Consider the following 230,686-nt stretch of genomic DNA (forward strand, 5'->3'; position numbering starts at 1 on the left):
TGGCCGCCGCCACGGGCTGAAAGCTCAGGAAAAACAACAACAGCCACAATGTCGATCTCTGCATCGCGCATCTCCAGCTAAAACAATCCGTTAAAACATCGTCATCAAATCAATGCGGTTCGGCGTCTTGCGCTTTCAGTCCTGGTATTCGCTCGGATGGTCGTAGGCCTGTTTCAGGGATGCGGCCATTGGCAGGTTCAGGTTCATGCCGTTCGGCGGAATGGGTTTGGTGAACCACTTTTCATAAAGGCCGTGAATGGTCGAACTGGTGTAGATATGCCGAAGACTATCATTGACCGCCGCCTTGAACGCCGGGTCGTTCCGCCGGAAAACCAGACCATAGGGTTCGGGAGCGCTGAGCGTTTCCTCGGAGAGTGCATAAAGGTCAGGATTTTCCGAGGTCGCCGCCAGCGCCGCCAGCAATATGCCATCCATCACGAAGGCGGAGGCCTTGCCGGCAACAACGAGGTCGAAGGCTTCTTCATTGGTCTTGGTCGGCATGACAGAGATATTGAGGTTCTTCGCCCGGTTCACGGCGTTCAGCTGTTCGATATTGACGGTGCCGGAAGCGGATGTGACGGATCGCCCGGCGAGATCGGCAAGGCTTTTCAAATTGTCCTGCTTGCGGGAGAGAAACTGTGTCGCGGTCATGAAATTGGGATAGGAGAAATCGACGATCTTGCGACGTTCGCTATTATTGGTCGTGGCGGCGCATTCAATGTCGATCTGGCCGCTGCGGACAAGAATGAAGCGGGTCGCGGGCGTTGCCTTGACATATTCGAGCTCGATCTTGTCGAGCTTCAGCTTGCTGCGAATATCCTCGCTGATTGCCCGACAGAGATCGGTAGAGAAACCGGTGATTTCCCCGTTTGGCAATTGATAGGAAAAGGGCGGTTCGGCCTCGCGATAACCGATACGGATTTTTGCGGTTTTGGCAATCTGCTGAAGCGTGTCGCCTTCATCGGCGGCCTGCAGCGGGGTAACAGGAGCAAAGCATGTGAGGAAAAGGCAAAATACTGAAAGGCGCATTTTATGTCCTTTTGGTCGGCGGCTGGTTTCTCAAATCGCTTTTTGTGGTGGATGATAAGAACCCGGTGCCGACCGACCGGCATCGCCGTACTCGTCCTTGGCGGCCGGGGTAATAACGGCGCGGTTTTTGAGGATTCGGGCCAGAGGGGCAGGTTCAGCAAAATAATAGCCTTGAGCCTCGTCGCATCCCGAAAGCTTGAGGGCTTCGACCTGATCCCTGTTTTCAACGCCCTCGGCGGTCACCTTCAGGCCGATCTGCTCGGCCATGTCGATGATGGTGTTGACGATGGCCGAACACATGGGATTGGTGGGCAGGCCGGAGACGAATTCGCGGTCGATCTTGATCTTGTCGAAGGCGACATGGGTCAGCGTGCTGAGCCCGGCATAACCGGTGCCGAAATCATCAAGCGCGAGGCGGACGCCTCTTTCCTTCAGCAGTTTCAGCGCTTTCGTACTGCTATCACGCTCCAGCATCGCGGTTTCCGTGACTTCAAGCTCCAGCCGCTCGGCCGGGAAGCCGGATTTTTCCAATGCCCGGTCGACAACAGGGACGATATCGTCATTGGAGAGCTGGACGGCGGACAGATTGACGGCAAGCCGGATATCTTTCGGCCACGTCATGGCATCCATGCAGGCCTGTGCCAGAACCCATTCACCCAATGGCTTGATGAAGTTGTTTTCTTCGGCAAGGGTGATGAAACGGTCCGGGGTGATGAGGCCGAGTTTGCTGTGCCGCCAGCGGGCCAGCGCCTCGTAAGCGACGATGCGGCCGCTCTGCAGATTGACCACGGGTTGGTAATACAGCTCGAATTCCTGGTTTTCGAGCGCGGATTTCATGTCTATTTCCAGCGCATGCTTGTGCTTCGCCGCCATGTCCATGCCCGGCTCGTAAAACACGAAATAACCGCAGCCCATGGATTTTGCACGGTAAAGGCCAAGATCGGCATGTTGCAGAAGTTGTGTGGCCGATGTGCCGTGGCCCGGCGCGCAGGCGATGCCGATGCTGGTATCGATGCTGATAGCGCTGCCTTCCAGGCTGAAACTGCGCGAGACCGCGTGCACCACCCGCGCCGCTAGCATCGCTGCATCGCTCTCGCAGTCGGCGTTTGTCGACTGGATGATCGCGAACTCGTCGCCGCCAAGACGGCTCACCATGTCGTTTTCACCAAGCACGGCGGAAATGCGCGAGGCCACCGCCACCAAGAGGGCATCGCCTGCAGCGTGTCCCAGCGTGTCGTTGACGGCTTTGAAGCGGTCGAGATCGAGCAGCATGACATTGAATGGCTGGCCGGACGCGGAAAGATGTTCCAGCCGGGTTTCCAGCGTCTTCATCAGCAGCACGCGGTTGGGCAGTCCGGTCAGCGCATCGTGATGGGCCATATGTTCGAGTTGCTGCGCCATATCGCGTATCTGCCGCAGACGTCCGCGCTCCAGTACCGCCTCACGCAGCGTTTCGATGGCGGTCGCCATATCGCCGATCTCGTCCCGTCGTTCCTGAAACGGTGTGACGACGTCGGTTTCTTCGCGGGCAATTCGAAGTGTGGCCTGCACCAGCGCCGGGACCGGTTTGAGGAAATGCCGGGCAATGACGGTCACAAGCACGCCGGTGACGGTCAGGACCACGATCAGCGCGGCGAGCGAATTATAGATCAGCTTGCGCTGTGCGCCATAAAGCGCGTCCGAACCGCCGATGCTAACGGCGACCGCGCCGATGGGTTTCTTCGTTTCCGTGCTGATGATCGGCAGCAGGCCGATATAATGGCTGGACTCGCCGATGGTGGCAAAACCGGTCGAAAAACGCGCGGCAACTGCATCCCTCGAAAAGATGGGGTCGGTGGCAAGCGGTTTTTCGTTGTCGTCGGTGGCATTGTCAAAGGCCGCGGCGATCTGCCTGAAACCGGCATCGTCCTCGTCATAACGAAAAAGCCAGACGGCATTTTTTGTCTGTGCGCCGATGAGGGCGAGAACGTCGCTAGGATTGAAGCCGGTAACGAGAATGGATCCGTCGTCGCCAATCGGCTTGTCGGTCAATATGCCGTTGACCTGTCCGTCCGCATCGGCGGTGACGCTGACATAGGTATAGATGCTGCGCAACGTCGCGCTGGCGATCTGTGAATTGACGCGAGCCTGATTAAGCCATTGTTCGCTGGAGGCAGCCACGAACATGTACCAGCCGACAAGAGCGCCGATGCTGTAGGAAAAGATCACACCACCAAGGAATATCAGGGTTATCTTGCTGGCGAGCGAGCGCCGCCGCGAAAACCGGCCCATTTCCGGCTGCGTCGTTGAGCGAAGCGTTTGGCCGGGTTCAATCTGTCTATCTGTCCCCTGATAGGCAGTCTCTTCCATTCGCGATAGTCCCCCGCGATGTCGCGTTATAATTGTTTTATGGAATTTTTATAGGGCATGTATTTCGGCGGTGTCTGCTAAATAATTCAACAAAGTTTAGATGCGATTAAGAATTAGTCCGTCTTTTTATAGTCGTTGCTGATACGCTGCGTCACGGGCCTGTACCTGTGGTTGAAAAAACCGGTCTGGCGGAAACGCAGCGCGGGGTTATTTTACGCCGCCCGGTTGATCATGGCTGTGGTGATTGGCCTTGCCAAGTGGCCGAGAAACGGCATGTTGAGCGCGACATGCGGGTTTCAGGGAAGATATCATGGCTCACCGGGGCAAAAACATCGCGCAGCTTTCCGTTCTTATCCAAAGCGGCCATCTCGATCCGCGCGCCTTGGCGGAGGAGACGCTGGATGCGATCGGCAAAGAAGATGACCAGGCGATCTTTGTCAGCGTAACATCGGCGCGGGCCATGGCGGAGGCGGAAAGCGCCTCGAAACGCATTCGCGAGGGCCGTTCCTGCGGCGTGCTCGATGGGATTCCGGTGGCCTGGAAGGATCTGTTCGATCTCGAGGGGATGCCCACGACTGCCGGGTCGAAGATATTGTCGGATGATGCGCCTGCGTCCCGCGATGCGGATGTGGTGGCGGCGCTGAAGCAGGCCGGAATGGTTTCCATCGGCCGCACTAATATGAGTGAGTTCGCTTTTTCCGGTCTCGGCATCAACCCGCATTACGGTACGCCGCGCAATCCCGTCTCCACGGATGGCCATCGCCTGCCGGGCGGTTCTTCATCGGGAGCGGGCGTTGTCGTTGCCGCCGGTCTGGTGCCGGTGGCTATCGGTACGGATACGGGCGGATCGGTGCGCATTCCGGCCGCCTTCAATGGCGTGGTTGGATATAAGGCGAGCCGTGGCCGCTATTCGATGCATGGGGTTTATCCTCTGGCGAAAAGCCTCGATTCGCTCGGGCCGTTGACCCTCACCGTGCAGGACGCCGTCTGGGTGGATGCCGCCATGCGCGGCAGAACGGCTGCGGATCTGGCGCGCATGCCTTTGTCCGGCGTGTCGTTGGTGGTGCCGGAAACGGTGGTTTTTGATGGCATCGAGCCGGGCGTCGCGGCCGCATTCGAACAGGCGGTGGAACGGTTGGTCCGTGCCGGCGCTTCGGTTCGGCGGCAGGCATTTCCGGTTTTTTCGGAATTGTTCGATCTCATCAGGGAAAAGGGCGCGCTGGTGACGGCGGAAGCCTTTTCCCTGCACAAAGCCCGACTTGAAGGTGCCGACGCCGCGCGCATGGACCCGCGCGTGGTCGTGCGAACAAGGCTCGGAGCGAATATCTCCATGCCTGATTATATCGCCATCATCGAGGCGCGCGACCGGATGACGGCGGCGTTTTCCGCCATGATCGGCAGGGACGAGATTCTGATTTCACCGACATTGCCACATGTCGCGGCCAAGGTGGCGCCGCTGGTTGAAAATGACGATGCCTTTTTCGCGATGAATGCCAAGACCTTGCGTAACACCCAGATCGGCAATTTCCTGGATCACTGTGGCGTGTCTATTCCCTGTGGAACCGGCGAGGCAGGCATGCCGGTCGGCCTGCTGCTTTCGGGCCTGCATGGAACGGACGACCGTCTGCTGGGTGTTGCGATGGCTGCGGAAGAAATTATCCGTGACTGGTAAGATGGAAGAGCGGCCTTTCAGGGCCGCTCTCGATGCAACCGTTAGCGTGCGGCCCAGTTGGCGCCGCGGCGGAACATGGTCTTCATCTGCGGCACGGAAAATTCCTTGGCCTGATGGCCGAGTGCCGAATAAAAGACGCGGCCCTTACCGTATTTGCGCTTCCAGACGACCGGCATCACCACGCCGTCGATCCACCAGGCGTGATCGCCGGTGAATGTCGTTGTCGCCAGAACCTCGTTCGAGGGGTCGACATGCATGTAATATTGTTCCGACGTATAAGGGAAATCGGAAATCCCCTCCATCAGCGGATCATCCGGCCGGGTGATATTGACTGTGTAATCGATGATATTGCCGGGATGGGCGACCCACTGGCCGCCGATCATGAACTGATATTCCACACATTCGCGGAAACTGTCGCCTGCACCGCCATGGAAGCCGGCAATGCCGACGCCGTTTTCGACGGCGGCCGTCAGGTTCTTGATTTCTTCCTTCTCGATCTTCGACATGGTGACGATCGGCACCACAAGGCTGAGATCATGCACTGAAGGATCGGCGAAGGCTTCGGTGCTATGCTCGACATAGACCTTGAACCCGTCTTCCTCCAGAATGTCCTTGACGATGGTGGCGCATTCCTGTGGCTCGTGGCCGCTCCAGCCGCCCCAGACGATGAGTGCTTCGCGCATTTATTTCCTCCTCAGGATTATTTGCCGAGCTGGCCGTCGACCAGCGATGTTTCAAGCGGAGCAGGGCGCTCCACCTTGGTGGTGATGGAAACGGTGGTGCCACTGTCCGATGCCGTCTGGAAAGCTTCCATGACCTCCAGCACATGTAGCGCAAGATCGCCATTGGCGCGGTGCGGACGGTTTTCGCGGATCGCATGGGCCATGTCCGCGACGCCGATCGAGCGGTAATTGCCGTCGGCATAGGGGGATGACAGCGCCTGCGGTTCGAACTGGCCGCCCTTTTTCAGCAATTGCACCTCGCCCCCGAAGTGGTTGGGGTCGGGCACGATCAGTGTGCCTTCCGTGCCGTAGATTTCCAGCGGCACATGTTTATGGCCGGCCACGTCGAAGCTCATGCCCACCTGCACCACGGCGCCGTTCTCAAACGCCAGCACGCCGGAAACATGGGTGGCGACATGAACGGGGATTTTTTCGCCGTTCTTCGGTTCGCTGGTGATAAGGCGCTCGTTGCGCGGCGCAATGGCAAAACCTGCAACCTTGGCGACCGGGCCAAACAGATTGACGAGATCGGTGATGTAATAGGGGCCCATGTCCAGCATAGGCCCGCCGCCAACCTCGTAATAGAAGGCGGGGTTGGGGTGCCAGCGCTCATGGCCGGGGCACATGAAAGTGGCCGTTCCGCCGACCGGCTGGCCCAGCACGCCCTCGTCGATCAACCGGCGTGCTGTCTGGTGGCCACCGCCGAGGAATGTATCCGGGGCCGAGCCGATACGCAGGCCCTTTGCTTTTGCCGCATCCGCAAGACGTTTGCCTTCGGTGAAATTGATGCCCAGCGGTTTTTCGGAATAGGCATGTTTGCCGGCGTCCAGCGCTCGCAGACCCACTTCCACATGCGCCTTGGGGATCGTCAGGTTGACGATGATTTCCACTGAAGGGTCAGAAAGAAGCGCGTCGACGCTTGTTGCCTGAAGGCCAAATTCTGCCGCGCGGGCCTTCGCCACCTCCTCGTTCATATCCGCCAGACCGCGAATGTCGAGAATTGGAAACGAGGCCATGGCCTTAAGATAGGCGCTGGAAATGTTGCCGCAGCCGATGATGCCGATACCGACCTTTTTCATGTGATTCCTCCCGTAAATCAGAAATGCCGAATCCCGTGCACGAGCCTTTCGGCTAGAGCGCCGGCCCCGTGGTGTTCCATGGCGATTCGTAAAGTTCATAAAGCGCGACGGCCGCAGCCCCCTGCGCCCATAAGTCATCGCTCGCAATGTCAAAAACCAGCTCCGCTACGCCGGCCAGTGATGGCGGCACGGCGGCATTGTAGCTGTTGCGAATGCTGGTGATGAAGGGCTCGCCGAGCTCCAGACTGGAGCCCGTGATGATGACTCGCGGCGGCGCAAACAGCGTGACGATATTGGCAAGTGTCAGGCCAAGGGCCGCACCGGCGCGCAGCGCTGCGGCGATAAGATCGTGGTCTTCCGCCGCAATCAGCGCATGGGCATGCTGCATGCCGCGACCAAGCCGGATCGCTTCGGCAAAACGCCCGTCCACCGGGCGCGAGCCAAGAATGGCATTTTCGCCCGCCTGGCTCGCCAGCCGCACCGTGCCTTCATTGGCAAGGCCGATGACGAGGTCGCCGAGATTGTGGCTGAGGCCGCCCGCGCCGCGGAAGAGCTGGTTCTGATGTAGTACGCCAAGCCCGAGCGTCTGTTCGAGCGAAATCAGCACCATGTCTTCGAGGTCACGAGCATGGCCGAACCAGTGGTGGGCGAGCGTGATGGCGTGGGCGTCGCTTTCGATGATGGTCGGGGAATTCAGCCGCGCCGTCATTTCCTCGGCAAAATTGACGTTTACTTCCCGCAGGATAGGGCTGCTGCGGATCCTGCCGGTGCGATGTTCGATGACGCCGGGCAGGCCAAGACAGACCATGTCCACGTCCTCAAGCGAAAAGCCGGCATCGACGACGCAGCGGCGCACCCCGTCCTCCACCAGATCGGCAATGACGCCGATCGGCTGGCGGTCGACGCGGATCGGCAGGGCAAGAGTGGACAGCACATTGCCGCAGAAATCGGTGACGACGAAAACCATGCGGTTCGCGGCGATCTTGGCGCCCACCACGCGGGCGGCGTCCGGGTTCAGCTCCAGCATCACGCGCGGTCTGCCGCGTGCGCCTTCGGTGCGGATATCGCCGATATGGCGGGTAAGGATAAGGCCGTCATCCAGCAGCGAGGCGGTGATCGCCGAAACGGTCGTGGTGGAGAGCTGCGTTCTTTCGCTGATTTCCACCCGCGAAATTGGCCCATGGCGGCGGATGCTGTCCAGCACGCTCAGCCTGTTGATCGCGCGCATCAATTCTGGGTCTGCGGTCTTCATGGTGTCCTGCTGCGATCAATGCCGTTGCTTCCCGATTTATATCGGAATGCGGATTAAATAACGGGGTGGGGGTGGGGTGTGTCAAGCGCCAAGCGCAAAAAATCGGCATTGTGCCTTGACAATGAGCGAACCCTGATATGAATTAATCCGCATTGGGGAATAAATGAGGAAATCCCCGAGGGAGGATCACCATCATGACGATTTGGCACGCAGGCGCAAGCCTGGGCGGCAAGCTGACAGGCTTTGCCACAACGACAAGCATTGCTCTCATGCTCGGCGCCGTAAGCGCCTCGGCCGCGACGGTCGTTAAATGGATGCATGTGGAGCTTGACCCGAAATCCGTGGCTGTCTGGGAGGAGATTGCCAAGGAATATGAGGCCAAGCACCCCGATGTCGATGTTCAGCTGCAGTTCCTTGAAAACGAGGCCTTCAAGGCAAAATTGCCGACGTTGCTGCAATCCAACGACGTGCCTGACTTCTTCTACAGCTGGGGCGGCGGCGTCCTTGAGGAGCAGTCCAAGACCGGTGCGCTGAAGGACCTGACCGAAGTTTTCGATGCCGATGGCGGCAAGCTGCGCCAAGCCTATAATGCCTCCGCAATCGACGGCCTGTCTTTTGACGGCAAGGTTTGGGCCGTGCCGTATCGCGTCAGCCTCGTCAGCTTCTTTTACAACAAGGAGCTGTTCGCCAAGGCCGGTGTGAAGGCCGAGGATATCAAGACCTGGGCGGATTTCAGCACAACAGTCAAGAAGATCAAGGACGCGGGCATCGTGCCGATTGCCGGCGGTGGCGGTGAGAAATGGCCGATCCATTTCTACTGGAGCTACCTCGTCATGCGCAATGGCGGGCAGGCCGTGTTTGATGCAGCCCGCAAGGGCGAAGGCGAAGGCTTCATGGACCCTGCCATCATCAAGGCGGGCGAGCAGCTGGCCGAGTTCGGCAAGCTCGAACCCTTCCAGCCCGGTTATCTCGGCTCCACCTGGCCGCAGGCGCTCGGCGTCTTCGGGGACGGCAAGGCAGCCATCATCCTCGGCTTCGATAATACCGAAGCCAACCAGCGCAAGAATGCCGGTGACGGCAAGGGGCTTGCCCCCGAAAATATCGGCCGCTTTGCCTTCCCGGTCGTTGAAGGCGGTGCCGGCAAGGCCACCGACACGCTGGGTGGGTTGAACGGCTGGGCGCTCACCAAGAACGCCTCCAAGGAAGCGATCGATTTCGCGACCTTCCTGACCAGCAAGGCAAGCGAAGAAAAGATGGCGACCGCTGGCATGATCCTGCCGGTTGCAACGGGCGCTGCCGGTGCGGTGAAAAACCCGCTGCTCGCGGATTCCGCCAAGCAGCTTGCCGCCTCCACCTGGCACCAGAACTTCTTCGACCAGACACTGGGGGCCGCCGTTGGCCGTGTCGTCAACGATGTCTCGGTCGAGATCGTGTCCGGCCAGATGACCGCAGAGGAAGGCGCCAAGCAGATTCAGGACGCATTCGAACTGCGCTGATCTGACGATTTCCATGGTGGCGCCGCCGAATATGCGGCGCCGCTTATCTGCCTCCATGAAAGCGGATAGAGATGACGGATATTTCCATGACTTCTGCGTCCAGACCGGCGCGGCGCGCGGCAAAGCGCAAGCAAAGCTCGGTCGCACATGACCGGGCGTTGACCCTGCTGGTGTTTCTGCCGCCGGCACTTCTGCTCTTTACCCTGTTCGTCATCCTGCCCATGGGCGAGGCGGCGTGGTATAGCCTTTATCGCTGGAACGGTTACGGCACACCGACCGATTTTGTGGGCTTGAAGAATTTCCAGGTCCTGTTCGGCAATGCCGCCTTCTCGCAGGCCTTGATGAATAACGGACTGATCATCCTCATCTCGATCCTGATCCAGATTCCGCTGGCGATCTGGCTTGCCATGATGCTGGCGCACCGCATTCCCGGCGTCGTCGCCTTCCGGCTGGTGTTCTTTCTGCCCTATGTTTTGGCTGACGTTGCAGCGGGTCTGATCTGGCGTTTCGTTTATGATGGCGATTACGGTCTGTTCGCCGCCATCTCCAATTTCTTCGGCTTCGCCAATCCTTACGTGCTGGCCGACAAGGATGTGGCGATCTATGCCGTGCTCGGCGTCATCGTCTGGAAATATTTCGGTTTCCACATGATGCTGTTCATCGCCGGGCTCCAGTCCGTCGACAAGAACGTGCTGGAGGCGGCTGAAATCGACGGTGCGTCGGGCTGGCAGAAATTCCGTTACGTCACGCTGCCGATGCTTGGCTCCACGGTGCGCCTTTCCGTGTTCTTTGCGGTCATCGGCTCGCTGCAGCTGTTCGACATGATCATGCCGCTCACCGGCGGTGGCCCGTCCAACTCCACGCAGACCATGGTCACCTTCCTTTACACCTACGGCGTCATGCGTATGCAGGTGGGGCTTGGCAGCGCGGTCGGCGTCGTTCTTTTCGTCATCTGCGTGACGCTCGCCTTCGGTTACAAAAGGATTTTCATGCGCCATGACTGACACCTCCACCTCCGTCCGTATGCCGCTGCAAACCAAGCTTTATCTTTATATTTCACTGAGCCTGATTGCAGCCATCGTGCTCATCCCGCTTCTGACAACGGCGCTTGGCGGCTTCAAGACGCTGGGGGACCTGCGCGTCAACCCCTTCGGCATTCCGGCCGAATGGCAATGGGCCAATTACGGCGATATTCTCTTCGGCAAACGCTACTGGCTGCAAATCTTCAATTCGCTTGTTATCGCGCTGTTGACGGTGTTCCTGACGCTGACCGTCTCGGCCATGGCGGCTTTCACCTTCGCGCATGTGAAGTTTTTCGGCTCGTCCTTCCTGCTCAATTATTTCCTGCTGGGGCTGATGTTCCCGGCGGCCACCGCCATTCTGCCGCTGTTCATCCGTATTCGCGATCTCGGCCTGCTCGATACCTATTGGGGCGTGGTTCTGCCGCAGGTGGCCTTCGGGCTGGGCATGAGCATCCTTCTGTTCCGCAATTACTTCCGTAATCTGCCGGACGAACTGTTTCAGGCTGCCTTCGTGGACGGCTGCGGTTATCTACGGTTCTTCTGGCATATTTCCGTGCCGCTTTCGCGGCCGATCGTGGCGACCGTAGGCATCGTTTCGTTTGTCGGCAGCTGGAACAGCTACATCCTGCCGCTGATCATGCTGAATTCGGAATCGAAATATCCCTGGCCGCTCGGCATCATGGTCTATCGCGGCGAATTCGGCACCGAATGGCAACTCGTGCTCGCCTTCATCACGCTGACGATCCTGCCGACTGTCATCGTCTTCTTCCTCGCCCAGAAACACATCATCGCGGGCCTGACGGCCGGTGCCGTCAAATCGTGACTTGAAAGGAGCAAAATATGGCTTCCGTCGAACTTAGGGATATCCGCAAGTCCTATGCCGCACTCGATGTCATTCACGGCATCTCGCTTGATATAGCCGACGGCGAATTCATTGCGCTGGTCGGGCCTTCGGGCTGCGGCAAGTCCACACTGCTGCGCATGATCGCCGGGCTGGAGGAAATCACCGATGGGGATATTCTCATCGGCGACAAGGTAGTCAATTCCATGACCCCGCGAGAACGCAACATCGCCATGGTGTTCCAGTCCTATGCGCTTTATCCGCATATGACGGTGGCCGAAAACATGGGCTTCAACCTGAAGCTCGCCGGCCAGCCGAAAAACGTCATCGAGGAGCGCGTGGCGGAAGCCGCCCGCATGCTCGATCTCGGCAAGCTTCTGGATCGCAAGCCCTCGCAGCTTTCCGGCGGCCAGCGCCAGCGTGTCGCCATGGGCCGCGCGGTGGTGCGCAATCCCGCAGTCTTTCTGTTCGATGAGCCGCTATCCAACCTGGATGCCAAGCTCCGCGTACAGATGCGCAGCGAAATCAAAGCCTTACATCAGAAAGTCGGTACGACCTCGATTTACGTCACCCATGACCAGATCGAAGCCATGACGCTGGCGGACCGGGTGGTGGTACTCAATCACGGCCGCATCGAGCAGCAGGGCACACCGCTCGAGCTTTACAAGACACCCGCCAATCTCTTCGTCGCCGCCTTTATCGGCTCGCCCGCCATGAACCTCATCGAAGGCGTGGTCGACGGCGAGGACGACCAGCCCGCTGCCAGGCTGAAGGATGGAACCGCGATCCGCATTGCCGCCTCCAGAAAAGTCAAACGCGGCCAGCCGGTGACGATTGGCTTGAGACCGGAACATATCGGCTCATCCATCGGTGGTGATATTTCGCTTTCCGGACGAACGGTACTGGTGGAACCAACCGGCGCGCAGACGCATGTGGTCTTTGAACTGGCGGGTGATCAGGTGACGGCGGTGGTGGATGGCGAGCAGCCGGTGAAGGTCAATACGCCCTTCGCCACCACCGTGCATCATGAGCGTGTGCACGTCTTCGACAGGGCGAGCGGCCTGGCGCTTTAAGCGCCATGTGCATTTTTAGTGGAGTGCGAAAATTCTTTTGTCCCGCCGCTTTTGGGGCTTGTTTGAAAACTACGAGCGGTTAGCTTGGCGCTGGAGAAAAAAGCGGGTTACCGCGTAACTGTATCGATGCAGGAGGAGATTTTAATGAGAACGATCAAGGGCCCGGGTCTTTTTCTCGGTCAGTTTGCCGGTGATGTTGCCCCCTTCAACAGCTGGGATGCCATCACCAAATGGGCGGCGGAAAAAGGTTATGCCGGCGTGCAGGTGCCAAGCTGGGCAGGCCAGCTGATCGATCTCAAAAAAGCGGCTGAATCGAAGGATTATTGCGATGAGTTCGCCGGTGTAGCGCGCCAGAACGGCGTGGAAGTAACGGAGCTTTCCACCCACCTGCAGGGCCAGCTCGTTGCGGTTCACCCCGCTTATGATGAGGCCTTTGATGGTTTTGCCGCACCGGAAGTGCGCGGCAACCCCAAAGCGCGCCAGGAGTGGGCGGTAGAGCAGGTGAAGCTTGCGTTGAAAGCCTCGAGGAATCTCGGCATCAAGGCGCATGCGACCTTTTCCGGCGCGCTTGCCTGGCCGTTCGTCTACCCGTGGCCGCAACGCCCGGCCGGTCTGGTGGAAACCGCCTTTGACGAGCTTGCAAAACGCTGGACGCCGATCCTTGATTATGCCGATGAACAGGGCGTCGATGTCTGCTACGAGATCCATCCGGGCGAGGATCTGCATGACGGCGTCACCTTCGAGATGTTCCTGGAGCGGGTGAAGAACCATCCCCGCGCCAACATGCTCTACGACCCCTCGCATTACGTGCTGCAATGCCTTGATTATCTTGACAATATCGACATCTACAAGGATCGCATCAAGATGTTCCACGTCAAGGATGCGGAGTTCAATCCGACCGGACGGCAGGGCGTCTATGGCGGGTATCAGGGCTGGGTGAACCGCGCTGGTCGTTTCCGCTCGCTGGGCGACGGGCAGGTTGATTTCGGTGCGATCTTCTCGAAAATGGCGGCCAATGATTTCGACGGCTGGGCCGTGGTCGAGTGGGAATGCGCGTTGAAACACCCTGAAGATGGCGCGCGCGAAGGTGCCGAGTTCGTCAAGCATCATATCATCCGCGTCACGGAAAAGGCCTTTGACGATTTCGCATCTGGTGGCACCGACGATGCGGCCAACCGCCGTATGCTTGGGCTTTGAAAGCATTTCAGGGGAAATATTATGGCTATTGAAGGAAAGACAACCGACGTGGCGAACAAGCGGATTCGCCTCGGCATGGTCGGCGGCGGTTCGGGCGCATTCATCGGCGGCGTTCATCGCATGGCAGCGCGGCTCGACAATCGCTTCGATCTCGTGGCGGGGGCCCTGTCCTCGACACCGGAAAAATCCCTAGCTTCCGGGCGTGAGCTGGGGCTCGACTCTGAGCGTTGCTACGGCTCGTTTGAAGAAATGGCCGAAAAAGAAGCGCTGCGCGAGGATGGTATCGAGGCGGTGGCGATCGTCACCCCCAACCATGTGCACTATCCCGCTGCAAAGGCCTTCCTGGAGCGCGGCATCCATGTCATCTGCGACAAGCCGCTGACTTCCAATCTCGAAGACGCGAAAAAGCTGAAGGACGTGGCCGATAAGGCCGATGCGCTGTTCATCCTGACGCATAACTACACCGGTTATCCAATGGTGCGGCATGCGCGCGAGCTGGTGGAGGCCGGTGCACTCGGCAATATCCGTCTGGTGCAAATGGAATATCCGCAGGACTGGCTGACGGAGGCGGTGGAACAGACCGGCGCGAAACAGGCAGTCTGGCGTACCGATCCGGCCCAATCTGGCGTTGGCGGTTCCACCGGTGACATCGGCACCCATGCCTATAATCTCGGCTGCTTCATTTCCGGTCTCGAAGCGGATGAGCTGGCGGCGGATGTGCATACCTTCGTCGAAGGCCGTCGGCTCGATGACAATGCTCATGTGATGATGCGCTTCAAGCCCAAGGGCGGCAAGCAACCCGCCAGGGGCATGCTCTGGTGCAGCCAGGTGGCAGTCGGCCATGAAAATGGGCTGAAGATCCGCGTTTATGGCGACAAGGCCGGTCTCGAATGGACGCAGGCCGATCCGAATTATCTGTGGTTTACGAAGCTCGGCGAACCGAAGCAGTTGATCACCCGCGGCGGGGCCGGGGCAGGGGCCGCAGCCGCTCGCGTTACCCGCATACCCTCCGGCCATCCGGAAGGATATCTGGAAGCCTTCGCTACCATCTATACCGAGGCTGCGCATGCCATTGAGGCGCGCCGCACCGGTTCGGCGCTGGATAAGGCGGTCATCTATCCGACGGTGGATGACGGCGTCAAAGGTGTGGCCTTCGTCACGGCCTGCATCGAGTCAGGCAAGAAGAATGGCGGCTGGGTGAAGCTGTAAAACAACGTTGCGGCCTGGTTTCTTCTCCCCCTCGGGGGAGAAGCGGCCTCCGCTCGCTTCTTTCCTTTGCGATACGCCTCCGTGCTCCAGAGCCTGATCTGCCTCGACACATCAATTAACGCGTGTCGACTGCTGCTGTGTCCGCTCTGTCACCGGGCAGCCATCCTCGATCTTGGTCCAGGACGAAACATTGAGCTTCATCTCGCAGCGCGCGAGATAAGAAGCACCATCGACCTTCAGGCAGGATGTCTGGCCGAGTTCGAACATGGTGCCGCGATTTCGGCATTTGCAATTATGGGCATCCGCCAAGGCGGGGCTAAGGGCCACTATCAGGCCGGGTACGAGCACTCCAAGACGCATGGCTGAGGCTCCCAAGGATATGCCGCCAATTTATACCTCTCCGGCGGCATAGTCAAAAACGGCCTCTGCCTGAGGATACGCACGGCCGGACGGGAGAGCCGGCTCGAACGCTTACACCTTCACCATATCAAAATCGCCCTGATATCATTCACATTCGTCAGGGTCGGACCGGTGACGACAAGATCGCCCGCCGCCTTGAAAGCGGTATAGCTATCATGGCTCACCAGCGACTGGCGCGGATCGACACCTGCAGCGCGCATGCGCGCCAGCGTATCCGGCGTTACCACGGCACCTGCCGCATCTTCCACGCCGTCTATGCCGTCGCTATCGCCTGCAATCGCCCAGATGCCGGCTGCGCCTTTCAGCGTCAGCGCGAGGCTCAGCAGGAACTCCGTGTTGCGGCCGCCCTTGCCGGCCGGTCCCTTGCCAATCGTGACCGTGGTTTCGCCGCCGGAAAGCAGCACGGCCGGACCTTTGACCGGCAGGCCCTTGCGGCTGGCGGAGGACGCGATGCCGGCCATGACGGCACCGACATCCCTGGATTCGCCTTCAAGGGAATCCCCGAGGATAAGCGGCGTAAGGCCGAGCTTCACGGCCTCATCCGCTGCGGCCTGCAGCGCAAGCGAGGGCGCCGCGATCATCCTGACATCCTCTTCGATATCACCAGACTTCGGGGTTTCCTCACCCTTTTCCAGCACTTTGCGCACGGTTTCGGGAAGATCGAGCGCATATCGGGCGACGATTTCGCGCACGGTCGCGATATCACTCGGATCGGCAACCGTCGGGCCGGAGGCGATCTCGGAGGGATCGTCACCCGGCACGTCGGAAATCAGCAGCGAAACAACCTTGGCCGGTCTGGCGGCCAGCGCCAGCCGTCCGCCCTTGATGCGGGAGAGATGTTTGCGCACCGCGTTCATTTCGGAGATCGTCGCACCGCTGGCTAGAAGGGAACGATTGACAGCCATCTTGTCGGCAAGCGTCATGCCTTCGGCCGGCGCCACCATCAGCGCCGAACCGCCGCCGGAAATCAGCGCGATGACCATATCGTCGGCAGTCAGTTCCTCAACGGCGGCGAGAATGCGTTTGGCCGCTTCCGCACTTTTGTCATCAGGTACGGGATGCGAGGCCTCGATGATCTCGATACGGGAGGTTGGAACCGCATGGCCATAACGCGTCACCACCACACCGGAAAGATCGACATGCGGCCATGCCTCTTCCAGCGCTGCGGCCATGGCGGCTGAGGCCTTGCCGGCACCGACGACCACGCAGCGACCCTTGGGTGGGGATGGGAGATGCTGTTGCAACACCTTCGCCGGATCAGCACTTGCGACTGCCGCCATGAATATCCGGTTGAGGGCATCTTTGGCGCGGGTGTCGTTCCATGCGGTCATCGGGTTCATGCTCCGATCCAGAGAAATCCGAGCGCAAACAAGGCTGGCAGTGCCTGAATGAACAGGATCTTCATATTGGCGGTAACGGCGCCGAAAATACCGGCCACCAGGACACACAGCAGGAAAAACACCTTGAAGCTCAGCCCTTCATCGCCCTCTGTGAGCCCATAGATGAGCCCGGCTGCCAGAAACCCGTTATAAAGCCCCTGATTGGCGGCGAGCACTTTCGTCTGCCGGGCAAAATCCGCCGAGAGACCGAAGGCCTTGCGGCCGGCCGGTTTTTCCCACAGCAGCATTTCCAGGATGACGATGTAGATATGGATGGCCGCAACCACGGCAATCAGAATGCTGGCGATCATCGGCGGTTCCTCCAAACCATGGTGTCCGGCGCCTGCGGTTTTCACAGGGAGAGCAGACATTTCCGTTTTAACGGCGGAACGAAGCGCTGCAAGGCCAGAATCCCCTCTTCCCGTGCAAACTGTTGAAGAGCGGCAGCCTGTTGCTTGACTCTTGGTTGAAATAGGAACAAAACAGGAACAATAGAAGTGAAAATCTGGAATTGAAACCTGTCATGCCATGCAAAAGCGCGCGGACCAGTTGCTCGTTGTCGAAGAGCTGCGTGAAAGGCTGGAAAGGATCGGTAACGGCCCTGAGCGGCTGCACGAGACCTTGCCTTTCGGCGTGGATGCCATTGACCATCACCTGCCGGGAGGCGGGTTGAAGCTCGGTTGCCTGCATGAGCTGAGCGGCGGCGGCAATGGCGCTGCCGATGGCGCGGCAGCAGCGCTGTTTGCAGCCGGTGTGGCGGCAAGGCTTTCCGGCAAGGTTTTATGGTGTGTCACCCGTCGGGACCTGTTCATGCCGGGCCTGACGCAGGCCGGCCTGTCACAGAACCGGCTCATCATCGTTGAATGCCGCGATGAAAAAGGCGTGCTCGACTGTTTCGAGGAGGGACTGCGCTGCAACGGTTTCGGCGCGGTGATGGGTGAATTGTCAAAGTTGCCGATGACCGCCTCGCGGCGGCTGCAGCTGGCGGCGGAAATCTCTGGGGTTACCGGCATCGCCATCCGCCGCTTCCGGCGTCAAGCCGATGCGGCGCTGTTCGGTGAGCCGACAGCGGCGGTGACCCGCTGGCGCATTTCCGTGCGGCCTTCATCCCCCCTGCCGGTGCCGGGAGTGGGCAGGCCGCGCTGGTTGCTGGAGCTTTTGCGATGTCGCGGCGGCGAAAGCGCTGAATTTGAAGTGGAAGCCTGTGATGCAAAGGGTCGTCTCGCTCTACCTGCCGACATGGCCGACGGATCGTTTCCGGCGTCTTTCGGGCAAGAACGTGCTGCCGGTTGAAAAGCCGCTGGTCATGATCGGCCGCCAGGGCAGCCGCCGGCTGGTGCTGGCGCTCGACAAGGCGGCAAAGGCGGCGGGCATCCGCCCCGGCACGCCGGTCAGCAAGGCGCAGGCGCTGGTGCCGGGTCTTCTCGTTGAAGAGCTGGATGCGGCTGGTGATGCCCGTGCCCTGCAGCAGCTGGCCTTTCATTTCCTGCGCATCTATGCCCCCATCGTCGCCGCTGATTCACCGGATGGGCTGGTGCTGGACACATCAGGCGCGGACCATCTGCACGGCAATGAGACGCTGATGCTGAGCGGCATGGTCAACCGTCTGCATGCTGCCGGATTCGCTGCCCGCGCCGCCATTGCCGATAGCTGGGGGGCGGCCCATGCGCTGGCGCGTTTTGGCCGTGAAGCGATCAGCATCGTGCCGCCGGGCGGGCAGCGTGTGGCGATCAGCGGCTTGCCGCTTGCTGCCCTCAGGCTGGAGGAGCGCATTGTGTCCGGGCTGAAGGTGCTCGGTTTCCGCAGTATCGGCGAGCTTGCCGAAGCCCCGCGCGCGCCGCTGACCCTGCGTTTCGGCCCCGAGCTCGTTCGCCGTCTTTCCCAGGCGCTCGGCGAGATCGGCGAACCCATCGAACCGGTGCGCGTGGCTGAACTGGTGGAGGTGCGGCGCGCCTTTCCCGAGCCGATCGCGGCGGCGGAGACGATTGCCCGTTATACACAGAAGTTGGTTGTCGACCTTTGTGCCGCGCTGGAGAAGCGCGGCCTCGGCGCGCGCCGGGTCGATCTGGTGCTGCACCGGGTGGATAGCGGCCTGCAGGCCATACGGGCCGGCACTTCCAGACCGGTGCGCGATGTCAAACAGCTTGTTCGGCTTTTGACCGACCGTATCGACAGCATCGATCCCGGCTTCGGCATTGAGATGATGGTGCTGACCGCCACCCATGCCGAGCCGCTTGTCGCCGCGCAAGCCCGTTCCTCGCTGCTTGAGGAGGGGCGGGCGGAAATCGCCGATACGGTCGATGTCATCCTCAATCGCGGCCACCGGGTCTATCGTTATGCGGCGGTGGCAAGCGACGTGCCGGAACGTTCTCTTGCACGCGTTGCGGCGCTTGCGCCTGAGGATACGCTCGGCTGGCCCGGCCACTGGCCGCGCCCGGTCCGGCTTTTTGCAAGGCCGGAACCCATCGAGACGCTGGCGCTGCTGCCGGACCACCCGCCGCGTTATTTCCTCTGGAAGGGCGAGCGCCATAATGTGCGGCGCGCCGACGGGCCGGAACGGGTGTTCGGTGAATGGTGGAAACGCGACCGGGAAAAGGCCGCCGTGCGCGATTATTTCACGGTGGAAAATGAAGGCGGAGAACGCTTCTGGATTTTCCGCTCCGGTGATGGCGAACATGCCGAAACGGGCTCACAGGGCTGGTTCATCCACGGGGTCTTCGCATGAGCGCGCCCGGTTATGCCGAACTTCAGGTGACCACGCATTTTTCCTTCCTGCGCGGGGCAAGCTCCTGCGATGAGCTTTTCGAACAGGCCAAAAACCTCGGCATAGAGGCGCTGGGCATTGCCGACCGCAACAGCCTTGCGGGTATTCCCCGCGCCTTTGAGGCCGCCAATAATCATGGCATCCGCCTCGTCATCGGCTGCCGGCTTGATCTGGATGACGATCTTTCCGTGCTTGTTTATCCCATGGATCGCCCGGCTTATGGGCGGCTTTGCCGGCTGCTATCCGTGGGCAAGAAAAGGGGCGGCAAGGGCAAGTGCAGGCTCACCTGGGACGATCTCGTAGCCTATGCCGAAGGCCTGATCGTCGTGTTGCTCGCTAACCTCGCGGATGATCTCTGCGCGCTTCGCCTGCGTCGGTTGAAGGCAACTTTTGCCGACCGGGCCTATATGGCGCTCAGTCTTCGAAGACGACCCAACGACCAGATGCGTCTTTTCGAGCTGTCAGAGATAGCGCAAGCCGCAGGCGTGCCGACTGTTGTTACCAATGACGTGCTGTTTCATGTGCCCGAACGGCGCATGCTGCAGGATGTTGTCACCTGCATAAGGCACAATTGCACCATCGACGAGGCGGGCTTCCGCCGCGAACGCCATGCCGACCGCTATATGAAACCGCCGGAAGAGATGCACCGGCTGTTTGCCCGTTACCCCGAAGCGCTCTCCCGCAGCCTCGAAATTGCAAAACGCTGCAAATTTTCGCTGAAGGAGCTGGTTTATCAATATCCCGAGGAGCGTAGCCTGCCGGGGCTAACGGCGCAGCAGGCGCTGGAGAAGATGGTCTGGGAGGCGGTGCCGGGGCGTTATCCGAATGGTTTGCCGGAGAAGGTGGAGAAGGCGCTGCATCATGAGCTGGCGGTTGTCGGGAGGCTGCAATATGCCTCCTATTTCCTGACCGTGAATGCCATTGTCCGTTATGCGCGTTCAAAAGATATTCTATGTCAGGGGCGTGGTTCGGCGGCCAATTCGGTTATCTGTTTTGTGCTTGGCATCACCGCCATCGATCCCGCTCTTTTCAGCAATCTCGTCTTCGAACGGTTCGTTTCCGAGAACCGGGGAGAACCGCCGGATATCGACGTGGATTTCGAACACCAGCGGCGTGAAGAGGTCATTCAGTGGGTCTATGACACCTACGGCCGTGACAAGGCTGCACTTTGCTCTGTCGTTACCCGTTATCGCGGGCGTGGGGCGCTGCGCGATGTCGGCAAGGTTCTGGGCCTGCCGGAAGACCTGACCAAACTTCTGTCTTCCCAGGTATGGCGCTGGAGCGAGGGTGTGGGTGAAAAGCAGGTGAAGGAACTGAACCTCAATATGGAGGATCGCCGCCTGAAGCTTGCCTTCGAACTGGCCAACCAGCTTGTCGGCACACCGCGCCATCACAGCCAGCATCCGGGTGGCTTTGTTCTTACCCATGATCGGCTGGACGAGCTGGTGCCTATCGAACCCGCTGCCATGAATGATCGCCAGATCATCGAATGGGACAAGGACGATATCGATGTCGTGAAGTTCATGAAGATGGATTGCCTGGCGCTTGGCATGCTCTCCTGCATGAAGCGCGGCTTCGACATGTTGGAGGCACGCACCGGAGAGAAATACGATCTCGCCGCCATGCCGCCGGATGACGGGCCTACCTATGCCATGATCCAGAAAGCCGATACGCTCGGTACGTTCCAGATTGAAAGCCGGGCGCAGATGTCGATGCTGCCGCGCCTGAGACCGAAGGAGTTTTACGACCTCGTCATTCAGGTCGCCATCGTTCGCCCCGGCCCCATTCAGGGGGATATGGTCCATCCCTATCTACGCCGCCGGCAGGGAAAGGAGCCGGTCCTTTTTCCGAAAAAGGAACTTGAAAGCGTCTTGGGAAAGACGATGGGTGTTCCGCTGTTTCAGGAGCAGGCGATGCGGATCGCCATGGATTGCGCCGGTTTAACTGCAGATGAGGCTGACCAGCTGCGCCGGGCTATGGCGACTTTCAAGAATGTCGGCACCATTTCCAAATTCAGGGAAAAACTGGTTACGGGCATGGTAGAGCGCGGTTATGACAAAGAATTCGCCGAACGCATCTTCAAGCAGCTGGAAGGGTTCGGCAGTTATGGTTTCCCTGAAAGCCATGCGGCCTCCTTCGCACTGATTGCCTATGCCTCCTCATGGCTGAAATGCCATCACCCCGATATTTTCTGTACGGCGCTTCTCAATTCGCAGCCCATGGGGTTTTACGCACCGGCGCAGATTGTACGGGATGCGCGCGACCATGGCGTGGAAGTGCGCCCGGTCTGCGTTAATAACAGCCGCTTTGATTGTACGCTGGAGCCTACGGGCAAGAAGAATGGCAAGGGTGAGGAGCGCTTTGCCGTGCGGCTTGGTCTGCGCATGGTAAAGGGGCTTTCCAATGACCATGCTGCAAAAATCGTCGCCGCCCGGCAGGATCGGCCTTTCTCCTCCGTCGATGATCTGTGGCGAAGGGCGGGGGTTCCGGCTGCTGCCCTCGTCTGCCTTGCCGAAGCCGATGCCTTCCTGCCGTCGCTTCGTCTTGCCAGACGCGAAGCGCTCTGGGCCATCAAGGCCTTGCGGGATGAGCCGCTGCCGCTTTTTGCCGCTGCCGCCAGCAGGGAAAATGCCGTTATCGAAGAGCTTCAGGAGCCTTCCGTTGCGCTTCGGCCCATGACTGACGGTGGCGAGGTGGTGCAGGATTATGGCCATGTGGGGCTGACCCTGCGCGAACACCCCATGACCTTCCTGCGCCGCGATCTTTCCCGCCGCCGCATCGTCACCTGTGCGGAGGCGGTGCGTGTGCGGGATGGCACATGGCTGGAAACGGCCGGTCTGGTGCTGGTGCGCCAGCGTCCCGGTTCGGCAAAGGGCGTGATCTTCATGACGCTGGAGGATGAGACGGGCATTGCCAATGCGGTACTGTGGGTGAAAACCTTCGAAAAATACCGGCGCGTGGTGCTGTCGGCCGGCATGGTCGGCATTTACGGCAAGATCCAGCGGGAAGGCGAGGTGGTGCATCTGGTCGCCCACCGGCTGACCGATCTGTCGCAGGCGCTGGCGAGTGTGGGTGAACGCAACCACGCTTTTCCCCTGCCGCACGGGCGTGGCGACGAATTCCACCACGGCATGCCGCCGGAAGATCATCGCGCTATCAGGAGACGTCCGCCGCCCTCCAACCATGATGACGATGAGGTCGAGCGGATAAAGGTCATTTCCCGCAATTTTCACTGAGAAGCTTTTAAGCCGCTTCCTCCAGCCCTGCCGTATCCTTTCGGCGGAACTGGCTTGGCGGCGCGCCGAGTACACGTTTGAAGGCGCGGCTGAAGGAGGCCTCGGAATCATAGCCGAGCTTTTCCGCTGCCACTGTCACACGCATGCCTTCGCGCAGCCACAGCCGTGCCTGATGCATGCGTACGCGCACCACATAACGCGCCGGGCTTTCGCCCACCACGCGGGTGAAGCGTTCCGCGAAACTGGAACGGGATGCACCCATCAACGATGCGAGTTCTTCCACGCTCCAGTCCTTTTCGGGGTTGAGATGGATGGCGGCCAGCACGCGGCCGAGTTCGGGATTGCGCACGGCGGCAAGCCAGCCGCTGGAATCGCCGCAGCCATGTTCCACCCATGTGCGAATCAGGGTTGCGGTCAATACATCGGCAAGCCTTGCCAGAATGCCGCCTGCGCCGACGCGATTGAGCTCCACCTCGCGGGTCATGGCTTCCAGCAAATGCGGAATGGCCGGATCGCTTTTGGCCAGATCGCTGGTCAACATCACATCCGGCATCAGTTGCAGGAGTGGGTGCAGATTATCCATGTTGAAACGCATCGAAGCGGTAAAGGCCACGGTATCACCGCCGGCGCTCGCGCATTGCAAGTCGAAAACACCCTGACAGACTTCCTTTTTGCCGAAGTGATCAAAGGGAGACGGCGTCACACTCTCACCACTGCCCAGCACATGGGCGTGGCCCCGGGGCAGAAGAACGGCATCGCCGCATGTCAGCGTCAGCCATTCGCCGGAAGGTTTCTGCAGTTTCGCCTGACCGACGCCGATGAAATGAAACCGCGCCGCGTCCTGTTCGGGAAAAGCCGTCGCCCAGGGTGTCGCCAGGCGGCAGCGGCCATACTCCACGCCGTCGAGCCTCAGGCCACGCAGCATTTCTGTCAGGGCATCATTCATGGCAGCTCTCGCAAATTCAGACGATTGGTTAAGGAATTTCGGTTTTATGGCATGAAAACGCCTGGATGTCACGCGCAGCGTGCAGAGGCGGATGCAAAGTGGTCAGCCGTGGTTTCGCTTAGGACTCGCGTCTTCGGGCTGGTGGCAGCGGAGTTTCTGCCGGTCAGCCGCCTTCCCGGCGGCAAGGTGCAGACACCCGCGCCGGAGGCGCGCGCCTTCAAACCATCTTGATCGCGTTCTGCGTCCGGTCCTTGCCCACCTCGATCACATGACGCATGGCTTTCACGGCCGCATCGGCATCACGCGCGGCAATCGCATGCACGATGCGCAGATGGTTGGAGGCGATCTCGGCGATGGTGCCGGGCGAGGCGGCGGGCGAGGAAAGCTGGAAGGAAATGGCAAGGGCCGCTTCAATCAGCCCGCTTGCCGAACGCATGAAGGGATTGCCGGACATATGCGCCACGGCCAGGTGGAATTCGAGATCGACCTTGGCGATGGTTTCCGGCGTATGTTTCGGATTGTCGAATTTGGCGGCGATGACATAGAGGGACACGATGTCGTCATTGGAGGCCTGCAGGGCCGCTGCTGCTGCCGCCGCCGGTTCCAACGCCAGGCGGATTTCCGCCAGATGCTTGACGAATTCCTGGTCTATGCCGGCCTCGCAGCGCCAGCCCAGCACGTCGGGATCGAAGAAATTCCAGCTCGAGCGATCAAGAACGCGGGTGCCGACCTTGGCCTTGGGTTCCACCAGCCGTTTGGCCGCCAGTGTCTTCATGGTTTCACGCAATACCGTGCGTGAAACGCCGAAGCGCATGGAGAGTTCGGCATCATTGGGCAGCAGCGAGCCTTCCGCAATCCGGCCCGAGACGATGGCGCTGCCGAGTTCGGAGACCACATGGGCGTGGCTGTTCCGGCGTTTTCGCCCGCTTATCGTCGTTTCGAGCAGCCCCAAGAAAGCCTCCGTTTGCGTTATGCCGGATGTGGTCCGGCCAGTCTCCTGTTTGAATACCAGATGATTGCGCGCTGCAACACGATGAAGACGAAAAGCAGCACGCCAATGACGATTTTCGTCCACCAGGATGACAGCGTTCCGTCAAAAACGATGTAGGTCTGGATCAGCCCCTGGATCAGCAGGCCGACAAACGTTCCCGCCACCAGTCCCGTGCCACCTGTGAGAAGCGTGCCACCGATGACGACTGCGGCGATGGCATCCAGCTCTACGCCAACCGTCGCCAGCGAATAACCCGACGAGGTGTAGAGCGTGTAGACGATGCCGGCGAGGCCGGAGAGGAAACCGGAAAGCGCATAGATGCCGATTGTCGTGCGCCCGATCGGCACGCCCATCAGTTCGGCCGATTGCGGGTTGCCGCCCAGCGCATAGATATTAGCGCCGAAGCGGGTGCGGCTGGCAATCAGCATACCGGCGGCAAAGACGATGAGCATCAGCATGGCGAGCGCCGTCAGCCTGCCACCGCCCGGAAAGCGGAAATAAAAGCCTTGGATCTCGTCGATGAAGGGGTGCGAAATCGGCACCGATTGCGTGGATATCAGATAGGCAGCGCCGCGCGCCAGAAACATGCCCGCCAGCGTCACCACGAAAGGCGGGATAGACAGGAAGCGTATCATCGCTCCCATCAGGCAGCCGAACAGCGTGGAGACCACGAGCACGATGGCGAAGGCCAGAAGCGGGTGAATATTATAGGTGCCGACCATCACGGCCACGAAAACACTGGTGAAGGCGATGACCGAGCCGATGGACAGATCGATGCCGCCCGACAGGATGACGAAGGTCATGCCGACGGCGGCAATGCCGAGAAAGGCATTGTCGGTCAGAAGATTGCCGATCACCCGTGTCGACAGGATAGCCGGATATTGCAGCACGCACAGCAGATAGGCGATCACGAAGATCATCAGCGTGGTGAGGAAGGGCAGGTTGCGGCTGTGGATCATCGCGCGGTTCCTTCCTTGGTCATGCCGTTGGCAGCAGCCGGTTTTGCGTGCGGCTTGGGTGTTCTGACGAAGCCGAGAACCGCCATGATCGCCGGCGACTGCAGCGTCAGGACGACCATGATGATGCCGGCCTTGATGATGAGGTTGAATTCCGGCGGGAAACCGGAAACCAGAATGCCGGTATTGATGGTCTGGATGATGAGTGCGCCGATCAGCGATGCGGTGATGGAGAAGCGGCCGCCATTCAGCGATGTGCCGCCGATCACCACCGCCAGGATGGCGTCAAGTTCCAGCCACAGCCCGGCATTATTGGCATCCGCGCCGCGAATATCCGCAGTCACGATCATGCCGGCGATGGCCGCGCAGAGACCGGAGACAGCATAGACGAAAAACAGCAGGAAGCGCGCCCGCACCCCGGCAAGGGCCGCCGCGCGGCGATTGATGCCGGTCGCCTCGATCAGGAAACCGAGCGCGCTCTTGCGCACCAGAACGCCGATGACGAGAGCCGCCGCCACCCAGATGATGACAGGCAGGGGAATGCCGGCAAAAGAGCCGGAGCCGATGGCGGCAAAGCCGTCATCGTTGAAGGTAAGGATGACACCTTCCGTGATGAGCTGGGCAATGCCGCGTCCCGCCACCATCAGGATCAGCGTGGCGATGATCGGCTGGATATCCAGAAGGGCGACAAGCACGCCGTTCCACAGGCCGCAGGCAATGCCGACCGCAAGCGAGACGGCAAGGACGGTGGGGATGGAATGGCCGTTGCTGATGAGCGTGGCGGCAACTGCGCCGCAAATGGCGATGACCGCGCCGATCGACAGATCGATGCCCTTGGTGGCGATCACCAGCGTCATGCCGATCGTCAAAAGCGCCACGGGGGCAGCGCGCACGAGAATATCGATCAGACTGCCATAGAGCCGTCCGTTCTGTAAGGAAACATTCAGAAAGCCAGGCGAAATGATTGTAATCGCTGCCAGAATGATGAAGAGGGCGGCGAGCTGGGGTGCAAGCCTCTTGAGGCGTCGTGTCACGGCCACCATCATGCCGCCTCCGTTTTCGCCGCGTCGGCAATCGCCCGCATGATGTTGTCGGCGGTGACGTCACCACCCTTCAATTCGCTGACGTGGCGGCGGTCGGAGAGCACGACGACGCGATGGGCAACGGAGGTCAGCTCTTCGAGTTCGGACGAGATGACCACAAGCGACATGCCCTCGGTACAGAGTTTTTCGATCATTTTGAGAATTTCTGCATGGGCGCCGATATCGATGCCGCGGGTTGGTTCATCGAGGATCAGAAGCCGGGGATGGGTGGCGAGCCAGCGTGCCAGAATGGCTTTCTGTTGGTTGCCGCCGGACAGGAATTTTATCGGCCGGTTGGGATCGGCGGGACGGATATCAAGCGATTTGATGAAGCTTTCGGCAAGCTCCGCTTTTTGCCGCCGGGACAATGGTCGCGCCCAGCCCTGACGGGCCTGAAGTGCCAGCGCAATATTGTCGGTCACCGAAAAATCGCCGATGATGCCGTCCGTCTTGCGCTCTTCCGGGCAGAAGCCGAAGCCGGCGGTGATGGCGGCTTCGGGCGAGGAAATTGCCACCGTCTTTCCGTCTATCGTGGCCTTGCCGGTATCGGGCTTGTCGACGCCAAACAGCAGGAAAGCCGTTTCGGTGCGGCCGGAGCCGAGAAGACCGGCGACGCCGACGATTTCGCCGGGGCGAATGCCAAGGTCGAAAGGGGCGATGCTGCCACGTTTGCCGTAACCTTCGAAACGGATCGGCGGTTCGCCATCAACGACCGTATCATCCGCCGCCTGATGTTCGTGGGTGATGTGCTGCAATTCGCGGCCCAGCATCATCGCGATGAGTTCGGATCTGGGCAGGCTGCCGATATCGCGCGTGCCGACGAGGCGACCGTTGCGCAGAACCGTCACGCGGTCGGCGATATCATAGACCTGATTGAGGAAATGGGTGATGATGATGATGCCGATGCCGCGCGCGCGCAGGTTTTTCAGCACGCCGAACAACATCTCGACCTCATGGGCGTCGAGGCTGGCGGTCGGCTCGTCCAGCACCAGCACCTTGCCGGAAAGGTCGACGGCGCGGGCAATGGCGATGATCTGGCGGATGGCGACAGAATAGCTGGACAGCAGGGCGTTGACGTCGATGGAGAGCCCGTATTGTGTTAGCAGCGCCTGTGACTGCTTCTGCATCGAGGCCCGGTCGATCATGCCGAAGCGGTGCGGCTGGCGGCCGAGAAAGAGATTTTCCGCAACCGTGAGATTTTCGAGAAGGTTTACTTCCTGATAAACGGTGCCGATACCGAGCGCCTGTGCCTCGCCGACATTGGCGGGCGATATCTCGTTTCCGGCGAGAAAGATCGAGCCGCTGTCGCGGTGGTAAACGCCGGTCAGGATTTTGATGAGCGTCGACTTGCCCGCGCCGTTTTCGCCGAGAAGCGCATGGATTTCACCGCGTCCAAGCGAAAAATCAACGCCGTCCAGCGCCGTGATCCCGAGAAAGGATTTACCGATGGCGCGTGCTTCCAGAAGTGGTGCAGTTTCGGACATTGATGAGGTCCCGGATAAGAATGCGACGACGGAGCGGCACGGGGAGGTGCCGCTCCTCGAAGAAATGGCTTAGTAACCCAGGCCCTTCTTCGCCTCGTAGACCTTCATCGGATCGTCGGACGCCGTGTAGAGCTTGGATTCGGTCTGAATCCACTTCGCCGGTGCCTTCTTGTCTTTCAGATAGGCTTCAAGCGCGTCGAAGGCCGGGCCGGCCATGTCGGGCGTCAGTTCCACCGTCGCATTGGCTTCTCCGGCCGCCATGGCCTTGAAGATATCAGGAACGGCATCGATGGAGACGACCTTGATGTCGGTTCCGGGCTTCAGACCGGCTTCCTTGATGGCTTGGATTGCGCCGACGGCCATGTCGTCATTGTGGGCGTAAACGGCACAGATATCCTTGCCGCCGCCTTCGGCCTTGATGAAGCTTTCCATTACTTCCTTGCCCTTGGTACGGGTGAAGTCACCCGTCTGCGAGCGCACGATCTTGATGTTCTTGTGCGAAGCAATGGCTTCTTCGAAGCCCTTCTTGCGGTTGATGGCAGGCGAAGAGCCGGTCGTGCCCTGAAGTTCGACGACTTTGCAGTCCTTCGAACCGACATCCTTCACCAGCCAGTCGCCGGCAACCTTGCCTTCGTGGACCTGGTCCGAGGTAACGGCTGTCAGATAAAGATCGTCAGGCGCTTCGATCTGGCGATCGAGCAGGATGACGGGGATCTTTTCTTCCTTGGCTTCTTTCAGAACGGCGTCCCAGCCGGTTGCGACGACCGGTGCGATCAGGATTGCATCGACGCCCTGCGCGATAAAGCCGCGAACGGCCTTGATCTGGTTTTCCTGCTTTTGCTGCGCGTCGGCGAATTTCAGCGTGACGCCGCGTTTCTCGGCCTGCTGCTTGGTGACCGTGGTTTCAGCTGCACGCCAGCCGGATTCCGAACCGATCTGCGAGAAACCAACGGTGAGCGATTTTGCGGAAACACTGGATGCAAGGCACAGCGAAACGGCGACAGTGACTGTCGCGAGAGCTTTTCTCATCTTATTCCTCCCAGAGATGATGTCAGCGTGACGGACACACTATGAGCATATAGTAATACTCTTGAAAAGGGGCATTTTCGCATATTTCAATTTTAAAATGACGCCAAAATCATGAAATTCTGGAATAAATCTATATAAATCAGTAGTATAAGATATTCACGTTTTCTGGTTCGAACAGCCGGCATTCCCGCTTTGTCAAGCGCTATATCGCTTGACAGGATGTGGCAAGGTCTAATAGTAATACAAATAAGAAGATGATTTTTGTCGGGATTTTGGGTCACAGGACCTGTGATTAAACCGGCAAAAGAGGGAGGGAGATTCCGTTGCGCAGTTCCGCGATGGCCGTAAATACCGAAAAATATTCGGTTAAAGCCGAAGAGCAGCCCAATGCCACTCGTCTGGGCTTGCACTGTCGGTTATGCGTGATCTCCGAGAAGCTGATTCCATTTTTCTTGCGCACAACATAAGCTTGTCGCATTTCGTAATATTTTACCGTTGGCCACTTCCGGCTGGAGACCCGCATCATGACGACATCTGATAATCTTCCTGCAACTCAGGGCAAGCTCCGCTCGCGCGCCTGGTTCGACAACCCAGCCAATGCGGACATGACCGCGCTTTATCTCGAGCGTTACATGAACTTCGGTCTCAGCCAGGCCGAGCTTCAGTCCGACCGCCCGATTATCGGTATCGCGCAGACCGGTTCCGACCTTTCGCCCTGCAACCGTCATCATCTGGAACTCGCCAACCGTCTGCGTGAAGGCATTCGTGAAGCCGGCGGCATCGCCATCGAATTCCCGGTGCATCCGATCCAGGAAACCGGCAAACGTCCGACTGCTGGTCTTGATCGCAACCTGGCTTACCTCGGCCTCGTGGAAGTGCTTTATGGCTATCCGCTCGACGGCGTTGTTCTGACCATCGGCTGCGACAAGACCACACCTGCCTGTCTTATGGCGGCGGCCACCGTCAACATTCCGGCCATCGCCCTTTCTGTCGGTCCCATGCTGAACGGCTGGTTCCGCGGTGAGCGCACCGGTTCCGGCACCATCGTCTGGAAGGCCCGCGAACTGCTGGCGAAGGGCGAGATCGATTACCAGGGCTTCGTCAAGCTCGTTGCCTCGTCTGCCCCGTCCACCGGTTATTGCAACACCATGGGCACGGCAACGACCATGAACTCGCTCGCCGAAGCGCTGGGCATGCAGCTTCCCGGCTCCGCCGCCATTCCGGCGCCTTACCGTGACCGTCAGGAAGTCTCTTACCTCACCGGCCTGCGCATCGTTGACATGGTCAGGGAAGACCTGAAACCATCAGACATCATGACCAAGGATGCCTTCATCAACGCCATCCGCGTCAATTCGGCGATCGGCGGTTCCACTAACGCGCCGATCCATCTAAACGGCCTTGCCCGCCATGTCGGCGTCGAGCTGACGGTGGATGACTGGCAGACCTATGGCGAAGACGTGCCGCTGCTCGTCAACCTGCAGCCGGCAGGCGAATATCTCGGCGAGGATTATTACCACGCTGGCGGTGTTCCCGCTGTCGTCAACCAGCTGATGACCCAGGGGCTGATCATGGAAGACGCCATGACCGTCAACGGCAAGACCATCGGCGACAATTGCCGTGGCGCGATCATCGAGGACGAGAAGGTCATCCGTCCCTATGAGCAGCCGCTCAAGGAGCGTGCTGGCTTCCGCGTTCTGCGCGGCAACCTGTTCTCCTCGGCCATCATGAAGACAAGCGTGATTTCGGAAGAATTCCGCGGCCGTTACCTCTCCAACCCTGATGATCCGGAAGCCTTCGAAGGCCGCGCCGTGGTGTTCGATGGTCCCGAGGATTACCATCATCGCATCGACGATCCGTCGCTTGGCATCGATGCCAACACCGTCCTGTTCATGCGCGGCGCCGGTCCGATCGGTTACCCGGGCGCAGCGGAAGTGGTGAACATGCGCGCGCCGGATTACCTTCTGAAGCAAGGCGTCAGTTCGCTGCCCTGCATCGGCGATGGCCGCCAGTCCGGCACGTCGGGCAGCCCATCCATCCTCAATGCCTCGCCGGAAGCGGCGGCCGGCGGCGGTCTGTCTATTCTGCAGACGGGTGACCGCGTCCGCATCGATGTGGGCCGCGGCAAGGCCGATATCCTGATATCAGGTGAAGAGCTCGCCAAGCGTTACGAGGCGCTGGCAGCTCAGGGCGGTTATAAGTTCCCCGACCACCAGACGCCGTGGCAGGAAATCCAGCGCGGTATCGTCAGCCAGATGGAAACCGGCGCGGTTCTGGAACCGGCCGTAAAGTATCAGCGCATCGCCCAGACCAAGGGCCTGCCGCGCGATAACCACTGAGGCGGCGTGGTTGACGTTTCAATGATGGGGAGGGCTTGCTCCTCTCCATCGTTATTCCTGCCTGTGCCGCAGCTGTCAGGTCTAGCTGATGAGATATGCTGGATTATATTGATTTAGCAGGTGTTCGGAGGCGTTCGCAACGTTGCGGACGTAAACCGGGCACGACGTCATCAAATGAATGCCGAGGCTTGCTAGACCCTCAGTCGTCATCCTCGGGCTTGTCCCGAGGATCTGCAACCGATTGATTTTATTAGAAGTGGTTAGATCCTCGGCGCAGGGCCGAGGATGACGCCGAGTGTGGTTTTGGCGCTCTTGGCGACGCGTTCGCGGCCTGTAGTCACAAACTTAAATCACCGGATAAAGCGACCAGAAGAACAGTTCATATTCCTGATCGCGGTCGTCGTCATGAGGTTCGTTGTCCGGTCTGCGCGGTGTTTTGTCCTGAAACTCGGTCTCCACCCGCTCATTGACGACGGGCATTCTTCGGCCGATGCCAAAGAGGTCAAAGGAGAGCATATTGAACCCTGCTACCATGGCCAGTTCCCTTCTTCACGCGAGTTAACGGTGTGTTAAGTTTCGCGCGTTGCCATGATTTCGTCAAGATTGGCCATGGAATTTGTCTACCAATTTTAACAACAATGTCGTGATTGGCGTTTCACCGGGGCCGGATTTCACGCAATGAATGTTTATCCCTGCCGTCAGACCTCTTTCGCCGAGGCTTCGGAATAGCTCTTCTCGGCCGCTTCCAGCGCGGAATCGGTGTTTGTTGAATGACCGAGTGTCTTCAGGGCGTTCGCGACAGCGGCGATATTGGCTTTCACCGCCTGCGGATGCGCGCGCCGGCCGGTGTGGTTGAGCCTTATCAACCGTTCCGCGCCGGGGCCGACGCCGACGGAAATATCCGCGCCATGCTGTCTGGATACAGCGGCGTGAAACGCTCCGGCTTCGACGGTATCCGGCAGGACGGCCGTGGAAACGAGGGCTGAGGCATGCGCTTCCTCCACCCAGTTGGCGATGCCGAGCGCCCTGATGCCATGACGGGTGGCAGCCGCTGCCCGCTCGTGGCGCTCATTGGCGGCTGGCAGACCCTCCGCCTCGATCCTGTCGAGTGCGGCGTCCAGCGCGTAAAATTCCAGCGGTGCCGGCGTTCCGGGCAGCGCGCCACGGCCGGCATCGAGCCAGAGCTGTTTCTGGTCGAGAAGCGAAAGCATGGAATTGGTGGGCGCCTTGTCGTGCGAAAGAAGCTCCCATGCCTTCGGGCTGACCGAAATGGCCGATACGCCTGCCGGGCCGGCCAGCGCCTTCTGCGGGCCGATGACGGCGATATCAATACCCAGCTGGTCAACCTCGAAAGGGTGGCCGCCAATGGAGGCGACGGCATCCACCAGCGTGACGACGCCTCTGGTCTGCGCCAGCGCGGCAATGGCGGGCAGCGGGTTGAGAATGCCGCTTGCCGATTCCGCATGCACGATGGCGAGAAGATCGAAACCCGGCCCGTCATCCAGAGCCCGCTCCACCTCGGCGAGCGTCACCGGCTTTGCCGGGCTGGCCGTCAGGTTGTGCACCGCCGCGCCGCCGCGTTCCAGCCAGCCGCCGAACCATGCGCCATAGGGGCTGGTGACGATATTGAGCGCCCTCAACCCCGGCCGCGCAAGGCTTGTCGCCGCTGCCTCCAGCGCCAGCACGGCTTCCGCCTGTATTAGCAGCACGTCGTTTTCGGTGCCCATCAGGGCCGCCAGCCGGTCGGCCAGCATGGCGTAACGCTCGGCAGGGAAAGCGGGTGGGTCGAGGAGCAATGCGTAATCCGGGGCAGGCATGTCTTATCCTTGCAGGGTGGTGATGAGCCGCGGTGCAGCATCGATCAGGCTTCTGGCGGTCGAGGATTGCGGGGCGGAAATGATCGCTCCCGTCTCGCCGATTTCGACGATCCGCCCCGTCTCCATGATCGCGACACGGTGGCAGACAGCGCGGATGACGGCGAGATCGTGGGATACGAAAATACAGGAAATCGCCATTTCCCGCTGTATTTCCACCAGCAGTTCAAGGATCTGCCGGCGAACCGAAACATCGAGTGCCGAGACCGCTTCGTCCATAATGAGGAGCGACGGCTTGAGCGCGATGGCGCGGGCAATGGCCACGCGCTGCCTCTGCCCGCCCGAAAGCTCGAAGACGGAGCGGCCGGCATAGGCAGCGGGCAGGCCGACGCGGTCGAGAAGGCGGGATATTTCCGCCGCACGGTCGCGTCTTTTAACGATACGGTGAATGCGCAGGGGCTCGCTTATGGCGTCTTCAACGGTGGCGCGTGGGTTGAAGGCTCCATGCGTATCCTGAAACACCATCTGCATCTGCTGCCGGGCGGCGCGCAATTCGCTGCCGCCAAGCGCAAGCCAGTTGCGGTTTTCAAAACGCACAGCAGCGCCCTCGTCGGCAAGAATGAGCCGCATGAGGATGCGTGCCAGCGTCGATTTTCCGCAGCCGGAGGGGCCGGCCAGCCCCAGCGTCTCGCCACGCTTGAGCGAAAACGAGATACCGGAGAGCGCCCGCACCGTTCTTGAGCCGGTCCGGTAAGTCTTGGACAGGCCATCCACGCTCAGAAGGGTTTCGTTCATGGCACGGCCTCGCTGATGAGCGGCGGGGTCGAAAGATCGAGATAATCGGCAAGCAGCGTGCGGGTGTAAGGATGTGTGGGTGCGGAAAGTACCCGGCGGGCCGGGCCGTGTTCCACAAGTTCTCCGGCGCTCAGAACGGCGATGTCATCGGCAAGGCTGGAGGCAAGGCCGATATCATGGGTGATGAAAACAAGCGTTGTTTCCTCTTCGCGCACGAGACCATCCAGCAGGGCGGCGATTGCCGCCTGGGTTACCGTGTCGAGAGCGCTCGTCGCCTCGTCGGCAATCAGGATCGCGGGACGCGCCGCAATGGCGGCGGCAATCGCCACACGCTGCCTCTGTCCGCCGGAAAGCTGGTGCGGATAGGCGGAAAGCAGGTGTGAAGGATGTGGCAGCCGCACCCTTTCCAGAAGATCGCGGGCAAGATCGCGCCCCTGCCGCCAGGAGAGACCGAGATGCCGCACCGCGACTTCGGCCACCTGTTCGCCGATGGTCAGAACCGGGTTCAGCGTCGCGCCGGTATCCTGAAAGATCGTGCCGATATCGCGGCCCGGCATCGGTCTGCCGGTGAAAAGGCCGCTGTCTCGGCTCCAGGATATATCACCCGAAACCTGCGCGCTTGCGGGCAGAAGCCCGGCGATCGCCTTGCCGAGCGTGGATTTGCCCGAACCGCTTTCGCCGATGATCGCCAGCCTTTCTCCCTGCCGTATCGTCAGGGAAACCCTGCGCAACGCCGGTGCGTCGGCCGCTGCATAACGGACGCTGAGATCGTCTATCCGGCAAAGTGCGTTGCCGCTCATGGCGTCAGCCTCCTCGTCGCCATCGCCCTGTTGATGCCTTCTCCGAAAAGATAGACGCCGAGCACGGTAACCAGCAGGCCGATGCCGGGGATGACGGACAGGAACGCCGCCGAGCGGAGCACGTTGCGTCCCTCGGCGATCATCGACCCCCAGGTAACGATATTGGGATCGCCAAGCCCGAGGAAGGACAGCGCCGCCTCGGTGAGGATGGCAGCGGCGACGATGATGGCGGCCAGCGCCAGAACCGGCGGCAGGGCGTTGGGCAATATTTGCCGGAAGGCGATTTCCAGCGGATGCATGCCGATGGCGCGGGCGGATTGCACAAAGTCACGCTCGCGGATGCTCAACACCTGCGCCCGCATCAGCCGCGCCGGATCCGCCCATGCGCCGAGCGCAATGGCCAGAATGACAATGGGCATGGAGGGGCCGATGGTGCTGACGAAGGCGAGCGCCAGCAGGAAATTCGGCACGATCTGGAAGGCATCGGTGACGCGCATCAGCGCTTCATCCACGAGGCCGCCGGCAAAACCGGCAATCGTGCCGATGACGGTGCCGATAACAAGGGCGGCGGCCGCCGCACCCATGCCGACGAGCAGGGAGGCCTGCGCGCCATGGGCAAGCTCGGCCAGCACATTGCGGCCGAGCCGGTCAGTGCCGAGCGGCAGGGCCGCATCCGTGAAAGGCGCGATCAGCGGCTCGCCGACGATGGCCAGCGGATCGCCGGGAAACACGAGAGGCGCGGCGAGCGCCGTCACCACAAGCAATGCGAGGATGATGAAGCCGGTCACACCTTCGAAACTGCGCAGGAGCCGGAGAGCGAAATTCATGCCGTGCTCTCCCCGCTGCCAATGCGTGGATCGAGGACGGCATAGAGAATGTCGACGGCGAGATTGACGAGGATGACGAAGACGGCGCTGGTGAGGATAATGCCCATCAAGAGCGGCGTGTCACGGCCGCTGACGGCCTCCTGCGCCAGCCGGCCGAAACCCGGAATGGCAAAGACGCTTTCGATCACCACGCTGCCGCCCAGCATGGTGGCGGCCTGCAGGCCAAGCACGGTGATCAGAGGCAGCGCCGCGTTGCGGGCAACGTGACGCAGCACGATGCGCCGTCTGGAAAGCCCCTTGGCTTCTGCAAAAAGCACGAAATCCAGCGGCCAGATCGCCGCCATGGCGGTGCGCATGACGCGCAGGAACAGCGCCAGATAGATGAGGCCGAGGCTGGCGACGGGCAGGACGAGATGGCGGGCGATATCCACCGCCCTTGCAAAACCCTGCTTGCCCGAGGCGATTGTTTCGATGCCTGAGGTTGGCAGCCAGCGGAGCTGCACGGCAAAGACGATGGCAAGCACGAGGCCGAGCCAGAAACCGGGCGTTGCGTAAAGTGCAAGCGAAAGCGTTGAAAGGACACGGTCCGTCAGCCCGCCGGGGCGCGCGCCGGCGATGATGCCGAGCGTGGTGCCGAGGATGAAGGCGAGTACCGTGGCGCTGCCCATCAGGAGCAGCGTGTTCGGCAGTCGCTCGAGGATAAGCCCCAGCACCGGCCGGTCGAAGGCAAGCGACCAGCCGAAATCGAGCCGCAGCACCGAACTGGCATAAAGCCAGAAACGGGCGAGCATCGAACCATCGAGGCCATATTGTTCGCGCAGCGCATCCCGCAGCCCGGCATCGCCGCCGCCGATGGAAACGAGATAGGCATCCACCGCATCACCGGAGGCATTTTCAAGCAGGACGAAGGTGAAGATGAGAACGATCAGCAGCACCGGAATGGTGCTGAGAGCCCTTCGCCGCAGCAATGTCGCCGCGCGTCTCACGGCGCTGCCTCAGCTATCGACCGCCGTATCCGCCCAGTTGGAAACCGCCCAGCGCGGATTGCTGGCGACATGTTTGACCGTGTCGCGCGCCACCGTGATGAAACCCCATTCTGCGACGTTTATCAGCGGCAGATCGGCGGCGACCTGTTTCTGGAAATCCTTGTAAAGTGCGGTGCGCGCAGCCGCATCCACGGTTTCCGCCGCCTTGTCGATCAGCATATCGAGCGTCTTGTTCTCATAACCGCCCTGATTGGAGAAGCCGACGCCTGCCGGAATGCCGGAGCGCACCAGAATGGTGGTCGAGATTGCCGGATCGCCACGGAACACCGGCGGTGCAATGGCAAGATCGAAGGCGTGGTCGGTATAAACGGCCTTCTGGTGCGCGGCGGCGTCGTTATTGACCAGCTCGGCATCGATGCCGATCTCCTGGAGCGCCTGACGCAGATAGGAGCCGAACTGCTTGGTTTCGTTGAAATAGGGGGCGGGCAGAAGTTTCAGCGCAAAACGTGTGCCGTTCGGGCCGCGCGCATAACCGGCCTCGTCCAGCAGGGCGTTGGCCTTGGCGACGTCGAAATCATAGGTCTCGACATCGTCGGTGTAAAATTCCGGCGCGTTTTTCGGCACGGGACCTGTCGATGCCGTGGCATAACCCAAGAACACCTTGTCGATGACGAATTTCTTGTCGATGGCGTGGGCGATGGCCTTTCTGACTTTCAGGTCGGCCAGTTCCTTGCGACGGTGGTTGATTTCCACCACCAGCTGATAGGTCAGCGCCTCGTAACCATCGGCGATCACCTTGATGCCCGGCTGCTTGGCAATGCGGGCGAGATCGGCCAGCGGTACGGCGGAGAAAGCTGCCAGCTGGATTTCTTCCGCTTCCAGCGCCGAAGCAGCGACCGCGCGGTCGGGCAGGACGCGATAGATGATCTCGTCGAGCTGCGGCTGGTTCTTGGCCCAGTAATTGGGATTGCGGGTCAGGCGGTAATATTCGCCGGGCTTGTATTCGGCAAACACAAAGGGACCGGTGCCGACCGGTTTGGTATTGGCCGGATTGGCGGCGATATCGGTGCCTTCATAGAGATGTTTCGGCACGACGCTGGTGACCACCGGCAGCGCATTGCGGATGAGCTGGAACGGCGTGGGCTTGGAAAAATGGAAGACGGCCGTGTGGTCGTCGGGCGTTTCCACCTTTTCGAGATTGGCGAAGACCAGCCGCCCGAGGTTCTGCAGCGGTTTCCACACGGAGAGCGCCGAAAAGGCCACGTCCGCCGAGGTGAAGGGTTTGCCGTCATGCCAGGTCACGCCTTCGCGCAGCTTGAATGTGGCGCTGAGGCCATCATCCGATCCCTGCCATTCGGTCGCAAGCCGCGGCTCCAGCCCGTCCTTGCCGTTAAAGGAGGCTTCCGCCAGCGGCTCGACGATCTTGCTGGCGATATAAAACACGCCGTTGGAGGCGACGATGGCCGGGTTGAGGTTTTTCGGCTCGGAATCGGCCGCAACGATCAATCGCCCCCCGGATTTCTCCTGCGCTGCGGCAATTCCCGCCAGTCCCGTGGTTGCGGCAAGCGCAAGCGAGGTCTTGAGAAGCGAGCGGCGGGAAAGCTGGACAGGCGACATGAATTTCACTCCGGAAATGAGGGCGAGACGGGCCTTTCCGCTTGGCCCGCGGCGCGCCGATCTTAAGACTGCAACCTCGGCAGTGTCCACGTTAATTCGCGGGGTTTACAGCAATGATTTTACGTTGCGAGCGCCTTGGCTGAAACAATATGCCTTAAAGCGGCAATCGCTTTTCTCCCGCCGTGTCCATTACCTGATGGCGCCACTCAAAAACTGGATTTAATCAATTAAAATTAACAGCTTGGGATGGTCTTTCACCGTCAGGATGTGCCGCTCTTTGGCTGTGGAAGAGTTGAAAATCTGTTGCCATAGCCCGGTTTGGAAAGGGGTAATTAACCTTTATTTTCTATTTCAGGGAGACCGAAATATGTACGTTTATGATGAGTGTGCACGCTGCCATGAGCTTCTCCCGATCCAGATTCCAGAATTCGTCCAATAACGCAGGGGAGGGGAGCGACAACGCTCGTCATGCCGGCGGCAAGGCGGTTGCCGGGCAGCAGACGGCGATGAAAGCGGGTGCGACGCCCCGGCCGAATGCCGATGTCAGCGCAGCCGACGCCATTGAAGGCCGTGCCGAAATGCCCGGCTGGCAGAATGCTTTTGTGCTTGGCCCCAATGTGCGCTTTACCCGCACGCCGGAAAGCGCCTTTAATCGACGCATGCCGGTCGAGACGCCGAATATCCCGGAAGAGCCCGAGATTTCCGATGAGGAAGTGGTTGCTGTCGCCGCGCCAGAGATGCTGGAGCCAGTGGCAGTATCGCAGGAAGAAACCACTGTCGCATCACAGCCGGTCGTAAAACCGGCGGAGCAGCGTGTGCCGCCGCAGCGCATGCCGTTTCTGCCGCAGCCGCCCGATGCGCGCGGTGCAAGGGCGCTGACCTATAAATTGCGTCTGGAACTTGCCCGCAAGCAGGCAGAAGAAGCCGCGGCCGCCGCGCTGGTGCCGGCTCAGCCGCTGACGGCGGCGCCCATGGTGGAAGCGCTGGCACAGCGGGTATTTTCCCCTGTTCAGCCGATGCCCGACGCACAGCCAGCGGCTGCGCCGCAGGCTACCGTGCCGGCTGCGTCCGTCCCAGCCTTTGCCGCCCATCTGCCGGATGAGTTGTTCTGGGAAGTCATGACGCTTGATCTGCCAAGTGAGGCAGTGGAGACTGTTCCCGCCTATATCCGCACCAATTTTGCCGATCCCACCTTCGTAAACCCAGCTTTGACGAACCCGGCGCTGACGGCGTCTATCCCTGCTGTTTCCGTGCCCGCTGCCGCCGCCGTCGTGCTTTCGTCCGAACCTCCGGTCGTCACCGTGCCCGGTGGTTCCGCGATCCGGATGTACCGGGAAATCGGTGTGCGTCAGGCCATCGTTCCTGCCGTCGAACAGGAGATCACGCCACAGCCGGTGGCGGAGGTCTCCGTGCTCGTCGAGCCGCAGCGGCCCGTCGAGCAGGTCCAGCCGATTGAAAGCCAGCCGGCAGAAAGAATAGTGGCGGAGCCGCGTTTCACCGCTCGCGCACCCATTCAGGCCTCGCAGCCAATGTTCCGCGAAGCGCCGGTCTTTGCCGAGGGAGAATATGAATATCCCTCCATCGATCTTCTGCAGCAGGCACGCGTCCAGCAGACCACGACCATGACGCCCGAAGCGCTGGAACAGAGCGCCGGGCTTCTCGAAAGCGTGCTTGAGGATTTCGGCATCAAGGGCGAGATCATCGATGTTCGCCCCGGCCCGGTCGTGACGCTTTACGAGTTCGAGCCGGCCCCCGGCGTCAAATCCTCGCGCGTCATCGGTCTGTCCGACGATATCGCCCGCTCCATGTCGGCGCTCTCGGCGCGTGTTGCCGTCGTGCCCGGCCGCAATGTCATCGGCATCGAACTGCCGAACCCGGTGCGTGAAACGGTCTATCTGCGTGAACTGATCGAAGCGACGGACTACGCCGAAACCCGCCAGAAGCTCGCGCTCTGCCTCGGCAAGACCATCGGCGGCGAACCCGTTATCGCCGAACTGGCCAAGATGCCACATCTGCTGGTCGCTGGCACCACCGGTTCCGGCAAGTCGGTCGCCATCAACACCATGATCCTGTCGCTGCTCTACCGTCTGAAACCGGAAGAATGCCGCCTGATCATGGTCGATCCGAAGATGCTTGAGCTTTCCGTTTATGACGGCATCCCGCATCTCCTGACGCCCGTTGTCACCGATCCGAAAAAGGCGGTCATGGCGCTGAAATGGGCCGTGCGCGAAATGGAAGACCGCTATCGCAAGATGTCGCGTCTCGGCGTGCGCAATATCGACGGTTACAATGCAAGGGCGGCTGCCGCCCGCGCGAAGGGCGAGACGGTATTCTGCAACGTGCAGACCGGTTTTGACCGTGCGACAGGCGAAGCGGTTTACGAGCAGGAGGAAATGGATCTCACCGCCATGCCTTACATCGTCGTCATCGTCGATGAAATGGCCGACCTGATGATGGTCGCCGGCAAGGAGATCGAAGGCGCGATTCAGCGTCTGGCGCAGATGGCACGCGCTGCCGGCATCCACCTGATCATGGCGACCCAGCGCCCGTCAGTCGATGTCATTACCGGCACGATCAAGGCGAACTTCCCGACCCGTATCTCCTTCCAGGTGACCTCAAAGATCGATAGCCGCACCATCCTTGGCGAACAGGGCGCGGAGCATCTGCTCGGCCAGGGCGACATGCTGCACATGATGGGCGGCGGCCGCATTGCCCGTGTCCACGGTCCGTTCGTTTCGGACGAAGAAGTGGAAAAGGTCGTGGCGCATCTGAAGACCCAAGGTCGCCCGGAATATCTCGGCACCGTTACGGAAGACGCCGATGAGGCCGATGAAGAGGTCGAAGAGGATGCCGCTGTTTTCGACAAGACCGCCATGGGCGAGGATGACAGCGACGATCTCTATGAAAAGGCCGTCAAGGTGGTGATGCGCGACAAGAAGTGCTCGACCTCCTATATCCAGCGGCGCCTGTCCGTGGGTTACAATCGCGCTGCCTCGCTGGTGGAACGCATGGAGCAGGAAGGCATTGTGGGCCCGGCCAACCATGTCGGCAAACGCGCCATCATCGCCGGTGAGCGTGGTGGTTTCGAAACGGTCGGCGCGGACGACTGATTTCACACCGGTTCTACGGTGAGGATTTCAAGTACCGCTCCTGCGACCTCGTGATGCCGGGCTCGACCCGGCATACAGCCACGTCGCGTGTGCGACGTGGAAGGGACTTCTGAGATCAAGGACTTGATCGCACTGGTTTCCGGCGCAAACCCGGAATCATGGATATGAGGTTGTCGTATCTTGAGCGCTTATTGGCGTTTCGGTCGCGATATTCGATTGCAAAAACGCGCCCCGTGAATAGCCTGTGCGGCATAGATTCTGGAATTGGGTAGGGTTCCCTCATGACGCACGGTAACGAAAAGGCCACTGTTCTGGCGAGGCTGGACGAGTTGGAGCGGTTTTGCCGCGCCGTTTTTCTGGCCGTCGGCACCGATGAGGAAACGGCCGGTGCGGCGACCCGCGCCATGATGCATGGCACAAGGCTTGGCGTGGACAGCCACGGCGTGCGCCTGCTTGCCCACTATGTCACGGCCCTTGAAGGTGGACGCCTCAACCGGCGGCCGCAGATCAGCCGGGTTTCCGGCTTCGGCGCCGTAGAAACGATCGATGCCGATCACGCCCATGGCGCCCGCGCCACCTATGCGGCCATGGAGAATGCCATGGCGCTTGCGGAGAAATTCGGCATTGGCGCGGTGGCGATCCGCAACTCCTCGCATTTCGGCCCGGCCGGCGCTTATGCGCTGGAAGCGGCCCGGCAGGGTTATATCGGCCTCACCTTCTGCAATTCGGACAGTTTCGTGCGCTTGCATGATGGTGCCATGCGGTTCCACGGCACCAACCCGATTGCCGTCGGTGTGCCGGCAGCGGATGATATGCCCTGGCTGCTGGATATGGCCACAAGCGCCGTGCCGTATAATCGCGTTCTGCTCTACCGGAGCCTTGGCCAACAATTGCCGCAAGGCGTTGCCTCGGATGGCGACGGCGTCGATACGCGCGACCCCAATGCCGTCGAGATGCTTGCCCCCGTTGGCGGTGAATTCGGTTTCAAGGGTGCGGCGCTGGCAGGAGTGGTCGAGATTTTCAGCGCCGTTCTTACCGGCATGAAGCTCAGTTTCGATCTCGCCCCCATGGGCGGGCCGGATTTTTCAACGCCGCGCGGGCTTGGAGCCTTCGTTCTGGCGCTGAAGCCGGAGGCCTTCCTGGAGCGGGACGTGTTCGACGAGGGTATGAAACGTTATCTCGAAGTGCTGCGCGGATCACCCGCCCGCGAAGATTGCAAGGTCATGGCGCCGGGCGACCGGGAATGGGCGGTTGCGGCAAAACGGGAGAGGGAAGGCGCGCCTGTCGATCCCGTTACACGGGCGGCCTTTTCGGAGCTTGCGGAAAAATTCTCGGTCAGCCCACCCACCTATCATTAAAGCCGCCTATGGATGACGGCGGCCTACCATCGCCGGATCAGGCGGGGCGCATCAGCATGTTTGGGCGCGGATAGGGCGTTGCCGCCGCGCCCAGCCGTTCGGCGACGACCGGACGGCCGATATAATAGCCCTGCGCGTAGTCGATCTCCATCTGGCGTACGAGTCTCAGCTGGTCTTCCGTTTCCACGCCTTCGATGAGGATCTTGTGGCCGCGATTGCGGATGAGGCGGATCATGTCCTGCAACATCGCGCGGCCGCGCGGCGTGTTGCTGTCCTGCAGGAAGGAGCGATCGATCTTGACCGTGTCGAAATCCGTCATGCGCAGCCAGGAAAGGCCGGCGAAACCGGTTCCGAAATCATCCAGCCAGATATTGATGCCAAGCGTCTTCAGGTCGCTCAGGCAGCGTAAAACGTCGGAATGCATTTCCATGTCGACGCCTTCCGTGATCTCGAAGGCAAGCCTGTTGCCGGCAATGCCGGCCTCCACGAGGATGGCCGCAACCGAGGTGGCAAAACCCGGATTTTTCAATTGCATCGGCGAGACATTGACGCTGACGACATCCACCCTGTCATCGGCAAGAAGCTGCTTGCAGACGGTCTTGATGGTCCAAAGGCCCAATTCCATGATCGTGCCGGTGCGTTCGGCAATCGGAATGAAAATACCGGGCGACACCAGATTGCCGTCCAGCAGGCGAAGCCGCATCAGGGCCTCGACGCCTGCGGTCTCATTGGTGGAGACGTTGAGGATCGGCTGATAGACGAGGGAAACGAGATTTTCCGCGATGGCGATCTTCAGCAGGGCGGCAATGTTCTCGGTCTCATCGCTGGTCTGCGGATCTTCAGGATCGAACAGCTTCATGCAGTTGCGGCCGTTGCCCTTGGCGATATAGAGCGCGCGGTCGGCTTCGTTGATGATTTTCTCAAGCTTGCCGTCGGGATTGGGGCGAGTGAAAGAGGCGCCGATGCTGACGGTGACGATGAAAGTGCCGTCGCGACGTTGGTCATGCGCCAGCGAAAGCTCTTCAACGGTGTGGCGGATCGTCTCGGCAAGCTCGCCCACCTGCTGCTTGGATTTGAACGGCACCAGCACGATGAATTCTTCACCGCCGTAGCGGCCGATCGAGGCGCCGTGGTCGATGATTGCATCCTGCAGCGCGTTGCCCACCGTCATCAGGCATTTGTCGCCTTCCTGGTGGCCGTAGCGGTCGTTGTATTTCTTGAAGAAGTCGACGTCGATCAGAAGGACGGCGAAACCCTCTCCCTTTTTGCTCCAATTGTCCCACAGCAGCCGCAGATGATGGTCGATGGCGCGGCGGTTCTGCAGGCCGGTCAGGGAATCGGTATTGGAGAGCCGCAGCAGCGCCTGTCCACGCTCATCCGCTGCCTTCTGCTGCGCCTTTGCTTCCAGCGCGTTGAGGAAGACGTGGTAACGCTCGCGGTTGAGGTTCCAGTTCACATAGGAGGTGAAGACGAAGCACGAAATGTAGAAGGTGCCGAACGCGAATTTGTAGAAAACATCCTCGGGAAACTGCGTCGACGCCAGAAAATAGGTGACGAGAATGATGCCTGATGACACCAGCGACAGATGGAAGCGGAAGCTGAAAAACAGATTAGCGCCCATCATGAAGATAGCCCCGAAAACCATGTAGTAGGACATGTTTTCGATATTGTCGGTGAAAAGCGAAGGCACCAGCCAGCCGATATAGCCCATGACCAGCGCGGTGGCGCAGGTGAGATCAAGGGCTGCCGTACTTGCGCCCTTGCGCAGCTGGATCTCCAGCGTCAGCAAAGAGGACAGGACGACGACGAAACGTGCGAAAATGGTATAAAATGCGACGTCGGGTATCAGAATGATGTCGGTTGCGGCAAACAGCAGATAGATAAAAACGGCCGTCCACAGGCCTCGCCGAATTGAACCGCGGCGACTGCGCTCGCCTTCCTGTTGGTAAAGGGCAAGAAGTTCATCAGAAAACCGGGAGTCCGGCCGCCGATAGTCTTGCTGTCCACTCACCTCTCCCAATGTGTGCTTCATGCACTTTCCCATAGTGTTGCGTATACTTAATCAAGTAACTGCTTATTCCACTTTTCCGTGTGCTAATGCACTGGCGCGGGTTCTCGTCAATCTCTCCCAATGCGAGCGGAAAACACCGGGAAGAAGAACGCATCATACGTTCGCAACATTAAGTTTCACTAAATCACGTATCCGCTTTCTCCCCTACCCACGAGTGTGACCAAAAAAGTACGCTAATTTACTAATGTATCCCTACACCGCTGAAAAATCGAAAGCGAGTGGCCATCCGTCTCCCAGAAACGTATAGTTAACAATGTGTTAATACTGGAGGCTGATGTGGTGCGGGTAAAGAAGAAAAATCTTGACGGGGCAAGTCTGATCACCCCGGATACTGTCGCAAAAGAGATTTTTGCGCGAAAGACGGAAACTTTCGATGAGCAATTTGCGGTCGCGAAAGCAGAAATCGCGCTCATTCTCGAATTGGCACAGCAGCAATTCGACAATCGTGTTTCGGCTCATGAGATAATACATCGGACCGCGGGGGCGCTGCACGGTCTGCGAGAGAAGCTCCACTCAAGCGTGTGGGCTGAACTGATTCCGCTGGTACAGAATCACCCCGTGTCGGGTCATTTTCTGGAAGACCCCTTCACGCGCTGGTCCTTCGAAAAGCCGCGCGGTTATTCGGGCGACGCGCAATTGCTGGATTTCATCTATGGTCATCCCAGCGTCTCCGAACAGGTGAACGGGGCCACCCCGCTCGGCACGGCCCTTTATGACTATACGAAGGATGCCAGTTCCTCGGTCGCCGTGCGCGAGCGGCGCGATTTGCTGACGCGTTTTGTTGACGAGGCCGCCGTCCGGCACGGCAAGGACACGGAAATCCTCACCATCGCTTCCGGCCATCTGCGCGAGGCCGATGCTTCCGCAGCGCTGAAAGAAGGCGCTATCAAGCGCTGGGTGGCGCTCGACCAGGACCCGCTCAGCGTCGGCTCCGTCGCGCGCGATTTCAACGGCACCTGCATCGAGGCGATCGACGGCTCGGTACGCGATATTGTGCTGCGCACGCAGGAACTCGGCAGCTTCGATCTCATCTATGCGGCTGGTCTTTACGATTATCTGAACGACCGCGTGGCGATCAAACTGACGCGGCGCTGCATGGAGATGCTGAAACCCGGCGGCATGTTCCTCTTTGCCAACTTCTCCGAGGATATCGTCGTGGATGGCTATATGGAGACCTTCATGAACTGGGCTCTGCTGCTGCGCTCGAAGGCGGATATGTGGCGGATCGTCAATGCCAGCGCCGATCCATCGAGCATCGAGGCGGAGGTGTTTTTCGGCGAGAACCACAATATCGTCTATGCGACGATGCGAAAGAAAGTGTAACCTCTTTCGGCCGGTCTCCGCCTGCCAATAACCATTTGCTTAAACGTCGTCGCGGGCCTAAGAATCCGCGCCGAATGCGTTGCAGAATGGAATGGCTGAAATGAAGAGATATTATTCGGATATGGGCGGTCTGCCGGGGCAGACGGAACTGCTGTCGAGCAAGGCTGTTTTCAAGACCGCCTATGCCGTCATCCCCAAGACCGTGATGTCCGATATCGTGACGAGCGTGCTGCCGCACTGGACCGGCACGCGGGCCTGGATCATCGCCCGGCCGATGACCGGTTTTTCCGAGACTTTCGCGCAATATATCGTTGAGGTACAGCCCGGTGGCGGCAGCGACCGGCCGGAGCCGGACGAAAGGGCTGAAGCCGCGATCTTCGTCGTGGAAGGCGAGATGACCGTGACGCTCGAAGGCGCGCAGCATGCCCTGCGGGAGGGTTCGTTTGCCTTCCTGCCGGCCGGTGCGTGCTGGCAGGTGAACAACTCCAGCAAGGCGCCGGTCAAATTCCACTGGGTTCGCAAGGCGTTCCAGGCGGTTGACGGCCTTGAGCCGCCGCCGCCGATCTTTTCGCATGAAGACGAGATTGCCTTGTCGGCCATGCCTGACACGGAGGGCAAATGGGCGACGACGCGCTTCATCGATCCGGAAGACGTCCGTTACGATATGCATCTCAACATCGTCACCTTCGAACCGGGTGCGACCATTCCGTTCATGGAGACCCATGTGATGGAACACGGCCTTTATGTGCTGGAAGGCAAGGCAGTCTACCGGCTGAACGAGGACTGGGTGGAGGTGCAGGCGGGGGACTTCATGTGGTTGCGCGCCTATTGCCCGCAGGCCTGTTATGCGGGTGGGCCAGGCCGGTTCCGTTACCTGCTCTATAAGGATGTGAACCGCCACGTGAAGCTCTGGTAACGGGCATCCATCGGCGAGACCCCTGATTTATCGCGCAATCCGGCGGTTTGCGCGATAAATGCTTGCTTAAAGTCCAATATCCCTAATAAATCTTGATGTGCGGACGGCTGTCGCCGTTCCGTACCATTCCGGCATCCGCCTGCATCTACTTTTCGAGAAGAATGCCCGTATGACTGAGACGATCGATACCAATGTCTTCAATCTTGCACCCGTGGCGATGTGGATCGAAGATTTCAGCGAGGTGAAGAGCCAGTTCGATATCTGGCGGGCTGAGGGTATAGAAGATATCAGAGCGTTTCTTCTGGAGGATTTATCGCGGGTGGCGGCCTGTTCGCAGAAAATCCGCGTGATAGAGGTCAACGCCAAGACGCTGGAACTGTTCGAGGCCCGCGACCAGGCGCATCTCGTTGACAATCTGCACCGGATTTTTCGCGACGACATGCTGGAAAGCCATGTGAACGAGCTTTCCGAACTCTGGGCGGGCCGGACGGAATTCACCAGCAATGCGGTGAACTATTCTATCGGCGGCCGGCGGCTCGACATCCAGCTGCGCGGCGCCGTCATTCCCGGCCACGAGGATACGCTCGGCCGGCTGCTTTTGACGACGGAGGATGTGACGGAGCGGGAGGAAGCCCGCCGCAAGGAACTTCTCAACCGCCGTTATGCCGAGGGCATGTTCAAACATTCGCCGGTCTCCCTCTGGGTGGAAGATTTCAGCCGGGTACGGCGGCTGATCGAAGAGGTGAGGGATCGCGGGATTGTCGATTTCCGGGTGTTCATGGATGTGCATCCCGAATTCGTGCGGCAATGCATGAGCGAAATCCGGGTGATCGACGTCAATCAGGCGACGCTCGACCTTTTCTGTGCGGCGGACCGGCAGGTTCTGTTGCAGCGGCTTGGCGATATTTTCCGCGGCGAGATGGAAAAGCCGTTCCGGGAACAGCTGATCGAGCTTTGGAACGGCAATCTCACCCATCACCGCGAGGTGGTGAATTATGCGCTCGACGGTTCGGAGCGGCACGTCCTCCTGCATTTTTCCGTCTTTCCCGGCCATGAGCGGGACTGGTCGCTGGTGCAGGTGGCGCTGACGGATATTACCGCGCGCAAGAAGGCGGAAGCCTATCTCGAATATCTCGGCAAGCACGATGTGCTGACCAAACTGCATAACCGCGCTTTTTATTCGGACGAGTTGAACCGGCTGGAGCGCAGCGCACTGAGGCCGGTTTCTGCCATCGTCATTGATCTCAACGGCCTGAAGGATGCCAATGACAAGCTCGGCCACGATGCCGGTGACGCGTTGCTGCGGCGGGTGGGCGAGGTGCTGAATGGCGTGGTGACCGCGCCAAATCATGCCGCGCGCATTGGCGGTGACGAATTCGCCATCCTTCTTCCCGGCGCCGACAAGCAGGTGGCAGCCGCCATGGTCGACACGGTCTATGAGTTGCTGAAGATCAATAACCAGTTCTATTCCAGCGCGCCGCTGAGCCTGTCGCTGGGCGTGGCGACCAGTGAGGCTGGCGAAACGATGGAATCGGTGGTGCGCCGGGCCGACATGAACATGTACGAGCAGAAGAACGCTTATTATGCGGCCCTGCGCAGCCGTTCTGCAGACAATAGCGATACGACGAAGAGCAGCCCTCAGTCGGAAGCCTCCTCGCTGAAACGCCTCTTCTGAGGATAAAGCGGCAAGGGTGGATTCAAGGGGCGGGGCGTTCTTGTCTGCTGCGACGATTGCATTATCTCGACGTCGTCCTTGGGCTTGTCCCAAGGATTTAAACACGTCAACAAAATCAGGACCTCGCAGATCCTCTGGACAAGCCCGAGGATGATGTCGATGCGATTGGCCTGACTTTCCCACCCATTTCACGATTCCAGTCTTCCTTGGTGTCCGGTTAGGGCCGCGCGCTTCTTCACAAGCGCGTGAGCGTGTTTTTGCGCTGCAACAATTCTATTGCCGGAATTTTACATACGTCTTAGTATGTATGTAAATGTGACTTATTTTGTGGATTCGGAGCGCAGTATGGCGAAGAGATTTGGGCAGATCGCAGCGGTGTTGTTGACAGGCATCGTTCTGGTCGGGTGTAGCGATGAGCAGGCGTCCGCGCCCGCCGCACCTCCGCCCGGTGCGGTCAAGGTTGTGGCCGTGAAGCCGGAAGAACTGCCCATCACCAACGAATTGCCGGGGCGCATCGCGCCGACGCGGCTTGCCGAAGTGCGCCCACGCGTTTCAGGCATCATCGTGGAGCGGGTGTTTGAGCAGGGTTCGCTGGTGAAGGAAGGCGACGTTCTCTACCGGATCGATCGTGCGCCATTCCAGGTACGTGTCGATAGCGCCGAGGGTACGCTACGCCGGGCGCAGGCCGCCCAACTGCAGGCGAGGCAGACCGCCGACCGACAGCAGCAGCTGCGCCGCTCCAATGTCGGCTCGCAGCAGGAATTCGACAACGCCATCGCTTTGCTGGCGCAGGCCGATGCCGAAGTGGCGGTGGCGGAGGCCGGCGTTGCGGAAGCAAGGCTTAATCTGCAATATGCCGATGTGAAGGCCCCGATCAGCGGCGTCATCGGCCGGGCACGCATCACCGAAGGCGCGCTGGTCAGCGCCACCGGTTCGGAAAGCCTGGCAACGATCCAGCAGCTTGATCCGATCTATGCCGACTTCACCCAGCCCGCCGCCGATCTCATTCGCCTGCGCAAGGCGCTGCAGGACGGCCAGCTGATGACCGGCCAGAACGAGGCCGAAGTCAATCTGCTGTTTGATGACGGCAGCCGTTATCCGGTTTCCGGCCGCCTGCTGTTCTCCGAAGCGGCGGTGGATGAAACTACCGGCCAGGTGACGCTGCGCGGCGAATTCCCCAACCCGAATGGTGATCTTTTGCCGGGCATGTATGTCCGCGTCCAGATCCAGCAGGGCATTCAGAAGGCGGCCTTTGCCGTGCCGCAGCAGGCAGTGCAGCGCGATGCGGGCGGGCAGGCAAGCGTGCTTGTCGTTAATGCCGAGGATACCGTCGAACAGCGGCGCGTCAGCGTCGGCCGCTCCATCGGTGACCGCTGGGTGATTTCGGAAGGCCTTGACGATGGCGACCGCGTCGTCGCCGAAGGTTTCCAGAAAACCGCGCCGGGCGCCAAGGTGAAGCCCGAACCGTGGTCGCAGGAGCCTGATGTCGCTGCTGCCCCCGCGGCCGCCGCGAAGCAATAAGGACCGATTTCCATGGCACGTTTTTTCATCGATCGGCCCATTTTTGCCTGGGTCGTCGCCATCTTCATCATGCTGGCGGGCCTGCTCGCCATACCCATGCTGCCGATTGCGCAATATCCGAATGTGGCCCCGCCGCAGATTTCGATCGGCACCAACTATCCGGGTGCCTCGCCGGAAGACATCTATCAGAGTGTTACCCGGCCCGTCGAGGAAGAGCTGAACGGCGTTCCCGGTCTCATCTACTTTGAATCGACGTCGGAATCCTCCGGCCGTATTTCGATCAACGTGACCTTCGAGCCGGGTACCAATATCGGCGAAGCCCAGGTCGAAGTTCAAAACCGCATCGCGCGTGTCGAGCCCCGTCTGCCCCGGTCTGTGACGCAGCAGGGCCTGCGTGTCGAACAGGCCGGCACATCGTTTCTGATGATGGTGGCGCTGACCTCCGTCGACGGCAACACCGATGCCATCGGTCTTGGCGATTATCTCAGCCGTAACGTGCTGGGTGAATTGCGCCGTGTGCCGGGTGTCGGCAGCGCACAGCTGTTCGCTACCCAGCGCTCCATGCGCATCTGGATGGATCCCGACAAGATGTTGGGTCTCAGCCTGACCTCGGACGATGTCATCAACGCCATTCAGGCGCAGAACTCGCAGGTTGCCGCCGGCCGCATCGGCGCATCGCCAAACCCTGTCGGCCAGCAGATTTCTGCGACCGTCAACGTCCAGGGCCAGCTGACCTCGCCCGAGGAATTCGGCTCCATCGTGCTGCGCGCCAATCCCGACGGTTCATCGGTGCGGCTGCGTGATGTCGCGCGTGTCGAAGTGGGCGGCGAGAGCTACAATTTCTCGAGCCGCCTCAACGGTAAACCGAGTGCTGCCATCGGCGTACAGCTGTCACCAACGGCAAATGCCATGCAGACCTCCGAAGGCGTTCGCGCGACGATGGAAGAGTTGTCGCGTTATTTCCCGCAGGGCATCGAATATGAGATTCCCTATGATACCAGTCCCTTCGTCAAGATCTCGATCGAGAAGGTCATTCACACGCTGATCGAGGCAATGATCCTTGTCTTCGTGGTGATGTTCGTCTTCCTGCAGAACATCCGCTACACGATCATTCCGACACTGGTGGTGCCCGTGGCGCTGCTGGGCACCTGCGCCGTCATGTATGTCTCGGGGTTCTCGATCAACGTGCTCACCATGTTCGCGATGGTTCTCGCCATCGGCATTCTGGTGGACGACGCGATCGTCGTTGTCGAGAATGTCGAACGCATCATGGCTGAGGAGCATCTGTCGCCGAAGGAGGCGACCCGAAAGGCCATGGGCCAGATTTCGGGTGCCATCATAGGCATCACGCTGGTGCTGACCGCGGTGTTCGTGCCGATGGCCTTTTTCCCGGGCGCTGTCGGCATCATCTACCAACAGTTCAGTCTGACCATGGTAGTTTCCATCCTGTTCTCGGGCTTCCTCGCGCTGTCGCTCACGCCCGCGCTCTGCGCCTCGTTCCTGAAGCCGATCAAGGCAGGGCATCACGAGAAGAAAGGATTTTTTGGCTGGTTCAACCGCAATTTCGATAAGGCGTCGCACAAATACTCCTCCTCGGTGGGCGGCATCATCAAGCGCTCAGGCCGCTTCATGATCATCTATGCGGCTCTGCTTGCCGGTCTCGGCTGGGCCTATATGCAGCTGCCAAGCTCGTTCCTGCCAAACGAGGACCAGGGCTATCTGATCGTCGATATTCAGGCGCCGGCGGAAGCCAGCACCGAGCGCACCCTGCAATCCATCCAGCAGATCGAGAAAATCTTCATGGAAGAGCCGGCGGTGGAGCGCGTCATTGCGATCTCGGGCTTCTCCTTCTCAGGGTCAGGCCAGAATGCCGGCCTTGCTTTCGCGACGCTGAAGGACTGGAGCGAACGTGGACCCGAGGATTCGGCTGCGGCCATCTCCGCCCGGATCAACGGCAAGCTTTGGGGCCTGCCGGATGCCATGTCGTTCGCCTTGTCGCCGCCGCCTATTCAGGGTCTGGGCAACTCGAGCGGCTTCACCTTCCGTCTTCAGGATAGGTCGGGTGCCGGTCAAACCGCACTCAGCGCAGCAGGCGCCCAGCTCATGGCCGCCGCCCGCCAGAGCCCCATCCTTGCCGGTCTTCGCATCGAAGGCATGCCGGATGCGGCGCAGGTGAACCTCATCATCGACCGTGAAAAGGCCAACACCTTCGGTGTCACCTTCAGCGACATCAACGCCACCATCTCGGCCAATATGGGTTCGTCCTACGTCAACGACTTCCCCAATGCCGGCCGCATGCAGCGCGTGACGGTGCAGGCGGAGCAGGGCCAGCGTATGAAGACCGAGGATCTTTTGAACCTCAACGTCCGCAATGCCAATGGTGGCATGGTGCCGGTCAGCTCATTCGCTTCGGTGGAATGGGTTCGCGGTCCCTCGCAGGTGGTCGGTTATAACGGCTATCCGGCAATCCGTGTCAGCGGCCAGTCCGCGCCCGGTTACTCCTCCGGTGATGCGATTGCCGAAATGGAGCGTCTGGCGCGTGAGTTGCCTGGTGGTTTCGGTTTCGAATGGACTGGGCAGTCGCTGCAGGAAATCCAGTCGGGCTCGCAGGCGCCGGCACTTATCGGCCTCAGCGTGCTGTTCGTCTTCCTGCTGCTGGCGGCGCTTTATGAAAGCTGGTCCATTCCGCTCTCGGTCATGCTGGTGGTGCCGCTCGGCGTCATCGGTTCGGTGGCGGCGGTGATGCTGCGCGGCATGCCGAACGACGTCTACTTCCTCGTCGGCCTCGTCGCCATTATCGGGCTTTCGGCCAAGAACGCGATCCTGATCATCGAATTTGCCAAGGATCTGCGGGCGGAAGGCAAATCCACCTATGATGCGACAGTGGAGGCGGCCCACCTGCGCTTCCGGCCGATCCTCATGACCTCGCTCGCCTTCTCGCTCGGCGTGCTGCCGATGGCAATTGCCTCGGGCGCCAGCGCGGCGAGCCAGAACGCCATCGGCACCGGCGTTCTGGGCGGTATGATCTCGGCGACGATCCTCGCGATCTTCTTCGTTCCCGTCTTCTTCGTCTTTGTCATGAAGTTTTTCGGGGATCGGAAGAAGGACGACAAGATTGCTGCTGACGCCGTATCGCCGGCGGAATAAAACCAGGAGTGAAGTCCCGGCCGAGAGTTATGTGAATTCGTTCATCTGACTGACAGACCGGCACTGCGAACAAGGCACGGTGCGAAAGCGCCGTGCCGTGATTGGAAGGAGACATCAGCATGCGCCGAACCAAGGCCGAGGCAGAAGAGACGCGTCAGGCGATCCTTGCCGCCGCCGAGCGGGTGTTCTTCAAAAAGGGTGTGGCCAATAGTTCACTGGACGAGGTGGCGGCCGCGGCCGGTGTCACGCGTGGCGCCATATACTGGCATTTTTCCAGCAAGGCCGACCTTTTCATTGGCCTTTACGAATCCGTAGCGCTGCCGGAATCGGATCTGCTGGATTTTGGCGATCCGGACCTCAAGGGGACAGCACTGCTGGCCAAGATCGAGGAGGCGACGTGCAAGTGGCTTGCGCTTCTGGCAGAAGACGAACAACGCCAGCGCATCATGACGATCAGCCTGCGTACCAATTATTCCGACGAGTTCGCCCCGGTCCTTCATGCGCAGGAAGAACTGGACCGTCACCACAAAGACGTGCTGGAGGCCGCTTTTCAGCGTGTACAGTCAGAGGGTGTCTTCAACGATAATTGGACGGCAGAGTCGGCGCTCGGTGCGCTTTACTGGCTGCTGAAAGGCATAGTCTATGACTGGCTGCTGTTCGGTAAACGTTTCGATCTGGTCAAGGAAGGGGCCGAGGCGATGCATCGTCTCATGAAGGGATTTCAACGTCCTCCAGCACCTTGACCGGAGCGCTGCATCACCCTGCCGCGCCGGTCAAATTTGAGTGTATTCTAAAAGACCAGCGAAAATTGCTTTACGTACCTCAAAACGGACGCTAGCTTCTTCCTGGAGCTTTGGGAGGAGTTCGCAGATGATCATTTCAGGTATAATCAAGGGGCAAATGCCGTCCGTTTCCGTTGGATATCGGTGACGGTACATGGCTTTTGCTGACGAATCTCCAGACCCGGCCCTGATCCGGACGGTTGGGCTGTCGAAGTCTTTCGGTCCGGTACAGGTCCTGAAGGATATCGAGATTGCGGTGCGGGCCGGCGAGGTTCACGCGATCATCGGTGAGAACGGTGCCGGCAAGTCGACGCTGATGAAGCTTCTGGCCGGCAATGAGGAGCCGTCGGGCGGGGAAATCCACATCGATGGCGAAGCCGTTGCGCTGAGTGGACCGGTGGACGCCGAACATCGCGGCATCGTCCTCGTGCATCAGGAAATATTGCTGGCGCCGGATCTGACGGTGGCCCAGAACATCTATCTCGGCCGCGAATTGCGCCGGGGCCCGATGATGGACGACCGGGCCATGCGGGCCGGAGCTCGCAAAGCGATAGCCGATCTCGGCGGCACGATCGATCCCGATGCCATCGTCGGCAGCCTTTCGATTGCCCAGCGGCAACTGGTACAGATTGCCCGTGTTCTGCTCGTGCCCCATCGCGTCGTCATTTTCGATGAGCCGACCGCTAGCCTGACGCCCATCGAAACCGATGCGCTGCTGAACGTCATCAGGGACATCAGGGCCAAGGGCGTGTCCGTGCTTTATATTTCGCACCGCCTGCCTGAAGTGAAGGAGATCGCCGACCGGGTGACTGTCCTTCGTGATGGCCGGCTGGTCGCTTCGCACGCGGCATCGGACCTGCAGCCTGCCGATATGGCGCGGCTGATGGTGGGGCGCGATGTCGCCAAGCTCTATCCGGACCGGCATGCCGGCGGCGAGCACGAACCGGTTCTGCAGGTGGAGCATTTCACCGTTCCCGGTTATGCGCAGGATGCCGGCTTCAGCCTGCGCAAGGGAGAAATCCTCGGTTTTGCGGGCCTGGTGGGGGCGGGGAGAACAGAGCTGATGGAAGGTGTCCTCGGCCTGCGGGCCGGGCGCGGAAATATCCGCCATCTGGGTCGACAGGTGCATTTCGCAAAAGCCGAAGACAGTCTGAAGGCCGGCATCGTTTATCTGAGCGAGGACCGCAAGGGCAAAGGATTGCTGCTGACCAAGGATCTGCGGGTCAATCTCACGCTCGCTTCGCTCAACAAGTTCAGCCGGCTCTTTCAGATCGATATCCGCCGGGAGGCGCAGGCGCTCGACGATGCGGTGCGCGATTTCGACATCCGCACCGGCCGCAAGGACCTGCTGGCGGGCCAGCTGTCCGGCGGCAACCAGCAGAAGCTGCTGCTCGCCAAGATGATGCTGCTCGATCCGTCCATCGTCATCATCGATGAGCCAACGCGCGGTATCGATATCGGCACCAAGGAACAGATCTACCGTTTCATTGCCAGCCTTGCGGATGAGGGGCGGTCGATCATCGTCGTTTCCTCTGAAATGCCGGAGCTGATCGGCATCTGCGACCGTATTCTCGTGATGCGTTCGGGCCGGATCGTCGGCGAGGTGGCGGGCGAGCGGATGACCGAAAACGACATCGTGGCGCTGGCGACGGGCGTCCATACGCAGGAATTCGCCTGAGGCCCGCCTGTCATTTGAATAAGGCCTGAAGAAAAGACAATTGAGGGGAAATATGACTGAGGCCGCACTCGATAACGGCAAAACGCCGAAAACCTCGAAGGACTGGGACCTGCGCGCCGTTGCACCTTTCGTGGCGCTGGCCCTGCTGCTGGTGCTCGGCACCATCGCCAATCCGAATTTTATCGGCATCGACAATCTTTTGAATGTCGTGACTCGCAGCGCGTTCATTGCCATCATCGCGCTCGGTGCCACCTATGTCATCACGTCGGGCGGGCTTGATCTCTCCGTCGGCGCCATGGTCGCCTTCGTCGCCAGCCTGATGATCCTGTTCATGAACAGCGGTGTCATCGCCAGCCCGCTCTTGATGTTGCTCACGGCCATGGCGCTGGCCATCGCCATCGGCGCGGCCTGCGGGCTGACGAACGGTCTCATCACCACCATCGGCCGCATCGAGCCTTTTATCGCCACGCTCGGCACCATGGGCATTTACCGAGGGCTCACCACCTGGCTGTCGCAAGGCGGAGCGATCACGCTGCGCAACCCGGAAATCCAGACGCTTTATCGCCCGGTCTATTTCGGCAATGTCCTCGGCGTGCCGGTGCCGGTCATCGTGATTTTCGTGACGGCCGCCATCGCCGCCTTCGTGCTTTATCGCACCCGTTACGGCCGGCATCTGACTGCCGTCGGTTCCAGCGAGGACGTGGCGCGTTATTCCGGCATTTCGGTCGTCCGGGTGCGTACGATTGCCTATGTGGTTCAGGGGCTCTGCGTTGCCGTTGCCGTGCTTCTTTACGTGCCGCGTCTTGCCTCCACCTCGGCCACGACAGGCATGTTGTGGGAATTGCAGGCCATCACCGCCGTCGTCGTCGGCGGCACGGCGCTGCGTGGCGGGGTGGGGCGCATCTGGGGCACGATCTGCGGCGCCTTCATTCTGGAGATCGTCGGCAATATCATGATCCTGTCGAACTTCGTCAGCGAATATCTGATCGGTGCCATTCAGGGGGCGATCATCATCATCGCCATGCTGGTGCAGCGCTCGCTCAGCCGCAGGTAACACATCACGCCGCGCCATGTGGGGCAGGTGCGGTTGGAGGAGGAACGCCCCGGTCTTGGGAGGAAAGAGACTATGCGTAGAAAATTCATCGGCGTGGCATTTGTCGCGCTGGCTGCCGTCCTTGCGGGTTCTGCTCAGGCGCAGGACAAGAAGGTGACGATCGGCGTGTCCATCCCGGCGGCCGACCATGGCTGGACGGCGGGCGTCGTTTACCACGCCGAGCGTGTGGCCAAGCTCCTTATGAAGGAGCATCCGGGGCTCAACGTCATCGTCAAGACCTCGCCGGATGCCGCCAACCAGGCAAACGCGCTTCAGGATCTTGCGGTGCAGGGGCTGGACGCACTGGTCGTGCTGCCGTCGGATCCCGATCCGCTCGTCAACGCCATCAAGGAAATCAAGGACAAGGGCACCTTCGTCGCGCTTGTCGACCGCGCGCCGAGCGTCAACGACAATTCGATCCGCGATCTCTATGTTGCGGGTAACAACCCGGCACTCGGACAGGTGGCTGGCGAATACATCAAGAAGACCACGCCTGACGCGGAAGTGGTGGTCATTCGCGGCCTGCCGATCCCGATCGACCAGCAGCGCCAGGATGGTTTCGACAAGGGTATTGCCGGCTCCGGCGTCAAGGTTCTCGACCGCCAGTACGGCAACTGGAACCGCGACGACGCCTTCCGCGTGATGCAGGACTATCTGACCAAATACAAGAAGATCGACGTGGTCTGGTGTCAGGACGACGACATGGCGATCGGCGTGCTGGAGGCGATCCAGCAGGCGAAGCGCACCGATATCAAGTATATCGTTGCGGGTGCCGGTTCCAAGGACATGATCAAGAAGGTCATGGACGGCGACAAGCTGGTGCCGGTCGACGTGCTTTATCCGCCGGCGATGGTGGCGACCGCCATGCAGCTGACAGCAGGTCATTTCTACGATCAGGTGCCTGTTGCCGGCGAGTATATTCTCGACGCGACGCTCATCACCAAGGACAACGCCAAGCAGTTCTACTTCCCGGATTCGCCTTTCTGAGAATCCCGCACATGAAAACGCCCGCCAAAAGGCGGGCGTTTTTGTTTATTGGGGCCCGATGAAAACCTTTCCTCAGCCGCCCTTGCGAAACCACGCGGAGAGATAGTCCACGAAACTGCGCACCTTGGCAGGCAGGTAGCGGCGGTGCGGATAGACCGCATAGATACCGCGATCCTTGGAAATATAATCGTCGAACAGGGTCACCAGCTCACCGGACTGGATGTGCGGACGGGCGATGAAATCCGGCACCATGGCGATGCCGAGCCCGGCGCGGGCGGCGCGCAACGTTGCCTGCGGGCTATTCACCTCGATCGGCCCGCTGATGGCGACCGAGTTCGAGCCGCCATCCGGTTCGAAATAACGCACGGTATTATGAAAGCGGGTATTGGTGTCGATGATGAAGGGCACGCGGGCAAAATCCTGTGGCCCGTCGAGCGGTCCATGCTTCGCCACGAAATCCGCCGTCGCCACCGCATAAACCCGGAAATCAGAAAGCTTGCGGGCAATGAGACCCGAATCCTCCAGCCGTGTGATACGGATCGCAAGGTCGAAGCCTTCTTCGATCAGATCGACGAATCGGTCGTCGGCGACGATTTCCAGCACCAGTTCCGGGTTTTCCTTGGCGAAATCGATCAGGCTCTGGCCGACATCGGCATCGATGAAAGTGCGCGGCACCGAAATTCTGAGCTTGCCCTTGAGATCGGCATTCTTCTCGCGCACCAGGTCGGCAAGGTTGTCGATCTCCTTCAAAATGTCCGAGGCGGTGCGGTAATAGGTGTGTCCGGCCTCGGTCAGCGAGAACTGCCGGGTGGTGCGGTTGAGAAGCAGCGCGCCGAGATCATCCTCAAGCTCCCGGACATATTTGGACAGAAGCGCTTTGGAACGCCCGGTCTTGCGGGCGGCGGCGGAAAAACCTTCCGCCTCGACAACATCGATAAAGGCGCGGATGCGGGTGAGCGTGTCCATGAAAATCCTCCGGTTCGTTCCATATAATTGAACGCTGGGCAGCGACTGTTCAACCCTAAAATCATTGCTGAAAAAATCCGCGCTTTGATGAAAAAATTCTCTTGATTATGACTGCGAATATTCTTATCTCCCGTGCTGCCCAAAGTCGCACGTGCCCATGTGTGTCCGCCGAGTCCTCGATGTGGTGAGGATTTAGGTAAGGTACCTGGAACTAACCCCTCCAGTCGCTATTCCGGCCAACCGGGAAATGCGAGGACATATGAAGCAACGACGGTGCGGGCCTTTCTGGTTCTCTGCCGGCTTTCCATCAGCCGGGGTACTGAAGAGGCACACCATCATTGCCTGAAGTGCGGTCGGGTCATTCCCTCCAATCGATGGCAGACAAAGCCGAATGATGCTCTGGCAGGGCATCGTTCACATTCGCGCCTTGAGCGTATGCTATCGATTCTGCGCCTCCACCGGCTGATTCGAGTGCATATCTCGAGCGTCCTTTGTCCTCCGGATTCTGCCGGAGTCGGTTTTATAGGGAATATATCGATGACGACTGCACGCATTCTCGACTTCATCAAGACCCGACGTCCCGAAGGCCCTTGCCTCGTGGTTGATCTCGACGTCGTGCGCGACAATTTCAACGCGTTCCGGCATTCCCTGCCGAACAGCGCTATCTATTATGCCGTCAAGGCAAACCCGGCTCCAGAAATCCTGAAGCTGCTCGCTTCGCTCGGCTCCAACTTCGATTGCGCCTCCGTGGCTGAAATCCAGATGGCGCTCGATGCCGGTGCAACGTCAGACCGGATTTCCTTCGGCAACACCATCAAGAAGGAACGCGACGTCGCCCGTGCTCACGCGCTCGGCATCGATCTCTTCGCCGTTGATAGCCATGAGGAAGTCGAGAAGGTTGCCCGTGCCGCCCCCGGCGCGCGCGTGTTCTGCCGCGTGCTGACGGATGGCGAAGGTGCTGAATGGCCGCTGTCGCGCAAGTTCGGCTGCGTGCCGCAGATGGCCGTCGATGTTCTGGTCTATGCGCATCAGATGGGTCTGGAATCCTACGGCGTTTCCTTCCATGTCGGCTCGCAGATGATGAACCTCGACGCATGGGATGCAGCACTTGCCGATGCCAAGCGCGTTTTTGCGTCGCTTGCCAAGCAGGGCATCCACCTGCAGATGGTCAACATGGGCGGTGGTTTCCCGACCAAGTACCTGCGCGACGTCCCTGCTGCCGAAGAATACGGCCAGGCGATCGATACGGCGCTGCGCAAGCACTTCGGCAACCAGATCCCGAAGACGATCATCGAGCCGGGCCGCGGCATGGTCGGCAATGCCGGCGTCATCAAGGCGGAAGTCGTTCTCGTGTCGAAGAAGTCCGACAACGACAACCACCGCTGGGTATTCCTCGACATCGGCAAGTTCGGCGGTCTCGCCGAGACGATGGACGAGGCAATCCGTTACCCGATCCGCACCGAGCGTGATCAGGACGAGATGCAGCCCTGCGTTCTGGCCGGCCCGACCTGCGACAGCGCCGACGTGCTGTATGAAAAGAACATGTATCCGCTGCCGGTCTCGCTGACCATCGGCGATGAAGTTCTGATCGAAGGCACGGGTGCTTACACGACGACCTATTCGGCGGTTGCCTTTAATGGCTTCGAGCCGCTGAAGGCTTACGTCATCTAGGCATCGGGCCGAAAAGTGTAACGCGGTTTTCGGAAAACCCGATGCGCAGGTCAAAAAGTCCGAACGCCGCCCGCTGAACAGGGCGGCGTCTCGACCAAGCTTCCGTTCCGGCCCTGCCGATTGTGCTGTTGCGCAAATCCCTGCTTGCTGCACCTCTTCCAGCCGAGGAAAGCGTGTCGGCGGGCCGGAGCGGTTTCACCATTTTTCATCAAGGGCCGCGTGTGGGCGGTTGTGTGACGGGAGGCCAAGGATGGCCGCTCTTTTGAATTCGGTACGGGCATTTTTCACGCCGCAGACATTTCATGTCGATCAGGAAAATCCGGGCGATGTCGTCGCCCGTGAGAACCTGCTGGACCGCGCCATGGGCGCCGGCCGTCGCCGCAAGTCTTCTGAAAAGCTGCGCGCCGGTCGCGTTCCGGCCGAAGGCCTGGCGCTTGTCGCTCGTGATGAGGACGGTCATGTCATCGCCACGGTGCGCCTGTGGAATGTCGAAGCCGGCATTTCGCGCGAAGGTCGTCCGGTCGAGGCGCTGCTGCTTGGCCCGTTGGCCGTCGATGCCGCCCATGAGGGCAAGGGCATCGGCTCCGCACTGATGCGGGCGGCGATCGGCGAAGCCACCAAGCGCGGCCATGGCGCCATCCTCCTGGTCGGCGACGCGCCTTATTACGAGCGCTTCGGCTTCTTTGCCGACAAGGCCCAGCACCTCATCATGCCCGGCCCGTTCGAGCGCAACCGTTTTCTGGCGCTGGAGCTGAAAGCTGGTTGGCTGGAAGGTGCCGCCGGTCTTCTGGTGGCAAACGGCCGCCGGCTCTCGGCCTGAGATGATCCTCGCTGCTGACATCGAACCCCGGCCCAAAGCCGGGGTTTATTGTTTTTATTATACGGTTCATGCGCCCGACTTTATCCCGCCGACAATTTTCCAGACGCCTCTTGCCTGCGATAAGTTGCGGGTATATACCCGATATGATGCCAAACGATCGTTGCCACTGCATTCTGTTGCGCAAAGCATCCCGCAAGGTCTCGTCCTATTATGACGAGGCACTGGCGCCGCTTGGCGTTAATATCGGCCAGTTCAGTCTGCTGCGGAACATTAACCGCACGGCGCCTGTTTCGCTGACCGACCTTGCCGCGCGGGTGGACCTGGATCGCTCCACCGTCGGCCGCAATGCCAGGGTACTGGCCCGGATGGGGCTGGTCGCCATCGGCCACGGTGAGGACCAGCGGGAGGCAATGCTGACCGTAACGGAGGAGGGGCAGGCGATCCTGAAGGCAGGTGCGCCGCTTTGGGACGGCGTGCAGGACGAGATTGAGGCCCGGCTGGGACCGGAAAAGACCGCGCAATTGCAGGAACTGCTCGCAGCCCTCTAATTTTTAGATCATGAAGCGGGTATCTACCCGTAAAACTCGGCCAGAGGCCGCTGGAAAGGGATTTTGAACATGCTCTCCACACGCCTTGCCAGCTGGATGGCCGGCAGAAACCTGCATTACGGTTGGGTCGTTGCCGTCACCACCTTTCTGACCATGCTGGCCACCGCCGGCGCGATGGGGTCTGCGGGGGTGATGATCCAGCCGCTGCATCAGGAGTTCGGCTGGGATATCGCCGATATTTCCTCCGCCATGGCGGTCCGGCTGGTGCTTTTTGGCCTGCTCGGGCCTTTCGCCGCCGCCTTCATGAACCATTTCGGCATCCGGCAGGTGGTATCGACGGCGCTCGCCCTGATCATGGGTGGCATCGTCGCATCCTTCTTCATGACGCAGGTCTGGCAATTGCTGCTTCTATGGGGTGTGGTGATCGGTGTGGGCACCGGCATGACCGCCCTGGTGCTGGGGGCTACGGTGGCGTCACGCTGGTTTTCCAAACGCCGGGGCCTGGTGATCGGCCTGATGACGGCCAGCAATGCCACGGGTCAGCTGGTGTTTCTGCCGCTGCTGGCGGCATTGACCGAGGCCTATGGCTGGCGGACGGCCCTGACGCTCTCCGTTGCGGTGATTGCAGCCGCCATGATCCTCGTTCTGCTTCTGATGCGCGATCACCCGTCCGATGTCGGCCTGCCAGCTTATGGTGAGACGGCGGTATCGAAGCCGCCGAAGCAGGACCACAATCTTCTCGCCACGCTGGCCTCACCGCTGGTGACGCTGAAAAGCGTGTCCGGCAACCCGGTTTTCTGGGTTCTGTTCGGCACATTCTTCGTTTGCGGGCTGTCCACCAATGGCCTGATCCAGACCCACTGGATTTCGATCTGCGGTGATTTCGGCATGGCCGCGGTTACGGCGGCGGGCACGCTGGCGGTGATCGGCATTTTCGATTTCTTCGGCACGATCTTCGCCGGCTGGCTTTCCGACCGTTTCGACAATCGATTCCTGCTGTTCTGGTTTTACGGTCTGCGCGGCCTCTCGCTGATTTATCTCTCCTTCTCGGGTTTCAGTTTCGTCGAGCTTTCGGTTTTCGCCGTCTTCTACGGGCTGGACTGGGTGGCAACGGTGCCGCCGACGGTGAAGCTCGCCGCCGAAAATTTTGGCCGTGAAAAAGCAGGTCTGGTGTTCGGTTGGGTCTTCGCCGGCCATCAACTGGGGGCTGCCACCGCCGCTTTCGGCGCCGGTTTCTTCAAGAGCGATTTTGACACCTATATGCCGGCGCTGCAGATTGCCGGCCTGATGTGCCTGATCGCGGCTTTCTCGGTGCTGCTTCTCAGGAAGCCGGGCTCCGCCGCCCTGACGCCGCAGGCGGCCTGAAGGTAAGGAAGGGCGTCGAACCGGCGCCCTTTTCCTTTTCAAGGGTATGAAAACGTCCGTCATAGGACAAGGTTTGTTGCGCAATTGTCACAATGCCGCTTGCTTCTTTGGCCTGACAGGCAATCGCCCTTCCCATTTGATCCATCTCAATCGGCCCACCCCGTCCATCGCCATAGTGGCTGCGATCCGGTGCGGCAGGCGAAGAGTCGCCAGCCCACCGTCATCAGCGGGTTCGGGAGTTGCCTGGCCGCGCTGCGCTATAGGAGAGATGGAATGATGAAGATGAACACGAAGACCGCCCTGCTGGCCAGCGTTGCGGCAATGATGATGGTAAACGGTGCGCTGGCTGCCGATCTGGCCCCGCTGGCACCGGCGCCCACGGCCGAACAGGCGATTGCGGCGGCAAGCCCGTGGATGCTGCGCGTGCGCGGCCTCGGCGTCATCACCAATGACAGCGGCAGCGTCGACGGCGTTCCGGGTGCGGGCCTGTCCTATTCGGATACCGTGATCCCCGAACTCGATATCAGCTATTTCTTCACCGACAACTTCGCCGCCGAACTCATCCTCGGCACCACCTATGCCAAGATCAATGGCGAGGGCGTGCTCGCCGGCACGCCTGTGGGCAAGACATGGCTGCTGCCGCCGACGCTGACGCTGCAATATCACTTTACTGATTTCGGTGCCTTCAAGCCCTATATCGGTGCGGGCGTGAACTATTCGCTGTTCTACAACCAGTCAGAAAAGCCCGGTTTCAGCAATCTCGATGTCAAGAACAAGCTCGGTGCAGCGGTACAGGTCGGTTTCGACTATATGCTGGACGAACATTGGGGCGTGAACTTCGACGTGAAGAAAATCTTTCTCAAGACCGACTGGACCGCCGAACTGGGCGGCACGCCGATCAGCGGCAAGGCGAAGCTCGATCCCTGGCTGATCGGCTCTGGTATCACCTATCGCTTCTGATTGAGGGATGGGCGTGAGCCCACCTTTGACGAGCGGCGCTTTCCGAGTTATACGGACGGCCACGGGCAGAGAGCCCCGGCCGTCCGCAGGCATTTATGCCCCTGGTGAAGCTCTTTTCCTGATAACGGTCATCCCCATGTTTTGCATGTCGTCGATGGCAACGCGGACACCCCTCGGAAAATTCGGCATGTCAATGTTGGAGAACCGTTATGAACGTGTCCAGACCACTTCCCGCGCTTGAGGGTCTGAAGGAACAGGCAAAACGCCTGCGCGCTGCCCTTGAGGAGCATGGGCAAACAATCACCCACTCGAAGGCGCTGGAACTCATCGCCGCGCAACATGGCTTCCGCGACTGGAACACCCTGCATGCGAGCGTTGGCAATCGCCCGGCCCTCAACCCCTATCTTCTGGGTTCAAGGGTGGAAGGCTTTTACCTCGGCCAGCCTTTCGTCGCCTCCGTGCTCGGTGTCCAGGCGCTCGGCGGAGAGCCCGAACGCTATCGGCTCACCCTGCATCTCGACGATCCCGTCGACGTCGTGACCTTCGAAAGCTTCTCCGCCTTCCGGCAGCGTGTTCACTGCAATATCGACACGTCAGGCCGCACGGTGGAGAAAACCTCGAACGGCCGGCCGCAGGTGGAATTGGTTTGGTAGGTAGCTCTTGTGATTAAACTTCGCGATAAGACTTTAACATAAGCGCCAAGCACCGTTGAAACCATTGCACTGCATTCCGGCGCGATCCGGGGTGCAGTTTTTTTAGGGGATAGGCGCATGGTGAGGACCGTTGCATTTTGTGCCCGTGCAGCAGTATAGTTCTCCAATAAGTACAAATATTACATTTTTATAAAAAATTTTGAACGAGGCATTGATGAGCGCGGATCGCAATCCCGGACGTTGGATTTACGTCGATTCCATTCGAGGCATAGCGGCTTTGGCAGTGATATATTTTCACATTGCTGAAGTGGCGTATAAAAACAGTTTTACGTCGAATTCTGTGGAGTATTATCTCTTCTATTTATTTACTGAATATTTTGACCTTGGAAAAATCGCGGTGGTCATGTTCTTCGCGGTTTCGGGTTTCGTTATTCCTTTTTCTTTGCTGAAAGCAAGTAGCGCCCCTCTACGTGGCTTCGCAATCTCACGATTTTTCAGGCTGTATCCCGCTTATTGGCTTTCAATGGTTCTGGCTCTCGCGATTATTCCACTGGTGCGCGGAGATCTTTTCACACTCAAGCAGATCATTGCCAACCTGACGATGCTGCAGCAATTTCTGGGGCAGCAAAATATTCTTGGCGTTTATTGGACGCTGCAGATAGAAATCATCTTCTACGCCGTCAGCGGCACGCTGTTTTATGTAAGACTCCTGCACAAACCGCAGGCAGCGGTTGGAGCGGTGGTGTTTTTCCTGTTATGCGCGGTCGCCATGGGAGCAGCCCGTTATATGGTGGGCATTAAATTGCCGGTTGCGATTCCGCTTGGACTGACTGTCATGTTCTGGGGCTTGTTGTGGCGTCATGGCGCCAGCGATCAGGCGGGGGCGAATCTACGAGGGCTTATCCTTGGCACGTCACTTCTTGTGATTGCCACTGTGCCAGTCATCAGCCTCTTGAGCTATAATGTGGATATGGGCTTCGGCGAGACCTGGTATCGCTATACAATTGCCTATTACGCGGGAATGGCGCTTTTTGCGCTGTTTACGACGAAGCTTCGTATCACGCATCCGGTTTTTGTCTGGCTTGGTGCGATAAGCTACTCCGTTTATCTGCTGGGCCCGGTCGCCCAGCCGATCGTGGAATATATTCTGCCCTATCGGCAACTCGCGCCTTATCCCATACATGTCATTATCGTGTTGACCTGTGTCCTGACGGTGATAATGGCGTATTTGAGCTATCGATTCATTGAGCTACCGTCCCAGAAACTTGGCAAAAAGCTCGCTCTTCGCCAGGCCTCCCTTCCGGCCGTGTCGTCTCCGTAAAATTTGCCCAGCGCGGTCGCGATAAGCGACCGGCTGGGCCTTCCTCGGGCCATCACTCTAAATCCGCTTGCCTGCCGCATCGAACAAATGGAAATCCTTAGCCTGCGCGGCGATCTTCAGCATCTCGCCTATGCGCAGCTGTGAGCGGCCCGGCACGCGGAAGACGATGGTGGTGCCGTCTGGAAACGAGCCGTGGACATAGCTTTCCGCCCCCACCAGTTCCACGGCGTCCACCTGCACCGTGCCGGTGAAGGCGGCATCGGCGGGTTCGGCTTCTGCCAACGTGATGTCTTCCGGGCGGATGCCGAGCGTCGCGACGGTTGGCGGCAGTGCGGCGGCGCCATTCACCGACCAGCCGGCTGAGCCATTGGACGAGGCCGCGCCATGGGACAGAAGGTTCATGGAGGGGGAGCCAATGAAGGTGGCGACGAAGGTGGTGGCCGGTTTTTCGTAAAGCTCTATCGGCGTGCCCATCTGCTCGATGCGGCCGGCATTTAGCACCACCAGCCGGTCTGCGAGTGTCATGGCCTCCATCTGGTCATGGGTGACATAAACGCTTGTCGTGGCGAGCGAGCGTTGCAGGCGGCGGATTTCGACGCGCATCTGCACACGCAGCTTGGCGTCGAGGTTGGAGAGCGGCTCGTCGAACAGGAAAGCCGCGGGTTTGCGCACGATGGCACGACCCATGGCCACTCGCTGACGCTGGCCGCCGGAAAGCTGGCGCGGCTTGCGCTCCAGGAACTGTTCGATTTCCAGAGCCTTGGCCGCCTCGGTGATGCGCCGCTCGATCTCCTCTTTCGGGGTGTTGCGGTTCTTCAGGCCATAGGCAAGGTTCTGCCGCACCGTCATATGCGGATAAAGCGCATAGTTCTGGAACACCATGGCGATGTCGCGGTCTGAGGGCTCGAGATCGTTGACGACGCGGTCACCGATGATGATCTGGCCGCCGGAAATACCTTCCAGTCCGGCGATCATACGCAGCAAGGTGGATTTTCCGCAGCCGGACGGGCCGACGAGTACGATCATTTCGCCGTCGGCGATCTCCATCGACACGCCCTTGATGGCCTCGACATTGCCGCCATAAACCTTGCGGACGTCTTTCAGCGCAATTTTTGCCATTACTTCTCGGTCTCCACCAAACCTTTGACGAACCAGCGCTGCATCAGCACCACAACCATAACAGGGGGGATGATGGCGAGGATCGCCGTCACCATCACATAATTCCAGGGCGTCGAAGCGTCGGTGAAATCCACCATGCGCTTGAGGCCGATGATGATCGTGTTCATCTTGGCATCGTTGGTGACGAGCAGCGGCCAGAGATACTGGGTCCAGCCATAGATGAACAGAATCACGAAAAGAGCGGCGATATTGGTTCTCGACAGCGGCAGCAGAATATCGCGCATGAAGCGGAACGGGCCGGCATTGTCGATACGCGCCGCCTCGACCAGCTCACCGGGAATGGTGAGGAAAAACTGCCGGAACAGGAAGGTGGCCGTTGCCGATGCCATCAATGGCAGCGTCAGGCCGGCATAGGTGTCGATCAACCCGAGGTCGACGATGACCTTATAGGTCGGCAAAATGCGCACTTCCACCGGCAGCATGAGGGTGATGAAGATCATCCAGAAAAAGCCCATGCGGAAGGGAAAGCGGAAAAACACGATGGCGAAGGCCGACAGGAACGAGATGACGATCTTGCCGATGGCGATGGCGAGCGCGACGACGAAGCTGTTGAACAGTAGCCGCTCGAGGCTGACGCCAACCACTCTTTCGACACCGCCGACCATAGCCTCGGTGTAATTCGCACTGAGATGATTGCCCGGCAGCAGCGACATGGGCGGGCGGATGATATCATTCGATGTCATGGAGGACGCGACGAAGGTGTAATAGATCGGGAAGGCCACAATGATGATGCCGAGAACCAGCATCAGATGGGCAATCACGCGGGCGATGGGGCGATTTTCAATCATCGGTGATCCTCAGCCGTAATGCACGCGCTTCTCGACGAAGCGGAACTGGAAGGCGGTCAGCGCAATGACGATCACCATCAGGATCACGGACTGCGCGGCGGAGGAACCGAGATTGAGATTCACGAAGCCATCATTATAGACCTTGTAGACCAGCGTTTCCGTCGCTTTGGCGGGGCCGCCGCCGGTGACGGCATGGATGATACCGAAGGTGTCGAAGAAGGCGTAGACGGTGTTGACGACGAGAAGGAAGAAGGTTGTCGGTGCCAGCAGCGGGAAAACGATGGTCCAGAAGCGCCGCGAACCGCGCGCACCGTCAATCGAAGCCGCTTCCAGCAATGATTTCGGAATTGCCTGCAAACCCGCGACAAAAAACAGGAAATTATAGCTGATCTGTTTCCACGCAGCGGCGGCGACGACCAGCAGCATGGCCTGATTGCCGTCGAGCAACGGGTCCCACATGATGCCGTTGCGGCGCAGGATATAAGAGAACGTGCCCATGGCGGGGTTGAACATGAACAGCCACAACATGCCGGCGACAGCAGGTGCCACGGCATAGGGCATGATCATCATGGTGCGGTAAAAGCCCTTGCCACGCACCACGCGGTCGGCAGCCGTTGCCAGAAGCAGCGCCAGTCCCATGGACACCAGCGCGGTCAGCACGCTGAAGATAACCGTGACCTTCAATGAGTTCAGATAACTCTCATCCGACAGCACGGCGGAAAAATTGGCCAGCCCGACGAAATTGCTGCTCAGCCCGAAAGCGTCCTCGCGCATGGTCGACTGGTAGAGCGCCTGGCTTGCGGGCCAGAAGAAAAAGATCACCGTGAGGATAATCTGCGGGGCGACCAGCAGATAGGGCAGGATCTTGTTGGGGAATACGACGCTTTGCACGGCGATCTCCTGATGAGATGGAAATACCGCCCGCACCGGGTGAGCGATGCGGGCGGGGGCAGGGATCGTTTTAGTTGCCGGCGGCCTGCTTGATGGCGGCGTCACCACGCTCGACGATCTTGTCGAGGGCGGCTTTGGCGTCCTGCTTGCCGGCCAGCATCGCCTCGAACTCCTCATTCATGATGTCGCGTACCTGCGGCAGGTTCACGAGGCGCACGCCCTTGGAGTTTTCTGTCGGCGGCTTGCCCATCATCTGTAGCAGCGGCGTTTCGCGGGCGGGGTTCTTGTCGTAGAAGCCGGATTTCTTGGTTTCCTCATAGGCCGCGATCGTCACTGGCATATAGCCGGAGACCTGATGCAGGCGAGACTGGATCTTGGTCTGCGAGAGGAAATGGAAGAATTCCGCCACGCCCTTATATTCGGCGTCGCTCTTGCCGCCGAACACCCAGAGGCTGGCGCCGCCGGGAATCGTGTTCTGCGGCCCGTGGCCTTCATAATAGGGCAACTGGCCGATGCCGTAATTCATGCCGGTCTTGACGATATCGCCGAGGCCGCCGGAGGATTCGGTCAGGATGCCGCATTCACCGGACATGAACAGCTGCTTGGCTTCGGAGGTGCGGCCGCCATAACGGAAGGTGCCATCCTTGGCGAGATCGGCAATGGCCTGGAAGTGTTCGACGAAGAGCGGCGCATTGACCGCAAGCTTCACATCTGTACCACCAAGCCCGTTTTCATTGCTGCCATAGGACACGTTGTTCCAGGCGGCGAAGTTCTCGGTCTGGATCCAGGTGAGCCAGGTGGAGGTGAAACCGCACTGCGCGGCACCGCTGGTCTTGATCTTCTTGGCGGCTTCGAAAACTTCCGGCCAGGTCTTCGGCGGGTTGGCGGCGTCGAGGCCTGCTTTCTGGAAGATGTCCTTGTTGTAATAGAGGATCGGCGAGGACGAATTATAGGGGAAGGACAGCATGGTGCCGTCGGGCTTGGAATAATAGGCGACGATGCCGGCCAGATATTCGTCCTTGTTGAAGGTATAGCCACCTTCCTTCAGCACGTCCGCCACCGGCTTGATGGCGCCGGCGGCGCCCATCATCACGCCGGAACCGGCGTCGAAGACCTGAATGATGGCCGGCGGCTGCTTGGCGCGGAAGGCGGCAATGCCGGCATTCAGGGTTTCCGGATAGGTGCCCTTGAAGACGGGCGTGATCTTGTAGTCTTTCTGGCTGTCGTTGAACTCTTTCGCAAGCGTGTCCACGACCTCGTTATTGGCGCCGGTCATGGCGTGCCACCACTGGATTTCCGTCGCAGCGAAAGCATTCGATGTGACAAAAAACGAAAGCGCGGATGCTGCAGCAAGGCGGTAGCTGAGTTTTTTCAAGGTCATTCCTCCCATTTTAAAAACAGTAAAAGATACAGCCCCTTATTGCAGCCTATCCTCCTCGATCCGGCTGCGGGCGATCTTTTATGTATTAGCATTGCCGATTAAAAGCGAACTCTAACGAAAATGCAAGAGAACGTGGAACGATTAAAACGAAAGTGAATGGAATGATTTTATTATTCCATTTTTGCGGCGTCTCGATTTTTTCGTGTGTTCGTTGGTGTGACTTGATGAGGCCAGGTTATGTGCACGAACACCGTTATGGTCTGGCCCTTTATATGTGGCGTGCATGAACGCTGTTGATATGTTATTACATCACATATTACAATGCTGCGAATATGTGAATCGCAGGGTGCAGACGTGTTCGGAATCACACGAAAGAAGGCGTTTGAACGCAAGGAGGATTCGGCTGTGGCGCCACCGGTTCAGACGGTGCCCGTCACCTTGCTCACCGGCTTTCTCGGTGCCGGCAAGACCAGCTTGCTGAACGAGCTTCTGGCCGCGCCGGCCATGCGCGATGCGGCCGTCATCGTTAATGAATTCGGCTCGGTGCCCATCGATCACGGTCTGGTTCGAACCGGTTCGGAGCGTTATTTCCAGACCACGACTGGCTGCATCTGCTGCACCGCCTCCAGCGATATCCGCACCTCGCTTTACGAGTTGCATCAGGCCTTTCTCGAAGGGGTGATGCCGGAAATATCGCGGGTCGTGATCGAGACCACTGGCCTTGCCGATCCCGCACCGATCATCAACAGCCTGATTGCCGGCGGAACGCCGGCGCTTGGCCTGCGTGACCATATCGTTGCCCGGCACTTTCATCTTTCGGGCGTGGTCACGGTTTTTGATGTCATCTCGGGCCAGGCGATGCTCGACAGTTTCATCGAGGGCTGGAAACAGCTGGCCTTTGCCGATCACATCGTTCTCACCAAGGCCGATCTCGCCGATGCGGCGGCAATCGACCAGAAGAGCCTCACCGATCTCAATCCCGCCGCCCGCCTGCATGACCGCAACGCGGCCGGTTTCGATCTCATGTCGCTTTTTGCAACGAAGAATTATTCGCTGCACGGCAAGACGGAGGACGTGCCGGGGTGGCTGGCCGCCGACAGGCTGAACCTCCATGTCGGCCATGATCACGACATCAACCGCCATGGCGCCGGGGTGGAGGCATTCGACCTCACCTTCGACGGCGCGTTTGATCCGCAGGCGATCGTCACCTTTCTCGAACTTGTCACCAGCAATGTGCATTCCGGTCTGCTGCGGCTCAAGGGAATTTTCGGCGCGACTGACGACCCGGAGCGGCCGGTTGTCGCCCACGCCGTGCAGCACCGGCTTTATCCCCTGACCCGGCTGGAAAGCTGGCCAGATGGCGATCGTTCAACCCGCATCGTCATGATCGGCATGGATATGCCGCAACAGCCAATTCGCGACCTATTCAACGCATTGGCCGCGCAGGCGGGGCGAAAGGGCAGGGCATGAACAACCCGCTTGCACGCAGCGGTTCCGCGATCATCTCACAGGCCCGCGTTTTGAAACAATGGGCGCGCGATTTGCTACATCTTTGTGCCGAAGATATCGTCACCGTCAGCGAGCTTTCCTGTGCGCTGCCGGATTGCCCGCCGCGGGAAACGGTGATCGTTGTCCTGTCCGCCTCCGGCAAAACCAGGCAAATATCGATCCACAAGGCGCTGCTGGAAGTGGATCATGACGATATCGTGTGCGCCATTGCTGCGAATTCCGCCTGAGAACCTGCCTCCAACCGGCGGAGGCGCTTGACCGCCGCGGTCCTCATCCACCACTTCAGGGACGGCGGTGGGATTCGCTGACAATAAAGGGCAGGCAATGGCCGATCTGGCGGTATATGCGGGTTTGTTTCTGACGGCGTTCATCGCGGCGACCATTCTGCCCATGCAGTCGGAGGCGGCGCTTGCCGGTCTCATCCTGCTGAAGTCCCAGCCTGTCTGGCTGCTGGTCGCCGTGGCCAGCGTTGGTAATGTCGCCGGTTCTTTCGCCAACTGGCTGCTTGGGCGTGGCATTGAGCATTTCCGGCATGAACGCTGGTTTCCCGTCGGGGAAGCTGCGCTGCAACGGGCGCAGAACTGGTACAGGCGTTACGGCAAATGGTCGCTTCTTCTGAGCTGGGCGCCGTTGATTGGTGATCCGTTGACCGTGGCAGCCGGGATCATGAAGGAACCGTTGCCGGTGTTTCTGCTGCTGGTCACCATTGCCAAGGTCGGGAGATACGTCGTGCTGGCGCTGCTGACGCTGAATTTTCTTTGAATCGCCCGCTTCTTCCCCCCAGGCGGGGAGAAGACTAAAACCGCTGCCCTCGCCTGAAATGCGGGCGGCGAGGGCAATCAGACGGCCTGTCGGTCCCAACTCGCAAAGGGGTCCGGCAGGTGCCGCCAGGCGTCCGGCGTGAAGGCTTCCGTATCGATCAGGCAGGCATCCAGCTGCGCCCGGATGCGGGCCTCGCTCATAGGATCGGAACCGATGAACACGATTTCCTGCCGCCGGTCGCCGAAGACGGGGTCAAGATAGGGTTTCATCATATCGAGGAACTGCTTTTCGCGCGGCCATTGTTCCCTGGGCACGGCGGACCACCAGAGGCCCATCTTGCCGGTGCGGACCAATGCGCCCGCCTGGCTGATCTCACCGACATAACGCGGCCGTGTCGCCAGCCAGAAAAAACCCTTGGCGCGCACAACGCCCGGCCAGGCGCGATCGATGAAACGCTGGAACAGCACGGGATCGAAGGGCCTTTTGGCGCAGTAAACGAAGGAACGAATGCCATATTCCTCGGTTTCGGGAATGTGGTCCTTGAAGCCGTGCAGCTCCTTAAACCACAGGGGATGTTCTTCGGCCCTGGCGAAATCGAAGCGGCCGGTGCCCAGCACCTCCTTCAGTTCCACCTTGCCGAAATCGGCCTCGATGAGTTTCGCGTCCGGGTTCAGCCCGACGATGATCTTGCGGGCCGCATCCCGTTCCTCCGGCGTGGCGGTGCCGATCTTGTTGAGGACGACCACATCGGCAAATTCGATCTGCTCGACCAGAAGGTCGACAATAGTGCGGTTGTCGCCATCACCCGCCGTCTCACCCCGGTCGGCCAGAAAATCGGACGAACCGTAATCCTTGAGAAGATTGGCGGCATCCACCACCGTCACCATCGTATCCAGCCGCGCGACATCAGACAGGCTGCGGCCGTTCTCATCGCGGAAATCGAAGGTGGCGGCCACGGGAAGTGGCTCGGCGATGCCGGTGGATTCGATCAGGAGATAATCGAATCGGCCCTGTTCGGCGAGCGCACGCACCTCGGTCAGAAGGTCATCGCGCAACGTGCAACAGATGCAGCCATTGGTCATTTCCACCAGCTGTTCCTCGGTGCGGGAAAGATTGGCGCCGCCATCGCGCACCAGCGCCGCATCGATGTTGATCTCGCTCATATCGTTGACGATCAGCGCCACGCGCAGGCCATCGCGATTGGCGAGGATGTGGTTGAGAAGCGTGGTTTTGCCAGCGCCTAAAAAGCCGGAGAGGACGGTGACAGGGAGTTTTTTCATGGGGACCTCGTTCTGTGGCAGCAGTCGCGTGGACATTATGATGACCACGGCAGGCGATCTGGAAACGGAGGTTTTTGAAGTGCCGGTTCCAGTTATGTAACGTAATAACATTACATATGTACGACGTGTCAACGGACTTTGGAAAAAAAGCATCTGCGCAAGAGTGAGGTATCTGCCCAACAGCGCGCCACTCTAACTTTCCAATAGTTAATGTTATTTCATTACATATTCGTTTGACGAATGTAATAACATTACATATCAAGGGGCCAATGAATGAAATCCTGCCCCGGAGGGATCGATGAACGATCCGTGCCTCACTTTTACAAATCTGACGCTTGGATATGCCGGCCGTGCGGCTGTGCATCATCTGGATGGCGCTATCGCCAGGGGATCGCTCACCGCGGTTGTCGGCGCCAATGGCTCGGGAAAATCGACGCTCATGAAGGGCATCGCCGGCATCTTGAAACCGCTCGGCGGTGAGTGCCGGATCAGCTCAGGCATCTCCGTCGCCTATCTGCCGCAGCAGTCGGAACTCGACAGGTCGTTCCCGGCTCAGGTGCGCGATCTCGTTGCGCTGGGTCTCTGGCCCAAGCGCGGCCTGCTTGGCCGTCACCTTTCCCAGGACAAAGCGGCGATGGGCCGGGTGATGGAGGCGGTCGGGCTGTCCGGTTTTGAGAAGCGCAATATCGATTCGCTCTCCGGCGGCCAGATGCAACGCGCCCTGTTTGCCCGCGCCATGTTGCAGGATGCGCAGCTTATCCTGCTGGATGAACCCTTCAATGCCGTCGATGAGCGCACCGTCACCGATCTTCTGGTGATGATCAAGGCATGGGTTGCGGAAGGGCGCACGGTGCTGGCCGTCCTGCATGACCATCAGCTGGTGCGGCAGCATTTTCCCCAGACGCTGTTCCTCGCGCGGCGTCTCGTCGGCCTCGGCCCGACAGGTGATGTCCTGAAGCCGGAAAACATGCGCCAGGCGCGGCATTTCCACGAGGCATGGGAGGAAAATGCACCGTGGTGCGCGCCGGGCGATGCGCCAATGACCAATGCACCGGCGACCAATGCGCTCGACGAAGGCCCACGGGCGGCGGCGTCACATTCTCACACTCATCCCCAAGCCCACTTCCACGCGAATTCGAATGCCCATGGCTGATTTTTTCATCGAACCCTTCGTTCAATATGTCTTCATGCAACGGGCGCTCGCCGGCGCCTTGATCCTTGCCATCAGCTGCGGGCCAGTCGGAGTGTTCCTGATGTTGCGCCGCATGAGTCTCACGGGCGATGCCATGTCGCACGCCATCCTGCCGGGGGCGGCGGTCGGCTTTCTGTTTTACGGGCTGGAAATTCTGCCGATGACGATTGGCGGGCTGGTGGTCGGCCTGGTGGTGGCGCTGGGTGCCGGTGCGGTATCGCGTTTCACCGTCCAGAAGGAAGACGCTTCGCTTGCCGCCCTTTATCTGATTTCACTGGCGCTCGGCGTGCTGCTCGTCTCGTGGCGCGGCTCCAGCGTCGATCTCATGCATGTGCTGTTCGGCACGGTGCTGGCGCTGAACAACGAGGCGCTCGGCCTGATCAGCGGTATCTGCATCGTGACGCTGCTGGTGATGATCACCTTCTGGCGGGCGCTTCTGGCGGAATGCCTCGATCCCCTGTTCCTGCGCTCGGTCAGCAACTGGGGCAGCCCGGTGCATTTTCTCTTCCTCGCCATCGTCGTGCTTAATCTGGTTGGTGGCTTTCAGGCGCTCGGAACGCTGCTTTCGGTGGGCTTGATGATGTTGCCCGCCGCCGCCAGCCGCTTCTGGTCCAACCGCGTGGCGCCGATGTGCTTCATCTCGATTGGCATCGGCATGGTCTCCTGCTTTGCCGGCCTCCTCCTGTCCTATCACGCATCGCTGCCATCCGGCCCGGCGATCATCCTTTCGGCGGGCGTCGTCTACGCGCTCTCCATTCTCGTCGGCACGCGCGGCTTGCTCGGCGATCTTCTCGGTTCCGGCCGTCACAGAACGGCCTGAAAACAGCGTTCGAAAAAAGGAGAACCTTCATGTTCAAAACCTTCCGTCTTGCCACCTGCGCAAGCCTTCTTACCCTCTCGCCGGTGCTGATGGCGCAGGCTTCGGCTGCCGAACTCAAGGTCGTGGCCAGCTTCTCGATCATCGCCGATTTCGCCAAAAATGTCGGCGGCGACCGCGTCGAGATTACCACGCTCGTTGGGCCGGACGGTGATGCGCATGTCTATGAGCCGCGTCCCGCCGATGCCGTCGCCGTCAGTAAGGCGGACGTCGTTCTGGTGAATGGCCTGGAATTCGAAGGTTTTCTGAAACGGCTGATCGACACCAGCGGCACCAAAGCTCCCGTCGTGGAACTGACAAAGGGTGTCGAGCCGCTCAAACTTTCCGACGAGCCGGCCGGTCACGCCCATCCGGAAGCCGAGGAAGAAGGCCATGACCATAAGGCCGAAGAAGCCGGCCACAAACATGAGACGGCCGAGGCCCATGATCACGACCACGAGGGACATCATCACGGTGAATATGATCCACATGCCTGGCAGTCGATCAACAACGCCGAAATCTACGTGAAGAACATCGCCGGCGCATTCTGCGAGGTCGACAAGGCCGGTTGCGCGACCTATACCGCCAACTCGCAAGCCTATATCGCCAAGCTTGCCGCCCTCAACGAGAAGGTGAAGACCGAAATCGCCGCGATCCCGCCGGAAAACCGCGTCATCATTACCTCGCATGACGCTTTCGGTTATTTCGAGCACGCCTACGGCCTCAACTTCCTCGCGCCCGAGGGCATTTCGACGGAATCCGAAGCCTCGGCCGCCGATGTCGCCAAGCTGGTGGATCAGGTTAAACACGACAAGGCCTCAGCGATCTTTGTCGAAAACATCACCGACAAGCGGCTGATCGACCAGATCGCCAGCGAGACCGGCCTGAAGGTTGGCGGCACGCTCTACTCCGACGCGCTTTCGTCGGCTGACGGCCCGGCATCGACCTATATCGACATGGTCAACCACAATATGCAGACGATTACGGCCGCCGTTCTCAACCAGTAAAACGGGCAGTTTCGGCGTAAGTGAGGAGAGGGTGGCTGGCGCCGCCCTCTCTGCTTTTGTGGTGCTGGAACGAAAGAATCCCTCCGCGATGCCCTGTTCCTTTAGCGATTTCCATTTCGGTGCTACACACCTCTTCATGTCCGACGCGCTTCACATCTTCACCGACGGCTCCTTCGACGATGCCACCCGATCCGGAGGATGGGCGTTCGTCGTTCATGAAGAAGGTCACCAAGTCCATTCCGCCACGGGCAAGGCGGCTGGCGCATCGAACAATAGTTTCGAGGTTCTCGCCGTCCTGAACGCCATGTCCTGGGTCGCCGCCGAAGCGCCCACGCGAGATGTCACGCTCTGGACGGATGCCGTTCATGTGATTGAGGGTTGCCGCCGTTATAGGGCGATCTGGCGCAATAACGGCTGGAAGCGGATCACGCCCAACCAGCGCGCCCGCCGAAGACCGATCCCCGACAGGGAAATCTGGCAGCAGCTCGACGAGCTGCTCGAGCGGCATCCGCATGTGGCCGTGGAGTGGTGCAAAGGACATTCGGGTACAGCTGGCAATGAGCGTGCCGATGCATTGGCGCGTGGTGTCGTCCAAGCGACGGCGACTTAACCGGCCGCCATCAGTCACCGTCCTTCGGCACCTTAAGTTTCATTCCAGCCGTTCCCGGTCTCGACCTTTCCCCTATCGAGCGGGTGCACCGATATTTTACCGCACCCTCAACCCACTTAGCCACATGCGGTTACCTGAGCCGTATTCTTCGTTGCCTGTTGACAATCGATTTGCCCTTTGAAATGGTAAGATGTCAGACCAATTTAGAGGGTAAGTCTTGGACAGGTCCAGCCGGGAACTCATGCAGCCCATTCCGCCGAGCGACCGTGTGCGCCAGGTGGAGGCCGCGCTTTCCGACTATGTCGAGCGGGCAGGGCTGAAGGCGGGCGAACGGCTGCCGGCCGAGCGGGAGCTGATGGCGGCGCTGGGTGTCGGCCGCTCCACCATTCGCGAGGTCATCCGCAAATTTCAGGCGCTGGGCGTCATCGACAGCCGCAAGGGCAGCGGAAATTATCTGCTGAAGCCGATTTCCGCCGCCACCGTGCATATGCCGATTTCCATCGACGCCGAAAGCCTGCGCGATGCGCTGCTGATGACACTGGAAGTGCGCCGCGGCATTGAGGTCGAGGCATCGATGGCCGCCGCGCGCCGGCGCACGGCGGACGATATCGCCACCATGGAAGCGCGGCTTGATGAGATGGAGCGGGTGCATCTGGCCGAAGGCACCTCCGGCAAGGCCGACCTTGCCTTCCATCTGTCGATCTACGACGCCACGCATAACTCGCTGTTCAAGCAGCTTCTGGAGCAGATGCGCGAAGGTTTCGAGCGCTTCTGGCTGAAGCCGTTTGACCGGCCGGATTTTGCAAGCCGCTCCTTCCCCTTTCACCGCACGCTGTTCAACGCCATCGCCGCCGGCGATGCGGAGACTGCCCGTGAAGAAACACTGAAAATCCTCGCCGTTGTCGAGGAGGATATCAAGGACATGTCGAAATGAACCAAGGCAACGATCTCTTCGATCCCGCCTCCCTGATTGTCGCGCATGACGAGACCCACGCTTTTGAAGCCGTGGTGCCGCCGCTCGTGCAGACCTCGCTTTTCACCTTTTCCAGCTACGATGAAATGGTCTCCACCTATCGCGGTGAAAAGGTGCGACCGGTCTATACGCGCGGGCTGAACCCGACTGTGCGCATGTTCGAAGAAATGCTGGCCAAACTCGAAGGCGCTGAAGACGCGCTCGGTTTTGCCAGCGGCATGTCTGCTATCTCTTCCACTGTGCTGTCCTTCGTCTCGCCGGGCGACCGCATCGTCGCGGTGCGCCATGTCTATCCCGATGCCTTCCGCCTGTTCGGCACCTTCATGCAGCGCATGAATATCGAGGTCGTCTATGTCGATGGTCGTGATGAGGCGGCGGTTGAAAAGGCGATGCCGGGCGCAAAGCTGTTCTACATGGAAAGCCCGACGAGCTGGGTGATGGAAGCCCATGATGTCGGTGCGCTGGCCGCCATCGGCAAACGTCATGGCGCGGTCACCGTCATCGACAATTCCTGGGCAAGCCCGGTCTTCCAGCAGCCGATCTCGCTTGGCGTCGATCTCGTCGTGCATTCGGCCTCGAAATATCTCGGCGGCCATAGCGATGTGGTCTCCGGCGTGGTGGCCGGTTCGAAGGAGATGATCGACCGCATCCGGGCGGAAACCTATCCCTATCTCGGCGGCAAGATGTCGCCCTTCGATGCGTGGCTGCTCATTCGCGGACTTCGCACCCTGCCGCTGCGCATGAAGGCGCATCAGGCTTCGGCGCTCGACATCGCAACCCGCCTGCAGGCGCTGGATGTGGTGGAGAAGGTCTGCCATCCGGGGCTGGCGAACCGCCTGCCGCCCGGTCTTCACGGCACGTCGGGCCTGTTTTCCTTCATTTTTAAGGAAGGGGTGGATGTGCGGGCTTTTGCCGATCGCCTCCAGCTTTTCAAACTGGGTGTTTCCTGGGGCGGGCATGAAAGCCTGATCGTCCCCGGTGAAGTGGTGCTTGAACAGAAGGCGCAGCCGAACTCCGCCCACACGTTCGGCATCAGCGCGCGCTCCGTGCGCCTGCATGTCGGACTGGAAGGCACGGAAGCCCTCTGGAACGATCTCGAACCCGCGATCAAGGCGGCGTCTGCCGCCTGATGTGTTTTTAAACTGACGACAAAAAAGGGGAGAACGACATGAAAAAACTGGTAACAGCAGCAATCTTCACCGTCCTGATGACCGGAACGGCGCTGGCGGACACGACCTTGAAACTGGTCGAGGTCATCACAAGTCCCGAGCGGACGGAAACGCTGAAGGGCATCGTCTCGAAATTCGAGGCCGCCAATCCCGGCACCAAGGTGGAAATCATCTCGCTGCCGTGGAGCGAAGCCTTCCAGAAATTCGCCACCATGGTCTCGGCCGGCGATGTGCCTGATGTGATGGAAATGCCCGACACATGGCTGTCGCTTTATGCCAATAACGGCATGCTGGAGAGCCTCGAACCCTATCTTGCGAAGTGGGAATACACCAAGGGTCTGAGCGAGCGCACGCTGGAACTTGGCCGCGATGTGAAGAACACCGCCTATATGCTGCCCTACGGCTTTTATCTGCGCGCCATGTTCTACAACAAGAAACTGCTGGCCGAAGCCGGCGTGAAGGAACCGCCGAAGACGCTCGAGGAGTTTGCCGACGCCTCCAAGAAGGTCGCGGCACTGCCCGGCAAATACGGCTATTGCCTGCGCGGCGGCCCGGGTGGCCTGAACGGCTGGGTGATGTTCGGCGCTTCCATGGCCGGTTCGAACGAGTTCTTCACCAAGGATGGCACCTCCACCTTCGACAGCCCCGGCTGGGTGAAGGGCCTGACCTATGTGATCGATCTCTACAAGAACGGGTTGGCGCCGAAGGACAGCGTCAACTGGGGCTTCAACGAGATCGTCGCCGGCTTTTATTCCGGCACCTGCGCCTTCCTTGATCAGGATCCGGATGCCCTTATCGCCATTGCCCAGCGCATGAAGCCGGAAGATTTCGGTGTCATGACCATGCCGAAGGGGCCTGACGGCAAGACCTTCCCGACCATCGGTTTCGCCGGCTGGTCGATCATGTCGGCCTCCGCCAACAAGGACCTGTCGTGGAAGCTGGTTGAGACGCTCGAAGGGCCGGAAGGCAATATCGAGTGGAACAAGAAGACCGGCGCACTGCCGGTGCACAAGTCGGCGGAAAAAGACCCCTTCTATGCCAGCGAGCAGTTCAAGGGCTGGTTCGACGAATTGGCCGACAAGAACGCCGTGCCGACGAAAATGCCGACCTATCTTGAGGAATTCGCCTTCTTCAAGGATTCGCTTGTCATCAAGACATCGCAGGAAGCGCTGCTCGGCGATATCACGCCGGAAGATCTGGCCAAGCAATGGGCTGATTACATGACGAAGGCGCAGCAGAAGTTCCTCGCCTCGAAATAAACGACTTGGGCCGGCTGCGCGTGGGTAAACCCGCGTGGCCGCTCTTCCGGGCTGCCAGAAAAGGCAGGCCGATTTGAAAACGTGCGGACCGGCTGGCCAGAGGCCATGAAAAACCTGTCTGCCCCGCCGTCCGATCAGGAGCGATCAATCATGTCCTATGCCCATGGCGCCGGACCCGTGGCCGCGCGCAACCGCGCCCGCAAGCCTGCAATGCGACGGTTTGCCGATTGGGCCGAACCCTGGCTCTACAGTGCGCCGGTGCTGGTGCTCATCGTTGCCGTCATGCTGGTGCCGCTGGTGCTCGGCCTGTCCTATGCGTTTCGCGACGTGCAGCTGCTCAACCCTTTTTCCGGCGGTTTCGTCGGCCTGAAACATCTGGAGGCACTGTCGCAGGACGCTGCCTTTTATCGGGCGCTGAAAAATACGCTGTGGTGGACGGGCGCTTCAGTTTTTCTGCAATTCTTCTTTGGCCTCATTCTGGCGCTGCTGCTCGATAAACCCTTTGCGGGCAGGGGGCTGGCGCAGGCGCTGGTATTCCTGCCATGGGCCGTGCCGACATTCCTTGCCGGTCTCAACTGGGCCTGGCTGTTCAATCCGGTCATCGGGCCGCTGCCGCACTGGATGGTTTCGCTCGGACTTCTCTCCGCACCCAACAATATTCTCGCCGATCCGCAGCTCGCCATGTGGGGGCCGATCATCGCCAATGTCTGGTGGGGTATTCCCTTCTTCGCCATCACTTTGCTTGCGGCCCTGCAGGCCATCCCGCGCGATCTCTATGAAGCAGCGGAAATCGACGGCGCAAACCCGTTCCAGCGCTTCACCTCCATCACCCTGCCGTTTCTGGCGCCCACCATCGCGATCACGGTGCTGTTGCGCACCGTCTGGATCGCCAACTTCGCCGATCTCATCATCGTCATGACCAATGGCGGGCCGGCCGACCGCACCCAGATCGTCGCCAGCTATATCTTCACCCAGGCCTTCCGGCGTCTCGATTTCGGCTACGCCTCGGCGATTGCGCTGGTGCTGCTGGTATTGCTGCTTGCCTATTCCATGCTGATTGTGCTTCTGCGCCAGCGCCTGATCGAGAAGGACTGACCGATGACATCAAGGATATTTTTTACCCTTGCCCATCGCCTGGCGATCCTTGCCTATATCGTCTTTGCGCTGTTTCCGCTGTTCTGGCTGCTCAAGGTTTCGGTTACGCCTAACGACCTGCTTTACAGCGAAGGCGTCAGAATGTGGCCATCGCACGCGACGCTGGATCATTACCGTTACGTCATAGAAAACAGTGCCTTCCCGACGTTTTTTAAGAATAGCGTCATTGTTGCCGGCTCCACTGCACTTGCCGTAACGGTACTTTCCTCGCTGTCGGGTTATGCGCTGTCGCGTTTTCGCTTCAAGGGCAAATACTGGATCGTCGCGCTGATGCTGATCACCCAGATGTTCCCGCTGGTCATGCTGGTCGCGCCGATCTTCAAGATGCTGTCGCCGCTCGGCCTCACCAACAGTTTGACTGGCCTCGTCATCGTCTACACCGCCTTCAACGTGCCCTTTGCCACTTTCCTCATGCAGTCCTTCTTCGACGGCATTCCGAAGGATCTGGAGGAGGCGGCGATGATCGACGGGGCAAGCCGTTTCACGGCCTTCCGCCAGATCATCCTGCCGCTGACGTTGCCCGGCATCGCCGCGACGCTCGGTTTCGTTTTCACCGCCGCGTGGAGCGAGCTTCTGTTTGCGCTGATGCTGATTTCCGGCAACCAGAGCGCCACCTTCCCGGTTGGCCTTCTGACCTTCGTTTCCAAATTTTCCGTCGATTTCGGGCAGATGATGGCGGCGGGCGTTCTGGCGCTCATTCCGGCCTGCCTCTTCTTCCTGCTCATTCAACGTTATCTCGTGCAGGGCCTGACGGCCGGCGCGGTGAAAGGATAATTCCATGGCTTCCATCGAGCTGAAGAATGTCGGCAAGACCTATGGCGACCTCGCCGTGCTGCACGGCGTCGATCTTGATATCAGGGATGGCGAGTTCATCGTCCTCGTCGGCCCCTCCGGCTGCGGAAAATCGACGCTGCTGCGCATGATCGCCGGGCTTGAAGAGATAACATCCGGCGACCTGTCCATCGATGGCGAGCGGGTCAATGATCGCAGGCCGAAGGATCGCGACATCGCCATGGTGTTCCAGTCCTATGCGCTTTATCCTCATATGAGCGTTGCCGACAATATGAGCTACAGCCTGCGCCTGCGCCGCAGCACCAAGGAAACCATTGCGGCGGCGGTGGCCGGTGCTTCCGCCAAGCTCGGCCTCGACCCCTACCTCGCCCGCCGCCCGAAGGCGCTCTCCGGCGGCCAGCGCCAGCGCGTCGCCATGGGCCGCGCCATCGTGCGCCAGCCGAAGGCCTTCCTGTTCGATGAGCCACTCTCCAACCTCGATGCCCGCCTGCGCGAACAGATGCGTGCCGAAATCAAGCGCATGCATGCCGATCTCGGGGCCACCTCGGTCTACGTGACCCATGATCAGATCGAGGCGATGACGCTTGCCTCGCGTATCGTTGCGATGAATGCCGGCCATGTGCAGCAGATCGGCGCGCCGCTCGATCTTTATGATCGTCCCGCCAATCTGTTCGTCGCCGGTTTCATCGGCTCGCCGGGCATGAATTTCCTTGAAGGACGGCTCGGACGGGAGAATGGCGGCAGTTTCGTCGTGCTGGGTGACGGCACGCGCCTCGAACTCGGCCGCGATGTGAAGCTCGCCGATGATGAGCCGGTCACACTCGGTATCCGGCCTGAACATGTCACCGTCTCGCCTGCGCATCGAGCCGTCGAGGCGACCGTCGATCTGGTCGAGCCGACGGGTCTCGGCATCATCCTGCACCTGACCGTGCATGGATTGCCCTTCAAGCTGTTTTCGTCCGATCGGGCGCTGTTGCAGCCGGGCAAGTCGCTGCGGGTCGGTTTCCCGCAGGAACGGCTGCATGTCTTTGACCGAAACGGTGTCAGGATCAACGAGGCCTGAACTTAAGGCCTCATATAGCGATGCCCTTGTCATCGAATCTGTGGATTTTGGTCTCATCGGGTGTGATGAAGACGGTATCGCCGTGTTTGCATTCGAACTCACCGTCGGTCCTGGCGGTGATGGGTCCGATGCCTGACACCTCGAGATGCAGGAACGTATCCGATCCGAGATGTTCGGCAACGGTGACCTTGCCCTGCCACAGGCCGCTTTCTTTCGACAGCACCAGATGTTCGGGCCGCACGCCGGCGGTGGTGGCGTTCTTGCTGCGGGCGAAGTCGCCGGTGATGAGGTTCATGCGCGGCGAGCCGATGAAGCCGGCGACGAACAGGTTGGCGGGCGAGCGGTAAAGCTCCATCGGCGAGCCGACCTGTTCGATATTGCCGCGGTTGAGGACGACGATCTTGTCGGCCATGGTCATGGCCTCCACCTGGTCGTGGGTGACATAGATCATCGTCGTCTTCAGCGTGTTGTGCAGCTCGGAGATTTCCAGCCGCATGGTGCCGCGCAGCGCCGCATCGAGGTTGGAGAGCGGCTCGTCGAACAGGAAGGCTTTCGGTTCGCGCACGATGGCGCGGCCGATGGCGACGCGCTGTCGCTGGCCGCCCGACAGCTGCGAGGGCCGGCGCTCCAGATAATCGGTGAGGTTGAGAATGCGGGCGGCATCCCCGACCTTCTTGTCGATGACGGCCTTGTCGAGCTTGGCCATCTTCAGCGGGAAGGCGATGTTGTTGCGCACGCTCATATGCGGGTAGAGCGCATAGGACTGGAACACCATGGCAAGGCCGCGCTCGGCCGGCGCCTTTTCGGTGGCGTCGTTGCCGTCGATGACGATTTTGCCGCCGGAGACGTCTTCCAGCCCGGCGATCAGCCGCAAAAGCGTGGACTTGCCGCAGCCGGACGGGCCGACGAAGACGACGAACTCGCCGTCGTTGATATCCAGATCGATCGACGGGATGACTTTCGCCTCACCGAAGAGCTTGGACACGTTCTGAAGGGAAATGCTGCCCATGTTTGTCGTTCCTTATTTCACGGCGCCAAAGGTCAGGCCACGCACGAGTTGTTTCTGCGAGAACCAGCCGATGACGAGAATGGGGGCGATCGCCATCATCGAGGCGGCCGAGAGCTTTGCCCAGAACAGTCCCTGCGGTGAGGAGAACGAGGCGATGAAGGCCGTCAGCGGTGCTGCATTGGTGGTCGTCAGCCGGATGGTCCAGAAGGATTCGTTCCAGGCAAGGATGACGTTCAGAAGCAGCGTCGAGGCAATGCCCGGCACCGCCATCGGGGTCAGCACATGCACGATCTCGTTCCAGAGCGATGCACCATCCATGCGGGCGGCTTCCAGAATCTCGCCGGGGATTTCGCGGAAGTAGGTGTAAAGCATCCACACCACGATCGGCAGGTTGATGAAGGTGAGCATGACGGTGAGCCCGATGCGGGTATCGAGCAGGCCGGCATTGCGGAAGATCAGGTAGATCGGCACCAGCACCGCCACCCCCGGCATCATCTTGGTGGAAAGCATCCACATCAAGATGTCCTTGGTGCGTTTGGTCGGCGAGAACGCCATCGCCCAGGCGGCGGGAATGGCGATGATCAGCGCGATGATGGTCGAGCCGAGCGACAGCACGACCGAGTTCATGAACGGCTTGAAGTAATCGCGCTGGGTCTGGACGGTGATGTAGTTTTCGAGCGTACCCGATGGAAGGAGGCTGAAGCCTGCGATCGCCTCCGGCTCGGTCTTGATCGAGGTGAGGAAGGCGTAAAGGATCGGGAAGAACAGCAAAAGCGCCACGGCCCATGCCGCGATGGAAAAGCCGATCTTTGCGCGTGTGGTTGTCTTGCGGGCCATGATCGGTTCTCCTTAACGGTCCAAATTCTTGCCAACGGCGCGCATCAGGAAGATGGCGACGATATTGGCGAGCACGACGGCGATGATGCCACCGGCCGAAGCGCCGCCGACGTCGTAGCCTAAAAGTGCAGTGCGATAGATGAGGAAGGCAAGGTTGGTGGAGGCATAACCCGGGCCGCCATTGGTGGTGACGAGGATTTCCGCGTAGACGCCGAGCAGGAAGATCGTCTGGATGAGGATGACGACGGTGATGGCGCGGGCAAGATGCGGCAGGGTCAGATAGATGAAGCGGTTGACGAAGTTGGCGCCATCCATCTCGGCCGCTTCCTTCTGCTCGCCATCGAGCGATTGCAGGGCGGTGAGCAGGATCAGCGTGGCAAAGGGCAGCCATTGCCAGGCAACGATGATGATGATCGACAGCAGCGGAAACTGCGCAAACCAGTCGACCGGTTGCAGGCCGAAGAAACGCGAGAGATCGGCAAGCACGCCGTATCCGGGATGCATGATCATGTTCTTCCACACCAATGCTGCGACAGGCGGCATGACGAAGAAGGGCGAGATGATCATGATGCGCACGATGCCCTGGCCGAAAATGTCATTGTCGAGAAGCAGCGCAATGGCGATGCCGCCGATGACGGTGATCAGGAGTACGCCGACGACGATCAGCAGCGTGTTCCAGATCGACTGGAAGAAGGCCGGGTCGGTGTAGAAATACTGGTAATTGAACAGACCCGCAAAGCTGACATTGGCCGGGTTGAGGAGATTGTAGTTCTGGAACGAGAACCACAACGTCATCGCCAAAGGCACGATCATCCACACCAGCAAAAGCAGAACCGAAGGCGCAAGCATCACCCGCGCTAACCCGCTCGTGTTTCGTGTTGCCATTGGTAGTCCTCCCTCACGGATATAGTTATAAGTTTGAGCGGGATTTCAGGTGAAAACCGCTCACACTTCCCCCATTTCGCTCCGGCGGCCCCTGCCGCAGGGGCATCCGGATTATGATTGCCGTCAGTGGCGGCCTTCGCCCGTCGCCGCGTGATAGGTCGCCAGCACCTGATCCACCGCCGCGACCAGAACCTCCTCCGGTTCCTTTCCCGCAACCGCCGCGAGCGGCAATTCGCCGAGATATTGGTGCAGCAGGGTTTCGGGAATTGTCTTCCCATCCAGTGCCTTATGCAAGGTGGAAACGGCCGCGAGCGCTTCCGGTCGCGTCCAGTAGTAACGGATGCGGTCGCTGTAGCTGTAATGGCGTTGCAATCGGAGCGTGATGTCGTCGCCATGGTAATGGCCCTGCCAGTCGCCCGGCGCGCTTAACATCAATTTTTCCATGGTCCGCGCCAGCGGTCGGTCGCCATAGGTGCCGACCATTTCGGAGGCGATCATGTCGAGTGCATAAAGCGCTTCCCGGTAAGCGAAGGTGAGGCCCGGTCCAACTTTGAGGATCGGATATCCGTCGCGCACCAGTGCCGCAAGGGCAGGCTCGGTCTGGTAATCGGTGGAATGGGCTTCGAAGACCAGTCGCGGTTCGCCATCCAGCACGGCGCTCAGGCTCTGCGCTGCCTGCGGATCATAAGCGACGACATTGTCGCTGCCGAATTCCACGCCGGGCTGCACGACAAAGGCGATGACCCGTTCGAACGCACCGGAAAGACCGTGCCGCGCAAAGATTTCGCGGTGAAGATCGATGGTGTTGCGCGCCGCCTGCGGTTCGGTCGGTGCGACGGTCTCAAGCACATGGTCGGCACCGCCGGGCACCGGAACTTCCGTGCCGAGAATATAAAGCGGTTTTGGCAGGCCAGCCTCAGTGGCTGCCTTTTCGGCAACAGCTGCGAGTTTCGCGGCGCGGTGGGCGATGGTGACGTCATCCAGTGCTGCCGGCTCACCGGCGCAGCCCATCGATGCATCAAGGTGGATCTTGCGAAAACCGGCTGAAACATAGGCTTCGACCATGGCGGCGGCTTTTGTCAGCGCGTCCTCGGCCTTCTCCCTGCGCCAGGGATTGGGGCCGAGATGATCGCCGCCAAAGATCAGCAGTTCGGCGGGCAGTCCTTCTTCCGCGGCGATGGTGTTGACGAAGGCAACGAAGTCACGCGGTGTCATGCCGGTATAACCACCGAGATGATTGACCTGATTGCAGGTGGCCTCGATCAGCACGGCTGTTTGACTGGCGGCGGCGCGGCGGATTGCAGCACGCAGGACAACGGGGTGGGCAGAGCAGACAGAAGTGATGCCCGCAGGTTTGCCGGCGCGGCGGGCGGCTGCGAGATTTTCCAGAATGGCGGTCATAGGACTTCCTCCGACAATTGCGCGGCCATGAAGGCGTCGAGTTCGGCAAGGCTGGCAGCGCCCTCCATCGGGCCGCGCTTTGTGACGTTGTGCGCGCCGGAGGCGTTGGCATAGACAAGCGCTTTTTCAGGACGCATGCCGAGGCGGCGGCAGGTGAGGTAGGTTGCGCCGAAACAGTCGCCGGCACCGGTCGGGTCGATTTCCGCCACGCGCAATCCGGGGGCGTCGATGCGTCCATAAGCGCGGCTGAAGTGGCTGGCACCTTGGGCGCCACGTTTCAGCACTATTTCGCCGATACCCGAGGCGAGGAGCTTTTCTATCGCCGCGTCCTCGGCATCCAGACCGGAGGCGGCCTGAAGTTCTTCCCCGGACGGAAGCAGGAGGTCTGTAACGCCAAGCAGATCGTCGATCAGCCTGCGGCCCTCGTTACCCTGTACCAGTTCCTTGCGGATGTTCGGATCGAAAGACACCGAGCCACCGCGTTCCTTGACGCTTTTGATCGCCTCCAGAATGATCTCGCCGATACCGGCAATCGCAAAAGCCGATCCCATGACGTGCACATGGCCCGCCTTTTCGATGAGCGCCTGCGCCTCATCCGTCATCCGTGTTTCGCTGGCCGCCGAATGGGCGATGTTGAAAACGAAGTCGCGCGCGCCGTTTTCCCGGTAACGCACGAAGGCGCTGCCGGTCGGGCGGTCCGCTATGGTGGCGATGGCCGAGACATCGACGCCGTCGCGGCGCAGCCGCTCGATGTTGAGGCGGCCGAAATCGTCGTCACCCACCGCCGCAATAATACCCGCGCTGCCGCCGCAACGCGCGACCTGGTCGATGAAGATGGCGGGTGCGCCGCTTGGGAAAGGGCCGATCAGCGTTTGTGGCTCGAGAAAACCGTTGCCCACCGTCGTCGCCATGATCTCCACGAGGATTTCGCCAGCGGTGACGGTGGGTCCATTCGTATGCGGCGCCAGTGCGGATGCCTGCCTCATCGTCTCCTCCTTATGCATTTGGCTCCCATCGTTCGGTGGGTGCAAGTCCCCGGCATTTCGGGCTGGTTATTTTCCGGATATCAGCTAAAATTTACGTGCGTCAAGATATTTGCTGATGAATATTTTGTTGCGATGCAGCAAGTAAAGAGAGTCATGTAATTATTCTTTGTGAAATTAATCACTCAAAAACAATGATTTATAGCAATAAACACAAGCCTGATAATGTCGCCTTCCATTTTTGGGCGTTGACAAGCGGCGCAATTTTACGAGATAAAAATTTACGCATGTATTGTTGTGCGTGGACATCCGTAAAGGAGGAGCGGGTCTCATGAGCAAATTCATTGGAATTCTGTCGTCGTCTGTGGTGGGAGTAGGCCTTTTGGCCGGGCTGGCGCAGGCGGAAGAAATCAACGTCGCCACCGTCAATAATGGCGACATGATCATCATGCAGAAGCTTTCCAGCGCCTGGGAGAAGGAAACAGGAAACAAGATCAACTGGATCGTGCTGGAAGAGAATGTTCTGCGCGAACGCGTCACCACCGATATCGCCACCAATGGCGGCCAGTTCGACATCATGACCATCGGCGGTTACGAAGCGCCGATCTGGGGCAAGCAGGGTTGGCTGGCGCCAGTCGACGATCTCGGCGACGATTACGATTACGCCGATCTGCTCGATCCGATCAAGAAAGGCCTGACGGTGGACGGCAAGCTTTACGCCGTGCCGTTCTATACCGAAAGCTCGTTCACGCTTTATCGCAAGGACCTGTTCGACGCCGCCGGTCTCAAGATGCCTGATAATCCGACCTACGACCAGATCAAGGATTTTGCCGCCAAGCTGACGGACAAGTCGAAACAGCAATATGGCATCTGCCTGCGCGGCAAGCCGGGCTGGGGCGAGAACATGGCGTTCCTTGGCACCATGATCAACACCTATGGCGGGCGCTGGTTCGACATGGACTGGAAACCGCAGCTGACGAGCGCGCCATGGAAAAAGGCGATTGCGGATTATGTGGCGCTGATGACCTCTTACGGCCCGCCCGGTGCGGCCGCCAACGGCTTCAACGAGAACCAGACGCTGTTTTCCTCCGGCCGCTGCGCCATGTGGATCGACGCCACCTCGGCGGCGGGCCGCGTTTATGATCCCAAACAGAGCCAGGTCGCCGACAAGACCGGTTTCACGCGCGCGCCGGTCGAGGTAACGCCGAACGGCTCGAGCTGGTCGTGGTCCTGGAACCTCGCCATTCCAAACAGCACGAAGAAGCTTGAAACCGCCAAGTCCTTCGTCAAATGGGCGACATCCAAGGCCTATGTGAAGACGGTTGGCGAAAGCGAGGGCTGGGTGGCTGTGCCGCCAGGCACGCGCAAATCCACCTATGAGCTGCCGGAATACAAGAAGGCGGCGCCCTTTGCGGATACAGTGCTGAAGGCGATCATGTCTGCTGATCCGTCCAAGCCGACCAAGGATCCGGTGCCCTATACCGGTGTGCAATTCGTCGCCATACCGGAATTCCAGTCCATCGGCACGGTTGTCGGCCAGCAGATCGCGGCAGCCCTTTCCGGTCAGCAGACCGTTGATGCGGCGCTCGAAGGCGCGCAGAAGCAGGTCGAGCGTGACATGACCCGCGCGGGCTACATCAAGTAGCCGCGTCCTCCCGGCGTGCCGCCCGTTCGCCTTTTGGTGGCGGGCGGCATGGGTGGGTTCACGCACCCGCTGCCCTCATTCCTGTGCTTGTCACAGGAATCCAGTCAGCCCAAATCTTTGGGCTGGAAGGACTCTCTCGCCGCGCAGACGCGCGTCGGCTGGATTCCTGTGACAAGCACAGGAATGAGGGGAGTGAGGAAAAGCATCGAACAACAAACGAGCATGGCCAATTGACTCACCATGCATCACGGAGATCGACATGAGATTGAACAACAAGGTCGCGCTGATCACCGGCGCCGCCCGCGGCATCGGCCTTGGTTTCGCCCAGGCTTTTGCCGATGAGGGCGCAAAGGTCATCATCGCCGATATCGATATCGCCCGCGCAACCGCTTCGGCTGCCGCCATCGGTCCCGCAGCCAAGGCCGTGAAGCTGGATGTGACCGATCTTACCCAGATCGACGCGGTGGTAAAGGCGGTGGACGAAGAATTCGGCGGCATCGACATTCTCGTCAACAATGCCGCGATCTTCGATATGGCGCCGATCAACGGCATTACCGAAGAGAGCTATGAGCGGGTGTTCGACATCAATCTCAAGGGGCCGCTGTTCATGATGAAGGCCGTCTCCAATGTCATGATCGAGCGCGCGCGCGGCGGCAAGATCATTAACATGGCCAGCCAGGCAGGTCGGCGCGGCGAGGCGCTGGTGATGCTTTATTGCGCCTCCAAGGCGGCGATCATTTCCGCCACGCAGTCGGCGGCGCTGGCGCTCGTCAAGCATGGCATCAATGTCAACGCCATAGCGCCGGGTGTGGTGGATGGCGAGCATTGGGAAGTGGTCGATGCGCATTTCGCCAAGTGGGAAGGTTTGAAGCCGGGTGAGAAGAAGGCGGCGGTGGCCAGATCCGTGCCGATCGGCCGTTTCGCCACGCCAGATGATATCAAGGGACTGGCGGTGTTCCTCGCCTCCGCCGACAGCGATTATATTCTCGCCCAGACATATAATGTCGACGGCGGCAACTGGATGAGCTGAAAAGCCGGAGATGACCATGCATGCCATTCAATTCGTCGAGAAGGGACGCGCCGTGCTGGCGGAACTCCCGGTCGCCGATCTGCCGCCGGGTCACGCGCTTTTGCGGGTCAAGGCTTCGGGGCTTTGCCATACCGATATCGACGTGCTGCATGCGCGTTATGGTGACGGTGCGTTTCCCGTCATCCCCGGCCATGAATATGCCGGTGAAATTGCAGCCGTGGCTTCCGATGTGACAGGTTTCAGGGCCGGCGACCGTGTGGCCGTCGATCCCAATCTGCCCTGCGGCACCTGCGCCAGTTGCAGGAAAGGGCTGACCAACCTTTGCAGCACATTGAAAGCTTATGGCGTTTCCCACAATGGAGGCTTTGCGGAGTTCAGTTTGGTGCGTGCCGATCACCTGCACGGTATCGGTTCGATGCCCTATCACGTCGCGGCGCTGGCTGAGCCGCTTGCCTGTGTTGTCAATGGCATGCAGAGTGCGGGTATTGGCGAGAGTGGCGTGGTGCCGGAGAATGCGCTTGTTTTCGGTGCTGGGCCCATCGGCCTGCTGCTTGCCCTGTCGCTGAAATCACGCGGCATTGCGACGGTGACGATGGCCGATATCAATGAAAGCAGACTGGCCTTTGCAGAAAGTCTCGGGCTCAAGGTCGCGGTTTCCGGCTCAGAAGCGCTCTTGCGGCAACAGAAGTCTTTCGATTTCGTGGCCGATGCGACGGGTATTGCCCCGGTCGCCGAGGCGATGATCCCGCTGGTTGCGGATGGCGGCACGGCGCTATTCTTCGGCGTCTGCGCGCCGGATGCCCGTATTTCGGTGGCACCGTTTGAAATCTTCCGGCGCCAGCTGAAACTTGTCGGCTCGCATTCGCTGAACCGCAACATACCGCAGGCGCTTGCCATTCTGGAGACGGATGGCGAGGTCATGGCGCGGCTCGTTTCGCACCGCTTGCCGCTTTCGGAGATGCTGCCGTTCTTTACGAAAAAACCGTCTGATCCGGCGACGATGAAAGTGCAATTTGCAGCCGAATGATCGTTTGGCCGTTGATAACCATTCGACCGGCTTTTCGTGCGAAGGCCGGTCGATATAGAGTACCACATGTAATATTTCATGGGGGCAAGCGTTTTGGCCAAATCTATCAGGACGATGGAAGAATTTTCGGAATTCGTCGGCCTTTCCCGCCCGACCGTTTCGAAATACTTCAATGATCCGGCCTCGGTCCGCAAAAAGACGCGGGATGCTATCGAGGATGCGCTGAAGAAATCGGGCTTCCGGCCGAATATCTTCGCCGTAAACCTCAACCGCCGCCGTTCCAATATCATCGGCATCATCATTCCGAACTCCACCGACCCGTTCTACATGGCGCTGACGAGCCGTATCGAGCTCATCGCCAACGAGGCCGGTTTCCTGGCCTTCGTGCTGTCGTCCGATGGCAAGGCGGAAATCGAGGATCGGGCTATCCGCACCTTCAAGTCGATGAATGTCGCGGGCGCCATCATCGCTCCGCTCGGCGTCAAATCCCACCGCGCAACGCTGGAGCAGCTGGCGGCCAGCATTCCGATCGTTTACGTCGATTCGCCGCTGGATGAGACCTCGGCCTTTGTCGGCACCGACAATCGCCAGAGCGTCGGGCTGATGGTGGATTATCTCTGCCGTTCGGGCGAGCCACCCTGTTTTTTCGATATGCCGCAGGTCAATACCAACGCTGCCACACGCCGCACGGCCTATGAGGAGGCGATGCAGCGTCTTGGTTTCGAGCCGCATGTCATCGGTGTTCCCGGCACCGTCACCTGGGATTTTGAGCGTTTCGCCTTCGATGAAGCGAGCCGGCTGCTGGATGGGACAGGGCACTTGCCGTCACGCACCATTTTATGCGCCAATGACCGTATCGCCTTCGGTGTCATCGCCGCCGCTTTCCAGAAGGGCATCAAGGTTGGCCACGGCGCGGATTATGACCTCAGGGTCGCCGGCCATGACGATCATCCGCTGTCGCGTTATGCCTGCCCGCCTATTACCACGGTGGCGCAGAATTATAACGAGATCGGCAGGCTGTCGATCGAGCTTCTGCTGCAGAAGCTGAACGAGGAGGCGGATGACACGACACGGATGCGGGAACGCATTCTCCTCAGCGCCGATCTGATGCTGCGCAAATCGGCCTGATAGTTTGTTAGATAAACTAAACGAAAAATCTGATTTTCTAAATAGAACTAATATCTGAACGCTCCTACTCTCTTCTCAAGGTTGCTTTGGGAGGCGACCGCGAGAGCCGGCGCAGAGGTGCGCCGGGATCCGGGAGGAACGCAGAAACGTCATGTGGCCAGCGCCGCGAGGGGTGAACCTTCGCAGCCTCGGTATCGCATGGCCTTCGCCGGGCGGACTGGACACTCTCGCCAGCAATTTCCCCAGCGAAGGATGTCAAAACATGAATCTCTATTCCCTTCTGTCAGCGCGTGCAGCCGGCGGCAAACCTGTCCGGGTCGGTCTCATCGGTGCCGGCAAGTTCGGCTCCATGGTGCTGGCGCAGGCGCAGCGCATCGCCGGTTTCCACATGGTCGCCGTCGCAGACCTCAATGTCGGCAAGGCGCGGGAATCGTTTGATCGCGTCGGCTGGCCGAAGGAGCGTTACGATGCGATGAGCTGCGCCGATGCGCTGAAGAGCGGCAAGACCTATGTGACCGACGATGTGAACGAGCTTTTCGCCTGCGGCGAGATTGAATGCATTATCGAAGCGACCGGCCATCCGCTGGCCGGCGCGCGCCATGCGCTGGGCGCCATCGACCACAACAAGCACGTCGTCATGGTCAATGTCGAAGCCGACGTCATGGTCGGGCCGATCCTCGCTGAAAAGGCCCGGGCCAAGGGTCTGATCTATTCCATGGCTTATGGCGACCAGCCGGCCTTGATCTGCGAGCTGGTCGACTGGGCACGCGCCACCGGCTTCGAGGTGGTTTCCGCCGGCAAAGGCATGAATTTCGAGCCGCGTTACCGTTATTCGACACCGGACACCGTCTGGAGCTATTTCGGCTGGACCGATGAGGAAGTGGCCAAGGGCGACTTCAATCCGAAAATGTACAATTCCTTCACCGATGGCACCAAGGCGGCCATCGAAATGGCGGCGGTCGCCAATGGCACGGGACTGGATTGCCCGGATGACGGTCTGGCCTTCCCGCCCGCTGGCCTGCACGATCTTGCCCGCGTCTTCCGTCCCGCTGCCGATGGCGGTCGCATGTCGCGCTCAGGTCTGGTCGATATCGCCGCGAGCCAGGAGCCTGACGGACGCGAGGTGTTCAACAACATCCGTTACGGCGTGTTCGTCACCTTCAAGGCGCATAACGACTATGCCCGTGCCTGCTTCAAGCAATATGGCCTCCTGACCGATCCGTCGGGCTGGTACGCTTCCATGTGGCGTCCGTTCCACATCATCGGGCTGGAAACCTCGATCAGCGTGCTCTCCGCAGTCCTGCGCAACGAGCCGACGGGTTGCTCGAAGGAGTTTCGCGGTGACGCCGTCGCGACGGCCAAGAAGGACATGCAGCCCGGCGAGATGCTGGATGGTGAGGGGGGGTATGCGGTCTGGGCAAACGCCATTCCGGCGATCCGCAGCCTCGATATCAAGGCGTTGCCGATCGGCCTTGCCCATAATGTCAAGCTGAAGCGCCCCATCAAGAAGGACCAGATCGTCAGCTTCGACGATGTGGAACTGGTGAGCGATCTTGATGTGGTGAAGCTTCGCCAGGACATGGAAAACCAGTTCCGCCCGCAAAAAGACGCCGCGGCGTGATGGGCGGAGAAGCTGACATGTCCAATGGCGCTTTTGTGGTGATCGCTGAATTTCGGGTGAAGCCTGATGCGATGGATGCCTTTCTCGATGCAGCGCGTGATGACGCCAAGCATTCGGTTGAAGACGAACCGGGTTGCCGGCAATTCGACGTGGTGCGGCCGGAAACGGGAAACAATGTGGTGTTCTATGAGGTCTATGATAACAGGCAGGCTTTCGACGACCATCTGAAAACACCGCATCTCGACCGTTTTCGCGAGGCATTTCCCGCCCTCATCGAAGAAGAACTGCCGGTGCGTTTTCTGAACCGGCAGTGGCTTTGAAGGATGGAGGACATGCAGGACATCCGCGACATCGCCGTCATCGGCACGGGCATCATGGGTGCGCCCATGGCGGCCCGTCTGGCTGAGGCCGGTTTTACCGTCCGTGCCTGGAACCGCAGTGCTGAAAAAGCCGCTACTCTGGCGGAAAAAGGCGTGCGTCGGGCGGCAACCGCCATCGATGCGGCGGTGGAAGCGGATGTCGTCATCTGCATGCTGAGTTCGGGGCCTGTCTGCGACGAGGTTCTGCTCGGGGACTCGGGCGTCGTTTCCGCCATGAAGCCCGGCTCTGTCCTGCTGGTGATGAGTTCCATTCCCGTCGATAGCGCGCGGGAACAGGCGCAGGCAGCCAGGGCGCACGGTGTGAGATATGTCGATGCGCCGGTCTCCGGCGGCGAGAAGGGCGCGATTGAGGGAACGCTCGCCATCATGGCCGGCGGAGAACAGCGGGATGTGGATGCGCTGCGGCCACTTCTGAATTGCCTCGGTCGTCTCGCCCATGTCGGTCCGGTGGGTTGCGGTTCATTGGCCAAGCTCGCCAATCAGCTGATCGTCGCCTCGACAATCTGCGCCGTTGCCGAAGCTTTGACGCTGGTTGAAGCGGGGGGAGCCGACCCGGCACAGGTGCGGCAGGCTTTACTCGGCGGTTTTGCCGATTCCACCGTCTTTCGCCAGCACGGAAAACGCATGGTGGAGGGCGATTTTCGCCCCGGCGGGCCGGCGAAATATCAGGTGAAGGATACGTCCACGGCGCTGGCTTTCGCCAAAAGCCGTGGCCTCAGTTTACCGGTCGGCGAGGAGGTTGACCGGCTGTTCCGTTCCATGGTCGAGCATGGCGCGGGCGAGCTTGATCACAGCGGTGTGATCCTTGAAATTAAACGCATGAATGCGTTCGGAGGAACGCTCGAAACTGTCCAGAGCATTTCCAGTAAAAGCGCGTAGCGGTTTTACGTCCGCGCTAAAACAAAGAGATAGAGCACGTCCAAAGATTCCGTTTTAACCGGACGTGCTTCACAGACAACAAAGGGAGGAACACATGAAAATTTCAAAACTTTACGGGCTGGCTCTGGCCGCCACCATGCTGGTCGCATCGATCGCGCAGGCCGAAACGCTGACACTTTCGACGCCGGATGCCGACAATTCCGAAATCACGCTCTCCGCCAACAAGTTCGCGGAACTGGTTTCGAAAAAGACCGACGGCAAACTCAAGATCAAGGTATTTCCGAACGGCACGCTTTATGGCGGCGACCCTTCAGCGGGCGTCAAGCAGCTGGCCGGCGGTTCGCTCGACATGCTCTTGAACTCCACCTCGCTTTACGCGACGTTCAATCCTAAATTCACTGCCATCGCCATTCCCTACCAGTTCCGCGATATCGACCAGCTGCGCGTCTATCTCGACAGCGAACTCGGCAAGGAACTGTCCGGCGATCTGAGCAAGATCGGCATTCTCGGTCTCGATCTCTGGTCGCGGCCGCTGCGCCAGATCACCAATTCCAAGGCGCCGATCAAATCGCCGGTCGATTTGAAGGGCATGAAGCTGCGCGTGCCGAATAATCCGCTCTGGGTGGAATTCTTCGGCGCCATGGGGGCGGCCCCGACGCCGATGGCCTTCGCTGAAGTTTACAATGCGCTCCAGCTGAAGGTGGTGGATGGGCAGGAAAATCCGGTCAACGTGCCGGTCAGCGCCAAGCTTTACGAAGTTCAGAAGTATCTGACGATCAGCAATCACATTGCCGATGCCTGGGTGCTGGGCATGAACCCGGCGCGTTTCGAAGGTCTCGACGAGGGCTTCAAGACGGCGCTGAAGGAAGCGGCCGTCGAGACGGAGGCGTGGAAGGCGCAGAACGACGCTGCCGATATCGACAAGTCGCTGGAGACGCTGAAAAAGAACGGCATGGAGATCAACACGCTGACCGATGACGAGCGCAAGGCGTTCGTGGCTGTCGCGGCCGGTCTTTCGGCCAAGTTCTCGGCGCTGGTGAAAGATCAGGCGTTCTTCGACAAGACGCAGGCTTTCCTTAGGACGAACTGACGGTTTCGCGACGGCTGGCCGGGATTGCACGGATTGGCGACCCCGGCCACCGCAAACGTCAGCAGCAGTTGCTCTGCCGCAATGGCAGTGTGGCATTCGTTTTACCGGATATCCGGTTTCAGCAGTGGAAGGGTATTGTCATGCGCGATACGAAACCCTCGGTGCTCGGCACCATCGTCAAAGTCATCGCCGATATAGCCGCAGGGGCAGCCTGTGCCGGCATTCTCATCGTCGTTCTTCTCCAGGTCATCGGCCGCCTCATCGGCAACCCGCTGCCTTGGACCGAGGAGGCGACCCGCTTTCTGTTCATCTGGATGGTCTTCCTTGGCCTTGCTGCCGGTTTCCGCACCGTTGAAAGCGCCCGCGTCGTGGTATTCCTCGTACTTTTCCACCGCTTCTTCCGGCGGCTCGCGGTGCCGATCTATGTCGGCTCCTCAGTATTCTTCTTCGGCATGATGGGTTGGACAGGATTCACCCTGGTGCGCCAGCAGATCATGATGAACGAGACCGCCGCCACCCTGCCGATCCCGATGTGGGCCATCGGTATGGTTTTGCCCGTTTCCGCCATCATCGCCGTGCTTGCCATCATCGAATCGCTGCGCAGCCGGCGGGATCTGATCGCGCTTCCCGAGCTTGGCCTTCCGGCGGACGAGATCGCGCACGCCGATATCTCCATTTCAGCAGGACACTGAGCCATGTCGGTCTTTCTTCTCATCGCCTTTTTCGGTCTCAGCATGCTCGGTGTGCCGCTTGCCATCGCGCTGGCACTCGCCAGCGTCGGCACGCTGTGGCTCTTCACCTCCATGCCCATGGACCTGCTTTCACAGACGATGTTTTCGTCGATGAACTCTTTCCTCCTCGTCGCCGTGCCGCTTTTCATTCTCGTCGGCACGGTCATGGAGCGGGGGCGGGTGGCGGAACGCATCTTCGATTTCGCCGAGGCCATGGTCGGCTGGCTTCCCGGCGGGCTTGGCCACGTCAACGTCATCTCCTCGGTGATCTTTTCCGGTGTTTCCGGCTCGTCCGTCGCCGATATCGCCTCGGTCGGGGCGATTGAGATCAAGGCGATGGAGCGCCATGGATTTCCAAAGGGTTATGCCGTCGGTATGACGCTCTGCACATCGACGCTCTCCTCCATCATCCCGCCGTCGATCCTGATCGTGATTGCCGGTTCGATCGCCAATGTCTCGATCGGCACCCTGCTGATCGCTGGTCTGGTGCCCGGCCTCTTCATCGCGCTTGCCTTTCTGGTCTTCAACCACTTCTATTCGGTGCATTACGGCTACAATCCGCCGACCCCGTTCAATTTCCGTCTGGTCGTCGTCACCGGTTTGCGCGCCATCCTGCCGATGCTGACCCCGCTGATCCTGATCATCGGCATTGCCAGCGGCCTGTTCACGCCGACGGAAGCAGCAGCCATCGCGGTGGTCTATGTGGCGGTGCTCGGCGTCATCGTCTATCGCACCCTTCCGGTGCGGGAACTGCCGGAAATATTGATCTCCACGGCGCGCATTTCCGGCACCATTCTGTTCATTGCCGCCACCTCGCAGCTCGCCGCCTGGGTCTTCACCTTCGACGGCCTGCCGGAACAGGTGGCCGAACTTTTGAAGGCGATGAACCTAGGGCCCATGACGGGGATGCTTGTCATCTTCGTCTTCCTGCTGATCATCGGCATCTTCATGGAAGCGATCCCGGCCATGTTCATCCTCATCCCGGTGCTGATGCCGCCGGTGGAGGCGCTGGGTATCGATCCAATCCATTTCCTGATCGTGACCGTCATGACGCTGACGCTCGGGCTGGTGACACCGCCGGTTGGTGTCTGCCTGTTTGCCGCAGCCCAGGTGGCGAACATGAAGATAGAGGACGTCATTCGTGGTTCGCTGGCACCGATGACGGTGCTGACGCTCGCCATCTTCGCACTGGTGCTGTTCCCGATCCTGACGCTCGGGCCGATACGGTTGATGGGTCTTTATTGAGACTGAAACAGGAAGCCCGAACTCTCAGACAACGCGACGGGTTTGCCACTCGTCGCGTTGTTTTCGCATCCACTCCAGAAACAGCATCACCTTTCTCTGCCGCAGATGGGAATGCGGGCAAACGATCCATTGGGTGACCAGCTTGATGCGCGGGGCGTCCGCTACGGCTGGGATCAGCATTTTGTCCTGCAGCTCCCGCTCCATCATCAGCGTGCTTTCCAGCGCCACGCCGATGCCGAGAACGGCGGCGTCGATGGCCATGTGGCTTCGATCGAACAGGACACGCCGCCAGCGCTTTTCAGCCGTTACGCCAGCGAGAGGAAACCAGTGGTTCCACTGCGCCTGCGCCTTGACCGAGTGGATCAGCCGTTCATTCTGCAGTTCTTCGGGCAGAAATTTTCCTGCGCCCTGATAGTTGGGTGAACAGACCGGCAGGAATTCCTCCTCCACCAGCCCTTCGACGAACAGGCCCGGCCAGCGGCCATCGCCATGGCGCAATTCAATATCAACAAGCTCTTGTGAAAAATCGGTCGGCTCGTTGGTGCCGTCGAGGCGCACTTCGAGTTCCGGATGCTCCTCCAGAAACGAGCCGAGGCGCGGCAGCAGCCATTTGTTGGAAATGGTGGGCGTCGCCCGGATCGTCAGCGTGGTGACCGAGCGGAAGCCGCGAATACTGTCGGTGGCGTCGGAGATCTGCTCGATCTGGGCGGTGATCATCGAGAAATACCGCTCGCCGGCTTCCGTCAGCGTCACCTTGCGGCCGGTTCGCGCCATCAGCGTCGTGCCAAGCTGGCCTTCCAGTAACTGGATCTGCTGGGAAACGGCCGATGGCGTCACGCTCAGCTCTTCCGCCGCACGCGAAATGCTGCCCGCCCTTGCTGCGGCGTGGAAAACAAGGATCGATTTTATCGGGATTTGCATGGACAGGGCTTTGCTCAACGAATTACGGCGGTCACCTGAGTATCACAGGTGACCGCCGTGTTGAAAAGCGTTGAACGCGAAGCTTTTAGCGGTGGCTCGGCAGTTTTGGCAGGAACACCGTCAGAAGGCCGAGCAGCGGCATGTAGGAGCAGATGCGGTAGACGAATTCGATGCCTTCCTTATCCGCATAAACCCCCAGAACCGCAGCCCCGATGCCGCCGAAACCGAAGGCGAAACCGAAGAACATGCCGGCGATGAGGCCGACGCGGCCCGGCACCAGTTCCTGCGCGAAGACGACGATGGCCGAGAAGGCGGAGGAGAACACAAAGCCGATGACGACGACCAGAACCGCAGTCCAGAACAGGTTCGCATAGGGCAGCATCAGCGCGAAGGGGATGACGCCGAGGATGGAGAACCAGATGACGACGCGCGAACCGAAACGGTCACCGATCGGGCCGCCGAAGAACACGCCCAAGGCCGAAGCGCCAAGGAAGAGGAAGAGCAGAACCTGCGCGTCCTGTACGCCAAGACCGAACTTGTCGATGGTGTAGAAGGTGAAGTAGCTCGACAGGCTGGCGAGATAGGCGTTCTTGGTGGCGGTCAGAATCACCAGCACCAGAAGCGTCATCATGACAGTGCCGCGGGCAAGCGGAAGGGTGCGGCTGGCGGGTGCCTTGCCGACGTTCGCGCGCCGATGACGGGTGTACCAGACACCGACCCATGACAGCACGCCAAAACCGACGAGCGCGATCAGCGAAAACCAGCTGAGGCTCGACTGGCCGAGCGGGATGACGATGAAGGCTGCGAGCAGCGGGCCGATGGCCGTACCGGTATTGCCGCCGACCTGGAAGAACGATTGCGCCAGGCCATGGCGGCCGCCGGAGGCGAGGCGGGCAACACGTGAGGCTTCCGGATGGAAGATCGCCGAGCCGACGCCGATGAGGCAGGCGCCGATCACCAGAACCTCGAAGCTGTGGGCAAAGGCAAGCGTGATGAGGCCGGCGCAGGTGGACAGCATGGCGACGGGCAGGGAGAACGGCATGGGCCAGCGGTCCGTCACCATGCCGACGACCGGCTGCAGCAACGATGCGGTGACCTGAAAGGCGAAGGTAAGCAGGCCGATCTGCATGAAGTCGAGCGCATAATTGGCTTTCAGCAACGGGTAAAGCGACGTCAGCAGCGATTGCATGATGTCGTTCAGCATGTGGCAGAAGCTGGCGGCTGCGATGATTGAAAACGCCGTGCGTTGCGGGTTGAAGCCGGCGCTGGTGACGGTGGCCATGGTAAATCCTCTTTAGATTCCCGCTCGATCAGCGGGAAACATGTCTTTCTTTCTTGCCGCTTTTATTCATATTGTTCCTGGCCTGCATTTGTGTTCTGGACGATTTTCTTCGTGAGTGGGCCAAATGGCAAAAATCAAACCGCGACATCCACCTAGCCTGACACGGGACGAGCATGAGCGCAGCCTGAAATTGATCGACGGCACCAATGAGCCGGTGCTGGCGCTTCATCGTGTTTATCCGACGGGGCACAGGACGCCGCCGCACAGCCATAGTCGCGTCCAGATCTGGTGCGCCCGTCAGGGCGTGGTGCTGGTGAGCACGGCTGATGGGCGCTGGATGATACCGCCTGGTCACGGTCTCCTCATTCCCGCGGGGCTGCAACACGAAGCAGAGATCATATCCAATGTCGAGATGCATTCGATTTACGTTCATCCCGAACTATTCCAGGCGGAGTCTCCAAAGGTTGTGGAAATAACCGATCTGGCCTCGAGCCTTATTTCCGAATTGCTGGCCGAAGAACATCAGCCTTCAGCATTTCACCGGCAGGGGCTGGTGCGTGCTCTTTTGCTGGATGAAGTGAATCGACTGCCAGAACGTCCACTTGGATTGCCGTTTCCGGACAATCAGCGTCTGGCGGCGCTCTGTCGTGATTTTCTCAGGAAGCCCGTGGCGCGGGTGGAGATCGACGAGTGGGCGGCGGCCATGGGTATCAGCCGCCGCTCTTTCACACGCCTTTTTCGCCGTGAACTCGGTGTCAGTTTTGTAACCTGGCGTCAGCAGGCCTGTATCTTCGCCTCGCTGCCGAGACTGGCGGCCGGCGAAGCGGTGACGAATGTGGCGCTGGATGCCGGTTATGAGAACATCCCGGCCTTCACCACCATGTTCCGGCGCATGCTTGGCAGTTCACCAAGGGCCTATCGGCAGGCGGCGCGGCAGCGCAGCGCTGCTTTCTCCGACTTGGAAGATATAGGGGACTAGGCTTAACGCTCCTCATCCCTGTGCTTGTCACAGGGATCCAGCCAGCCCAAGTCTTTGGGCTGAAAGGACTCTTCCCGCCGCGCAGACGCGCGTCGGCTGGATTCCTGTGACAAGCACAGGAATGAGGGGGTGGAGATGGGACGCGTCGGCGCCATGTAGGTTGCTTACGGTAACGGCTGCATTGGAAATACCCTAAGCCGCAGCCGCCCGCATATCGCGCCTAAAATCGGAAGGCGACATGCCTGATATCTGGCGGAACGCCTTGTTGAAGGCGCTGACGGAGCCGAAGCCGCTTTCCATGGCAATCTGCAGGATGTTGTCCTTGCCGGTCATCAGCATTGCCTGCGCGCGGGAAAGCCGGAGCAACGTCAGATATTTGATCAGCGTCATGCCGGTGGATTTGCGAAACAGGTTCATCGCATATTTCGGGTGCAGCGAGGCGGCGCGGGCGATATCGGTCGCGTCGATATCATCGAGAAAATTGGCGGCGATGAAATCGCACATGCGTACGACGCCGATGGAGGGCGCCATGCCTTCGTCGTCCTCTTTGCGTTTTCCATGGTCGGCAGACGATATGACGGAATAGGGTTCGAGAAACATCCGTTCAACCCTCAGCAGCAACTCCTCTACGGCGTGCTGCGCCTTCGCCGGATCACCCGAGGTGACGTAACGGAACCAGCGGCCGAAATTCTCCGCATCGGCCCTGTCGGTCTCACCGCTCACCATCGTTGCACCGTCCATCAGCTGGCTGGAGATGGCGGCCGGCAGGCGCATGCGGAAGAAGTGCACGAGCGGAAGATGCGCGCCGGCATAAAAGGAATCGTCGGAGGAGCGGTCCATCTGATGCGGTTGGCCACCCCAGAAAATACACATCTGCCCGGCATTCAGCGTCAGGTCGTGATCGCCCATGCGGTAATGCACCGATCCCGACATCACATAATTCACCTCCACCTGCGCGTGCCAGTGGGGGCGAAGCATGATGGGCGGGTGGTTGTGGAAAAGCTGAAGCGTTGTCGGCATGCCTTCGATGCTACTTGCACCGGGCTGGTAAAAGGCTCTTTCGGCAATCTTACTTTCCGCCAAATCGATGTTCCCTTTTTACGAGACAGATTTCCTGCCGCCGCTAATGTGCCCATGTTCGCTGAAGAACGGCAATTGAAAAAAGGGAGGTTTTCAATGTGCTTTAAATTTCTTGGCGCGTCTACGGCTCTGCTGCTGCTTGCAGCCCCGGCTTTCGCGCAAACCGAAACCGTCACCATCTGGAGCTGGAATGTCGCTGCTTCCGCGCTGAAATCCACGGTCGAAGGTTTCAACAAGCAGAATCCGGATATCAAGATCGTCGTTGAAGACCTTGGAAACAATCAGGTTTTTGACAAGACGCTGGCCGCCTGCGCAGCCGGTGGCGACGGTCTTCCTGACATTGTCACCGTCGAGAATTTCGAGGCGGAGCTGTTCTGGAGCCGTTTTCCCGATTGTTTCGCCAATCTGACCGAGCTTGGCTATACGCCTGAAAAACAGGCGCTTTTCCCCGACTTCAAGCGCACCGAACTTGAGGTTGACGGTGTCGCCTATGCGGTTCCGTGGGATTCTGGTCCGGTGGCGGTATTTTATCGCCGCGACTTCTATGAGAAGGCGGGCGTCGATCCCGCCACGATCAAGAGCTGGGACGATTTCATTGCCGCCGGCAAGAAGGTCATGGCCGCCAATCCCGGCACCGTCATGGCGCAGGCCGATTTCAACGGCGATAGCGAATGGTTCCGCATGATCGCCAATGAGCAGGGATGCGGTTACTTTTCGACCGATGGCGAGAATATCACGATCAACAAGCCTGCCTGTGTCGCGACCCTTGAAAAGGTCAAGGAAATGAAGGACGCGGGCATCATCACGGCGGCGATCTGGGATGAGAAAATCCAGGCCAATACGGCCGGCAAGGCCGCAAGCCAGATGTATGGCGCGTGGTATGAAGGCACGGTGCGCTCCGGTTCACCCGACCTTTCCGGCAAGTGGGGCGTCTATCTGATGCCGAGCCTGACGGCCGATGGTCCGCATGCGGCCAATCTCGGCGGTTCGTCGCTGGCGATCAGCTCTACATCCCAGCGCAAGGAAGCGGCGTGGAAATATATCGACTACGCGCTCACCACCAATGAAGGTCAGGTGACGATGCTGAAATCCTTCGGCCTCGTTCCTTCGCTCCTGTCCGCCATCGACGATCCTTTCGTCAAGGAAAAGCAGCCCTATTGGGGCGGGCAGGCGGTGTGGACCGATATTCTCGCCACCCTGCCGAAGATCGTGCCGAGCCGCGGCACCGCGTTCCAGTCAGATGCGGATGCGATCTACAAGGCGACGCAGACGAAATATTTTGCCGGTGGATATCCCGATGCGAAGGCCGCCCTCGACGACGCCGCAAAGCAGATTGAAACGGCGACGGGGCTCCCCGTAGCGGAGTAAACCGGCGGTTTAGGAACCGAGCGGGGCCCCGGATTTCTTCTCCCCGAGGGGGAGAAGTCCGCGGCAGCGGGATGAGGGGGCGACGGTAGTGATAGACCGAGAGCGAGCTCCCTCATCCGACCCTTGGGTCACCTTCTGCCCCTCAGGGAGAAGAAATACGCCGCGCCGTCCTGCAATGGCATTGCCCCTGAACGGGGCCGGCCTTTCTGAAGCTTTTCCATTTATCCGGCCCCATCGGCCGGCATCTGGAGGTCGTCATGCCGTCTAGGAACAGGATCGCTTATGCTTTCCTCGCGCCCTATCTCCTGATTTTCGCCACCTTCTGGGTTTGGCCAATCATCAGCTCGTTCATGCTGTCGTTCCAGAACACGCGCATCAACCCGTGGCGGTTCGCGCCCTCCATGAACTGGGGGCGGCTCGTTTCCGATCCTGCGTTCTATAACGCGCTTTACAATACGCTGATCATTCTGGTCATTCAGGTGCCTGTGATGATTGCGCTTGCCACGGTCATGGCGGTGCTCTTGAATTCGCCGCTACTCAAAGTCCGGCCGCTTTACCGTTTTGCGTTTTTCGCGCCTGTCGTCGTCGGCGAGGTTGCCTATGCGGCGGTGTTCCGGCTGATGTTCAGCGCCGATTTCGGCATTATCAACAAGCTCATCACATCAGTCGGCCTCTCGCCCATCTCGTGGTTCGACAATGCCAATGCGGCCATGGCGCTTGTCATCATCGCGGTTACCTGGCGCTGGGCGGGGTATAACGCCATCATCATCCTTGCCGGGCTGCAATCCATCCCCGGTGACGTTTATGAGGCGGCGACGCTGGACAAGGTGAGCAAGCGCCAGCAGTTCTTTCATATCACCCTTCCGCTGCTCAAACCCATCATCCTCTTTTGCGTCGTCCTGTCGGTCATCGGCACCATGCAGCTGTTTGCCGAACCTTTCCTCATCACCAACAGGGGCGGGCCGGGTGGCGGCACGGAGACGCTCGGACTGTTCCTTTACCGGCAGGGCTTCACGTCGCTCAATTTCGGTTACGCCTCGGCCATCGCCTACACCATGGCGGCGCTCGCCATCGCCATTTCGCTGCTTAATCTGTGGGTCGGGAGGGAGCCGAAATGAGATCGAAATCCAGATCGCTGTTCTGGCAAAAGATGGCCCTGCATGCGACGCTGACGCCGCTCGCCATCATCTGGCTGTTTCCACTGTGGATGATGTTCGTGTTCTCGACCATGCCGGATTACGGCATTTTCAGCCCGGACATTGTTCTGGTGCCATCCACCAACTTTATGGAAAATTTAAGCAACCTTCAGGCGGATACGAATTTCCTGCGGGCGATGTTCATCTCCATCACCGTCGCCGTCATCTACACGGTTCTTTCGGTGTTCCTGACGTCGATGGCGGGCTGGGCGCTGGCGCGTTACCGTTTCGCTGGACGCAGGGTGGTGATCGCCATCATCCTCGGCACCATCACTCTGCCCTTCGCTGTCGTTGTCATTCCGCAATTCATCATGGTGGCGCGTGAATTCAAGCTCGCCAACACCTGGATCGCATTGATCGTGCCGCCGCTGTTCAACTCGCTCGGCGTGCTGTTCATGCGACAATCCTTCTCGATGATGCCGACCGAGCTTTTCGATGCGGCACGGGTGGAAGGCGTCAAGGAATGGCAGATCTTCCTGCGCATCGCCCTGCCGCTGGCGCGGCCCACCATGGCGGCGCTCTCGATCATTCTCTTCCTGGCCTCGTGGAATAATTATCTCTGGCCGCTTCTCATCAATTCCCGCCCAGGAATGATGACCGCACCCGTGGCCCTTGGCACCCTCATCGGGCTCACCAAGGTGTCATGGGGCGGCATCATGGCTGGCGCGGTGCTGCTCACCGCACCCATCCTCGTAGTTTTCGTGGCTTTGCAACGTCACTTCATCGCCGGCATCTCAGCCGGGGCAGTCAAGTAAGGGGGCCGCATGGCGGAACTTTCGCTCAAAAACGTGGTCAAGCGTTACGGCGCGCTGGAGGTGATCCATGGTGCCAATCTGGAAGTGGAGGACGGCGAATTCGTCGTGTTTGTCGGCCCGTCCGGCTGCGGCAAATCCACGCTTCTCAGAATGATCGCCGGGCTGGAAGATATTTCCGGCGGCGATATCGTGATTGGCGGAAAGACGGTCAGCGACGCCGATCCGGCGGATCGCGGCATCGCCATGGTGTTCCAGTCCTACGCGCTCTATCCGCATATGACGGTCGCCGAAAACTTGTCCTTCGGTCTTCGGATGAACGGCAACCCCAAGGCCGATACGCAAAAGCGTGTCAGCCGCGCCGCCGAAATCCTGCAGATCAACGAATTGATGCAACGCCGCCCGAAACAGCTTTCCGGCGGCCAGCGGCAGCGTGTGGCTATCGGCCGCGCCATCGTGCGCGAACCGCAGGTCTTCCTCTTCGACGAGCCGCTCTCCAATCTCGATGCCGAATTGCGGGTGCAGATGCGCGTGGAAATATCGCGGCTGCACAAGCAGCTCGGCACCACGATGATCTATGTCACCCATGACCAGACCGAAGCGATGACGCTCGCCGACAAGATCGTGGTGCTGCGGGCGGGCAATATCGAACAGGTCGGCCCGCCGCTCGATCTTTATGACGATCCAGCCAACCGTTTCGTCGCCGGTTTCGTCGGTTCACCGAAAATGAATTTTCTCGACGCCACCATCATCGACAGCGGCGCGGAAAACGTCACGCTATCGTTCGACAGCGATCCCGCGGTGCGGCTGATCTTGCCCGTGAAGGGCCGCTTGAACGAAGGCGCCAGGGTCTCGCTCGGCATCCGACCCGAACATTTCGCCGATGCCGGCGCGGGTGATGCCGATCTCACCGTGTATGTCGATGTCGCCGAACATCTCGGTAACACCAGCTATGTCTATGCCCGAACCGAAGGCGGCGAGCAGCTCATCATCGAGCGGCCGGAATCGCGCGATGTCGGCAATCGCGACCAGCTGACGGTCGGTCTTTCCGCCCGCAAGGCTTTCCTTTTCGACAGCAAGGGCGAACGCCTGCGCTGATTTCTTCCCAAGCACCAATGTAAGACGAGGATTTCATGACGACCGAACAACCGATCCGCTGGGGCATCATCGGCCCGGGAACCATCGCAAAGACTTTCGCGGATGGTATCGCCCATTCCCGCACCGGCAGGTTAGAGGCCATCGCCACCCGCAATCCGGACAGGCCGGGCCTTGCCGAAGCCTTTGCCGGCGCGCGCATCATCAAGGGTTACGATGCGTTGCTTGCCGATCCCGATATCGATGCGGTCTATATCGCCACACCCCATACCGGCCATGCCGAATGGGCGATCAAGGCCATACGCGCTGGCAAGAACGTGCTGGTGGAAAAACCCATCGCGCTTTCCGCCTATGACGCCGACGCTATTTTTCATGAGGCGAAAAAGGCGGGCGTCTTCGCCGGTGAAGCCTATATGTACCGCCTGCATCCGCAGACGGCGAAATTGCTGGAACTGGTGAAAGCCCGTGCGGTTGGCGATATCCGTATCATCCGCTCGAGCTTCGGTTTCAACATGGGTTCGTTCCGGGCCGATCACCGGCTTTTCGCCAATGAAATGGCGGGCGGCGGCATTCTCGATGTCGGCGGTTATCCGGTCTCCATGGTGCGGATGATCGCAGGTGCCGTGGAGGGAAAACCCTTTGTCGAGCCGGAAAAGGTGGCGGGCGCGGCCCATCTCGGCCAGTCAGGCGTCGATGAATGGGCCTCGGCCGTGCTGAAATTCGCAAACGGCATCGTCGCGGAAGTTTCGTGCTCGATCATGGCGGCGCAGGACAATGTGCTGCGCATCATCGGCTCGGAAGGCCGTATCGAGGTCAAGGATTTCTGGTTCGCCGCCGGCCACAAGGGTGGCACCGGCCGTATAGACATCATCCGCGGCGACAAGGTCGACACCATCGAATTGCCGGAGGATCGCTGGCTTTATTCCTTCGAGGTCGATGTGGCCGGCGAGGCAATTCGCCAGGGTAAAAAGGAATTCGATGCACCCGGCATGGCCTGGGCCGACAGCCTCGGCAACCTGCGTGTCATGGATCAATGGCGGGCCTCGGTCGGGCTGGAATACAGCGTCGAGAAGGCGACCTCCCGCATCGCAAACATTGCCGGCGGCACGGTTGTGGCCGGAAATACGGTTCCGAAGCGGCAGATACCGGGCCTTTTCAAACCCGCCTCCGTGGTCGCGCTCGGTTTCGAATTTTTCCCCAATTTTGCCTCCGCATCCCTGACGCTCGATGCTTTTTATGAAGCAGGCGGCAATCTCTTCGATACGGCCTATGTCTATGGCGCCGGAAAAACCGAGGCGATTTTTGGTGACTGGCATACGAGCCGCAACGTGCCGCGCGAAGAGATCGTGCTGATTGGCAAGGGCGCGCATTCGCCGCTCTGCTATCCTGACATGATTGCCAAACAGCTCGATCAGTCGCTTGAACGGCTGAAGACGGATTATGTCGATGCCTATTTCATGCATCGTGATAATCTGGACGTTCCGGTTGGCGAATTCGTTGATGCCATGGATTCCGAAGTCCGGCGCGGCCGCATTCGCGGCATTTTCGGCGGCTCGAACTGGACGCGCGAGCGTATGGATGAGGCTGCCGCCTATGCGCAGAAGAATGGCAAGCAGGCCCCGGGCGCTCTTTCCAACAACTTCTCGCTCGCCGAAATGCTCGATCCCATCTGGGCGGGCTGCGTGGCGGCATCGGATGACGAGTGGAAGGAATGGCTGAAATCCCGCCAGATCCCTAACTTCGCCTGGTCGAGCCAAGGGCGCGGCTTCTTCACCGAGCGGGCAGGGCGCGACAAGCAGGATGATGAGGAAATCGTCCGCGTCTGGTATTCTGACCGTAACTTCGTGCGCCGCGACCGGGCGATCGAGCTAGCCCAGAAACTCGGGCGGCACCCGATCCATATCGCGCTTGCTTATGTCATCGCCCAGCCCTTCCCGGTCATCCCGCTGATCGGGCCGCGCACCATCGCGGAGCTGGAGGACAGCCTTTCGGCACTGGATATTGCTTTGACGGATGAGCAGGTGAAGTGGCTGGAGGCTTGAAAGACGATGTGGCGGCGGATTTATCCGCCGCCTCGTTTGGATAGGCGAGGTGTTGCGGATACTTCTCCCCGCCGGGGAAAAGAAACAAGTGGTATGCGCTCGCTCCAAATGACGACCGTTGTGGTGGAGATGTCATCTTCCACCTTCTTTCCTCTCCCGGTGACTGCTAAAGCGTAGTTTCATAAAATGCGCCGCAAGATACGGCAGGCAAACAATCACCGGGGTTCCCATGAGCTATGTCGACCGAAGCCGTGCGCAGCAGCTGATGCGGGAGGCGGATATCGATGCGCTGGTGCTGTTCCAGCCCGAAGCCTTCCGATATGCGGTCGGCGCTCACGCCGGTGTTGCGACAATGTGGGGCAGGGCTGGTTCAGCGATTGCGCTTGTTCCGGCAGATGCCGGGGCGGGGCTTGCCGCCATCGTCAGCGATCATGCTGCCCCGCTTATCAGGAAGGCTGCGCCAGATATCGATCTGCGCTGCCACCGCATATGGATCGACATGGTCGATCTGTCGGGTGTCGAAACTGTCGCGCAAGTGGATAAGGCATATCGCCGCAACAATTCGGGCGGCCCGAGGCCGGAGACGTTTGACCGCGCGGTCTGTTTCAAACTTCTCGCGGATCTCCTGCGGGAGCGCAGTTTAGCATCGGCGCACATCGGTGCCGATCTCGAATTCATGCCCGCCGCCGATTTTTTCGCCCTGCGTCAGGCGCTTCCCGATGTGACTTGGGTGGACGGTTCGGCCGTGTTGCGACGTCTGCGCGCCGTGAAATCCGAACGTGAGGCCGTGCTTTTAAGGCAGGCCGCAGCCGCTGCTGAGGCCGGGCTGGTCGAGATGGCCGCCGCCGTTCGGCCGGGCGCGGCGCTTGGTGGGCTTTCTGCCGCCTGGAAGGCTGGCGCGCAGGCGCATGCCGCGACGTCAGGTTTTTCGCTGAGCGGACATTGGGACTACATATCCGTCGGGCCCGCTTTGTCGGATATGGCGGCTGTGGTGACGCCGGGCGCATTGATCAAGGCCGATGTCGGCACGTTGGTCGATGGTTATTCGTCTGACGGTGCAAGAACCTTCTCATGGGGCCCGGTCTCGCCTCTGGCGGTGGATATCTTCAAGGCGCTGGAAGCGGCCTTCGAAAGCGGGCTGGACGCGCTTCGTCCCGGCAACAGCTTCGGCGCGGTGCACGCAGCCATGCTGGCCTCGATGCGCAGGGATGGTTTCAGTGAGTATTATCGCGGCCATTTCGGCCACTCCGTCGGCGGCGGGGTGGGCATCGAGGAGTGGCCGTTCTTTTCCCATGACAACGCGGAAATTATTCTTCCCGGTATGGTGGTTGCGCTCGAAGCGCCATTTTACGGCGAGGGGCTGGGTGCGCTGATGATCGAGGATCAGTTCCTCGTCACATCGTCAGGCACAGAATGCATGAACAAGCTGCCACGCACTCTGCGGGATTTGTCACGGGAATGATGGCTCGCGGCCGTCTGCTGCCTTAGAGAAAATCGTCGCGGCGCGGGGTGAAGCAGTCGATCAGCTCACCCTCTTCCAGACAGAGGCAGCCATGTTCAATATGGCCGGGAACGACCAGGCTATCGCCTTTCTGAAGGTCATAGGCGTCGCCATCGCGGTAAAAGCGGAAACTGCCGCTGGCGACATAGGTGGATTGCACATGCGGATGGCTGTGCAGCTTGCCTTCGGCGCCGGTCTTGAAGCGGAAGGACACGACCATCAGCTCGGGTGCCTCGGAAAGCACGGTGCGTTCGACGCCATCGTCGGGCGAAACGGTGGGGAATGTCGGAAGCTGCTGCATGGGTTTCTCCTCAGTCTTTAATGCGGTTCAGGGCGTTCAGGCGGGCAGTCTCAGCGCGGCGCGCGCAACATGGCGCGGTAACGCGTCTGGCTGCTTTTCAGGTGGCTGCGCATGGCGCTTCGCGCCGCATCCTCGTTGCCATCCTGTATGGCGATCAGGATTGCCTCGTGCTCGCCGACGAGACGGCTGAGATCGGCGGGTGAAAGCACGGTTTCGGTACCATTTTCGGCGACCGCACGGCGCGGAATGACGGTCGGGCCAAGCACCTGCAGGAATTCGCTGAAGCGGGGATTGTTGGTCGCTTCCGCGACCGCGATGTGAAAGGCGAAATCGGCCTCGGCCGTTGGCATGCCCTTGGCGGCGCTGGCGCGGAAGGCATCGAAGGCCTCGATGATCTTTTCTTCCTGTGCCGGCGAACGGCGAATGGCGGCAAGGCCGGCGGCATCGCCTTCCACGGCGGTGCGCAGTTCCAGCATCTCGATCAGCGAGGAGACACGGGCGAGATCGACATTGTGAAACGGCCGTCGCTCAACGGGCGCGGGTTCCAGGACGAAGACGCCGGCGCCCTGACGCGGCTCAACCAGACCGTCGGAGCGCAGCGAGGCAACCGCCTCGCGCACCACCGTGCGGCTCACGCCGAATTCCTGCGTCATCTGCGCTTCGGAGGGCAGGCGGTCGCCGGTTTTGTAGCGGCCCTTGGCGATCTGGCTGCGGAGTTCCTCCGAAACCTTCACCACAAGCGTTCTGCCCTGTGGAGCTGCCGGTTCGGAGGTGGTCGCTTTTGTCATCTGTGTCGCCGTTCTAAAATGGGTGCGGGGTTGCGTCCGGATGTCCTCGATACGTCATTCGCGGCCCGGCTTGCAATCCCGCTGATCATTCAGCTCTGTTTGAAGATCGGGTTGTCGACAAACGTACCGCCCTGGAACCGCACCAACGCGTCATTCGGGTCCGGTGGCGGTGTCGTCTCGGTTATATGCCGCCGGAAGGCCTCGGCATTATCCTTCGGTTTCCAGCCCAGAAAGCCAAGATGCGAATTGTCCCACCAGCCGGCATCATTGGCCGATGCCCCCCAGACGACCGGGCAGCCGAGCATGGGCGCACGAAACACCGCCTCGATCAGCGACACGAAATCATCGTGCGAAAACCATGTGGACAGCATGCGGTAATTGTTGGGTTCCGACGTACAGGAGCCGATGCGCACCAGCGCCGTCTCCTGCCCGAATTTATCGAAATACATGCGGGCGAGGTTTTCGCCGAAACATTTGGAAACGCCGTAAAGACCGTCCGGACGCGCCGGAACATCCGGACCGAGCCGTTCGGTCTGCGGATAATAGCCGATCGTGTGGTTGGAGCTGGCAAAGACGATGCGTGGCTGTCCATGGGCGCGGGCGGCCTCGTAGAGATTATAAAGCCCGATGATATTGCCCTGAAGGATTTGTTCGAATGGCTTCTCCACCGAGATGCCGCCGAGATGAACAATACCGTCGCAACCGGCGACCATGGCATTTACGGCACTGGCATCGGCAAGGTCGCATTGCACGCATTCCTCGTTCGGCCCTGCCGGGTCGAGCGGGGAGAGATCGGCAAGGCGCAGTATCTCCGCCATCGGTGCGAGACGCTCGCGCATGACGCGGCCAAGCTGGCCCGCCGCACCGGTAACAAGAAGCCGTTTCATCGCCATTCTTCCAAGCCTTTTCTGCGTCTTTGCTGTGGTCCAGAGTGCCTTCACCTCTTGACCTTGTCATACAGATCGTACAAAAAGCGGATAACATATATTATGTGCCATGCGCAACAATCATGAAGGATGAGTTTGATGCTGACCGTCGAAACCAGGCAGGCCGTGAACCCGGACTATGCAAAAACGCTGGATACCGAAGGGCTCCGCCGGCATTTCCTCGCCAACGACATGTTCCGTTCCGGTGAAATCAGGCTGATCTATACCCATTACGATCGTTTCGTGATGGGCGGTGCGGTGCCCAATGGCGCGCCACTGACGCTGGACAAGGTGGAAGAAACCAAGACGCCATCCTTCCTCGACCGGCGCGAGATGGGCATCGTCAATATCGGAGAAACCGGCACCGTCAGCGCCGGCGGTGAGACCTATACGCTTAATCGCGGCGACGTGCTTTATCTCGGTGCCGGCAGCGGGGCTGTTACCTTCGATGGTGCTGGCCGGTTCTACATCACGTCCTGCCCGGCCCATCGCAGCCTGCCGGCAAAGCTTGTCAGCCTCGCTGAGAGCAAAGAGGTCAAGCTTGGCGCGACCGAGACCTCCAACAAGCGCACCATCAACCAGTTCATCCATCCGCTGGTCATGGAAAGCTGCCAGCTGGTTCTGGGTTATACGACGCTGGAGGATGGCTCGGTCTGGAACACCATTCCCTCGCATATTCATGATCGCCGCATGGAGGCCTATCTCTATTTCGGTATGGATGAAAAGTCGCGCGTGCTGCATCTGATGGGCGAACCGCAGGAAACCCGCCATCTGTTCATTTCCAATGAAGAAGGCGCCATTTCGCCGCCCTGGTCGATCCATTCCGGTGCTGGCATCGGCTCTTACACCTTCATCTGGGCGATGGCCGGCGACAATGTTGATTATACCGACATGGACTTCATCCAGCCGGGGGATCTGAAATGAAAAATCCCTTTTCGCTTGAGGGCCGCAAGGCGCTCGTAACGGGCGCGAATACGGGGCTTGGCCAGGCGATTGCGGTGGGTCTTGCCGCTGCCGGTGCGGAAGTGGTCTGCGCCGCTCGCCGTGCGCCGGACGAAACGCTTGATATCATCGCAAAAGACGGCGGCAAGGCGAGTGCGCTGCTCATCGATTTTGCCGATCCGCTGGCGGCGAAGGATAGCTTTGCCGACGCCGGTTTCGATATTCTCGTCAACAATGCCGGCATCATCCGCCGCGCCGATTCCGTCGAGTTTTCCGAACTCGACTGGGACGAGGTGATGGACGTCAATCTGAAGGCGCTGTTTTTCACCACGCAGGCCTTCGCCAAAGAGTTGCTGGCCAAAGGTCGATCCGGCAAGGTGGTCAATATAGCCTCGCTCCTGTCGTTTCAGGGTGGCATTCGTGTGCCGTCCTACACCGCGGCGAAACATGGCGTTGCAGGTCTCACCAAGCTTCTGGCGAATGAATGGGCGGCAAAGGGCATCAATGTGAACGCCATTGCGCCCGGTTACATCGAAACCAACAATACCGAGGCGTTGCGCGCCGATGCAGCCCGCAACAAGGCCATTCTGGAGCGTATTCCGGCCGGCCGCTGGGGGCATTCGGAAGACATCGCCGGGGCGGCGGTTTTCCTGTCATCTGCGGCGGCAGATTATGTGCATGGCGCTATTCTCAACGTCGATGGCGGCTGGCTGGCGCGCTGATTTGCGCCAGTTTCTAAAATTCATCATATAACTTGTATGATGACTTGTTGACAAATATACGGCAAGCGGTTTAGGTGGCTTTCAGTCAGTGAACTTGCAGAGGAATTTCGATGATGAACCCTGAACAAATCAAGACGGCGCTCGGCTCCGGTCTTTTGTCTTTCCCGGTCACCCATTTCGATGCCGAGGGTCGTTTTGCGGCCGATAGCTACAGGGAGCATGTCGAATGGCTTGCCGGATACAAGGCTCCGGTGCTATTTGCCGCTGGCGGCACGGGCGAGTTCTTCTCGCTGAAGCCGGATGAAATCCCCACCATCGTTGCCGCCGCCAAGGACGTGGCCGGCGAAACGGCCATCGTGTCCGGCTGTGGTTACGGCACCGAGATCGCCGTCGATATCGCCCGCTCCGTCGAAAAGGTCGGTGCCGATGGTATCCTGCTTCTGCCGCATTACCTCATCGATGCGCCGCAGGAAGGGCTTTACGCCCACATCAAGAAGGTTTGTCAGTCGGTTGGCATCGGCGTGATGGTTTATAACCGTGACAATTCCGTGCTGCAGGCCGATACGCTGGCGCGTCTTTGCGACGAATGCCCGAACCTCGTCGGCTTCAAGGATGGCACCGGCGATATCGGCCTCGTGCGCCAGATCACCGCCAAGATGGGTGACCGTCTGATGTATCTCGGTGGCATGCCGACGGCGGAATTGTTTGCCGAAGCCTATCTCGGCGCTGGTTTCACCACCTATTCCTCGGCCGTGTTCAACTTCGTGCCGGGTCTTGCCAATGAGTTCTACGCCGCCCTGCGTGCCGGCGAGCGCGCCACCTGCGAACGCATTCTCGTTGATTTCTTCTATCCGTTCATGGCGATCCGTAACCGCGCCAAGGGTTATGCCGTCTCCGCCGTCAAGGCCGGTGTTCGCCTGCAGGGCTTCAACGCCGGTCCGGTGCGCGCGCCGCTGAAGGATCTGACGAATGAGGAAATCGGCATGCTCGAAGCCCTGATCGGCACACACAAGCGCAAAGCCTGATCACGGGTAAAACGGGAGGGGAGCCATGAAAATCACGGCGGTGCGCACGCATCTGCTCGAACACCGGCTGGACACGCCGTTTGAAAGCGCATCCATGCGCTTCGACCGGCGGGCCCATGTTCTGGTGGAGATCGAATGCGACGACGGGACCGTCGGCTGGGGCGAATGCCTCGGCCCGGCAAGGCCCAACGCGGCTGTGGTTCAGGCTTACTCAGGCTGGCTCATCGGCCAGGATCCGCGCCAGACCGAAAAGATCTGGGCCGTGCTTTATAATGCCCTGCGCGATCAGGGCCAGCGCGGCCTCAGCCTCACGGCCTTGTCCGGTATCGATATCGCGCTCTGGGATATCAAGGGCAAGCATTACGGCGCTTCCATCTCGATGCTGCTTGGCGGGCGCTGGCGCGAAAGCGTGCGCGCCTATGCCACCGGCAGCTTCAAGCGCGACAAGGTGGATCGCGTCTCCGACAATGCCTCCGAGATGGCGGAGCGCCGGGCGGAGGGTTTTCACGCCTGCAAGATCAAGATCGGTTTCGGTATCGAAGAAGACCTCAGGGTCATTGCCGCGGTGCGTGAGGCGATCGGGCCGGATATGCGGCTGATGATCGACGCCAATCACGGTTATACCGTCACCGAGGCCATCACGCTCGGCAACCGTGCCGCCGGATTCGGCATCGACTGGTTCGAGGAGCCGGTTGTCCCGGAACAGCTTGATGCCTATGCCCGGGTGCGGGCCGGCCAGCCGATCCCGGTTGCGGGTGGCGAGACCTGGCACGGGCGTTATGGCATGTGGCAGGCGCTTTCCGCCGGTGCCGTGGATATTCTCCAGCCCGATCTCTGCGGCTGCGGCGGATTTTCCGAAATACAGAAGATCGCCACGCTGGCGACACTTCACGGCGTGCGCATCGTGCCGCATGTCTGGGGCACCGGCGTGCAGATTGCCGCCGCGTTGCAATTCATGGCGGCGATGACGCCTGACCCGGTGCGCGTGAACCCCATTGAGCCGATCATGGAATTTGACCGCACCCATAATCCGTTCCGCCAGGCCGTGCTGCGTGAGCCTCTCGAAGCCGTGAACGGCATTGTCACCATACCCGATGGTCCCGGCCTCGGCATCGAGATCAACCGCGATGCATTGACTGAATTCAGGATGCCAGACCCATGAGCGAACTCGTCAGAAAACTGAGCGGCACAGCGCCGAACCCCGCCTTTCCGAGAGGCGCGGTGGATACGCAGATGCACATGTATCTGCCCGGCTATCCTGCCTTGCCGGGTGGTCCTGGCCTGCCGCCGGGCGCTCTGCCGGGGCCGGAGGATTATCGTCGCCTCATGCAATGGCTCGGCATAGACCGGGTCATCATCACGCAGGGCAACGCCCATCAGCGCGATAATGGCAACACACTGGCTTGCGTTGCCGAAATGGGCGAGGCGGCCCACGCCGTTGTCATCATCGATGCGACCACGACCGAAAAGGACATGGAAAAGCTCACCGCCGCCGGTACGGTCGGCGCGCGTATCATGGATTTGCCGGGCGGCGCGGTGAACCTGTCCGAATTGGACGCGGTGGACGAGCGGGCATATGCGGCCGACTGGATGGTGGCAGTGCAGTTCGACGGCAACGGTCTTCTCGATCATCTGCCGCGCCTTCAGAAAATCCGTTCCCGCTGGGTGTTCGATCATCACGGCAAGTTCTTCAAGGGCATCAGGACGGATGGGCCGGAAATGGCGGCGCTTTTGAAGCTCATCGACCGCGGCAATCTCTGGTTCAAATTCGCAGGCGTTTATGAAAGCTCCCGCGAAAGCTGGCCCTATGCCGATGTCGCCGCCTTTTCGCGGGTGATCGCCGCCCATGCGCCGGAGCGCATCGTCTGGGGCACCAACTGGCCGCATAATTCGGTGCGCGAGACGGCGGCCTATCCCGACGATGCCCGTCTTGCGGAACTGACGCTCGGCTGGCTGCCGGATGAGGCGGCGCGTCATCGGGCGCTGGTCGAAAACCCGGAAGCGCTGTTCAAGCTGTCACCGGTCAACGCGGCCTAGTTTTAAAAGGGATGGTTGGGAAAGGGAGGCCCCATCATCCTTGTCACGTGAAAGGACTTTGCATGCCGGCCCGGATGGGCGTCAAAAAATCGGTCCGATAGCCTTGGAGGGGCTGGGTCGTTTCAACAATGGAGGAGGAAAACATGAAAAAGATTGCAAGCATGATGTGCGTCGCGATGGGGATCGCGCTGTCAGGTGTTTCCGCCAGCGCACAGGAAATCACCCTGCGCTCCGCCGATATCCACCCGGATGGTTATCCGACCGTCGAGGCCGTGAAATATATGGGTGAGTTGCTGGCTGAGCGCAGCAAGGGCCGCATCAAGATACAGGTGATGAACAATTCCGTTCTCGGCGGCGAGAAGGACACCATCGAGCAGACCCGCTTCGGCGTCATCGACATGAACCGCGTCAACGCCGCCCCCTTCAACAATCTGGTCAAGGAAACCACCGTTCTCGGCCTGCCTTTCCTGTTCCGTTCGACGGAGCACATGCATAACACCGTTGATGGCCCGATCGGTGATGAAGTTCTTGCGGCCTTCGAACCGCACGGCCTCATCGGTCTTGCCTTTTACGATTCCGGTGCGCGTTCCTTCTACACCACCAAAAAACCCATCGAAAAACTGGCGGACCTGAAGGGTCTCAAAATCCGCGTGCAGCAGTCGGATCTGTGGATTTCGATGATGCAGGCCTTTGGTGCCAACCCGACGCCGATGCCGATGGGCGAGGTCTATTCCTCGCTGGAAACCGGTGTCGTCGACGGTGCCGAAAACAACTGGCCGTCCTACGAATCTGCCCGCCACTATGAGGTCGCAAAAAACTACTCGCTGACGGAACATTCCCTCAACCCGGAAATCCTCGTTATTTCCAAGATCTCCTATGACAAGCTCTCGCCGGAAGACCAGAAGCTGCTGCGCCAGGCGGCCAAGGATTCGGTCGGCAAGATGCGCGAACTCTGGAGTGCCCGCGAAAAGGCGTCGGAAGAAAAAGTCCGCGCCGGTGGCGCCAACGTCATCAAGGTCAACAAGGAGGAATTCGCTGCGGCGATGGGTCCGGTCTACGACAAGTTCGTCACCGATCCGAAGATGAAAGACCTTCTGGAACGGGTGAAAGCGGTCAAGTAACACGCGGAAAACCGGCCCTGGAAACAGGGCCGGTTTTCTTTTGTTGCCGTTGATGCGGGAGGAACAGACAATGCGAAATTTCATGCGGGCAATCCGCCCTTTTCTCGGCGCGCTCAGCCGCGCGTCGCTTTATATTGCCGGTATCGGCATGATCGCCATGACGCTTATCGTCGGCTGGCAGGTCTTTGCCCGTTATATCCTCAATGATTCACCGAGCTGGTCGGAGCCGCTGTCGCTGCACCTCATGTCCTGGTTCATCATGCTGGGGGCAGCCGTCGGCGTGCGCGAAAGCGTGCATCTCGGGCTCGATATTCTGCGCTATATGATGTCGCCGCGCGTGCAGAAGGGCATGGACCTGACGAGCCTTGCGCTGATCTTCTTCTTCGGCGCGGGCATGGCCTGGTATGGCACCTCGCTTTCCATGGGCACCTGGACGGCGACCATTCCGGTTCTCGGCTGGCCGGGCGGGACGGATTTCTTCCCGCTGATCGGTGGTGGTTTCCTCATCGCGCTGTTTGCAGCGGAACGTTTCGCCGATCTTGCCATCGGCGAGGATATCGCGGCTGACGTCATCGTGCAGGAGGCCGCATAAATGGCTTACACCATTCTTTTCGGTGTCTTCACCCTGCTGATGCTGATCGGAACGCCGATCGCATTCTGCCTCGGCATCGCCTCCTTCGCCACGGTTCTTTATCTCGGCCTGCCGCCCATCGTGGTGTTCCAGCAGATGAATTCCGGCATGAATGTCTTTGCGATGATGGCGATCCCGTTCTTCATTTTCGCAGGGGACCTGATGGTGCGTGGCGGCATCGCCCATCGCCTCATCCGGTTTGCCGCCGGTCTCGTCGGGCACCTGCGTGGCGGTCTTGGCCAGGTCAATATCGTGGCCTCGACCCTGTTCGGCGGCATTTCCGGTTCGGCCGTCGCCGATGCTTCGGCAGTCGGCGGTTTGATGATCCCGCAAATGGCCAAGCGCGGTTATGACAGGGACTATGCCGTCAATGTCACCGTCAATGCCGCCATCATCGCGTTGATGATCCCGCCTTCGCACAACATGATCCTCTATTCGATCGCGGCGGGTGGCAATGTCTCGGTGGCCGATCTCTTCACCGCCGGCATCATCCCCGGCTTTCTGCTTGCTGCGGCGCTGATGGTGACGGCCTATATCGTCGCCCGGCGCAAGGGTTATCCGTCCGAGCCGTTCCCGGGTTTCTCCAAGCTGATGTATTATCTGCTGGCCTCGTTCCCCGGCATCCTGCTGATCGGCATCATCTTTGGCGGTGTGCGTTCGGGCATATTCACCGCGACGGAAAGCTCGTGCATCGCCGTGCTTTATGCTTTCCTCGTCGCCATGCTGGTCTATCGCGAGCTGAACTGGGACGGTTTTGTGGAAGCGGTCATGGGTGCGGTCCGCACCACGGCCATGGTCCTGCTGGTCATCGGCACGGCGGCATCCTTCGGCTGGCTGATGGCCTTTCTGCAGGTTCAGACGTTGATGATTGCGGCAATCAGCGCGATTTCGGACAATCCGATCATCGTGCTGCTCGTCATCAACGTCATCCTGCTGCTGCTCGGCACCTTCATGGATATGGCGCCGATGGTCATCATCTCCACGCCGGTGCTTCTGCCTGTCGTGAAGGCCTTCGGCATCGACCCCGTGCATTTCGGCGTGGTGATGATCCTGAACGCCGGTATCGGCCTCAACACGCCGCCGGTGGGAACGGTGCTCTTTGTCGGCTGCGCAGTGGGCGGCATCACGATACGGGAGGCGATGCGGACGATCTGGCCGTTCTTCGGCGCCAGTATCGCCGTGCTGCTGGCTGTTACCTATATTCCGTCGCTGTCCCTGTGGTTGCCGTCACTGTTCCGGTAATTCCCGAGCTTGCAAACGAGAAGGCCCCGCTATGCCGGGGCCTTTTCCATTTCAGCGGCAAGCAGCCTTTGCTGTTCGTGTTCGTCAAACGCCATGAGATTGCCGTGCCGGCTGCGGCGTATCCGGTTCATGTGGTCGCGCGGACTTAAGCCCAATGTACGCTTGAACATCCGTGAGAAATAATAGGGGTCGCCATACCCCACCTCGGCGGCGGCTGCCGAGACCGAAAGCCCCGCCTCGAGAAAATGCATGGCGCGTTCCATACGCTTGAATTCCTGGTATTTGCGCGGCGTCCGACCGACCCGCTTCTGGAATTCCCGCAGGAAATAATCGCGATTATAGGGGGCTGCATCGGTCGCCCTGCCGGCAATTTCAGGGTCGAGCGGATTGGCCGAAATCATCGTGATCGCCTTCATCACCGCAAGGTCGAGGCCTTCCGTGCCCTCCGGCTGGAAACTCGGGCGGTCCACCCATCCGAGAAAGGCATCGTCAATAAAGGCAATCAGCAGCACCATGAAAAGATGGTGCTGGCCGAGTGTCACGGAGGAGGGCGGGGCACTCTGCCGGTAGTGGCGAACCAGCGGCTCCAGCAACGGCCAGCGGCTCAGCCTCACCTTTGGTTTCAGGTCCATCTGCGCGATCAGGTTGTGGCGGCCGTAAATATCGAGGTTGAAGTGCTGCGCCACGCCGCGATAGGTCACGGCCTGTTCGTTCCAGCCGACGAAGCGCTGCCCCCTGAAAATCAGCATGGCGTCACCCGGCTCCAGCACCCGCGCTTCGCCATCCACGAGATAATGCCCGCGCCCTTCCAGACAGATAATGAGGTCATCCACCGGGTTGGATTTGTCGATCTGCCAGGTGCGCGAATGCTCCATCTTGATCGTCGCGCGCGTGAGATTGAGGTTGAGCGCCGCGGGCGGAACGGATGACAGAATGCCACCTTCGATTTCGTCCATCTTTTTCCTCATCTTTGTTAATTCACCTTGGCGCGGAAATTTGGTTTTGTCACCGTATAAATCGCATTTACGCGCCGTATCAATGAGGGAGGAGAACGGTCGCGACGTGACATTGCGCTTTTATGCGCCCGTCGCCGATTGTTCCGGGAGAATCACTTGTACGAAATTGAATTCTGTCATTCGCGTCCCATCGGGGCGCGGGGAGGCGCATCATGAAATCCCAGCGCTTCCTGGGGCTGGGATATCTGACGCCCTATATCGTCGGGCTGCTGGTCTTTACCGCAATCCCTTTCCTTGGCTCCCTTTATCTCAGCTTTACCCGTTACGACCTGATGAGCGATCCCACATGGGCTGGGCTTGCCAATTACGAACGGCTGTTCACCCGCGACCGCACCTTCATGAAGTCGCTGAACGTCACCCTGTTCTACGTGTTCCTGACGGTGCCGCTGAAGCTTGCTTTTGCCCTCTTCATTGCGGCGATCCTCAATTACAAGCTGCAATTCATCAACTTCTTCCGCACTGCCTTTTATGTGCCATCCATCCTCGGCGGCTCGATTGCGATTGCCGTTCTGTGGCGTTATATCTTCGCGAGCGAAGGGCTGGCCAACATGGCGCTGGCGGCAATCGGCCTGTCACCAGTCGACTGGTTCGGCGATCCGGGCAATGCGCTTTTCACCATCACGCTGCTGCGCTGCTGGCAGTTCGGTTCGGCCATGGTGATCTTCCTCGCCGCGCTGCAATCCATCGACAAGTCGCTTTATGAAGCGGCCGCCATCGATGGCGCGGGCAAGGTAAAGACCTTCTTCTTCATCACGCTTCCCTTGCTGACACCGGTGATCTTCTTCAACCTCATCATGCAGATGGTCCAGGCGTTTCAGGAGTTTAACGGTCCTTACATCATCACCCAGGGCGGGCCGCTGAAGTCCACTTACCTCTTGCCTCTCTACATCTATGACGAGGCCTTCAAGAAGTTCAACATGGGTTATGCCTCCGCCATTGCCTGGGTGCTCTTCACCATCATCACCGTGCTGACCCTCGTCGCCTTCTGGTCGTCGAAGAAGTGGGTCTATTACGCCGGCGACAAGCGGAATTGATGCCATGACCGATATCGCAACCCTCAACGACATGCAGGCGGCCCGCCGGGCAAGGCTCAGGCTGCTCTCCACCTCTGTGCGCTACGTGCTTCTCTTCGCGGTCGGCCTCGTCATGCTTTATCCGCTGATCTGGCTGGTGGGCGCGAGTTTCAAGACCAATTCGGAAATCTTCTCCGGTGCCGGCTTCATCCCCGAAAATCCCACGCTGGACGGCTATATCCGCGGCTGGCAAACCTCGACGCCCTATACATTCGGCCGGTTCTTTTGGAATTCGTTCCTGATCATCCTGCCGAAGGTCATCGGCACGGCGATTTCCTGCACCATGGCGGCCTATGCCTTTGCCCGCTTCGATTTTCCGCTGAAGAAAATCCTGTTCGGCTCGGTCATCGCCATTCTGCTCTTGCCGAATGTCGTCACCCGCATTCCGCAATATATCCTGTTCCGCGATCTCGGCTGGCTGGACAGTTTCCTGCCGCTCTGGGTGCCCTCGGCTTTTGCCGGTGATGCCTTCTTCGTCTTTATGCTGGTGCAGTTCCTGCGCTCGCTGCCGTCGGATATGGAAGAGGCCGCCCGGGTGGATGGCGCCAACAGCCTGCAGACACTCATCTACATCGTCGTACCGATGCTGGCGCCGGCGCTGATTTCGGTCTGCCTGTTCCAGTTCATGTGGACGATGAACGACTTTCTGGGACCGCTGATCTACCTGTCCTCGGTCGACAAATATCCGGTGAGCCTTGCGCTCAAACTCTCCATCGACACCACCGAAGCCTTTGAATGGAACCGCATCCTGGCGATGTCGGTGCTGACGATCGCGCCTGCGCTGATCGTGTTCTTCGCGGCGCAACGGTATTTCATTGAAGGGATCTCGTCTGGCGGGGTCAAGGGCTGAAAATGGCAAGCGTTCAACTTAGAAATCTCGAAAAAGTCTATGGCGGCAGCTTCAAGGCCGTGCACGGCATCAATCTCGATGTCGAGGATGGCGAGTTCATGGTGTTTGTCGGCCCTTCCGGCTGCGCCAAATCCACGACGCTGCGCATGGTGGCAGGGCTGGAGGAAATCACCGGCGGCGAAATCCTGATCGGCGACCAGCGCGTCAACGACCTGCCACCCGGCAAGCGCTCCATTGCCATGGTGTTCCAGAATTATGCGCTTTATCCGCATATGAAGGTGCGCGGCAATCTGGCCTTCGGCCTCAAGATCGCCGGTGTCGCCAAACCCGAGATCGAAAAGGCAATCGATAATGTCGCGCGCATTCTCGAAATCGAACCGCTGCTCGACCGGCTGCCGAAGCAGCTTTCCGGTGGGCAGGCGCAGCGTGTTGCGCTGGGCCGCGCGCTCATCAAGAAGCCGAGCGTGTTTCTGTTCGATGAGCCGCTGTCCAATCTCGACGCCAAGCTGCGTGCCTCCATGCGGGTGCGGATCACCGATCTGCATCGTCAGCTGAAGGCGGAAGGCCTGTCCTCGACGGTTATTTACGTCACCCACGACCAGACGGAAGCCATGACCATGGGCGACCGTATCTGCGTCATGCAGGCGGGCCGCATCATGCAGGTTGCTACTCCGAAGGAGCTGTATAACCGCCCTGCCAATCTGTTCGTGGCCGGTTTCATCGGCATGCCGGAAATGAACCTGGTGGATGTGGCCATCGAAGGCGCGGAATTCGTCATTGGCGGACAGCGTCTGTCGATCGGTGCGCATCTGGAACAGCGGTTATCGGCCAGAACGTCGGACGCCGTCATCGGTATCCGCCCGCAGCATCTTTCGCTGGCGGGGGAAGCCGATGGTCCGGCGCTGGAGGCGAAACTCACCAATGCGGAATTCATGGGGCACGAGGTCTATCTGCACGCCGATCTCGGTGGCCAGAAGCTGGTGAGTGTCGTGGGTGCGGCGGAATTCGAGGCGCTCGGGCGCGACGGCATCCTGCGGCTGAAACCGGACCCGGAGAAGCTGCATATTTTCGACAAGGCCGATGGCCGCAACGTCTCGCTGTGAGGAGGGGACGGGCATGCCTGATTTTTCGAGGAGGAGAACAACAATGAAGATGATGACAAGAATGATGGCGATGCTTGCCGGTGCCGCCTATGTGGCGATGGCAACTGCCCCGGCCGCCGGCGCTGCCGAAATGCGCATGTCGTGGTGGGGCGGTGAAAGCCGTCATGTCGCCACCCAGAAGGCAATTGCCGCCTGCGGCGAGAAATATGGCCATACAGTCAAGGGTGAATTCACCGGCTTCGACGGGTATCTCGAAAAGCTCACCACGCAGATGGCGGGCAAGACGGAGGCCGATATCGTTCAGGTCAACTGGCCGTGGCTGCCGCTGTTTTCCAAGAACGGCGATGGTTTTGCTGATCTGCGTCAGCTAAAGCCGCTCGATCTTTCGCAATGGGCCGAGAGCGATCTGGAGGCGGGGTCGATGAACGGTGTGTTACAGGGGCTTTCCGTTTCCACCACCGGCCGCGTCTTTTTCTTCAACGCCACCACGTTTGAAAAGGCGGGCGTCGAAATTCCGAAGACATGGGACGAATTCTTCGCCGCAACGAAGACCATCAAGGAAAAGCTCGGCAAGGACCACTATACCTTCAATGCCGTGAAGGAGACTGCCCAGCTTCTGGTGACGCTGGCCGTCGTGCAGAAGACCGGCAAGGATCTGGTCGACCCGAAGACCAACCGTGTCGCCTGGACACCGGCGGAACTGGCTGAGGGCATCTCCTTTGTCGGCAAGCTGGTGGAGACCGGCTCCATCCGCTCCCAGAAAGAGGAAGCGGCTGATGGTAACGTCAACCTTTATGAAAAACCGTCATGGTCCGAGGGCCGCATTGCCGGCTCCTACGAATGGGATTCGACCTATTCGAAATACGCCGATCCCCTGAAGGAAGGGCAGGTTCTGAAACCCGTGCCGATGCTGAAGCTTGCAGATGCGGTAACCGAAGGCGTCTATCGCAAACCCTCCATGGTGTTTTCGATCTCGAAAAACTCGAGGAACCCGGAAGCGGCCGCGCAAATCCTGAACTGCCTGCTGAACGAACCGGAGGGTATCGATGCACTCGGCACCTCGCGTGGCCTGCCTGCGTCAAAGGCTGCGGCGGAGCGTCTGGGCAACAAGGGTGAGCCGGAAGTGCGCGCTGCCAATGCCATCGTCATGGCGGCATCGGGTCCAGTGGTATCGCCCTTCAATGAACATCCGGAAATCCGCTCGGGCTTCATCGATACGCTGGAGGAATATGCCTATGGCCAACTGACGGCGGAAGAGGCGGCCGAGCAGATCATCGATACGACCAACGATGTTCTGGCCAAGTTCGACTGAAACAAACGGTCCCGCCGCGCAACTTGCGGCGGGGCCATTTTTGCGGCCACCGGGTGATAGGCTGCATGGCCGAGATTGGCCGGACAGGCGTGAAAGACGAGAAGAGAGCATGAACGAACCCCTTATCATCGCGCTTTCGGCGCGAACGGCAGCACTTTGCCTTGCCGCACCAGATGCGCGCTATCACCTGCCGGCACAAACGGCATGGCATCTGTCCTCGCCGGTTGGCGATGGTCAGCAGGGCGAAGCTACGACCGTCGTGACGCTGCTGCATGATCTGCGCCCGGATACGCGCTATGTCTTCGAAGCCGAGGGGTTCGGCAGTCTGGAATTCAGAACCGCGCCCTGTGCCGGGCTCGTCGAAGCCACAGCGTTTTCCCTACGCCCGGATATTGCGCTTGACGATGAAGAAGGTGCGCGCGCCAATGCGACGGCGCTCGAAAACGCTGTCGCCGCCGTGCCGGCTGGCGGCACCCTGCGTCTGGGCCCCGGTGTCTGGACGGCCTTTCCGGTGCGGTTGAAAAGCGAGATGACGCTGCACCTGGCGGAAGGCGCCGTGCTGCGTGCGCCATCCGTCCGTAATAGTTGGCCGATCCTGCCCGCTCGCGATGAGGCCGGGCGCATGCTTGGCAGCTGGGAGGGATTACCGGATGCCTGTTTCGCCGCGCCTGTTGATGCCATCGGAGCGGATAATCTCGTGATCGAGGGCAGGGGTATCCTGGATGGCTCCGGCGACAAGGGCGACTGGTGGAGCTGGCCGAAGGAAACCCGTGACGGCGCGCGCCGGCCGCGCGGCCTTCATCTCGTTTCCTGCCGTAAAACACAGCTTCTGGGTTTTACGATCCGCAATGCCGCCTCGTGGACGATCCATCCGCAGGGCTGCGAGGATTTGACGGCCGCCGGCCTCACCATCATTGCGCCGCATGACAGTCCCAATACCGATGGTTTCAACCCCGAAAGCTGCCGCAACGTGATGATATCAGGCGTGCGCTTTTCGGTGGGTGATGACTGCATCGCGGTGAAGGCGGGAAAACGCGGGCCTGATGGTGAGGACGATCATTTGGCGGAGACACGCGGTATCAGCGTGCGCCATTGCCTGATGCAACGCGGCCATGGCGGGCTGGTCATCGGTTCGGAAATGTCCGGCGGGGTCCATGATGTGACGGTGGAAGATTGCGACATGATCGGCACGGATCGCGGCCTGCGTCTCAAGACGCGGCGCGGTCGCGGCGGTATCGTCAGCAACATCACCATGCGCCGGGTGTTGCTGGACGGTGTGCAGACTGCACTTTCCGCCAACGCCCATTATCATTGTGATGCCGATGGGCATGATGACTGGGTGCAGTCGCGAAACCCGGCGCCGGTCAATGACGGCACGCCGTTCGTCGACGGCATCACCGTGGAAGATGTCGAAATCCGCAATCTCGCCCATGCGGCAGGTGTCTTTCTCGGTCTGCCGGAGGCTCCCATCCGCAACATCGTTGTCCGCAACCTCACCATCGTCTCGCATGATCCTTCGGCTGTTGCGACGCCGCCGATCATGGCCGACCGCGTGCGCCCCATGCGCCATGAGGCGATCGTCTTCGAGCAGGCGGATGTCGTCTGCGATGATCCGGCGCTTCTGAATGACGCCCCCGTTTCCATTTTGTCAGATTTCGATTGAGAAAAGCCATGAAAGCCACTGAATATTTTGATCAATTCTCTAGCCGATACAAACACTACAAAGGCGGCAGCTGGTGTTATGAGGATGGCTGTGTCTATCGCGGTCTGCAGCGGCTGCTCGAGGCGACGGGCGAGGCTCGATGGAACGACCATTTGCACCGTCTGGCCGATCTCCAGATCGGTGCGGATGGAACGCTCGCCGGTTATGATCCGCAGGAATATAATATCGACCATATCCTTGCCGGACGCATTCTCTTTCCCCTGTCGGCGCAAACCGGGGATGCACGCTATCTGGCGGCAGCGGGGCATCTGGCGGGCCAGCTCCACAGTCACCCACGCACCAATGCCGGCAATTACTGGCACAAGAAGCGGTATCCGCATCAGGTCTGGCTCGATGGCCTCTATATGGGGCTGCCATTCCAGATCGAATATGGTCAGACGACGGGCCGCCCGGAGCTGATCGAGGATGCGTTGCGTCAGTTTTCAGCGGCACTTGCGCTGACGGCGGATGCTGGTGGTCTATACGTTCACGGTTATGACGAGAGCCGCAACCAGCGCTGGGCTAATCCTGCGAGCGGCAAATCACCGGCCATCTGGGCGCGGGCGGTGGGCTGGCTTGCCATGGCGCTGGTGGATGCGCTGGTCATCTTGCCGGACGACAGTGCGACGGCCGAGCTTCGCGAGAGGACGCGACGTCTTCTGGATGGTATCATTGCACGGCAGACGCAGGCCGGTCTCTGGATGCAGGTGCTCGACAATCCGGGCCTTGCCGGCAATTATGCGGAAACATCCGCCTCCGCCATGTTCGCTTATGCCCTGCTGCGTGCGGCCCGGCTGGGGCTCTTGCGGGGTGAAGACGCGAAGGCTGCCCTTTCTGCTGGTCGCCAGGCGCTTGCCGCACTTCTGGAAACGCGCCTCGAGCTGGATGAGCAGGGCGTCGCGCGGCTAACCGGCATCGTGCATGTCGCCGGGCTCGGCGGTTTCGACGGTAATTATCGAGATGGAACGCCGGACTATTATCTGACGGAGCCGGTCGTATCCGACGATGCAAAGGGTGTCGGGCCGCTGATGATGGCCTATGCGGAAAGCCTGCTTCTGGCCCGCTGAAGCCGGATACTTGCCGGAAATGGTGATATAAACGCGGCGCCGATAGAATCCGGGTTGCGCTGAACGGTTTGTGACTGGAAGAAATGAACCGCTGCGGGATAAACCTCGTTTTTGCGATATAACCGGAATCCAGTGTCACCGAGCCCCAATGCCATGATCCAGTCACCCCCGGAACGTTTCATCCTGCTTGACGGCATAAGGGGTGTGGCTGCGCTTTTTATCGTTCACCGCCATGCCGAACAGTTTTTCGGACGGGACCCGGCCTCGAGCTATCTTGCCGTGGACCTGTTTTTTGCGCTCAGCGGCTTCGTGCTGGCCCATGCCTATGGCAAGAAACTATATGAGGGGACAATCACGCCGGGCTTTTTCCTGAAGGCTCGCTTTGCCCGTCTTTATCCACTCTATGTGCTGGCGCTGGCGCTGATGGCGGCCTATTTCATCTGCCTTTACGTGCTGGGCCTGCCGACGCCGATCGATGATCTGCATCGTCTCATTGATCCCGGCGAGCTGGCTTTCGCTCTTGTCACAGGACTTCTGTTCCTGCCCGCGCCCTTCACACTCACCCTGAACGGCGCGCTGTTTCTGGTCAGCCCGGCATGGTCGCTGTTCAACGAACTGGTGGTGAATGCGGTTTATGCCCGCTGGGGTGCGCGCGCGACAATGAAACAGACGGTTTTGGTGCTCGCCGTCAGCGCCGTCGTGCTGATGGTGGCGGCGGCGGAATTCGGCAAGCTGCATGCGGGTTTCCGCTGGCATGAAATGTATGCTGGCATGGGTCGGGTATTTTTCTCGTTTTTTGCCGGCGTGCTGATCTACCGTTTCCGCAACCGCGTACCGGTTTTGAAGCCGGTTCAGGCCGGCCTTTGCCTGCTGCTGGTTTGCTTCATCCTCGCAGTGCCCATGTCAAGCGCGTTGCGGCCGTTTTTCGATCTCGTCGTTGTGCTGATCGTCTGGCCGCTGCTGCTGTTTGTGGCCAGCAAGACCGTACCGGGCCCAAAGGTAGGGGCGGTATCGGTGTTTCTCGGCACGGCATCTTACGCGGTCTATGTGCTGCATATTCCGCTTCTGGCCTGGACGGAGTTTCTGGTCCCGGCGGCCACGCGGGAAACGATCGCCCTGCCGGCCGGGATGGTTTTCCTCGTTACCGTAACCTGCCTGTCATGGTGGCTGACGGTCTATTATGATCAACCCGTTCAGAAATGGCTGAAGAAGCGTCTGAGAAAACGCGCGGAAATCCGCCAGCCGGTCTAGTCCAGCGGGCGGACTGTCGATCTCAAATATGGCGATCTCAAATATGGGCGAAAATCGGAGCCGTCAGCACGAAGGCTGCGACGAGGCTGATGATCGTCAGTTTTGCCGCTCGCATGCGCCGCATCCTGCGGCCGCTCCAGTCATACGTCATACTCACCCTCCACGCAGACGCTACGCCGGTATGTAACCGTTCGGGCTTAACGCAGACCGGTCATGGTTGCGCATTCAGCCTGAAGCATTGGTCCATTCCCAGGCACCCCTGGCGCGCCTGATCGCGCGCGGGACGCCCAACTTCAGTGTTGCCTGATATACGGCTTTTGCCAAGCCGCTATTTTCATCAGTGATTTTGACGGCTCAATCGCGGGTTGGCCGCGAGCGTCTGGCACCATAATCACCGGTACAGGGGCGGCAGGCCCTGGATGGCGTAACGCGGTAGCGGTTTCCACGCTCTGACACGCTCATGTTTGTGAACGCCGAACAGAAACAGCATTTCCTCTGAAATATCCGCGGGGTTTGTAAAACCATCCTGAAAAAGCTCAATCACCTTGCGGGCGGCATTGTTATAGAGCATGGCATCGTCATCCATGCTGTCGCGCTCATAGCCGAGACCTTCCAGCACGCACTGGAGCATATTGAGGTCCTGCGACGTGATGATGCAGTTTTGAAAAGTGGAAGACATGACGCCCTCCTTTCTTGTGGGGTTCACAAAAGCCGCAGCGCCGGGCAGGTGTGCCGTGACGCTTCAACGCTTCAAAAGACAGACGTCGACAGGGAACGATTCCCTTTCCGTGCCGTAACGCAATGTCATGTAAATGCCGGAAGTTACTGCCGGTCGACGAAAAGGGACAGAGCCAGGGCTGGGGTACGCCATAGAGGCCTGACAGCGGCAACGCCAGTCAATGATCGATGAGGAAGAGTGCGCCCTTTGGGTGGAATAGGCAAGGCAATTCCGAAGGTGGCGCAGGCAAAAGGGATATCTAAAATGTCACCTCTGCAGGCAACAAAAAAGGCCGGGGCAATATTGCACCGACCTTCCTCATATCGCTCTTAACACCAGTGCCAGTACATCCGTGGTCAAAAGTCTGAAGCGACAAAACAACTGCGAACGACAATTTCATTCGCGCTCACCAGCAGTTGCTATAAAAACTATCTAGTAGGGCAATGTGGCCAAAACAAGTCCGGCATCCATAATGATACTTTTATTGTCGTGACTTGCCGGTCGATGCCGTGCCCTACTTCTTTTTGCCATCCGCTGCCGTGGCGTTTGCGAACTTCACCTGCGAACCGGCTGGCGCCGCGGCAGGTGTTTTCGTCTTGTCCTTCTTCGGTTTGCGGACTTCCTTGTTACTGCGTACTTGACCCTTAGCCATGATATCGTCCTCCTGAGTTAACCGGGGGGCGGTAAAAAACCGCCCGCTATTTCTTGCCGGATCGCTTCTTCGCGGGCACCGGTTCGGCGACGACAATAGTCGCTTCCTGTGCCTCGCGAAGCTGGCGAAGGCGCTCTGTCTTGCGAGCGCGCAGGTCGGCTTCGGCGTTGATGATCTGCTTTGCCGCGCTATCGGTCAATGATGCTTTGTCCTGCGCGGATAGTTTGCCGGGCTTGAAAAAAGCTTCTTTTGTCGCGGCCATGGCAGTTCTCCTTCACGGAAGAGCGGTATCGAACAGTTACCGGGTACGGACGGCCTTTTTGGGCGCTGGCAGCAGGCCTTCGCGCTGCATTTTCTTCTTTTCCAGCTTGCGGTGGCGGCGCACAGCCTCGGCCTGTTCGCGAACGCGCTTTTCCGATGGCTTTTCATAGGATTCCCGGGCGCGCATCTCGCGGAAAATGCCTTCACGCTGCATTCTCTTTTTCAGGACGCGAAGGGCTTGCTCTACATTGTTGTCTCTGACGAGTACTTGCAAGAATATCTCCTTTAAGCAGCCGATGCCGCTATTTTCTGATTTTGATCGTATTCAGATTGATCCAGCTCGAACCGGTTTCGCGTGGTGCATGGCTTTCGCCTTTGCCTGGCCGCGATGCCGTCGACATCTGCGCATCAATGTCATCGAGCGCGACGCTGCGCTCGAAATTCTCATGCTGGAAACGTACCCTGTAACGAACCGTTCCCTGCGCTTCGGGCATGACTGACGTGATCCGGCCTGGGCCGTCGGGCTGGGTATTGCCGAGGACCCCTGACTTCAAAAACACGTCATCGCCACAACGATAGGGATTTTTGCGCATTAAGGACCTCCATGGCCCAAAAACAAAAGGCCGGGCTTTTACCCGACCTCTCACAGTCATTTGCACCTGCAGCCAGTACATCCGTGGTCTGCGGGGCCAAAATGACGAATATCAAGCTGCCTGAAGGTTATCGGCAGAGCTTTTTCCGGACCGGCGGTCCTGAACGATCTCATAGCTGATCTTCTGGCCGTCGTTCAGCGAACGCATGCCAGCGCGCTCAACAGCAGAAATGTGAACGAAAACGTCCGTGCCGCCGTTATCAGGCTGAATGAAGCCGAAGCCCTTGGTGGCGTTAAACCACTTTACAGTACCAGTGTTCATAACGATCTCCTTTTTAGAATCGTTGTGGTTCCCGCGATACCTTGCGGGATTAGATCGATTTTTGAGAGGAAATCCGACGGGGAACACGAGGTTCCGGTAACGACGTCACAAGCAATGGTCGATGAAGGTAAATATAGGCACAATTTTCGATTTTGCAATGACCGGGCCCGGAAAATTGGGTTCGTTCCCCATTTGATGGTTTAACCAACTGTTTTATAAGTAAAATATCTTGCTTCAAGATGGTCCGGCGCAGCTGTTTTTCAGCCCGCGCCAGGGGTCACCTCCCGGCTGTCATCGTCCGGCAGGCTACCGGCGCCCGGGGTCTTTTCGTAGTCGGTAAGGGAGGGTTTGGCATGCGGACCGGCGGGCGGAATGTCGCTTGCCTTCGAAGGCTTTTTGTCGGCGGTTTTCGGTTTTTGTTGCTGCGTCATTGGCGTTCTCCTTTGGCAGGAAACGCCGAAAAGGGGGTGAAGTTCCGCAACCACGCAGACTGGACACGGCGCGGCAGCGTCAGCGACGGGTGCGCGGCTTCTTCTCTTCGCGGTTCATATCGCGTCCGACCCATTTGAAAAACAGGAAGAGGCTGACGCCGATGATGACGAGCGGAACGAAGGATTCAAAACTGGACATGATTCACTCTTTCTTCCCCCGGTGAGCATTTTACCGACATGGAAGAAGCGCGTAATCTGCGGAATATCGTCTGTTCTTTTTGGCAGTTGCCATCTGTGGCCCGCAGTTTGACACGCCACGGGCCAGAATCGCTCAGAGCGGCAGCGATTGTATCGGCTGGGAGCCGCCATCGCGGGCGCTTTTCAGCGCCGCCACGCCACAGAGGACAGACATGGCGCCGGCGCGTGATCCCGCCCGCTGCCGCAGCCGGTCGTTGGAGCCGGGCTTGAAGATCATGTCGCGCATGCGGTTATCGCCGCCATAATGACCGCCCGGCTCATGTGGCACCCAAATGCGCTCGACGCCACCACCGAAACTTTTCACCACAAGGATTTCGTCGGCCGGCGGCTCCGTCCAGGGCTGCTTTTCATATTGGCGCATCTCGATGCGGCCCTTATGGCCGTTGAAAGCGATGTGGTGTCCCTCGATCGGCATATAAGTGTTGAGCGAATAGGACACCTGCACGCCGCTGGCGTAGCGGATCGACGCGCTCATCGTATCGGGAATATCGATCTCTTCGCGAAAAACGCAGGCATCGCGCATATAACCGTCGATGCTCGAAGGATCTTCATAGAGGGCGTCGAGGAAGGGATCTGCGCCGAGATCCATGAAATAATCGCACTCATCCTTGTGCGGACAGGTGCGACAGCGCGTTCCGCGGAACGGGCCATTCTTGCCGTAGTGCAGTAATTGCCCGAAACCCTTCACTTCCACGGGGTCGGAATCGAGATACCAGTTCAGAAGATCGAAATGGTGGGTGGCCTTGTGCACGAACAGGCTGCCGGAATGTTCGGTGAAGGCGTGCCAGCGGCGGAAGTAGTCCGCGCCGTGCTGGTTATCCAGATACCAGTGGAAATCGACCGAGGTAACCGTGCCGATGGCGCCGTCATCGATCAGTTCCTTGATGTGGGCGGCTGTCGGCGAAAAGCGGTAGTTGAAGGACACATCGACGCGGCGGCCGCTCTTTGCTTCCGCTGCGCGAATGCGGTCGATCTTTTCCGGGGTGGTGGTCATGGGTTTTTCGCTGATGACATCAGCCCCGCCTTCCAGCGCACGGATGATGATGTCGTCATGGGTATCGTCAGGGGTGCAGACGATCACCAGTTCCGGGCGTTGCTCCACCATCATCCGGTCGAAATCGTCGTAAAGCGGCGCGTTCGATCCCATCATGGTGCGGGCGCGTTCGGCGCGCATCAGGTTCAGGTCGCAAATGCCGACCAGCTCGACATAGTCGCTCCAGCCGGCCAAAAGTTCGCGGCCCCACATGGTGGTGCCGCGATTGCCGGTGCCGACCAGCGCATAACGTTTGCGTTTCACCCTTTCAGGCATTGTCTCTCTCCCGGATATCTCAACAAACAGTCTTGAAACGCTCGACCACGGTGGACAGAACCTCGTCCATTGGCCGCGCCTGCCAGCGATGCGAAAAGATTTCCACTTCCTGCGGGCCGTGGAAGCCGGCGGCCTCGATCATGGCGCGAAATGCCTTGAGGTCAATCACGCCGTCGCCCATCATGCCGCGATCATTGAGGGGATCGGTGGTCGGCACCAGCCAGTCGCAGATGTGATGCGCCAGTATCTGCCCGTTCCTGCCGGCCCGCGCCACCTGTTCCTCCAGTTCCGGGTCCCACCAGACATGGTAGACGTCGATGGCAACGCCGGTGCCGGCTCCCAGCCGGTCGCAGAGATCGAGCGATTGCTTCAGCGTGTTGATGCAGGCTCGCTCGGCAGCGTAGAAGGGGTGAAGCGGCTCGATGGCCAGCGGCACGCCAGCGGCGCGGGCATAGGGCAGAAGCGCGGCCATGCCGTCCTCCACCATCTGCCGCGCGCCTTTCAGATCACGCGAGCCGGCGGGCAGGCCACCCACGACAAGCACGAGGCAGTCGGCCTTCATGGCGGCGGCTTCATCGACGGCGCGTTTATTGTCCTCGATGGCGCGGCGGCGGCCATCGGCATCGGGAGCGGGGAAAAAGCCGCCGCGGCAATGGCCGCTGAGGCGCAGGCCGTTCTGCTCGACGATGCGGGCGGCTTCCGCGAGACCGACACCGTGCACCTGTTCGCGCCAGGGCGAAATGGCGGTGATGCCATGCGCAAGGCAGGCATCAACGATGGCACCAAAAGCACCGCCCTGGCGCACGGTGGCGAAATTGATGGAAAGGCCTTCAAGGCTCATATCGATATCTCCCCTCGTTCTTTTTCAGCCGATGCCGCGGACGGCCAGAAACGCCTTCATGCGGTGGGTGGCGAGATCCGGCTCGGCCAGCACATTGGCCTTGTCCGCCAGCCGGAAAAGCTCAGTGAAATGCTGGGTGGAGCGGGTGCTTTCCTGCCCGCCGACCATGGTGAAATGGTCCTGCAACCCGTTGAGATAGGCGAGGAACACCACGCCGGTCTTATAAAAGCGGGTCGGGGCCTTGAAGATATGGCGCGACAGCGCCACCGTCGGCTCCAGAATATCGAAAAACTCATTGTCCGCACCGCGCTTCAGGCTGGCGAGCGCCTTTGAAGCGGCCGGCGCGATGGCGTCGAAGATGCCGAGCAGGGCGTCCGAATGGCCCTGTTCGTCACCGGCGATCAGTTCGGCATAGTTGAAGTCGTCGCCGGTATACATGCGCACGCCTGCTGGCAGGCGGCGGCGCATGACGATTTCCTTGTCCTTGGAGAGAAGCGAAATCTTGATGCCGTCGATCTTTTCGGCATTTTCCTCGATCATGGCGAGGCAGGTTTCCATGGCGGCCATGTGGTCACCGGAACCCCAATAACCCTTGAGCGCCGGGTCGAACATTTCGCCCAGCCAGTGGATCACCACTTTCTGCTCGGCGCGGGAAAGTACCCTGGCATAAGACTTGAGATAATCGTCCGGGGAACGGGCAGCAGCGGCCAACGCGCGACTCGCCATCAGGATAACGCGACCGCCTTCTCCCTGAACAAAATCAAGCTGTTCCAGATAAGAGTCAATAATCTGGTTTAGATCATAACCGCCACTATCAAGATGGTCTGTGCCGACGCCGCAGGCAATCAGCGCATCCTTGCGGCTGGCCGCTTCCTTCAGCGAACGGGAGATCAACTCCTGCGCCTGCGGCCAGGCCAGCCCCATGCCGCGCTGCGCCGTATCCATCGCCTCGGCAACGCCGAGGCCGAGGTCCCACAGGCGGTGGCGAAAGCGCAGGGTCGCGTCCCAGTCGATGGCCGGCGTCAGCCACGGGTCGTTGTCGGCAAACGGATCGGCCACCACATGGGCGGCGGCGAAAGCGACGCGGTTGAAATCCGCGGCACTTCGTTTTTCAACGGCGACGGGCGTGCCTGATAGCCGGTAGACCTCGATACTGCGGTCGTCCTTTGGAAGCTTGATTTCGCTCACTGTCGCCTCCTTACGAAATGGCGGGAACGTCGAGCCAGCGGCGCTCCTTCCACGATCTCAGCCCCAGTTCGGCAAGCTGCACGCCTTTCACGCCTTCCATCAGCCCATAGGGCCACGGGTCGTTATCGACGAGATGGCGCACGAACATTTCCCACTGCGCCTTGAAGCCGTTGTCATAGACGATATTGTCCGGCACTTCCTGCCAGGTCTTGTAGAAATCGATAGTCTGCGGCTGGTCGGGGTTCCATACCGGCTTTGGTGTGTTGGTGCGATGCTGGGTAAAGCATTTGGTCAGGCCCGCCACTGCCGAACCATGCGTGCCATCCACTTGGAAGGTGACGAGGTCGTCGCGGCGCACCCGCACCGCCCAGGAGGAGTTGATGTGGGCGATGGCGCCGCCCTCCAGCTCGAAAGTGGCATAGGCCGCATCGTCAGCATCCGCCTTATAGGCTTTGCCCTGTTCGTCGAAACGCTCGGGAATATGGGTCGCGCCAAGGCAGCTTACCGATTTCACCGGCCCGAACAGATTGTCGAGCACATAACGCCAGTGGCACAGCATATCGAGAATGATGCCGCCGCCGTCTTTCAGGCGATAGTTCCAGGAGGGGCGCTGCGCCGGCTGCCAGTCGCCCTCGAACACCCAATAGCCGAACTCGCCGCGCACCGAGAGGATTTTGCCGAAAAAGCCGCTATCGCGCAGCATGGCAAGCTTGCGAAGGCCCGGAAGGAACAGCTTGTCCTGCACGACGCCGTGCTTGATGCCCGCACTTTCGGCCAGCCGGGCAATCGCCAGCGCCTCTTCCATCGTGTCGGAAATCGGCTTTTCGCAATAAACGTTCTTGCCGGCCTTGATGGCTTTCTCCAGCAGGCTGCCGCGCATCTGCGTCGTGCCGGCATCGAAGAACAGCGTGTCGTCAGGGTTTGCGAGCGCCGCATCGATATCGGTCGTCCAGCGGGCGACATTGTGCTTTCTGGCGATTTCCTCGATCTTCGCACCGTTGCGGCCGACCAGAATGGGGTCGAGCATCACCCTTTCACCATTCTTCAAAAGCACGCCGCCCTGATCGCGAATGGCGAGAACGGAGCGCACGAGATGCTGGTTGTAACCCATGCGGCCGGTAATGCCGTGCATGATGACGCCGATACGTTTCATGAATTTCCTCCCAAGGCGGCCTTTTCCCGAAGGCCGCTTCCGTCAAACATGGCAATTTGTAACCATTTGGTTATTTGTGATCGTGAAGGATGCGATCTGTCAAGGTGTTTTTGGCAGGAAAAACTGGATTTCGTGTGCCGCCGCCATAGTGCATCTTCGCCGCGCCGCAACAGAAAACGACGCGCTTCGCGGTTGCGAATGGCACGTCGTCACTGTTGTTAAAGGAGAATTCGGTTTGGCCGGATCATACCGGCCGCACCGCAGCAAGCAGGGTGCTGACGATGTGCTGGCCCCAGCGTTCCAGTTCGGCCGGGTCGGTCAGGTCGCGCTGGAAGATGGTGGACAGCGTGAACCGGTTCGACAGGTAAAAGGCGCCGAGTGAAGCGATGGTCAGATAGACGTCGATCGGATCCAGCCCGTCGCGGAATTCGCCTGCGTCGCTGCCACGCCGCAGCACGTCTTCAAGCTCCGAAATGAAATTCGAATGCATCGCGGCAATTGTCGGGGATTGCCTGAGATAGCGGGCTTTATTGAGGTTTTCCGTGGCGAGAATGCTCAAGAATTCGGGATGGTCCAGGAAATAATGCCATGTGAAAAGTGCAAGCTCCCGCAACCCTTCCGCTGGGGGGTTGCGCGTCAGGTCCAGACGTCTTTCGGTGTGGCGGATATGGCGATAGGCATCCTCCAGAACGGCAAGATAAAGCGCATCCTTGTCGCCGAAATAATGATAGATCATCCGCTTGTTGGTGCCGGCGCGGCGGGCGACGACATCGATTCGAGCGCCGGCCAGACCTTTCGCTGCCACTTCGCGGCGGGCCGCTTCAAGGATCGCGGCCCGGGTTCTTTCAGGGTTCCGTACCTGTGTCGTCGCGCGTTTGCGCTTGGGCGGCAGCGTTTCTTCCGGGGCCGCATCGAGTGGCTGGTTTTTTGTCGTTTTTTCCATTTCAGCACCCGCTTGACAATGTTGGTGATCGGTGTTCCCATGTAACCAATTAGTTATAAAACGGCAAGTGTCGTTTACGTTCATCATCAATTGGCAGTCAATAGGGAGGAGTTGCCAATGCCCATGATGCTTAAGAGGAGAACTGTGCTTTCGACGGGGCTTGCGGCCCTGTCGCTCGCAACATTGGGAGGAGGGTCAGCGCAGGCGCAGGCCGCGCGCCTTCGCATGTTGTGGTGGGGGTCGCAGGAGCGTGCCGATCGCACCAACAAGGCGATATCGGCCTATAAGCAGGTGAAGCCCGATCTCGACATTGCCGGCGAATTTGCCGGCTGGAGCGATTACTGGCCGCGCCTTGCCACGCAGGTGGCGGGCCGCAATGCGCCCGATCTGATCCAGATGGATTATCGCTATATCTTCGAATATGGCCGTCGCGGCGCGCTTGCGCCGCTGGACGATTATATCGGCAAGGGCCTGAAAATCGAGGATTTCGGCAAGATGAACATCGATTCCGGCAGGGTCGATGGCAAGCTTTACGGCATCAATCTCGGGGTCAATTCCAGCGCTGTCTTCTTTGACAGGGCGGCATGGGAAAAATCCGGCGCCACACCGCCGGCGACCGGGCAGACCTGGGAGGAGTTCGCCGAAAACGCCGCCAAGCTCAGCAAGAACAAGCCGAAACCCGGTTATTATGCCACGGCCGATGCGAGCGGCGTGGAACCGAGCTTCGAAAACTGGCTGCGCCAGAACGGCAAGTCGCTTTATACGCAGGATGGCGCCATCGGCTTCGATCCTACTGACGCGACCAAGTGGTTCTCCCTGTGGGCCGACCTGCGCAAGAGCGGCGCCTGCGTGCCGGCCGATGTGCAGGCGCTGGACCAGCTCAATATCGAAACCAACCCTTTGACGACTGGCAAGGCGGCTACCGCTTTTGCCCATTCCAACCAGTTCGTCGGTTATCAGAAGCTCAACAAGTCCAAGCTTGCGATAAGCTCCTATCCGAAGAGCAAGAAGGATGGGCCTTCCGGCCATTATCTGAAGCCCTCCATGCTCATCAGCGTCGCCAATGGCAGTGCAGGCATCGAGCAGGCGGTTGGTTTCATCAACTTCCTCGTCGCCGAACCTGAGGGCATCGATATTCTCGGTGTCGAGCGCGGCGTTCCGGCCTCGGAATCCATGCGCAACGCCCTGAGCAGCAAGCTCGACGAGGTCAGCAAGATCATGGTGGACTATATTGCCGAGATTACCCCCGGCGTCGGCGATCTGCCGCCGGCGCCGCCTCCGGGTGCGGGCGAGTTCGCCTTCGTCCTGAAACGCACGGCGGAAGAAGTCGGTTTCGGCAAGATTTCGCCGGAAGAGGGCGGTGACCGCCTCGTCAAGGAATCCGAAACCGTTATCAAACGGAAGTGATGGTTTATGGCCTTTCGATCTGAAACTCTTGTGGGGGAGAGCCGTGGCGCGGCTCTCCCGAAGCGGGGCGGCATGAGGCGGATGTTTGACCGCAACATTCACGCCTACCTGTTTCTCCTGCCCTGGCTTATCGGCTTTTTCGGCCTCACGCTGGGCCCGGCGCTTGCGTCGCTTTATCTGTCTTTCACCAATTACGACCTGTTGCAGTCGCCGGACTGGGTGGGGGCGGCCAATTATGTGCGCATCGCCACCGCCGACCCAAAATTCGCCGCGGCCATGCAGGTGACTTTTACCTATGTGCTGCTTTCGGTGCCGCTGAAGCTGATCTTCGCGCTGCTGGTGGCGCTTGCCTTTAATCGCGGCATCCGTGGTCTTACGCTTTACCGGGCGATTTTTTACCTGCCGTCGCTGCTCGGTTCCAGCGTGGCGATCGCCGTTCTCTGGCGCCAGCTTTTTGCGTCGGATGGTCTTGTCAACATGATCCTGTGGCAGGCTTTCGGTTATGAAGGGCCAAGCTGGATTTCCAATCCGGATTATTCGATCTACACGCTGGTCATCCTGTCCGTCTGGCAGTTCGGCTCGCCGATGATCATCTTCCTCGCTGGCCTTAGACAAATTCCGCAGGATATGTATGAGGCTGCCGAAATAGATGGTGCCAGCAAGGTGCGGCAGTTCTTCCGCATTACCCTGCCGCTTTTGACCCCGGTGATCTTCTTCAACGCGGTGATCCAGACGATCGATGCCTTCAAGGCTTTCACCCCCGCCTTCATCATCTCCGAAGGCACCGGCGGGCCGATCAATTCGACGCTGTTCTACACGCTCTATCTCTATCAGGAAGCCTTCGGTTTCTTCCGCATGGGCTATGCTTCCGCACTTGCCTGGATTTTGGTGATCATCATCTCGCTGTTCACGGCCTTCTCGTTCCTCAGCGCGAAATACTGGGTGCATTACGATGACTGACGCTGTTACCGCTCCCCGGCCGGGACAAGGCCCGCAACGCTCGCCGCTGAAATCGGTGATGCTCCACACGGCGCTGATCATCGCCTCCTTTGCGATGCTCTACCCGATCCTGTGGATGATTTCAGGCTCCTTCCGGCCGCAGGACGAGTTGTTCGGCTCGTCGTCGCTTATCCCCTCGGCAGTCGATGTCGGCGGTTATATCAGAGGCTGGACGGGGCTACAGGTGAGCTTCGGGCAGTTCTTCTGGAACTCCTTCTTCATCTCGGTGCTCGCTACCATTGGCAATGTGGTCGGCTGCTCGCTCACCGCCTTTGCTTTTGCAAGGCTTCGGTTCGGTGGGCGCAATTTCTGGTTCGCGCTGATGCTCGGCACCCTGATGTTGCCCTATCATGTCGTGCTCATTCCGCAATATATCCTGTTTCTGGAAATGGGCTGGGTGAACACCTCGCTGCCGCTGATCGTACCGAAGTACCTCGCGACGGACGCCTTCTTCATCTTCCTGATGGTGCAGTTCTTCCGCGGCATTCCGCGTGAACTGGACGAGGCGGCTGTCATGGATGGCTGCTCGCCCTTCCGCATCTACTGGAAGATCATGCTGCCCCTCTCGCTGCCGGTACTGGCCACGGCCGCCATCTTTTCCTTCATCTGGACCTGGGACGATTTCTTTGGCCCGCTGATCTATCTGAATGACATCAACACTTACACCGTGCAGCTTGGCCTCAGATCCTTCGTGGATTCCACCGGCAGCTCGGACTGGACCTCGCTTTTCGCCATGTCCAACCTGTCGCTGGTGCCGGTCTTCCTGTTCTTCCTGTTTTTCCAGCGGCTGCTGATCGAAGGCATCGCCACGACCGGAATGAAACGCTGAACCGGGGAAGCCGGACCGAGAACGCATTTTATAAGACCATCAACACTGTCGCGGCTGCCCTTTGCGCGGCGCGACAGTCGGGAGAAACAGCATGGCAAGCAGCATTACTCTGGAAAAAATCGTCAAGCGGTTCGGCGCTTTTCCGGTCGTTCACGGTATCGATCTCAAGATCGAGCCGGGTGAATTCACGGTGTTCGTCGGCCCTTCGGGCTGCGGCAAATCCACGCTTCTGCGCATGATCGCCGGTCTCGAAGAAATCTCCGAGGGTGATCTTCGCATCGATGGCGAAAGGGTGAACGAAACAGCCGCCTCCAAGCGCGGCATTGCCATGGTTTTCCAGTCCTATGCGCTCTATCCGCATATGAGCGTTTACAAAAACCTCGCTTTCGGGCTGGAAACGGCGGGTTACAAGAAACCGGAAGTCGAGGCACGGGTGCAGAAAGCCGCCGATATCCTGCAGATCGGCCCGTTGTTGCAGCGCAAGCCGAAGGCGCTTTCCGGCGGCCAGCGCCAGCGCGTCGCCATCGGCCGCGCCATCGTGCGCGAGCCGAAAATCTTCCTGTTCGATGAGCCTCTGTCCAACCTCGATGCCGAACTGCGCGTGCAGATGCGCGTTGAAATCGCCAAGCTACACCAGACGCTCGGCAGCACCATGATCTATGTAACGCACGACCAGGTGGAGGCCATGACCATGGCTGACAAGATCGTCGTCCTGCGCGACGGCCGCATCATGCAGGTCGGCCGCCCGCTCGATCTCTACAACAATCCGGCCAACCAGTTCGTGGCCGGCTTCATCGGCTCGCCGAAGATGAACTTCCTCTCCGCCAAAGTGGTTTCAGGCGACGGTTCTAACCGCACCATAGAGGTGGCCGGTCAGCGAATCGTGCTGGAAAAACCGGTCGCGGCTCAGCAGGGCGAACCTCTGACCTTCGGCGTGCGCCCCGAACACGTCAACCCGCAGGCGCAATCCTCGCTCGGTGAAGCGTCGATCCAGCTCGTGGAACATCTCGGCGGCTCGACGGTGGTTTACACCAGTACACCCGATGGTCAGCCCGCCACCGTGCTTCTGGACGGCCAGCGCCACATTCGCATCGGCGAGACCATTCCTTTTGCGTTCGATCTGGCGAAGACACATCTGTTCGGGGCGGATGGACGGCGGATATGAGAATGAGTGGGTGGGAGCTGTCTCACCATAGGGCGGCTAACGAAGTCCGCAAAGCTTGCGTTCGTCATCCTCGGGCTTGTCCCGAGGATCTGCAACCTGTTGATTTTGTTCAACGTGATTAGTTCCTCGGCACAGGGCCGAGGATGACGTCGCGTGTGAGGTTGCAATCGTGCACTAATCGGCCACTCTGTGGCCGGCGAGTATCTCGCTTAGCGTCGCCGCATCTTCCGCAAACTGGCCGACATCGTCACCTTTTATGAATTCCAGCATCGCATAAGCCGGTTTCGTCCATTCGCTCTCCGGCATGGCCTCGACACACGACTGCCAATAATCCACTCGGTCGGCAAGCGGCAGACGGCTGGTGTCGGCAAGCCATGCAAAGATGTGCAGATGGCAGATGCGTGAGCCGATTTTCGATATTTCAGCGAGAGCCTTTTCGAGCGGCAGGCCGGGTGCCGGCTGCCAGTAGAAAAAGAGGTTGGACAGGGTCAAATCCTGCGCCAGTTGCAGGGCCGAGGGCAGGGTGTCCGTCAGTGAATTGGGGTGATATTCGAGGCCGATCGTCATGTCGTAATCCTGCGCGTGGCGGGCGATCTCTGCCAGCGCCTCGGTGGCCGTGCGGCGCTCGGCGGGAGAGTAGTCCGTGGAAGGCCTTTTACGTTGGCCCGGCCAGATGCGGATATGGTCGGTGCCGAGCGCTTTTGCGGTTCCCAGCACGGCGGTCAGATTTTCCCGCGTAAAATCCGGCGCGAAGATGTAGGAGCCGTAGGAGGAGACGGCGAGGCCCGCTTTAGCGGTCCGCTCGGCCACATCCCTTGCATTTTCGAGGTCGCCGGCGGGAACGTGGATATCCGCGCCCCATTCGATTGCCCTGATGCCGTTTGCGACGGCAAGGTCGATGACGGCCTGCGGCGACAGAGAGCGGAAGGTGACGGAGCAGAGGCCCGGCTCGAAAATTCTCATGCAATTAGTTCCAGATGTTCCGGCCGTACCTGCTGTTCAAGCGCCGCGCCCTGACAGAAGCGTTCGATTTCCGCGATTGCCATGTCGCCCAGCCTGGCGCGCTCCAGACCGGTGGCGCCGGCGATATGCGGTGTCAGAAATACATTCGGTAGGCTGTAGAACAGCGAATCCGGCGGCGGCACTTCCGGATCGGTTACGTCGATGACGGCTTCGATGCGGCCGGTCTTCAGTTCGCTCAGAAGCGCATTTTCATCCACCAGCGCGCCGCGTGCCGTGTTGATGAGTGTCGCGCCATCCTTCATCCGGGCGAGTTCCTGCGCGCCGATCATATGCCGCGTTTGCGGCAGGGAGGGCGCATGCAGGGATATGACATCGCTTATCGCCATCAGCCTATCGAGCGACACGAGGCGCACGCCGAGCCGTTCCGCCTCCGCCGGGTTTAGAAAAGGGTCAAAGAGAACAAGATCGAGATCGAAGGGGCGCAGAAGCGCGATGACGCGCCGTCCGATCCGCGACGCCCCAACGATGCCGACCGTAAGGCCAAGATTTCCGATAGGCTCGGATTGCAGTCGTTCGACATTGCTCCGCCCGCGATCATTTTTGTAGAGGCGCCTGAAGCCGAAGGCGCGTTTGCCAGCCAGCAGGATCATCGCCAGCGTAAATTCGGCGACCGGCTGCGCATTTGCCTCCGCCGCGCTGCACACGGTGATGCCGCGTTCGAAGACCGCTTGCGACAGGAAATATTTGACCGTGCCGGCGGCATGGGAGATCAGCTTCAGTCGTGGCATCCGTGCCAGTTCCCTTGCGCCTATCTCAGGACAACCCCAGCCGGTCAGGAGAATATCCGTGCGCTCCAGCCGGTCCTGCACGGATGGATCGTGAAAATCGCAGATCCGGGCCATATCGAGGATTTCAACGCTGTGCGACAACCTCTCGAGCGCCTGATGTGTCAGCACGTGCTGCGTCCGCTCCGGGTCCATGGCAAGGCTGAGACGCGGAAGCGGGCTCGTCATTGCGGTTCTCCCGCCATGGCGCTGACGGGAACGCCCCTATCCGCAAACAGGCGGTCTAGCGCCTCAAGGTCCGGGCATGCGGGAACGGCGGCAAGCGCCCGTTCACTCTCTGCTCCCGCCACGCCCGCAAAGACGGCGCAGGCGAGCATGGTTTCGCCAGCCGGAATCTCGCCGCGCAATTGCGGCACGGTTGTTTTGGCGTTGATGAGATTGGTATTGGGCAGCGCCTTCAGCGCCACGCCGTGACGGCTTATCGTCGAGCCGAGATCGACGATGGCGGATATGTCGGTGCCGCAATCGGCCGTCGCTTTTCCACCTGTTTCGCTGACGACATCGCGTTCGCCATCGTTGCGGTTGATCGCAAAGCCGCCTTCGGCAACGGCAAGAGCACGCGCGGAGGTGATACGGTGCAGCCTGACATGCCAGTTTTCGGCCGCAACCAGTGTCGTTTCAACCGTCACATCCGGGAATGGCTTCCACGTCGCGCGCAGATTTGCCCCGGCCATCAGAACCTTCCGGTTGGTCTCCCGCACGCGGTAATGCAGGCCGTCGTCGGAGAAGGCCAGCATATTGTCAAAACCATTGGTCCTGAAGCCGCGCTCGTCCACCTCGACGCCAAAGCCGTAACGGGAGGAATAGGCGAATTTGGCGTATTTCTCGGGCCCGCCGCGCATGGCGAGGTTTTCCTGGCCGCTCGAAAGCGCGGTGACGTTGCCCTTCGCCCGCATCATCACCATGCCGGGATGGACGAGTGGATGCGGGTTGGTGGATACCTTGGGCAATGTCTCCTGCGCCTGCCAGAAGGGGTGGCTCTCCGGTAAAGCCAGCGGCAGAAAGGCCTTGAAGGCCCAATAGGGCGAACCGGCCGAATTGTAGCTTTCCGACATGGTCAGCTGCGGATAGGCGTAACCGATGGAGAGCACACCGTCGCGATCCGCAATCGGCTTTTCCGCCCACCAGCGCAGATGGCTGAGATAAAGCCCCTTGATCTCGCCCCAAGGCAGTGCTTCCTCATCGGCAAAGGCAAGGCCGGCCCAGAAGCCGCCGCAGGCGAAACGATAGGTCATGGAACGACCGAAGGCCAGCGCGCCGCCATCCTCATCGAACCAGCTGGCGAAATCGCTTGCGAAGAGGCGGGCACGCTCGCGATAACGCTTGGCATAGGCATCGTCAGGCTTGCTGAGCCTGGCATAGATCAGGCCGTAAAAATGCATGGCGAAGGCGATATAGTGATCGATACGGCGATAGTTGCCGTCGCGATACCAGCCATCGGCAATATAGAAATCGTCCAATTCCCTCTGGAATGTCTCGGTCAGGCTGCGGTCGAAACCGATACCGAGATGGTCGAGCGCCATGTCGACCATCACCCGGAAGAACTTCCAGTTATTGTCGGCATAATTGCGCTCACGTGCCGCCAACAGATAGCGGCTGACATTCTCCTTCTGCGCGTCGGACAGCGGCTCCCAGAGGTGTTGCGGCGCAAGCCGCAGCGCAAAACCAATTGCTGCAAGCTCGACCAGCCGTTGATCTTTCTGGCGCACATCGCCCCAATAATCGGGGTGGGCGGGGTCGGTGCCGTTGGCGATTCCCTTTGCCAGAAGTGGCCAATGGGCGAATGTATCGCCGCTCAACGCAAGCGGCGCGATGCCCCAGAGCGGCCGGGCGAAACCTTCGAGATCGGCTGCGGCCCGGTCGAAATGCGCGGCGGTGCCGCTTAGTGCCACTCTTGCTCCGCCCGGTGAAAAATAGGGGAGCAGCGGCGCGAAACTGTCGTCGAGTGCGCGCCGGACATCGGCGCGGCTCTTGAGCGGATTGCCATGCAACGGGTTAAATCTTGCCATATCGCTTCTGTTCCCCGTGTCATGCATTTTGTCATGCATCGCCTGCTGCCTTTCCGGTGTTTTTTGCCTGTCCGGCGGTCTGCCCTTCCACTAGCTGCACGCCGAGCTGTATGTGTCGGGCATTGGCGGAAGGTTCCGTCATCCGGCGCCGCAGCAGCTCCACCGCTTCGCGGGCAATTTCACGGCGATCAACCCTGATCGTGCTGAGCCTCGGGGTGGAGAGTTCGGCAAAGGGCAGGTCGTCGAAGCCGATGATGGAAAGATCGTCCGGCACGGCAAGGCCAAGCTCCTGCGCAGCACCCAGCGCGCCGAGCGCAATCGCGTCGTTCATGCAGAAAATGCCTGTTGTCCCAGGGCTCTTGGCGAGCAACTGGCGAACCGCATCGCCGGCCTGTCCGAAGCCACTCTCCACCGTTGAAAGCAGGCATTCTTCATAGGTGGCTCCCTCTTCCTCGATCGTTTGCCGGAAACCGCGCATGCGCTCCCGGATGGTGTGGCGATGATGCGGGCCAATATAGGCGACCTTGCGGTGGCCGAGTTCCAGAAGCCGCCGCGCCGCCATCGCGCCGCCGTAAAAGTTGGAGGGTGAAATGCAGTCCAGCAGCATCGCAGGATCGGCGCTGTTGACCAGAACCGGCTGCACCACACCCTGCGTGATGCGGTGAATGATTTCGTCTTCGGGGTCGAGACCGATGGCGAGAAGGCCGTCTACTTCGCAGACGCGCTGCGTGAGCGCCTCGTCGATCTGCTTCTGGTGCAGGAGCCGGATATCGAGTTCGAAGCCATCTGTCTGGGCAAGGCTGCGCAGCGTGTCGAAAATATCGTGATAGAAGGCACCGATGTCGCCGGTCGCTCTTTCCGCAGCCATCAGCGCAAGAATTTTTTTGCCCTCCAGCGTCACGCCGCTCGCCTGGTTTCCGGTCGGGCGCAACGGATAACCAAGCTCGGCGGCCACACCCAGCACCTTTGTCTGGATCGAAGCGCTGATGCCCTTTTCCCCCGCTAGAACGCGAGAAACCGTGCTGATGGAGACACCGGCGCGCTGGGCGATATCCGACTGGCGCGGGCGGCTGATGTCGGGCGTATCGTTCATATCGTCTCCTGCGCTTGCAAAAAAATCTAATTTGATGCAAATATTGCAAACTAAGAAAATTTGCAAGAATTTAAGTGGAATCTGAAAAATTTGCAAAACGCGGGAGGAGCAGATGCAAATGATCGATAGACGTGGATTTCTGGTGACGGCGGCGCTGGCCAGCCTGGGGGCTGCGGCGGGTGGTTTTCGCGCTATGGCGGCGGAAACCCGCCTTCGTTGCGTATGGTGGGGCTCAGCGGATCGCAACAAGCGCACCAATGAGGTGATTTCGCTTTACCAGAAGGCCGATCCGCAAACGGTGGTGAGCGGCGAGATGATTGCCGGTTCTGACTACTGGACCAAGCTTGCGACCTCCATGGCCGGGCGCAATGTCGCCGATATCTTCCAGCTCGAGCCTTCCACGATTGCCGATTATTCCGGTCGCGGCGCCTGCATGGAACTCGACCAGTTCGTCGGCTCGGCGCTTGATCTTTCCAACTTCGGCAAAAGCGAGATCGATCTTTGCCGTATCGATGGCAAGCTTTATGGCGTTGGCCTCGGGCTCAACTCCTTCTGCATGATGTATGATGCCGAGGCGCTGAAGGAAGCGGGCGTTTCCATGCCGGCGGGGCAGATCACCTGGACGGCGCTGGCGGAACTGGCGCGGGATTTCAAGAAGAATGGCCCGGCAAAAAGAAACTACTGGGCGGTGCCCTATGGCGCGCGGTATCATTATGTTTTCGACGTCTGGCTGCGCCAGCGTGGCAAACTCCTGTTCCAGGATGGCACCATCGGTTTCAACAAGGAAGACGCCAAGGAATGGTTCGCCTATTGGGAGAAGCTGCGCGAGGACAAGCTCTGCGTTTCCGCCGATATCCAGACGCGTGACGACAATACCATCGAATCCAACGCGCTGACGCTTGGCAATTCGGCCATCGGTTTTGCCTATTCCAACCAGCTTGTGGGTTACCAGGCGCTCAACAAGAAAACGCTGTCCATCGGCATGCTGCCCGGTGAGGGGGAGGGTAAGCCGACGGGACACTATTACCGGCCGGGCCTTATCTGGTGCATTTCCTCCACCTCCACCAATCCGGAAGCGGCGGCGAAGTTCATCAACTTCTTCGTCAACGATGTCGACGCCGGCAAGGTTCTCGGTGTCGAGCGCGGCGTGCCACCGGCGAAGAAGGTGCGGGAGGCGGTGTTGCCAAGCCTCAACGAGACCGAGCGCAAGACGGTGGATTACATTGAGGGCCTGTCGGGCAAGCTCGATCCCTATCCGGAACCCGCCCCGATCGGCGCCAATGAATTCGACCGTGGTGTGATGCGGCCGATTGCCGATTCGCTAGCCTTCGGTCGCGCCAGCGTCGATGAGGCGGCGCAGAATCTTGTCGACACCGGCACGCGGACCCTGCGCAAGCGCGGTTGACGACAAAAAGGGCACCGCCACGCGGTCTCGCAGCCGTGTGGCGGTGCTTTTTCATTGGTCGCGAGAGGATCGCGACGAGATGGGCGGCGCTTTGCGCCCTCTGCTACGGCTTTATCACAAACAGGACTGGACAAGGGTAGGGCATTTAAGCCAGAAATTCTGATCTGGATCGATAAATCTGAAGATTAGACCATGGCGCCCAATTTCCTCCTCGTTGATGCTGAAAAAGAATTCGATGTGCTGAAGGCGGCCGCGTCGCTGATCCGCGTGCAGATATTGAAGTTGCTGCATGAGGCCAATGGCCTGAACGTCAACGAGATCGCCCAGAGGCTGGCGCTGCCGCAATCCACCGTATCGGCCGGCGTGGCGGTTCTCGAAGAGGCGGGGTTGTTGCGAACGGAGACGCGCAAGGCGCGCAAGGGCAGCCAGAAAATTTGCTTCGCCACCTGCGACGAGCTTATCGTTTCCTTCCGAAAACCGGAGACGCCAGCGGCTTCCAACTACATTGCAGTGGCGATGCCGCTCGGTCTTTATACGCAGAGTTCGGTCACTGCACCCTGCGGCATCTGCTCGCCGGAGGGTATCATCGGGCTGCTGGATGTGCCCGACACATTCATGGATCCGGACCGCATGAAGACGGCGCTGCTGTGGCTGACCTCGGGTTTCGTGGAGTATCAGTTCCCCAATAATGCCAAGATTCAGGGCCGGAACGTCGAGGAAATCGAGTTTTCGATGGAAGTGAGTTCCGAGGTGCCGGGAACCCACAGCAACTGGCCGTCCGATATCACGCTGTCCGTGAACGGCAAGGAAATAGGTGTCTGGACCTCGCCGGGCGACTTCGGCGACAAGCGGGGCGTCTTTACGCCGGACTGGTGGAAACTGTCCGGTTCCCAATATGGCATGCTGAAAACATGGCGTATCACCCCCCAGGGAACCTATGTCGACGGAACGCGGATTTCGGATGTCACGCTTGCGGATATTGATCTCGCAAGCCACCGTTCCATCCGGTTGCGCATCGAGGTCAAGGCCGATGCAAAACATCCCGGCGGGTTGAATATATTCGGCCGCGGTTTCGGCAATTACGATCAGGACATCGTCCTGCGTCTGCGAACGGCCGTCTGATCCAGCAAATTTAATAAGTATGATTTTAGCGGTTGACAGGCGCGGATTCTCTCGGCAACTATATTATGAAATATGGTTTATATCATATTTTAAGATATAAATGCGCAGGGAGGAGAGCCTATGAAAGCGCGGGTTTCAGTCCACCGGGACTTCCGGATTGGGCGTATCGACGATCGCCTATATTCCGCCTTCATCGAACATATGGGGCGTGCGATCTATGGCGGGATTTACGAGCCCGGCCATCCGCAGGCGGATGCGAACGGCTTTCGCAAGGACGTCCTGAAATTCGTGCAGGACCTGAAAATCCCGGCCATCCGTTATCCCGGCGGCAACTTCGTGTCTGCCTATCGCTGGGAAGACGGTATCGGCCCGCGCGACCAGCGTCCCATCCGTCTCGACCTTGCCTGGCGTTCGAAGGAAACCAACCAGATCGGCATCAACGAATTTGCCGACTGGGCGCAGATGGCCGGCATCGAGATGATGCTTGCCGTCAATCTCGGTTCCCGTGGCCTGGATGATGCCCGCAACTTTCTCGAATATGTGAATTTTCCAGGCGGTACAGCGCTCAGCGATCTGCGCCGCAGCCACGGCACCGAAAAGCCGCACGGCGTGAAAATGTGGTGCCTCGGCAACGAGATGGACGGCCCCTGGCAGATCGGCCACAAAACGGCAGTGGAATATGGCCGTCTGGCCAACGAAACCGCCAAGGCCTTCAAGGGCTTCGATCCCACCATTGAAGCGATCGTCTGCGGCAGTTCCAATGACGGCATGCCGACCTATCCCGAATGGGAGCGCGAGGTGCTGGAGGAGTGCTACGAGAATGTCGATCACATCTCGCTGCACAAATATTTCGGCAATAACAGCCGCGACACGCTGAATTATTTCGGCAAGATCGAGGAAACCGGGCGTTACATCCAGACCATTGCCGGTGTCATCGATTACGTGAAGGCGAAGAAGCGCGCCAAGAACGACGTGTCCATCTGCTTTGACGAATGGAATGTCTGGTATCACATCCGCGAAGACGACGGCAAACGCATCAAGAGCTGGGACTGGCCGGAAGCGCCGGCGCTGCTGGAAGAGACTTACAACTTCGAGGATGCGCTGTTTGTCGCCGGCCTGCTCAACGAATTCATCCGCCGTTCGGATCGCGTGCGCATCGCCTGCATCGCCCAGCTCGTCAATGTCATCGCTCCCATCCGGGCGGAAAAGAACGGGCCCGCCTGGCGCCAGACGATCTATTACCCCTATCAGTTCGCCTCGCTTTATGGCCGTGGCGTTGCGCTGAATGTCGCGGTCGATTGCCCGACGTATGATTGCAACGCGGCCGATGACGTCAAATATCTCGACGTCGCCGGTGTTTATGATGAAGCCGAAGGCATGGTGACGCTGTTCGTCCTCAACCGGCATCTCACCGAGGCGGCCGATATCAATGTCGGCCTCACCGGGTTCTCGTCGGCCACGCTCGACCTGCATCTTGCCATGGCGGGATATGACCTGCGCGTGGGTAACGGTCCGGATCAGCCGGATCGCGTCGTGCCGGTGCCGGGCAGCGGCGTTGGTGTCGAGGATGGGGCGCTGAAGGGTTCCGTGCCGGCACTGTCCTATCATGTGCTGCGGCTGAAGGTTCAGTGAGGCGGCCATGGGTGTCCGTCTCAACAATATAGCCAAGTCCTTCGGATCCTTCGCAGCGATCCGGGATGTCTCGATGGAAATCCCGACCGGCAGCTTTGCGGTCTTTGTCGGGCCTTCCGGTTGTGGCAAATCCACGCTGCTGCGCATGATCGCCGGTCTTGAGGAGACCAGCGGCGGCCGCATCGCCATTGATGACCGTGATGTCACGGCCGTCGAACCGGCCGAACGCGGCGTCGCCATGGTGTTCCAGAACTATGCGCTTTATCCACATCTCAGCGTGTTCGAGAACATGGCTTTCAGCCTGCGGCTTGCCCGCAGGCCGAAAGCCGAGGTGAATGAAAGGGTGGGCGAAGCTGCGCGCATCCTGCAGCTTGAAGACCATCTCCACAAAAAACCGTCGCAGCTTTCGGGCGGGCAGCGGCAGCGCGTGGCGATCGGCCGCGCCATCGTGCGGCAGCCGAAGGTCTTCCTTTTCGATGAGCCGCTGTCCAACCTCGATGCGGAGCTGCGCGTCCAGATGCGGCTGGAACTGACGCGTCTTCACCGCAAGCTCGGCGCCACGATGATCTATGTCACGCATGACCAGGTGGAGGCCATGACGCTTGCGGACAAGATTTTCGTGCTGAAGGGCGGCGTCGTGCAGCAGGCGGGTGCGCCGCTCACCCTTTATGACGATCCGGATAACCGGTTCGTGGCCGGCTTCATCGGCTCGCCGGCGATGAACTTCCTGCAGGCGGAGATTGTCGAACAGCGAAATGGTGTCGTGACGCTTTCACTCGATGGCGGCCAGAGACATCTCGAAGCGCGGCTTTCGCAGCCTGTTTCCGTTGGCCAGCGGGTCGAAATCGGCGTTCGGCCAGAGCATCTGACGATCGCGCAGGAGGGCGCCCTGCCTGTCAATGTCGAGGTGGCGGAGGAGCTGGGGGATGTTTCCTATCTCTACACACGCGCGACCTCCGGCAAGGAAATCATCGTGCAACGACAGGGCTCGCGCGAAAGTCTCGATGGCCGGTCCGTCCTGCTGAGCGCCTCGCCCGACCACATCATGGTTTTCGATAGCGACGGTAAAAGATTGCGATAGGCGCGAGGAGGCGCCTTTCGATGCAGCAGACCGCCCCCAGGGGTGTTTCCACATAAACGGGAGGAGTGAACGATGCGACTGATCAAGACATTGCTTGTGGGCACGGTTCTGGGTTTGACCGCCCTGCCGGCGCTGGCCAAACAGGATATCGTCTGGTGGGATTTTCTGTCCGGCGGTGACGGCGTGCGCATGAAGGCGCTGATCGATGCCTTCAACAAGGAGCACCCGGATATCCAGGTCAAGGGAACAACGCTGGAATGGGGCGTGCCCTTCTATACCAAGGTGCGGACCGCCTCTGCCGTCGGGGAGGGCCCCGATGTCATGACCTATCACCTGTCGCGCGCGCCGCTTGCCCTGCAGGAAAAGGTGCTGAGCGAGATTACCGACAAGGACCTTGAGGAGGCCGGCCTGAAGAAGGACGATTTCTTCAGTGCGCCGCTCGAGGCGGCCACTCATGATGGCAAGCTTTATGCCGTGCCTTTCGATATTCACGCGCTTGTTCTTTATTACAACGCCGATCTTCTCAAAGGCTCGCCCTATCTCGATGCCGAAGGCAAGCTCACCGGCATCAAGTCAATGGATGATTTCGAAAAGGCGCTGGCCTGGGCGAAAGAAAAGGGCGTCCAGACGCCGGTCACCTATCAGTCCGGCGGCGAAGCCGGTGTCTGGCGCGTCTTCTATACATTGTTCTCGCAACAGGGCGGCGAACTGGTTACCAATGGCGAGGTGCTGGCAGGCGACAATGCCGAGAAAGCCGCAAAAGCGATCGACACCATGTCGAAATGGCGCGAAAACGGCTGGGCGCCGGAACAGGCCGAATATCCGGCCTCCGTTGCACTCTTCTCCGCCGGAAAATCCGCCTTCCAGCTGAACGGCGTCTGGGAAGTGCCGACTTACAAGGATCTCGAGAAAAACGGCAAGCTGGGCTTCAAGTGGAGCGCGGTCGAGGTGCCGCCCTTCATGGGCAAACGCGCCACCTGGGCGGATTCGCACGCCTTTGCCATTCCCAACCAGGGTGACAAGACCGTTTCCGGCGAGAAGCGCGCTGCCGTGATGAAAGTGATCGGCTGGATGGAAAAACACGCCATCAGCTGGGCCGATGCCGGTCATATCCCGGCCTATAAATCGATCACTGAAAGCAGTGACTACAAGGCGATGCAGCCGAATGCCACCTATGCGTCGCTCGCGGAAGCGGCGGAGTTCGATCCGAAAACCACGATCACCGGTGTTGCCTCGCCCGCCTATGATGCCGCTCTCAATGTCATCGCTCCGGCGATTCAGGGCTTCATGAGCGGCACGGATGCGGTGGCGCAGATCAAGGAAGAGCTCCAAAGCAAGCTGAAGTAACAGGAAACCAACCCTCCGGTCTCGGGCCGGAGGGGTGCCCTGCAATGCGTAATGTCCCGGAGACCGTTCATGGCTATGATTGAAAACCGGCGCAAGAAATCGCTGATCGCGCTGTCGATGGTGACGCCGTTCATCGTGGTCTTCGCCACTTTTTTCCTTTATCCGCTGATCGAGATGGTGCGCATCAGCTTCACCGATGCACCCTTGATCGGTGAGGGCAACTGGGTGGGGTTTGCGAACTACACAAAGCTGCTAAGCGACCGCCTCTTTGTGACCTCTTTGAAAAACAACGGCTATTTCGTGCTTTTGACCGTTGTTCCGACGACCGTCATCGCCCTGACGATCGCGCTCGCCGTCAGCCGCCTGTCGGGCGTGAAGCAGACGATCGCCATGAGCCTCTTCTTCCTGCCCTATGTGCTGCCGGTTTCTGTCGTCACTGAAATCTGGGCGTGGATGCTCGATCTGCAGTTCGGTATTCTCCAGCCAGTGATCTCGCTGATTGCCGGAAAGCCGGTCGCGGTCTTCAAGAATCCCTATTGGGTGATGCCGATGGTCGCCGTGGTCACCATCTGGTGGACGAACGGCTTTAATGTGCTGCTCTTCATAGCCGGATTGCGCAATATTCCGACCGAGCTTTATGAGGCTGCCTCTCTCGATGGCGCAACGACCTGGCAGCGCTTCTGGCGGGTGACCTGGCCGCTTCTCTGGCCCGTCACGGCACTGGTTCTCACCCTGCAATTGATCCTGCAGCTGAAGATATTCGATCAGATCTATCTCCTGAGCGGCGGTGGTCCCTTCAATTCCAGCTTTGTGCTTCTGCTCAAGGTCTATCGCGAGGCGTTCCAGTTGAACAATGGTGGTTACGCTTCCGCCGTTTCCACCGTGCTGTTCCTGCTGATCGTCATCGTTTCCATTCTCCAGTTCCAGTTGCTGCGCATCCGGAGGAACTCATGAGCCTCACCAGAAGACTAGAAAACATTATCCTGACTGCGCTGACCTTTTCTGCGGCACTGGTCTGGATTTTCCCGCTCTACTGGACATTTGTGACGTCCATCCGTTCGGATGAGAATGTCGCGGGCAATACATCGCTGATCCCCGATGAATTCCGGCTGAGCGCCTATGTCAGCGCCATCTTCAATACGAAGTTGATGAACTGGTATATCAATTCCGTCGGCACGGCGGCGATCGTCACCGTATCGGTGCTCCTGATTTCGATGTTGTGTGCCTATGCGCTGTCGCAAATCCGCTTTCCGGGCAGGCGACTGCTTTACGGTATCGTGCTGGCGAGTTTCATGGTGCCGGCGCAAACGCTTGTGGTCACCCAGTTCATCCTGATGAAGAACCTCAACCTCATCAACACCTGGGCGGGCATCATCCTGCCGCAACTCATCACGCCCATCGTCATCATCGTCTACAAACAGTTCTTCGACAGCGTGCCGAAGGAGATGCGCGAGGCTGTGGTTCTGGATGGTGGCGGCGAATACACCATTCTTTTCAAGGCCTATCTGCCATTGAACTGGGGTATCACCACCGCCATGGCAATCGTGACGTTCATCACGGTGTGGAACGCCTTCTTCTGGCCATTCCTCGTCGTCACCTCGGAAAACATGATGACGATCCCTGTTGGCATCACCCAGGTAAACGACACCTTCGGCGTCGCTTATGCGCGGCTGATGGCTATCGCCATGCTGGCGGCGCTACCGGTCATCATCGCCTATGTCGTCTTCCAGCGACGCGTCACGGAAGCGATCATGATTTCGTCAGGCGTGAAAGGGTGACGGTCACTCGATTGCTTGTCCGGCGCGGGCAGAGATTTTCTAAACCGCGACGGACATATCTTGCACCCGCCTCAAACCGCGAGCAGCGTCTCGTTCTTGCTTCGGGCAGTCTCCGCCGTTCCCTCCGTTTCGATCCGCTTGCCGGTGGCCGGGTCGAAGAAATGGAGATGGGCGGTGGGAAGATCGAGATGGATGCGCTGGCCGGGTTTTACCAGGAGATCCTCACCGATGGCGGCAGAGAAGGTTTCGCCGGCTATGTCCGCATGCACGATGCGACCGGAGCCAAGTTCTTCGACGAAATCCACGATAGCAGGCACGCCGGGGCCATCCATACTCACCACGCATTGTTCCGGGCGGATGCCGACCGTCACATTGCGGCCGCGCAGTTCCAGCGCGGTTTCCGGGAAGAGTTTCACCGGCGTGCCGGAGAGCATCACGGCAGGGGTCTCCACTTCCACCTTTGTGGTGAAAAGGTTCATGGCGGGTGAGCCGATGAAGGAGGCGACAAAGGTGCTGGCCGGGCGGTGATAGATATCGAGCGGATGGCCGACCTGCTCGACATTGCCCTTGTTCATCACCACCAGCCGGTCGGCCAGCGTCATGGCTTCCACCTGGTCATGGGTGACGAAAATGGAGGTGGCCGAGAGGCGCTGGTGCAGCTTGCGGATTTCAGCGCGCATGGATACGCGCAGCTTGGCATCGAGGTTGGACAGCGGCTCGTCGAACAGAAACACGGCGGGTTCGCGGATGATGGCGCGGGCCATGGCCACGCGCTGGCGCTGGCCGCCGGAAAGGGCGGCCGGCTTGCGTTCCAGATAGTCGGACAGGCCGACAATCTTGGCGGTCTCCTCGATGCGGCGCTGGCGCTCGGCCTTTGGAACGCCGGCGACCTTCAGCGCATAACCGATATTGGCGGCCACCGACATATGCGGATAAAGCGCATAATTCTGGAACACCATGGCGCAGCCGCGCTCACGCGGCTCCAGCGTGTTGACCACGCGCCCGCCAATGGCGATCTCGCCCGAGGTGATCTCCTCCAGGCCGGCGATCATGCGCAGAAGCGTGGATTTGCCGCAGCCCGAAGGGCCGAGGATGACGACGAATTCGCCGGAGTCGAAAGAAAGATCCACCCCGTGCAGGGTCGGCGTCTTGCCATAGGATTTGCGGACCTGACGAATATCGATCTGAGCCATGATAGAAAACCTTGTTGTTGAAAGCCGCGCGTCACTTGTCGGACGAGACGAGGCCACGGACGAACCAGCGTTGCAGGAAGGCTACGACGAAAAGCGGCGGCAGGATGATGATGAGGGAACCGGCGAGCGTCACGTTCCAGTCCGGCGTGCCGTCATCGGCGGGCAAAAGCGCCCGGAGCGACATCATCACCGTCTTGTAGGAAGGGTCGGTGACCATCAGCAGCGGCCACAGATACTGGTTCCAGGCATAAACGAACATGATGGTGGTGAGTGCCAGCATGTTGGTGCGCGAGAGCGGCAGCAACATGTCGACGAAGAAACGTGCGGCGCCCGAGCCGTCCATGCGGGCCGCTTCGGCCAGTTCGTCCGGGATCGTCATGAAGAACTGCCGGTAGAGAAAGGTGCCGGTGGCGGTGGCGACAAGCGGCAGGGTCAGGCCGGCATAGGAGTTCAGGAGGTTCCATTCCAGCGTCATCTCGATGCCGAACAGGCCGAGAATGGAGCGGAGCGGCTGGAAAACATCGGCGGCGACCGAATAGGTCGGGACCACGCGCACTTCGAGCGGCAGCATCAGGGTGATGAAGACCGTCCAGAAGAACAGATGTTTCAGCGGCGAGCGGAAGAAGACGATGGCGAAGGCGGTGAAGGCGGACAGCGCCACCTTGCCGATGGTCACCAGCGTCGCCATGATCAGGCTGTTCCAGAGGGCGTTGCCAAGATTGGCGCGTGCCCAGGCGGTCTGCGCATTGGCGAGGAATTCGCCTTGCGGCATGAAGCTGAACGGCACGCTGTTGACCTGCTGAACAGACTGGCTCGCGCCGGAAATGACGACGAGGAAGGGGCCGATGAGCAGGAGAAAGCCCGCCACCATGATCGCGTAGGTCAGGGCGTCGGCATAGGGTGTGCGCTGGATCATCGCCGCCTCACTTGTAGTGGACTTGCCGCTCAACGAAGCGGAACTGAATGAAGGTGAAGACCATGATGAGGCCGATGAGGACGAGGCTCTGGGCCGAGGCGCCGGAGTAGTTCAGCCCCTCGAAGGCCTCGCTGACGATGCGATAGACCATCACTTCCGTGGCGTGGTTTGGACCACCCTCGGTCGTGGAGGCGACGATGCCGAATGTATCGGCGCCGACGAAACCCTCGGTCATCATGATGACGGTCAGGAAGAACAGGGTAGGCGCAAGCAGCGGCACCTGGATGTCGATGGCGCGGCGGATCGGCCCGGAACCATCCATGGCGGCGGCCTCGGTCAGCGAGCGCGGCACCGATTGCAGTCCGGCGAACAGGAAGATGAAGGTGTAGCCCGCCCATTTCCAGATGAAGATGACAATGATGAGGGCCAGCGCATGTTCATTATATTTGGCCGGGTTCCAGATATCGGGCCACCAGGCGTTCAGTGAGGCGGCGAGACCGCGTTCCGGTGACAGGATGAAGCGGAAGGCCATGCCCGCGGCGGGACCGGCAATCGCATAGGGCAGGATATAAAGTACCCGGAAGAAACCTGAACCGGGAAGCTGGCGATCGACTGCAAGGGCCAGCACGAGGCCGATGAGAATGGCAAAAAACGGTCCGACGATGGCGAAGGTCAGGCTCGTGACGATCGATTGCCAGTAAAGCGGATCGCCGAAGGTCTCCACGAAATTGGCGAGGCCGACAAATTCCGCCGGGCCGCCGAAGGGCGGTTCGAGGGTGAATGCCCATTTCAGTACCGCGACAACCGGCCAATAGAAGAACAGAAGGATGAGCAGGAACTGCGGCAGGGCGAAGAGCACTGGCAGCCATGTGCTTTTGAAAACGGTACGTTTTTCCATTGGAGACCGGCAATGTTCGAGATTGAGGCGGGCCTGCCCGGAGGATGTCCGGACAGGCCTTATGACGGCAATGAAAACGGGCTTAGTTCAGCTTGGCGCCTTCATAGGTCTTTTCGAAGCGGCGCAGACCGGCATTGGAGCGCTCCACGGCCTTGTCGAGTTCGGCCTGGATATCGGCGTTCTGCATGAAGATGGCTTCAAGCGAGGTCGCGACTTCCTTGCGGATCTGCGTGAAGCCGCCGAGGCGGATACCGCGGGTATATTCGGAAGGCGGTGTAAAGGTCAGGCTTTCGATTGCCTTTTCGCGACCTTTGTAGGGAGCCTTGTCGTAAAAACCGTTGGCCTTCATGGCGTCAAAACCGGTCTTGGTGACGGGGATGTAGCCGGTGACCGTTGACCACCACTCAACCATGTCAGGCTGGGCGATGAAGTTCAGGAATGCGGCGGCACCCTTGTATTCGGCATCCGGACGACCGGCCATGACCCACAGCGAAGCGCCGCCGACCAGCGAATTGTGACGCTCTGTGCCCTTCCAGATCGGCAGCATGACGACGTCCCACTTCACGCCCTGCGGCATGCCCTTGCCGACGGTACCGTGGTTGGCGATCGAGGTCATGAACATCTGGCAGGTCTGCGAGGTGAAGGCGGGCAAAATGTCCATGCCGAGCTGCTTGGTCTTGACGACGAACAGCTTCTCGTCCTGCATCTTCTTGAAGAATTTGACCTGGTCGACGAACTTGGTCTTGTTGATCGTCAGTTCGGCGTCGAGACCCTGATAGCCGTTGGCCTTGGTGGCGATCGGCTGATTGTGGATGGCGGAGAACTGCTCCATCAGCATCCAGGTGTCGAAGTTGAAGGCGAGCGGGCATTCGAAACCAGCGGCTTTAAGCTTCTTCGAAGCCTCCTCAACCTCTTCCCAGGTGTCGGGCTTGAAGGTGATGCCAGCTTTTTCGAAGGCATCGACATTATAATAAAAGACGGCGGTGGAGGAATTATAGGGGAAGGAATTCAGCTCGCCCGAGGCCGTGGCGTAATAATTGGCGATGCCGGGGAAATAATTGTTCCAGTCGATCTTGTAGCCATTGTCGGCCATCAGCTTTTTGGCGGGAACGAAGGCCTTGGACAGCATCATATCCAACGTGCCGGCGTCGTAAATCTGGGTGATGGCGGGCTGTTTCTTGGCGCGATAGGCAGCAATGGTGTTCTGCAGGGTGGATTCGTAATCGTTCTGCGAGGTGCAGACGATCTCGAAATCGGCCTGGGTATCGTTGAACTTCTTGCAGGTTTCCTGAACGCGCTCGCCGAGATCGCCGGAAAGGCCGTACCAGAATTCGAACTTGGTCTTTTCTGCGTGGGCAGCCGTTGCGCCGAAAGCGGCGGCGACGGCAATGCCGGCCACGAAGGAAGTCAGAGCGGAAGATTTCATGAGTTGAGCCCCGTTAATGGAATGATGGCCTGCTCGGCAAGGACATCACGTCCCCGGCACGACGCCACCGGCTCTGCTAACAGCCGTCTTTGACGGCTCGCTTACATTTTGTTGAACGTTTTGTGATGACTGGCCGCGCAGGGCATTCTGCGCGGCTGCAAATGTGCCTTAAATCCTAGAAATAGAATTTTTTATTTAGTTTTCAGTCACTTGCGATTTTTGCTTAACTTCGCTACTTGCTGCTGAGTCGGTCGTCCGCGTCAACCACGACGTGCGGCCTCGATGGCGGCGACGTCGATTTTCTTCATATCCATCATCGCGTCGAAGGCGCGTTTGGCCTCTGCGCCACCGGCAGCCATGGCGTCCATCAGCACGCGTGGCGTGATCTGCCAGGAGACCCCCCATTTGTCCTTGCACCATCCGCAGGCGCTTTCTTCACCGCCATTGCCGACGATGGCGTTCCAGTAACGGTCGGTTTCTTCCTGGTCTTCGGTCGATATCTGGAACGAGAAAGCCTCGCTGTGCTTGAAGGTCGGTCCGCCGTTGAGGCCGATGCAGGAAACCCCGGCTACGGTGAATTGCACGGTCAGCACATCGCCCTTCTTGCCGGAGTGAAAATCGCTCGGCGCATGATGCACGGCGGTCACGGCGCTATCGGGAAAGGTCTCGGCATAAAATCTGGCGGCAGCCTCCGCGTCCTTGTCGTACCAGATACAGATCGTGTTCTTTTCCATGTGCATGATCCTCCCAAAGTTGAAATTTTTCCAGGCCGGTGGAATTCAATGGCCGATTGCCCATTCCTCATCAGGCATAAAATGCGACCGTGCGAAAAACGTTCCGAAAATTCCGGGCCTCGCCGTCTCAATCCTGATGACGAAAGTCAATATTATCCTTAAATATTATTTAAGAATGCAATCATAATATTCATGAATAATTTTCGATATGAACTTTATTTCATCGGAGGACTGCGCGTGACTATTCTTGATCGTGGTGCCAATGCTGTCGCGGTTCTCGCCGCACTTTCCAAATCTCAGGCCATCATAGAATTTGACCTCTCCGGAAAGATTCTGACCGCCAATGAAAGTTTCTGTCGGGCGCTCGGTTATGAGCTTGCCGAAATCGTCGGCCGGCATCACAGCCTGTTCGTCGAGCCCTCCGTCGTGTCGTCACCGGAATACAAGGCCTTCTGGTCCAAGCTTGCATCCGGCCAGTTCGATCAGCGGCAATATAAGCGCATCGGCAAGGGAGGCCGCGAAGTGTGGATCGAGGCCTCCTATAATCCGGTGTTCCGCCGCGGCAGGCCGGTGAAAGTGGTCAAGATCGCCACCGATATCACCGAACGCAAACTGAGGGCGGCGGAAGATGCGGGCAAGATCGATGCCCTGTCGCGGGCGCAGGCCATCATCGAATTTTCCCCCGAGGGCGAGGTTCTGACCGCCAACGACAATTTTCTTGCGGCGCTGGGATATTCGCTCAGCGAAGTCCAGGGCCGGCATCATTCGATGTTCTGCGAACCCGCCTATACGCAATCGCCGGAATATAAGCAGTTCTGGCAGAAGCTTGCCGGCGGCGATCTCGTTGCGGATGAGTTCATGCGGCTCGGCAAGGGCGGCCGCAAGGTCTTCATCCAGGCCTCTTATAATCCGATCTTCGATATGAACGGCAAGGTGTTCAAGGTCGTCAAATTCGCCACTGACGTGACCGGTCGCGTCGAGAATGTCGAGAAACTGGCGCAATGCCTCAACGATCTCGCCGAAGGCGATCTTGCACAGAACATCGACAAGCCTTTCATTCCTTCTCTTGAAAGACTGCGCACGGATTTCAACGCGGCTTCGGAAAAGCTGAAGAGGGCCATGACGCTGGTCTCCGAAAATGCCGGTGCGATTTCCTCGGGTTCGAACGAGATACGCTCCGCTGCCGATGATCTGGCCAAACGCACCGAACAGCAGGCCGCCTCGATCGAGGAAACGGCCGCCGCCCTCGAGGAGATCACCACGGCGGTCAATGATTCCAGCCGCCGGGCGGACGAGGCGGGCAAGATCGTCGCCCGCGCTCGCGATCATGCGGAACATTCCGGCCAGGTGGTGCGCGATGCGATCAGCGCCATGGATCAGATCGAAAAATCGTCCCGCGAGATTTCCAACATCATTGGCGTGATCGACGAAATCGCCTTCCAGACCAATCTTCTGGCGCTGAATGCGGGTGTCGAAGCGGCGCGTGCGGGGGAGGCGGGCAAGGGTTTTGCCGTCGTGGCACAGGAGGTTCGCGAACTAGCCCAGCGTTCGGCAACCGCGGCGAAGGAAATCAAGAGCCTGATTAATGCCTCGGGCGCGCAGGTGGAAAATGGCGTCGGCCTTGTCACCAGGGCTGGTTCGGCCCTGCAGGAAATCGCCGAGCAGGTGCGTGACATCAACACCAATGTCGTTGCGATCGTTGAGGCTGCCCGCGAACAGTCCACGGCGCTTGCCGAGATCAACCAGGCGGTCAACACGGTCGATCAGGGCACCCAGCAGAATGCGGCGATGGTCGAAGAGCAGACTGCCGCAAGCCATAGCCTTGCAAAGGAAGCGGCGGCGCTGTTCGAGCTTCTCGGACAATTCCGGTTCGAGGATGCGCCGAGATCGACTTCGTCCTCTCGCAACCGCTTCGAGCAGCAGACCGCGCCTGTAAGCGCGCGCCATAGCGCATCTCGCCCGCCTGCGGCACGCGGTTCGGCCGCTGTTGCTGTCAAGCATGAAGAGTGGCAGGACTTTTAAGGCAGGCTAAGTCGCCCTGAAGTCGGTACTGAGTGCGCACATGCTCTCGATGTCATCCTCGCACTGAAGCATAGCGGTGGATGTGGGATGACAGATCGTACCAAACTCTCCAACGTCATCCTCGGGCTTGTCCCGAGGATCTGCAACCGATTGATTTTATTCGACGTGATTAGATCCTCGGTACAGGGCCGAGGATGACGCCGAGGGGATGTTTACTCTTCCCAACCGGCTTCAGGCCTCTATCAAAAAACCGGACAGCAATGGGCAGGCCCGAGGATGAAGTTGGCATGATTGGTTTGGTCTTTCTCGGTGTTCGATATCTGATGACAAGCCCGAAAGCGGGGCATATCTTCCCCATTGACGGATAATCGGCACGTCACGGTTGGAGTTTTCGAGGATACTCGCTTGGCAGGAATATCAACAAGCCGCATGGCTCTTGCCTTCTGTTTGCTTTTCTCAGCCTCCGTCACGGCGAAAGCCGAAGAGCCCGCCCGGAAAAACACCGCCTGCGCCTATTCCCATGATGTCGCACCGGAACTGTGCATCAACGCCGGCAGTTACAATAATGATCTTTGCCGCGCTATCGAGGTTCTCGCCGCCCGCCACGCCGTTCCGCCTGACTATTTCGCCCGGTTGATCTGGCGGGAAAGCCTGTTCCGAGCCAGTGCGGTCAGCCCGAAAGGGGCGGAGGGCATTGCCCAGTTCATGCCCGGCACCGCACGGCTGCGTGGTCTCGAAGACAGTTTCAACATCATTGCCGCCCTTGAGGCCTCGTCGCGTTACCTCTCGGAACTGAACGTGCAGTTCGGCAATTTCGGTCTTGCCGCCGCAGCCTATAATGCGGGTGAGGCGGGCCTGCGGAATTTCATCGCCACCGGCCGCCTGCCGACGGAGACCCGCGACTATGTGTTTGCGATCACCGGATATCCCGTGGAGAACTGGAAGGACAATCCGCCAGAAAAGGCGGCACCGGCGCTGGATGACAACCGATCCTTCCTCGATGCCTGCGTGCGTCTGGCCGATACCCGCACCATGAACGATCCCGTCCTCATTGCCTCGGCCGACTGGGCGCCCTGGGGCGTGCAGCTTGCCGCGCATTATAGTCCTGGTGTGGCGAACCGGCTTTTCACCCGGGCGATATTGCAGCTTTCACAACCGCTGAATGCCGAACGAGCCCTGATCGTGCGGCAGCGGGGCGGGAACTTCGGCTCGCGGCCGCGTTATGCCGCCCGCATCGGCCGTGAAACCCGCACCGAAGCCAACATGCTTTGTGGCGAGATCAGGCGGGCGGGAGTTCCCTGCACCGTGTTCCGCAACCGTTAGTAGCGGCGAGCGCCGGACCGGTATGTCTTCGCTCTGCGGGCACGTCGATCATAACAAGTTGATCGGCTTTGCGGCTGTCCCATCTTTCGGGGCGGCATGATTGTGCATAGATTTGCCGCTAATACTGGCCAACGGGGTCCGGCCGCAGGTGTGGGGAATGATCTGGAAATGAAATGGTTTGAAACCGGATGTCTTGTGGCCGTTCTGGTCGTCGTTGCGGCGTGCACAAGCACCGGGGAGACGGAGATGTCCCGCACCGTTGCGGGCTTCGTGGGGCAACCGCGCGATGCCGCGATCGCAAGGCTCGGCCGCCCTAACAAGGTCATCATCGAAGACGGCGAAACCGAATCCTACTGGCTGAAGGTCGATGTGGAGACCTATGCCGGGCTCAGCAACTGGCGCGAAATCAGGACCGTGGACGGGCAGGCTCGCATTTCGGAAACCGAGGGCATGAAGATCAAGGAACATCGTCGCGATTGCATCATCAAGATCACCGCGAATGCCGCCTCCACCATCAAGACGAGCGAGATCATCGGCAATCCCGCCAATTGCGCGGATCTTTTCAATCGACCGGCTTCGTGAGGCAGTCCGTCGCGACCGCCCCAGTTGCCAGATGTCTCAAAGCTCCATCTTGATGGTCAGCATATATTCGGTGCCCTTCGCCCGGTCGCGCGTGCGCGATACTTCAAGTGTGACCTTGTCCAGCTTGTGCCCGAGGCTTTCCTTGATCGTTCCGCCCGGCGTATCCTCGCGTCGGAACGAGGTGTTGCCGTAACCGACGCCCAATTTGCGAGTGATGGCGTTTTCCGTATAGGTTCTTCCGAACATCGCCGAAGCCTGGCCGCTGCGCACCGTCGTCTCGAAACCGCGGGAATCGATATCCCGATAGGCCGAGGCGGCAATCGAATTGTCCGAACTGCTATAGCTGCCGCCCGCACTTATTTTGGCGAGGCGATGGCCGTCGTGCTCGAGAGAGATATTGCCGTCGGCCGAAGGTCCGTAACGACCGCCGCTCATGCTGTCCTTATAGGTGAAGCGGAAGCGGCCGCTGCGCGCATCGACCTGATAATTATAGGAGGCGTCGCCGCTGCGGATCTGAATGCCCGGCGCCGGTTCGCTGCCGAGGATCGGTGAGACCTTGTCCGCAAACTGGAACAGCGGTTTCGTAACCTGATCGAACTCCGACTTCGACAATTCCAGCGGTTTGCCATCCGGGTCGAACTTTCCGACCGCCAGGCATGGGCGCTGGTTAATGATGCTTTTCAGGGCAAAGACCGTGCAATTGTCGCTGGTCGTGCCGGCAATGGCGGCATGCACGGAGTTGCGCAGGGTGTAGCTGCCGCAGCAGGAGAAGGCTTCATTGTCCACGTTCGCATCTCGCGTATACCCCGTGAAGACAATGCCGCTCGCCCCGTTGCTGAGACCTACATTGGCGAAATGCGGGCCACTTTGCAGCGGAAACAGCTTCAATTGGCTCTGGTCGGCAAGCGTTTTCGGGTTGGAAGGTGATGGAAGCGGCATTCTTCTTCTCTCCTGAAACACGGGAACGGTGCGCTTTTTTTACCATCGTAAATTGAAGTCGCAACCCTCAACTGTACCCTATGAAATATCCCGTTCCTGTGGATGAGGCTGGACGCTGTTGTTACTGTGAGCCTCTGCGCATATGTTGGAGTACTCAATCTTGATTTCCGGGCACGACGGACACGCGCATAATGACCTCCCAGATGGATTTTTTTGCCCCCGCGGCCGCGCGGCTTCCTCAGGCTGAAAGGGGACGAAAGTCGGGTGGTCGCGAAGCGGTGCCAAAGGCCGGCACGGATGATGAAGCACTTGCCGCGCATCTTGAAGCCACCGGCAATTATCGTGTCCTGCGAAGGCTGCAGCCGCGTCCGATCGTCGATCGCCCGAGACCGGAATTCCCGCGCCAGGGCGTGATCCTCGATACGGAAACGACGGGCCTTGATTATCGCACCGACGAGATCATCGAAATCGGCGTCATCACCTTCACCTTTGATGACCAGGGTGCGATCGGCGATGTCACCGGCATCTATGGCGGGTTGCGGCAGCCGGGCGTTGCCATTCCCGAAGACATCACCCGCCTGACGGGGATTACCGACGAGATGGTGGCCGGACAGTCGATCGACATGGTGCGCCTGACTTCGCTCATTGCCGATGCCGATCTCATCATCGCCCATAATGCCGGCTTTGATCGCCCTTTTTGCGAGGCCTTCTCGCCGATCTTCCGTGACAAGGCCTGGGCCTGCTCGGTTTCGGAAATAGACTGGCGCGTGCGTGGTTTCGAGGGCAACAAGCTCGGTTATCTGATCGGGCAATCAGGTTATTTCCACGACGGCCATCGCGCGGTGGATGATTGTTTCGCCCTGCTGGAGGTGCTGGAACAGAGGCGCTCCGGTCAGGATATCACGCCTTTTGCAGAGCTCTACGAAGCAAGCGGGCGTTCGCGCGTGCGGATTTACGCGGAAAACAGCCCTTTCGATATGAAGGATCACCTGAAGAAGCGGGGTTATCGCTGGTCCGATGGTTCCGATGGCCGGCCGAAATCCTGGTGGGTGGAACTGCCGGGAGAGAAGCTCGAAGAGGAACTGCATTTCCTGCGCACCGAAATCTATCGCTGGGATGCCGATCCGACCGTCAAACATCTCACCGCCTTCGACCGCTTCAGGGCGGGATAGGCAAGCCGGTTTGCCGGCGCTGCCGCGACAGGTGTTTGCCAGCGGAGACTATCTACAATCTGGCGCCGGATTGAATACAATTTTGCCAATCAATCGAAAACAATCGCTGCAAATTTAAGCAGTCGGTTGGATGGCGATGCGGTTGTGTTAAAAACTCCGTTTTATATCAACGGCTAAGCCGATTGGCACGCCTCCTGCATGACAAAGATGTCGCAGGAGAGTGTTTATGAGCAAAGCCGCCGCAATCGACATCGCGTCCGTATCCAAGATTTACGGCACCACCACCGCCGTGCATGCGATCAGCCTCAAGATACCGGCTGGAAGTTATTGCTGCCTGCTTGGTCCTTCGGGCTGCGGCAAGACCTCGACGCTTCGAATGATTGCCGGCCACGAGAGCATTTCCAGCGGCGATATCAGGCTCGGCAATGTGGTGGTCACCGATCTGCCGCCGGCACGGCGCGGCACGGCGATGATGTTCCAGTCCTATGCGCTGTTTCCGCATCTTGATCTCGTCGACAATGTCGCCTTCAGCCTCAAGATGAAGGGTGCGGATAAGGAGACCCGGCGGGCCAAGGCGCTCGAGATGTTGCAGCTGATGCAGCTCGAGCCCTATGCCAGCCGCCGTCCGGCCCAGCTTTCCGGCGGCCAGCAGCAACGTGTGGCACTGGCCCGGGCGCTGATTACCGATCCGGAGGCGCTGTTGCTGGATGAGCCGCTGTCGGCGCTCGATCCGTTTCTCAAGATCCGCATGCGCGCCGAGCTGAAAAAGCTGCAGACCTCGCTCGGCATCACCTTCGTGCACGTCACCCACAGCCAGGAAGAGGCGATGGCGCTTGCCGATATCGTCGTCGTCATGAATGACGGCCGCATCGAACAGGCAGCCACACCGCGCGAGGTATTCGAGCGCCCGGCCACCGCTTTCGTTGCCCGTTTCATGGGGGATCATAACGTCATCTCCGGCCGCTACCGCGAAAAATCGGGTGATCTCGTGACGCTCGAAGTGGCGGGCGGTGGCACATTTGTCGCCAGTGGCATGGCCCCGGATGACGGCGCGGTCGACATCGCCGTGCGTACCGACCGGGTCCGCGTCGGCGAGGCCGAGCAGCCGGGCCTCGGTTTCACCGGCATCGTCTCGAACGTCGAATATCGCGGTGCGAGCGTGAAGATCGCGGTGACGGGCGCGGGTATCGAGGATTTCAACGTCATCCTCAGCGATGCCGCCTTTTTCGAAAATCCGGTCAGGACCGGAGACGCCATACCGCTTTCATGGAATGCGGCCGATGCCATCGTGCTCGGCCGGGTAGAGAAGTGACCCCAAAAATAACCAGAGGAGAACTTTGAAATGACCGATATCACCAACAGCAAGAAGGGCCTGTCCCGCCGCGGCCTTCTGAAGGCAGGCGCGGCTGCGACAGGTGCGGCGATCGGCTCCGGCCTCATCACCGGCTTCCCGACCATCTGGGCGCAGAACCCCATCACCATCCGCCAGTTCGGCACCGGCGTCTCCAACCTCAATGCCATTGCCGAAAAGTGCAAGGCCGATCTCGGCATCACGCTCGAAATGACGGCGACGGATTCGGATGCGGCCGCCCAGCGCGCCGTCACCCAGCCGAACTCCTACGATATCGCCGATATCGAATACTGGATCCTGAAAAAGGTCTATCCCGCCGGCGTCATCCAGCCGATGGAAATCAAGAAGCTCAAATATTACGACAAGATCGTGCCGCTGTTCAAAAACGGCAAGCTGACGCCTGATAGCGTCGTGGCGCAGGGCACCGCTCCGCACACGGTCGGTTTCGTCGAAAAGCCCGGCGACAAGAAGTTTGCAAAGAGCGAGACCGAATATTTCACCATGGTTCCGACCATCTACAATGCCGATACGCTCGGCATCCGTCCTGATCTCGTCGGCCGCGATATCACCAGCTGGGCCGATATCATGGACCCGAAGTTCAAGGGCAAAACCTCGATCCTCAACATTCCTTCCATCGGCATCATGGATGCCGCGATGATCATGGAAGCCATGGGCAACATCAAATATGCCGACAAGGGCAACATGACGAAGGAGGAGATCGACAAGACCATCGATTTCCTCATCAAGGCCAAGAAGGACGGCCAGTTCCGTGCCTTCTGGAAGAGCTTCGATGAAAGCGTCAACCTCATGGCCTCGGGTGAAGTCATCATCCAGTCCATGTGGTCGCCCGCTGTTGCAGCCGTCCGTTCCAAGGGCATCGCCTGCAAATACCAGCCGCTGAAGGAAGGCTATCGCTCCTGGGGCGGTGGTCTTGGCCTTGCCAAGCACCTCTCCGGTGCGAAGCTCGACGCGGCCTATGAATATATCAACTGGTACACCTCCGGCTGGGTTGGCGCCTATCTCAACCGTCAGGGTTATTATTCCGCCGCCATGGATACGGCGAAAGAACACATGTCCGCCGATGAGTGGGGTTACTGGGTCGAAGGCAAGCCCGCGCAGGGCGATATCATCGCGCCCGATGGCAAGGTCATGGAAAAGGCGGGTGCGGTGCGCGACGGCGGTTCGTTCCAGGAGCGCATGGGCAAGGTCGCCTGCTGGAACTCCGTCATGGACGAAGACCGCTACATGGTCCGCCGCTGGAACGAGTTCATCGCTGCTTAGTACTCCGAGACAGACGAGATCGGTGGCGTTGGCCGCCGATCTCGATAGTAACAGAGCCTCTAAACTCTCCGTCATCCTCGGGCTTGACCCGAGGATCTAACGAACCACCACATCAAACGTGGTTGGATCCTCGGGACAAGCCCGAGGATGACGTCGCGTTTGAAGAGAGCTTTGCCTGACACACTACCCGGTGCGAAAGCCGCCGGTACTTCTGCAAACCCAGCGAAAGGCTCCCCCATGGTGACGGTTAGGCTCATCGGCGTCAGTGAAAAAAAGGAGAAGCTGTCCCGCAGCTTCGCCCTGCCGCAGAAGCTTGTGTCCTATATTCAGGCCACGCCGCTTTTCCTGATCCTCGGCTTTTTCCTGGCCCTGCCGATCCTCATGATCGCCGTTGTCAGCTTTTGGGACTACGACTTCGCCCAGATGTATCCCGATTTCGTCACCTTCAACTACCTGGAGACGCTCGGTTCCTGGGTGACCTGGCAGACCTATCTCAACACGCTGAAATACGCGGCCATCGTCTGGGCGATCACGCTGTTCTGCGGTTTCTGGGTTGCCTATTTCCTCGCCTTCCACATTCGCACCACCACCATGCAGATGGTGCTGTTCCTCGTCTGCACCGTGCCGTTCCTGACCTCGAACATCATCCGCATGATTTCCTGGATCCCCGTTCTCGGGCGAAACGGTCTCGTCAACAGCGCATTGGTCGGCTCCGGCATCCTTCCCGAGCCGGTTGAGTGGCTGCTTTATTCCGATTTCGCCGTGGTGCTGGCCATGGTGCATCTTTATACGCTGTTCATGGTCACGCCGATCTTCAACACGCTGATGCGCATCGACAAATCGCTGATAGAGGCGGCGCGTGACGCCGGCGCGACGGGATGGCAGACACTCAGCAATGTCATTATTCCGCTTGCCAAACCCGGCATGGCCATCGGCAGCATCTTCGTCGTGACGCTGGTCATGGCGGATTTCTCCACCGTTCAGGTCATGTCCGGTGGCCAGAGCGCGTCGGTGGCGCTGATGATGAAGAACCAGATGTCGCTACTGCAATATCCGGCGGCGGCCGCGAACGCCGTCATCCTGCTCATCCTCGTTCTGCTGATGGTGGCGGGCATCCTGCGCATCGTCGATATCCGCAAGGAGCTTTGATCCATGCATCAGGAAAAACGCGGCCGCGAATTCTACATTCTCGCCTTCTTTTTCGTCCTCTTCGTGCTGTTTCTCTATGGCCCGCTATCGGCCATCCTCATCCTTGCCTTTCAGGGACCGAATGGCGGGCTGACCTTTCCGCTGAACGGCGTTTCGCTGCACTGGTTCGGCAATCTCTTCGAACAGCAGGCGGTCGGCGATTTCGGCGGCTCGTTCCGCCGCTCTTTCGGCCTTGGACTGATGGTCATGGCCGTCACCGTCCTCGTTTCGCTGCTGGCGGGCCTTGCCTTCAGGCGTAAATTCATCGGCGCGACGCCGCTTTTTTACCTCTCGGTCGCGAGCCTGGTGGTGCCCTCGATTATCATATCGCTTGGTATTGGTGTTCTTTTCCAGCAGCTTGGGCTTGAACCTTCATGGTATACATCAGCTTTCGGCGCGCATCTCACCTGGACGCTTCCTTTCGGTGTGCTCATCATGCTCGCCGTCTTCAACCGCTTCTCGCCTTCATATGAGGAGGCGGCCCGCGATCTCGGCGCGTCCTCCTGGCAGACCTTCGCCCATGTGGTGCTGCCGATGATCGCACCGAGCCTGATCGGTGTCGGCCTGTTCGGTTTCACACTTTCTTATGACGAGTTCGCCCGCACGCTGATGACATCGGGCACCTACAACACGCTGCCGCTGGAAATCTACGGCATGACCACCAATGTCACGACGCCGGTGCTTTATGCGCTGGGTGCCGTCACGACGCTGTTTTCCCTTCTGGTGATTGCGGCCACGCTCGGCCTGATCGTCGCCCTCAACCGCCGCCATTCACGCGGATAAAGAAACGTCCAATGCGCATCCTCGTCGTCAATCCCAATACCACCCAGTCGATGACCGCAACAATCGCCGACGCCGCCATGCGGGTGGTCGGCCGGGATACCGAAATTCTCGCGGTGACCTCCTCCATGGGGCCTGTCTCCATCGAAGGTTATTATGACGAGGTTTTTGCCGTGCCCGGCCTGCTGCTTGAACTTGCCAAGGCTCCGGCGCTTGGCGTTGACGCGGCCGTCATCGCCTGTTTCGACGATACCGGGCTCGATGCGGCGCGCGCATTCTGCGATATTCCCGTCATCGGCCTCTGCGAGGCGGCGGTCTCCGCCACCGCCTTCATCGCGCAGAAATTCACCATCGTCACGACGATGGAGCGTTCCCGGTTGCCGCTCGAACATCTGGTTCATCGATATGGCATGTCCGCCCGCTGCAATGTGCGCGCCGCCGATATTCCCGTGCTGTCGCTCGAAGATTCCGCTTCGAACGCCCGCGAAAGGCTGCGGCAGGAGATTGCGCTGGCGCTGAAGGAAGACCGGGCGGAGGCAATCGTTCTCGGCTGCGCCGGCATGGCGGACCTGACCGCCGAGCTGCGCGCCGAATTCGGCGTGCCGGTCGTTGATGGTGTCGCAGCCGCCGTTAAACAGGCCGAATCCCTTGTTTCCATGGGGCTTTCCACCGCCAAAAGCGGTGCTTATGCCAAGCCGGTCGCCAAGCCCTATCACGGCCTGCTGGAGGCATTTCGGCCGGACCGCATGACGGCGTGAATCCGCCTTCATCGTTGCTGAAAAAATTTCGAAACGCCGCGACGGATTTTCGCGCCTTTCCCCGTTAAAGTCGAAAATTGCGTGTAAAACGTCATTTATCGACATTCCTTGTCCAGCTTTGCAGGACCGCAACGGAGATTCGACCGGAGCATGGTGAGCGACCCCGATGCAAAGCTCGTGGCAGATGTCGCGGCAGGAGATATCAGGGCGATGCGGACACTGGTTGAGGCAAAATTGCCGAGGATCATGGCGCTGGCAACCCGCATGCTGGGAGATCCGGTCGAGGCGGAGGATGTCGCGCAGGAGACCTTTCTGCGGATATGGAAACACGCGGGAACATGGAGGCAGGGCGCTGCGCGGTTTGATACGTGGATACACCGTGTAGCGCTGAACCTGTGTTATGACCGGCTGCGGAAGCGACGTGAAATATCCGTCGCCCAGCCGTCCGACCTTGCCGATGCGCGCACGTCGTCGGAAAACGGCGGCGCTGATATCGACGAGGGCGAGGCTGTCGGGCGGGCGCTCTCCCTTATTCCCGAGCGGCAACGGGAGGCGATCATTCTGGTCTATTATCAGGAAATGTCGAACCGGGAGGCCGCCGACATCATGCATGTCAGCGTCGACGCACTGGAAAGTCTTCTGTCGCGCGGGCGCAGAGCGTTGCAGAAAATCTTGAACGAGGATGAGACATGAGCGGGTCGAGGGAAGACGGCATGGACGGGCAGGCATTTTCCGCCCTCGTTTCGGCATATGGCGCCGATCCAAGACGCTGGCCCGAGGATCGTCGCGCGAAAGCCGAGCTTTATTCCGAAACAGCCGATGGTCAGCGTCTGCTCAGCGACGCGGCGCAGCTGGACCGCGCCTTGGCCGCTTTCCGGCCCAAGGCTGCGCCCTCCGCCGCACTTCAGGGACGCATTCTTGCAGAAGGCACATCCCGGCTTTCGCGCCACCGGCGGTTCGTCCGTTTCGGGATTGGTGCCGGCATGGTCGGCATCAGCCTTGCGGGTGCCCTGACCGGTGCTGTCGCCGTCATCAATCTCACCCCGCCGCCGTCTTTCTCGTTTGGCGACAATCTGACGGCATTCGGAAATTTGCAAAGTGAAAACGAGTTGGCTGAGGACGCGAAATGACCGATCAGAATTTCCGCTGTATTGTCGTCGTGCTGCTCGTCGTCAATACATTCCTCGTCTGCGCCCTTGCCGGTGCCGGTTTCGTTTATCTGCGCAACGATACCACAGCCTCGGCATCACGGATGCCGCTTGCCGGAGAGCAGCTGCCAAAGGCGGAGCGGGAGGCCTTTCGCCAGATGCTCAGCGATGCACGCAAACCGATGCGCGAGACCTCGGCCGAGGCACGGCAGGCGCGTATCGAGGCTGCTTCACTGATGGGCGCCGATACGCTGGACACAAAAGCGCTGTCCGACGCGCTGGAACGCGCCCGCAAGGCGGAATATGCGGTCCGGGCCGCGGTCGAGCTTCAGGCCGTGGAATTTACCCGCACGCTTTCGCTGGATGCAAGACGGCGTCTCGCGGAAGGCCTGCTCTCCCGCGAGGCGCCGAAGCCTGCCACGAAATGATCACAATTCGGCGGCGACGGATTTGCGATATCCACGCCGTTAAAAGGCCGATAACGAAACGGAGTTCGTATCGGCCATGTCAAATACGACGCCTAATTCCAGTCAAGTGGATGCCGCGCTGTGCCTCTGGCGCTTCGGTCTTGGTGCCCGGCAGGGAGACCTGCAGGCAATTGCGGATGATCCACGCGATCTCTTGCGGTCAGAAGTAACCGAACATGCGGTGCCGATCCCGGTTGGCCCGCAATTGCACTCCAGCGCCGATCTCATGGTCTCGCTCATTGCCTTCAACAGGCAGGTGAAAGCCGAACGTGAAAAACCGGCGGTAACCGCCGTCTCTGTTGAGAAGGCGATGACTGAGACGGACAACAGGATGGATAAGGCTGGAATGGCGGCCGCGCCGACCATGCCGCCACCCATGTCAAAAGACAAACCGGCCGACGTGGCCAATAAGAGACCCTATCTTCCCCAACAGATATTGCTGGCGGAGGTCGATGCGCGTTTTAATGGCACCGTCCGCCAGCCTCTGATCGGCTTTGGCGAACGTCTTGCGATGTTCTGGGCAAACCACTTCTCCGTCGCCATCGGTAAGGGTGGCGATGTGCACATGCTCGCCGGCGCCTTCGAGCGCGAAGCGATCCGCCCGCATATATTCGGCAATTTCGAGGACATGCTGGTTGCCGTGGAAACCCATCCAGCCATGCTGTTCTTTCTCGACAACCAGCAATCGATCGGTCCCAACTCACCGGCCAACAAAAACGGCAAGCGCGGCCTGAACGAAAATCTGGCCCGCGAGATCATGGAACTTCACACGTTGGGCGTGGATGGCGGTTACAATCAGGCTGACGTGACGGAGCTTGCGCGCATCATCACCGGCTGGACCGTTTATCGTGACGAGAACAGGCCGGGGCCGGTCGGGCGCTTCAGCTTCAATGCCAACAGCCACGAGCCGGGTGATCACGCGGTGATGGGCATCACCTATGCCGATGCCGGGATGGAGCAGGGGCGGCGGGCGCTGCGCGATCTCGCCCATCACCCATCCACCGCCCGCCACCTTGCCTTCAAACTGGCAAGGCACTTCGTCAGCGACCAGCCGCCTGTGGCGCTGGTGACCAAGATCGCCGCTGCCTACACCAAATCCCACGGCGATCTCGCCGCCACCTATCTTGCCATGCTGGATGCGGAAGAAGCTTGGGATCCCACTCTCAAGAAGTTGCGGCCACCGCTCGATTTCGTCACCGCCGTGCTGCGCAGCAGCGATGTCAAGCCGAAACCTGAACAGATCGTTTCGGTGCTGAAGGCGCTCGGGCAGCCTTTCTGGGACCCCTCCGGACCGAACGGGTTTTCCGACGTGAGCGATAGTTGGGGTTCCTCCGAGGGGCTGGCAACGCGGATCGATGCCGCGAGCCTTTTTGCCCATCAGGTTGGCGGCGGTATCGACCCCCGTGACTTTGTTGCCGATCGGTTCGGTCCGCTTCTGACGCGTGAGACCGCCCAGGCCGTCCAGCGCGCGGAAACCAAGCCGCAGGGCCTGACCATGGCTTTCCTTTCCCCCGAATTTCAGAGGCGCTAACCATGCTGTGCGAAGATTTCTCCCCCACCCGCCGCGCCGTTCTCGGTGCAACCGGTGCTCTTTTTGCCTGGGCCTTCATGCCGCGTTTCGCCCATGCGGCCTCCGGGCGTGATCCGCGTTTCGTGACGATCATCCTGCGTGGCGCGCTTGACGGGCTGACCGCCGTGCCACCGGTCGGCGATCCCGATTACGAAGCGCTAAGGCAGCAATTGACGCTGCGAACGGAAGGCGAAAACCCGGCGCTGGCGCTGGATGGGTATTTCGCGCTGCATCCTTCGCTACGCAATTTCCAGCGGCTTTACCGCAAGGGTGAGGCGGCCGTGGTGCATGCCAGCGCCACCGGTTATCGCGACCGATCCCACTTTGACGGGCAGGACGTTCTCGAATCCGGTTTTGCGACACCAGGCCATGTCGAAAGCGGCTGGCTCAACCGGCTGCTGGAGCAGATGCCGGCGGGAGAAACGATCAATCCTGCCGCCGGCGACCGGGTGAGCGGGCTTGCCATCGGGGCCAGCGCACCGCTCGTCATTCGCGGCAAGGCTCCGATCCTTGGATGGGCGCCATCCGTGCTGCGGCCCGCCGATGGCGATCTTGCACCCCGGCTTGCCGATCTCTACGGCCAGACGGACCCGATGCTCGCCGCCCTGCTGGCGGAAGGTGTGGAGACCGGCAGGATCGCATCGGGTGTCGACATCAAGGCGCGCGGTGGCCCCGGTGATCCGCAGGGAATGGAGCAGATGGCGCGTGGCGCGGCACGGCTGATTGCCCATCCGGAAGGCCCCCGCGTGGCAGCGCTGGCTTTCGAGGGCTGGGATACCCATGCGCAGGAGGTCGATCGCCTCGCCAAGCTCTTGTCCGGTCTAGATAATGCCCTTGCGGCCTTCGAACAGGAGCTGGGGCCGGTCTGGAAGGATACTGTGATACTCGTGGCCACGGAATTTGGCCGCACCGCACGTATCAACGGCACAGAAGGGACAGATCACGGCACCGCCACCACCGCCTTTCTGGCCGGTGGCTGCATCCGCGGCGGCCGTGTCATCGCCGATTGGCCGGGCCTTAAGGAAGCGCAGCTGCGTGACGGCCGCGACCTTGCCGCGACCACCGATCTACGTGCCGTCATCAAGGGACTTGCCATCGATCATCTCGGCGCAAGCGCCGGAGCCCTGGACAAGCTTGTCTTTCCCGGATCCGACCTCATCCGTCCCTTGAAGGGCCTGATCGCCTGAGACCGGATCGTCTTGGGGACGGGCCCTTCATGTTCCTGTTGCAATAGTGTCTGATATCCACCCAGTGCCGACGAGTCGCGCGGCACTGTGTGGAGAGAGACGTGGCATCGCAGGAACGTGAAGGTAATAGAGCGCCGCAGGGCACACCGGGGGAGGTTTTCGCAGCCTTTCTGAAGCTTGGCGTCACCTCCTTCGGCGGCCCCATCGCCCATCTCGGTTATTTCCGCGACGAGCTTGTCGTGCGGCGCAAATGGATCGACGAGGCTGGTTATGCCGATCTCGTGGCGCTCTGCCAGTTTCTGCCGGGCCCGGCCTCCAGCCAGGTGGGGTTTGCGTTGGGGCTGCTCAGGGCAGGGCCGCTCGGTGCGCTGGCGGCCTGGGCGGCATTCACTTTGCCATCGGCCATTCTCCTCATTCTTTTCGCCATGGTCGCCGCTTCGATCGAAGGGCCGGTCGGCACCGGTCTGTTGCACGGTTTGAAGATCGTCGCTGTCGCCGTGGTGGCGCAGGCCGTGTGGGGCATGGCGAAAAGCCTCGCGCCGGATCGTCAGCGTGCCAGCATTGCGCTTGCCGGCATCGTCTGCGTGGTGTTCGTCGCGGGTGCATTCGGGCAGGTTCTGGCGCTTGGCCTCGGCGCATTCGCCGGGCTTGTCTTCTGTCGCTCCGGTGCCGCGGGACAGGCCACCCACCTCAGTTTCCGGGTGTCGAAAAGCGTCGGATATGGTGCGCTCGCCACCTTCGCCGTGCTTCTCGGCCTTTTGCCGCTGCTTGCAGCAGGGGCATCGTCGCAGGGCATCTCCCTGTTTGATGCTTTTTATCGCGCCGGCGCGCTGGTCTTTGGCGGCGGCCATGTGGTGTTGCCGCTGCTGCAATCGGAAGTCGTCGCGACCGGCTGGGTCACAAAAGACGCTTTTATTGCCGGTTATGGCGCAACACAGGCGGTGCCCGGCCCGCTCTTCACCTTCGCCGCCTATCTCGGCGCGGTGGTAGGCCCGCAGCCTAACGGCATTGTGGGTGCGGCGATCGCTCTTGTCGCGATCTTCCTGCCGGGCATGCTGCTGCTCGTCGGCGCGCTTCCCTTCTGGGAAGGTTTCCGCAAACACCTGACGGTGCAGGCCGCCATGCGCGGGGCAAACGCCGCCGTCGTCGGCATTCTCGGTGCCGCCCTTTATGACCCGGTGTGGACGAGCGCGATCTTCACGCCGAAGGATTTTACCCTTGCGCTCACCGGCTTCATCCTGCTGACGGTGTGGAAAACGCCGCCATGGGCCGTGGTCCTTCTCTGCGCGGTCGGCGGCGTTCTGCTCGCCTTGATGTGATAGGGCCGGTCACGCCGTCCCGATGGTCTCGAACAGCCAGTCGGAAAAGGCCTGCATGGCTGATGTCTGCGGTTTCGATTGCAGGCGGGTCAGCCAGTAGCTTCCAAGCGAGATGGTGACGGGAAAGGGCTGCATGACCGCGCCCGATGCCAGATGCCGCGAAAACATCGATGGCGGCGCGAGCGCCACGCCCAGCCCCTGAAGCGCCGCTTCCATCATGCCGAGCGACGTGTCGAAGACGATGCCGGCATTCACCTGCGCCGCCGGTGAAACGCCCGCCGCGGCAAACCATGTGCTCCACTCATCGGCGCGGTAGCTGCGCAGCAATGTTGCATCCATCAGGTCGGCGGGCTCTTTCAGCATTTCCGCCAGTTTCGGCGTGCAGAGCGGCGAAAGCGGCGCCTCGAACAGACGGAAGGCATCCGTGCCATGCCAGGAGCCCTGGCCGAAACGAATGGCGAAATCCAGCCCCTCCGCCGCCATGTCCACCCGGTTGTTGTTGGTGGAAACCCTGACATCGATGAAAGGATGCCGCTTTTGAAACGCCGCCAGCCGCGGCAGCAGCCAGCCGACGGCGAAGGTGCCCACAACGCCGAGAAACAGCAATTCGCGCACCTGTCCGGCCTCGATCCGGTCGAGCGTCGTCGCCATCTGGTCGAAGGAACTGGTCACCGTCGGCAACAAGGCCTCACCTTCGGCGGTGATCTTCAAGCCGCGCGGAAGCCGCTGGAAAAGAGCGACACCCAGTCGCTTTTCCAGCCCTTTCACCTGCTGGCTGACAGCCGCCTGCGTCACGCACAGTTCAATGGCCGCACGGGTGAAGCTCAGATGCCGGGCGGACGCCTCGAAGGCCCGCAGACCGTTTAAGGGAAGAAATTGCCGAACCATTCAAGACCTAGATTTTCTTGTGTCTCCTCCGAGATATCATGGTTTGTTCGTGCAATGTAGGGCGGCTAAACGTCTTTTCGCTGGGGATGGCGGACAAGCCGACAATCCACCTTAGGTTTTGGAGAACACGAAAGATGAAATTTAATCGCAGACATATCGCACTGGCCGCTTTGGTCTCGACGGGCCTGGTCACGCAGGCTTCTGCCGCTGACGATGCGAGGCTGAAGGCGATAACGGATGCTGCAATCAAGCCCGTCATGGAGAAAAACGGCATTCCGGGTCTGGCCGTCGGTATCAGCATCAACGGCGAAAACCACATCTTCACCTATGGCGTTCTGTCCAAGAGCACGGAAAAGCCCGTCACCCCGCAGACGCTGTTCGAACTCGGCTCCATCTCCAAGACCTTCACGGTCACCCTCAGCACCTATGCGGAGCTGAATGGCCAGCTGTCACTGTCGGGCAAGGTCAGCGAGTATCTTCCGTCCATGAAGGGAAAACCCTTCGGCGATGTCGCGCTGATGCATCTCGGCACCCACACCGCTGGCGGCTTTCCCATTCAGGTGCCTGACGACGTCAAGACGGAACAGCAGCTGATGGCCTATCTCAAGGCCTGGAAGCCCACATACAAGGCCGGCACCCACAGAAGTTATGCCAATCCCAGCATCGGCATGCTCGGCTATATCACTGCAAAGGCGATGGGCCAGGGTTTCGACGGTGCCATGCAGGACACGCTTTTCCCGGCGCTTGGGCTGAAGAACACCTTCACCGTGGTGCCGAAGGCGAAGATGGATGATTATGCGCAGGGTTATAAAAGAACCGGCGAACCGGCTCGCGTAACACCGGGCGTCCTTTCTTCGGAGGCCTATGGCGTCAAATCGACGGCGGAGGACATGATCCGCTTCGTCAATGCCAATATGGGTCTCGAACAACTGGACGGAAAAATCCAGCAGGCGATCACCAACACCCATACGGGATATTTCAGCGTCGGCGCCATGACGCAGGACATGGTCTGGGAGCAATATACACACCCGGCTCCCCTGAAGACACTGAGGGAGCTGAACGGCGGTGCGCTTCTGAAGACCGTGCCGGTCTCCGAAATATCTCCGCCGATGAAACCGCGCGAAGACGTTTTCATCAACAAGACCGGCTCCACCAATGGTTTCGGCGCTTATGTGGCGTTCATACCGAAGGAGAAATTGGGCATCGTCATTCTGGCCAATAAAAACTATCCCAATGAGGAACGCGTCTCTGCGGCCTATGAGATTTTGACGGCGCTCGAAAAGGCGCAATAACCCTGTCCGCCGTTTGATGTTTTTATCCCGGCGCGGGAGCTGATTGCTCCTGCGCCAAAACGCGTAACGGTGGGAAATAATCCAATCCCGATGACAGCGGCGGGCAATCGTGCTAACCGGGAAAAGATGCGCCGGCAACCGATTCGGTCTCGGGCGACGGGCGCAAATCACAAAGAGCAGATTTTTTTGCACGGCGATGAACCGGGATGGGAAAGCCCGGAAGATGCATGCCGGGCATTTCCTGGGGGGACGACGATGAGCGATACCGGTGGTTATTTTCCTCGCTGGCGGCTGAAAACCGAAGGGCGCATCATGCCGGATGAGCGGCTGCCCGCCGGGCAGACCGCCGTGCTTGGCCTGCAGCATGTCGTGGCCATGTTCGGTTCTACAGTGCTGGCGCCGCTCATCATGGGTTTCGATCCCAACGTCTCCATCCTGTTTTCAGGCATCTCGACGCTGATCTTCTTCATCGCCGTCGGTGGGCGTGTGCCGAGCTATCTCGGCTCGTCCTTCGCTTTTATCGGTCCCGTGCTGGTGGCAACGGGGGCGGCTGCGGGTGCGGCCAGCCCTGATATCGCGCTGGCACTCGGCGGTATCATTGCGGCCGGCGTGCTTTATGCGCTGATTGGCGTCATCGTCATGATTGTCGGCCATAACTGGATCGAAAAGCTGATGCCGCCGGTTCTGACCGGCGCGATCGTCGCCGCAATCGGTCTCGTGCTGGCACCCATCGCGATCGCAAGCGCCTCCGGCACCGGGCCGGGTAATCCCGATGGCGACCAGATGTCGCGCTGGATTGCGATTTTGACGGTGACGTCGGTCGGTGCGATCGCGGTCTATGCGCCCGGCATGACGCGTCGGCTGCCCATTCTTCTCGGCGGCGCGATTGCCTATCTCGCCTATCTCGTGCTCGCAAACGGTTTCGGTCTCGGCAAGCCCGTTGATTTTGCAGGTGTTGCGGCCGCAGCCTGGTTCGGATTGCCGGCCTTCACCACGCCGGTGTTTTCCGCACCGGCGATTGCCCTGATCGCCCCGGTCGTCGTCATTCTGGTGGCGGAAAATCTCGGGCATATCAAGGCGATCGGCGCGATGACCGGCCGTAATCTCGATCCTTATCTCGGCCGCGCCTTTATCGGTGACGGCATCGCGACGATCTTTTCCGGCGCCTTCGGCGGAACCGGCATGACGACCTATGCCGAAAACATGGGCGTGATGGCGATTACCCGTATCTTCTCGACGCTCGTCTTCATCGTCGCAGCACTGGTTGCCATCATTCTCGGCTTCTCACCGAAATTCGGCGCCCTCATCCAGACGATACCGGGACCCGTCATCGGCGGCCTGTCGGTTGTGGTCTTCGGCCTGATCGCGGCGACCGCAGGGCGCATCTGGGTGGAAAACAAGGTCGATTTCTCCGAACCGCGCAACCTCATCACCGTGGGCATCGCTCTGGTTCTGGGCGCCGGCAATTTCAAGCTCAATGTCGCCGGTTTCACGCTGGATGGCATCGGCACGGCGACAATCGGCGCGATTGCGTTTTACCACCTTTTGGGTCTCGGCAGACCGGCGCAGGGCAGGTGACGCTGAGCAGCCCAGGCGATAGGTATGGAAAGCATGGGCGCGTAATCAGGACTATTGGGGATCACTAGCAGCCATGTGAAACGAGGCCTCAACAAGGATCACTTGTTGAGGCCGCTCGGTCGGCTGCCGATGCGGTGCTTTCCCGGCCACGCCATCAGCGCCACGTCGACGACGGCCTTTAATGTCTCCGTACATGCACCGTCGCAAGCCTGGGCAGACATGCCCTGAATAATTGCGCCATAAAAGCGCGCAAGGGTGTCCGTATCGGTTTGTTCCGGTAGCTCACCGTCATGGATGGCGCGATTGAACCGCGCCTTGAGAATCTGTATCGCCCCCTCGCGCAATGCTGCCGTGGCGCGGGCGACGGAGGCGTTTTCTTCCGAATGCTGGAGAACGGCGGTCGAAACGATGCATCCGCGCGGCTTGTCCGGCTGGGTGTCGCCTTCGGCAATATCGTAAAGGTACGCGGCGAGCGCCTCGTGGGCCGGTATTTTCGCCTGCAATAGTCCGGCACGGCGTTCGCTTTGTTGCGCGATATGATGATCGAGCGCCTGCCGGAACAGTTCTTCCTTCGAACCGAAGGTCGCATAAAGAGATGGCGGCGTGATCCCCATCGCATGGGTGAGATCCGCTACCGAAGTTCCCTCATATCCCCGCTCCCAGAACAGCTGGGCCGCGATGTCGAGCCCGGTATTCCGATCGAGCAGGCGCGGCCTGCCGCGTTTTCGCGTCGTTTCAGTCATTATTATATCGATCACTATAAAAATGTTGACAGATCATGTTCGGCTTTTATTATATCGATCGCTAGTTAAATCGCAACGGAGAGATCCATGTCTCAGAAACTGTCGAACAAAGTCGCCCTCATAACGGGAAGTTCAAGGGGCATCGGCCGTGCCGCCGCCCTGGCATTTGCCAAGGAGGGCGCAGGTCTTATCGGCGTCCATTATGGCGCAAACCCCGATGCCGCGCAGGCGACGATCCGCGAGATCGAAGCCCTCGGCTCGAAGGCGATCGCCCTCAAGGCCGATCTACGCGATGGGAAAGCGGCAACAGACAACCTGTGGGATCAGTTCAAGCAAGCGTCCATCGCTTTCACCGGCACGCCATCGCTCGACATTCTCGTCAATAATGCGGGCATCGCGCCGGCGACACCGTTGAAAGACATGACCGAGGCTGCGTTTGACGAGTTGATGACGATCAACTTCAAGGCCCCCTTCTTCCTGATCCAGGCCGTCGCCGATCATCTCCGTGACAATGGCCGTATCATCAATATCTCGACCGGTTTCACCCGCATCGCGGCACCGACCCATCCGGCCTATGCCGCCTCCAAGGGGGCGCTTGAAACATTGACGCTGGCGCTTGCGCCGGAATTTGGCCGGCGCGGAATTACTGTTAATTCGGTGCTTCCGGGCGTGACTGAAACCGACATGAACGCCGGATGGCTGGCAGCGCCTGAAGCGCGTGCCGGTGCCGAAGCCCTGTCGGTCTTCTCACGGATCGGCCGCGCCGAGGACATCGCTGATGTCATCACGTTCCTCGCTTCTGATGATGCCCGCTGGACGACCGGGCAGATGATTGACGCGACGGGTGGTGCGCGGATTTGATTTAAGGTCATCAGGTGGCCCCGCACAGCACAATGTTCGGGGCACTTCGCGTCTTGTGGGATGACGAAAGGTCACGGTGAGCCATGGCTGCTCGGTTGCTTTGATATGTGGGCTTGAGACCCGCACTCGGCCTGTGCCAGAATGTTGCGACAGTTCAACCGGGCGTCCGTCTCCTATTCCACCTAAACGCATTGATGATCAGCAGATGAAAACTATCGGAATTCTCGGCGGCATGTCGGCCGCATCGACGCAGATCTATTATCGCAAGCTCTGCGAGATCACCCGTGATCGCCTTGGCGGCCTTCATTCCCCCGAGCTTTTGATCCGCTCGCTTGATTTTGCGAAGATCGAGACATTGCAGGCGCGCGGCGAATGGGATGCCGCCGCAGCCATATTGAACGCCGAAGCAAAGGCGTTGCAGCGGGGCGGCGCGGACTTCATCCTGCTTGCGACCAATACGATGCACAAGCTCGCCCGGGACATGATGGAGGGTGTCGATATTCCACTGCTGCATATCGCTGACGCTACCGCTGATCGTATATTAAGCGCAGGGCTCAGCCGGCCGGGCCTGATAGCAACTGCCTTCACCATGGAGCAGAGCTTCTACAAGGACAGGCTGGTTGCGGCGTCGCTCCACCCCGTCCTTCCAGACGCTGATGACCGCAGGACGGTGCACCGCATCATCTACGACGAACTCTGCAAGGAAATTATCCGGGATGAAAGCCGTTCGACCTATGAAGATGTCGCCCGTCGACTGGTCGATGCGGGCGCCGATTGCATGATTCTCGGCTGTACCGAAGTCGGTATGCTACTCAATCAAAACAATGTTTCGGTCCCCGTCTTCGATACCACGCTCATTCATTGCGAGGCGGCTATCGATCTTGCTCTGGCAACCTGAGGGCATGGTGCTCGTCTCGCCGATCCGAATTCGGAGAGGCCGGCCCGTCCGCCGTGAATGGCCGCCGAGCTAGTCCCGCGTCACCGCAAAATGACAGCTCCCGGTGCCTGATTGCCCCTCCTTTCGGCGCAATTCCAAATCGTGTATAGCGGCATTACTTTTACATGCCTGGTGCCCCTATGGATCGCAATGTGACCGCCGAAAGGCAGTTGGAACCTACAGTATTCGCGCCGATTGCTCCGTCGCTTCCAGTCCGAGAGGATGAGCCTTACGCCCGCGACGAGATGCTGCACGAAATATTCGAGCAGACAGCCAAACGATTTCAGGCCAAATGCGCCGTCAGGCTGCTTGGCCACGATCCCGAAAACAGCCGCCGCACCCAGCTCAGTTACGCGCAGCTGGCCGAGCGTGCCACCCGGTTTGCCCGCCAGCTTCGCGCGATGGGGGTTCAGCGGGGGGATCGCGTCGTCATCTGCCTGCCGCGCGGCCTTGATCAATATATGGCCATCCTCGGCACCCTCTGGGCCGGCGCCTGTTATGTGCCGGTTGACTGGAGCTATCCGCAGGATCGGATCGATTTCATTGCCGAGGATAGCGGTGCCACCCTCATCGTTACGGATGCGGAACGGGCCGGCGGCATGCGGGTAACAACGCTTGTGGTCAACGAGACCCTTGGTGATCTGGCCGCCCAGGATGCCGTGCCGATCACCCGCGCCGAAAGCGGCGCGTCTCCCGATGACCTCGCCTATATCATCTACACATCGGGAACGACCGGCCGGCCGAAGGGTGTGATGATTTCCCACCGCAGCGCGTGCCATTTCCTGCGGTCTGAAGGCGCGATCCTCGCCATTGAAGAAAGCGACAGGGTTTTCGGCGGCTTCAGCATCGCCTTCGATATGTCGATCGAGACGATGTGGAGTGCTTTTTCCGCCGGTGCGGAGCTGCTTGTCGCCACTGAGGCGCTGCATAAGGCGGGGCCTGATGTGGGTATCACTCTGGCGGCTGAAAGCGTTACCGTCTGGCATGTGGTGCCGTCGCTCTTCACCCTCGTTGAGGCGGAAATACCCACGCTCCGCATCGTCAACCTGGGCGGAGAGGCATGTCCGCCTGATCTCGTCGAGCGCTGGGCGCGACCGGGGCTTCGGATTCTCAACACCTATGGACCGACCGAGACGACTGTGACGGCCACCTGGACCGAGGTGCAGCCCGGCCGGCGTGTCACCATCGGTCGGCCCCTGCCGGGATATACGGCCTGGATCGTCGACGAAAAACTTTGGCCGGTCGCTGCCGGCGCTGAAGGTGAACTTGTCATCGGCGGCCCCGGTCTCAGCGGCGGTTATGTGAACCGTCCCGATCTCACCGCGGACAAGTTCGTCAACACGCCGTTTCATGGCCCGGACGGGCTTCCTGCCCGGATTTATCGCTCTGGGGACCTCGTGCGTCTTGATGCGGTCGGCGACATCGAGTTCATGGGGCGTATCGATACGCAGGTGAAAATCCGCGGTTTTCGCGTCGAACTCGCGGAAATCGAAGCGGTCATTGCCGAAGATGCGTCGGTTGCGCAGGCCGTCGTCCATCTTTTCCGTGATAATGACGGATCGGAACTGCTGGCCGCATTCCTTGTTGCACGCGGCAGTGCCGCAATCGACATGGAAGCCGCCCGGAAACGGGTGAATGATCGTCTGCCTAACTATATGCGGCCGGTCGCCTATCAGGTGCTGGATGCCCTGCCGACCCTGCCGGCCTCCGGCAAGGTGGATCGAAAGGCGCTGCAGCGGCCGGTCGTCGTTGCCGTCACGGATCGGGAAACGGTCGCGCCCGAAACGCCGCTTGAAATCCAGCTCCATGCCATCTGGTCGGAGGCTTTCGCACCGCAGAAGGTTTCGGTGGAAGACGATCTGTTCGAGGATCTCGGTGGCCATTCGCTGAAGGCTGCCCGTCTTGCCTCGGCAATCCGCAAATCGTCGGGCCTTTCCGGCGTTTCCATTCAGGATCTCTATGCCGCACCCACGATCCGGCGGCTTGCCGAACGGCTGCGTGACCGCGTGATGGCAGATACGGCGGTGCTGGAACCTTTTCACCGCGTCAGCGAATTCCAGAAACGCCTGTGCTGGGCGCTCCAGACGATTGCTCTGGTACCGATCTATGCGGTGGCGGGATTGCAATGGTTCTTCCCCTACCTCGCCTATACCTATCTGGTCGAAGATTTCGGTCGTGTCTCGGCCCTGCTTCTCGGCGGCCTCAGCTTCGTTTTCATTCCGCCATTGGGAATGGTGTTCGCGATTATCGTCAAATGGCTGATCATCGGCCGCTACAAGCCCGGTGATTATCCGTTATGGGGCAGCTATTATCTACGCTGGTGGCTGGTGCGGCGCCTCTCCGACATCATCGCCACGCCTTATCTCAGCGGCACGCCGATGATCCGTTTTTATTACCGGCTGCTGGGCGCCCGGATCGGACGTCGCGCCTTTATCGGCACCGTCAGCATCGATACCGCCGATCTCGTCACCATCGGCGATGACGCCATCGTCAGCGATTATGCCATGCTGGCGACCAGTTCGGTTGAGCGGGGTCTGCTGCGCATCGGCTCGGTCAGGATCGGCAACAGCGCTTTCATCGGCACCATGTCGGTGGTTGGACGCAACAGCGCGATTGGTGATGCGGCCGCGCTTGACGATCTCTCTTCCCTGCCGATGAACCAGTCGATACCTTCAGGGGAAAGCTGGAGCGGCTCTCCCGCCAAGTGCATCGCAACCGGGCGTATCGCCCAGCGGGACGGGGAGGCGGGCTTTCTGCGTCGTCTGCTGGTTGGCTTCGGACTGTTCATCGCTGCGGTCATTCTTCCTCTGGTCGCGATCCTGCCGATTGCGCCGGGTCTGATCGCGATGATCGAAATCGACTGGAATACGGATGGTTATTCCTATCTGCTGATTTCTCCGTTCCTTGCGCTTACCTACATCATCCTGATGTGTGTTTTGACCGTTGCCGCCAAACGCCTGATCCTCGGGCCGGTCCGGGCCGGGCGATATTCGATCCATAGCTGGTTCTATCTGCGGTTCTGGTTCGTCCAGCAGGTGACCGATCTGGCGCTGGCGCTGCTTCATCCGATCTACGCGACGCTCTACGTCATCCCCTGGTATCGTGCGCTCGGCGTGCGGATCGGCAAGCGCGCCGAAATCTCGACGGCTGCGAAAATCGTGCCCGATCTCGTCGATATCGGGCCGGAAAGCTTCATTGCGGACGCGGTTGTCTTCGGTGCGGCGCGCCATGAGCCGGGCATTATCGAGCTGGCGCATACCCGGATCGGGCGACGGTCCTTCATCGGCAACTCGGCCGTGTTGCCAACAGGTGCAACCATTGCCGACGGCGTCCTGATCGGTGTGCTTTCCAAGCCGCCAGCAGATGGCGGTGCCGAGCAGCCGGACGGAACCTGGTTCGGTTCCCCGCCGATTTCGCTCCCCGTTCGGCAGGCCGTCGGCCTGTTCGATGAGGGCGCGCGCTTTAATCCGCGGCCGCGCCTTGTCGCGATGCGGCTTGCCATCGAGGCCATCCGGGTGATCCTGCCGCTGACATTGTTTCTGGCATTTTTCAGCCTGCTTTTCTCTGTTGTGGGCGATATCCAGGATTATGACGACAGCCACTTGCTGATCGCCGTGATTTTCCCCTTCCTCTACATTGGCTTTGCGCTCGCCTGCGGTCTCTCCGTCGTTGCGCTAAAATGGCTGGTGATGGGGCGGTATAAACCGACGACAAAGCCGCTCTGGAGCACCTTTGTCTGGCGAACGGAACTGGTGACGGCGACCTATGAAAACCTGGCGGTGCCGAACCTGCTGCAACCGCTGCGGGGCACGCCCTGGCTGGCGTTTTTTCTTCGCCTTCTGGGCTGCAAGATCGGCCGTGACTGCTTTATCGACACGACTGACATTACCGAACATGATCTGGTGCGAATTGGCGACGAAGTGGCGCTCAATGAATTCTCCGGTCTGCAAACCCACCTGTTTGAAGACCGCGTCATGAAGGTGAGCGGCGTGACGGTCGGTGACCGCGCCGTGATCGGCTCTTATGCCATCGTGCTCTACGATGCCGAAATCGGGGAGGACGCCCAGCTTGGCGATCTTTCCGTGGTCATGAAAGGCGAGACGCTGCCGGCCGGAACATCGTGGGAAGGCTCTCCGGCCCAACTCGTGCGCAATGCATGAGTGAGGCCGCCCTGGTGTTCAGGCTCTGAAGGCCTGAATGCAAAAACCGGTGACGCGGCAGTGGTCTGGCGCGTGCGCCTCGCGTACAGCAGGCCATGCGCGAAAGGACACCGGTCGGGCCGCCTTTTTTGATCAGCTTGACCTTCAGCGCTCCCAGCCCAGCTGATCCTCAAACGGCAGGCGTCCCCGAGCCGCAGAGCCGAACAAGCCTTGAGGCTCGAAACCGGAATGCCAATAGTCCCTAGATCACCGAACAATCCACGGCCCGGAGGAAAGCGCGATGATGCAGCTTTTGCCGATCCCGTATTTCGCGTGAAGGCCATAAAAAGTGAGCTTCCTGAACTCTTCTTAGGACATGCATAAATCGATAGAGCGCCAGTTGGGCAAGTTCTAGCTGTCTCGCGCTCCCACGCACGGCGCTGCCCCGACCACACGTTTTGCCCGCGGAGATCTATTGGGCGGCAGACAACGGGTTACCACAGTTCGACCAGACCGCCTGATACACCGTTTACTGGATCGGTCTCGGGCTTGGGCAGGGACTTTATTCGCGCGCGCATCTCTTCTGTTGGTGCTGAGGTCTGAATGTCAGCCTGCTGCCCGGGCGGATATGCGCCCACGACCTGAAAATCCGCGGAGGATTTCAGCCTCATATGACCGGTGCCTGCCGGCAAAATCAGACAGTCTCCCTGAGTGACCTCCAGGGTCCGTCCGTCAGCCCCGCCGATCTGCAATGTCGCCTGACCGCGCCCGACGCCGAGAACCTCATGCGCGCCGCTGTGGTAATGGTGGTAGTCGAATACGCCGTTGCGCCAGATCCCTGTCCAGCCGTTGCGGGAAAACAACGCCTCAAACGCGGCTGTGTCCGGTTGCGAATTGACCTGCCGATAGATGATGACGGGAAATGACTGGTTATTGGGAATTTGATCACCGGCATCGAAGATGTGTGTTTCGGTTCTCATACCTGTCTCGTTATGTGGTTTGAATGGCCCGGAGGGGCAGAGTATCGCAACATTAGCGGGCCTGATACCGCTCGCCATTCAAAACGGGATGGCCGTGCGTGATCTATTGGAGAACTTGAAGCGTTGAGGCCAAAAGCATGTTGCATCCCGCCATGCTGTGTTCGGGTTCGACGTACTCGGCCTCATTGTGACTGAGGCCATCGCGACAGGGCACAAAAATCATGGCCGACGGCGCAACGCGATTCATGAAGAGGGCGTCGTGGAACGCACCGGATAGCATTCGTTGCGTTGCCAAACCCCGATCCTGTGCGGCGTTATCCAAGGTCACGAGAATATCCTCCGGGAAATTCGCCGGCGGCATGTCGAAGATCTGTGTGATCGTCGCGTCACAATTTTGGTCCCTCGCAGCCGCCTGGGTGACAGCGCGAATTTTATTTTCCATTGCGTCAAGCGTTTCGGAAGAGGGGTGCCTGATATCGACGGTAAAAACCGCTGTCTGCGGAATGGCGTTGACCGCAGCGGGCTGTAAAGCCATTCGCCCCACTGTGAAACGGGCGGCCGGATCGGAGGGCATCATGGCGGGAAACAGCGATCCAAGCGCGTTAACCGCCGCGTGAAACGGATCGCGTCGATACATCAGTGCCGTCGTGCCCGCATGAGCGGTCTGGCCGGTGATCGATACCTCCAGCCAGCGTGTGCCCTGTATGCCCGTCACTATTCCAATTGGAACTCCCCGTTTCTCAAGGGAAGGGCCCTGCTCGATGTGCACCTCGATATAGGCAAACACCGGAAAACCGAGATCGCGCATCGCGGCTTCCGGCAGGCTTTCCAGGGTTGCGGAAAGTTCTCCCGCAAAATCGGCTCCGTTGTCTGTGGCAAGTAGCTTCTGCCAGTCTTGCGGTATCGCTCCGGAGGCGAAAGCCATTGATCCCATGCAGCCCGGGGCGAAACGGCAACCTTCCTCGTTGGTGAAGGCGACGACCTCGACCGGACGTTCCGTCTCGATCTTCAGATCCTCAAGTGTTTCGAGAACCTCGAATGCCGAAAGCGTCCCCAGTGCGCCGTCAAACCGCCCGCCGGCGGGCTGGCTGTCAAGGTGGCTGCCGATCAGAAGCGGTGCACGTGTTTCGTCGCGGCCGCTCCGGCGAATGAAGAGATTGGCGACGGGATCCTGAAACACCGAAAATCCTCTGTCGATCGCAAGTTTCGCCAGCAGCCGTCTTGCCTCGCGATCCAGTTCAGTGAGCGCCTGCCGGTTGACGCCACCCTTCTCGGTTGCTCCGATCGCTGCAAACCGGTCCAGATTTGCCAGCAGTCTTTCACCGTTGATCGAAAATTCTACCATGGTTGTCTCCCCCTTCAGGCTTCGAGGCCAGGGCGGGCTGCGGCAACAAAAGAGCGCACCCGCGCCAGTTCGACCGGGTTCCACCAGACGCCATCCTCCTTGAGTGAGGAAGCGACGATAACGCCGCTGGTCCGTTTGAGGATCTCGACGATATTGCCTTCATTGACACCCGAGCCGACCAGCAGCGGCAGATGTGTTGCTGCACCGATTTCCTCGATCTCCTCTAGGGATGCACTGTTGCCGGTGCGCTGTCCCGTTGCGATGACGCCGTCGGCATCGAAGAAGGCGAGGTCGCGCGTCAGTTCATCGATGCTGCGATCCGCCGTGATGGCATGGGCTCCGTGCTTGACGTGGCTGTCGGCGAAAACCTTGATATGCTCTGCCCTCAGCAGCGAGCGGTAACGCATCGCCTCGGCCGCGCGCCCTTCCATAAAGCCCTCATTGGCCACATAGGCATTGGTCCATTGGTTGACCCGGATGAACTTTGCCCCGCCCGCCATGGCGATGGCGAAGGCCGGGATGGGAGCGTTGGCCAGCACGTTGATGCCGACAGGCACGCCGGCGGCGCGAACGATGCGGTCGGTCACCACGCTCATGAAGGCTGACGTTTCGGGCCCGATATCATCCGGCTTGGAGAAGGGCACGTCTCCGTGGTTTTCGACGATCAGGCCGTGCATGCCGCCTTCGATGAGGCGCTCGGCGTCGCGCATGCAGGCATCATAGATCGCGTCCATGCTCGCGTTGCGATAACGCGGCGCTCCCGGAAAGGCCGGGCAATGGATCATGCCGATCAGCGCCTTGCTGCGACCGAAAATTTCCTGGATAGCATTGGCCGCGTTGTCGGATATGGTCTGCATTTCAGTCCCTTTCGAAAGTTCTCCATGCGCGCCTTTGTTATCGGCAATATCGCACTTGATGAAACCTATTCCATTGCCGCACTGCCTCAGGCAGGCGCTTCAATCTTCGGCGAGCAGGCCTCGCGCAGTCTCGGTGGCAAAGGCTGCAACCAGGCCATTGTTCTTTCACGGTGCGGCGTCGAAACCACTCTGGTCGCCGCCATCGGCACGGACGACCGCGCCATTGCGATCGGAAAAGCGCTCACCCGCGAGCGCCTGACACCAAAGCTCATTCCCGTCGACAGCGCCACCAGCGATATATCCATCATTCTGACGACCCCTGACGGTGAAAACTCGATCATCACCACCCGGTCCGCAGCCGCAGCGCTTGATAGAGACGCAGCCCTGGACGCACTTGGCGACACTGTCTCCGGCGACCTCGTCATCCTGCAGGGCAATCTCTCGGAAGAGACAACCCTCGTCATCCTCAATGCGGCGAGATCGAAGGGGCTGACGACGGCCTTCAATCCTTCACCGCTGCAGCCGTGGTTTGTAAGCATTCTGCCGCTCATCGACATCGCCGTCCTCAATCGCATCGAGGCAGAGGCGCTGACCGGTGAGAGCGGCGCCGGGGCGGGCGCTTTTCTGCTGCGTGCCGGCGTCGGCCTCGTCATCATCACACTCGGCGGACAGGGCTGCGTGCTCGTGTCTGCCAATGGTGCAATCGAGGTCGCGGCAGCGCCCGCTACAATCGTCGATACCACGGGTGCCGGCGATTGCTTTACGGGTGTTGCGCTTGCCTCCGCCATACGTCGCGGCGTCGCTATCGATGCGCGCGCGCTGGAGGATGCTTCGAGAGCGGCAGCCATCACCGTCGGCCGCCGTGGCACGCAGGATGCCTTTCCCAGCCATGAGGAGATGATGGCCATTCTGCGGGCCTGAGCCTGTCGATCACGGCTTTTCCGTCAGCCAGCCGAGAATGTTCTTCCACAGGCGCCCATAGCCGTCCCACTCGCAGAAAGCAGGAGAAAGCCAGTGCGGACCAATGTCTGAGGTCCATGCTGCCGTTCGGCCCTGGCCAAAACCTCCGGTCACGAGTAGCGGATGAGAACCCTGATCTTCCGGTAGCCGGGCAACCACCTCGACATCGGCGCGATCACGCACCTCGACCTCGTTGACACCGAGCAGGAGCGGCCACTCGCCGGAAAGGCCTGCGACGGTCGGATGGTCTGGTTTCAAAATATCGGCTGTCGAGCCTTCCGGAATTTCCACGCGGTCGTCCCATGGAAGGCAGGTAACGGGAAGCGTATCTTCCACCGGCGTGCGGCGCCAGCGCGCCTTGCCGTCGATGCCCTGGAAGGAGAAATAGCCACCAACCATCAGCAGGCCGCCACCCTTTTCCACCCATGCCTTGATGAGCTTCAACCGGTTCGGCACGGTTTTCGAGTGCAGCCAGACGGCCGGCGGCAACAGGAGCGAGTTCGAACCGATATCCGAGAGGATGATGGCGTCGTAGGCATCGAGCCCTGCCATCTCGAAGGGAAACTTCTCCACCGCATCATGGGCAGTCATATAAGTCAGCTCGTATTCGCTGCCCTCGAGTGCCTTCACCAGCGGCTCTGCGCCCAGGTGAAAGGTGACGCTGCCAAATTGATCGAAGCCCTTGTAGTGGGTGGCGGAACTGACCCAGCTTTCACCGACGAGAAGCACTTTTTTTGTCATGATCTTTCCATTTCCATAGGTTCGTCAGGTCTTCGCCTGGAAGACCGAACGCGGATTATCCCGCATAAAGGTTTGAAGAGTGACGTCGTCGAGCCCATGCCGTTTCAGGCGCGGCAGGAAGTGCTTTAGAATATAGGCGTAGCCATTGCCGCCATATCGAGTCAGCATCATTTTCAGGAAGACGTCGTGGGAAAGCAGAATGCGGTCGAGGTGACCGCCTTCCACCAGCGTGACGATTGAACGGGCAGCGTCCTCGTCGCTGGGGCACTGCACCTGCTGGTCGGCATAGAAAAAATCCATGCCGATCATGTCATATTCGATAAAGGCGCCGCGGCCTGCAAGTTCGCTCTGGTAGGCAATGTCGGCATGGGACGGGTTCATGTGGCAAAGAACGGTATGGTTCAGATTCGCACCTTCCTCCGCGACGACGTCGAGAACCCGGTGTCCCAGCCGAAGCCATCCCGGCAGATGAACCATCAGAGGCAGGCCGGTGCGCACATGCGCCTGCGCAGCCCCGCGAAGGGACTTTTCCTCCGCAGCCGTGAAATCCGCCGATACCCCAATTTCGCCTATCAGACCGATGCGGACATCGGTGCCATCGACGCCGTGTCGCGCCTCCTGCACGATCTCGTCGGCGATGGCATCGACCGTCAGCCCGGCCACCTTTTCGGGGTGGGAGGACGCAAGGTAATAACCCGCTCCCATGACGATGTTGAGCCCGGTCGCTTGTGAAATCCGTCGCATCGCCAGCGGATTTCTGCCGATACCCTGGCAGGTCGGCTCCACAACCGTCTGTCCACCGGCAGCGACGAAATCCTTCAGTTCCGCAATCGCCAGCGGTTCGTCATCCAGCGTGATATTGTGCTTGTTGACGAAGGGATCCTGGCGTAGCTCGCCGAGGATTTCCATGCAGACGAAACCTTCGGCAAGATATTGCCTCTCCGCTGTCTTGGGGGCGTTCCACCAGCAACGGCAATCATTGAGGATGTGCTCGTGCATCAGCGTGACGCCGAGTTGATCCGTAGCGATTGGGCCACGCACGGTCATGATCTTTCCCGACCGGATATGTCCTTCAGACAGTTCCGTGGTCATCGCATCAGCCCTTTCTCTTCACGCCAAGGCGGAAGTTCGCGGTGAAGATGCGTGTGTTGAGCCAGATTGCGGCAAGGATGATGGCGCCCGTCACGATCTGGGTGAAGAAGGGAGAAATGTGCATGAGGATAAGACCGTTGCCGATAACGGCGATGGTCATGGTGCCCAGCACCGTGCCAAGAATGGTGCCGCGTCCGCCCATCAGCGACGTGCCGCCCAGAACCACGGCCGCGACCACCTGAAGCTCGAACCCGACTGCCGCATTCGACGATCCTGACCCCAGCCGCGCCGCAATCATGAGGCCGGCAATGGCTGAAGCCACGCCTGCGGCCAGATAGACCGAGGCGAGAATCCATTTGGCGGGCATTCCCACGCGGCGCGCCGCTTCCGGATTGGAGCCGACCGCGACGACACGACGACCATAGCGGGTGCTCGAAAGAACGATATAGGCGATCACGGTAACGACGACGCCGATCAGGGCAGGGACGGGCATACCGAGAAAATCACCCCTGCCGAGGTAAAAGAACCCCGGCGCATCCGGTATCGGAACGGAATATCCCTGTGTGATGTAGAGGGCGACACCGCGCAGGATGGAGAGACCGGCAAGCGTGACGATGAAGGCCGGAATACCTTGATAGGCAATGAACCAGCCCTGCACCAGGCCAAGCCCGCCGCCGAGCACCAGCATGGCAACGACAACCAGCGGCCAGGGGTAACCGGCCGCGAGCAGGATGGCGCCAACGGCGTTGATCAGGGCGACCATCGAGCCGACAGACAGATCGATACCGCCCGTGATGATGACGAATGTCATCGCGACGGAGACGATCAGGATTGGTGCGGCCTGACGGACGACGTTCAGAAGATTGCCGGCCGTCAGAAACGTATCCGTGGTCACGGAGAAGAACACCAAGCAGAGGGCAAAAAAGGCTGCAATGGAAAGCACCTGTGCATTCTCGGCGAAGAAATCCGAGAGCGGCGAGCCTTTGGCGCGTTCAGTATAGACGGTCAATGACGTTGCCCTCCCACGATCAGCCGCACGAGATCCTCGAGGCTGGTGTCGTTGATCTGGCGCTCCGCCACCTTGGTGCCCTCATACATGACGGCGATGCGGTCGCAGACACGGAAGAGATCCTGAAGCCGGTGGGTGATGAGGATGACCGACACGCCCTTTGCCTTGACACGATTGATAAGCGAGAGCACGGCTTCCACTTCAGCCACGGCAAGCGCCGATGTCGGCTCGTCCATGATCAGAACCTTCGGATTGAAGGAGGCCGCCCGCGCAATGGCGATTGCCTGCCGCTGGCCACCGGACAGTTTCTCCACCTTGGAGGTGAGACGCGGAATGCGGATTTCCAGCGCATCCAGCATCTTGCGGGCTTCCGAAAGCATGGTCGGCCGGTCGAGAAACGGACCCTTGGTAATCTCGCGCCCGAGAAAGAGATTACCCACGACATCGATATGGTCGCAGAGGCTGAGGTCCTGGAAAACCATCTCGATATTGCGGTTGCGGGCATCGGCAGGGCCTGAAAAGCGAATGGCTTCGCCTTCCATGGTGATCGTGCCGTCATCAGGGATATAGGTGCCGGAGATCACCTTGGTGAGGGTTGATTTACCGGCCGCATTGTCCCCGACGAGGCCGAGGCATTCGCCGGGAAAGATATCGAGATCGACGCCGCGCAGCGCCTGATGCGAGCCGAATGTCTTGCGGATATTGCGCAGGGAGATACGCGCTTCACGATCGGGCTGCCGGGAGAGAACATCTCCCCCGGCGCCGTCGACAGCGCCTGTGGGCTGTCCGGCGGCAATCATTTGAAAACCGCGCGGTAAGGTTCGACATTGGCTTTGGTGACGATGGTGACCGGCACGGCGATGGTCTTTTCGACGGTGCCGCCATCGGCGACCGTCTTGAGCGCCTTGACTGCGGCTGCACCCATCTGGGCAGGATCCTGCTGGATGACGCCTGCGACATAACCCGCATCGATGCCGGTGATCGCCTGTTTGGTCAGATCCCAGCCAAACACCTTGATGTCTTTCTGCTTGCTCTGGCTTTCAACGGCGGCGACCGCTCCGAGAAGCGCCGGCTCACCGGTAGCATAAATTGCCGTCATATCTGGATTGCCGGTGATCAGGTTTTCCGCTGCCGACAGTGCAGTGTCCTGAACGTTCTGGCCATCGACGACACCAGCCGTCGTGATACCGGTCTTGTCCTTGATCGTGTCTTCAAAACCCTTCTGGCGGATGTTCTGGATGAAGGAGTTCAGCGCACCAACGACGCCGATCTTGGCCTTGCCGCCCATATCGGACTTCACGTAGTCGAGGAAAAATTTTCCCATGTCGGCGCCGGCTTTGCCGTTATCCACGCCGATCTGCGCCTTCTGCGGACCCTCCGGCAGGATGGCGTCAATCGCGACCACGGGAATATTGGCGGCGGCCGCCTGCTTTACAGCCGGCATGATGCCATTGACATCGATGGCGACCACGGCGATGCCGTCAACCTTCTGCTGGATGTAGGTTTCGATGGCGCTATTCTGGGCTGCGGGATCGTTGTTGGCGTTAAAGATCACCAGCTTGACGCCGGCTTCCTTAGCGGCCTTTTCCGCTCCTTCGTTCATCTGGTTGAAAAACAGCGCCTGCTGGTTGATCTGCACCAGGGCAATGGTCTTTTCGGCAGCCTGGACCAGACCAGCGGATAAAGTCGCGCCGGCAAGGACGGTTGCGGCGAGAGCGGCGGAGAAATATCGACGTTTGAAATTTGGCATTATCGTTCTTCCTCTGTTGGTTTCGTTGCTTTTTATTTGATCGCGGGCGGCGCAACGGATTCACGCACGACGATTTCGACGGGCAGCAGCTCCTCCGACAGCGGTGGAGCACCCTCATCCCAGTTGGTTTCAAGCAGAAGCGACAAAGCGCGTTGGCCGATTGCACTGACCGGCTGGCGAATGGCGGTGAGCGGCGGGGCAAACAGATGCAGCGGCCCGACATCGTCGAAACCGATCATCGAGACATCCTGCGGGATACGCACGCCTTCAGACCGCAGCACTTCGACGAAACCGATGGCGATTTCGTCCGAACTCGCAAATACCGCCGTCGCCGGCCGGCCCTCGTCAAGAAACCGGCGGGCAGCAGCCCTGCCGAATTCCACGGTGTAGGCGCCACAATATCTTGTAATCGAAAGCTCTGCCTCGCACTTTCGTTCGGCAAGGGCGGATGTCATTCCGCGAAAACGGCGTTCGGTACTGATCATGTCCTCCGGGCCGCCGACATAAAGAACCCGGCTGTGTCCGTGCTCTGCAAGATGCGCGCCTGCCAGGCGGCCGCCCTGTTCATTGTCGCAGAAGAGTTTTGGAACGGTTGCGCCGGGAACGTCTTCATCGACGACCACGACCTTACCGGTGGTGTTGATCAGTTCCGCCAGTTCATCGGTATTGGGATGGTTGGTGATGAAGACGAGACCATCGACGTGATTGCGGGCGAGCAATCTCAGATACGACAATTCGCGGCCCTTGCGGTTCAGCGTCGCAAACAGCGACAGGGCAAGGCCGCGCCTGTCGGCTTCTTCTTCCACGGCCGCGACCAGCATTCCGAAAAAGGGGTTGCCAATGTCGGGAACGACCAGGCCGATCGTATCCGAGCGGCCCCGGCTCAAGCGCCGGGCGTGGGGATTGGGAACGTAATTGAGCTCACGAATGGCGGTCTCGATCCGCGTCTTCGTTTCCGAGGGCAGCTCCAGCGTGCCGTTCAACAGACGCGATACGGTCGCGACGGAAACGCCTGCCGCCTGGGCAACATCTTTGAGACTGGTCGCATGGTTACGCGCCATTGAACTTTCGCTTTCTGTTCCACTCAATCCGGGCCTTTTCGACCTCTACCGGCTTTGTAAAGCGATTTACTAAACCGGTTTACAAGGAAATGTAAAAACGTTGGGCTGTCAATGTCATTTTTCGAGATTTGCGTTCTACCGTCGGAAACCCAGCGCCTGCCGGCTGACGGCAAGCCTCTTTTCCGGAGACCGCAGCCAGCCGGAAGCGGCGAAATAAATCGCGATTAATGCCTTCGATTCACAGGGAATCGGACGATACCCATTTGTTCCGGCCGATCTGTTTGGCGCTTAACAACGCGGCGTCCGCCCTTTCCAGGACGCTGCTCACGGTCCCTGCGCCCGGTGCGGTTGCGATGCCGATGGATATGGTTACCGGGTCGAGCAGGCGGCCTCTGTAGGTGAAGGGCGCCCGTTCTACGGCGTGCCGGAGTTTCTCCGCAAGCTTGGTTGCGTCCTCAATTCCTGCATCTGGCATCAGCACGGTGAATTCCTCGCCGCCGAACCGAAACAGCGTACCCTGATCGCTGGTCGCCTCGGAAAGCACCTGGGCGACATATTGCATCACCGCATCACCGGCATCATGGCCGAAGCGATCATTGAAGCGCTTGAAATGGTCGATGTCCAGCATCAGACAGGCAAGCGAACCGGTTGGCTTCTCAATGTGTCGGTTCAACGCCTCGTCAAGTGACCGGCGGTTTAGCAGACCGGTCAAGGCGTCCTGCCTTGCCATGCCAACCAGCCGCTGACGGAGCTGGAGGTTTGCGACGGCAAGGCCGATATTTTCGGCAAGGAGTTCCAGATACAGGCGCTCTGTCTCCAGCGTGTCGTTCCTCTCTGGAATTTCGAGATAAAGCAAGCCGACGATTTCGCCCAAAGCCGTCAGCGGTATGCACAGGCCGGTTCCGAAACTCCCCTGAAGGTGATGGCAGACGACATCGTCGCCGTCCTGGTTGCTGACGTGGGGACGTCCACGACGCAGAGCCCAGCAATCGTCGATCAAAAATTCCGGGGCGGAAAACGAAGGGTCGGACCATTGTCCGGTCGATTGGAGAAGCGAACTGTTTTCCTTGAGCACAAGCAGGCGGCCGGCAATAGCGGGGAAAATCTGCGGCATGAATTTCGAAACGACGTCGGACAGTTCATCTTGATTCTGACATGCCTGTATCCGATGCATCATCTGCAGGATCAGATCCTTGATGCGCTGGTTCCGGCGGTGTTCCGCGTCAAGCCGATCCCTTTCCAGCCCGTTGCTGCGGAAGATCCTGATCGCCTGGTTCATTTCCCCAATCTCGTCCCGACGTCCTTCGTCGGACACGTCGATACTGTAGTCCTGCCGCGCAAGGCGCATGACGATATTGCTCATCCTGATAAGCGGTGCCGCAACGCGTCTGCTGAGGACGAAATAGAGCACGGCCAGAAACATCAACGCGGTCAGGGCGAGCATCACCTTGGCGATCGATCCGTAGAAATCGCTTCGGCTTTTGGCCTGGTCCACAGTTGCCTGCGTGCGGGTCGCAAGTGTTTCTCTCAGCGTCTCGACGGTATCCAGCAGGCCCCTGTGCAGCCGGTAATACTCATCGCCGAACAAGACCTGTTGTGCCTCGCTCTGGCGGCTGGATCGATAAAACCCGATGGCCTCGCGCTCCATCCTGTCGAGGACGTCGGCGCTTTTTCTTATCTCCTCGAATGATCTCGCCTCTTGCGGCGAAACGCCGTGTGCGGCGAGTTTATCCAAGGTGTTTTCGAGGTGCTTTTCCTGATCTTCGTCGACGTAGAATTTTGCCAGGTGCTGCTCGTCGCCGCGCATGACGTAAAGTCGCGCTTCCTCGGTGCGCTCATCCGCGATGATTGCCAGTTCCTCGGCAAGATCGCTGATGTCGAGATGATCCTGGATTGCCGCCCTCTCTTGAGAGGCGCTTCTGGCTGACAGAATGAAAGTGGTCGCCGATACCGTCGTGAGTATCAGGGTCACAGCGTAAGCCAGGTTCGTGATGGTACTAAGTCGCATGATGGCGCCGTCTTCTTGCCGCGTGGTCGTACAAACCTCAGCGGCGGGTCCAATTCCAGAGTCTCGTTGTTCTAGGACATATCGTCAAACGGGAAATCAGCAAGCGGTTAACCATCGATTTGATCTGTCGCGGCGAAACCAGAAAGTCGCGGATCTGGAGGTCTATGAAAAGCTCTGCGCAACACCGGCACTATATTTCATGCGGCATCACGAAACCGTGAAACCTTTCAACGCATCGTTCGTTTAGCGCCCATGAGTGACAAAGACGCAGGACCGAAACCGGTCGTTGGTGCCGACGAGACTGGCACCCAAACCGCATCTCAACAGGATGCTCCTGACACCGACGAGCCGCCTCCGCCGGAGGAGATGGAACCCGCTTCGGACTTGACCCCGGAGCAGGCGGAAGAGGTTCGCAGGAAATATCTGCTGAAACGCTTCTGGATCAGCGCCCGGGGCTTCTGGAGCCGGCGCGGCGATGCGTTGGCATGGCCGTTCACGCTCGGACTATTGGTGATGATCGGTATAAATGTCGGCTTTCAGTATGGCATCAATATCTGGAATCGCGGCATTTTCGACGCTATCGAGAAGCGGGACGCGTCGACGGTTTATTTTCTCGCCTCGATTTTCCCCCCGCTGGTCCTCGGTAGCGTCTTCATCATCACCTCACAGGTTTATGTGAGAATGCGTATTCAGCGGCGCTGGCGTTCCTGGCTCACGAAGGCACTCGTTGGCAGGTGGATTGCAAATGGCCGTTACTATCAGCTGAACCTGATTGATGGTGACCACCAAAATCCCGAAGCACGGCTCTCGGAGGATATGCGGATTGCGACGGAGGCACCGGTGGACTTTGTGTCCGGTGTCATCGCAGCCTTCGTGTCTGCCTCCACCTTCATCGTTGTCCTGTGGACGATCGGCGGCGCGTTGACTGTTTCGATCGGCGGGGCCGGCGTCACGATCCCCGGCTTCCTTGTCATTGCGGCAGTGATCTATGCCGCCATTACCTCCACGTCCATCGCCTTCATCGCGCGCAATTTCGTCAAGGTTTCCGAAGTCAAAAACCAGGTCGAGGCGGAATTCCGCTATACGCTCACGCGCGTCAGGGAAAATGGTGAGAGTATCGCCCTGCTTGGCGGCGAGGAGGAAGAACGAAGCGATCTCGACAAGAGGTTCGGCAATGTCCGACGGCAATGGCGTCTCATGGCGCAACAGTACATGCGAACGACGGTCGTCTCGAACGGCTCGATGCTGATCGCGCCCGTCGTACCGCTTCTCCTGTGCGCACCCAAGTTTCTCGATGGAAGCATGTCGCTTGGTCAGGTCATGCAGGCCGCTTCCGCTTTCACGATTGTCCAGTCCGCGTTTGGCTGGCTGGTCGACAACTATCCGCGTCTCGCCGACTGGAATGCCTGCGCCCGGCGTGTTGCCTCGCTGATGATGTCGCTCGATGGCCTCGAACGGGCTGAAAAAAGCGATACGGTCGGCAGGATAGTGCGCGGCGAGACGGAAGGGGAGACAATACTCAGTCTCAAGGATGTTTCCGTTTCTCTGGGTGACGGCACGGCGGTCGTCAAAGAGACGGACGTCGAAATCGGCGCCGGAGAGAGAGTGCTGGTGGCTGGAGAGTCCGGCTCCGGCAAGAGCACGCTGGTGCGGGCCATCTCCGGTCTCTGGCCCTGGGGTGGAGGAAGCGTCAACTTCCGCGCCGACAGTAGATTGTTCATGCTGCCGCAACGGCCATATATTCCGGCCGGTACGCTTCGTCGCGCTGTCTGTTATCCGCAGCCCGCCGAAAGCTGGACGTCCGAAGAGATTGGCGCTGCGCTCGATAAGGTCGGTCTTGGTCAGCTCAAGGAAAAAATCGAGGACGAGGCGCCCTGGGACCAGACATTGTCCGGCGGAGAAAAACAGCGTCTGACCTTCGCGCGCCTGTTGCTGAACGCTCCCGATATCATCGTCATGGACGAGGCGACGGCAGCTCTTGACGAGAAAAGTCAGGATAAGATGATGCAGACGGTGATCGAAGAACTTCCCGATGCAACGATTATCAGCGTGGCGCACCGTGCCGAACTGGAAGCGTTCCACAGCCGCAAAATTACGCTGGAGCGCCGGGATGGCGGGGCGAAGCTGGTCAGCGACATCGAACTCATTCCGCGGAAGGCAAGAGCGGGCTCGATGCTTCGTAGAATGGTCAAGCGTAAGAATGGTTCGAAGCGGTAGCTGACCTCGTTTTGTCGGAGGCACGGTGCGGCAAGGGATGTCCAAGAGGTGCGCTGCTCTCCGAGGCTTGGAAGCCTGAGGTAGGCGGGCAGCACAATCGTCGTGCCGCAACGGTGTGGATGCCGGCAAGAATCGGACTATCGCAAGGTGTTGGAGTTTTTGGAGGCCGCCTTGCCGGACAGGGCGTCAGTATCCGCCATTCGCATATTCCTGTGCGTTCCTGGCGGGAGTGGATTTTGATTTTGACCTTTACCCCGTCAGCGCGCAGGAACCGACGAATATTCACGCCTTGGCCGATATCGCAGTCAGTTCCTCGAGGTCGAGATCATGCTCAAGCTCTCTGAGCGTTTCGTCATCGATCTGTCCCTCACGGCGTAGACGTATGAGTTCCTTCCTGCCGGCGGCAACGGCCTTGAGCACGACATCAAAATGAGCATGCAGAAGCGGTGAGTATTTTTCGGTGCTTTCAGCGTATTTCACACTGGCCGCGAGTCGATGTTCATACCTCTTGAGGAGTTGCGGATGGATGAGTTCGCCGTTTTCGTCGTATGCAAGACCTTGAACAGTCGTGAATTGCACCTGGGCCATGGATGCTTCGGCCTCACTCATCGTCATCGGCGCGCGTTCCGGTTCTATCCCTCCAAGCCCCGCCCATGCGATGATCCGTCCGAGCGTTGTCCCCTGTATGAGAACGGTTCCCATGATGACGGCGAAAGCCATGACCAGAATGAAATCGCGACCAGGAAAATCTTCCGGAAGGCTCAGGGCAAGAGCCAGCGTAACAACACCGCGCATGCCAGCCCAACCGAGTGCGGTAACCGCTCCTGGTCCAAGAGGCTTCGAGTGGGCGAGTTTCAGGCCGTGAAACAACCTGATGACCAAGTCGGATGCGAATATCCACACGAACCGTGCCGCTACCAGCGTGACAAGGACGGCAAGTGCAGGCAATGCCATTGAACTGGCTATCGAGCCAAAGCCGCCGCCGCGTTCAACGACATCGCGGAGGGATAATCCGATGAGAATGAACACCATGGCCTCCATCAGGAAGACCAGGACATTCCAGAAGGACGTGCCGCGCATTCGTGTTGCGGCAGATAACACGGTGTGCTGATGCCAGGACGCAATCAATCCCGCGGTAACAGTTGCAATCACACCTGATGTCTGCGCCTGCTCTGCCAAAATATACGCGGCCCAGGACAGGACAGCGGTCGCGGCAATCATCAAATATTCGTCGCCCAGATGGCGAACGGTTTTTACCCACAGGAGACCAACGAACGCGCCCACTGCGGCGCCACCAACGGCCAGGAAGAAGAATTCACCAAGGGCATCCACCGTGCTGAAAACCCCACCCGCTGCGGCGGCGACAGCAAAACGAAAAAGCACAAGCCCGCTGGCATCGTTCAAAAGGCTTTCTCCCTCCAACAGAATCTGGAGGCGCCTGGGTATCCTGATCCTTTCCAGCACGGCCCTTGCCGAGACCGCGTCAGGAGGGGAGACAATAGCGCCGAGGGCCGCGCAGGCAGCCCATGGCAATGAGGGCATCAGAAAGTGCACGACAACTGCGACGATGACTGTCGTGAACAGCACTGCACCGATTGCCAGAGACGCAATTCCGAAGACGTGTCGTTTCAAACGGTCAACAGAGATGGACCACGCGCCATCCAGCAGCAGTGGCGGCAAGAAGATCACCAACACCAACTCTGGATTGACGGAGATTGTCGGCAGTCCAGGCACGAAGGCCAAGGTTCCCCCGCCTGCGAGAAGCGCCACGGAAGGGGGCAGTCCCAAGCGATGCGCAATATAATGCAGCACGATAATGGCAAGAAACATCGCGATCACGAGTTCGAAGAGATGCGTGCCGTCCATATGTGTCCCCAATCCAGCTTGGACCGACATCAAATGACGAGTTTTGGGAAAAAGCAACGGCACTTCCATACCGACTTGAGGCGCTAACGCGCTTGCGGTCTGGAACTTGACCTACCCGGCGGTAGGTCTTTGCGACGGCATGCCGTCGCCCCCATAAGTTGCATATGCGAAATGGCGAAGCCAGGGTGTGTTTTCCAAGCACGCCATTTAAAAGGCAATTCTAATATGAAACGATTGAAATTTCGTCTTTCAAATTCTCTTCGATGAATTTTCGCGTCCCCAAAATCGTCAGATGCCTATTTGTTGGTCAAAATTGGAAAATTAGTTAATGCAATTTTTACTATGTTGCGGCGCACAAGAACTTCATTCACCATTTCAATACTGCGGGAGGAACGGTTTCTCAACAACAGAGGAGTTGATTTCATGCTGTTCCGCAATAAGCCTGACGCAAAATATAAAGGCGCATCCGTAAGATTAGCCTCCTATACTGTTCTCGGTGTGGTGGCGACGGTGTTTTCTTCTTCCGTGTTTCCGCCTGTATTCACCTCTCAAACGAGCCGTGCTCTGATCAATGCCCCCATTATTCCCTTGACGACGCCGATCAGCGGCGTTGTGAAAACATTGAACGACAGGGGTGGTGCCACCATCGAGAACGACAAGGTGGACAATACAACGCTGATCGGTCTGAAGGTTCAACTGGCGGCGCTCGACAATGAGATGCGCCAGAAGAACTCGATCGTTTCGGACTATGCCTCGCGGATCGACGACCTGAACAGGGATCTTTCCAGCCAGCAGGCGGCTTTGCTGCTGCGGACCGAGTCCGATCTCGAGGCTGCAGAGGCGGCCTTGCAGATGGTTACCTATTCCACGCGGATCGCAAAAGCCGAAGCGGCTCGCAAACAAAAACTCGTCGACAAGGGCGTTTTTCAAGGCATAAGCGAAGACATCGCCGATACGATACAACTTGAAGATACAAAACTGAAGGCGGCACGTGTCGCTGTCAACAAGCTGAACAAGGACATGACCTTCGCGCGGCAGGGGATTTATATTGGATCCGATCTGCAATCGCTGCAGAACCTCCAGCAGGAAATCCGCACCAGAACGGCTGACCTGATGCAGGTGCGGATGCAGATGACCACACTTGAAACACGGAGAAGCGAACTCGAGACCCTGGCAACGACTGAGGCCTCGCGCATCGACAGGTTGACGCATGCAGATCTTGCCATTCCGCCGGGAACGACGCTCTACAAGCCGGTGGCTGCCACCGGGCGGGAAGTTGTCGCCGGTGACACGCTCGCAGAGGCACTCGATTGCCGCAACGCGTTTGTTGTCGCTATCTTCTCCGAGCGCCAGGCGCAGGCACTCTCCGTTGGCTCGCGTGTTAAGGTCGATGCGGGGGGCTGGGCCCAGGAGAGCAGTGGCACGGTGGAAAGGTTGGTACCGCGCACAACTGAACGGGTGGATCTTGATTACGCTGTCCCATTTCCGCCAACAGAGAGACGCGAACTTTATGCGTTCATCCGCATGGATGGTACCGATCAGCCCGATCTTTCGCATCAGAAATCCTGCTCGGTCGGCACATGGGTCAATGTGACCCTGCCAAACGAATGGCTGGACAGGACGCGAAACTACGTTCACGAAGCGTCCGCTGATCTCCTCCAATATGCGAAGAACTCCGCGAAGGAGATTCCGTCTGTCACGCAGGCAGCCATGGCGCTCCTTGAATCGTCGCGGAACAGGATCTTCGCCTATATGGGAATGGAACAGCCACGCCAGGGACGGCTGCCGGAGCTTGCAGCGCCGAACCGTCAACTGGATGACACAAGGCATGCCGCGAACGGGCCCGTTCCCCAGACCAAGATTTCGCGAACTCAATCCTGACACCCGCATGGATTGGGCGAGCCCTGCAGGTTCACTCCTATACCCGCAGGGCAGTTCTTCATTTTCAAAAATGATGTTCAGATGCGCGCCCGGAACCCGACGCGCAGCCGACCAACTGCGAGGTTAGGGCGATGTATTTCAGTGCTGAAGGTGACGTTCAGTCGGTGCTCTATGTGAACCTGACGATTGCGATTGGGGCGATCCTGTTTGCCCTTCTCGCTGATCCCAGAAAGATGGTCGACAGGTTGGCCTTCAGCATCATCATGTTGCTATCGCTTGGTGTCTATATCGTATGGCGGGCAACGGATACCTTGCCGCCGCCGGAACTCTCCCTCGAAACGCTCTGGTGCTACACCTATTTCACCTTCGAGCTGATCTCGGTGCTTTATGCCATGGGGTCCATCCTCATACTTCTTCGCCGAACCGACTGGTCAGCCGTTGCCGATCAGGGAGAGGCATATCTTGCAGGCAACCCGCATGCGCCGCTCGTCGATGTGTTTATCTGCACTTACAACGAGCCGCTGAACGTTCTCGAAAAATCCATCATCGCCGCGCAGGCGATGGATTATCCTCGACTGCGCGTCTTCGTCTGTGACGACACACGTCGCGGGGAGGTAAGAACCTATTGCGAAGCCGTAGGCGTGAACTACGTCACACGTCCCGACAACAAGCACGCCAAGGCAGGAAATCTCAACAATGCGCTGCTCCACACCAATGCGCTGGAAGAGGTTTCCGACTTCATCATGGTCCTCGACGCGGATTTTGCCCCCCAGGCAAACTTCCTGCGGCGCGTGACGGGTCTCTTTTCGGACCCGAAGGTGGCTGTCGTCCAGACGCCTCAATTCTATTTCAACAGTGATCCAATTCAGCACAATCTCGGTATAGACAAGAGCTTCGTGGACGACCAGCGGGTCTTCTTCGACGTCTTCCAGCCGGCCAAGGATGCCGTTGGTTGCGCTTTTTGCGTCGGCACCAGCTTCGTCGTACGCCGCGCCGCGGTAAATGGTATTGGTGGTTTCCCTTCGGATGCGCTTTCCGAAGACATGCTGCTGACATATCGCCTGATGGAAAGGGGATATGTCACGCGCTGGCTGAATGAGAAGTTGAGCGTTGGATTGTCGGCGGAAGGTGTACCCGAATACATCACCCAGCGCACCCGCTGGTGTCTCGGCACGATCCAGATCGGGCTTCTGCGGACCGGACCTCTCTGGCGTGGAAATTTTACGCTGACGCAGCGGCTGCACTATCTGCATGGACTTTTCTGCTGGCTGTCGAAGCCGTTTATCCTGTGCCTGCTGCTTGCGCCGTCCATCTATTGGCTGACGGGCGTGTCGGCGCTGCAGGTCGATGAGCTGATGTTCATGAAGCTCGGCCTGTCATCTCTTGCGCTTTTCTGGACCTATTCCACCTGGATATCCGGCAAGAGGACGCTTCCTCTCTTCACCGAAGTCACCCACGCCCTGACCGCTGTACCCATTACCATCACGCTTTTTCAGGCAATCCGTAAACCGTTCGGGCGCCCGTTCAAAGTCACCGAAAAGGGAGGAGACCGATCCCAGGTCCGTGTCCACCTCCCGACGGCGATTTTTTTCGCTTTCGTGACCCTGTCTTCGGCCGTCTCCATCGTGCTGGCTGTCTATGGTCTGGATGCTCCGTCCGAGCTGTCCTCGCGGGACTGCCTCAATCTGATCTGGTCCGCCGTCGCGATGGTTATCGCATTCACCAGCTTCATTTGCTGCATTGAATTGCCGCGTTTCGGCAAGGAGGAAATGATCGGAGTGGATTTTCGCGGGCAGTTGCGGTCCGCATCCTCAACGAGACCGGTGCGTATCACCGGCCTCTCGACGGAAAACATCACACTGGCTGCGGTTCCGTCTTCCAGCGATGTAAAGGATGTTTTCGTACCGGAGGCGGGGTGGATGCGGATCAGCCCTGCGGAGCACGCGCAGAACTCCGGAAAGTTCGATATTCATCCAAGCGACGAGCAGCGCCGGTCCATTTTGCGCCTGTTGTTTCGCAAGGCTCCTGAAAATGTCGCGGAACAGGGCGACCTGATGAAATCCATGCGGATTCTTCTCGCACGGGCATTCGGGTGAATGGACCCGTAGGAATTTGCAACAGCGCGAAAGGGTTCGTCGGGATGAGCATCCGAAACATGATCGCGACGCTTTTGATGGTTTTCGCGATGACGGGCACGGCGGCGGCCGGGAAAATAGCGGATCGTACTGGTCTCGCGGCAAAGCTGTGTGACGGCCTTGCGGGCAGGATGGACCAATCAACCGCACCGTTTTTGCTCCGCAGCTTCGAGCCGGGGCCGTCACAGAAGCCGCTCGATCCGGCGCTGTCAAATACGGCTTTCACCTATGATAATGCGCTTGCCTCGATTGCGCTTTTCGCCTGTGGAAAGGATGACAAGGCGCTGAGGATCGTCGAGGCTCTGCGTTATGCGCTTCAGCACGACCGGACCTATCGCGATGGGCGGGTGCGGAATGCCTACCGTGCCGGTGCTGTCGATGTTCATCAGGGCTCCATCCTCCTGCCGGGTTTCTGGAACGAGGGCCGCAAGGCTTGGATGGAGGACGACTATCAGGTCGGAAGCGCTACCGGAAATCTTGCCTGGGCAGCGCTGGCGTTTCTCGCCGCTTTTGATCGTTCGGGAGATAAATCCTATCTCTCCGCTGCGTCGTCACTCATCGAGTGGATCAACCAGAATACCGTTGGAACAGGCGGTCTCGGTTTTACGGGCGGGACGTTCGGTCAGGATGCTCAACCTATACATCTCGACTGGAAATCGACGGAGCATAATCTTGACGTCTTTGCCGCTGCAGCCTGGCTGAGCGAGATCGACCAGGCGAAGGACTGGCGATCCGTGCAGGACCGGGCGTCGTCTTTTCTCAATGCCATGTGGAACGATGGTGAGGGTCGTTTTTACGTCGGCAGTTTGCCCGGTGGCGACACGCCGAACACCAGCCAGTCCGGCATTGATTCCGAACTTTGGCCGATCATGGCCGTGCCGAAATTCCGCGCGCGCGCGGACCATGTTCTCGATTGGGTCGATCGTCATTATGCCGTTGATGGCGGTTTTGATTTCAACGACGACCGGGACGGCATATGGCTGGAAGGCACGGCGCAAGCTGCGCTGGCGTTCGAGATTGCGGGGCATCGCGCTCGCTCGGACGCGCTTCTTGATACGATTGGAGCGGAATTGTCGCCGGAGAGCCTTGTCTATGCCACGTCGGGTCCCGAATTAACGACGGGTTTGAAAATAGGCCCGGATTCCACATCCGCAGATTTCAAATATTTCCGGTTACCTCACATCGGCGCGACGGCATGGGGGATACTCGCTGCGAAAGGCTGGAATCCGTTCGTCAGGAGGGGAGTTTCAAGTATGCACGAGGCAGAATAATGCCGGAACGCCGTAACGGAGCCTGATCTTTCGATTATCTGGGGGCGTTCGCGCAAAAAAAGCCCTCCGTCAGGAGGGCTGCAATAGTGCGGACCTTACGCGCTTGTAAGGAGGGGGCGGAGGGGAACAGTTCGCCCGCTTATCAAATGCGCGGGACGTAAAATGGTTCCGCTTCCAATCTGATTTCATATGCCTGCCGCTATTTTGGGATAGCTCGAACCGTGGCAGCGTCGATTTCCCGCCTTGCCTGTTGCGATGCGTTCCGGAAGCCGAGCCGGTACAGGCCGGTTTGAATCTCCTGCGCGTTCATGAACAAATCCCAGATAAGTCCGCTTCGATGGTTTTCCATCATGGCAACAACAGGGCCCTGGTTGATGGCGAGATGTGTTTTGGAGACCCAGCCGGTTGTCGGCTCGAAGGAATCCATGAGTCCAAAGCGACCCACCAGCGCGCCGCCATGCCATTGCAGGAAGCGCTCGGCCGCCTGTTTTGATCGGAGCGGCAGAAAAGGCATGCTGGAGAGTGCAGCCGTCGTCGCAATGATACCGTGATCCTCCGTCGGAGAGTTGACAACATACCCTTTCGGCCCATCGCAGGCGGACAGACCCCATCCGTCTTCAGGCGCGTAGCGAGTGCTGCAATAGCGATAGTTGATCAGACTATGCGCATGCACCTGTTCGAGATAATCGCTGCAATAGACATCCCCCAGACCGCGCGGATCGAGCGTGCAGAACGAGTAATGCGACAGAAAAAGCGGGCCGCCAAAGGGCTCGCCAAGCGGCAGTCGGACGCCAAGATAGGTCGTACCGTTCGTGATTTCCCCATTTCGCGCCCAGCCGGCGTGATAGGATGCCGGGTCTATCGCGTCAGCAGTTGATCCTGCCGCCAGCACGTAACTGACGAGAGCCTCATTCCAGCCGACGATAGGAAGGTTCTTCGCCCAGCCGTATCGGGGGCTCCAGTGCCAGAAAAGCGGTCCGCGTTTTCCCTGTGTGAACCAGGCCCATTCCACCGTCTCGACGATGTCGGCGACGGATCGGCGTAGATCGATTTCATCGGCTGTCTGCCTGTCGAAGAACTCCCGGGCGCAAATCAGCCCCTGAACGAGGAGAGCCGTCTCGACGAGGTCCCCGCCATCATCGAACTTCGCGAAGGGAATTGTCTTTCCGCCAGCCGTCTGGATGAAATGGGGAAAGGCACCGTGAAATCGTTTTACCGCGCCGAGCGATTGCAACATGCGGTTTGCCCGATCGGCGCCCTCCTGCCTCGTTATCCACGCGCGATGAACGCCGACGACAAGCGCGAGAAACCCGAAGCCCACTCCCGATATGGAGGTGATCTCGTGGATTGGCAGACCGTCGGAACGCATGCGATCCCTCGGAAGTCCGCTTTCCGGATGGCTGCCGGACCAGAAATAATCGAAGGTACTGTGATGCAAGCCATCAAGTTGAGCAGAAAATTCGTCTGACACTTCCAACCTCGGTGATCTGCTGCAACCTGGCGCGGATCCAGACCAAGGCTTATCCGACTCGCCCGCTTATTCCAAATCCCTGAGCGGAACGTCCGAAAGCCTTGGTCGAACGACCTCACGGAGCATGTGACGAGCGCTTCGCTCTAAAATTTGACACGCCTGCGGTCGTCGGCGGCGCAATGGCAAACAGTTGGCGAAGCCACGGCCTTACCGCTAGACAAGATAGTGGATATAGTCCACCATCTTGTCTCCGGCGTGAAGACGTCGGCCAAAGCGAACAAAGTTACAAAAAAACAAGGGGAACTTATGTCGCATTCAACCACGTCGGCCGACGTGGTGCTTTCCGTTCGTAATCTCACGGTGGATTTGCCGCGAGGGATGGAGCGCAGCCACGCGGTCAAAGATATTTCGTTCGACCTCCACGCAGGTGAGATCCTTTGCATTATCGGTGAATCGGGATCCGGCAAGTCCGTCACCGCAAGCACGATCATGGGGCTGCTGTCGCCTGTCATCACCGTCAGTTCCGGAGAAATTCAATTCAAGGGAATGGATATACTCGCGGCGAAGGAGGAGAAGATCCGGCCTTTGCGTGGCCAGGCTGTGTCTATCATTTTCCAGGACCCGCTTTCAGCACTCAATCCGTTGATGACCGTCGGCGATCAGATTGCCGAGGTACTTGAAGCGCACGGTGTCGGCACGCGTGAGACCCGTAACGCCAAGGTTCTGGAGCTGCTGGAGGAGGTCGGCCTTCCCGACCCGCTGTTGATGCGGCTCCAATATCCATTCCGCCTGTCAGGCGGGCAGCGCCAGCGCGTCATGATCGCCATGGCGCTCGCGCTTGATCCGGATGTGCTGATCGCAGATGAGCCCACGACCGCACTTGATGTGACCACTCAGGCACAAATTCTTGAGCTCATCCGCAAAATTCAGAAACGAAAAAATATGAGTGTGATGTTCATCACCCATGATTTCGGGGTCGTGGCGGAAATTGCCGATCGCGTCGTGGTGATGGAGAAGGGATATCTCGTTGAGCAGGGGCGAGCGGATCAGGTTCTTGTCAATCCTGTTCACCCTTACACCCAGCGGCTGGTTGCGGCGGTTCCGCGAATGCGCAGTGTCGAGCGTTCGATCGATGAGGAAGTTCCCGTTGTTCTCGAGGTGGAAAACCTCGAGAAGGAATACCGAAGCTCAGGATCGTTTTTCCGCAAGGCCCGCACCGTCAAGGCCGTGAACAATGTGAGTTTCAAACTTCGAAAAGGACAGACCCTCGGCGTCGTCGGGGAAAGCGGATCGGGCAAATCTTCCCTCGGACGCGTGTTGCTGAAGTTGCTTGACCCGGATGGCGGGGCTATTCGCTTCGACGGCCGCGATATCGCGACGATGGACGAAAGCGCGTTTCGAGCTTTGCGACCCTATATTCAGATGATTTTTCAGGATCCATTTGCTTCGCTCAATCCGCGCCATACCATTGGCAGGATTTTGACGGTCGGTCCGCTTGCCCATGGAATGGCCTTGCATGAGGCGAGAACAAAAGCCCTTGGAATTCTGAAACTCGTTGGTCTGGATGAGCAGGCTTATGACCGTTTTCCGCATGAATTCTCCGGCGGACAGCGCCAGCGCATCGGAATTGCCCGTGCCCTGATGTTCGATCCGGTTGTTCTGGTGGCTGACGAAGCCGTGTCTGCCCTTGACGTTTCCATACAGGCCCAGGTTCTGGAGCTTCTGGCCCGCGTGCAAAGGGAAATGAAGGTGGCAATGATCTTCATCACTCATGACCTGAGGGTCGCAAGCCAGATTTGCGATGACGTCCTCGTCATGCACAAGGGAACAGTGGTAGAGCAGGGACCTCCGACGAAAATCTTCCGCGCACCCACGCATCCCTATACGCAAAAACTCGTTGCAGCCATTCCTGGCGCAGACTGGGAACCATCGGCCGAGGTAGCCCACATGTGAAAAGCCTCCCGGGCTGACTGACCCGAGCGATTTTCGTATCGCGCGATGTTTCGAGATATTTTCCAACGCCGGATCTCTTCGATCCTGCGGCGCATCGGGTTGAGTTTATAAGTAATTGATTTAAATGAATAATTTAAGAATTTTTGCAAAAAAATAGTTGCGTTTATCCACTAACTGTCATTTCATATAGTCACAAAACTGCAATACGACATGGTCGAAAACTCCATCGCGGTGCGCGGGGAAAGCGCATTCGTAAATCTTCTTTTTTGACCATTTGAACGGAAAACACATGTCCAAACCTACGGCCAAACCGCCTGTATCGCCTACCGACATCAATCTCGACGTGCTTGAAGACACGCTGAGCTTCTATATCCGCACGATCAATCTCGCCGTATCGCGAGATCTGGACAACCGGCTGGAGGGGCTGGATGTGGCGAAGGGAACTGGAAAAATCACGACTTTGCTGCTTGTCGACGATTATCCCGGAATCCGCCCTTCAGTGATTGCGCATCTGACGATGCGGGACCGTTCAGCTATGGGAAGGATCATCGATCAGATGGTGTCACACGACCTGATTCGCCGGGAGGTGTCGCCGGACGATAGCCGGGCGCAGGAGCTCTACATCACCGAGGCGGGGGCAGCACTCGCCTTGAAAATCCGGGAAATCGTTCCGCAGCAATCGCGCGACTTCTTCTCCTTCATTCCGGAAGACGAACAGAAACAGGTGATCGACATTTTGCGTCGTGCCTACCGTCACATCGTGGGGCTATCATGACAGATCGGCGAGGAGGGCGGGTTGCTCTCATCTCGGGTGCAAGCCGGGGTATCGGAGATCATATTGGTGCAGCGCTTCTGCAGCAAGGTTGGCTGGTGTCACTCGGCATGCGTACGCCTGTCCTGCCGTCCTGGGCTGTTGGTCGCGAGAAAGACGTTCATCTGTTCAGTTATGACGCGAATGATGCCGCTGAAACGAGCTGGACGGAAGACGCTCTCCGGCATTTCGGTCGCATTGATGCGATCGTCGCGAACGCCGGCATCATGATCCCGAAGACGGTGATCGAGGCGAATGACGACGATATCGACGCCATGCTTTCCGTGAACGTCAAGGCGCCGCGAAGACTGGTGAAAGCCGCTTGGAACGCCCTGTGCGAAAGCGGTCGTGGCCGCGTGATCATCCTTGCCTCCCTTTCGGGAAAGCGCGTCAAGTCGGCATCGGCGGGCAGTTATTCGCTCTCCAAATTTGCCGCTGTCGCCCTTGCCCATGCCATTCGGCAGGCGGGCTTTGAGAAAGGGGTGCGTGCTACGGCGGTTTGCCCGGGATTTGTCGCAACCGATATGGCTGCCGCTTTGTCCGAGCGGCCGGTCGAGCAGATGACCCAGCCCACGGATCTCGCCCGCATCATTGCCATGCTGCTCTCCCTTCCGAACGAGGATTCCGTCGCCGAATTCGCCATCAATTGTCAGCTTGAGGAGTTTTTCTGACATGCCCGGTCCTTATGTCGTCCCCGTTCATGGCGATGCGGAACTACCGAAAGAAGTCGATGTCGTCGTCATAGGCGGCGGCATCGTCGGCACCTCCACTGCGCTCGAACTCATCGATCAGGGGCTGCGTGTCGCCCTTTGTGAAAAAGGCGGCATTGGGCACGAGCAATCGAGCCGAAACTGGGGCTGGGTCCGCATTTCCCGTCGCGATCCGCGGGAAGTACCGTTGATGGCGGAGGCGCTTCGGATCTGGGCCGATCTCAATCGCCGGACCGGCCGGGAGACCGGTTTTAAACAATCCGGCATCGTCTTCACCTGCGCCAATGACAAGGAATTTTCCGAGCACGAACGCTGGAACCGCAATCTGGAGGGATATCAGATTGAAAGCCGCATGCTAAGCGCGGCGGAATTCAAGGCGAAGTATCCCGGCTCAGACATGAATGTTGCGGGGGCGCTTTACACTGCCGGGGACTGCCGCGCTGAACCCCAGCGGGCCGCGCCCGCGATTGCGGAAGCGGCACGCGATCGTGGTGCCTTTATCCTGACGGAATGTGCTGTGCGTGGGTTGCAACTTTCCGGCGGCAAGGTCTCCGGTGTGGTGACGGAACGGGGTGAAATTGCCTGCAAAGCGGCCGTCATGGCAGGCGGCGCATGGTCGAGCCTGTTTCTGGGCAACAACGGACTTGATCTACCACAGCTCAAGGTAATGAACTCCGTGCTGAGGACAAAGCCGCTGGAGGGCGGGCCGGAAAAGGCGATCTGGTCAAACGGCTTTGCGATCCGCAAACGCCTCGACGGCGGATATACAATCGCAAACGGCTTCCAGAATATCGTCGATATCGTTCCGGCGTCTTTCCGTTATGCGGCGAAATTCCTGCCGGCGTTGCGGCACGAGTGGCGTTCGCTCGATCTGCGTCTGACGGGCAGGTTTTACGATGAGTGGCGTATGCCGCGCCGCTGGAAGCTCGATGAGCCATCGCCCTTCGAATATAATCGGGTGCTCGATCCAGTTCCGTCGACGAAGATGACGGACGGCGCCCTTGCAAAGCTCAAGCAGGCATTTCCCGTCTTCGAGAAGGCAGAAATCGCGCAACGCTGGGCGGGCATGATCGATGTGACGCCGGACGCCATTCCGGTCATCGATGCCATCGATGCCATTCCGGGTTTCCATGTCGCCACGGGTTTTTCGGGACATGGTTTCGGAATAGGTCCGGCGGCCGGAAAACTCATGGCCGATATTGTCACCGGCCGCACTCCGATCGTCGATCGCTACGATTTCCGTTTCAGCCGCTTCAGCGACGGTTCGAAGATCGAACTGGTCAGCGGGTTCTGAGGCCAGGTCCTGGTACGGACATGACCTGTCACGTCAAGGCATAAGGCAGGCAACTGTCGAAGGGAGCCAAACTGCCCAAAGAGGCGGAAGAAACAATAATCGTCATGTTCAACCATCGGATCAAGGGGAACTAAAAATGTCCGACCAGAACAAGCCGCTTATGAATACCACCCGCCGCCAGGCACTTGGCCTTTTGGCGCTTGGCGCATCCGGTGTCGTCCTTTCAGGCCTTCCGGGCTTTTCCCGCGCAATGGCGCAGGAAAAGTCCGCCAAAGGCCAGTTGACCGTCGGGTTCTCGCAGGAACCCACTGTTTTCAACCCCCATATGCCTCATATCGAAGTTGATGAAGGTATCCATTTCAGCATTTTCGACCCACTCTTTTATGTCGATGACAAAGGCGCTTTTGTTGCTGCCCTCGCCGCTGAGGTGCCGACCGTCGAAAACGGCGGTATTTCCGCCGATGGCCTCGCTTGGAAAGTCAAACTTCGTGACGACGTCAAGTGACACGATGGAAAGCCTTTTACAGCCGAAGACGTGAAGTTCACGCTTGAACTGCTCGTCGATCCCAACTTCCGGTCGTGGCGCAAGACCGGGCATGAGTTTGTGCGTGATCTTACTGTGGTCTCGCCAACGGAAATCACCTGGAAGATGGAAAAGCCCTTTGCGCCATATCCATCGATCCTCGCGTCCACATTCATTACCCCGAAACATCTCCTGGGTGCGGAAGCTGACCGCAACACGGCCGCCTACAACAACGCCCCGGTTGGAACGGGCGCCTTCAAGTGGAAGGAGCGTGTTGCCGGAGACTACATCCTGCTTGAAGCCAATGCCGATTATTTCGGTGACGGCCCGCATATCGAGCGTTTGATCTACAAATACGTGCCCGATCTGAACGTTCTCTACACCCAGTTCAAGACAGGCGATATCGACGTGGTCGGCCTTCAATGGATCACGCCCGACCACTATGACGAGGCCAAGGATCTGTCCGGCAAGGTTGTCAATGTCGTGCCGGGCTCGACGATTGAATCACTCTCGTTCAACATGGAGCGACCGCAATTCAAGGATCCGGCCGTCCGGGAAGCGCTTTACGCTGCGATCGACAAGCAATCGATCATCGAGGCGCTTTATTACGGTCTACCCGCGCCCACGGAAAGTTACGTCCCGCAGCAGTCCTTCTATTACAATCCTGATCTGCCCAAACATGAATATTCCATCGAAAGAGCGAAGAAGCTGCTGGAGGATGCTGGTTGGGTCGCCGGTGCAGATGGCGTCCGAGCAAAAGATGGCGTGAAGCTTGCCTTCACCTGCTCGACAACGGCGGGAAATCACATCCGTGAACAGGTGCAGCAATACATACAGCAATCCTTTAAGGATATCGGCGTGGAGATGACCATTTCCAACCTGCCGCCTGCCGTCATGTGGGGCGACTACTGGATGCTGTCGAAGTTCGATTCCGTTATTGTTGGGCTCGATTTCCTGACCGGCCCCGACCCCGATACGTCGGACTTCTTCCGCTCGACATCGAGTCCGGCGAAAGGCGGTTCGGGACAGAATACCTGGCAATTTGCGAACAAGGAGGTTGACGAACTTCTTGCGAAGGGCGGCAGCCTCTTTGTGCCGGAGGAGCGCAAGGCCGTCTACCTGAAGATTCAGGAGATCATGCGCAAGGAACTGCCGCTGCTGCCGCTCTTCCAGTATGCGACGGTACGCGGGCATAAGCAGGGTGTCGAGAACGTCAAACCCAATGTCAACACACGCATCGATACCTGGAACGTTGCGACCTGGCACCTGGCGTAAGGGCCAGCCACAGAACGGGGCCTCGGCCCGAGCTATGTGGAAAGCACCGGCGTCAAGGTCGCCGGTGCCGTGACGGCTATTCGTGGACGGGTGTGAGGCTTGTCGACGATGCGACCTGGAGTTTGACCCATGCTGACCTTTCTTCTGCACCGCATATGGCAGAGCCTCGTGCTTTTGCTGCTTGTCTCCATTATCGGTTTTGCGATCCTCAATCTCGCGCCGGGCGGGCCTCTCTCGCAATTTGCCCTCACTCCTGGCATGACGCGGGAAGCGCTTGACCGTATCGCCCACCAGATGGGCCTCGATCGGCCGTTGCCGATCCAATATCTCGATTGGGCCTGGCGATTGTTGCAGGGGGACTGAGGTAAATCCTATCGCGACCAGCGTCCGGTTCTCGACATCATTTCCGGACATCTGTTTGCGACATTGCTTCTGATGGTTTCATCGACAGTCGTATCGGTCCTCGTTGGCACGTGGATCGGGATTAAGGGGGCCGTCAAGCGCTACACGCTGTTCGATTACACCGCGACAGTCGGTGCGATGATTGCGCTCTCCATTCCAACTTTCTGGTTCGGCCTGGTTGCGATTTATGTTTTTGCGCTACGGCTGAAATGGCTACCGGCGGGCAATATGTATACGATCGGTGATCAATCCCTCTATGATTATGCGATCCACCTGATCATGCCGAGCCTCGTGCTCGCCCTCGTGAATATTGCCGTCTGGAGCCGCTACATGCGGACAGCCACGCTTGACGTCATCAATCAGGATTTCGTCCGCACCGCCCGTGCCAAGGGGCTGACCCCGCGCAGGGTGTTGATGAAACACGTCGTTGGTAACGCACTTCTGCCGATGATCACCCTTGCCGGCCTGCAGCTTCCGACGATCCTCGGTGGCGCCCTGGTAACGGAGACCGTCTTCACCTGGCCAGGTATGGGGCGTTTGTTCCTCGATAGCCTTGGTTATCACGACTATCCCGTCGTGATGGGGCTCCTGATGTTTTCCGCCATCCTCGTGCTGTTCGGCAGTTTGCTTGCCGACCTGCTGGTCGCCCTGGTCGATCCGCGCATCAGGCTCGGATGAGGCCTGGTCGCCGGACGGCGCAACCAATCGAAGGAAAGATCATGTCCGCTGCAACACTCCAACAATCGCAGGACGCGCCACGGTTTCACTGGTGGCAGAACCGCACGCTTCGTCGTTTTGCCCGCCACAAGCTGGCTGTACTAGGCGTCATCATGATTATGATCATGATTTTTGCCTGCGTCCTGGGGCCATATCTCTTGCCTTACGACGAATTGTTCATCGATTTGCGTGCACGCTTCGCGCCGCCACTGACCGGCTATCATATATTCGGTACGGATCCACTCGGACGTGACATTGCTGCGCGACTGTTCAATGCAGGTCGCATCTCACTGCTTGTCGGCTTTTTCGCCATGGTGCTGTCTACCTTGATCGGGACAGTCATCGGTGTTGTGGCCGGGTATTACGGTGGACGTATCGGGGCAATCCTGATGCGCTTTGTCGATGCATTTCTTTCTTTTCCGAGCATTTTCCTGCTTCTGGCACTGGCCGCTTTTGTCAAGCCAAGCCCGTTCATGATCACGCTCATCATCGCCGTCACGAGCTGGATGGAAATTGCGCGTCTGGTCGAGGCGGAGGTTCGGTCACTTCGCGAACGTGATTTCGTCATGGCGGCTCGTATGCTCGGCCTGCCCAATGGCTGGATCATGTTCCGCGAATTGCTCCCGAATGCCATCGGGCCGATCATCGTCGCTGCCACCTTGACGGTTGCGCGGGCCATCCTTCTCGAAGCCTATATCAGTTTCCTTGGTTACGGCATTCAGCCGCCGCTGCCGAGTTGGGGCAATATGTTGAACGGCGCCCAGCAATATCTCGACAAGGCTCCGTGGCTCGCGATCATACCCGGTGTCGCCATCACGCTGGCCGTCACCAGCTTCAACTTCATTGGCGACGGGCTTCGCGATGCGCTCGATGCCCGCACCGATCTGAATTGAGAGTCAAGGCGATGGCTTCTTTCTCACCTTTCGATGTGACGCTGTGGTATTCAACAGCCGCTCCCGCGCCACTGACAGAACCGCTATCCGGTCGCATCCAGGCCGATGTCTGTATCGTCGGTGCAGGTTACACTGGTCTGACGACCGCGCTTGAACTGGCAAAAGCCGGGGTCGACGTCGTTCTTCTGGAGCGGCAGGAGATCGGGTTTGGCGGTTCCGGCCGAAATGCCGGGCATTGTACCCCCACTTTCACTCATTATAGCCTGCCCGAGCTGCGAAAGATGCTGGGCGAAACCTGGGCCGAGCGGCTTATCGAACGGCAAACACGGGCGAATGATCGGGTGTCGCACATGATCCGCGACTACCGGATCGACTGCGAATGGGTGCAGAACGGTTATGTCATGGGCGCTCCGCACAAGGGCGCGATTGAGGAAATCAGGCGTAAGGTAGAGACCTACAATGCTGTCGGTGCGAATACCCGGCTGCTCGGCCGAGATGAGGTGGCTGCCATCACGGGGAGCCCCCGCTTCCATGGCGGATGGCTGCACGAGGAGGCGGGCCACCTCAATCCGCTCGCTTATGCCAGAGGGCTTGGCGGCGCGGTTGTTCAGGAGCGCGGAAGAATATTCACGGGCTCGAGCGTAACCGGCTGCGAGCGCAATGCGACCGGCGGCTGGAAGGTGTCGACAGAGCACGGCGAGGTCATCGCATCCAAGGTGATCTTCACCACTGGAGCCTACACTGTCGGCGGATGGCCCAAGCTCGATCAGACCTTTAAGATTCAACGCGTTTTCGTTGCCGCGACGCAAATATTGTCAGAGGAGACACGTCGGACTGTCCTGCCGCAAAACACCACGATCCACGACGGCCGGGGTGACATCTATGTCTATAAATACAATGCCGAAGGCCGCATTGTAGCATCGATGTTTCCCATGGGACGCCGCGGGCGGGACATCGTCTATACGCGACAGGTCATGAGCGATCGCCTGAAATGGCTGCACCCTCAGATTTCTGCGGATATTCGCTGGGACTATTTCTGGTTCGGCGAACTGGATATGCAATATCGCACCGTTCCGCGTCTTTATGATCTGTCGCCGGGTGTCGTCGCCCTGACCGGTTTATCTGGTCGTGGCGTGCCGACCGGCTCCATGCTTGGTTCCATTCTTTCGGAATGGGCGCTCGGAAAGCCGGAGAACGAACTGGCCTTGAAAGTTGAGCCGCTGAAGTCCGCACCATTCTACATGAGTTTCGCGCCAGCCATGACGCTAAGATATTACCGCATGCGCGACAACATCGCCACGAGGCTCGCGGGCATGGAACTACCGCCCCATGCGTGAGGCCGGACACGGCCGCGAACATCATCAATCCTCGGTCCTCAAACCAACACAGCAAGGAAAAAGCCCATGACAATGCCGATTTTCAATATTTCCGATGACGTGGATCTTGTGCCGGCAATGCCGGCGGAGGGCCGCGACGGCGGCTCGTATCGCCGTCAGATATGGCAGGACGACGTCGAAAACGGCACCATCGTTGCCGTCTGGATGGCCGAGCCCGGCATCTATAATTACGCTGGTCGCGATCTCGAGGAAACCTTTGTCGTCGTAGAGGGCGAGGCGCTCTATTCGCAGGCTGACGCCGATCCGGTGAAGATCGGTCCGGGCTCAATCGTCAGCATCGCCAAGGGTGTTCCAAGCCGTCTCGAAATCCTCTCTTCATTCCGCAAGCTTGCCACCGTCATTCCAAAGCCTTGATATGGGATATGGAAGAGGGGCGCTCCAAAGCTGGAGTCCCCTCCAATGGTGACGAAATTCCGGGCTTATAATTTGACGGCGTAAGCTTCAGCGTGAGTGGCCACAAACGCCTCTCCAGACGCCGTAACCCAGCCGCGGAACATGCCTGGTGTATTGTACGGAGCGGTAATGCCGCCCTTCGCATCAATGGCGACCAGACCGGCACCGATATCATAGGGAGCCAGGTCCCTGTGCACGAGATTGCCGGCGGCGGTTTCCAGATCCTGTCCGAGATAGGCGACGCGTGACGCGATCTCGTGGCCGACGACATAACGGATGAAAAACTCACCCTTGCCGGTGCCGGAGACCGCGCAGGCGCCGTCGCGCGCATAGGTGCCGGCGCCGATCACGGGGCTGTCGCCCACCCGGCCATCCGGCTTGTTGGTATAGCCGCCGGTTGAGGTGGCCGCAGCAAGGTGCCCCGCCGCATCGAGCGCCACCGCGCCGACGGTTCCGTGCTTTTCGTTTTCCGTCGCTTCCGTGCCTGTGGCTGCATGGCGCTTCATCGCTGCCAGTGCCTCGAGGCGTTTTTGCGTGGTGAAATAGGACTGAGGTTCGGTGGCGAGACCCTTCTCCGTGGCAAAGCGATCCGCAGCCTCTCCTGTGAGATAGACCGCCCGTTCATCCACCATCAGTGCGCGGGCCGCCTTCACAGGATTGCGAATGGCGCGGGATGCGCTGATCGCGCCTGCCGAAAGCGTGGCCCCGTCCATGATCGAGGCATCGAGTTCGTGAATGCCGTTTTCGTTCAGCGCCGCCCCGTGTCCCGCATTGAAGTGCGGGCTGTCCTCCATGACGACGACCGCTGCCTCAACGGCCTCGAGCGCTGTTCCGCCCGCCTTCAGCACGCCATAACCGGCCCGCAGCGCTGCTGCCAGATCTTCACGGGCCGCGGCCCATTCCGCCGCCGTCATGCTGTCTTCGGGCATCACGCCGCAACCACCGTGAATGGCCAGTGCGATCTTCGTCATTTGATAACTCCTTCGTCGCCCAACTTTGGCAGGGCCTCTTACAATCAATGAAAGGCGATATCGCCGATGACCCGCACGCGAACCCGCCGCGCCCCGCCGGGTAGATAGGCGATCGGAATATCCTCCACCTCAAGCGTCTTGAGGCTTGTCCGCTCCGCGCCTGAAGCAACCGCTGCGTTCTGCGCTTCGGTCTCGGCTTTCGCAAGGGCTTCATCACGGCTCAGGCCCGAGAAAACCTGGTCGACCTCGCCGGAAACCTGCGCCATCGCCGCGCCCAGCGCATTGGCAACGCCGGCATTTTCAACACGCAGTACGTCCGACGCGCCCGGAACCGTCTCGGGGATCAGGAATGCCCCGCCGCCGACGGCAACCAGCGGCACATCTTCGGCTGATGTCTTCATCTGGTCGAAGCTGTCGGCCACCATGTTACGGATGCGTTGAAGTGTTGCCTGCACGAAAGTCGAATCAAGGTCTTTCACACGGTCGCGGTCGCCTATTTCGATCAGGCCTGCGGCAACGGCGATATCCGATGTCGTCAGTGTCTCGCCGCCGAAAACGCGGGCTTCCGTCAGGATGCGGTAACCGACCGAGCGCGGGCCGATCTTGCCCGTCTCAGGGTCGACGATGGTGCCGCCGCCGAGCGCAATCGGCAGAAGATCGGGCATACGGAAGAGCGTGCGCACCCCGCCAATATGGACGATATTGTTCGCCTCTCGCGGAAATCCGCCGACAAGGCAGCCGATATCGGAGGTGGTGCCGCCGACATCCACCACCATCGCATCGGAAAGACCGGTGAGGAAGGCAGCACCGCGCATCGAATTGGTCGGGCCGGAAGCGAAGCTGTGCACGGGATTGGCCGCAGCGACATCCGCGAGCGACACGGTGCCGTCATTCTGGGTCAGATAGAACGGTGCTTTCACGCCCGCTTCGCGCAGCGCATCCGAAAATGCCTGCACTGTCGTCTTGCCAAGCGTCTGCAAGGCAGCATTCAGGAGGGCGACATTCTCACGCTCCAGAAGCCCGATACGCCCAAGCGTATGGGAAAGCGTGATGCGTGCATCGGGGATCACAGAGCGGACGATTTCAGCCGCCCGTACTTCGCACTCCGTGGTCAGCGGCGAAAAGGTCGCGGAAATGGCGATGGAGGTGATGCCCGCATCGCGAATTTTCATCGCCACCTCGCGGATTTCATCCGGGATCATCGGCACCAGCGGACTGCCGTCATATTCGTGGCCGCCATGCACCATGAAGATCAGAGGATCGACGGCGTCGTGCAGATCATTTGGCCAGTCGCACATCGGCGGCAGCGAAGAACCTGTCGGCAGCGCAATACGGAGCGCCGCAACCCGCTCTAGCCGGGCGCGCTCCACCACTGCATTGGTGAAATGGGTGGTGCCGATCATCACCGCATCAATTGGCCGGTCCGCCGCGCCGACATGGCCCGCCACATGAGCGAGGGCCGCCTTTACGCCGGACAGAACATCCTGCGTCGTCGGAACCTTGATGGAGGCAACAATCGTGTCTCCATCGATCAAAACGGCATCCGTATTGGTGCCGCCAACGTCAATACCGATGCGTTTCATGGGAATACCGATCTGAAATCAATGTCATAACCGAAGGCGCGCGGGCCGACCGCGTCGATGCCGGCAGGCGTCGTCAGAAGTTCAGGCGCGGGCAGGGCGACAACCGTCACACGCTGGCCGTAACGCACCGATTCCGTGCCGATGGCGCCGCCGGAAACCGTGTCGAGAAGGCAAAGCAGGTCGGGCGTCATGGCAACCGGCTGGCCGTCGCGGAAGGCGACCGCCCATTCGTTCTGGAAGGCCAGTTCCATGCGCGAACCGCGGTCGGCATCGATGCCTTCGATGGTCGTGCTGCCGCGCAGGAAACCACCCGTGGTCTCGCGGGCGACATCCACCACCTTGCCGCGGAACAGCTGCTTGCCGCCCTCATGATCGAGAACCGCCTGGACGGGATCATCATGGCGCGCACGCGCCTCCATCACCGCGCGCCCGAGTTCCGTTGCCTTGGTGACGGTGTAGTGAATGCCCCATTCCTTCACTTCCTTGCCGGTGCGCGGCGCCTTGCAGGTGGCGGCGGTGGAGCCGACTTCGGTGCAGACCTTGCGCGAGATGCGCTCCATCCATTTCCACGATGCAGCGCGCGTCACGATCACCTCATTGTCGCGGACATCGACCAGCGACAGCGGAAACATCGGCAGGTTGCCGATGGCGAAGGATGTCATCTGTGCTTCGGGATAGGCGCGTCCCATCGCATCGGCATTCACGACCGGCCGGTCGAGCACGGCGGCGGCGAGGAAGGATGACAGTGCGTTCGAACCGCCGATTTCAACGCTCATGATCGCCCGGAACGGCTTGCCGAGATAATCCTCCATCACCTCGACGGCGCGGGCGAGATGCGCCGGATCCCCCAATCGCTCCTGACCAACGAGCGGCGCCCCCATTTTGGAGACGACCGCAACCATGTCATCATCGGCAAGCGCCATGGGATCCATGACCTTCACCCGTCTGCCCTCGGCATAAAGACGGCGCAGATTGAGCGTCGAAATATAGGGATTACCTCCACCGCCGGTTCCCAGAATCCAGGCGCCGGTGGCGAGAGGTTCGATATCGTCTTCGGAAAATTCCTCGATCATGCGTCATCCTCGGGCATGCCGCAGCCTTTCCGGCCACAAGCGATGCTCCTTCCCTTTGTCGTTCTGGTCTCATCGGTCCCGCCCTGAGGCGGGGCCGGTTTTCATGAGGCGGAGATCACTCCGCCTTGCAGTCCCAATGGAAGTTGGAGAAGTTCAGGTCCCAGCTCTGCATCGGAATGAACTCGTAACCCTGAAGGCACTTGTTCGCCGCATAACGGCGGTTCGGCGCAACGGCCCAGACGTCCGGCTGAAGATCGGCGATCTTGGTCTGCAGTTCCTTGTAGGTGGTGTTCTGCTCATTGACATCGGTGGTGGCGCGAACCTTGTCGATCAGGCCGTCGATTTCCGCGTTCTGCAGCCATTCCATCGACATCCAGGTGCCGGAAGCCTTGGAATGATACTGATTGTAGAACATCGAATCCGGCGACGGATAGGTTGGCGAAATGTTCACCTGCATCGATGCCGGCGTCGTTTCCGGCTTGGAGGACAATTCGACGATACGGTTCCATGGCTCCGGCTTGATATCGAGCGTGATGCCGACCTGCTCGAGGCTGGACTGCAGAAGCAGCGCCACTTCGGCCTCGAAGGCCAGCGAAGCGACATAGCTGTTGACGAGCGTGATCTTCTGGCCGGCATATTTCGACTTCGCCAGTTCTTCCTTGGCCTTTTCCAGATCGTAGACGCCGGGCTGGATGTCGCCATTATGCGCATCCTTGAACGCGTCGGAGAGCGGTCCGCGCATGTCGAAGCCGGGATAGATCACTTCCTGGATCGTCTTGTAGTCCGTCGCGTAGGCAATGGCGCGACGAACGTGAACGTCGTCGGTCGGATAGACCTTGGTGTTGAGCTTGATGACGAAACCGCCGGCGGTGCGGGTCTGGATCAGCTTGTAACCCTTCATGCGGCCGATGGATTCATAAGTGTCATTGCCAAGACCATGCGAGGAAAGGCCGAGTTCACCCTTTTCAGCCAGCGCCTTGACGGTGGCGTCGTCGCTGGTCTGCACGAAGCGCACTTCGTCGATCGGCTTGCCCTTGCTCCAGCCGAGAAAATAATCGGCATTGCGGGCGATGACCATGTCGGCGGAACGGTTGTAGCTGACAAGCTTGTACGGGCCGGAACCGGCGGAATGTTCGCCGACATAGGCCTCGCCCCACTTGTCCTCGGGCTTGGCATTGGCTTCGATGAGCGTCTTGTTCATCGCCATCATCAAGGGCGTTGCCGCCATGAAGGGCGAAAACTGACGCTCGATCTTCATGACCAACGTCGCCTCGTCGGGCGCGGTGACGTTTTCGGGCTTCAATACGCCGACGATCAGGTTCGACGGGCCCTTGTTGATCCCGAGCAGGCGCTGGATCGACCAGGCAAGATCGGCAGCCTTTACGGCCGTGCCGTCCTGAAATTTCGCGTCGTCGCGCAGGTGGAAGGTATAGGTCAGGCCGTCTTGCGAAACATCCCAGGATTTCGCCAGATGCGGCACGATTTCGCCCTTGGCGTTCACCGTGGTCAGGCCGTCATACATGTTCACGATGGCCATGTAGCCGGTATAGTCAGTCACTTTCGCCGGGTCGAGCGAACTGAATATCTGCATGGTATTGACCGCGACCGACACCTTGTCTTCCGCAAAAGCAGCGGAAGGAACAAGCGGCAGCGCCATTGCCGTGCCGAGCGCAAGCATGGCAAGGCGGGAAGAAAGTCCCGGCATTTTCATTTTCATTATCGTTCTCCTCTTTATTGCGGGTCATTTGCCCCGCTTATGGTTAGGCAGCCTTGCTGACCGGAAGGGGCAGCGGTGAGAAAGGAATGTCCGGATAGCCGAAGGCTGCCGGACCAACGACCTCGAGCGCGCGGGCGCTGCGCAGCAGATCGTGGCAGGGAATGACGATAACGGCCACGCGCTGGCCGTAGCGCAGCACTTCAGTGGTGATGGGATAACCCGTGTCGACATCGAGCAGGACGATCAGGTCGGGAACCGTCACTTCCACCTTGCCATCACGGGAAAACAGCAGGAATTCGTTCTGGATGGCGACGCCCGCCGTCTGGCCGGCGCAATCGTCGAAACCGGACAGCGTGAGATCGCCGACCGCAAAACCGCCGCGCAGGTGGCGCTTCAGATCGGTGATCTTGCCGTTGAAAATGCGCCGTCCGCCTTCCAGTGCGCAAACCGCGGCAATCGGGTCTTCCTGCTGCTTGCGGGCGCGGATCACCGCCTCACCGATGGCAATTGCCTTGGTGTAGGTTTTCGGGATGCCGTACTGGTGCACGTAATGTGCCTGCATCGGCGCTGTCGCCAGCATTGCGCCGCCTCCCTGCGCCACTACGCAGGCGCGCGCCATGCGCTCGTGCCAGACTTCGGAAACGGCATGGCTGAAGATGACAGCATTGCCGTGCAGATCGCACATCACCGATGGTGTGGAACTATGCCCATAGATGGAGAATGTCGTCATCTGCATTTCCGGGAAAGCCCGGCCCATGCCGTCGCAATCGAGGATAGGCAGGCCACCCAGCGCCGCCGTCACCAGTGGGTTCATGGAGTTGGAGCCGCCGATTTCCTCGCAGACGATGGCGTCTACGGGCGTGCGGATCAGCTCTTCCATGGCGCGCAGGCAGCGCAGGCCTTCGCGGCCTTCGCGAATGCGCTCGACGCCGACAACAGGCGCGCCGATGCCACCGATCGACATGCAGAGCGCGTCCGGCTCGATGGCGTCGGTCGCGAGGATCTTCATCTCGTAACCGGCCTTCATGGCCTCCAGCGCCAGCAGCTTGCCGAGATAGGGATTGCCGCCGCCACCCGTGCCGAGAATACCGGCACCGATTTCCAGCGCGTCGAGATCTTCACGGGTCAGCGTCCGCAATGCCGCTTCGTCATATTTCAGCTTGCGCGTCTCAGCCATGATTGGCTCCCATTTCTCCAACAACTTTCACATGAATGCGGGTGGCGTTGCCCGGCAGGTAGGCAAGCGGCATGTCCTCGCGCTCGATGACCTCAAGCGTTTCGGCAATCGCACCGGCGGCAATCGCCTTCTCGCGTGCTTCGGCCTCGGCTTCTGCAAGCGCACTTTCACGCGTGCGTCCTTCTACCAGCGAGAAAACCCGGTCCGTCTCGCCGCTGATCTGCGCGATCGCCGCGCCGACGGCGTTGGCCACCGCGAAATTCTCAGGCCTGATGACGTCCAGATTGCCAATACGGTCCGGCATCAGGATCGAACCACCGCCAACGGCGATCACCGGCACCGGTGAGGACGAGATGCGGCTGCGCTCCACGCAAGCCTCGAGCATGTCGTTTATCTTGTTCACCGCCGCATCCACGAGCCTCTTGTCGAGGCTGGACACCAGCGCTTTTTCGCCCACATCGGCCTTGCCGGAGGCAACCGCGATATCGGTTGCCGTCAGGGTCGAGCCGCCGAAGCAGAGCGCATCGCGGCGGACGCGGTAACCAACGGATTTCGGGCCGACGGTCAGGCCATGGTCGCCATTGACCACCAGAGAACCGCCGCCAAGACCGATGGAGAAAACATCAGGCATGCGGAAATTCGTGCGCACGCCGCCAATATCCACCGTC

General features: G+C 59.5%; 201 protein-coding genes and 2 pseudogenes (2 of these 203 running past the window's edge). 120 read left to right on the forward strand and 83 right to left on the reverse strand.

The features are described 5' to 3' along the window. The 3 genes from GSF67_RS22165 to GSF67_RS22175 form a co-directional block, all read right to left on the reverse strand. On the reverse strand, nt 1-64 hold the 5' portion of the coding sequence (locus GSF67_RS22165; RefSeq protein WP_006314829.1) for an amino acid ABC transporter substrate-binding protein. 839 nt of this gene lie to the left of the window's left edge; the window shows 64 of its 903 coding nt (coding positions 1-64); the start codon lies at nt 62-64; the stop codon falls past the left edge of the window. A gap of 71 nt (nt 65-135) precedes the next feature. Next, nucleotides 136-1,029, reverse strand: coding sequence for an amino acid ABC transporter substrate-binding protein (locus GSF67_RS22170; protein ID WP_006314828.1), 894 nt, complete (start codon nt 1,027-1,029; stop codon nt 136-138). Nucleotides 1,030-1,059: 30 nt separating this feature from the next. Further along, nucleotides 1,060-3,378 carry an EAL domain-containing protein gene (locus GSF67_RS22175; RefSeq protein ID WP_006314827.1) on the reverse strand — a complete coding sequence of 773 codons (2,319 nt, stop codon included), beginning with the start codon at nt 3,376-3,378 and terminating at the stop codon, nt 1,060-1,062. A gap of 310 nt (nt 3,379-3,688) precedes the next feature. On the opposite strand from GSF67_RS22175, the gene GSF67_RS22180 reads away from it, so the two are divergent. Further along, nucleotides 3,689-5,050 carry an amidase gene (locus GSF67_RS22180; RefSeq protein ID WP_006314821.1) on the forward strand — a complete coding sequence of 454 codons (1,362 nt, stop codon included), beginning with the start codon at nt 3,689-3,691 and terminating at the stop codon, nt 5,048-5,050. A gap of 41 nt (nt 5,051-5,091) precedes the next feature. Here the strand turns inward: GSF67_RS22180 and GSF67_RS22185 are convergent, their stop codons facing one another. From GSF67_RS22185 to GSF67_RS22195, 3 genes are read right to left on the reverse strand one after another with little or no spacing between them, the layout of a single operon-like run. Then, on the reverse strand, nt 5,092-5,733 hold the full coding sequence (locus GSF67_RS22185; RefSeq protein WP_004438834.1) for a ThuA domain-containing protein: 642 nt from the start codon (nt 5,731-5,733) through the stop codon (nt 5,092-5,094). Nucleotides 5,734-5,750: 17 nt separating this feature from the next. After that, nucleotides 5,751-6,851: a Gfo/Idh/MocA family protein gene (locus GSF67_RS22190; protein WP_006314820.1), complete on the reverse strand. Its 1,101-nt coding sequence runs from the start codon at nt 6,849-6,851 to the stop codon at nt 5,751-5,753. 52 nt (nt 6,852-6,903) lie between these two features. After that, the gene (locus GSF67_RS22195) at nt 6,904-8,103 is read right to left on the reverse strand and encodes an ROK family transcriptional regulator (protein WP_006314816.1); all 1,200 of its coding nucleotides are present in this window, start codon (nt 8,101-8,103) and stop codon (nt 6,904-6,906) included. A gap of 194 nt (nt 8,104-8,297) precedes the next feature. Between GSF67_RS22195 and GSF67_RS22200 the strand changes: the two genes are divergently transcribed. The 6 genes from GSF67_RS22200 (at nt 8,298) to GSF67_RS22225 (ending at nt 14,941) form a co-directional block, all read left to right on the forward strand. Then, a complete protein-coding gene (locus GSF67_RS22200; protein ID WP_006314815.1) occupies nt 8,298-9,599 on the forward strand; it encodes an ABC transporter substrate-binding protein in 1,302 nt (433 codons plus the stop codon). A 71-nt stretch (nt 9,600-9,670) separates the two neighbouring features. After that, nucleotides 9,671-10,603, forward strand: coding sequence for a carbohydrate ABC transporter permease (locus tag GSF67_RS22205; RefSeq protein WP_006314813.1), 933 nt, complete (start codon nt 9,671-9,673; stop codon nt 10,601-10,603). Beyond that, nucleotides 10,596-11,444, forward strand: coding sequence for a carbohydrate ABC transporter permease (locus GSF67_RS22210; protein ID WP_004438848.1), 849 nt, complete (start codon nt 10,596-10,598; stop codon nt 11,442-11,444). The genes GSF67_RS22205 and GSF67_RS22210 overlap by 8 nt, the downstream gene beginning before the upstream one ends. Nucleotides 11,445-11,461: 17 nt before the next feature. After that, entirely contained in the window at nt 11,462-12,535 is a 1,074-nt protein-coding gene (locus tag GSF67_RS22215) for an ABC transporter ATP-binding protein (RefSeq protein WP_006314812.1), read from the forward strand. A gap of 144 nt (nt 12,536-12,679) precedes the next feature. Continuing rightward, a complete protein-coding gene (locus tag GSF67_RS22220) occupies nt 12,680-13,732 on the forward strand; it encodes a sugar phosphate isomerase/epimerase (RefSeq protein WP_006314811.1) in 1,053 nt (350 codons plus the stop codon). A 21-nt stretch (nt 13,733-13,753) separates the two neighbouring features. Beyond that, a complete protein-coding gene (locus GSF67_RS22225) occupies nt 13,754-14,941 on the forward strand; it encodes a Gfo/Idh/MocA family protein (RefSeq protein WP_006314810.1) in 1,188 nt (395 codons plus the stop codon). Nucleotides 14,942-15,052: 111 nt separating this feature from the next. Here GSF67_RS22225 and GSF67_RS22230 read toward each other — a convergent pair whose 3' ends face one another. The 3 genes from GSF67_RS22230 to GSF67_RS22240 form a co-directional block, all read right to left on the reverse strand. Beyond that, nucleotides 15,053-15,301 carry a hypothetical protein gene (locus GSF67_RS22230; RefSeq protein ID WP_035216164.1) on the reverse strand — a complete coding sequence of 83 codons (249 nt, stop codon included), beginning with the start codon at nt 15,299-15,301 and terminating at the stop codon, nt 15,053-15,055. A 119-nt stretch (nt 15,302-15,420) separates the two neighbouring features. Continuing rightward, a complete protein-coding gene (locus tag GSF67_RS22235) occupies nt 15,421-16,692 on the reverse strand; it encodes a glycerate kinase (RefSeq protein WP_006314808.1) in 1,272 nt (423 codons plus the stop codon). A 5-nt stretch (nt 16,693-16,697) separates the two neighbouring features. Continuing rightward, a complete protein-coding gene (locus GSF67_RS22240) occupies nt 16,698-17,051 on the reverse strand; it encodes a DUF1304 domain-containing protein (RefSeq protein ID WP_006314807.1) in 354 nt (117 codons plus the stop codon). A gap of 217 nt (nt 17,052-17,268) precedes the next feature. On the opposite strand from GSF67_RS22240, the gene GSF67_RS22245 reads away from it, so the two are divergent. The 3 genes from GSF67_RS22245 to GSF67_RS22255 are packed head-to-tail and all read left to right on the forward strand — an operon-like array spanning nt 17,269 to nt 22,740. Further along, nucleotides 17,269-18,033 carry an ImuA family protein gene (locus tag GSF67_RS22245; RefSeq protein WP_006314806.1) on the forward strand — a complete coding sequence of 255 codons (765 nt, stop codon included), beginning with the start codon at nt 17,269-17,271 and terminating at the stop codon, nt 18,031-18,033. Then, nucleotides 17,948-19,465 carry a DNA polymerase Y family protein gene (locus GSF67_RS22250; RefSeq protein WP_035216163.1) on the forward strand — a complete coding sequence of 506 codons (1,518 nt, stop codon included), beginning with the start codon at nt 17,948-17,950 and terminating at the stop codon, nt 19,463-19,465. The genes GSF67_RS22245 and GSF67_RS22250 overlap by 86 nt, the downstream gene beginning before the upstream one ends. Beyond that, entirely contained in the window at nt 19,462-22,740 is a 3,279-nt protein-coding gene (locus tag GSF67_RS22255; protein ID WP_006314804.1) for an error-prone DNA polymerase, read from the forward strand. Before GSF67_RS22250 ends, GSF67_RS22255 begins: the two co-directional genes overlap by 4 nt. Nucleotides 22,741-22,747: 7 nt before the next feature. On the opposite strand, the gene GSF67_RS22260 is transcribed toward GSF67_RS22255, so the two are convergent. Next, nucleotides 22,748-23,686, reverse strand: coding sequence for an AraC family transcriptional regulator (locus GSF67_RS22260; RefSeq protein ID WP_006314803.1), 939 nt, complete (start codon nt 23,684-23,686; stop codon nt 22,748-22,750). A gap of 51 nt (nt 23,687-23,737) precedes the next feature. Between GSF67_RS22260 and GSF67_RS22265 the strand changes: the two genes are divergently transcribed. Further along, nucleotides 23,738-23,917 (forward strand): hypothetical protein, encoded by a 180-nt coding sequence (locus GSF67_RS22265; protein ID WP_128822054.1) that lies wholly within the window; start codon nt 23,738-23,740, stop codon nt 23,915-23,917. Here GSF67_RS22265 and GSF67_RS22270 read toward each other — a convergent pair. The 5 genes from GSF67_RS22270 to ytfQ all read right to left on the reverse strand — a co-directional run bounded on the left by GSF67_RS22270 (nt 23,904) and on the right by ytfQ (nt 29,228). Continuing rightward, on the reverse strand, nt 23,904-24,638 hold the full coding sequence (locus GSF67_RS22270; protein ID WP_006314801.1) for a FadR/GntR family transcriptional regulator: 735 nt from the start codon (nt 24,636-24,638) through the stop codon (nt 23,904-23,906). The two genes, GSF67_RS22265 and GSF67_RS22270, sit on opposite strands and share 14 nt — an antisense overlap. Nucleotides 24,639-24,655: 17 nt before the next feature. Next, entirely contained in the window at nt 24,656-25,636 is a 981-nt protein-coding gene (gene yjfF, locus GSF67_RS22275; protein ID WP_006314800.1) for a galactofuranose ABC transporter, permease protein YjfF, read from the reverse strand. After that, the gene (locus GSF67_RS22280) at nt 25,633-26,676 is read right to left on the reverse strand and encodes an ABC transporter permease (RefSeq protein WP_006314799.1); all 1,044 of its coding nucleotides are present in this window, start codon (nt 26,674-26,676) and stop codon (nt 25,633-25,635) included. Before GSF67_RS22280 ends, yjfF begins: the two co-directional genes overlap by 4 nt. After that, on the reverse strand, nt 26,676-28,199 hold the full coding sequence (locus tag GSF67_RS22285; protein WP_006314798.1) for a sugar ABC transporter ATP-binding protein: 1,524 nt from the start codon (nt 28,197-28,199) through the stop codon (nt 26,676-26,678). The genes GSF67_RS22280 and GSF67_RS22285 overlap by 1 nt, the downstream gene beginning before the upstream one ends. A gap of 69 nt (nt 28,200-28,268) precedes the next feature. Further along, entirely contained in the window at nt 28,269-29,228 is a 960-nt protein-coding gene (ytfQ, locus tag GSF67_RS22290) for a galactofuranose ABC transporter, galactofuranose-binding protein YtfQ (RefSeq protein ID WP_006314797.1), read from the reverse strand. 524 nt (nt 29,229-29,752) lie between these two features. Between ytfQ and GSF67_RS22295 the strand changes: the two genes are divergently transcribed. Beyond that, a complete protein-coding gene (locus tag GSF67_RS22295) occupies nt 29,753-31,564 on the forward strand; it encodes an IlvD/Edd family dehydratase (RefSeq protein WP_006314796.1) in 1,812 nt (603 codons plus the stop codon). Between the two features lie 345 nt (nt 31,565-31,909). Here the strand turns inward: GSF67_RS22295 and GSF67_RS22300 are convergent, their stop codons facing one another. The 7 genes from GSF67_RS22300 to GSF67_RS22330 all read right to left on the reverse strand — a co-directional run bounded on the left by GSF67_RS22300 (nt 31,910) and on the right by GSF67_RS22330 (nt 38,403). Further along, nucleotides 31,910-32,098, reverse strand: coding sequence for a hypothetical protein (locus GSF67_RS22300; RefSeq protein WP_006314794.1), 189 nt, complete (start codon nt 32,096-32,098; stop codon nt 31,910-31,912). A gap of 164 nt (nt 32,099-32,262) precedes the next feature. Next, nucleotides 32,263-33,381, reverse strand: coding sequence for an alanine--glyoxylate aminotransferase family protein (locus GSF67_RS22305; RefSeq protein ID WP_006314793.1), 1,119 nt, complete (start codon nt 33,379-33,381; stop codon nt 32,263-32,265). A 3-nt stretch (nt 33,382-33,384) separates the two neighbouring features. Continuing rightward, a complete protein-coding gene (locus GSF67_RS22310; protein ID WP_006314792.1) occupies nt 33,385-34,173 on the reverse strand; it encodes an ABC transporter ATP-binding protein in 789 nt (262 codons plus the stop codon). Then, on the reverse strand, nt 34,170-34,973 hold the full coding sequence (locus GSF67_RS22315; protein ID WP_006314791.1) for an ABC transporter ATP-binding protein: 804 nt from the start codon (nt 34,971-34,973) through the stop codon (nt 34,170-34,172). Before GSF67_RS22315 ends, GSF67_RS22310 begins: the two co-directional genes overlap by 4 nt. Continuing rightward, nucleotides 34,970-35,800 (reverse strand): ABC transporter permease, encoded by an 831-nt coding sequence (locus GSF67_RS22320; protein ID WP_006314790.1) that lies wholly within the window; start codon nt 35,798-35,800, stop codon nt 34,970-34,972. Before GSF67_RS22320 ends, GSF67_RS22315 begins: the two co-directional genes overlap by 4 nt. After that, a complete protein-coding gene (locus tag GSF67_RS22325; protein WP_006314789.1) occupies nt 35,797-36,786 on the reverse strand; it encodes an ABC transporter permease in 990 nt (329 codons plus the stop codon). The genes GSF67_RS22320 and GSF67_RS22325 overlap by 4 nt, the downstream gene beginning before the upstream one ends. A gap of 9 nt (nt 36,787-36,795) precedes the next feature. After that, entirely contained in the window at nt 36,796-38,403 is a 1,608-nt protein-coding gene (locus tag GSF67_RS22330) for an ABC transporter substrate-binding protein (RefSeq protein ID WP_006314788.1), read from the reverse strand. 377 nt (nt 38,404-38,780) lie between these two features. Here GSF67_RS22330 and GSF67_RS22335 point away from each other — a divergent pair, with 377 nt between their 5' ends. Further along, entirely contained in the window at nt 38,781-41,513 is a 2,733-nt protein-coding gene (locus GSF67_RS22335) for a DNA translocase FtsK (protein WP_176072086.1), read from the forward strand. Between the two features lie 281 nt (nt 41,514-41,794). Further along, on the forward strand, nt 41,795-42,871 hold the full coding sequence (locus tag GSF67_RS22340) for an Ldh family oxidoreductase (protein WP_006314786.1): 1,077 nt from the start codon (nt 41,795-41,797) through the stop codon (nt 42,869-42,871). Nucleotides 42,872-42,908: 37 nt separating this feature from the next. On the opposite strand, the gene GSF67_RS22345 is transcribed toward GSF67_RS22340, so the two are convergent. Beyond that, the gene (locus GSF67_RS22345; RefSeq protein ID WP_006314785.1) at nt 42,909-44,903 is read right to left on the reverse strand and encodes a bifunctional diguanylate cyclase/phosphodiesterase; all 1,995 of its coding nucleotides are present in this window, start codon (nt 44,901-44,903) and stop codon (nt 42,909-42,911) included. Nucleotides 44,904-45,218: 315 nt separating this feature from the next. Between GSF67_RS22345 and GSF67_RS22350 the strand changes: the two genes are divergently transcribed. The 9 genes from GSF67_RS22350 to GSF67_RS22390 all read left to right on the forward strand — a co-directional run bounded on the left by GSF67_RS22350 (nt 45,219) and on the right by GSF67_RS22390 (nt 58,064). Then, nucleotides 45,219-46,265, forward strand: a complete 1,047-nt coding sequence (locus GSF67_RS22350; protein WP_006314784.1) for a class I SAM-dependent methyltransferase — start codon at nt 45,219-45,221, stop codon at nt 46,263-46,265. A gap of 91 nt (nt 46,266-46,356) precedes the next feature. Continuing rightward, complete coding sequence (locus GSF67_RS22355; RefSeq protein WP_006314783.1) at nt 46,357-47,181, forward strand: bifunctional allantoicase/(S)-ureidoglycine aminohydrolase; 825 nt, start codon at nt 46,357-46,359, stop codon at nt 47,179-47,181. 169 nt (nt 47,182-47,350) lie between these two features. Then, nucleotides 47,351-48,856 carry a sensor domain-containing diguanylate cyclase gene (locus GSF67_RS22360; RefSeq protein WP_035216161.1) on the forward strand — a complete coding sequence of 502 codons (1,506 nt, stop codon included), beginning with the start codon at nt 47,351-47,353 and terminating at the stop codon, nt 48,854-48,856. Between the two features lie 345 nt (nt 48,857-49,201). After that, nucleotides 49,202-50,377 carry an efflux RND transporter periplasmic adaptor subunit gene (locus GSF67_RS22365; protein ID WP_083815974.1) on the forward strand — a complete coding sequence of 392 codons (1,176 nt, stop codon included), beginning with the start codon at nt 49,202-49,204 and terminating at the stop codon, nt 50,375-50,377. Between the two features lie 12 nt (nt 50,378-50,389). After that, nucleotides 50,390-53,524: an efflux RND transporter permease subunit gene (locus GSF67_RS22370; protein WP_006314772.1), complete on the forward strand. Its 3,135-nt coding sequence runs from the start codon at nt 50,390-50,392 to the stop codon at nt 53,522-53,524. A 119-nt stretch (nt 53,525-53,643) separates the two neighbouring features. After that, nucleotides 53,644-54,267 carry a TetR family transcriptional regulator gene (locus GSF67_RS22375; protein ID WP_006314770.1) on the forward strand — a complete coding sequence of 208 codons (624 nt, stop codon included), beginning with the start codon at nt 53,644-53,646 and terminating at the stop codon, nt 54,265-54,267. Between the two features lie 193 nt (nt 54,268-54,460). Then, a complete protein-coding gene (locus GSF67_RS22380; RefSeq protein WP_006314768.1) occupies nt 54,461-55,984 on the forward strand; it encodes a sugar ABC transporter ATP-binding protein in 1,524 nt (507 codons plus the stop codon). A gap of 52 nt (nt 55,985-56,036) precedes the next feature. Then, nucleotides 56,037-57,038, forward strand: coding sequence for an ABC transporter permease (locus GSF67_RS22385; RefSeq protein WP_035216160.1), 1,002 nt, complete (start codon nt 56,037-56,039; stop codon nt 57,036-57,038). A 72-nt stretch (nt 57,039-57,110) separates the two neighbouring features. Further along, a complete protein-coding gene (locus GSF67_RS22390) occupies nt 57,111-58,064 on the forward strand; it encodes a substrate-binding domain-containing protein (protein WP_006314766.1) in 954 nt (317 codons plus the stop codon). Nucleotides 58,065-58,136: 72 nt separating this feature from the next. Here the strand turns inward: GSF67_RS22390 and GSF67_RS22395 are convergent, their stop codons facing one another. Next, nucleotides 58,137-59,030, reverse strand: coding sequence for a LysR family transcriptional regulator (locus GSF67_RS22395; RefSeq protein WP_006314765.1), 894 nt, complete (start codon nt 59,028-59,030; stop codon nt 58,137-58,139). Nucleotides 59,031-59,567: 537 nt separating this feature from the next. Here GSF67_RS22395 and odc2 point away from each other — a divergent pair. The 7 genes from odc2 to GSF67_RS22430 all read left to right on the forward strand — a co-directional run bounded on the left by odc2 (nt 59,568) and on the right by GSF67_RS22430 (nt 66,368). After that, on the forward strand, nt 59,568-60,701 hold the full coding sequence (gene odc2, locus GSF67_RS22400; RefSeq protein WP_006314764.1) for an ornithine/lysine decarboxylase: 1,134 nt from the start codon (nt 59,568-59,570) through the stop codon (nt 60,699-60,701). Nucleotides 60,702-60,951: 250 nt separating this feature from the next. Next, nucleotides 60,952-61,521 (forward strand): GNAT family N-acetyltransferase, encoded by a 570-nt coding sequence (locus GSF67_RS22405; protein WP_006314763.1) that lies wholly within the window; start codon nt 60,952-60,954, stop codon nt 61,519-61,521. A gap of 146 nt (nt 61,522-61,667) precedes the next feature. Further along, on the forward strand, nt 61,668-62,069 hold the full coding sequence (locus GSF67_RS22410) for a MarR family winged helix-turn-helix transcriptional regulator (protein WP_035216171.1): 402 nt from the start codon (nt 61,668-61,670) through the stop codon (nt 62,067-62,069). Between the two features lie 69 nt (nt 62,070-62,138). After that, entirely contained in the window at nt 62,139-63,434 is a 1,296-nt protein-coding gene (locus tag GSF67_RS22415) for an MFS transporter (protein WP_006314759.1), read from the forward strand. A 273-nt stretch (nt 63,435-63,707) separates the two neighbouring features. Then, nucleotides 63,708-64,394, forward strand: a complete 687-nt coding sequence (locus tag GSF67_RS22420) for an OmpW family protein (RefSeq protein ID WP_006314753.1) — start codon at nt 63,708-63,710, stop codon at nt 64,392-64,394. Between the two features lie 209 nt (nt 64,395-64,603). Further along, nucleotides 64,604-65,047: a glyoxalase superfamily protein gene (locus GSF67_RS22425; protein ID WP_006314752.1), complete on the forward strand. Its 444-nt coding sequence runs from the start codon at nt 64,604-64,606 to the stop codon at nt 65,045-65,047. 214 nt (nt 65,048-65,261) lie between these two features. After that, a complete protein-coding gene (locus GSF67_RS22430; RefSeq protein ID WP_035216158.1) occupies nt 65,262-66,368 on the forward strand; it encodes an acyltransferase in 1,107 nt (368 codons plus the stop codon). A gap of 57 nt (nt 66,369-66,425) precedes the next feature. On the opposite strand, the gene GSF67_RS22435 is transcribed toward GSF67_RS22430, so the two are convergent. From GSF67_RS22435 to ugpB, 4 genes are all read right to left on the reverse strand, one after another. After that, nucleotides 66,426-67,487, reverse strand: coding sequence for a sn-glycerol-3-phosphate import ATP-binding protein UgpC (locus GSF67_RS22435; protein WP_006314750.1), 1,062 nt, complete (start codon nt 67,485-67,487; stop codon nt 66,426-66,428). Next, nucleotides 67,487-68,335 (reverse strand): sn-glycerol-3-phosphate ABC transporter permease UgpE, encoded by an 849-nt coding sequence (gene ugpE, locus GSF67_RS22440; protein WP_006314749.1) that lies wholly within the window; start codon nt 68,333-68,335, stop codon nt 67,487-67,489. The genes GSF67_RS22435 and ugpE overlap by 1 nt, the downstream gene beginning before the upstream one ends. A gap of 9 nt (nt 68,336-68,344) precedes the next feature. Beyond that, on the reverse strand, nt 68,345-69,226 hold the full coding sequence (ugpA, locus tag GSF67_RS22445; protein WP_080827767.1) for a sn-glycerol-3-phosphate ABC transporter permease UgpA: 882 nt from the start codon (nt 69,224-69,226) through the stop codon (nt 68,345-68,347). A 70-nt stretch (nt 69,227-69,296) separates the two neighbouring features. Further along, nucleotides 69,297-70,607, reverse strand: coding sequence for a sn-glycerol-3-phosphate ABC transporter substrate-binding protein UgpB (ugpB, locus tag GSF67_RS22450; RefSeq protein ID WP_006314481.1), 1,311 nt, complete (start codon nt 70,605-70,607; stop codon nt 69,297-69,299). A 321-nt stretch (nt 70,608-70,928) separates the two neighbouring features. Here ugpB and GSF67_RS22455 point away from each other — a divergent pair, with 321 nt between their 5' ends. From GSF67_RS22455 to GSF67_RS22465, 3 genes are all read left to right on the forward strand, one after another. Then, nucleotides 70,929-72,077 carry a GTP-binding protein gene (locus GSF67_RS22455; RefSeq protein WP_050813496.1) on the forward strand — a complete coding sequence of 383 codons (1,149 nt, stop codon included), beginning with the start codon at nt 70,929-70,931 and terminating at the stop codon, nt 72,075-72,077. Continuing rightward, a complete protein-coding gene (locus GSF67_RS22460) occupies nt 72,074-72,343 on the forward strand; it encodes a hypothetical protein (RefSeq protein ID WP_006314479.1) in 270 nt (89 codons plus the stop codon). Before GSF67_RS22455 ends, GSF67_RS22460 begins: the two co-directional genes overlap by 4 nt. A 97-nt stretch (nt 72,344-72,440) precedes the next feature. Beyond that, nucleotides 72,441-72,878 (forward strand): YqaA family protein, encoded by a 438-nt coding sequence (locus GSF67_RS22465; protein WP_006314478.1) that lies wholly within the window; start codon nt 72,441-72,443, stop codon nt 72,876-72,878. 77 nt (nt 72,879-72,955) lie between these two features. On the opposite strand, the gene zigA is transcribed toward GSF67_RS22465, so the two are convergent. Then, nucleotides 72,956-74,158 carry a zinc metallochaperone GTPase ZigA gene (gene zigA, locus GSF67_RS22470; RefSeq protein WP_006314477.1) on the reverse strand — a complete coding sequence of 401 codons (1,203 nt, stop codon included), beginning with the start codon at nt 74,156-74,158 and terminating at the stop codon, nt 72,956-72,958. A 298-nt stretch (nt 74,159-74,456) separates the two neighbouring features. On the opposite strand from zigA, the gene aztA reads away from it, so the two are divergent. The 10 genes from aztA (at nt 74,457) to GSF67_RS22520 (ending at nt 84,234) form a co-directional block, all read left to right on the forward strand. Further along, nucleotides 74,457-75,311, forward strand: coding sequence for a zinc ABC transporter ATP-binding protein AztA (gene aztA / locus GSF67_RS22475; RefSeq protein ID WP_006314475.1), 855 nt, complete (start codon nt 74,457-74,459; stop codon nt 75,309-75,311). Further along, nucleotides 75,304-76,170, forward strand: coding sequence for a zinc ABC transporter permease AztB (gene aztB, locus GSF67_RS22480; protein ID WP_083815955.1), 867 nt, complete (start codon nt 75,304-75,306; stop codon nt 76,168-76,170). Before aztA ends, aztB begins: the two co-directional genes overlap by 8 nt. Before the next feature lie 29 nt (nt 76,171-76,199). After that, nucleotides 76,200-77,213: a zinc ABC transporter substrate-binding protein AztC gene (gene aztC, locus GSF67_RS22485; protein WP_006314473.1), complete on the forward strand. Its 1,014-nt coding sequence runs from the start codon at nt 76,200-76,202 to the stop codon at nt 77,211-77,213. 136 nt (nt 77,214-77,349) lie between these two features. Beyond that, nucleotides 77,350-77,823, forward strand: a complete 474-nt coding sequence (locus tag GSF67_RS22490; RefSeq protein ID WP_035216059.1) for a ribonuclease H — start codon at nt 77,350-77,352, stop codon at nt 77,821-77,823. 241 nt (nt 77,824-78,064) lie between these two features. Next, nucleotides 78,065-78,757 (forward strand): FadR/GntR family transcriptional regulator, encoded by a 693-nt coding sequence (locus GSF67_RS22495; protein WP_006314470.1) that lies wholly within the window; start codon nt 78,065-78,067, stop codon nt 78,755-78,757. Further along, nucleotides 78,754-79,926, forward strand: a complete 1,173-nt coding sequence (locus GSF67_RS22500; RefSeq protein ID WP_006314468.1) for a PLP-dependent transferase — start codon at nt 78,754-78,756, stop codon at nt 79,924-79,926. Before GSF67_RS22495 ends, GSF67_RS22500 begins: the two co-directional genes overlap by 4 nt. A gap of 38 nt (nt 79,927-79,964) precedes the next feature. Further along, nucleotides 79,965-81,224: a sugar ABC transporter substrate-binding protein gene (locus GSF67_RS22505; protein WP_006314467.1), complete on the forward strand. Its 1,260-nt coding sequence runs from the start codon at nt 79,965-79,967 to the stop codon at nt 81,222-81,224. Nucleotides 81,225-81,374: 150 nt separating this feature from the next. Continuing rightward, nucleotides 81,375-82,319: a carbohydrate ABC transporter permease gene (locus tag GSF67_RS22510; protein ID WP_035216057.1), complete on the forward strand. Its 945-nt coding sequence runs from the start codon at nt 81,375-81,377 to the stop codon at nt 82,317-82,319. Nucleotides 82,320-82,322: 3 nt separating this feature from the next. Then, complete coding sequence (locus GSF67_RS22515; RefSeq protein ID WP_006314464.1) at nt 82,323-83,153, forward strand: carbohydrate ABC transporter permease; 831 nt, start codon at nt 82,323-82,325, stop codon at nt 83,151-83,153. A gap of 4 nt (nt 83,154-83,157) precedes the next feature. Next, nucleotides 83,158-84,234, forward strand: a complete 1,077-nt coding sequence (locus tag GSF67_RS22520) for an ABC transporter ATP-binding protein (RefSeq protein WP_006314463.1) — start codon at nt 83,158-83,160, stop codon at nt 84,232-84,234. A 10-nt stretch (nt 84,235-84,244) separates the two neighbouring features. Here the strand turns inward: GSF67_RS22520 and GSF67_RS22525 are convergent, their stop codons facing one another. The 5 genes from GSF67_RS22525 to GSF67_RS22545 all read right to left on the reverse strand — a co-directional run bounded on the left by GSF67_RS22525 (nt 84,245) and on the right by GSF67_RS22545 (nt 89,370). After that, nucleotides 84,245-85,243, reverse strand: coding sequence for an ABC transporter ATP-binding protein (locus tag GSF67_RS22525; protein ID WP_128822053.1), 999 nt, complete (start codon nt 85,241-85,243; stop codon nt 84,245-84,247). Nucleotides 85,244-85,255: 12 nt separating this feature from the next. Next, on the reverse strand, nt 85,256-86,080 hold the full coding sequence (locus tag GSF67_RS22530) for a carbohydrate ABC transporter permease (RefSeq protein ID WP_006313219.1): 825 nt from the start codon (nt 86,078-86,080) through the stop codon (nt 85,256-85,258). Between the two features lie 12 nt (nt 86,081-86,092). Beyond that, nucleotides 86,093-86,965 carry a carbohydrate ABC transporter permease gene (locus tag GSF67_RS22535; protein WP_035215471.1) on the reverse strand — a complete coding sequence of 291 codons (873 nt, stop codon included), beginning with the start codon at nt 86,963-86,965 and terminating at the stop codon, nt 86,093-86,095. A 123-nt stretch (nt 86,966-87,088) separates the two neighbouring features. Beyond that, nucleotides 87,089-88,366 (reverse strand): D-tagatose-bisphosphate aldolase, class II, non-catalytic subunit, encoded by a 1,278-nt coding sequence (locus GSF67_RS22540; protein ID WP_006313195.1) that lies wholly within the window; start codon nt 88,364-88,366, stop codon nt 87,089-87,091. Next, a complete protein-coding gene (locus GSF67_RS22545; RefSeq protein WP_035215450.1) occupies nt 88,363-89,370 on the reverse strand; it encodes a sugar kinase in 1,008 nt (335 codons plus the stop codon). Before GSF67_RS22545 ends, GSF67_RS22540 begins: the two co-directional genes overlap by 4 nt. A gap of 310 nt (nt 89,371-89,680) precedes the next feature. On the opposite strand from GSF67_RS22545, the gene GSF67_RS22550 reads away from it, so the two are divergent. The 10 genes from GSF67_RS22550 (at nt 89,681) to GSF67_RS22595 (ending at nt 100,125) form a co-directional block, all read left to right on the forward strand. Next, nucleotides 89,681-90,994, forward strand: coding sequence for a sugar ABC transporter substrate-binding protein (locus GSF67_RS22550; RefSeq protein ID WP_006313198.1), 1,314 nt, complete (start codon nt 89,681-89,683; stop codon nt 90,992-90,994). Between the two features lie 259 nt (nt 90,995-91,253). Further along, nucleotides 91,254-92,024, forward strand: a complete 771-nt coding sequence (locus GSF67_RS22555; RefSeq protein WP_006313199.1) for a galactitol 2-dehydrogenase — start codon at nt 91,254-91,256, stop codon at nt 92,022-92,024. 16 nt (nt 92,025-92,040) lie between these two features. Then, entirely contained in the window at nt 92,041-93,051 is a 1,011-nt protein-coding gene (locus GSF67_RS22560) for a D-altritol 5-dehydrogenase (RefSeq protein WP_035215455.1), read from the forward strand. 114 nt (nt 93,052-93,165) lie between these two features. Next, nucleotides 93,166-94,179 (forward strand): LacI family DNA-binding transcriptional regulator, encoded by a 1,014-nt coding sequence (locus GSF67_RS22565; protein ID WP_006313201.1) that lies wholly within the window; start codon nt 93,166-93,168, stop codon nt 94,177-94,179. 262 nt (nt 94,180-94,441) lie between these two features. Continuing rightward, nucleotides 94,442-95,800: an NAD(P)H-dependent oxidoreductase gene (locus GSF67_RS22570; RefSeq protein WP_006313202.1), complete on the forward strand. Its 1,359-nt coding sequence runs from the start codon at nt 94,442-94,444 to the stop codon at nt 95,798-95,800. A gap of 17 nt (nt 95,801-95,817) precedes the next feature. Then, the gene (locus tag GSF67_RS22575) at nt 95,818-96,120 is read left to right on the forward strand and encodes a putative quinol monooxygenase (protein WP_035215458.1); all 303 of its coding nucleotides are present in this window, start codon (nt 95,818-95,820) and stop codon (nt 96,118-96,120) included. A 12-nt stretch (nt 96,121-96,132) separates the two neighbouring features. Further along, nucleotides 96,133-97,059 (forward strand): NAD(P)-dependent oxidoreductase, encoded by a 927-nt coding sequence (locus tag GSF67_RS22580; protein WP_035215461.1) that lies wholly within the window; start codon nt 96,133-96,135, stop codon nt 97,057-97,059. A gap of 94 nt (nt 97,060-97,153) precedes the next feature. After that, nucleotides 97,154-98,149, forward strand: a complete 996-nt coding sequence (locus tag GSF67_RS22585) for a DctP family TRAP transporter solute-binding subunit (RefSeq protein ID WP_006313205.1) — start codon at nt 97,154-97,156, stop codon at nt 98,147-98,149. A gap of 140 nt (nt 98,150-98,289) precedes the next feature. Beyond that, complete coding sequence (locus tag GSF67_RS22590) at nt 98,290-98,841, forward strand: TRAP transporter small permease (RefSeq protein ID WP_006313206.1); 552 nt, start codon at nt 98,290-98,292, stop codon at nt 98,839-98,841. A gap of 3 nt (nt 98,842-98,844) precedes the next feature. Then, entirely contained in the window at nt 98,845-100,125 is a 1,281-nt protein-coding gene (locus tag GSF67_RS22595) for a TRAP transporter large permease (RefSeq protein WP_006313207.1), read from the forward strand. A 24-nt stretch (nt 100,126-100,149) separates the two neighbouring features. On the opposite strand, the gene GSF67_RS22600 is transcribed toward GSF67_RS22595, so the two are convergent. Beyond that, nucleotides 100,150-101,046, reverse strand: coding sequence for a LysR substrate-binding domain-containing protein (locus tag GSF67_RS22600; protein WP_006313208.1), 897 nt, complete (start codon nt 101,044-101,046; stop codon nt 100,150-100,152). Between the two features lie 85 nt (nt 101,047-101,131). Further along, nucleotides 101,132-102,328, reverse strand: a complete 1,197-nt coding sequence (locus GSF67_RS22605; protein ID WP_006313209.1) for an MFS transporter — start codon at nt 102,326-102,328, stop codon at nt 101,132-101,134. 124 nt (nt 102,329-102,452) lie between these two features. On the opposite strand from GSF67_RS22605, the gene GSF67_RS22610 reads away from it, so the two are divergent. After that, on the forward strand, nt 102,453-103,307 hold the full coding sequence (locus tag GSF67_RS22610; RefSeq protein ID WP_006313210.1) for a helix-turn-helix domain-containing protein: 855 nt from the start codon (nt 102,453-102,455) through the stop codon (nt 103,305-103,307). A gap of 192 nt (nt 103,308-103,499) precedes the next feature. On the opposite strand, the gene GSF67_RS22615 is transcribed toward GSF67_RS22610, so the two are convergent. Further along, nucleotides 103,500-104,390 (reverse strand): helix-turn-helix domain-containing protein, encoded by an 891-nt coding sequence (locus GSF67_RS22615; RefSeq protein WP_006313211.1) that lies wholly within the window; start codon nt 104,388-104,390, stop codon nt 103,500-103,502. A 93-nt stretch (nt 104,391-104,483) separates the two neighbouring features. Here GSF67_RS22615 and GSF67_RS22620 point away from each other — a divergent pair, with 93 nt between their 5' ends. From GSF67_RS22620 to GSF67_RS22645, 6 genes are all read left to right on the forward strand, one after another. Continuing rightward, complete coding sequence (locus tag GSF67_RS22620; RefSeq protein ID WP_080814395.1) at nt 104,484-105,755, forward strand: sugar ABC transporter substrate-binding protein; 1,272 nt, start codon at nt 104,484-104,486, stop codon at nt 105,753-105,755. A 257-nt stretch (nt 105,756-106,012) separates the two neighbouring features. Next, nucleotides 106,013-106,873, forward strand: a complete 861-nt coding sequence (locus GSF67_RS22625; RefSeq protein WP_006311850.1) for a carbohydrate ABC transporter permease — start codon at nt 106,013-106,015, stop codon at nt 106,871-106,873. Further along, nucleotides 106,870-107,706: a carbohydrate ABC transporter permease gene (locus GSF67_RS22630; protein WP_006311851.1), complete on the forward strand. Its 837-nt coding sequence runs from the start codon at nt 106,870-106,872 to the stop codon at nt 107,704-107,706. Before GSF67_RS22625 ends, GSF67_RS22630 begins: the two co-directional genes overlap by 4 nt. 9 nt (nt 107,707-107,715) lie before the next feature. Further along, nucleotides 107,716-108,801 (forward strand): ABC transporter ATP-binding protein, encoded by a 1,086-nt coding sequence (locus tag GSF67_RS22635; RefSeq protein WP_006311852.1) that lies wholly within the window; start codon nt 107,716-107,718, stop codon nt 108,799-108,801. 35 nt (nt 108,802-108,836) lie between these two features. Further along, nucleotides 108,837-110,840, forward strand: coding sequence for an aldo/keto reductase (locus tag GSF67_RS22640; RefSeq protein WP_006311853.1), 2,004 nt, complete (start codon nt 108,837-108,839; stop codon nt 110,838-110,840). Between the two features lie 229 nt (nt 110,841-111,069). Next, nucleotides 111,070-112,302, forward strand: a complete 1,233-nt coding sequence (locus tag GSF67_RS22645) for a Xaa-Pro peptidase family protein (protein WP_006311854.1) — start codon at nt 111,070-111,072, stop codon at nt 112,300-112,302. Nucleotides 112,303-112,324: 22 nt separating this feature from the next. Here GSF67_RS22645 and GSF67_RS22650 read toward each other — a convergent pair whose 3' ends face one another. From GSF67_RS22650 to GSF67_RS22660, 3 genes are all read right to left on the reverse strand, one after another. Beyond that, a complete protein-coding gene (locus tag GSF67_RS22650; RefSeq protein WP_006311855.1) occupies nt 112,325-112,642 on the reverse strand; it encodes a cupin domain-containing protein in 318 nt (105 codons plus the stop codon). A 50-nt stretch (nt 112,643-112,692) separates the two neighbouring features. Further along, the gene (locus tag GSF67_RS22655; protein ID WP_006311856.1) at nt 112,693-113,430 is read right to left on the reverse strand and encodes a FadR/GntR family transcriptional regulator; all 738 of its coding nucleotides are present in this window, start codon (nt 113,428-113,430) and stop codon (nt 112,693-112,695) included. Nucleotides 113,431-113,519: 89 nt separating this feature from the next. Further along, on the reverse strand, nt 113,520-114,317 hold the full coding sequence (locus tag GSF67_RS22660) for an NAD(P)-dependent oxidoreductase (protein WP_006311857.1): 798 nt from the start codon (nt 114,315-114,317) through the stop codon (nt 113,520-113,522). Nucleotides 114,318-114,455: 138 nt separating this feature from the next. Here GSF67_RS22660 and kduI point away from each other — a divergent pair, with 138 nt between their 5' ends. From kduI to GSF67_RS22700, 8 genes are all read left to right on the forward strand, one after another. Further along, nucleotides 114,456-115,280: a 5-dehydro-4-deoxy-D-glucuronate isomerase gene (kduI, locus tag GSF67_RS22665; protein WP_006311858.1), complete on the forward strand. Its 825-nt coding sequence runs from the start codon at nt 114,456-114,458 to the stop codon at nt 115,278-115,280. Continuing rightward, on the forward strand, nt 115,277-116,020 hold the full coding sequence (gene kduD, locus GSF67_RS22670; protein ID WP_006311859.1) for a 2-dehydro-3-deoxy-D-gluconate 5-dehydrogenase KduD: 744 nt from the start codon (nt 115,277-115,279) through the stop codon (nt 116,018-116,020). Before kduI ends, kduD begins: the two co-directional genes overlap by 4 nt. A 113-nt stretch (nt 116,021-116,133) precedes the next feature. Then, complete coding sequence (gene kdgD / locus GSF67_RS22675; protein WP_035214989.1) at nt 116,134-117,045, forward strand: 5-dehydro-4-deoxyglucarate dehydratase; 912 nt, start codon at nt 116,134-116,136, stop codon at nt 117,043-117,045. Between the two features lie 25 nt (nt 117,046-117,070). Then, nucleotides 117,071-118,207: a D-galactarolactone cycloisomerase gene (locus tag GSF67_RS22680; RefSeq protein ID WP_006311861.1), complete on the forward strand. Its 1,137-nt coding sequence runs from the start codon at nt 117,071-117,073 to the stop codon at nt 118,205-118,207. Beyond that, the gene (locus GSF67_RS22685; RefSeq protein WP_006311862.1) at nt 118,204-119,082 is read left to right on the forward strand and encodes a D-galactarolactone isomerase; all 879 of its coding nucleotides are present in this window, start codon (nt 118,204-118,206) and stop codon (nt 119,080-119,082) included. The genes GSF67_RS22680 and GSF67_RS22685 overlap by 4 nt, the downstream gene beginning before the upstream one ends. Before the next feature lie 143 nt (nt 119,083-119,225). Next, complete coding sequence (locus GSF67_RS22690; protein WP_010972787.1) at nt 119,226-120,203, forward strand: TRAP transporter substrate-binding protein; 978 nt, start codon at nt 119,226-119,228, stop codon at nt 120,201-120,203. 70 nt (nt 120,204-120,273) lie between these two features. Further along, entirely contained in the window at nt 120,274-120,795 is a 522-nt protein-coding gene (locus tag GSF67_RS22695) for a TRAP transporter small permease (protein WP_006311864.1), read from the forward strand. After that, complete coding sequence (locus GSF67_RS22700) at nt 120,796-122,076, forward strand: TRAP transporter large permease (RefSeq protein WP_006311865.1); 1,281 nt, start codon at nt 120,796-120,798, stop codon at nt 122,074-122,076. A 29-nt stretch (nt 122,077-122,105) separates the two neighbouring features. Here the strand turns inward: GSF67_RS22700 and GSF67_RS22705 are convergent, their stop codons facing one another. After that, nucleotides 122,106-123,032: an AraC family transcriptional regulator gene (locus GSF67_RS22705; protein WP_035214960.1), complete on the reverse strand. Its 927-nt coding sequence runs from the start codon at nt 123,030-123,032 to the stop codon at nt 122,106-122,108. 212 nt (nt 123,033-123,244) lie between these two features. Here GSF67_RS22705 and GSF67_RS22710 point away from each other — a divergent pair, with 212 nt between their 5' ends. From GSF67_RS22710 to GSF67_RS22740, 7 genes are all read left to right on the forward strand, one after another. Next, entirely contained in the window at nt 123,245-124,126 is an 882-nt protein-coding gene (locus GSF67_RS22710) for a carbohydrate ABC transporter permease (RefSeq protein WP_006311867.1), read from the forward strand. A gap of 4 nt (nt 124,127-124,130) precedes the next feature. After that, entirely contained in the window at nt 124,131-125,015 is an 885-nt protein-coding gene (locus GSF67_RS22715; protein WP_006311868.1) for a carbohydrate ABC transporter permease, read from the forward strand. 2 nt (nt 125,016-125,017) lie between these two features. Beyond that, nucleotides 125,018-126,118 (forward strand): ABC transporter ATP-binding protein, encoded by a 1,101-nt coding sequence (locus GSF67_RS22720; RefSeq protein ID WP_006311869.1) that lies wholly within the window; start codon nt 125,018-125,020, stop codon nt 126,116-126,118. Nucleotides 126,119-126,161: 43 nt separating this feature from the next. Then, entirely contained in the window at nt 126,162-127,430 is a 1,269-nt protein-coding gene (locus GSF67_RS22725) for an ABC transporter substrate-binding protein (RefSeq protein WP_006311870.1), read from the forward strand. Between the two features lie 109 nt (nt 127,431-127,539). After that, on the forward strand, nt 127,540-129,093 hold the full coding sequence (locus GSF67_RS22730; protein ID WP_006311871.1) for a glycoside hydrolase family 28 protein: 1,554 nt from the start codon (nt 127,540-127,542) through the stop codon (nt 129,091-129,093). 8 nt (nt 129,094-129,101) lie between these two features. Beyond that, nucleotides 129,102-130,199, forward strand: a complete 1,098-nt coding sequence (locus tag GSF67_RS22735; protein WP_006311872.1) for a glycoside hydrolase family 105 protein — start codon at nt 129,102-129,104, stop codon at nt 130,197-130,199. 153 nt (nt 130,200-130,352) lie between these two features. Further along, complete coding sequence (locus tag GSF67_RS22740) at nt 130,353-131,450, forward strand: acyltransferase (protein WP_006311873.1); 1,098 nt, start codon at nt 130,353-130,355, stop codon at nt 131,448-131,450. 391 nt (nt 131,451-131,841) lie between these two features. On the opposite strand, the gene GSF67_RS22745 is transcribed toward GSF67_RS22740, so the two are convergent. The 12 genes from GSF67_RS22745 to GSF67_RS22800 form a co-directional block, all read right to left on the reverse strand. Beyond that, entirely contained in the window at nt 131,842-132,129 is a 288-nt protein-coding gene (locus GSF67_RS22745) for a hypothetical protein (protein WP_006311875.1), read from the reverse strand. A gap of 553 nt (nt 132,130-132,682) precedes the next feature. Then, a complete protein-coding gene (locus GSF67_RS22750; RefSeq protein WP_006311876.1) occupies nt 132,683-132,820 on the reverse strand; it encodes a hypothetical protein in 138 nt (45 codons plus the stop codon). Between the two features lie 46 nt (nt 132,821-132,866). After that, on the reverse strand, nt 132,867-133,082 hold the full coding sequence (locus tag GSF67_RS22755) for a hypothetical protein (protein ID WP_006311877.1): 216 nt from the start codon (nt 133,080-133,082) through the stop codon (nt 132,867-132,869). Nucleotides 133,083-133,118: 36 nt separating this feature from the next. Continuing rightward, the gene (rpsU, locus tag GSF67_RS22760; protein WP_010972776.1) at nt 133,119-133,355 is read right to left on the reverse strand and encodes a 30S ribosomal protein S21; all 237 of its coding nucleotides are present in this window, start codon (nt 133,353-133,355) and stop codon (nt 133,119-133,121) included. Between the two features lie 28 nt (nt 133,356-133,383). Next, a complete protein-coding gene (locus GSF67_RS22765; protein ID WP_006311879.1) occupies nt 133,384-133,674 on the reverse strand; it encodes a cold-shock protein in 291 nt (96 codons plus the stop codon). Nucleotides 133,675-133,785: 111 nt separating this feature from the next. After that, nucleotides 133,786-133,995 carry a cold-shock protein gene (locus GSF67_RS22770; RefSeq protein ID WP_003508146.1) on the reverse strand — a complete coding sequence of 70 codons (210 nt, stop codon included), beginning with the start codon at nt 133,993-133,995 and terminating at the stop codon, nt 133,786-133,788. Between the two features lie 260 nt (nt 133,996-134,255). Next, nucleotides 134,256-134,426, reverse strand: a complete 171-nt coding sequence (locus GSF67_RS22775) for a hypothetical protein (protein WP_006311880.1) — start codon at nt 134,424-134,426, stop codon at nt 134,256-134,258. A 331-nt stretch (nt 134,427-134,757) separates the two neighbouring features. Next, the gene (locus GSF67_RS22780) at nt 134,758-135,993 is read right to left on the reverse strand and encodes a Gfo/Idh/MocA family protein (protein WP_006311882.1); all 1,236 of its coding nucleotides are present in this window, start codon (nt 135,991-135,993) and stop codon (nt 134,758-134,760) included. Between the two features lie 19 nt (nt 135,994-136,012). Then, nucleotides 136,013-136,834 carry a sugar phosphate isomerase/epimerase gene (locus GSF67_RS22785; RefSeq protein ID WP_006311883.1) on the reverse strand — a complete coding sequence of 274 codons (822 nt, stop codon included), beginning with the start codon at nt 136,832-136,834 and terminating at the stop codon, nt 136,013-136,015. Nucleotides 136,835-136,858: 24 nt separating this feature from the next. Then, on the reverse strand, nt 136,859-138,022 hold the full coding sequence (locus GSF67_RS22790; RefSeq protein ID WP_006311884.1) for a dihydrodipicolinate synthase family protein: 1,164 nt from the start codon (nt 138,020-138,022) through the stop codon (nt 136,859-136,861). 10 nt (nt 138,023-138,032) lie between these two features. Then, nucleotides 138,033-139,175 (reverse strand): Gfo/Idh/MocA family protein, encoded by a 1,143-nt coding sequence (locus GSF67_RS22795; protein WP_006311885.1) that lies wholly within the window; start codon nt 139,173-139,175, stop codon nt 138,033-138,035. A gap of 244 nt (nt 139,176-139,419) precedes the next feature. Then, the gene (locus GSF67_RS22800; protein ID WP_006311887.1) at nt 139,420-140,118 is read right to left on the reverse strand and encodes a TetR/AcrR family transcriptional regulator; all 699 of its coding nucleotides are present in this window, start codon (nt 140,116-140,118) and stop codon (nt 139,420-139,422) included. A gap of 117 nt (nt 140,119-140,235) precedes the next feature. Between GSF67_RS22800 and GSF67_RS22805 the strand changes: the two genes are divergently transcribed. The 4 genes from GSF67_RS22805 to GSF67_RS22820 all read left to right on the forward strand — a co-directional run bounded on the left by GSF67_RS22805 (nt 140,236) and on the right by GSF67_RS22820 (nt 144,518). After that, nucleotides 140,236-141,525: an ABC transporter substrate-binding protein gene (locus GSF67_RS22805; protein ID WP_006311888.1), complete on the forward strand. Its 1,290-nt coding sequence runs from the start codon at nt 140,236-140,238 to the stop codon at nt 141,523-141,525. 72 nt (nt 141,526-141,597) lie between these two features. Further along, the gene (locus tag GSF67_RS22810) at nt 141,598-142,485 is read left to right on the forward strand and encodes a carbohydrate ABC transporter permease (RefSeq protein ID WP_010972768.1); all 888 of its coding nucleotides are present in this window, start codon (nt 141,598-141,600) and stop codon (nt 142,483-142,485) included. Then, nucleotides 142,478-143,353: a carbohydrate ABC transporter permease gene (locus tag GSF67_RS22815; protein WP_004444935.1), complete on the forward strand. Its 876-nt coding sequence runs from the start codon at nt 142,478-142,480 to the stop codon at nt 143,351-143,353. Before GSF67_RS22810 ends, GSF67_RS22815 begins: the two co-directional genes overlap by 8 nt. A gap of 91 nt (nt 143,354-143,444) precedes the next feature. Continuing rightward, nucleotides 143,445-144,518 carry an ABC transporter ATP-binding protein gene (locus GSF67_RS22820; protein ID WP_006311900.1) on the forward strand — a complete coding sequence of 358 codons (1,074 nt, stop codon included), beginning with the start codon at nt 143,445-143,447 and terminating at the stop codon, nt 144,516-144,518. A 174-nt stretch (nt 144,519-144,692) separates the two neighbouring features. Here GSF67_RS22820 and GSF67_RS22825 read toward each other — a convergent pair whose 3' ends face one another. Genes GSF67_RS22825 through GSF67_RS22840 form a run of 4 tightly spaced genes read right to left on the reverse strand, consistent with a single transcriptional unit; the run spans nt 144,693 to nt 149,428 of the window. Continuing rightward, nucleotides 144,693-145,481: a sugar phosphate isomerase/epimerase gene (locus GSF67_RS22825; RefSeq protein ID WP_006311901.1), complete on the reverse strand. Its 789-nt coding sequence runs from the start codon at nt 145,479-145,481 to the stop codon at nt 144,693-144,695. Beyond that, nucleotides 145,478-146,494 (reverse strand): hydroxyacid dehydrogenase, encoded by a 1,017-nt coding sequence (locus GSF67_RS22830; protein ID WP_006311902.1) that lies wholly within the window; start codon nt 146,492-146,494, stop codon nt 145,478-145,480. The genes GSF67_RS22825 and GSF67_RS22830 overlap by 4 nt, the downstream gene beginning before the upstream one ends. After that, nucleotides 146,491-148,362: a DUF2264 domain-containing protein gene (locus GSF67_RS22835; RefSeq protein WP_035214993.1), complete on the reverse strand. Its 1,872-nt coding sequence runs from the start codon at nt 148,360-148,362 to the stop codon at nt 146,491-146,493. Before GSF67_RS22835 ends, GSF67_RS22830 begins: the two co-directional genes overlap by 4 nt. Before the next feature lie 4 nt (nt 148,363-148,366). Further along, on the reverse strand, nt 148,367-149,428 hold the full coding sequence (locus GSF67_RS22840) for a LacI family DNA-binding transcriptional regulator (RefSeq protein ID WP_006311904.1): 1,062 nt from the start codon (nt 149,426-149,428) through the stop codon (nt 148,367-148,369). 112 nt (nt 149,429-149,540) lie between these two features. On the opposite strand from GSF67_RS22840, the gene GSF67_RS22845 reads away from it, so the two are divergent. The 7 genes from GSF67_RS22845 (at nt 149,541) to GSF67_RS22875 (ending at nt 157,793) form a co-directional block, all read left to right on the forward strand. After that, nucleotides 149,541-150,833 carry an ABC transporter substrate-binding protein gene (locus tag GSF67_RS22845; protein WP_035214967.1) on the forward strand — a complete coding sequence of 431 codons (1,293 nt, stop codon included), beginning with the start codon at nt 149,541-149,543 and terminating at the stop codon, nt 150,831-150,833. 192 nt (nt 150,834-151,025) lie between these two features. Then, nucleotides 151,026-151,955 (forward strand): transcriptional regulator, encoded by a 930-nt coding sequence (locus GSF67_RS22850; protein WP_006311907.1) that lies wholly within the window; start codon nt 151,026-151,028, stop codon nt 151,953-151,955. A gap of 120 nt (nt 151,956-152,075) precedes the next feature. Then, complete coding sequence (locus GSF67_RS22855; RefSeq protein ID WP_006311908.1) at nt 152,076-153,587, forward strand: alpha-N-arabinofuranosidase; 1,512 nt, start codon at nt 152,076-152,078, stop codon at nt 153,585-153,587. Nucleotides 153,588-153,594: 7 nt separating this feature from the next. Further along, on the forward strand, nt 153,595-154,668 hold the full coding sequence (locus tag GSF67_RS22860; protein ID WP_006311909.1) for an ABC transporter ATP-binding protein: 1,074 nt from the start codon (nt 153,595-153,597) through the stop codon (nt 154,666-154,668). A gap of 72 nt (nt 154,669-154,740) precedes the next feature. Further along, nucleotides 154,741-156,015 (forward strand): extracellular solute-binding protein, encoded by a 1,275-nt coding sequence (locus GSF67_RS22865; RefSeq protein ID WP_006311910.1) that lies wholly within the window; start codon nt 154,741-154,743, stop codon nt 156,013-156,015. Between the two features lie 69 nt (nt 156,016-156,084). Further along, on the forward strand, nt 156,085-156,969 hold the full coding sequence (locus tag GSF67_RS22870) for a carbohydrate ABC transporter permease (RefSeq protein WP_006311911.1): 885 nt from the start codon (nt 156,085-156,087) through the stop codon (nt 156,967-156,969). After that, a complete protein-coding gene (locus GSF67_RS22875; protein WP_006311912.1) occupies nt 156,966-157,793 on the forward strand; it encodes a carbohydrate ABC transporter permease in 828 nt (275 codons plus the stop codon). Before GSF67_RS22870 ends, GSF67_RS22875 begins: the two co-directional genes overlap by 4 nt. A gap of 71 nt (nt 157,794-157,864) precedes the next feature. Here the strand turns inward: GSF67_RS22875 and GSF67_RS22880 are convergent, their stop codons facing one another. From GSF67_RS22880 to GSF67_RS22900, 5 genes are all read right to left on the reverse strand, one after another. After that, a complete protein-coding gene (locus GSF67_RS22880; protein WP_006311913.1) occupies nt 157,865-158,986 on the reverse strand; it encodes a sn-glycerol-3-phosphate import ATP-binding protein UgpC in 1,122 nt (373 codons plus the stop codon). Nucleotides 158,987-159,017: 31 nt separating this feature from the next. Next, nucleotides 159,018-159,902 carry an ABC transporter permease subunit gene (locus GSF67_RS22885; protein WP_006311914.1) on the reverse strand — a complete coding sequence of 295 codons (885 nt, stop codon included), beginning with the start codon at nt 159,900-159,902 and terminating at the stop codon, nt 159,018-159,020. Nucleotides 159,903-159,909: 7 nt separating this feature from the next. Then, a complete protein-coding gene (locus GSF67_RS22890) occupies nt 159,910-160,800 on the reverse strand; it encodes a carbohydrate ABC transporter permease (protein WP_006311915.1) in 891 nt (296 codons plus the stop codon). Nucleotides 160,801-160,882: 82 nt separating this feature from the next. Beyond that, nucleotides 160,883-162,226 carry an extracellular solute-binding protein gene (locus tag GSF67_RS22895; protein ID WP_006311916.1) on the reverse strand — a complete coding sequence of 448 codons (1,344 nt, stop codon included), beginning with the start codon at nt 162,224-162,226 and terminating at the stop codon, nt 160,883-160,885. Nucleotides 162,227-162,486: 260 nt separating this feature from the next. Continuing rightward, nucleotides 162,487-162,960, reverse strand: a complete 474-nt coding sequence (locus tag GSF67_RS22900) for a VOC family protein (protein WP_006311917.1) — start codon at nt 162,958-162,960, stop codon at nt 162,487-162,489. 237 nt (nt 162,961-163,197) lie between these two features. Between GSF67_RS22900 and GSF67_RS22905 the strand changes: the two genes are divergently transcribed. The 3 genes from GSF67_RS22905 (at nt 163,198) to GSF67_RS22915 (ending at nt 166,887) form a co-directional block, all read left to right on the forward strand. Then, on the forward strand, nt 163,198-164,982 hold the full coding sequence (locus GSF67_RS22905; protein ID WP_035214995.1) for a PAS domain-containing methyl-accepting chemotaxis protein: 1,785 nt from the start codon (nt 163,198-163,200) through the stop codon (nt 164,980-164,982). A gap of 429 nt (nt 164,983-165,411) precedes the next feature. Next, the gene (locus GSF67_RS22910) at nt 165,412-166,305 is read left to right on the forward strand and encodes a transglycosylase SLT domain-containing protein (protein ID WP_006311921.1); all 894 of its coding nucleotides are present in this window, start codon (nt 165,412-165,414) and stop codon (nt 166,303-166,305) included. Nucleotides 166,306-166,473: 168 nt separating this feature from the next. Continuing rightward, nucleotides 166,474-166,887, forward strand: a complete 414-nt coding sequence (locus GSF67_RS22915; RefSeq protein ID WP_006311922.1) for a hypothetical protein — start codon at nt 166,474-166,476, stop codon at nt 166,885-166,887. Between the two features lie 36 nt (nt 166,888-166,923). Here GSF67_RS22915 and GSF67_RS22920 read toward each other — a convergent pair whose 3' ends face one another. Next, the gene (locus tag GSF67_RS22920; RefSeq protein ID WP_006311923.1) at nt 166,924-167,826 is read right to left on the reverse strand and encodes a hypothetical protein; all 903 of its coding nucleotides are present in this window, start codon (nt 167,824-167,826) and stop codon (nt 166,924-166,926) included. Nucleotides 167,827-168,017: 191 nt separating this feature from the next. Between GSF67_RS22920 and GSF67_RS22925 the strand changes: the two genes are divergently transcribed. The 12 genes from GSF67_RS22925 (at nt 168,018) to chrA (ending at nt 180,047) form a co-directional block, all read left to right on the forward strand. Further along, on the forward strand, nt 168,018-168,998 hold the full coding sequence (locus GSF67_RS22925; RefSeq protein ID WP_006311924.1) for a 3'-5' exonuclease: 981 nt from the start codon (nt 168,018-168,020) through the stop codon (nt 168,996-168,998). Between the two features lie 226 nt (nt 168,999-169,224). After that, entirely contained in the window at nt 169,225-170,310 is a 1,086-nt protein-coding gene (locus GSF67_RS22930) for an ABC transporter ATP-binding protein (RefSeq protein ID WP_006311925.1), read from the forward strand. Between the two features lie 30 nt (nt 170,311-170,340). Beyond that, nucleotides 170,341-171,630: a PotD/PotF family extracellular solute-binding protein gene (locus GSF67_RS22935; protein WP_006311926.1), complete on the forward strand. Its 1,290-nt coding sequence runs from the start codon at nt 170,341-170,343 to the stop codon at nt 171,628-171,630. 237 nt (nt 171,631-171,867) lie between these two features. Beyond that, entirely contained in the window at nt 171,868-172,779 is a 912-nt protein-coding gene (locus tag GSF67_RS22940; protein ID WP_006311927.1) for an ABC transporter permease, read from the forward strand. 3 nt (nt 172,780-172,782) lie between these two features. Further along, on the forward strand, nt 172,783-173,601 hold the full coding sequence (locus tag GSF67_RS22945) for an ABC transporter permease (RefSeq protein ID WP_006311929.1): 819 nt from the start codon (nt 172,783-172,785) through the stop codon (nt 173,599-173,601). 11 nt (nt 173,602-173,612) lie between these two features. Beyond that, nucleotides 173,613-174,356 (forward strand): aspartate/glutamate racemase family protein, encoded by a 744-nt coding sequence (locus tag GSF67_RS22950; protein ID WP_006311930.1) that lies wholly within the window; start codon nt 173,613-173,615, stop codon nt 174,354-174,356. Between the two features lie 150 nt (nt 174,357-174,506). Then, nucleotides 174,507-175,049, forward strand: coding sequence for an RNA polymerase sigma factor (locus GSF67_RS22955; protein ID WP_006311931.1), 543 nt, complete (start codon nt 174,507-174,509; stop codon nt 175,047-175,049). Then, nucleotides 175,046-175,486, forward strand: coding sequence for a hypothetical protein (locus GSF67_RS22960; protein ID WP_035214971.1), 441 nt, complete (start codon nt 175,046-175,048; stop codon nt 175,484-175,486). Before GSF67_RS22955 ends, GSF67_RS22960 begins: the two co-directional genes overlap by 4 nt. Beyond that, nucleotides 175,483-175,932 (forward strand): periplasmic heavy metal sensor, encoded by a 450-nt coding sequence (locus tag GSF67_RS22965; RefSeq protein ID WP_006311933.1) that lies wholly within the window; start codon nt 175,483-175,485, stop codon nt 175,930-175,932. Before GSF67_RS22960 ends, GSF67_RS22965 begins: the two co-directional genes overlap by 4 nt. A 76-nt stretch (nt 175,933-176,008) precedes the next feature. After that, on the forward strand, nt 176,009-177,502 hold the full coding sequence (locus tag GSF67_RS22970) for a DUF1800 family protein (RefSeq protein WP_035214973.1): 1,494 nt from the start codon (nt 176,009-176,011) through the stop codon (nt 177,500-177,502). A gap of 2 nt (nt 177,503-177,504) precedes the next feature. Further along, entirely contained in the window at nt 177,505-178,728 is a 1,224-nt protein-coding gene (locus GSF67_RS22975) for a DUF1501 domain-containing protein (RefSeq protein WP_006311935.1), read from the forward strand. A 101-nt stretch (nt 178,729-178,829) separates the two neighbouring features. Continuing rightward, nucleotides 178,830-180,047 carry a chromate efflux transporter gene (gene chrA / locus GSF67_RS22980; protein ID WP_006311936.1) on the forward strand — a complete coding sequence of 406 codons (1,218 nt, stop codon included), beginning with the start codon at nt 178,830-178,832 and terminating at the stop codon, nt 180,045-180,047. A 9-nt stretch (nt 180,048-180,056) separates the two neighbouring features. Here the strand turns inward: chrA and GSF67_RS22985 are convergent, their stop codons facing one another. Beyond that, nucleotides 180,057-180,935 (reverse strand): LysR substrate-binding domain-containing protein, encoded by an 879-nt coding sequence (locus tag GSF67_RS22985; protein WP_006311937.1) that lies wholly within the window; start codon nt 180,933-180,935, stop codon nt 180,057-180,059. 134 nt (nt 180,936-181,069) lie between these two features. On the opposite strand from GSF67_RS22985, the gene ampC reads away from it, so the two are divergent. Further along, complete coding sequence (ampC, locus tag GSF67_RS22990; protein ID WP_006311938.1) at nt 181,070-182,227, forward strand: class C beta-lactamase; 1,158 nt, start codon at nt 181,070-181,072, stop codon at nt 182,225-182,227. 255 nt (nt 182,228-182,482) lie between these two features. After that, complete coding sequence (locus tag GSF67_RS22995; protein WP_006311942.1) at nt 182,483-183,805, forward strand: solute carrier family 23 protein; 1,323 nt, start codon at nt 182,483-182,485, stop codon at nt 183,803-183,805. 98 nt (nt 183,806-183,903) lie between these two features. On the opposite strand, the gene GSF67_RS23000 is transcribed toward GSF67_RS22995, so the two are convergent. Further along, nucleotides 183,904-184,548, reverse strand: coding sequence for a TetR/AcrR family transcriptional regulator (locus tag GSF67_RS23000; RefSeq protein ID WP_176072087.1), 645 nt, complete (start codon nt 184,546-184,548; stop codon nt 183,904-183,906). Nucleotides 184,549-184,635: 87 nt separating this feature from the next. Here GSF67_RS23000 and GSF67_RS23005 point away from each other — a divergent pair, with 87 nt between their 5' ends. The 3 genes from GSF67_RS23005 to GSF67_RS23015 all read left to right on the forward strand — a co-directional run bounded on the left by GSF67_RS23005 (nt 184,636) and on the right by GSF67_RS23015 (nt 190,506). Next, nucleotides 184,636-185,409 (forward strand): SDR family NAD(P)-dependent oxidoreductase, encoded by a 774-nt coding sequence (locus GSF67_RS23005; protein ID WP_006311944.1) that lies wholly within the window; start codon nt 184,636-184,638, stop codon nt 185,407-185,409. Between the two features lie 205 nt (nt 185,410-185,614). Then, nucleotides 185,615-186,307: an aspartate/glutamate racemase family protein gene (locus GSF67_RS23010; RefSeq protein WP_006311945.1), complete on the forward strand. Its 693-nt coding sequence runs from the start codon at nt 185,615-185,617 to the stop codon at nt 186,305-186,307. 209 nt (nt 186,308-186,516) lie between these two features. Next, complete coding sequence (locus GSF67_RS23015) at nt 186,517-190,506, forward strand: Pls/PosA family non-ribosomal peptide synthetase (protein WP_244399797.1); 3,990 nt, start codon at nt 186,517-186,519, stop codon at nt 190,504-190,506. Nucleotides 190,507-190,979: 473 nt separating this feature from the next. On the opposite strand, the gene GSF67_RS23020 is transcribed toward GSF67_RS23015, so the two are convergent. The 3 genes from GSF67_RS23020 to GSF67_RS23030 all read right to left on the reverse strand — a co-directional run bounded on the left by GSF67_RS23020 (nt 190,980) and on the right by GSF67_RS23030 (nt 193,667). Next, complete coding sequence (locus tag GSF67_RS23020; RefSeq protein WP_006311948.1) at nt 190,980-191,465, reverse strand: cupin domain-containing protein; 486 nt, start codon at nt 191,463-191,465, stop codon at nt 190,980-190,982. A 103-nt stretch (nt 191,466-191,568) separates the two neighbouring features. Next, entirely contained in the window at nt 191,569-192,810 is a 1,242-nt protein-coding gene (locus GSF67_RS23025; protein ID WP_006311949.1) for a Zn-dependent hydrolase, read from the reverse strand. A 14-nt stretch (nt 192,811-192,824) separates the two neighbouring features. Continuing rightward, nucleotides 192,825-193,667, reverse strand: a complete 843-nt coding sequence (locus GSF67_RS23030) for a BtpA/SgcQ family protein (protein WP_006311950.1) — start codon at nt 193,665-193,667, stop codon at nt 192,825-192,827. Between the two features lie 24 nt (nt 193,668-193,691). On the opposite strand from GSF67_RS23030, the gene GSF67_RS23035 reads away from it, so the two are divergent. Continuing rightward, on the forward strand, nt 193,692-194,588 hold the full coding sequence (locus GSF67_RS23035; RefSeq protein WP_006311951.1) for a ribokinase: 897 nt from the start codon (nt 193,692-193,694) through the stop codon (nt 194,586-194,588). A gap of 9 nt (nt 194,589-194,597) precedes the next feature. Here GSF67_RS23035 and GSF67_RS23040 read toward each other — a convergent pair whose 3' ends face one another. The 7 genes from GSF67_RS23040 to GSF67_RS23070 all read right to left on the reverse strand — a co-directional run bounded on the left by GSF67_RS23040 (nt 194,598) and on the right by GSF67_RS23070 (nt 202,288). Next, entirely contained in the window at nt 194,598-195,368 is a 771-nt protein-coding gene (locus GSF67_RS23040) for a glutamine amidotransferase (protein ID WP_006311952.1), read from the reverse strand. A gap of 24 nt (nt 195,369-195,392) precedes the next feature. Next, a complete protein-coding gene (locus tag GSF67_RS23045; protein WP_006311953.1) occupies nt 195,393-196,460 on the reverse strand; it encodes a phosphotriesterase in 1,068 nt (355 codons plus the stop codon). Nucleotides 196,461-196,464: 4 nt separating this feature from the next. After that, a complete protein-coding gene (locus GSF67_RS23050) occupies nt 196,465-197,469 on the reverse strand; it encodes an ABC transporter permease (RefSeq protein ID WP_006311954.1) in 1,005 nt (334 codons plus the stop codon). Beyond that, nucleotides 197,466-198,269, reverse strand: a complete 804-nt coding sequence (locus GSF67_RS23055; protein ID WP_006311955.1) for an ATP-binding cassette domain-containing protein — start codon at nt 198,267-198,269, stop codon at nt 197,466-197,468. The genes GSF67_RS23050 and GSF67_RS23055 overlap by 4 nt, the downstream gene beginning before the upstream one ends. Continuing rightward, nucleotides 198,266-199,219 carry a substrate-binding domain-containing protein gene (locus GSF67_RS23060; protein ID WP_006311956.1) on the reverse strand — a complete coding sequence of 318 codons (954 nt, stop codon included), beginning with the start codon at nt 199,217-199,219 and terminating at the stop codon, nt 198,266-198,268. Before GSF67_RS23060 ends, GSF67_RS23055 begins: the two co-directional genes overlap by 4 nt. Before the next feature lie 32 nt (nt 199,220-199,251). Further along, a complete protein-coding gene (locus GSF67_RS23065) occupies nt 199,252-200,280 on the reverse strand; it encodes a LacI family DNA-binding transcriptional regulator (RefSeq protein WP_006311957.1) in 1,029 nt (342 codons plus the stop codon). A 238-nt stretch (nt 200,281-200,518) separates the two neighbouring features. Next, nucleotides 200,519-202,288 (reverse strand): diguanylate cyclase, encoded by a 1,770-nt coding sequence (locus GSF67_RS23070; protein WP_176072088.1) that lies wholly within the window; start codon nt 202,286-202,288, stop codon nt 200,519-200,521. Nucleotides 202,289-202,540: 252 nt separating this feature from the next. On the opposite strand from GSF67_RS23070, the gene GSF67_RS23075 reads away from it, so the two are divergent. Next, nucleotides 202,541-204,505 carry an ABC transporter ATP-binding protein/permease gene (locus GSF67_RS23075; RefSeq protein ID WP_176072089.1) on the forward strand — a complete coding sequence of 655 codons (1,965 nt, stop codon included), beginning with the start codon at nt 202,541-202,543 and terminating at the stop codon, nt 204,503-204,505. Between the two features lie 282 nt (nt 204,506-204,787). Here GSF67_RS23075 and GSF67_RS23080 read toward each other — a convergent pair whose 3' ends face one another. Next, entirely contained in the window at nt 204,788-206,371 is a 1,584-nt protein-coding gene (locus tag GSF67_RS23080; protein WP_006311961.1) for a Na+/H+ antiporter, read from the reverse strand. 300 nt (nt 206,372-206,671) lie between these two features. On the opposite strand from GSF67_RS23080, the gene GSF67_RS23085 reads away from it, so the two are divergent. From GSF67_RS23085 to GSF67_RS23095, 3 genes are all read left to right on the forward strand, one after another. Further along, nucleotides 206,672-208,252 carry an HlyD family efflux transporter periplasmic adaptor subunit gene (locus GSF67_RS23085; RefSeq protein ID WP_244399799.1) on the forward strand — a complete coding sequence of 527 codons (1,581 nt, stop codon included), beginning with the start codon at nt 206,672-206,674 and terminating at the stop codon, nt 208,250-208,252. Nucleotides 208,253-208,383: 131 nt separating this feature from the next. Further along, nucleotides 208,384-210,348, forward strand: coding sequence for a glycosyltransferase family 2 protein (locus GSF67_RS23090; protein WP_006311971.1), 1,965 nt, complete (start codon nt 208,384-208,386; stop codon nt 210,346-210,348). 44 nt (nt 210,349-210,392) lie between these two features. Further along, nucleotides 210,393-211,658, forward strand: a complete 1,266-nt coding sequence (locus tag GSF67_RS23095) for a hypothetical protein (RefSeq protein ID WP_006311972.1) — start codon at nt 210,393-210,395, stop codon at nt 211,656-211,658. 199 nt (nt 211,659-211,857) lie between these two features. Here GSF67_RS23095 and GSF67_RS23100 read toward each other — a convergent pair whose 3' ends face one another. Next, nucleotides 211,858-213,027: a glucoamylase family protein gene (locus tag GSF67_RS23100; protein WP_035214997.1), complete on the reverse strand. Its 1,170-nt coding sequence runs from the start codon at nt 213,025-213,027 to the stop codon at nt 211,858-211,860. A gap of 408 nt (nt 213,028-213,435) precedes the next feature. On the opposite strand from GSF67_RS23100, the gene GSF67_RS23105 reads away from it, so the two are divergent. The 9 genes and pseudogenes from GSF67_RS23105 to GSF67_RS23145 all read left to right on the forward strand — a co-directional run bounded on the left by GSF67_RS23105 (nt 213,436) and on the right by GSF67_RS23145 (nt 223,458). Then, nucleotides 213,436-215,082: an ABC transporter ATP-binding protein gene (locus GSF67_RS23105; protein ID WP_006311974.1), complete on the forward strand. Its 1,647-nt coding sequence runs from the start codon at nt 213,436-213,438 to the stop codon at nt 215,080-215,082. A gap of 289 nt (nt 215,083-215,371) precedes the next feature. Further along, complete coding sequence (locus tag GSF67_RS23110; protein WP_006311975.1) at nt 215,372-215,857, forward strand: MarR family winged helix-turn-helix transcriptional regulator; 486 nt, start codon at nt 215,372-215,374, stop codon at nt 215,855-215,857. Beyond that, on the forward strand, nt 215,854-216,564 hold the full coding sequence (locus GSF67_RS23115) for an SDR family NAD(P)-dependent oxidoreductase (protein WP_035214981.1): 711 nt from the start codon (nt 215,854-215,856) through the stop codon (nt 216,562-216,564). The genes GSF67_RS23110 and GSF67_RS23115 overlap by 4 nt, the downstream gene beginning before the upstream one ends. 1 nt (nt 216,565) lies before the next feature. Then, nucleotides 216,566-217,897 (forward strand): FAD-binding oxidoreductase, encoded by a 1,332-nt coding sequence (locus GSF67_RS23120; protein WP_176072090.1) that lies wholly within the window; start codon nt 216,566-216,568, stop codon nt 217,895-217,897. A 136-nt stretch (nt 217,898-218,033) separates the two neighbouring features. After that, nucleotides 218,034-219,695, forward strand: a pseudogene (locus GSF67_RS23125) (peptide ABC transporter substrate-binding protein). A 129-nt stretch (nt 219,696-219,824) separates the two neighbouring features. Continuing rightward, nucleotides 219,825-220,775: pseudogene (locus GSF67_RS23130) on the forward strand (ABC transporter permease). Nucleotides 220,776-220,816: 41 nt separating this feature from the next. Beyond that, nucleotides 220,817-221,707 carry an ABC transporter permease gene (locus tag GSF67_RS23135; protein ID WP_006311981.1) on the forward strand — a complete coding sequence of 297 codons (891 nt, stop codon included), beginning with the start codon at nt 220,817-220,819 and terminating at the stop codon, nt 221,705-221,707. 11 nt (nt 221,708-221,718) lie between these two features. Next, on the forward strand, nt 221,719-223,044 hold the full coding sequence (locus tag GSF67_RS23140) for an FAD-binding oxidoreductase (RefSeq protein ID WP_006311982.1): 1,326 nt from the start codon (nt 221,719-221,721) through the stop codon (nt 223,042-223,044). A gap of 66 nt (nt 223,045-223,110) precedes the next feature. Continuing rightward, nucleotides 223,111-223,458, forward strand: a complete 348-nt coding sequence (locus GSF67_RS23145; RefSeq protein ID WP_006311983.1) for a cupin domain-containing protein — start codon at nt 223,111-223,113, stop codon at nt 223,456-223,458. 65 nt (nt 223,459-223,523) lie between these two features. Here the strand turns inward: GSF67_RS23145 and GSF67_RS23150 are convergent, their stop codons facing one another. From GSF67_RS23150 to GSF67_RS23175, 6 genes are all read right to left on the reverse strand, one after another. Then, complete coding sequence (locus tag GSF67_RS23150; protein ID WP_006311984.1) at nt 223,524-224,468, reverse strand: isoaspartyl peptidase/L-asparaginase family protein; 945 nt, start codon at nt 224,466-224,468, stop codon at nt 223,524-223,526. 44 nt (nt 224,469-224,512) lie between these two features. Then, nucleotides 224,513-226,051: a hydantoinase/oxoprolinase N-terminal domain-containing protein gene (locus GSF67_RS23155; protein WP_176072091.1), complete on the reverse strand. Its 1,539-nt coding sequence runs from the start codon at nt 226,049-226,051 to the stop codon at nt 224,513-224,515. Beyond that, nucleotides 226,048-227,124, reverse strand: a complete 1,077-nt coding sequence (locus GSF67_RS23160; RefSeq protein WP_006311986.1) for a DUF917 domain-containing protein — start codon at nt 227,122-227,124, stop codon at nt 226,048-226,050. The genes GSF67_RS23155 and GSF67_RS23160 overlap by 4 nt, the downstream gene beginning before the upstream one ends. Before the next feature lie 115 nt (nt 227,125-227,239). Then, nucleotides 227,240-228,835, reverse strand: a complete 1,596-nt coding sequence (locus tag GSF67_RS23165) for an ABC transporter substrate-binding protein (RefSeq protein WP_176072100.1) — start codon at nt 228,833-228,835, stop codon at nt 227,240-227,242. A gap of 49 nt (nt 228,836-228,884) precedes the next feature. Further along, nucleotides 228,885-230,018: a DUF917 domain-containing protein gene (locus GSF67_RS23170; RefSeq protein ID WP_176072092.1), complete on the reverse strand. Its 1,134-nt coding sequence runs from the start codon at nt 230,016-230,018 to the stop codon at nt 228,885-228,887. Continuing rightward, nucleotides 230,011-230,686 carry the end of a hydantoinase/oxoprolinase N-terminal domain-containing protein gene (locus tag GSF67_RS23175; protein ID WP_006311989.1) on the reverse strand. Its footprint extends 881 nt past the window's final position, so only the last 676 of its 1,557 coding nucleotides appear in the window; the start codon falls outside the window, past its right edge; its stop codon occupies nt 230,011-230,013. The genes GSF67_RS23170 and GSF67_RS23175 overlap by 8 nt, the downstream gene beginning before the upstream one ends.

It is taken from the genome of Agrobacterium sp. CGMCC 11546, assembly GCF_013365515.1.
GTDB lineage: Bacteria > Pseudomonadota > Alphaproteobacteria > Rhizobiales > Rhizobiaceae > Agrobacterium > Agrobacterium fabrum.

What these genes read in the sequence shown, in the direction of transcription:
- GSF67_RS22915 (WP_006311922.1), top strand. Translation starts at nt 166,474, where the DNA reads ATGAAATGGTTTGAAACCGGATGTCTTGTGGCCGTTCTGGTCGTCGTT.
- GSF67_RS22595 (WP_006313207.1), top strand. Translation starts at nt 98,845, where the DNA reads ATGTCGGTCTTTCTTCTCATCGCCTTTTTCGGTCTCAGCATGCTCGGT.
- GSF67_RS22225 (WP_006314810.1), top strand. Translation starts at nt 13,754, where the DNA reads ATGGCTATTGAAGGAAAGACAACCGACGTGGCGAACAAGCGGATTCGC.
- GSF67_RS22610 (WP_006313210.1), top strand. Translation starts at nt 102,453, where the DNA reads ATGGCAAAAATCAAACCGCGACATCCACCTAGCCTGACACGGGACGAG.
- GSF67_RS22295 (WP_006314796.1), top strand. Translation starts at nt 29,753, where the DNA reads ATGACGACATCTGATAATCTTCCTGCAACTCAGGGCAAGCTCCGCTCG.
- GSF67_RS22250 (WP_035216163.1), top strand. Translation starts at nt 17,948, where the DNA reads ATGCAAAGGGTCGTCTCGCTCTACCTGCCGACATGGCCGACGGATCGT.
- GSF67_RS23005 (WP_006311944.1), top strand. Translation starts at nt 184,636, where the DNA reads ATGTCTCAGAAACTGTCGAACAAAGTCGCCCTCATAACGGGAAGTTCA.
- GSF67_RS23135 (WP_006311981.1), top strand. Translation starts at nt 220,817, where the DNA reads ATGTCCGCTGCAACACTCCAACAATCGCAGGACGCGCCACGGTTTCAC.
- GSF67_RS23145 (WP_006311983.1), top strand. Translation starts at nt 223,111, where the DNA reads ATGACAATGCCGATTTTCAATATTTCCGATGACGTGGATCTTGTGCCG.
- GSF67_RS22170 (WP_006314828.1), bottom strand. Translation starts at nt 1,029, where the DNA reads ATGCGCCTTTCAGTATTTTGCCTTTTCCTCACATGCTTTGCTCCTGTT.
- ytfQ (WP_006314797.1), bottom strand. Translation starts at nt 29,228, where the DNA reads ATGAGAAAAGCTCTCGCGACAGTCACTGTCGCCGTTTCGCTGTGCCTT.
- GSF67_RS22830 (WP_006311902.1), bottom strand. Translation starts at nt 146,494, where the DNA reads ATGACGAGCCCGCTTCCGCGTCTCAGCCTTGCCATGGACCCGGAGCGG.
- GSF67_RS22635 (WP_006311852.1), top strand. Translation starts at nt 107,716, where the DNA reads ATGGCGGAACTTTCGCTCAAAAACGTGGTCAAGCGTTACGGCGCGCTG.
- GSF67_RS22315 (WP_006314791.1), bottom strand. Translation starts at nt 34,973, where the DNA reads ATGAGCGGCAACGCACTTTGCCGGATAGACGATCTCAGCGTCCGTTAT.
- GSF67_RS22685 (WP_006311862.1), top strand. Translation starts at nt 118,204, where the DNA reads ATGAGCGAACTCGTCAGAAAACTGAGCGGCACAGCGCCGAACCCCGCC.
- GSF67_RS22705 (WP_035214960.1), bottom strand. Translation starts at nt 123,032, where the DNA reads ATGGACGAAATCGAAGGTGGCATTCTGTCATCCGTTCCGCCCGCGGCG.
- GSF67_RS22385 (WP_035216160.1), top strand. Translation starts at nt 56,037, where the DNA reads ATGACTGAGGCCGCACTCGATAACGGCAAAACGCCGAAAACCTCGAAG.
- GSF67_RS22525 (WP_128822053.1), bottom strand. Translation starts at nt 85,243, where the DNA reads ATGGGCAGCATTTCCCTTCAGAACGTGTCCAAGCTCTTCGGTGAGGCG.
- GSF67_RS23110 (WP_006311975.1), top strand. Translation starts at nt 215,372, where the DNA reads ATGTCCAAACCTACGGCCAAACCGCCTGTATCGCCTACCGACATCAAT.
- GSF67_RS22535 (WP_035215471.1), bottom strand. Translation starts at nt 86,965, where the DNA reads ATGGCAACACGAAACACGAGCGGGTTAGCGCGGGTGATGCTTGCGCCT.
- odc2 (WP_006314764.1), top strand. Translation starts at nt 59,568, where the DNA reads ATGACGACTGCACGCATTCTCGACTTCATCAAGACCCGACGTCCCGAA.
- GSF67_RS22890 (WP_006311915.1), bottom strand. Translation starts at nt 160,800, where the DNA reads ATGGAAAAACGTACCGTTTTCAAAAGCACATGGCTGCCAGTGCTCTTC.
- GSF67_RS22690 (WP_010972787.1), top strand. Translation starts at nt 119,226, where the DNA reads ATGAAAAAGATTGCAAGCATGATGTGCGTCGCGATGGGGATCGCGCTG.
- GSF67_RS22300 (WP_006314794.1), bottom strand. Translation starts at nt 32,098, where the DNA reads ATGGTAGCAGGGTTCAATATGCTCTCCTTTGACCTCTTTGGCATCGGC.
- GSF67_RS23010 (WP_006311945.1), top strand. Translation starts at nt 185,615, where the DNA reads ATGAAAACTATCGGAATTCTCGGCGGCATGTCGGCCGCATCGACGCAG.
- GSF67_RS22660 (WP_006311857.1), bottom strand. Translation starts at nt 114,317, where the DNA reads ATGAAACGGCTTCTTGTTACCGGTGCGGCGGGCCAGCTTGGCCGCGTC.
- GSF67_RS23090 (WP_006311971.1), top strand. Translation starts at nt 208,384, where the DNA reads ATGTATTTCAGTGCTGAAGGTGACGTTCAGTCGGTGCTCTATGTGAAC.
- GSF67_RS22180 (WP_006314821.1), top strand. Translation starts at nt 3,689, where the DNA reads ATGGCTCACCGGGGCAAAAACATCGCGCAGCTTTCCGTTCTTATCCAA.
- GSF67_RS22370 (WP_006314772.1), top strand. Translation starts at nt 50,390, where the DNA reads ATGGCACGTTTTTTCATCGATCGGCCCATTTTTGCCTGGGTCGTCGCC.
- GSF67_RS23120 (WP_176072090.1), top strand. Translation starts at nt 216,566, where the DNA reads ATGCCCGGTCCTTATGTCGTCCCCGTTCATGGCGATGCGGAACTACCG.
- GSF67_RS22900 (WP_006311917.1), bottom strand. Translation starts at nt 162,960, where the DNA reads ATGGAAAAGAACACGATCTGTATCTGGTACGACAAGGACGCGGAGGCT.
- GSF67_RS22775 (WP_006311880.1), bottom strand. Translation starts at nt 134,426, where the DNA reads ATGACGCAGCAACAAAAACCGAAAACCGCCGACAAAAAGCCTTCGAAG.
- GSF67_RS22985 (WP_006311937.1), bottom strand. Translation starts at nt 180,935, where the DNA reads ATGGTTCGGCAATTTCTTCCCTTAAACGGTCTGCGGGCCTTCGAGGCG.
- kdgD (WP_035214989.1), top strand. Translation starts at nt 116,134, where the DNA reads ATGAACCCTGAACAAATCAAGACGGCGCTCGGCTCCGGTCTTTTGTCT.
- GSF67_RS22895 (WP_006311916.1), bottom strand. Translation starts at nt 162,226, where the DNA reads ATGAAATCTTCCGCTCTGACTTCCTTCGTGGCCGGCATTGCCGTCGCC.
- GSF67_RS22850 (WP_006311907.1), top strand. Translation starts at nt 151,026, where the DNA reads ATGGCGCCCAATTTCCTCCTCGTTGATGCTGAAAAAGAATTCGATGTG.
- GSF67_RS22920 (WP_006311923.1), bottom strand. Translation starts at nt 167,826, where the DNA reads ATGCCGCTTCCATCACCTTCCAACCCGAAAACGCTTGCCGACCAGAGC.
- GSF67_RS22590 (WP_006313206.1), top strand. Translation starts at nt 98,290, where the DNA reads ATGCGCGATACGAAACCCTCGGTGCTCGGCACCATCGTCAAAGTCATC.
- GSF67_RS22210 (WP_004438848.1), top strand. Translation starts at nt 10,596, where the DNA reads ATGACTGACACCTCCACCTCCGTCCGTATGCCGCTGCAAACCAAGCTT.
- ampC (WP_006311938.1), top strand. Translation starts at nt 181,070, where the DNA reads ATGAAATTTAATCGCAGACATATCGCACTGGCCGCTTTGGTCTCGACG.
- GSF67_RS22395 (WP_006314765.1), bottom strand. Translation starts at nt 59,030, where the DNA reads ATGGACACGCTCACCCGCATCCGCGCCTTTATCGATGTTGTCGAGGCG.
- GSF67_RS22730 (WP_006311871.1), top strand. Translation starts at nt 127,540, where the DNA reads ATGAACGAACCCCTTATCATCGCGCTTTCGGCGCGAACGGCAGCACTT.
- GSF67_RS22375 (WP_006314770.1), top strand. Translation starts at nt 53,644, where the DNA reads ATGCGCCGAACCAAGGCCGAGGCAGAAGAGACGCGTCAGGCGATCCTT.
- GSF67_RS22810 (WP_010972768.1), top strand. Translation starts at nt 141,598, where the DNA reads ATGAGGCGGATGTTTGACCGCAACATTCACGCCTACCTGTTTCTCCTG.
- GSF67_RS22560 (WP_035215455.1), top strand. Translation starts at nt 92,041, where the DNA reads ATGCATGCCATTCAATTCGTCGAGAAGGGACGCGCCGTGCTGGCGGAA.
- GSF67_RS22345 (WP_006314785.1), bottom strand. Translation starts at nt 44,903, where the DNA reads ATGAAGCACACATTGGGAGAGGTGAGTGGACAGCAAGACTATCGGCGG.
- GSF67_RS22605 (WP_006313209.1), bottom strand. Translation starts at nt 102,328, where the DNA reads ATGGCCACCGTCACCAGCGCCGGCTTCAACCCGCAACGCACGGCGTTT.
- GSF67_RS22540 (WP_006313195.1), bottom strand. Translation starts at nt 88,366, where the DNA reads ATGACCGCCATTCTGGAAAATCTCGCAGCCGCCCGCCGCGCCGGCAAA.
- GSF67_RS22500 (WP_006314468.1), top strand. Translation starts at nt 78,754, where the DNA reads ATGAACCAAGGCAACGATCTCTTCGATCCCGCCTCCCTGATTGTCGCG.
- GSF67_RS22825 (WP_006311901.1), bottom strand. Translation starts at nt 145,481, where the DNA reads ATGAGAATTTTCGAGCCGGGCCTCTGCTCCGTCACCTTCCGCTCTCTG.
- GSF67_RS23155 (WP_176072091.1), bottom strand. Translation starts at nt 226,051, where the DNA reads ATGAAACGCATCGGTATTGACGTTGGCGGCACCAATACGGATGCCGTT.
- GSF67_RS23115 (WP_035214981.1), top strand. Translation starts at nt 215,854, where the DNA reads ATGACAGATCGGCGAGGAGGGCGGGTTGCTCTCATCTCGGGTGCAAGC.
- GSF67_RS22780 (WP_006311882.1), bottom strand. Translation starts at nt 135,993, where the DNA reads ATGCCTGAAAGGGTGAAACGCAAACGTTATGCGCTGGTCGGCACCGGC.
- GSF67_RS22305 (WP_006314793.1), bottom strand. Translation starts at nt 33,381, where the DNA reads ATGCCTGCCCCGGATTACGCATTGCTCCTCGACCCACCCGCTTTCCCT.
- GSF67_RS22190 (WP_006314820.1), bottom strand. Translation starts at nt 6,851, where the DNA reads ATGAAAAAGGTCGGTATCGGCATCATCGGCTGCGGCAACATTTCCAGC.
- GSF67_RS22820 (WP_006311900.1), top strand. Translation starts at nt 143,445, where the DNA reads ATGGCAAGCAGCATTACTCTGGAAAAAATCGTCAAGCGGTTCGGCGCT.
- GSF67_RS22580 (WP_035215461.1), top strand. Translation starts at nt 96,133, where the DNA reads ATGCAGGACATCCGCGACATCGCCGTCATCGGCACGGGCATCATGGGT.
- kduD (WP_006311859.1), top strand. Translation starts at nt 115,277, where the DNA reads ATGAAAAATCCCTTTTCGCTTGAGGGCCGCAAGGCGCTCGTAACGGGC.
- GSF67_RS23030 (WP_006311950.1), bottom strand. Translation starts at nt 193,667, where the DNA reads ATGCAGACCATATCCGACAACGCGGCCAATGCTATCCAGGAAATTTTC.
- GSF67_RS22650 (WP_006311855.1), bottom strand. Translation starts at nt 112,642, where the DNA reads ATGCAGCAGCTTCCGACATTCCCCACCGTTTCGCCCGACGATGGCGTC.
- GSF67_RS23075 (WP_176072089.1), top strand. Translation starts at nt 202,541, where the DNA reads ATGAGTGACAAAGACGCAGGACCGAAACCGGTCGTTGGTGCCGACGAG.
- GSF67_RS22645 (WP_006311854.1), top strand. Translation starts at nt 111,070, where the DNA reads ATGAGCTATGTCGACCGAAGCCGTGCGCAGCAGCTGATGCGGGAGGCG.
- zigA (WP_006314477.1), bottom strand. Translation starts at nt 74,158, where the DNA reads ATGAAAAAACTCCCTGTCACCGTCCTCTCCGGCTTTTTAGGCGCTGGC.
- GSF67_RS22430 (WP_035216158.1), top strand. Translation starts at nt 65,262, where the DNA reads ATGAGCGCGGATCGCAATCCCGGACGTTGGATTTACGTCGATTCCATT.
- GSF67_RS22940 (WP_006311927.1), top strand. Translation starts at nt 171,868, where the DNA reads ATGGTGACGGTTAGGCTCATCGGCGTCAGTGAAAAAAAGGAGAAGCTG.
- GSF67_RS22570 (WP_006313202.1), top strand. Translation starts at nt 94,442, where the DNA reads ATGAATCTCTATTCCCTTCTGTCAGCGCGTGCAGCCGGCGGCAAACCT.
- GSF67_RS22680 (WP_006311861.1), top strand. Translation starts at nt 117,071, where the DNA reads ATGAAAATCACGGCGGTGCGCACGCATCTGCTCGAACACCGGCTGGAC.
- GSF67_RS22630 (WP_006311851.1), top strand. Translation starts at nt 106,870, where the DNA reads ATGAGATCGAAATCCAGATCGCTGTTCTGGCAAAAGATGGCCCTGCAT.
- GSF67_RS22845 (WP_035214967.1), top strand. Translation starts at nt 149,541, where the DNA reads ATGCAAATGATCGATAGACGTGGATTTCTGGTGACGGCGGCGCTGGCC.
- GSF67_RS22220 (WP_006314811.1), top strand. Translation starts at nt 12,680, where the DNA reads ATGAGAACGATCAAGGGCCCGGGTCTTTTTCTCGGTCAGTTTGCCGGT.
- GSF67_RS22265 (WP_128822054.1), top strand. Translation starts at nt 23,738, where the DNA reads ATGAAAACGCCTGGATGTCACGCGCAGCGTGCAGAGGCGGATGCAAAG.
- GSF67_RS22995 (WP_006311942.1), top strand. Translation starts at nt 182,483, where the DNA reads ATGAGCGATACCGGTGGTTATTTTCCTCGCTGGCGGCTGAAAACCGAA.
- GSF67_RS22230 (WP_035216164.1), bottom strand. Translation starts at nt 15,301, where the DNA reads ATGCGTCTTGGAGTGCTCGTACCCGGCCTGATAGTGGCCCTTAGCCCC.
- GSF67_RS22495 (WP_006314470.1), top strand. Translation starts at nt 78,065, where the DNA reads ATGCAGCCCATTCCGCCGAGCGACCGTGTGCGCCAGGTGGAGGCCGCG.
- GSF67_RS22585 (WP_006313205.1), top strand. Translation starts at nt 97,154, where the DNA reads ATGAAAATTTCAAAACTTTACGGGCTGGCTCTGGCCGCCACCATGCTG.
- GSF67_RS22260 (WP_006314803.1), bottom strand. Translation starts at nt 23,686, where the DNA reads ATGAATGATGCCCTGACAGAAATGCTGCGTGGCCTGAGGCTCGACGGC.
- GSF67_RS22750 (WP_006311876.1), bottom strand. Translation starts at nt 132,820, where the DNA reads ATGGCTAAGGGTCAAGTACGCAGTAACAAGGAAGTCCGCAAACCGAAG.
- GSF67_RS23105 (WP_006311974.1), top strand. Translation starts at nt 213,436, where the DNA reads ATGTCGCATTCAACCACGTCGGCCGACGTGGTGCTTTCCGTTCGTAAT.
- GSF67_RS23070 (WP_176072088.1), bottom strand. Translation starts at nt 202,288, where the DNA reads ATGCGACTTAGTACCATCACGAACCTGGCTTACGCTGTGACCCTGATA.
- GSF67_RS22970 (WP_035214973.1), top strand. Translation starts at nt 176,009, where the DNA reads ATGTCAAATACGACGCCTAATTCCAGTCAAGTGGATGCCGCGCTGTGC.
- GSF67_RS22880 (WP_006311913.1), bottom strand. Translation starts at nt 158,986, where the DNA reads ATGGCTCAGATCGATATTCGTCAGGTCCGCAAATCCTATGGCAAGACG.
- GSF67_RS22725 (WP_006311870.1), top strand. Translation starts at nt 126,162, where the DNA reads ATGAAGATGATGACAAGAATGATGGCGATGCTTGCCGGTGCCGCCTAT.
- GSF67_RS22200 (WP_006314815.1), top strand. Translation starts at nt 8,298, where the DNA reads ATGACGATTTGGCACGCAGGCGCAAGCCTGGGCGGCAAGCTGACAGGC.
- GSF67_RS23020 (WP_006311948.1), bottom strand. Translation starts at nt 191,465, where the DNA reads ATGAGAACCGAAACACACATCTTCGATGCCGGTGATCAAATTCCCAAT.
- GSF67_RS22545 (WP_035215450.1), bottom strand. Translation starts at nt 89,370, where the DNA reads ATGCATAAGGAGGAGACGATGAGGCAGGCATCCGCACTGGCGCCGCAT.
- GSF67_RS22935 (WP_006311926.1), top strand. Translation starts at nt 170,341, where the DNA reads ATGACCGATATCACCAACAGCAAGAAGGGCCTGTCCCGCCGCGGCCTT.
- aztB (WP_083815955.1), top strand. Translation starts at nt 75,304, where the DNA reads ATGGCTGATTTTTTCATCGAACCCTTCGTTCAATATGTCTTCATGCAA.
- GSF67_RS23065 (WP_006311957.1), bottom strand. Translation starts at nt 200,280, where the DNA reads ATGGCGCGTAACCATGCGACCAGTCTCAAAGATGTTGCCCAGGCGGCA.
- GSF67_RS23025 (WP_006311949.1), bottom strand. Translation starts at nt 192,810, where the DNA reads ATGGTAGAATTTTCGATCAACGGTGAAAGACTGCTGGCAAATCTGGAC.
- GSF67_RS22875 (WP_006311912.1), top strand. Translation starts at nt 156,966, where the DNA reads ATGAGCCTCACCAGAAGACTAGAAAACATTATCCTGACTGCGCTGACC.
- GSF67_RS23140 (WP_006311982.1), top strand. Translation starts at nt 221,719, where the DNA reads ATGGCTTCTTTCTCACCTTTCGATGTGACGCTGTGGTATTCAACAGCC.
- GSF67_RS22785 (WP_006311883.1), bottom strand. Translation starts at nt 136,834, where the DNA reads ATGAGCCTTGAAGGCCTTTCCATCAATTTCGCCACCGTGCGCCAGGGC.
- GSF67_RS23035 (WP_006311951.1), top strand. Translation starts at nt 193,692, where the DNA reads ATGCGCGCCTTTGTTATCGGCAATATCGCACTTGATGAAACCTATTCC.
- GSF67_RS22405 (WP_006314763.1), top strand. Translation starts at nt 60,952, where the DNA reads ATGGCCGCTCTTTTGAATTCGGTACGGGCATTTTTCACGCCGCAGACA.
- aztC (WP_006314473.1), top strand. Translation starts at nt 76,200, where the DNA reads ATGTTCAAAACCTTCCGTCTTGCCACCTGCGCAAGCCTTCTTACCCTC.
- GSF67_RS22335 (WP_176072086.1), top strand. Translation starts at nt 38,781, where the DNA reads ATGATGAGTGTGCACGCTGCCATGAGCTTCTCCCGATCCAGATTCCAG.
- GSF67_RS22925 (WP_006311924.1), top strand. Translation starts at nt 168,018, where the DNA reads ATGACCTCCCAGATGGATTTTTTTGCCCCCGCGGCCGCGCGGCTTCCT.
- GSF67_RS22280 (WP_006314799.1), bottom strand. Translation starts at nt 26,676, where the DNA reads ATGGTGGCCGTGACACGACGCCTCAAGAGGCTTGCACCCCAGCTCGCC.
- GSF67_RS22360 (WP_035216161.1), top strand. Translation starts at nt 47,351, where the DNA reads ATGACTGAGACGATCGATACCAATGTCTTCAATCTTGCACCCGTGGCG.
- GSF67_RS22805 (WP_006311888.1), top strand. Translation starts at nt 140,236, where the DNA reads ATGCCCATGATGCTTAAGAGGAGAACTGTGCTTTCGACGGGGCTTGCG.
- GSF67_RS22245 (WP_006314806.1), top strand. Translation starts at nt 17,269, where the DNA reads ATGCAAAAGCGCGCGGACCAGTTGCTCGTTGTCGAAGAGCTGCGTGAA.
- GSF67_RS22365 (WP_083815974.1), top strand. Translation starts at nt 49,202, where the DNA reads ATGGCGAAGAGATTTGGGCAGATCGCAGCGGTGTTGTTGACAGGCATC.
- GSF67_RS22815 (WP_004444935.1), top strand. Translation starts at nt 142,478, where the DNA reads ATGACTGACGCTGTTACCGCTCCCCGGCCGGGACAAGGCCCGCAACGC.
- GSF67_RS22765 (WP_006311879.1), bottom strand. Translation starts at nt 133,674, where the DNA reads ATGCGCAAAAATCCCTATCGTTGTGGCGATGACGTGTTTTTGAAGTCA.
- GSF67_RS22285 (WP_006314798.1), bottom strand. Translation starts at nt 28,199, where the DNA reads ATGTCCGAAACTGCACCACTTCTGGAAGCACGCGCCATCGGTAAATCC.
- GSF67_RS22235 (WP_006314808.1), bottom strand. Translation starts at nt 16,692, where the DNA reads ATGACCGCATGGAACGACACCCGCGCCAAAGATGCCCTCAACCGGATA.
- GSF67_RS22720 (WP_006311869.1), top strand. Translation starts at nt 125,018, where the DNA reads ATGGCAAGCGTTCAACTTAGAAATCTCGAAAAAGTCTATGGCGGCAGC.
- GSF67_RS23150 (WP_006311984.1), bottom strand. Translation starts at nt 224,468, where the DNA reads ATGACGAAGATCGCACTGGCCATTCACGGTGGTTGCGGCGTGATGCCC.
- GSF67_RS22835 (WP_035214993.1), bottom strand. Translation starts at nt 148,362, where the DNA reads ATGCATGACACGGGGAACAGAAGCGATATGGCAAGATTTAACCCGTTG.
- GSF67_RS22425 (WP_006314752.1), top strand. Translation starts at nt 64,604, where the DNA reads ATGAACGTGTCCAGACCACTTCCCGCGCTTGAGGGTCTGAAGGAACAG.
- GSF67_RS22195 (WP_006314816.1), bottom strand. Translation starts at nt 8,103, where the DNA reads ATGAAGACCGCAGACCCAGAATTGATGCGCGCGATCAACAGGCTGAGC.
- GSF67_RS22255 (WP_006314804.1), top strand. Translation starts at nt 19,462, where the DNA reads ATGAGCGCGCCCGGTTATGCCGAACTTCAGGTGACCACGCATTTTTCC.
- GSF67_RS22795 (WP_006311885.1), bottom strand. Translation starts at nt 139,175, where the DNA reads ATGAAACGTATCGGCGTCATCATGCACGGCATTACCGGCCGCATGGGT.
- GSF67_RS22620 (WP_080814395.1), top strand. Translation starts at nt 104,484, where the DNA reads ATGTGCTTTAAATTTCTTGGCGCGTCTACGGCTCTGCTGCTGCTTGCA.
- GSF67_RS22380 (WP_006314768.1), top strand. Translation starts at nt 54,461, where the DNA reads ATGGCTTTTGCTGACGAATCTCCAGACCCGGCCCTGATCCGGACGGTT.
- GSF67_RS22745 (WP_006311875.1), bottom strand. Translation starts at nt 132,129, where the DNA reads ATGTCTTCCACTTTTCAAAACTGCATCATCACGTCGCAGGACCTCAAT.
- GSF67_RS23040 (WP_006311952.1), bottom strand. Translation starts at nt 195,368, where the DNA reads ATGACAAAAAAAGTGCTTCTCGTCGGTGAAAGCTGGGTCAGTTCCGCC.
- GSF67_RS22865 (WP_006311910.1), top strand. Translation starts at nt 154,741, where the DNA reads ATGCGACTGATCAAGACATTGCTTGTGGGCACGGTTCTGGGTTTGACC.
- GSF67_RS22185 (WP_004438834.1), bottom strand. Translation starts at nt 5,733, where the DNA reads ATGCGCGAAGCACTCATCGTCTGGGGCGGCTGGAGCGGCCACGAGCCA.
- GSF67_RS22770 (WP_003508146.1), bottom strand. Translation starts at nt 133,995, where the DNA reads ATGAACACTGGTACTGTAAAGTGGTTTAACGCCACCAAGGGCTTCGGC.
- GSF67_RS22930 (WP_006311925.1), top strand. Translation starts at nt 169,225, where the DNA reads ATGAGCAAAGCCGCCGCAATCGACATCGCGTCCGTATCCAAGATTTAC.
- GSF67_RS22870 (WP_006311911.1), top strand. Translation starts at nt 156,085, where the DNA reads ATGGCTATGATTGAAAACCGGCGCAAGAAATCGCTGATCGCGCTGTCG.
- GSF67_RS22340 (WP_006314786.1), top strand. Translation starts at nt 41,795, where the DNA reads ATGACGCACGGTAACGAAAAGGCCACTGTTCTGGCGAGGCTGGACGAG.
- GSF67_RS22465 (WP_006314478.1), top strand. Translation starts at nt 72,441, where the DNA reads ATGGCCGATCTGGCGGTATATGCGGGTTTGTTTCTGACGGCGTTCATC.
- GSF67_RS22800 (WP_006311887.1), bottom strand. Translation starts at nt 140,118, where the DNA reads ATGGAAAAAACGACAAAAAACCAGCCACTCGATGCGGCCCCGGAAGAA.
- GSF67_RS22310 (WP_006314792.1), bottom strand. Translation starts at nt 34,173, where the DNA reads ATGAACGAAACCCTTCTGAGCGTGGATGGCCTGTCCAAGACTTACCGG.
- GSF67_RS22515 (WP_006314464.1), top strand. Translation starts at nt 82,323, where the DNA reads ATGACATCAAGGATATTTTTTACCCTTGCCCATCGCCTGGCGATCCTT.
- GSF67_RS22415 (WP_006314759.1), top strand. Translation starts at nt 62,139, where the DNA reads ATGCTCTCCACACGCCTTGCCAGCTGGATGGCCGGCAGAAACCTGCAT.
- GSF67_RS22240 (WP_006314807.1), bottom strand. Translation starts at nt 17,051, where the DNA reads ATGATCGCCAGCATTCTGATTGCCGTGGTTGCGGCCATCCATATCTAC.
- GSF67_RS22410 (WP_035216171.1), top strand. Translation starts at nt 61,668, where the DNA reads ATGCCAAACGATCGTTGCCACTGCATTCTGTTGCGCAAAGCATCCCGC.
- GSF67_RS22575 (WP_035215458.1), top strand. Translation starts at nt 95,818, where the DNA reads ATGTCCAATGGCGCTTTTGTGGTGATCGCTGAATTTCGGGTGAAGCCT.
- GSF67_RS22420 (WP_006314753.1), top strand. Translation starts at nt 63,708, where the DNA reads ATGATGAAGATGAACACGAAGACCGCCCTGCTGGCCAGCGTTGCGGCA.
- GSF67_RS22840 (WP_006311904.1), bottom strand. Translation starts at nt 149,428, where the DNA reads ATGAACGATACGCCCGACATCAGCCGCCCGCGCCAGTCGGATATCGCC.
- GSF67_RS22490 (WP_035216059.1), top strand. Translation starts at nt 77,350, where the DNA reads ATGTCCGACGCGCTTCACATCTTCACCGACGGCTCCTTCGACGATGCC.
- yjfF (WP_006314800.1), bottom strand. Translation starts at nt 25,636, where the DNA reads ATGATCCACAGCCGCAACCTGCCCTTCCTCACCACGCTGATGATCTTC.
- GSF67_RS22655 (WP_006311856.1), bottom strand. Translation starts at nt 113,430, where the DNA reads ATGACAAAAGCGACCACCTCCGAACCGGCAGCTCCACAGGGCAGAACG.
- GSF67_RS23165 (WP_176072100.1), bottom strand. Translation starts at nt 228,835, where the DNA reads ATGAAAATGCCGGGACTTTCTTCCCGCCTTGCCATGCTTGCGCTCGGC.
- GSF67_RS22320 (WP_006314790.1), bottom strand. Translation starts at nt 35,800, where the DNA reads ATGAATTTCGCTCTCCGGCTCCTGCGCAGTTTCGAAGGTGTGACCGGC.
- GSF67_RS22955 (WP_006311931.1), top strand. Translation starts at nt 174,507, where the DNA reads ATGGTGAGCGACCCCGATGCAAAGCTCGTGGCAGATGTCGCGGCAGGA.
- GSF67_RS22710 (WP_006311867.1), top strand. Translation starts at nt 123,245, where the DNA reads ATGAAATCCCAGCGCTTCCTGGGGCTGGGATATCTGACGCCCTATATC.
- GSF67_RS22640 (WP_006311853.1), top strand. Translation starts at nt 108,837, where the DNA reads ATGACGACCGAACAACCGATCCGCTGGGGCATCATCGGCCCGGGAACC.
- GSF67_RS22945 (WP_006311929.1), top strand. Translation starts at nt 172,783, where the DNA reads ATGCATCAGGAAAAACGCGGCCGCGAATTCTACATTCTCGCCTTCTTT.
- GSF67_RS23080 (WP_006311961.1), bottom strand. Translation starts at nt 206,371, where the DNA reads ATGGACGGCACGCATCTCTTCGAACTCGTGATCGCGATGTTTCTTGCC.
- GSF67_RS22735 (WP_006311872.1), top strand. Translation starts at nt 129,102, where the DNA reads ATGAAAGCCACTGAATATTTTGATCAATTCTCTAGCCGATACAAACAC.
- aztA (WP_006314475.1), top strand. Translation starts at nt 74,457, where the DNA reads ATGAACGATCCGTGCCTCACTTTTACAAATCTGACGCTTGGATATGCC.
- GSF67_RS22505 (WP_006314467.1), top strand. Translation starts at nt 79,965, where the DNA reads ATGAAAAAACTGGTAACAGCAGCAATCTTCACCGTCCTGATGACCGGA.
- GSF67_RS22715 (WP_006311868.1), top strand. Translation starts at nt 124,131, where the DNA reads ATGACCGATATCGCAACCCTCAACGACATGCAGGCGGCCCGCCGGGCA.
- GSF67_RS22435 (WP_006314750.1), bottom strand. Translation starts at nt 67,487, where the DNA reads ATGGCAAAAATTGCGCTGAAAGACGTCCGCAAGGTTTATGGCGGCAAT.
- GSF67_RS23055 (WP_006311955.1), bottom strand. Translation starts at nt 198,269, where the DNA reads ATGATTGCCGCCGGACAGCCCACAGGCGCTGTCGACGGCGCCGGGGGA.
- GSF67_RS22390 (WP_006314766.1), top strand. Translation starts at nt 57,111, where the DNA reads ATGCGTAGAAAATTCATCGGCGTGGCATTTGTCGCGCTGGCTGCCGTC.
- ugpE (WP_006314749.1), bottom strand. Translation starts at nt 68,335, where the DNA reads ATGATTGAAAATCGCCCCATCGCCCGCGTGATTGCCCATCTGATGCTG.
- GSF67_RS23095 (WP_006311972.1), top strand. Translation starts at nt 210,393, where the DNA reads ATGAGCATCCGAAACATGATCGCGACGCTTTTGATGGTTTTCGCGATG.
- ugpB (WP_006314481.1), bottom strand. Translation starts at nt 70,607, where the DNA reads ATGACCTTGAAAAAACTCAGCTACCGCCTTGCTGCAGCATCCGCGCTT.
- GSF67_RS23170 (WP_176072092.1), bottom strand. Translation starts at nt 230,018, where the DNA reads ATGGCTGAGACGCGCAAGCTGAAATATGACGAAGCGGCATTGCGGACG.
- GSF67_RS22885 (WP_006311914.1), bottom strand. Translation starts at nt 159,902, where the DNA reads ATGATCCAGCGCACACCCTATGCCGACGCCCTGACCTACGCGATCATG.
- GSF67_RS22175 (WP_006314827.1), bottom strand. Translation starts at nt 3,378, where the DNA reads ATGGAAGAGACTGCCTATCAGGGGACAGATAGACAGATTGAACCCGGC.
- GSF67_RS23160 (WP_006311986.1), bottom strand. Translation starts at nt 227,124, where the DNA reads ATGATCGAGGAATTTTCCGAAGACGATATCGAACCTCTCGCCACCGGC.
- GSF67_RS22205 (WP_006314813.1), top strand. Translation starts at nt 9,671, where the DNA reads ATGACGGATATTTCCATGACTTCTGCGTCCAGACCGGCGCGGCGCGCG.
- kduI (WP_006311858.1), top strand. Translation starts at nt 114,456, where the DNA reads ATGCTGACCGTCGAAACCAGGCAGGCCGTGAACCCGGACTATGCAAAA.
- GSF67_RS23000 (WP_176072087.1), bottom strand. Translation starts at nt 184,548, where the DNA reads ATGACTGAAACGACGCGAAAACGCGGCAGGCCGCGCCTGCTCGATCGG.
- GSF67_RS22530 (WP_006313219.1), bottom strand. Translation starts at nt 86,080, where the DNA reads ATGGCCCGCAAGACAACCACACGCGCAAAGATCGGCTTTTCCATCGCG.
- GSF67_RS23060 (WP_006311956.1), bottom strand. Translation starts at nt 199,219, where the DNA reads ATGCCAAATTTCAAACGTCGATATTTCTCCGCCGCTCTCGCCGCAACC.
- GSF67_RS22855 (WP_006311908.1), top strand. Translation starts at nt 152,076, where the DNA reads ATGAAAGCGCGGGTTTCAGTCCACCGGGACTTCCGGATTGGGCGTATC.
- GSF67_RS22455 (WP_050813496.1), top strand. Translation starts at nt 70,929, where the DNA reads ATGCTGCGAATATGTGAATCGCAGGGTGCAGACGTGTTCGGAATCACA.
- GSF67_RS22460 (WP_006314479.1), top strand. Translation starts at nt 72,074, where the DNA reads ATGAACAACCCGCTTGCACGCAGCGGTTCCGCGATCATCTCACAGGCC.
- GSF67_RS22740 (WP_006311873.1), top strand. Translation starts at nt 130,353, where the DNA reads ATGATCCAGTCACCCCCGGAACGTTTCATCCTGCTTGACGGCATAAGG.
- GSF67_RS22555 (WP_006313199.1), top strand. Translation starts at nt 91,254, where the DNA reads ATGAGATTGAACAACAAGGTCGCGCTGATCACCGGCGCCGCCCGCGGC.
- GSF67_RS22215 (WP_006314812.1), top strand. Translation starts at nt 11,462, where the DNA reads ATGGCTTCCGTCGAACTTAGGGATATCCGCAAGTCCTATGCCGCACTC.
- GSF67_RS22565 (WP_006313201.1), top strand. Translation starts at nt 93,166, where the DNA reads ATGGAAGAATTTTCGGAATTCGTCGGCCTTTCCCGCCCGACCGTTTCG.
- GSF67_RS23045 (WP_006311953.1), bottom strand. Translation starts at nt 196,460, where the DNA reads ATGACCACGGAACTGTCTGAAGGACATATCCGGTCGGGAAAGATCATG.
- GSF67_RS22330 (WP_006314788.1), bottom strand. Translation starts at nt 38,403, where the DNA reads ATGTCGCCTGTCCAGCTTTCCCGCCGCTCGCTTCTCAAGACCTCGCTT.
- GSF67_RS22755 (WP_006311877.1), bottom strand. Translation starts at nt 133,082, where the DNA reads ATGGCCGCGACAAAAGAAGCTTTTTTCAAGCCCGGCAAACTATCCGCG.
- GSF67_RS22520 (WP_006314463.1), top strand. Translation starts at nt 83,158, where the DNA reads ATGGCTTCCATCGAGCTGAAGAATGTCGGCAAGACCTATGGCGACCTC.
- GSF67_RS22860 (WP_006311909.1), top strand. Translation starts at nt 153,595, where the DNA reads ATGGGTGTCCGTCTCAACAATATAGCCAAGTCCTTCGGATCCTTCGCA.
- GSF67_RS22695 (WP_006311864.1), top strand. Translation starts at nt 120,274, where the DNA reads ATGCGAAATTTCATGCGGGCAATCCGCCCTTTTCTCGGCGCGCTCAGC.
- GSF67_RS22700 (WP_006311865.1), top strand. Translation starts at nt 120,796, where the DNA reads ATGGCTTACACCATTCTTTTCGGTGTCTTCACCCTGCTGATGCTGATC.
- GSF67_RS22510 (WP_035216057.1), top strand. Translation starts at nt 81,375, where the DNA reads ATGTCCTATGCCCATGGCGCCGGACCCGTGGCCGCGCGCAACCGCGCC.
- GSF67_RS22975 (WP_006311935.1), top strand. Translation starts at nt 177,505, where the DNA reads ATGCTGTGCGAAGATTTCTCCCCCACCCGCCGCGCCGTTCTCGGTGCA.
- GSF67_RS23100 (WP_035214997.1), bottom strand. Translation starts at nt 213,027, where the DNA reads ATGCGTTCCGACGGTCTGCCAATCCACGAGATCACCTCCATATCGGGA.
- GSF67_RS22550 (WP_006313198.1), top strand. Translation starts at nt 89,681, where the DNA reads ATGAGCAAATTCATTGGAATTCTGTCGTCGTCTGTGGTGGGAGTAGGC.
- GSF67_RS22960 (WP_035214971.1), top strand. Translation starts at nt 175,046, where the DNA reads ATGAGCGGGTCGAGGGAAGACGGCATGGACGGGCAGGCATTTTCCGCC.
- GSF67_RS22910 (WP_006311921.1), top strand. Translation starts at nt 165,412, where the DNA reads ATGGCTCTTGCCTTCTGTTTGCTTTTCTCAGCCTCCGTCACGGCGAAA.
- GSF67_RS22625 (WP_006311850.1), top strand. Translation starts at nt 106,013, where the DNA reads ATGCCGTCTAGGAACAGGATCGCTTATGCTTTCCTCGCGCCCTATCTC.
- GSF67_RS22600 (WP_006313208.1), bottom strand. Translation starts at nt 101,046, where the DNA reads ATGCAAATCCCGATAAAATCGATCCTTGTTTTCCACGCCGCAGCAAGG.
- GSF67_RS22950 (WP_006311930.1), top strand. Translation starts at nt 173,613, where the DNA reads ATGCGCATCCTCGTCGTCAATCCCAATACCACCCAGTCGATGACCGCA.
- GSF67_RS22965 (WP_006311933.1), top strand. Translation starts at nt 175,483, where the DNA reads ATGACCGATCAGAATTTCCGCTGTATTGTCGTCGTGCTGCTCGTCGTC.
- GSF67_RS22355 (WP_006314783.1), top strand. Translation starts at nt 46,357, where the DNA reads ATGGCTGAAATGAAGAGATATTATTCGGATATGGGCGGTCTGCCGGGG.